Raw genomic sequence first — 230,686 nt, forward strand, 5'->3', positions numbered from 1 at the left:
CAGGCGCTACCTTTTTCATGGCAGCATTCAGATAAGGTGAAATATCGACTTTTTCTCCAAATAGCAGGACCTGCAAGTCGCCTGTTCTCATGGCTTTTTCAAGTCGATCCATACCTACTTTGGCACCGTGATCTTCTGAAATCAGCTTATCAATGGTTTCCAGTAGCACGGACATTGCCTGAAGGCTGGTTCCTGAAGAGCTGTAGCGAATTTCTCCGGCCTCAAGAGCAACCCAATCAACAGAAAAGAAGCCGGGGTCTATGACGACGACGCGACCTTCTTCAATCAAGCCCAAATCACCACCTGTTTGAACCAGATCCATATAGGCACCGGCAGGCTGCGGCAGCACTTTGACGTCATGAACGGTGATGCTGCGCTTTGGCGTCACTTGATGGACACCTTTTAAACGCTGTACAAGGTCAGACTTACGTTGTGGTTCATGAAACTGGGAAACCGGTAATCCAGTGACAACCAAATCGATGGACTCAGTTTCAGCCATTAACAAGGCGGCATGAAAAAGCGCCTTATAGGTTTTTGTGGTGGGATATTCTGGGTGAAGTTCCCGTTCCCAACCTTGAAGGCGTCCAGCAGGCACACCAGCGGCCCAACGCTCATTATCGACAGAGACATACAAACAAGTTTCATCATCGCCTCCACCGATACGCTCCGGCATACGATCCGCTGGACCGGCACCCGCAGGTAGAATAATGGTTTTCGGTTCACTACCTGATTGGCCAATTGCCAGCTTCAGGTTTGAGTAACCGATATCTACGCCTAGTACAAACATACTTATCTCCTGTGCACTCAAAGTGCTCTAACGGTTTTCAATCAACCGCGCTGTTCACGCTTGGGCATTTCCAAGTGCTCTGGCGGTTCACTCAAATGTCATTATCAGGATTCGGTGCACTGGCGGTGGGCAGAAAGGTGACAAATCCTTTCATCTATCTGCCTATTGCATTTTCGCAAAAGTATGAGAATAGGCTCTGTTTGGCGGTGGATGACTGAGCCAAAAAAATCGAGACGCCAAACGTCGTTTGCATTCTGGCCTGAACTCGCCAAACGGTTTGTATCTTCATGGCGATACGTCTTTTCAGGCATTTATATGTGAAATCGGGCTGTATCCCTTGTCAGGTATGGGATTGCGCGAGTTGATTTATATCGAGACGCCAAACAGTGATTGTTACGGCAGTTTTACGTTTGGCGTTTCGATCCAAAAGCCAAACGGATAGTAGTTTTGGCTTTTGGGGTTAATTGGATGGGGAAATTGGTTTGGTAGAAATCGTCAATGAACAATGGAAATCAGAAGTATCAAATTTATTGCAGCAAGAAACGGACAGGCTAAAAGCGCTGGCAAGAGCTGAAGTTGATGACTTTTGGGTTACCCATTACAAGGTTCGTGAGAATGAGCCCTTTAAAGACTGGGGGCTGCTTGGTGTCCGTATCAGAGACTTTAAGTATGGCTTTGGCATAGAGTGGTACATCAACAGCTTTCACGGTCAACGAGGTAAGCGCGTAGTCTTTAGTAAAGGACTGCGTATCTCAAAGACGAAGCTGAGATACTCATTTTTGGACTGCCAAGGTTTGGCCAAAGAATGGGAGTTAGCGCTGGCTATGGAGAAAGAGGAATTTTTCAGTGATATTCGACGCCAGGTTGATAAGCTCAACATGCTGCGTCGCAGAGTGAATGCCTACTGAGTTAACTGCGCTACTTAACTCGCGGTAATTGGTCCCAGCGTGTTGTATAAGCGGGAGATAAATGCTCTCGCTTCATCGACCAATCTTTCTTCGTACCTTGTCCAGCAAAGAAAACCTTTCCGGCACCGCTTTGGTTAATGGTGTCCAATACAGACATTAACTGCTGGCTATTAGAGCGGGTCGATACGTCATCGAATAGTCCTGGTTGAAACATACCAGGATCGTAAAAGTCAGACAGCATGACGCCCGCTTTGGCATAACGAAAACCATCCTTCCAAATCCGCTTGAGTAAGTGATTGGCCAGCTCGATAAAGTCCCGCGTATCGCAACTGGGGATCAGCAACTCACCCGATGCAGAGTTGCTGTACTGCGGCTCGTTGTCCTTAAAGGGGCTGGTACGTATAAACACGGTCATCACTTTGGCTTGCTGCTGTTCTTTGCGAAGCTTCTCCGTGGCGCGGGTTGCGTATTCGCATATGGCTTCACGTAAGAATTCAAAGTGCGTCACTTTTACGCCAAATGAACGGCTACAGACAATTTGTTTCTTAGTTGGCGGGATCTCTTCAAGTTCAATGCACGACTCACCATTGAGCTCTCTGACGGTTCTCTCTAAAACCACCGAAAACTGGTCTCTGATGGCTCTAGGTGAGGCATTGGCTAGGTCTAAGGCTGTAGTGATACCCAACGCATTTAATCGCTTAGAAAGCCGCCTACCAACGCCCCAAACATCATCAACCGGGACTAATGCGAGCAATCGACGTTGCCGATCTGGATTGGTCAGGTCTACAACCCCTTGAGTAGCGGGATATTTCTTAGCGGCATGGTTAGCCAGCTTGGCGAGTGTTTTAGTCGGTGCAATGCCTACACAGACGCTGATCCCAATCCAGTGACCTATGCGCTCTCGCACTTGTTGTCCGAACTCGACAAGAGATATGGCAGACTCAATACCGGTTAAGTCCAAAAACGCTTCGTCAATCGAGTAAACCTCTACTCGTGGTGCCATCTCTTCCAAAGTGCGCATCACTCGACTGCTCAAATCTGCGTACAGCGCATAGTTGGACGAGAATGCCAAAATACCATGGCGCTGCATTTCAGCTTTGATCTGAAAGACGGGTACGCCCATTTTAATACCGAGTGACTTAGCTTCACGTGACCGTGCAACCACGCAGCCGTCGTTATTGGACAGCACCACAACCGGTGTATCTTTTAAATCAGGACGAAACAGCTTCTCACAACTGGCGTAAAAGTTGTTGCAGTCCACCAAGGCAAATACAGGCATGGGATCGTCACGACTTACGGCGCATGTTTCGCACCACATTGGTGACCACACCAAATATCTCTAACTCTGTCCCTTCAGGAATATGAATGGGCTCATACGCCTGGTTTCTTGGGATCAGCTTTACGCACGGCCTTAGTTGAAGTTCCTTTACCGTGAGTTCACCATGGATTCCCGCGATGACAATGTCACCGTGTTCTGCTTGGACAGAGCGATCAACCACCAAAATATCATCTGGGTGAATCCCAGCATCAATCATTGAATCACCTTCAACACGCACAAAGAATGTTGCAGCTGGTCGCTTGATGCACAGCTCGTTGAGGTCGAGCGTTTGCTCAACATAATCCTGCGCTGGTGAGGGAAAACCAGCAGAAACACGTTCCATGAACAATGGAATACGAAGGCGCTTGGCTTTGATGAAGGCAAGTACGCCGCTACGGCCTATCAGCGAGACACTCATGACGAACCTCGAAAAAATAGAATTAATACTGTTTGTTTATACAGTATCTAATGCTATGCTGATTTCTACAAGTAAAATTGTAGGTAAAACTGGTGTTGTTCGAGTAAGACGCTGTGTTGTCGGTGATTTATTTTTTGTGTTGAAAAACTAGATGTGGGGATAGCTCGCCCTCGTCAAAGCCTGCAAGGCTTGGACAATACTGCTTCTGCCTACTGCTCTTGTTTCTGTTACTGATCCTGTTACTGCTACTGGTTAACGCATGGGTCAAGTAACCGTCAGACAAGGCTTGTTGAACCCTTTGCAAAGGGTTTAAAAACAGTTAGTAAAATTCTGCTTCGTATTGAATTTACTGGCTTAAAGCGAAGTCAGGAGCATCTTTAAAATGCTCAGTCGAACTCAGTTCAAGCCTTTTTCAACCGTTTGAAAAGGGGTTGGCTAAGCCATACGTAAAGGGTATCGGTAAGGGTTACCTAAACGGTTTGGCTAAGGCTTTCTGAAAGGCTTAGCCAAAGCCTTCATACATGGGTTCACCCAGTAGAAAGATTAAAAAAACGCTGAGGTATCCAAGGTGCATTTTGTACAACCTGTGGCACAGTGAAATAACCCAAAGCGAACAACAGAATTGAAGAGGAACCATCAATGACAAGAGCCCCTGCGCCATTTCCGCTAGAGCGCCTCGCGGATATCCCAGAAAGACCAGAAGATTTTAGATTGCTGGAACGCATTCCTTTAACGCGTGAGCCGCAGTCCTGGCCACTTGAACTTTCTCCTATGGTCGGTGATGAACAGCCGATGGTGCTGCTCGATACAGAGACAACCGGACTGTCTGCCGATGACGAGTCCATTATTGAGCTTGGTATGGTTAAGGTGCTTTACAGCCCCTCTGCTCAGCGGATTGTGTCGATTGTTGATGTGATCAGCCTGTATGAAGATCCCGGCAAGCCAATCCCCGAGCTGATTACCGAATTAACCGGTATCACTGATGAGATGGTGCAAGGCCAGCGCATTGATGATGCTCTGGTAGCGAGTTGGTTATCCGATGATCCGCTGGTGGTTGCACACAATGCGCAGTTTGATCGTCCTTTCTTTGAAAAGCGGTTTGCCGCATTAGGCCATCTATCTTGGGCCTGTTCAGCTAGCGGCATAGATTGGAAAGCACTGGGCTTTGAAAGTCGGAAACTTGAGTACCTGCTGCTTCGCTTAGGTTGGTTCTATGAAGGACACCGAGCTGCAACCGATTGTTTGGCGATGGCCTGGTTGTTTCAATTGTTGCCCGAGTCCGTTGCAAACTTGTTGTCTGAAGCAGACAGGCGAACTGTGTTAGTTCGTGCGTTTGGTGCGCCGTTTGACGTAAAGGACTATTTAAAAGAGCGTGGTTACCGCTGGCATGACGGTGTTAAAGGTGCCAACAAACATTGGTGGCGCGAAATCAGCGAAGACGAGTTGCCGCAGGAACAAACTTACCTGGATGATTTGTATCATCGTGGCTCAGAACATGCCCACTATGACTACAAAGATGCCCGCAATCGATTTAAAGCTTTGTCATAGCCCCTTGCATATTTGAAAACCTCTGGAAAATGGAAAGTGAACTTATGGTTTAACCAACAAGAGGAATCTTTCCATGTACCAAGACACCTACATTGAATACTGGGGCGAAATCTTCGTCTCTGCCCGCATCATTGAATTTGGCATCACGTTCGAGCGCTTTCTTAAAGATCCATGGAAGCATTTGATGTCCTGTGGCCAAGAGTCTGCCCCAGACGCGATTGCTGAAGGGATGCTCCCATTGCTACCAGCCCAGGCAGAAGTTGCTAGGCGTGTTCGAGAGAATGAATTGCGTCAGTTGGCATTCCAGCGTGAGCTTCTATCAAGGCCAGAAAAGAAACATTCGAACAATATCAAGCCAATTTTTATAGCCAACAAGACGACTTGTTGATACTATGAAACCTAATGAAAAACAGTAGGTTGCTTGATGGCATTCAATCGATGGCTTCCTAGTTTTAGATGATTAGGGCTTGTCCCAAATGGATTGAGAGGTTGACAGTGCAAGACAACACTGGACTTGAAGAGCTTAGCCAAGCACAGAGAGAACGACTCGCTCATATTGATTTCACTTTGTTATTTAAAGGTGAAGCTGGGCGGAGTTATTTAACCGAGCGCTTTAGCGTAGCGCCGTCTGTGGCAACACAAGATTTTGCGCGGTACAAAGCGTTGGCTCCTAACAACGTTATGTATGACGAAAAGCGCAGAGTGCACTTGAAGACGAGCACATTCCAGCCGTTGTTTGATTATGACATTGTTCGAACGCTTGCGACGATAAGCCAAGGGTTCGGTGATGGCTTTCTTGGCAAGGTTAGGCCACCTATGGCTTGTGAAGCACCATTTCATCTCAATAAGCCGAAATTGGAAGTGGTAGCGGCGGTTAGTGAAGCCATACATAAACGCGCGGTGATTAATATTGAGTACACCTCATTGTCGAGTGGTCATGGGAGCAGGCAAATAGTTCCTCATACCTTGATTGACAATGGCTTGAGATGGCATGTCCGAGCATTCGATAGAAAGCATAGAGAATTTAGGGATTTTGTGTTAACCAGAATAAGTGAAGTTGAGTTGTTAGAAGATGAGGTTAACGACGAAGTTGAGACTCTTCAGTGGGATAAGCAATGGAACCGAATCGTTGAACTAGAGCTGATACCTCATCCAAAACTAGCACATCCAGAAGCTGTATTGATAGACTACGCAATGGAAAACAATAGGTTGCGTGTAGAGATAAGAGCTGCGTTCGCTGGATATTTACTGCGTTTATGGAATATCGATTGTTCAAAGAATAGCAAGAGCAATGGGCGAGAGTTCCATTTAGCACTTAAAAATCCAGAAGCACTATACGGCGTTGACAATGCTGCACTCGCTCCTGGATATAGCGAATCGTGAGATGAATTTATGAATATAAAAGAATATTTAGGCGATCTTATCGGAAGCAGTTTATTGATAACTGAATCTAGAATAATCGCAGAATCGCTACTGAAAAAACTTCCAGAAGATGAGTGGAAGTCGCTGATCGTTGAGCAAAATGTTCTTCAGAAAAAATCCGGTCAGACGGCTATTCGTTATGCCAGAACAATCCGTTGGCGTATTGAAGGCCTGGGTGATGAGTTTATGACTGATCTTTTAACCGCGAGTGAACGTGCCTATGTCCAAATGCTGATGATGTCATTACTCATTCATTCTCCGGTTGTCGCTGATTTTATGCGACATACCTTAGCCGAGGCTCGTCGCACCTATAAACCCGCTTTAACCGCTGATGCATGGTCTGAGTTTTATGACACGAGAGTGCGGGCATATGCCGAACTTGGCGGTTTTTCTGACTCAACTGTCAAAAAAATGGGTAACAACGCAATTAAGGCATTGGTTGATAGTGGCTACCTGAGTGATAGCAGGACAAAGAAAATACAACCTGTTTACCTAATGCCAGAAGTTAAAGACTGGTTAGTTCGTCTGGGCCGGGAAGATTTGATTGAGGTCATGGAGTGCACAATATGAAGGCTCTCCAGACCAGGCTTGATCTTATACAGGAACGAATTGAAAGCCCTAAGTTTTTGAAAAACGATGGCTTGGGCAATGAAATTGGATTTTGGGTATTTGACTATCCAGCCAAGTATGAACTGCTTGTACGAGAGCACCTTAAGCACGTTGACGAAAAACTCAACAAGCGTGGTTACCGCTTTGTCCATCTCAATATTTTTGAAGTCTTGATAGATATGCTTGAGGAGCGAGGCCTTTTCGACCGAGCTTGCCAGCGTGAATTGCAAGTCGGTGTTGATGGTCTTCGAAAAACACTAGCCGGGCCTCTGAGCCAAGAGAAAGTGGCAAGGTATATCGCGGACAAATATAAGCCATCAGAACTTGAGTTTGTGTTGCTGTCAGGCTTAGGCAGTGCGTGGCCTCTTGTCCGAGGACATGAGTTACTTAGTGCTCTGCAAGACGTGATGGGGAGCACGCCATTAGTGCTTTTCTATCCGGGTGAATATAGCGGAAGGGATTTGCATCCTTTTGGCATGATCGAATCTAAAAACTACTATCGCGCCTTCAAACTTGTGCCTGAAGACGGTAAAAAAATTTAAGAGCAGGGAGCCTCCCGAATGAAAATTGAACAGATTTTTTCCAAGAAGTTGACGCGTGACATTAATGGCGTTGTTAAAGCGGAACAAAAAGACAATGACAGTGTGTATGTCGAGCTTGATGAGTATGTTGTTACCCGAGAGTTAGATAGACACTTTCGTGCATTTTTTGAGGCTTACGTCCCATCAGTGACGCAAAGCCACGGTGATATGTCAGGTAAAATTGGTGTGTGGATTTCTGGCTTCTTTGGCTCGGGTAAATCGCACTTCCTGAAAATTTTATCTTATTTGCTTGAGAATAAATCTGTTGAAAAAGATGGCCAAGGCCGACAAGCGTTTGAGTTTTTCAAAGACAAAATCAACGACGCCATGCTGTTGGCGGACATCCAAAAAGCGGTTACCAAAGACACTGATGTTATTCTTTTTAACATCGATTCACGAGCCAATACGGACGACCGAGAAAATGCCATTCTTAAGGTTTTCCTCAAAGTCTTTAATGAGCGTGTAGGATACTGCGCTGACTTTCCTCATATTGCGCACTTAGAACGCGAGCTTGATAAACGTAATCAATACGCATCTTTCAAGGACAAATTTGCTGAGTTGACTCAATCAACTTGGGAAAAGGAGCGTGACGCCTATGACTTCTATCGAGACGAACTTTCAGAAGCACTCGCTCATGCCAGTGAGCAATCATTAGAGTCTGCCAAAGCGTGGGTTGAGCAGGTTGAAAACAATTTCCCGCTAGATATCCGAAACTTCTGTAAGTGGGTTAATGAATACTTAGATCGCACTGGGGATCGTAACCTTCTTTTCTTAGTCGATGAAGTCGGTCAGTTTATCGGTAAGAACACACAAATGATGTTGAAGCTTCAGACCATTACTGAAGATCTTGGCACATATTGTGGTGGCAGAGCTTGGGTCGTTGTTACCTCTCAGGCAGACATTGATGCTGCCATTGGTGGTATGGATAAGAGTGATGGCGAGGACTTCTCTAAAATTCAAGGGCGTTTTAGTACCCGCTTACAGCTGTCGAGCTCGAATACCTCGGAAGTTATTCAAAAGCGATTGTTGTCCAAAACGGAAGAAGCTCGTACATACCTCATCGATGTCTTTGCTGAAAAGGGCGACATTCTTCGTAACCAGCTGACATTTGATAAAACGACAACCGCGTCTCTAAAGGGCTACACCGACGCTCCGTCTTTCGTGGACAACTATCCGTTTGTGCCTTACCACTACACGCTGGTTCAAAAAGTGTTTGAGTCAATTCGAACAAAAGGCGCGACGGGTAAGCACTTAGCCATGGGTGAGCGTTCATTACTTGATGCTTTCCAATCAGCTGCAAAACAGATGAAGGACTCTGGCCTTGATGTGTTAATCCCGTTTTACAGTTTCTACGCACCGATTGAAAGCTTTTTGGAGCCAGCGGTTAAGCGAACGATTGACCAAGCCTGTGAGTTGGATTCCTTAACAGAATTCGATGGCAAGATCCTAAAAACGCTTTTCTTGATCCGTTATGTGGACGTTGTCAAAAGCACACTAGACAACCTTGTGACGCTGTCAATTGATCGAATCGATGCCGATAAAATTGCGCTGCGTAAACAAATTGAAGAGAGCTTGAATCGTCTTGAGCGCCAATTGCTGATTGCGCGTAATGGTGATGAGTTTATCTTCCTGACCAACGAAGAAAAAGAGATCGAAAACGAGATCCGCCACACTGACATTGAAATGTCAGAGGTCTCGAGCAAGCTTTCAGCCATCGTATTTGACGGTATTTTGAAAGGTAATCGTGCCTATCGATACCCGATTAATAAGCAAGACTTTGCGGTGAGCCGTTTTTGCAATGGTCATCCAAAAGATGGCACCACGCTGGAAGACCTAGTCATTAAAGTCATTTCACCTTTGGATTCGCACTTTGAAAATTACTCCCACGATCAAGCGTGCATCAATCATACGCTTGAGGCTGATGGGTGCGTGCTCGTCAAGCTGGGCGAACATAAGCGTCTTTGGGATGAGCTGACAACCTTTATAAAAACTGACCGATTCTTAAAACAAAATTCAGGACAGCGACCAGAGCAAGAACACCTTCTCCGCGAAAAGCAGATGGAAAATATGGAGCGTGAAAAACGCTTAAGAACGGATTTTGAAGCTTTGTTTGCCGAGGCTGACGTTTACGCTATCGGCACAAAACTGCCGAAGAAATCAGCAACGCCAAGTGCCATCGTCGAAGAAGCATACAAATACGTTATCGAAAATACCTTCGCTAAATTGAACATGCTCAAGGCAACGCCTGGTGAAGTTTTGCGTGAGCTACAGGCCGTTCTTGTTGCTGATGATATTGCTCAGATTGGACTGGATCTTCAAGCGGATGAATGTAACCCAGAAGCTACGCGTGAGGTTGAGCAGTACGTAACGCTAAAAGTCGAGCGTAATGAGCCTGTTTACTTACGTGACATCGTTGCCCACTTCGGCAAGCGCCCGTATGGCTGGCCAGACAATGAAATCTTATTGCTCACTGCAAGGCTGGGCTTGGCTGGAAAGTTATCTTTTAGTACCCAAGGCACAGATCTGGCGTTGAAAAAAGCTTACGAGCCGTTTACCAGCGTGCGTAAACGCGGTGAGATCCGTGTACATAAAATCAGGCAACATGACGAGCGCCAAATCAAAAAGGCTGCTGGTCTTGTTAAAGAGATCTTTTCTAAAACCTTTACCGGCTCTGGTGAAAAGGAGCTCTACGAATTAGTGCGCGATGAATTACTGGCTTGGAATGAAAAGCTTAAATCATTCAGAACCAAGTCACAGACAGGCCATTTCCCAGGTAAATCTCAAATTGACGATGGTCTTGCATTGGTCGCGGGTATTCTTGAGCAAACTTCAAGCTTCGCTCTTATCACCCGATTCTTAGAAGACGCTGATGCCCTTGAAGAGTTTGCTGAGGACTTTGAGGATCTTGATGACTTCTACAATAGCCAATTTCAAACTTGGCAAGCCCTTGCTGGCGCATTGAACGAGAAGTTTAAGGCCAATAGACCTGCGTTAGAAAAAGACAGTGAAGCATTAAAAGCGCTCACTGAATTAGAACGCATTTACAATATGCCCTCACCGTATGAGCAGCTGCGCCACATTAATCCGCTTATCGAGCAGGTGGCAAAAGTTAACTCAACATTGGTTGAAGAAAAACGCACTCATGCCTTAGAGCGTGTTGATCTGCGCATCGGACGTGTAAAAGAAGCGCTAGCTGAAGCTCATGCACCGTCTGAACTACAGAACCAAACACTGCGCCCGTTACAAATGTGCAGACAGCGTATTGAAGCGACCTCTTCAATACCACAAATTATCAGTGAGCAAACTGAAGCGGAAGGTTACGAGGACGAAGCCTATGAGTTGCTGAATGGCTTTATCGAAGATCAACGCAAAAAAGCTGAAGCTGAGCAAAGACGTCGTGAACTCGAACAGCAGAAATGCGAAGAGGAAGCTGCGAAAGCCGGTAAAGCAGCTCCAGCACCTGAGCCAGCCTCTGAACCAGTGCAGCCACAGCCGGTTGCAAAACGTACCGTAACGATTAACTCAACCGATGCCATGGCTAAGTCAGTAACAACCGGATTCATTGAAAGTGAAGCCGAAGTTGATGCCTATCTTGCCGCTTTAAGAGAGCAGCTGATTGCTGCGGTCAAAGCTGGCGACCGAGTAAGAATTAAGTAAGAGGCAACGGATAGCTATGTATCAAGCGGGTGGAACAATAACCATGGCCCAATAACTAATTATGGAGAAAAGCGCTATGTATCAAGCGGGTGGAACAATAAGATCATTACTCGACAAGGTTGCTGAGCAGGAATACCTGTTACCGGCCATCCAGCGAGAGTTTGTATGGCGACCAGAACAGATCTGTCGTCTATTTGATAGCCTGTTGCAAGGTTACCCGTTTGGGACCTTTCTATTCTGGAAGATAAAACCAGAGAACCGGCATAGCTATCAGTTTTATCAGTTCATGCAGCATTACCATGAGCGAGATAACTACCATTGTGAAAATGTCACTCAGTTACCAGAGCGTGAGTTCATTGCCGTCCTAGATGGACAGCAGCGGATTACCGCTTTGAACATCGGCCTACGCGGCTCATTTGCGTGGAAGCTGACAGGTAAATGGTGGAGCAATGATGACGCCTTCCCAGTGCGCAGACTTCACTTAAATTTGTTAAGCCAGCCCGACTTAGAAACTGGGTCGATGTATGACTTTGAGTTCCTAACCGACGATAAAGCCTCCCTGGATGCATCTGAACAATACTGGTTCCGTGTAGGCCGGATTATGGAAGAGGAAGAAGATGCACTTATCGATGAAGTTGCTGATGATGCTAGGTTGAGCTCGGAGCAACGCAAAGAGGCTCGCTCAACTCTTCGTCACTTGTATCGAACTATCCATGACAAAGATAAGATTTCGTTTTACGAAGAAAGTGATCAGAGCCTTGAACGTGTTCTGAATATCTTTATCCGCATGAATAGCGGCGGCACTACTTTGTCCTACTCAGACTTACTACTTTCAATAGCCGTAGCGCAGTGGAGCTCGTTAGATGCCCGTGAAGAAATTCATGCCTTAGTGGATGAGATGAACCGTGTTGGTGATGGATTCAACGTATCAAAAGATCTCGTTTTAAAAGCAGGCTTAATGCTCTCTGACATCGGTAGCGTGGGCTTTAAGGTTGAGAACTTTAACAAGGAAAATATGGCGATTCTCGAAAAGAACTGGACGCCAATTCGTGATGCGTTATTGCTCTCAATGCAGTTGCTGGCAAGTTTTGGTTTTAATGGACAAAACCTCAGAGCAACAAGTGCCATCCTCCCGTTGGCCTATTACCTGCACCACCGAAAGTTAACGGCAAGCTACCTTTCTAGGGTTGAATATGCGGTCGATAGAGAATGCATCAGAAACTGGCTCATTAGGTCGTTGTTGAAAGCGTCAGGCATTTGGGGAAGTGGTTTAGATACCCTGCTGACGATGCTTCGCTCAGACATTAAACAATCGGGTGATACAGGTTTCCCGCTAGCGAAAATTGAAGCGACCATGCAACAGCGTGGTAAATCGTTGCGCTTTGACCCAGAGGAAATTAGTGAACTAGTGCAGTTGGATTATGGTAATCCGCGTACCTTTGCCTTGTTGACTTTGTTGTTCCCAGGATTCGATTTTTCACGACACTTTCATGTGGATCACATTTACCCCAAAGGTTTGTTTACGCGTAACAAGCTTGCAAAAGTTGGTGTCCCAACTGAACAGCTAGATGAACTCATCGAGGCATCTAACAAGCTGCCAAATCTTCAACTGTTGGAAGGAACAATCAACAATCAGAAGCGACAAAAAATGCCCCATGAATGGTATGCGCAGCAGTGGCCTGATGTGAATGCAAGACAAGCACATCTGCAATCGCAAGCCATAACATCATTACCTGAACAACTAAACCAGTTTATGGACTTTTACCGCGAGCGTCAGGAAATACTGCTTGCCCGCATTAGAACCGCATTACAACCCGCAAGCAGCGTAGAGACAGAATAAGAAGCGCAAGATCATATGAATACGAACAACATTAAAAAATACGCACCAAAAGCGCGCCGCGAATTTATGGATGCGGTAGCGAAACGATTAAATACCTTTGGTATCACCGCGAATAAAAAGGGCGAGCTACAAATTACAGAAGCGAATCTACAAGGTTCTGTGCTTCAAATCGCTGGTAACAGTTTTGACGGTAAACTGGCTGAGCCCAGAAAACGCATAGTGGCCAGAAGCCAGAAACTTGGATATGCACAACTTATTGAACAAGTAGCTTATACCTGGTTCAACCGTCTGTGTGCTATTCGCTATATGGAAATCCATGACTATCTAGGCCACGGTTTCCGTGTTTTGTCGCACCCAGACAACCCTAGAGGCTTTGAAATTATCGACCATGCGCAAGATGCTGCGGATGAACTCGGGTTAGATAGAGCTCGCATTATCGAACTCAAGCTTGCGGGCAACAAAGACGAAGAGCTTTATCGTGAACTGTTGTTAGGTCAGTGCCATAAGCTTCATGAAGCGATGCCTTTCTTATTTGACGCATTGGACGATGAAACAGAACTTCTGCTACCAGACAACCTAATGCGTACCGACTCCATTCTGCGTGGATTGGTAGACGGCATCCCTGAAGAGGACTGGCAACAAGTCGAAGTGATTGGCTGGCTATACCAATTCTACATTTCTGAAAAGAAAGATCAGGTCATCGGAAAAGTGGTCAAAAGTGAAGACATCCCTGCCGCTACTCAGCTATTTACACCTAACTGGATTGTGAAGTACCTGGTACAAAACTCAGTCGGTCGTCAATGGCTGCAAACCTACCCAGACTCTGCCATTAAAAGCCAGATGGAATACTACATTGAGCCTGCGCAGCAATCTGACGAAGTTAACCAACAGCTAAAGGCTATTACGCCAGAATCTATTGAACCAGAAACCATCAAAGTACTTGACCCAGCTTGTGGCTCGGGCCACATATTGATTGAAGCTTATAACGTGCTAAAAGCCATCTACGAAGAACGTGGTTTCCGCTCTCGTGACATTCCAAAGATGATCCTGGAGAACAACCTCTTCGGCTTGGACATAGATGATCGTGCAGCGCAGTTGTCTGGCTTTGCGCTGATGATGATGGCTAGAGATGACGATAAGCGTATTTTTACCCGTAACGTGCGACTCAATGTACTGTCATTGCAGGAAAGTAACCATATTGACCTGCCGACTTTATGGAAAGCACTCAATCTATCGGGAAGTTGGCAAAGCGGCACATCACAAGGCTTGTTCTCAGATGATGAGCAAGATTTAAGCTCGTTCAATGCAGACAACCGCTACCAACTGCTGAAGCGAACGTTGGCTAGATTTACTCAGGCCAAAACCTTTGGTTCTTTGATTGATGTACCAAGCGATGAGTATGAGCAGCTAAGAGAGCTCCTGAGCACGCTAGTAGAGCTACAAGAGTCAGGCGACTCAATGCAAAAGCCAGCAGCGAAGCAATTGATTGAAATCGTTCATCAGGCATTGGTTTTATCGATTCGTTACGATGCTGTTATCGCGAACCCTCCTTATATGGGTAGCAAAGGCATGAATGCAGACCTTAAAGATTTTGCTAAGGAAAACTATCCAAATAGTAAATCGGATTTGTTTGCTATTTTCATGGAACGTGGTTTCTCGTTACTCTCTCAAGATGGTTTTAATGCACAAGTAAATATGCAGTCTTGGATGTTTCTTTCGAGTTATGAAAAGTTAAGAAATTCACTTCTAGAGAATCAGACTTTACTGACGATGGCACACTTAGGCGCTAGAGCATTCGGTCAAATAAGTGGAGAAATTGTTCAAACAACTGCATGGGTATTTAAGAATGGTTATGTAAGGGGATATCAGCCAGTATTTTTTAGACTAACGGATGGCAACGAGCAAGAAAAGAAATTAGCCCTTATTGAACAGCAGACTCGCCTTGATGAGGTGCAACAGGAAGATTTTCTAATTATACCAGGACGCCCATTGACATATTGGCTTTCTTCAAAGGTTTTTGAACTTTTTAAAAACAATAAAAGTTTTGGTGATATATATGATGCAAGGCAAGGACTGGCGACGGGTGATAATAATAAGTTCCTAAGGTACTGGTGGGAGGTTGATTTCTCTAAAATATTTTTTGATGCAAAAAGTATCGAAGAATCAATGGCCTCTGGCTGCAAGTGGTTTCCTTATAATAAAGGTGGATCATTTAAAAGATGGTATGGCAATCATGAGTACATTGTAAATTGGGAGAGTGACGGTTGTGAAATTCGTAATTTCTTTGGTGAGAACGGTAAATTGCTTTCTCGACCACAGAATACGAAATATTATTTTAAACCTAGTATAAGCTGGTCTGATATTAATACGTCATATAATTCGTTTAGATACTACCCTCATGGTTTTATTCATGATGCTACAGGGCATTCAGCATTTAATTGGAATGAAAATGAGAAGCGTATAGCTTTAGCATTTTGTAACAATAAATTGGCTTCTGAACTGATCTCGGCTTTGAATCCAACAATACATTTTCATATTGGTTATTTTAATGCTCTTCCTTATGTGCAAAATTTGATTGACGCTGATTTGTCCCATGTAGATGAATTGATCACACTGATGAAGCTTGACTATGACTCAAGGGAAACGAGTCGGGAGTTTTCTTTGTGCCTTGCTTCCCACGATTCAGAAAAGATTTCGGATTGGTTTCGGAATAAACTAGCGCTTAATGAACTCCATATAAATTCAGTCCAGTCTTTAGAAAAGAAGAATAATGAAATAACACTAGAAGCATGTGGTTTGTTAGATGTTTACGGTACAGATCTAGATGAAAAAGAAATTTCAATCGAGAAAATAACTGTTTGCGATATAGCAGTTAACATTGTATCTCTTTCAGTTGGTTGTATGCTTGGCAGATTTTTGCTCAAAAAGGGAAATGATGCCCTTCAAGACAAAGTCAAATTCAATTTAGAGTTTTACAACAGTAAAGAAGAAGAAATTTTTTACCAAATCGATGAAGACGGTATCATCCCTCTAACCGACAAAGAGTGGTTCAAAGATGACGCAACCAATCGTTTCCGTGAGTTTGTCCAAGTTGTTTGGGGTGAAGAACACTTACAAGAAAATCTCGATTTTGTTGCCGAGTCACTGTGCTTAAATGCGATAAAGCCCAAGAAATCAGAATCAGCGCTTGAGACGATCCGCCGTTATTTATCGACTCAGTTCTATAAAGACCACCTGAAGACTTACAAAAAACGCCCTATTTATTGGCTGTTTAGTTCTGGTAAGCAGAAGGCTTTCGAGTGTTTGGTTTACTTACATAGGTACAACGAGGGCACGCTTTCTCGTATGCGTACCGAGTATGTCACCCCGCTAATAGGCAAATACGATGCTTATGTAGAACAGCTTGAGAAGCAGATTGAAACGGCAGACTCGACCAGTGAAGCGAACCGCTTCAAGAAAGAGTTGGATGCTTTAATCAAGAAACAGGTTGAGCTACGAGAGTTTGATGACAAGCTAAAACACTACGCTGATATGCGTATTTCACTGGATCTGGATGATGGTGTGAAAGTGAATTACGGCAAGTTTGGTGATCTGTTGGCTGATGTTAAGGCCATTACCGGTTCGACCCCGGAGGTTAACTAATGCAGATTAGCGAACTGGCACAAGGTGTCGCTGCCAAGCTCGAACAAAGCCGCATTGTGTTTTGGTACGACCCAGAGCAAAGCTTTACTGAAGAGCTTGAGCATTTAGCTAATTCTTTATCGCTTACAAAAGAATCAGGTGATAAAGCGGCAGATATACCTGCTAGGGTACTGCCAAATGATTTGACCATCCTCAATATGGGCAATGAGTCTGTATTGGCAGTGAAAAAACGCATTGAAGTAGATGAGCGTGAAGCTAAATTCCTTATCTATTTTCCAAGCGCTGAGCCAGAGCCTGATCGTGATTGGTTGCTAGACGTGCGTTTGTATAGCGAGCAGTTTTTTGCTGATCACAGCTCAATGCTGCTTAATGAACTGGGTATCCCGAAAATGGCGCTTCGCACGCACATTCGTAAGCGCCAAAGCTTTTTTGCCAATAAACAGCGCATAGCCGGTTTAAAGAAGTGGGTGACGGAGAACGAAGACGAACTGTCGTTAGACAGGAAGATGATGGCAGTGGTTGTAAAAGCTGATTCTGCGTCTTTGTCGGACATTCTGCTTGGGTTACTACGCGAATATGCGGCTTATATCGAAGATGAAAGCCTTGGCCAACCTTTATGGAGCCAGATAAGTAAGTTTGATCTTGAGACCTCACTCTGGGCCTATCTGAGTGAGGGTTTTGGCTATACAGTCGAAGAGCCAACCTTCTCAGACTTCGTGTTGAAATTATTCTGTACTGAATTCTGGAGCCAAATTGAAGGCGTTGAACGCGATTGGTTGCTTAACAATGTTCTAAAAAGCGCATCAGGCCGAGCGACAGCCTTGGCGTTTATGGTGAGCTGGCGCGACAGTCGCTCTTTTGCCGCTTACTACGAAAGCATCTCTAAGGTGCTAAGCCAACAGTTGGAAATTTCGACTCGTGCTGGCCAGTACCATCCGGTTGAGCTTATCGAATGCGAAACGTTCGAAGCTGTGGAGCAGGCCATAATCCGTGGTTTAGTTCGTGATTTGCTCGATAGCAGTAAAGCGCTAGACCGAGTTCAGTTTGATACGGTCTTATCAAGACGTCTTGCTAGCCATTGGACATTATCACGCAAAGAATATTTCGCAATTTATGAAGCTATCCGCAACGCTGAAGAGTTAATGCACTTGCGAAATCGCTATGTGGATGGGTTCCACTTTGATAACGCGAAAGCAATGTACGACGCCTATACCACAGACATTTATCGCTTTGACCAGGCTTACCGTTTGTTCAATGAACATGTGCACTCTGTATTGAGTAAAGGTGCGGACATACTGCGTCAGCTCGACGACGAAGTCGAAAGCATTTATACCAACTGGTACTTATATGAGCTTGGCCTTGCCTGGGATCGTCACTTGGCCAATGAGAAATTACTTGAAAAGTGGCAGATTTCTGGCGTACCGCACCAGTATAACTTCTATGAAAAAGAAGTTCGCACACGACTGAGTCTGAAACAGACAAAACGCGTGTTTGTGATCATCTCTGATGCCCTGCGTTTTGAAATTGCGAATGAGCTTGGCGCTATCATTAACAACGAGAAGCGATTTAAGGCTGAGGTGTCTACGCAGTTGGGCGTTTTGCCGAGTTATACCCAACTTGGGATGGCGGCATTATTGCCTCATAAGGCGCTCAGTTACCAGCCAGAGCAAGGCACGGCTGTTTATGTGGATGGTATTTCTTCACAGGGTTTAGACAACCGCAACGCCATCCTACAGAAGGTAGGTGGTATGGCAGTGAGTTCTAAGGAACTGATGAGCTGGAGTAACCAGGAGGGGCGTGACAAGGTTCGAGACGTAGAAGTCGTTTATATCTATCACGATACCATTGATGCGATTGGTGATAAGGCTGCAACTGAAGAAAAAACGTTTGAAGCCTGTCGTAGTGCCATTGAAGAGCTAAAAGACCTCGTTGGGCGGGTCATCAACCGTCTAAACGGCAGCCGAGTTGTGATCACCGCTGACCATGGCTTCCTCTTCCAACAAAAAGCACTTGCAGCGGCTGACAAAACCTCGTTGAAAACCAAACCTGCTGGCGCGATAGAAGCCAAGAAACGTTATATCGTTGGTAATAACTTGCCTTCAGATGAAGCCTGTTGGAAAGGCTCAATAAACGATACGGCTCATGGCTCTAGTGGCTCTTCATATCAGGCAGAGTTCCTACTTCCAAAAGCGGCTCAACGCTTCCACTTCGTTGGTGGTGCCAAGTTTGTGCACGGCGGAGCGATGCTACAGGAAGTCTGTGTACCGGTACTGCATGTGCGCGAGCTACAAAAAGAACAAGCAGCAAAACATGAGAAACAACCGGTAGGTGTTGTAGCAGCCACTCAGCCCATTAAATTAGTAAACAATATCGACAAGGTCAGATTTATTCAGACAGACCCTGTAGGCGAGCGTTTTGTCGCACGGTTGTTGGATGTCTATATCGTCGATGCACAAGGTAATGAAGTCTCCAGTCGTGAAACGATTAACTTTGATAGCGTGAGTAAAGTGATGGATGAGCGTACTCGCGAAGCTAGGTTAAAGCTTATTGGCTCTCAGTTCGACAGGAACGCTCAATACACGTTAGTTCTTGAGAATGCGGAAATGAGAACGCGTTATAGCCAATACGCGGTAACCATTGATTTGGCATTCCAAGATGATTTTTTCTAAGGGTAAATATATATGAACGGTAACAACGACAAAGATTTGATTGACCATCAAGGCCAATCCGGAGAGTGGATTGGTGCAGAGCATGAAACTCCCGCAAATGTTACGCAGAACATATATGTTGCCAATATGCAAGTGAACGTAGATGAGGCTGGTGTCGAACCAGAAGCGCCTAGTGAGGTTATTCCCTCAGATATTTCCATGTCTGAAAGGGAGATTCGTGACATGAAAAATTCAGATCTCGATGGGTTGCTAAATCTGCACTTTAAAGGCCGTGTCGTTCGAAAAGATCTGACAAAGCAATTGAAAGAAGGCGCTAACGTCCCTGTTTACGTGCTGGAGTATTTACTAGGGATGTATTGTGCGTCCGATGACGACGAAGTTGTAATGCAAGGCCTTGAGAATGTGAAAAAAATCTTGGCTGAGAACTATGTCCGACCTGATGAAGCGGAGAAAGTGAAGTCACTTATCCGTGAACGCGGCACGTTTAAAATCATCGACAAAGTAAGCGTTAAGCTTAATCAGAAAAAAGACGTCTATGAAGCTGCGTTGTCTAACCTGGGGATCAAGGATGCCCTTGTACCGACCAAAATTGTACAAGACAACGAAAAATTATTAACTGGCGGTATCTGGTGCATTATTACCGTGCAGTATTTCTTTGAGGAAGGTCAGAAGACATCACCTTTCTCCATTATGAGTTTAAAACCGATACAAATGCCGTCCATGAACATGGATGAGGTGTTTTCAACCAGAAGACATTTTAGTACCGATCAGTGGATGGATGTGTTGCTTCGTTCCGTGGGTATGGAGCCAACCAACTTAGAGCATCGGGTGAAGTGGCATCTTATTACTCGCATGATCCCATTCGTTGAAAACAACTACAACGTTTGTGAGCTCGGACCAAGAGGGACAGGTAAAAGCCATGTCTACAAAGAGTGCTCGCCAAACTCATTGCTTATCTCGGGTGGACAAACAACGGTGGCGAACTTGTTCTATAACATGAGCTCGCGCCAAGTTGGGTTGGTCGGAATGTGGGATGTTGTCGCCTTTGATGAAGTAGCGGGTATTCACTTTAAAGACAAAGACGGCGTCCAAATAATGAAAGATTATATGGCGTCAGGGTCTTTTGCCCGTGGCCGTGATTCAATCGAAGCGAAGGCTTCCATGGTATTCGTCGGTAACATCAATCAAAGCGTTGAGACACTGGTGAAGACCAGTCATCTGTTGGCACCTTTTCCTGATGCCATGATTGACACTGCTTTTTTTGACCGTTTCCATTCCTATATTCCTGGATGGGAAATACCGAAGATGCGTCCTGAGTTTTTCACCAATAGTTACGGATTAATCACAGACTATCTTGCTGAATACATGCGTGAAATGCGCAAAAGAAGTTTTGCGGATGCGATCGATAAGTTCTTCAAACTCGGTAATAACCTTAATCAGCGTGATGTCATTGCTGTACGCAGAACGGTTTCGGGCTTGTTAAAGCTACTACACCCCGACGCACAGTACACAAAAGATGATGTAAGAGCCTGCCTGACCTATGCGCTGGAAACTAGACGTAGAGTCAAAGAGCAATTGAAAAAGCTTGGCGGAATGGAATTTTTTGATGTGCACTTTAGCTACATCGATAATGAGTCATTAGAAGAATTCTTCGTCAATGTACCAGAACAAGGTGGTAGCAAGCTAATTCCTGAAGGCTTACCTCGCGCTGGTGTTGTGCACTTAGTTACTCAGGGAAGCACTGGGCAGCTTGGGTTATATCGCTATGAAACCCAGATGATGGCTGGTTCTGGTAAACACTCAGTGTCTGGCCTTGGTTCGAATACCGCAGCGAAAGAAGCTGTGCGTGTTGGCTTTGATTATTTCAAAGGTAACCTGAATAGAATCAGTGCGTCGGCGAAGTTTTCTGATCATGAGTATCACCTTCATGTTGTTGAGCTCCACAATACGGGGCCAAGTACAAAGTCATCGCTCGCTGCATTGATTGCGTTCTGTTCAATTCTGATGAACCGACCGATTCAAGAGCAGATGGTTGTTTTGGGTGAGATGACTTTAGGTGGTGTTATAAATCCTGTTCAAGATCTTGCAGGCAGTCTTCAGTTAGCTATGGACAGTGGTGCAAAGCGTATTTTGCTCCCAATGGCCTCAGCCTCAGATATTCCAACAGTTCCTGCTGAGTTGTTTTCAAAATTCCAGATCAGCTTTTATGCAGATCCCGTCGATGCCGTGTTTAAGGCGCTTGGGGTTAATTGATTAGGTGTCGTTTGACGCGCCATTTTGTGGAGTAATTACAGGTATGTTTACCAAAGCTCGTTTCTTTAAATGTGCATTGCAGGTAAATCCGGCAGGATACATAAAATATCGTGGGCAACAGCAGACCATCACGGAAGATGAATATAACCAAAATCTGCTTGCGGCATCACTGGAAGCGGGCATAGAGGTCATTGGATTAGCTGATCATGGTTCAGTAGATGGTGTTGATAAAATCCGCAATCTTTTTGTTGAGAATGGGATTGTTGTTTTCCCCGGCTTTGAGATTGCGTCAAGTGAGAAAATTCACTTTGTTTGTCTGTTTGATGAAAACAAAACTTCGCAAGAACTTGAACGGATTTTGGGGCGTCTAGATTTACTTGATCCAGAGGATGGTATATTGCCGACCAACCTCACAGCAATTCAGCTGATTGATAAAGTGAATGAGATAGGTGGATTTATCTTTGCAGCACACTGCATAAATGATGATGGTGTGCTCAGTCGAAAGATGAACCATGTATGGAAACATGAAGGGTTGATGGCAGCTCAGATACCAGGCGACAAGTCGATTGAAGATCTTAAAGGAATAGAAAATGATTTCTACCGTAAGGTCTTCCTCAACAAAGATCCTAACTATAAGCGCGAGCGCGAAATGGCTGCTATTAACTCCTCAGACGTTGCAAAACCAGAGGATATCAAAGCATCGGGTGCTTCTTGTTTGATTAAAATGACCAACCCTTGCTTTGCTTCCTTTAAGCAAGCCTTTTTAGATGCAGGTTCGAGGGTTCGTTTGAACTCAGATAAGCCAGAAAGCTATGCTTCGGCAATTGAGCGTATTCGATTTGTTGGTGGTTATCTGGATAGCGTCGATATTGAACTATCGGACCATCTCAATGCTGTGATTGGTGGTCGTGGAACTGGTAAGTCAACCTTGTTGGAATGTATTCGCTATGCTTTCGGATTAGAACCTAAAACACCTAACGCAATCAAACAGCACAAAAGTGTCATTGATACTAACCTTGGGAAAGAACGAGGTTTAGTTGAAATTACGTTGCGTTCATCAGTTATGCACGGTCGCAGATTCAAAGTAAGCCGAAAACACGGTAGTGATCCGGTAGTGGTTGACTCCCATGGAAATATATCCCCCTATCTTCCAACGGATATTTTGCCTGGTATAGAGCTTTACGGGCAAAACGAAATCTATGAAATGACACGAGATGAACAAAGTCGTAATCAGCTCATCGAACGTTTTCTTGAGGGCGAACATGAGAAGTTTGATGCAGATATCGCTGACGTTTTAGCAAAGTTAAAAGATAATCGAGAATCCATCAAGCGAGTCCTAGGTCAGAAAGATGACATTGAAGCAGAGATCGAGCGCTTACCTAAGTTATTGGATCAGGCAAAACAGTATCAAGCATTAGGTATTGATGAAAAGCTGGAGCTTATTCCTAAACTTGAAAAAGAAAAACAGTTGAATGATCAGATTGGTGAGGATGTTGCAAGCGTCCAACTGGCTATCGATGCGCTCAAAAACAGTTTGCCAGATACTTTGTATTTAAGTGATACCAATTTGGATGGCTTACCTCATGCTGAGCTCTTGAAGCAGCAGCGTGAAGTTTTGAATGCCCTGAAAACGGGCGTTCAGCAGACATTAATACAGTTAGAACAGCTAACTTTAAATGCAAATCAACAATTGTTACCGGTCAAGCAATCTTTATCAGAAAAGCAGCAACTTGAAGAGCAAAAACTTGAGTTGGCTTTTAAGGATATACCTGCAAGCCAGGGTAAAACTGGCCGACAAATTGGTGCTGAATATCAGACTCTGTTAAAACAAATTGAGCAGATACGCCCTAAACAAACCACCTTGCAAGATCGCCAGACACAAATTGACGAATTGTACAACTCGCGAAAGAAGCTGCTTCTGGAGTTAGAACAACATACAAGTGCGCGTGCGAGTAGTATTACTAAATCTGTTAAAAGGTTAACAAGAAAACTGGAGCAGAAGGTACGGCTCACCCTACAGCCAGAAGGTGGCCGCCAAGAACTTGTGAATTTTCTGACTGGGTGCAATTTAGAGGGGGTTGGGCCTAAACGTCTCGCCTGGGTATTAGAAGGTAACTTCTCTCCAAGCAGTTTAGCCTCGACTATCCGTCAAGGAGAGTCGGAGCTAGGACGAAAGTTTGGCATATCAGGCACTGTTGTTTCAGCTTTAATTCGTCTTTCAGAAGTAAAACTAATGGAACTGGAAGAATTGCAGTTACCGGATACCATGGCGATTGAGTTAAATGTGACTCATGGAGAACGAGAAGCTGTATTTAGGTCAATTGATGAATTATCGACGGGACAGCAGTGCACTGCTGTTTTGCACTTATTGCTGTTAGATAATCAAGACCCATTAATCCTTGATCAACCTGAAGATAATTTGGATAACGCATTTATAGCTGAGAGGATAGTCGCAGAACTACGTAGGGCTAAACTGAGTCGTCAGTTTCTATTTGCAACACATAATGCCAATATTCCGGTTTTCGGTGATGCTGAATGGATTGGCGTTTTGAGCGTAGAAGATAATAAAGGGCTAATTCTTCCAGAACAACAAGGTGCGATCGATGTTCCCAATGTTCAGGCTTTAGCCGCAGATATATTAGAGGGCGGGAAAAGTGCATTCAATCAGCGTCGTGAGAAATATGGATTCGTGTAAAGCACTATTTTGGTATTAATCACTAAGAATCAGGTTCCGCACCTTTTTGAAACCGTGAAATTAGCTCGTATGTTATTCTTCTACATGAATTATCAATCTATCTAGCCATCAAGCTCAGAGTTGAACCTTCACACTATCGTGTCGGAGGTTCACTATGTTCAAAAACCTATTTTTTCAAACCAAAGCACTACCAGAACTGTCATCTCAACTGGATGCAGACATTCCACGCTATCCGCCATTTCTGAAGGGGTTGCCTGCTGCGTCACCCGAGGATTTGCAGTCCACACAAGACGAGCTAATTGCCAAACTGCGCCAGGTACTTGGCTTCAACCAGCGTGATTTTCAAAGGTTAATTCAGCCCTGTATTGATCATCTGGCTGCTTATGTCCACTTGCTGCCAGCATCTGAGCATCATCATCACAGTGGTGCTGGTGGTTTATTACGTCATTCGTTGGAAGTTGCTTTCTGGGCGGCACAAGCAGCTGAAGGGATCATCTTTGTTGCCAGTGGCACACCGGTTGAGAAAAAAGAGCTAGAGCCAAGGTGGCGTGTCGCGGCGGCTCTTGGCGGTTTGTTCCATGATATTGGTAAGCCTGTTTCAGATTTGTCCATCACAGACGAAGATGGACGCTATCAGTGGAACCCTTTTTTAGAAACCTTATCCCAGTGGACCACTAATAACAGCATTGAACGCTATTTCATTCGTTGGCGCGACGGACGGTGCAAGCGGCACGAGCAATTTTCAATTCTGGTTTTAAACCGGGTGATGACACCTGAGTTGCTCGCCTGGTTAACCCAGCCGGGCCCTGAGATTTTGCAAGCCATGCTGGAGGCAATTGGCAATACTGATTTCGAGCATGTCCTGTCTAAATTGGTCATTGAAGCTGACCAAACCAGTGTCCAGCGAGACCTGAAAGCTCAACGAATTTCCGTTGACGACAATGCCCTTGGTGTCCCAGTCGAACGCTATCTACTTGATGCCATGAGGCGATTACTTGCCAGTTCCCAGTGGCTGGTCAATCAGCGAGACGCCAGAGTCTGGTTACGAAAATCGAATCAATCAACCCATCTTTACCTGGTTTGGAAAAGCGCGGCTAAGGACATCATTGAGCTGTTGGCCAAAGACAAGATACCTGGCATTCCAAGAGATCCCGATACCCTTGCGGACATCCTTATTGAGCGAGGATTGGCCACTAAATTCGCCTCGAATGAGCGATATGAAAGCCTTGCCCCTGAAGTGCTGATCAAAGACGACAAGCCCATCTGGTTACCCATGCTGCATATATCTGAGGCCGATTTATTGTTCAGCTCGAATGTACCAAGTAGTGTGAGACTGTTTAGCAAATCTGAGTGGGAAGCAACACGGCAAACACAAGCAGAGCCACAGAGTCGCTCCAGTGAGCATTCAGACTTGCCTGAAGCGTCATCATCAATCGAACATAGAAAATCGACTGAGTCACCATCGACAAACTCGTCCGAACAAGATGATGAACTTCGTCTTGCCAGTGATGTTAATAACCCCCAGGCAACTGAAAATGCTCCAGGTGATGGATGTGAAAAGCCTAACAATTCATATGATGGCGCTATCTCAAATAACGTAAACCAGTACGATACAGAAGCATTGAATCTCCCTGAATCTTTGGCGTGGCTCCCAGAGGCCAGCAGTGCGTTGGTTATGGTTGGTGAACAGATCTTGATCCGCTATCCCGATGCCGTAAGGCCTTGGTGTGCTCCCCGAAAACTGCTTGCTGAACTCAGTCAATTAGATTGGCTTGAACTAGATCCCGCAAACCCGACACGTAAGGCCAGAACTGTGACTACGAATGATGGCGTTCAGGAGCAAGGGTTACTTCTGAAGGTATCGATTTCTAAAAGGCTAATTGCACTGATAGACATCTCCAAACAAGGCACAGAACCGGCGGCAGCAATTCAGAACGAAGAGGCTTTACAGCGTCCGAGTCGAACTAAGACAACTAATGCCCAAGCAAAAGAGCCCGCCACAAGAGCGGAGCGAAAGCAAAAGCCGATTGCGCCCAATGCGAAATCGAGTACAGACCCCAAATACGTGCAGCGCCAACAGATGGTTAATTTTGTGAAAGATTTGCCCATCTTACTGACCGATGGTGATTACCCAGACGTGGATCATAGTGCCGATGGTATTCGCGTCACGATTCAAACCTTACGCCAAGTCGCCAATGCGCATGGCATTCCAGCCGGACAGCTGCTTCGGGGGATCTCGGCCAGTGACGAATGCCAGTTTGATGAGGGGGAAACGGTTCTGTTTACCGCTCACGCTAAACGTTAATCCATTTGAACTTAAGTGGATTGCAAACGGTTATTTTGCGGAGCATGAATGAAAGAAAACGCATACGAAATGCCCTGGCGCACGAACTATGAGGCCATGGCAGCAGCAGGTTGGCTGGTTGGGGCCACTGGGGCGATTGCCGCAGAAATGCTGACAGAGTTACCGCCCGAACCATTTTGGTGGATGACAGGGATTTCCTCGGGCATGGCGTTGTATCGCCTGCCTGAGGCTTACCGTCTTTATAAGTTGCAGAAGGGGCTAAAAGGCAAACCATTGGCATTTATGGCGCTGTCGCATTTGCAAAAGGTAATGGCAAAACATCCTGATGAATTGTGGTTAGGTTATGGCTTTGAGTGGGACCAACGCCATGCTCAACGTGCTTATGAAATCTTAAAGCGGGATAAGCAAACCTTGCTTAACCAAGGTCACGGCAAGCAAATGGGTTCGACCTGGATTCATGGTGTCGAGCCCAAAGAAGAAGATGTGTACCAGCCAGTTGGTCACACTGAGGGGCATACCTTAATAGTTGGTACGACCGGTGCCGGAAAAACCCGATGCTTTGATGCGATGATCACTCAGGCCATTTTGCGCAATGAAGCCGTGATAATTATTGACCCCAAGGGAGACAAAGAACTTAAGGATAATGCACAGCGAGCCTGTATTGCCGCCGGTAGTCCTGAGCGCTTTGTGTATTTTCATCCGGGTTTTCCAGAGCATTCAGTACGTCTTAATCCCCTGAGAAACTTTAACCGGGGCACTGAAATTGCCAGCCGAATTGCGGCCTTAATCCCATCCGAAACCGGTGCTGATCCATTTAAAGCCTTTGGCCAAATGGCACTGAATAACATCGTGCAAGGTTTGTTGCTTACGTCACAACGTCCTGATCTGAAAACACTGAGGCGTTTTTTGGAAGGTGGCCCAGAAGGCTTGGTAGTAAAAGCCGTCACAGCCTGGGGGGAGCAGGTGTATCCCAATTTTAGTGTGGAGATCAAGCGCTTTACCGAAAAGGCCAATACCTTGGCTAAACAAGCTATGGCGATGCTGCTTTTCTACTACGAACGCATTCAGCCCGTTGCCGCCAATACTGATTTAGAGGGGCTATTGAGTATGTTTGAGCATGACAGAACCCACTATTCAAAGATGGTGGCCTCATTGATGCCGGTGCTCAATATGCTCACATCAAGTGAACTAGGTCCATTGCTATCACCGATTGCAAACGATGTGAATGACAGCCGGTTAATTACGGATTCTGGCCGTATTATCAACAATGCCCAAGTGGCCTATATCGGATTGGATTCATTGACCGACGCAATGGTTGGTAGCGCCATTGGTTCGTTGCTTTTATCCGATCTCACCGCAGTGGCCGGTGACCGCTATAACTATGGTGTTGAAAATCGTCCCGTAAATATCTTCATCGATGAGGCGGCTGAAGTCGTCAACGATCCCTTCATTCAACTGCTCAACAAAGGCCGTGGCGCAAAAATGCGTTGTGTGATTGCTACTCAGACCTTTGCTGATTTTTCAGCTCGTACAGGCAGTGAAGCTAAAGCTCGCCAGGTGTTAGGTAACATCAACAACCTGATAGCTCTTAGGGTGATGGATGCCGAAACGCAGCAGTACATTACCGACAATCTGCCTAAGACTCGGTTGCAGTACATCATGCAAACTCAAGGTATGTCGTCCAACTCGGACAGCCCCGCGTTGTTTACCGGCAATCATGGCGAACGCTTGATGGAGGAAGAAGGCGATATGTTTCCACCGCAGTTATTAGGCCAGCTTCCCAACCTGGAGTACATCGCCAAGCTTTCAGGTGGCCGCGTGATCAAAGGCCGTATTCCTATTTTAACCAGCTCTACACAGGCAGCATAAGGAGTCTGTATGCATCATTCTGTCTGTCTGAAAATGACAACACTTACCAGTAAAGAAATGCTCGTTCAATGGCAGCAACATAACCCCCAGTTCAAGGAAACCTTAAGACTGCTTGAAACCGACTGGCCTCATGCTTTGGCCTCAGTGCACTGTTTGGCGGACTATTTAACAGATGCGTTCACGTTAGATGGCCATGCCATCTTTGATTTGTGTCTGTGTAATGGCTTGGGCAGTTATGAAGAAGTTAGTTGTGATGATGACAGTGTACGCCTGTGGCATTTCATTGAGGCACTGACCTGGACTGCCGCTAGTGCTTTAACGGGGATTCGCTTGCGTGATCCTGACCATTTCGAGTGGGCCGCCGTGGATGGTGTGTATTTCTACTCCTGGATTCGTAATCGTCCAAATCGGATGGCGTATTTGGCTGAAGGACGCATCGACGTGCGTTATGTCAGTGGCCATACGACGACAAAGCGGCTTCAACAAGTGATTAAAGCCCGGATTATGACGCCAACCGTTGCAGCCATGTTGGCGCGAGTAGAAGAGGATGTTTGGCATGAGCAAGCATAAGTCGGTTTGGCTACTTTGCCTGGCGCTGATGCTGGAGATTATTGCCATTGGCGTGTTAGTGCCCGGTGATTGGACTGGCCGGGTTATTAGTAAAGAGAAGCAGATGATCCAAAATCAATTGGGCGCACAAACAAGCTATTGGATTGGTCAAACTAGCCATCGCTGGTATCAGTCATGGATTGTGGATACGCAGATGGAGCAATCTGTGCGAGATTTTCTAATCCCCACTGAAGAGCAGCGACTGCGCTCTAAAGAGATGGAGAACATGGGAGGCTTTTGGTTTGTTTGGGTGGAAGATCGTATTCAGGCATTTTTTGATGTGTTGTACCAAGTGTTCACTCGATTTGCTTTGCTGATGGTCTGGTTGCCCTTTGCGCTTATTCTCATGTTACCGGCGCTGTGGGACGGCTTGATGACCTGGAAGATTAAGAAGACAACCTTTGATTTTTCGAGCCCTATCATTCACCGCTACAGCATGATAATTCTGAGTTCAGGCGTCATCTTGCTGTTTATGGGATTGTTCGCCCCGCTGGCTATTCCACCAGTGGTACTACCGTCGATGATCATCGGCTTGGCATTAATGGCAGGGGTGGCGTTAAGTCACTTGCAGAAGAAGATATGAGGCCAGTTAGGCCTCATCTTGTAGAGCTAAAACCTTACGCCTACTGCATTGCCATTCTCGTCTTCCGCTGGCAAATGATAAGTATCAATAAGGTGACCTTGAAGCCAAATATATTGCGGCATCCAAAACGAGTACTGTCGTATAAGAGCCAATACTTCTTTTAACGGTTTGCTTGCATGAGGCTCGGCAAGACGGAAGTACATGAATGAGCAATCATCTCGAAAATACTCATGAAGCTCTGAATCCGATAGCGTTTCTTTTAGCGGTCTGTTTTGTTCGTCGTCCTCATCAGGGGAATTGGCATAAATTTCAAATAGCTGCTTTTCGGTGAGCATCTCCAAGAAGTGGTCTTCAATTAAGACCCCATCACTGGTATCGACATCCATACCATCTTTGACATCAAAAGCCATGACACATCCAGAAGATAATGCCACTTCTGATGGTTTCAGTACGTCATTAGCTTGTACAACCTGATGCCAATGATTAAAACCAACAGAGATTGCAATTTCATCGAGTGCTTGAGTGTGTGGAATAGATTTTTCACGTTTAAGCTTTCGTGCTTTTTGCTTTAAACGTTCAACCGTGGCAGAGGAAATGATTTTAGTAATTTGCATTGAGTTTCTCCTATTAGCGAATACGGTGCCCACTGCCGAGGTCGCAGAAAAAACCTAAGCAAAAAATAAATTTGATATGCATGTCGTCCCGTCCGGGTTTGCTAAAGTGGGCAGCTGGTCTCGACACGACCAATATCCCCATCATATCAACCGCATTAAAAAGATCAATTGTTAGTATTGTCTGAGTTGAACCCTCAAAACCTTCAAGAATTCGGCATCTAGCTGACCACTGAAGCTGCCAATCCCAAGGCATTCTTCACTTCTCAATTCAAACAACGAGGAGTGACTATGGAACCTGTGAGTATTCCGTCCTATATCGATGACCCGCCGCACTTCCTGCTTTGGAGTGCCGATGAGATGGCTCCCATTCTGTTGGGGCTAGTGATCGGCATTTTTACCGGTAATGCCTTGGTTTTATGCCTGTCGGGGTTGGTGACAACCAAGCTCTATCGGCGTTTTCGTGATGGTCGCCCAGATGGTTTTATTCTTCACGCCATCTACTGGGCTGGACTGTTGCCAACCAAAGCCAAGACGATCCCTAACCCGTTTATCAGGAGCTATCTCCCGTGAAGTTCGACGTGTTTTTAAAATCATGGCAAGGCACACAATTAGAGAACCGATGGCAACGGTTCCTGATTGCAGTACTGGTGCTATCTAACTTGCTACTTGCGGTAGCGGCATTTTCTCGCAATACCGTGGTAGCCATTCAACCGCCAACCTTGTCTGAAACGGCTGAAGTGTCACGAAACCAGGCTACTCAGCCTTACTTGGAATCCTGGGGGCTCTACCTGGCTGAGCTTATGGGCAACGTGACGCCGGGTAATGTGTCTTTTATCCGGGTTGCTATTGAGCCGCTACTTTCTCCAGCGGTGTACCAGCAAGTGGTCGATGCACTGGAGATTCAGGCAAGACAGATCCGTGAAGACCGAGTCACGCTCAAATTCCAACCCAGACAAGTGGAGTATGAGTATGAAACCGGCCATGTCTTTGTGACCGGTTATTCCTTGGTCTCTGGACCATCTGGAGATGAACAGCGCCAAACTCGCACTTATGAGTTTGACATCGATATTGAGCAATACCGTCCAAAGCTCAGTTGGATGGATACGTACGAGGGGCAAGCTAGAACGAAGCGAGTTCGTGAAAAGTTGACCCAAGAGCAAAACCGGAGGGTGAATGATGCGAACCAAAATTAGTCGATGGATGACACCAAGCTTAATCGCAATCAGCTTGAGTGGCGTCCTGTTATCTCAAGCGTCGTATGCAGACGTGGAATTGCCGATTGTGCCAGCCAGTGTGATGAAGCAGTCTGCTACAGCAAATCCACCTGTTCAAACCAATGCGGTTTCAACGGATGTGCCAACAACGTTACTGATGACACCGGGGGTTAATGAACTGATCCCTGTAGCTCTTGGGCATCTGAATCGGATTGTGACGCCGTTTGAATCGCCTCAGGTGAGAACAACCAGTGATGCTCAGACGCAAATCAAGGGGAATGTTGTATATGTGGCCACGGACAAAGAATCACCGGTTTCACTTTACATCACTCCGCCTGGTCAGGAAGCGCCCGCGTTATCTGTCACCTTAGTACCTCGTCGTATTCCACCGCGTGAAATCACCTTAGCTATTGATGGTCAGCAGTGGCCTATTAAGGGCGTCGTGAACCGCAAAGCCGCCACTTGGGAAACGGCTCAGCCATACGTCGATAGCTTACGTGATTTACTCAGACGCCTTGCACTAAATGAGTTACCACAAGGCTATGACATCCGTTTGGCTGGCCAAACTGACACAAGCCCGAAATGTTTTCAGCCAGGTTTAAAGTTTGGTTTTAAGCAGGGGCAAATTGTGACGGGACATTACTTCACCGTCTATGTAGGACTGGTTGAAAGCTTTGCCGATGAACCGATAGAAGCCAGTGAAATAGCCTGTCATGCACCAGATATAGTGGCAAGCGCCTACTGGCCGAGCAATATCTTGTTGCCGGGTGAAAAGACTGAGTTGTATGTGGTTGTTCGCAATCATCGTGAAGAAGCGGTGGAAAGTCAGCGACCTTCGCTTCTTGTGGGAGGTGAGCTTTGATGAAAGCACAATGGGAACAAATGAGCCCGAACATGAAGCGGGGTCTATCGGTTGCTGGTATTGCTGGTGGTCTCATCTTTATGGTGATGGTGTTTTCACCTAATCCTGACGATGGCTCAAGCAGTCGTAACCGACAGGAAACGATCCGGCATATTCTTACGGATACCAATACTCGTGATGTTGGGGTCGATAGTTTGGCTGCGAACGTAAAACTACTCAGTGAGCGCAATGAACAGTTACGTCGTGAAGTTGAGCGCTTGCGTCGTGACGTCGATTCAGGACGGTTAAGCCCTGGTTCGCCTTCTATACCAAGTGAGGTCAATGCGGAGTTGGCTCGTCTTCGAGCGGAACTTGATGATGTTCGCGCTGGAGGTGATGCAGCAGTTGAAGGCACAAATAGCCGTTTTGAAGTGCCTTTATCTGCCATGGAATTGCCTAAAGAAGAAAAGCCACTGCCGTCTAACCCAGACGACTATTTTGCCAATGCGCCGCTGCCTGATCCGCTCTATCAGCAGCCAGCCAATGGCCAAGGTACACGAGCACGAGATGTTCCATTGCCGCCAATCACGATTCGTATGATTGAGCCTGAAGTGGTTGCTGAACCAGAGGTTGTTGTGCAAGAAGCGCCGCCTTTGTATCTACCGGCGGGCAGCATCATCTCAGGTACTTTGATCACAGGTTTGGATGCACCTACTCACGAGTCCGCAAGACGTGAACCTTTTCCTGCATTGCTGAGGATTCAAAAGGAAGCCATTTTACCCAACCGATTTAGAGCGGATATCAAAGAGTGTTTCTTGATCGCCGCAGGTTACGGTGATTTGAGCTCTGAGCGTGCTTATTTGCGAGGCGAGACCATTTCATGTGTGAGAGAAGATGGTGGCGTCATTGAAACACGACTGGATTCTTATGCCGTGGGTGAAGATGGCAAAGCCGGTATTCGTGGCCGATTAGTGTCGAAACAAGGCCAGCTGGTGGCCAAATCGATGATGGCCGGATTCCTTCAGGGCTTGGCTGGCGCATTTGATGTGAATCCTGTACCAACGATTCAGACGGGTAATGCCGGTGATACTCAGCTGTACCAGCAAGTCATGAGCCAAGAAGCATTACAAGGCGCTGCGATTAAAGGCACAGGTAAAGCATTGGATCGAGTGGCCAAGTTCTATTTGGACATGGCTGAAAATATGTTCCCAGTCATAGAGGTAGACGCTGCAAGGAAAATTGAAGTCATAGTCACTCGTGGGGCCTCGTTGTCATTGGCCACTTCACAAGGGGTAGGTGCAAGAAGATGAAAAAATCCTGCATGTTGCTAACCGATCGAAGTCCGCTTCAGACAATAAGATGTGTATCCAGAGGAGAGTTAACCATGACGACATCAATGCAGAACAACCCAAAGCACCAGTCAAAACAGTGGTCTAAAGCTGGATTACTTTTATTGGCAGTCGGCTCAACCTTATTGTCAGGCTGTAGTTCATTGGGTCTTGGGAGTAGTGAATATGGATGCCCAGGTATGCCTGACGGTGTGCGCTGTTTATCCGCTCGTGAAGTCTATGAGCTTACCAGTAATGGCGCTGCACCCAAGACGATTGATGCTGTGGCGACTCGAATTGGTTCTCCCTCTGGGTATTCACAATCTGATTTAGAGACAGGACTGCTGAGCCATCCGGCATTACCCGAGACGCAGCAATCTGCACCTATTCGCATTCCTTCAAGGGTAATGCGGATTTGGATTGCGCCTTGGGAGGATGACCGTGGGGATCTGAATTTATCCAGCTACGTGTTTACCGAAATTGAACCGCGCCGGTGGGATATTGGGGTGTCAGCACCTCGAACGGTTTCGCCAGTGCTACGTCCACTTCAGACTCAAAGTGATTCAGCCTCAGCGGGAGCTGATGGTAAGCGCGATAACTTGAGTATCTACGGAGAAACTAACGAATGACAAATGCAGTTCGCACCATTCAAACTCAGCGCTTAATGACCATTGGTGCGCTTGGTTTAATGGCGTTAATGATTTCGGAGCCCTCATTTGCGGGCACCGGTGGTGATGCTTTCACCGATGTGTGGGATACCCTAAAAGACTGGACCCAAGGTACTTTGGGACGGATCGTAGCGGGAGCCATGGTACTGGTGGGTATTGTGGGCGGTATCGCTCGCCAAAGCTTGATGGCTTTTGCCTTGGGCATTGGTGGCGGTATGGGTCTCTACAATACGCCAACAGTCGTTGAAAGTGTTATGTCTGCAACTTTACCTGTTGTTGCCAGCACTCAAGAAGTTATTGGCACAACTGTTCCAGCAATCAGCGCCGTTTTACTGAGCACCTAATAATATTGACGGCTTCTCTTGTGAAAGGGGAGCTGTCATCTCAGTCTATCGACAATGATTTTTCGATATCGCAGATCCTTGCCATGAGTACTAAAGGATCAAACGTCGATTCTTTGAAGCCAAATTTCTTGTAGAACGTTTGCGCAGTGTCATCAATAGCATGGACTAAGATTCCTGCTCCACCGACAGCGTTCATTGCTTGTACTGAGCGAATGATGCAATCTTTTAAAAGACCGGCTGCAATGCCTTGACCTTGATAGGCATTATCCACCCCAAGCCTTGCTAGAATCACCATGGGAATGGGATCAGGACTATTTCTTCTTAATGAACTGAACGCTTGCTCTCTGGAAACTGATCCCATTGCAATGGCATAGTACCCGACCACTTGATGGGCGTCAGTGTCATTGACCACATACACTCTCGCAGTTCCCCGTTTTTGACTTTTTAACGCCTGTTTTCTTAACCAGGTATCGAGTTCTTCGATGCCACATTGAAAGGCATTAATTTGGTGCTCATCAGCGAGTAGTGTTGGTGCGCTTATTCCCAAGGCGCTTTCCTTTTAAACAGATCTTTCATGCCTTCAAGAGTCTGTGGATTTGCACGAAGTTCGTTATCAAACGCTTCAAAAGCCTTTGCTTCAAGAACAAAATCCCGCTGTTCTGCCAGTATACTATGCGCTTCATTGAGCGCTGCCTGCTGAATGAATACAGTTCTATCGACTTTTTTTAAACTTGCTGCGGCATCGATGATGTCTCTTACCGATGGCAGTACTCGCATGTTGATTGGCGCTGTCTTTGTAGCCATGACACCATCCTCTGTATATCTATTTAATACACAGTTTAAAAGGTTTTTGCGTGTAGTCAATAGATACACGTTATTTTTTGGTGACTGCGATAGGGAAAAGCGGTTGTAGTTGGTTGGATTATGATCGTAGCTTAGATGTAAATTGCTTGTCAGAGCACCCGCCCCAAGAGCAGTTGTTCAACTACTATGCAAAGCATTGTCGTTAACTAGATGGGTATTTCTGCCAACTCGTTTTAAGTCTCTGTATGCAGTTTGTTTCGTTGCTAACCTAAGTGGTCTGCCAACTAAACTGGTATTTTCTAAAATGTTTATCGGATTTCGCTTTGTATGCGTAAATTCAATTGTACCCAAAGGTGTTTTGAATTCACCGGAACGTCCCGTTGTCATAACAGTTAACCTATCTACTGGAATTTGCGAAATAACACCATAATCAGAAAGAGCAGACTCCAAGCTAAGGTAGTTATATTCCCCACGTCGAATAGTTTTAGCAATTTGCTCCAACGTATCGCTGCCTTTCGACTGCGCTAAATTGAATAAGTACACACCATTAATCATTCGAGTTAGCAAGCCATCGTCTTGCAAACGTTTAATTCCTGCACGCAATGCTCGTTCGTTATCTTGATGAAAGATTTTGGCCAGATCTGAATTAGTAAAAACACAGCGACCACGCTTGTCATATTCTAAGAGCTTTTTAATTGCCTCAGCCTTTTTCACAATACGCCTCTAGTTATCAAGGATGACACTTAAACATGTCATAAGTGTAGACTTAATCCTTGTGAAATACAAGTATACAATAATGACACTAAAAGGCGTCAAATTTGTCAACTTGACTTCTGGGGGGGATTAAAAGGACTTGGTTAGTTTACACGGTGATGAATTTTAACACCTAGGGTATGAAAAATTGGGTTCCGCTAAACCGGTTAGCTAGCTGTGGCGCTGTCTGCGCATACAGGCGTTGAAAGGGCGTTGTTGCCTAAATAAGCGGAACCTTTTTCGCTTTCCATGATCTGCTCTTGCATAACAGGTCTTCGGTCAGTTTCATGGGTAAGTCAGAACGCAATATCACCAATTGGAAGCAATACAATCAGGCATTAGTAAACCGTGGTTCGGTTACCTTCTGGCTGGACGAGGCAGCGGTTAACGCTTGGCATTGCACAAAGCATCACGGCGGTCGTGGCCGTGGCTTTCAATTCAGCGACACCGCCATCGAAACCGCCTTGATGCTCAAAGGGATTTTTAAGCTGTCATTACGTGCGACCGAAGGGTTCATCAACTCCCTGTTTCAGCTGATGAAAATACCGTTAATTGCCCCAGACTACAGCTGTATCAGTAAACGTGCCAAGACGGTGAACGTCAAGTACCGCAATCCCTCAAGAGGTGCGGTAGCGCATGTTGTCGTTGATGCCACAGGCCTCAAAGTGTATGGCGAAGGTGAATGGAAAATGCGTAAGCATGGCAAAGAAAAACGTCGGGTTTGGCGCAAGCTTCATTTGGCTATCGATGCCGCTACACATGAAATTATCGGTGCGCAAACCAGCCTTGAAACTGTAGCAGATAATGAAGTACTTCCAGCGTTACTGGCTCCCCTAAGACGCAAGCTTAGACAAGTCTCCGCTGACGGAGCTTACGATACCAAAGCTTGTCATAAATTATTGCGACGAAAGCAGGCGAAGCCAACGATTCCACCCCGCTCAAATGCCGGATACTGGGAACCAGGGCATCCTCGAAATGAAGCTGTGGATGCACTTAAGGCCGGAGAGTTGAAGCAATGGAAATTGATGAATCACTACCATCAGCGTTCCTTATCTGAGACCGCCATGTATCGCTACAAACAACTCATTAGCGCCAAATTAAGTTTGCGTGACTATAACGGACAAGTGGGTGAGGCATTGGCTGGGGTTAAGGCATTAAACAAAGTCATAAGACTGGGTATGCCTGTTCGCCAGAAAATCTCGTAAAGCAGCTGAAAGCCTAGGGGCAGTTGCGTTCAAGCGAATGATTTGATCAACAACGCCCGTTGAAAGTGTTGTCTTTGTAATCTTACTTGTAGTTGCTAACACTCATAAGGTAATTGATGAAAGTGCCGCTTCATTTTTATAGTCCGGCCCCTCACTGATACGTTTACTGATTACAGAGATTGTACTTGAGATTATAAGTGAACTATGCCAAAATCATGTTTTTTAGTTCTATATGTTATAAAGGTAAACACTTTGCGTATTACGCCACCTTAGGCGCTCACTCCTCCTTAAAGTCACATCTCTCAACGTGACACTCCCTATGCCGTTCATCGGTAGGCCTCGTGCCGAAAATAAAATTTAAACTCAAAATCTGACAATTATCATAGTGAATTCAGTCGCTAGAGCGACCTGATTTTGCATGCCTATGTTGTCGCTAAACTTATCAATAAGGTTATCTATGCTTGAAAAAATGAAACTTGAATGGTTCTCCAATATCAGAGGAGACCTATTAGCCGGTATTGTTGTTGCGTTGGCGCTCATACCTGAGGCGATTGCATTTTCGATTATTGCAGGAGTGGACCCTAAAGTTGGTCTGTATGCCTCATTCTGTATTGCCGTTGTTATAGCATTTGTAGGGGGGCGTCCTGGCATGATCTCCGCTGCAACGGGCGCAATGGCATTACTCATGGTTACGTTAGTGAAAGAGCATGGCCTTGAGTATCTGCTTGCCGCAACATTACTCACAGGTGTTATTCAAATAGTCGCAGGCTATCTAAAACTAGGGAGTTTGATGCGTTTTGTTTCCAGATCTGTCGTGACAGGGTTTGTGAATGCGCTTGCTATTTTGATATTTATGGCTCAACTACCTGAGCTTACTAATGTCACTTGGCATGTGTATGCTATGACAGCAGCAGGCTTAGGCATCATCTATTTATTCCCATATATCCCGGTTATCGGCAAAGCCCTTCCTTCACCTTTAGTATGTATCGTTGCTCTCACTGCATTTGCAATGATGATTGGTCTGGATATTCGTACCGTGGGTGACATGGGCGAATTACCGGACACACTCCCAATTTTTCTATGGCCTGATGTACCACTAAACTTCGACACGTTGATGATTATCCTTCCTTACTCTTTAGGGCTTGCCGTTGTTGGTTTGTTAGAGTCAATGATGACGGCCACGATTGTTGATGATTTAACTGACACTAAAAGTGACCGAAACCGCGAATGTAAAGGACAAGGTATTGCTAACATTGGTTCTGGTTTACTTGGGGGGATGGCTGGTTGCGCAATGATAGGCCAGTCTATTATCAACGTAAAATCTGGCGGTCGTGGTCGTTTATCTAGTTTTTCAGCGGGTATATTTTTACTTGTCATGGTTGTTTTTTTAGGAGATTGGTTAAAACAGATCCCTATGGCAGCACTTGTGGCCGTTATGATTATGGTTTCAATCGGAACCTTCTCATGGTCATCAATTAAAGATTTAAAAAAGCATCCACTATCAACCAATATCGTTATGATCGCGACCGTTATTGTTGTTGTAGCAACACATAACCTAGCGATTGGCGTCTTCGTTGGTGTGTTATTGGCAACGTTGTTCTTTGCGAACAAAATTGGTCGCTTTATGGTCGTCAAAGCGACGCAAACTGATGAGGCTTCACGCACTTATCGTGTGGTTGGTCAGGTTTTCTTTGCCTCATCTGAACAGTTTATTGATTCCTTTGATTTTAAAGAAGCGGTTGATAAGGTAACCATTGACTTAACTCATGCTCATTTTTGGGATATTACCGCCGTGTCGTCATTAGACAAAGTCGTTATTAAGTTTAGGCGGGAAGGTGCAACAGTTGACATTGTTGGGATGAGCGAAGCGACAGAAACTATTGTTGATAAATTTGGCGTCCATAATGATCCAAAAGAAGTTGAAAAATTGATGGCTGGTCACTAAGGAGAAAATAAATGAATAAGATAATAACTTGTGTAGATGGCTCAGCGGTTTCAGATAATGTCTGCTCTGCGGCGTGTTGGTCAGCTAAGCAATTGAATAAACCTATATTGTTACTACATGCCATTGAAAAAAGCCACTCAACAGAAAATGAGGATTTAAGTGGAGCAATTGGCCTTGGGGCTCGTTCTTCACTTCTCAATGAAATGGCCGCCTTAGATGAACAGCGCAGCAAGGTTGCTTTATCGCTTGGTAAGGAAATGTTGGCTCACTCCAAGGCATTGTTGATTGACAACGGTTGCCATGATGTTGAAAAAACGCAACGTCACAGTGGTATTGTTGAGGCTATTTGTGATCTTGAAAATGATGCAAGACTTATTGTGATTGGTAAATCTGGACAGCAACATAATGGAGATTTCAAAACACTAGGCTCCCATATTGAGCAGATCATTCGCCAGGTTCACACACCAGTACTGATTGCTAATCGGACATTTAAAACGCCTAAAAGCTTTATGCTTGCCTATGATGGTAGGGAAACAGCAGATAAAGCCGTGCAGCGTATTATTGACGGTGGTCTGCTATATGGTTTGACCTGTCATCTAGTTACTGTAAAAAATAGCACGCCGAACGTTGAGGAAAAATTCAAGCAAACCAAAGATTTGTTGACGAATAAAGGCTTTGAAGTGAAAGCTAGTTTGTTAGAAGGACCGATCTTTGATGCTTTAATGAATTACAAAGAAAACAGTGGTGTTGATATGCTCGTGATGGGCGCTTTTTCCCACTCTAAATTAGCGAGTGTATTTTTGGGTAGTAATACACTCAAGATGATTGAGCAAACGGCATTACCTTTAATTATTTTACGCTAAGTAACCAAGCCAAGCAGCCGAGCTTATTGTTTCGGCTGCTTCTTCATATCATACATACGATTGTCTGCTACGTGTAAGAGAGATTTTAGTGATTCGCCATCATTTGGGTATGTTGCTAATCCAAAACTGTATTCTAGTTTTATTGGACAATTATTTTCCTTAAGTTGACGCGCCACATTCTTATCTAAACGTTCAAAAAACAAACTAACGTCAAGAGGGTGATCTTGTTGTTCCAGTAGTAAAACAAATTCATCCCCACTAATTCTGGAGGCGGTATCTTCTTCCCTTATTGATTCATGCAATGCTTTAGCGAACGATATCCGAGATTTATCACCAAAAGCATGACCATGAGTATCGTTTATAATCTTAAAGTTATTTAAATCAATAAAAACTATGTTAAAAGTACTTTCTTGATTTGATTTGTTGCGATTTAAGTGTCGTTTTAATTGCTCAAACCTATCTTCCAAAAGCATTCTATTCGGTAATGCCGTTAAATAGTCGTTCTAAGCTAGAAAGCGCACCTTTTCAATTTCATTGACATGAGTGGTAATGTCAGAAAATATAGTGATAAAGCCCTGTATTTTGCCATTTTTTACAATTGAAGATGTTGATTGCCAAGTATGAATAATCTCACCGGATGCTTTTCGAACAGCAATTTCGCCACTCCAGTGACCACTTCTTTCGATTTCAGAAAAAGCTTTTTTGATTAGCTCTACCTGATTTAAACCATCGCGAAGGAAAGATGGATTTTTCATTAAAATATCAGGCTCATCATAGCCAAAAACAGTTTTGAACGCCCTGTTGACTTTGACAATATCGTCATCTTTATCCGTCAGTACCATAGCTTCACCACTGTGGTCGAAGACAATGTTATCGATTGGGGCATCTTGAGGAGTATCAAAAATATGAATACAAAATAAGACTGTATTGCTATCAGAGGAATCTTTTATTCGCTTAAAATAGATTTTTCCTTGCAGATTTGTTTTCTTGAAATCGACATTCTTACTGAGCATTTTGCTGTTTTTAAGAAAATTACTTGCCAATTCTTCGAAATGACTTTGAGCTTCTTTAGGGAAGCTATCAAATAAACTGTTCTTGAAAACAATACCATCGCGGATCAGACCGCAAGGTATGGGAACATCGTCGATGTTAAGTAAATTATCCGTAGCCAATTTTTTGTCCTGATTCTCTTATCTTTGGTTCTCATTAGCATGAAATGAGCCAGTTTTATCGGCAATAAATCATACTGTAAGTACCACAAATTCAGCGGTGCATAATCTGTGTCAATACCCATCAGATTTAATGGTTAAATTGTAATCTAATTTCCACCTTGTCTCACTGATTTTCAAGCGAAACTACCCTCAGCTAGATGCTGATTTCTTCAATCTATCTAACCGAGTCCACATAGGACAACTGCATAGACTGGAGCCTCGATTTACATTAACGAGGACTCCTCATGCGAAAACTATCTCCAATTATTCTGGCGCTTGCGCTGTCTCCTTTGGTTCAAGCTGAACCTGTGTCTGAAGTGTCGCCCGTTGGCAAAATTGACGGCATGGTTTCTTTACCTGTCACGGGTATGAAAGCGGTCGAAAGCAATGGCCGTATTGTTTTCATGTCAGACAGCGGCCGGTTCGTCATTGATGGCACGCTCTATGATGCCTGGTCCAAAAAGCCGCTTACCAGCCTTGAAGAAATTCGTGAAGCGGGGAACACGCTGGACTTAAGTCGTCTTGGCTTAAAAATGGATGATTTGAATCCACTGACGCTGGGTGAAGGCAAAAAGAAAGTGGTGGTCTTTGTTGATCCACGATGCCCGCATTGCCATGAGCTTTTGAAACAAGCCTTACCGTTAACCAAAGAATACACCTTCCAAATTCTCCCTGTGCCAGTGCTTGGTCCTGATTCAGAGCGTCAGGTTCGCCAGCTTGGCTGTGCGCGTGACAAAAAAGCGGCCACCGATGCATTGCTGAATGGCCGGATTGGTAACCTAGAACAGGATGATGCCTGCAACTTAGAGCCAATGCAGCGTACCTTGGTGACCGCTCAAATTCTGGGAATTCAAGGTGTGCCTTTCATCGTCGCCAATGATGGTCGCATCAGCCGAGGCCGTCCTTATGATCTTTCTGCTTGGTTGGAGGGGCGTTAATGAAAGCCTCTCTGTATTCAGGGCAACGCGCTTCTGAGCTATTGCCAGTATTGGCCTATTCAGACGATGAGCAACTGTTTTTCATGGAAGACCAGAGTGTTGGCTTTGGTTTTCTATGTGACCCATTGCCGGGTGGTGATGAGTCTGTTGCAGACAGGGTTAATGTTCTTCTCAACAACGACTGGCCAAAAGACACTTTGCTGCAATTTGGCCTATACGCATCCCCTGATATTCAAACCGACCTTCAGCGCATGATGGGCTTACGGCATCGTCAATCCGATCCATTGCTCAGGGCGTCGATTCGCAAACGTGCGGATTTCCTCGATGGGGGCACGGTTCAACCGATAGAAGAATCGACCCAGACTCAGGTACGCAACTTTCAACTGATCGTCACCTGCAAATTGCCTTTGGAAAGCCCTATACCGACGGAGCGTGAGTTGAGTCGAGCATCCGCGCTTCGGGCTTCTTTTTCTCAGGCGTTGGCAACGGTTGGTTTTCGCGTCACGGAGATGACTGACCGCAACTGGCTCGCGGCATTAAGTGCGCAGCTTAACTGGGGAAAAGATGCTTCCTGGCGCAATCCATCACCAATCCGCAGTGAGGCAGATAAACCACTTCGAGAGCAAGTGTTGGATTATGACCGAGCTATTAAGGTGGATAGCCAAGGTCTGATGCTGGGTGATTACCGAGTTAAAACCTTATCGTTTAAGCGCTTGCCTGAGCGGATCTGGTTTGGTCATGCCGCAAGTTTTGCGGGCGATATGATGACGGGCAGTCGCGGTTTACGCGGCAGCTTTTTGCTAAATGTCACCATTCACTTTCCCTCAGCTGAGGCGATGCGATCTCGTTTAGAGACGAAGCGTCAATGGGCGGTCAATCAGGCCTATGGCCCGATGCTCAAGTTTGTGCCGGTGCTTGCAGCCAAGAAAAAGGGATTTGATGTTCTTTTTGAAGCCTTGCAAGAAGGTGATCGTCCTATTCGGGCAAATATGACTTTGACTCTGTTTTCCCCAACGGAAGAGGCGTCCATCAGCTCTGTTTCAAATGCTCGAACCTATTTCAAAGAACTTGGATTTGAGCTGATGGAAGACAAGTACTTCTGCTTGCCCATTTTCCTGAATGCTTTGCCATTTGGTGCTGATCGCCAGGCGATGAACGACTTGTTTCGATTCAAGACCATGGCGACACGGCATGTGATCCCTCTGTTGCCTTTGTTTGCGGATTGGAAAGGCACGGGCACGCCAGTGATTAACTTTGTTTCCCGTAATGGCCAGATCATGAGTGTGTCCCTTTATGACTCGGGCAGTAATTACAACTGTTGCATCGCGGCGCAATCGGGATCGGGCAAGTCATTCCTGGTGAACGAAATCATCTCCTCCTACTTATCTGAAGGCGGGCAATGCTGGGTAATTGATGTTGGTCGCTCTTATGAAAAACTGTGTGAAGTCTATGACGGTGAGTTCTTACAGTTCGGGCGGGACAGTGGTATTTGCTTAAATCCGTTTGAAATCGTTGAGGACTATGACGAAGAAGCGGATGTGCTGGTTGGGTTATTGGCCGCAATGGCCGCACCTACGCAGTCATTAACCGATTTTCAGATGGCCAACCTAAAGCGTCAGACCCGTGAACTGTGGGAGACAAAAGGTCGTGCCATGTTGGTTGATGATGTGGCAGCGGCTTTAAAAAATCATGAAGACCGACGTGTGCAGGACGTGGGTGAGCAGCTCTATCCGTTTACGACACAGGGCGAATATGGCCGCTTCTTTAATGGCCACAACAATATTCGCTTCAAAAACCGTTTCACCGTTCTGGAGTTAGAAGAGCTCAAGGGGCGTAAGCATCTACAACAAGTGGTGTTGCTTCAGCTTATCTACCAAATCCAACAGGAGATGTACTTAGGTGAGCGGGATCGTCGCAAGATTGTGTTCATTGACGAAGCCTGGGATCTGCTGACTCAAGGTGATGTCGGTAAGTTCATCGAGACGGGTTACCGGCGATTTCGAAAATATGGCGGCAGTGCTGTAACGGTAACGCAGTCGGTCAACGATTTGTATGACAGCCCTACAGGTAAAGCCATCGCTGAAAACTCGGCCAATATGTACCTGCTTGGTCAAAAAGCCGAAACCATCAACGCGCTCAAAAAAGAAGGCCGCTTGCCACTAGGTGAAGGCGGTTATGAATACCTGAAAACCGTTCATACCGTCACGGGTGTCTATTCCGAAATTTTCTTTATTACTGAAATGGGCACCGGGATTGGCCGCCTCATCGTCGATCCGTTTCACAAGCTGTTGTACTCGTCCCGTGCAGAAGATGTAAACGCGATTAAACAGTTAACGCGCAAAGGCCTTTCTGTTGCTGATGCCATCTCTCAGTTGTTGAAGGAGCGAGGCTATGAATAAATCCACGCTTTGGCCATTTATGGCCTCTATTACTTTGTCTATTGCAGGCAGCGGTTTAATGACCAGCTGGCTCTTAATGAAAACACTCGAACCCATCCACAGTCAGTTGGCGTTAAGTACGCCCATTGCAGTCGTGGATTTTGGGGCGGCGGTGTTGTCACTGGGCCCCAATGCTAGCGAACAAGACATCGAATCCAGGTTGCTTCAGACCAATCAGCAAATTGAAAAGCTAAAAGCAGCCGGTTTTATCGTGCTGGATGCACAAGCGGTGGTGGGTGCTGATGATTCCATATTTGTGCCAGTAGGCTCAAAGGAGGTGTCTCGTGCAGATACTCCGTAAAAGAATGCCTTGGCGGCCATATCTCATCCGGTTGACTGTTCTTGCGTTAATCATGGCCTTGGTAGGCACCTACGCCATGATGCGTTACCGAATAGGTATTGATACCCAGCAAGAGCGCTGCCTGCCTGATACCACGGTATATCTGATTGACCTATGGAATAAAGAGCCCGTTAAGGATGGTCTGTATGCCTTCCACTCAAAAGGACTCGCTCCGTTATATAACGACGGTACTCGGATGCTTAAACGCCTAACAGGGATGCCAGGGGATGAAGTCAAGGTGACGCCTGAGCATGTGCTGGTGAATGGTGCTGAAGTCTCTACCGGCATGGCATTAGCCCAGCGTCTTGGTGTGGCTGAAACAGAATTTAGCCGCTCATTGACGCTGCAAGAAAACGAATATTGGTTTTCCGGCGAGGCAGCAACGAGTTTCGACTCCCGCTATTGGAATGCCGTTAAGCGCGAGCAGATTGTCGGTCGCGCTTGGCCGCTTTGGTAGGAGGTAGATGATGCAAAGACTATGTCTCTTATTTTTGTTGGTTGCCCCATTGTCTTGGGTTCAAGTGTCCTGGGCACAAGAGCCTTTTCCGTTGTCTGACGAGGACAAAAAGATCGTCGAAATGAGCCGCAGCATTTTACAAAGTGCTGTGGATGGTTCATCTGAATTTATCGAGCCTTTTTCACCGATTGAACAACCTGCGTCGCTCAAACACAACGATGAATGGTTGATATTTGCGTCGTCTTCACTGGGGGATTCCTCACTGAAGCAGCTATTTAAAGAGGCCAGTGCTACCGGCGCTATTGTGTTGTTTCGGGGAATTCCTGAAGGAAAGACCTTGGGGGCGGCTATCCGTGATTGGCATACGCTGATGACGGGGCTTGATCCTGTTCCTCAGGTTCGAATCGATCCGAAAGCCTTTGTGTACTGGCGGGTGACTAGCGTGCCTGCCATTTTTCGCATAGACGATGACAAGGTGACTGCAAGTGCACTAGGGGTTTACAGCAAGGACTGGTTGCAACGCCAAATTGAAACCGGCAATACCGGTTCATTGGGTCAACGCGGTCCGATTCATTCGATTTTAGAACCGGATTTGATGCAAGTGGCGATGCAGCGATTACAGTCGATTGACCTGGGCGCATTAAAGAAAAAAGCCATTGAGCGTTTCTGGTCTCGCCAAACATTCACTGACTTACCCAAAGCCACGCAGTATCGGATAAGAATGGTTGATCCAACCATCGTCATGAAGCGGCCACTATTGGATGCCAATGGCCGAACATTGATCCCAGCAGGAACGCGTATTAACCCGCTAAAAGCCTTGCCGTTTACTCAGCAGCTTGTGGTGTTTAATGCGTCGAACGCTGAAGAAGTGGACGCAGTTGCGCATTGGCTTGAGACGCAAGATAGGACACTGCGCCGCATTACGCTTATCACCACGCAGCTCGACCGTACTCAAGGTTGGAATAGCCTCAATGCGCTCGAAAAGACATTGGATAGTCCGGTTTACCTTCTCAATGCCTCGCTAAAGCAGCGCTTTGATTTGCAAGTCACCCCATCGTTTGTGCAAGCAAAGGGGCTCGCGTTTGAAATAGAAGAAATTCCAGCAAAGGAGCTTGTTCATGAAAAAGCTCAATAATACGTATTGTCTGTTACGGACTCTCGTTGTCATGTTTGTCCTGGGCGCATCTATTCCTGCTAAAGCCGAGTTGACCTGCCCAGACGCGGGGTTATTGTCGGGCAAGTTGCTGACGGATGTTTGCTGGTCATGCATTTTTCCTATCCGGGTTGCCGGTCTTCCTCTTGGCTCTGGCAATGTCCCAAGCGGCGCATCAAACAAGTCATTTTGCTTATGTGAAGACAACTTAGGTGTGCCAAGGCCAGGTATTGTTACCAGCATGTGGGAGCCAGCGCGTCTGATTGAACTGGTCAGAACGCCGGGTTGTTCGCCTTCCCTTGGAGGGATTCGTTTACCGTTAGGTGATAGACGACTGCAAGGTGGTCATGGCGAGGGTGAATTCGACACCGGTGATCTCGCTTTCTACCATTACCATTATTACGCCTTTCCGCTTTTGGTCATGCTCGATTTGTTCATGGATGGCAATTGCAATGCCGATGGTTACATGGACTTTGACTTGATGTATTTGTCGGAATTGGACCCAACATGGCTGAACGATGAACTGGCCTTTTTTACTCAGCCTGAAGCGGCTGCCGTTGCCAATCCATTGGCTATATCTGCTTGTACCGCTGACGCTGCTTCATCAACGCTTGGTAAACCCATCGACCAGTTGTTTTGGTGTGCTGGCAGTTGGGGCCATCTCTATCCCTTATCTGGCCACACCTTAGCCTTTGGCTCATTAGCAGAAAACACCAGCCATTTAGCAGCGCGAGCAATCGCGGCTCAACACAGGCGTGGTCTTGCAAGGCGAACAATGGGGAACAGTGCGCTATGCCGACCTGTTATCGAACCCATGCTGCCGAAATCCCAATACAAGATGAGTATGTTCTTCCCTGTACCGGAAACTGAAAGTGCGCATGTCATCGGTGAAAGCACCATGAAATGGGGAGAGTGGCGAATGATCCCCGGTGCCGGTGAAGATGCGCTCTACATTTTGTGGCGCTGGAAAGACTGCTGTAACTCGGGAGGTTAACCATGAAACCAACACTTTTTACCCGAGTTTTAGCGGGTATTTTATCAATCACTATGGCGTGCTTGCCCTTACATGGTGTGGCCGCTGATGTGCAGCGCCAATCCGGCCTAAGCGGACAACAAGAAGGTAAGCAATTGCTGCAAAACTGGACGATGCCCGCACTCAATGGCAATACATTGTCGGTGCCGAATGGCAGTGGTAATGAGTCCATTAACTTGCAAGAGCTTTTCCCTGGTATGGATCAGGGCTCATTGGATGTCTTAACGGGCGTTTATGGCTCTGATGCCAGCATGAATCAATTGGGGACGCAGCGCCAAGAGAGCATGGCATCCGAAAATGGCGCTACGGGTGAGGCGTTTCGCTCGCTCCAGCAAATCAAAGACAGGTCTCGGCCAGATATGGTCAATGATCCGCTTTGGGCATTAACCGATGCGGTTCAAACTGACCCAAATCTATTAACGCAAAGCTTCCCAGGCTGTGAGTCTCAAGGTGAAGGCAGCCCAAACTACCAGCAATGTGACAGGCTCAATACAGCGGTTAACAGCTGCACTATTACTCACGATTACACGGCAGGCATTATTGAGCATGTTTCAGGGCCGATGAACCTTCGCTCTTGTGGTGAGGGGTGTCTTGAAGTTTGGATAGGACGAATTGGCGACAACTACTGGAGTGGCCGTTGTAAGGTGTTTGAACAGGCCATCACACTCAAAGTCGTGAATCCCGATGCGATTACCTCAGCCGTTCTTGAGTACGCCAAATGGGATGACTACATGCAAGTTTGGCTTGGCGATCAGAAAGTCTGGTCTGGGCCGAACAATAACTTTCCACCAGAAACGGCAGGTCGCTGCGAACTCAGTACCAGTTGGGAGCGCAATCCAAATACCGATCTCACTGCCAAGCTAAAAGCGGTAGAGCCCGGTTTAGAAGTGCCAGTCAAAATTCGCGTATCGGTCACTGGTAGTGGTGAGGGGTATGCACGCATCAAGGTACGCTTTGATCCAACCAAGGTGGTGATGAATGATAGTTGGTCACCACAGTCCTGTATCGAACAAGCCGCGGATATCCCGGCTAAGTTTTCAGACTACAGCATTCAATGCACGGATCAGCCGTCTTCAACCAACGGATGTACGGTGGTCAATGGTGTTTCAGTTTGTGAATCCTATTTTGTCCCAAGCCCAGTGGCTGGCATATCGCCTTTGTGTCGGCGTGTACAAGTCAGTGTGGATGATGAAAGCTATAAGGGGATTGAAAATGAGGCCTGCCAAGTGCTTGAAGCGAACCCTTCATGTGGCTTCATGTCGTCAGAATGTGCCGAAACCAATGATAAAGGTGAATGCATTCGTTTTACCGATACCTATGACTGTGGATTGCAAACCAGCGATCCAAAGTGTGTGGTATCCAATCTTATGCCGAGTAGTTTTGAGGCCTGTGAGCCTACTCATACGATTACGCCATTTACTGAAACCAAGTATGTACCGGATTACCAGGTGTGCGAGAAGATCAGCACGCTTACTCAGTGTCAGTTAGAGCGACGTGTATCTGCTGAAACCCATCAACAAAGCTGGTCCATTGAGCTCGGTTGCTTTAGCTCTGAAACGCTCAGCTTTGTTCCACAGCACAGCAGTACTATGCAAACTGGAAACGCGACGCTGAGAGTGTTTGATAATCAAAATACTGAGATAAAAATCACCGAGTCGCCGTCCAAGGCAAATGGCTGGAAAACGACACTCTCATTGACGGGCAACAAGGAGACGGTCACAGAGACGAAACCGTCCATTAAATACCCTGAAATGACCTGTCCAAAAGGAACCTTGGTTGGCTCATTGTGCAAGGTCGTTAATGGGTCGATTATTTCGTGGCATGAACCGCAGGAGGTCACGCGCTCCAAATGTGAGTCCGGCTGGAACAAAGTCGATTTCGATACTTGCAGCCGAGAAGTTCAGAAGTGTTTGGCTCCTGCGAAACTGAGCGCTTCCTTGGCCTTCTCTGGCAAATACTTAGAGCAAGACGTTGTTCATCAATCAAGTGATCCGGGCATAGACCAATGCTTGATGCAAACGGATCAGTTTACTGCGGTGCAGTGGCAGTGTTTGGATACGGGCACAAAACGAATCGACGGGTTAACGGTTGGTAGTGGCGAGTTGGCCAATCTTGGAAGCCTTTATCCGGCGGTTGTTTCGTCTCCTGCTCATTTAACCAGTCGTGGCAGCTCTGATGGACTGGGGCTTTCATGCTGGAGGGCAAGAGCGACCTACAATGCTTCGACTGCTCACCCAGAGTTCAACATGGGCAGCTCGGATAGCTGGGTAGATGCCAGTGGTAATACACAAACCATCGTCAATAATGGACAAAACACGACCACCAATATGTGTGCCGAGCTAGAGCAAAACCCGGCCTGCCAGTACGTCAGAACCGAATGCACTGAAGGCGGGGCTGGTCATGAAGGCTTCTGCTATATCCAAAGTTTGGTGTATGACTGCGGACAAAGCGTCGAAGTGCAAAATGCACGAATGGAAACTCAATACAACTGTGAGGGGCCAGTTCGCTGCATGGGCACAGATTGTTTAGAGCCAGAGTCAATCAAGCAGGCTAATTTTGCAGAGGCAGCTGCGATGCTTAATGCGGCGCAGTTTATGACCAATGATATGTCATGCACGGGAGCTGATGGCCAAGATAACGTCGAGTGTACGGTCTTTAAAGGTAATGCTGGCCAGTGCAAAAAAGCCGTTGGCGGCATAGTGGATTGCTGTGAAAAGCCAAGTGGCGTGTCGTTATCGGATTACATCACGATGATAGTTGCGGTCAACAAGCTTGATACGGCAGTCATGGCCATGAATCCGTCTTCGGCAATCTATGGTTCCTGGAATACGCTCAGGGAGCCAATAACGAGCACTTGGAGTGCGGTTAAAGAGCCTTTTGTGTCTGCATGGGACTCTCTCATGGGGGCAGGGCCATCAACGGCTGCTGGCGCGGGAGCGGAGCAAGCTGCGACAGGCTTCATGCAGGTGTTGACCAACAAAACGGCTGAATGGGTAGGTACGACCTTTGGTTCGGGGGCACAATCGGCTCTGTTTAGTAACGTTGGTGGCGCGGTTGGAGCCGATGGTGTCGTTTCGGGTGGTAACTTTGCGCTGGGTGGCGCTGCGGGCGCGGTTCTGAGTACGGTTATGACGGCCTACATGATTTATTCAGTCACCATGATCCTCATTCAGCTTATCTGGAAATGTGAGCAGAGTGAGTTTGAAATGAACGCTAAGCGGGTATTGAAGAGTTGCCATTATGTAGGCTCTTACTGCAAGTCTAAGTTCTTGGGTGCCTGTGTTGAGAAACGGCAGTCATATTGCTGCTTTACTTCGCCGCTTTCACGGATCATTCAAGAACAAGTTCGTCCGCAGTTGGGCCTTGGCTGGGGCAGTGCAAAGTCACCAAACTGCGAAGGTTTGACCGCGAGTCAGTTAAACCAGGTAGATTGGAGCCAAGTCAATCTGGATGAATGGATAGGTATCTTGTCGATAACAGGCAACCTACCCGAAGTACCGTCACTGGATCTGGAACGACTCACAGGCTCAGGAAGTACGCTAAACGTTGATGGAAATCGTCAGAGTGCCGCAGATAGAGCCATTGAACGGCTAAACGGAATGGATGCACAGAAACTGCGTCAGGAGGCGACGGAAGAAATTTCGGGGAATAATTGAGCGTATCCATCTAAAACAGCTTTGCCAATAATGTTCCATCATGGTTACTTTAATGAGCTTATTGCGCCTTAAGGTAACCAATTTGGCACTTTGGGCCTCTTATACTTTCTGTTCAGCGTGTGCGCAATTTGCTCTTATTTTTTACCATTTTCAGACTTAGGAGGCTGCTGCAAAAAGGAAAAGCTGATAGTCTGGCACATATAAAATTTATGATAAAAGGAAAATTAATAATGCCTAATTTCGATCAAAACTTTGAAGCTACTCGTTTGTCTATGCTTTCAAAACAACACCCTGACATTGTGAAGGTGTCGGGTGAGGTGGTGTTTCGTGCGGAAGATGACGAAGACCGCCTAAGCGGAACATCTTGGACTCTTGAAGATGACATTTTTGATCAGGTCACCGAATCAGGCTTCAAATTACACTTGCTTGAACTTCTGGATAATTTCATAGAATACCGAGGTCAATGTAACGAGCTGCCGAAAAAGGAAGGGATTGTGCGTTTTGGTGGTGGCACTTTAAATATTGAATGGCTACCTAATGGAACTACCCATCTATCCAAATGATGTTTTATAAGAACCAGCCTGAGTTTTCCTATGGATGATAAATATGTTTCAGAAATAGACTGTCTTGATAAGTTAATGGTTGCATGGTCAGAGGCATTCCCGAAGGATTGGTATTTCAACTACGATGGAGTGATTTCAACTGAGGACTGGGATAGTTGTGGTAAAAAAGTTTTGTTTGTTTTAAAGGAAACAAATGAAGCAAAGCAAAATATTGTCAACGCTATTAATAGGGCTATTGAGGTGAAGGCAAGTGGATGGTGGCGAGGAAAGGTTCTTCGTCGGGTGGGGCGTTGGGCTTACGGACTTCAAAAATATGATGGGGCTGTGCCGTCACTGAGAGATGCTAAATTAAATGAAAAAAATGCAGTTAAGAATATTGCATACATAAATATAAGGAAAACATCTGGAAGTGCGCGAACCGACCAAAAATCATTTGACGCCCATGCCAAAGAATTTGCCCCTTTTGTTCGAAGGCAAATTGAGTTGATTAACCCTGATATTGTTGTGCTTTGCGGCACATATAATCAAGTTAAACGTTACGTATTCCCTGAGCTTAAAAAAGTTAGCGAACGAGTGCATGTTAATGACGGGGTTGTCTTCATCAATGCCTTCCATCCTGCCGCAAGAAAAAAGTCGGCCATGCTTTATCATCAAGTACTCGATAACTACCACGCTTACAAAAATCATATATAACCAATGCTTGAATAGTTATATGCAGCGCAAGCCTTGCGTCGTATCTTGAAAAAGCCCCTTCAAGAGGGGCTGTGTGATGGGAGCCGTTCGCTAGTTGGCGGGAGTATCTGTTTCCTCTTCAGTGATATCGTCATCGGTTGAAGGCACCGCTTGCTCAACTTCTGCTTCTTTACCCTTAGCTTGGGCTGATTTTCGTGCACGAATTTCGATATCAATAATGCGTCGTGCAAGTTTGATAATGCGCTGTTGCCATGCGTAGTTGCCATCAACACGTTGCTTGTTACTAAGCACGCTAGATAACCAGAGTGTGTCCATTGAGATCATCAACGAATCGAGTTTGCGCACTAAGCCGACAAACTGGCCAACCTGAGGCGAGCTGATTTTAGCGTTGAAGGTAATCGGGTCGGTGTAGTCAGGTACTTCATCGATGCCGTTGGACTCCATCAATTTGTCCAAACGAGATTGTTCGTTGTCTACCGCCTTAGCGCAATCCTCGATCAACTGGCTAATGATCTGTTCCACTTCATCAATTTCGTTCTCATCGCCAATGATGCGCAGGATGACATCGATTCCGTAAAGCGCACTGACCGTCCGTCTAAAAACACGGTCAACGACACGTTGCGCCTGTAAGCTATTAATTGTGAATGATTGTTCAAAGATGGGTTTTGAGTAATTGGGTTTTGCTTGGGCCATAAGTTTGCTCCTGATATGACAATAATCAGTCCCTAGACTAATCCTCTGTGAGGTAATGGCCTTTCAGCTAGGTGGAAGAATTGAGCATCTTTCTGACTATCCTGTCTGGATAAGACGGTTACACTGACTATCAAATATTGCTGATCTGTTTCAGTGATATCTGCGCCTGAGAGCATGAGCTCAAAGGAAGCCCGCCGCTGAGTATTCTCAGTGGTACTAAGAGGTAGCTAGCCTCCTTAAACAAATAGCCTGCATGTTCTTACATGCTCAACCATGCGTTCCTTACGGTTCGCCTTTTCACCACCCAACTGGGGGAGTTTTCCCCAGTTGGGGGTGACTCCTTCAAAACCAAATTATGGAGTCACCAATGGAATATATCTTCGGATTTATTATCCAAATCGCGGGCATTATGTTGCTAGCAAAACTGAGCTGGTCGCTTTTGCGATTGCTTGCTCGTCAAAGCGTGCGTCCGTTTCGATTTGTACTTACTCAAATCAAGCGATTGCTCACACCAACACCAAAACGTCGTCCAATGGCAGTGCCTAAAGCTCCTGGTATGCCCCGTTTGACATCTGCGTTTTACAAAGAGCCACATCAGTACGACATGGCTTTACTCGAAATACCAACCTATCTGCGTCGTCAGTCTTCTTTGCCCAGCCGGGTAGAAACGACTGTGTGCACAGAGTTCAACTAAGACGAGGAGAACATCATGAAAAACCAAGTAACACTCATAGGCTACGTTGGCTCTGAGCCAGAGACGCGAGCCTATCCATCAGGTGATTTGGTGACCAGCATTTCACTGGCCACTTCTGAGAAATGGCGCGACCGTCAATCCAATGAGCTCAAAGAGCATACGGAATGGCATCGGGTTGTTTTTCGAGATCGTGGTGGATTTAAGTTAGGGCTAAGAGCAAAAGATTTGATCCAAAAAGGAGCGAAGCTTTTTGTTCAAGGGCCTCAGCGCACGCGCTCATGGGAGAAAGATGGGATTAAGTATCGATTGACCGAAGTGGACGCGGACGAGTTTCTGCTTCTTGATAGTGTGAACAAAGCATCCGAGCCATCACCGGCAGATGATGCGGGCTCCCAAGGTAATTGGGCACAAACATATCCTGAACCAGATTTTTAACCGAGCGAAAACGCTTTAACCCAGCCGGGAGTACTTTCCCGTCAGGGTCAGACTCCCACTTTGATTGTCGGAGTCCACAATGGAAAAACCAAAGCTAATCCAACGCTTTGCTGAGCGCTTTAGTGTCGATCCAAACAAACTGTTCGATACCCTAAAAGCAACAGCATTCAAGCAACGTGACGGTAGTGCACCGACCAATGAGCAGATGATGGCGCTCTTGGTGGTTGCAGATCAGTACGGCTTGAACCCTTTCACCAAAGAGATTTTTGCGTTCCCTGATAAACAAGCTGGAATTATTCCAGTGGTAGGTGTCGATGGATGGTCTCGCATCATCAATCAACACGACCAGTTTGATGGCATGGAGTTTAAGACTTCAGAAAACAAAGTCTCCCTGGATGGTGCGAAAGAATGCCCGGAATGGATGGAATGCATCATCTACCGGCGCGACCGTTCGCACCCAGTCAAAATCACTGAGTATCTGGATGAAGTCTATCGACCGCCTTTTGAAGGTAACGGCAAAAATGGCCCTTACCGTGTAGATGGTCCATGGCAGACGCACACTAAGCGAATGCTAAGACATAAATCCATGATCCAGTGTTCCCGCATTGCGTTTGGCTTTGTGGGAATTTTCGATCAAGACGAAGCGGAGCGAATTATCGAAGGCCAAGCAACACACGTTGTTGAGCCATCAGTGATTCCACCCGAGCAAGTTGATGATCGAACCCGAGGGCTTGTTTACAAGCTTATCGAGCGGGCGGAAGCTTCAAACGCTTGGAATAGTGCATTGGAATATGCCAATGAACATTTTCAGGGTGTTGAACTGACGTTTGCGAAACAAGAAATATTTAATGCACAACAACAAGCAGCCAAAGCGCTCACACAGCCTTTAGCTTCTTAGCGCCACGCATTCATTTTACTAACCCTGGCGGGATTATTCTCCCGTCAGGGGGAAGGTCTCGTCTTTTTTTTGGAGATCTTCCATGACTAAATCAGCCTCACTTTTTCGCTTGGTATTGGTTGTTGCCCTTGTCGTAGGTTCGATTCAAGCCGGTAAAGCGGCAATTGATTCGGTTCAAGCAAGTGTTGTTCAGCACCAAACAGCGTTAGCACAAGCTGCAAAGTAACCACTTAACCCTGAAGGGGAGTTCTCTCCTTCGGGGGAGTCTCCCCCTCAAAGGAGACAATATGAAGGTTATCGACCTATCACAACGTACTCCTGCATGGCACCAGTGGCGCATTGCAGGGGTTACGGCATCTGAAGCCCCAATTATTATGGGGCGTTCACCCTACAAAACACCTTGGCGATTATGGGCAGAAAAAACCGGATTCGTATTACCGGAAGACCTGTCAAATAATCCTAATGTGCTTCGCGGTATACGGTTGGAGCCTCAAGCAAGGCGAGCATTTGAGAATGCGCATAATGACTTTCTTCTGCCGTTATGTGCTGAAGCTGATCATAACGCAATCTTTCGAGCCAGCTTTGATGGCATCAACGATGCGGGCGAACCCGTTGAACTGAAATGTCCTTGCCAGTCAGTTTTTGAGGATGTGCAAGCTCACAGAGAAAAAAGCGAGGCGTACCAGTTGTATTGGGTGCAAGTACAGCATCAAATACTGGTCGCCAATAGCACGCGTGGTTGGTTGGTATTCTATTTTGAGGATCAACTGATTGAGTTTGAAATACAACGAGACGCGGCGTTCTTAACTGAATTGCAAGAAACAGCGCTTCAGTTTTGGGAGTTAGTACAGACCAAAAAAGAACCGTCAAAATGCCCTGAACAAGATTGTTTTGTTCCCAAGGGTGAAGCCCAATACCGCTGGACATAGCTGTCTCGGCAGTATTGCTCAGCACATTCCGAAGTTGTCCGACTGGAAAATCACATTAAATCTTTGAAAGAGGAAATGCGAGAAGCTCAGTCAAAATTGGTCGCTATGATGGGTAATTACGCTCATGCCGACTATGCTGGGGTCAAACTCAGCCGCTACATGATGGCAGGTACGGTGGACTATAAGCAATTGGCCACCGATAAGTTAGGCGAGCTGGATGAACAGGTTTTAGCTGCTTACCGAAAAGCGCCACAAGAGCGGTTGCGCATTAGCACCAATAAGCCAGAGCAGCCCGTTGAAACACCAATCAAAATCAGCCTTGAGCAAGAGAACTTGGTTCTGCCAGGTGACTCGCCGAGCTCATTTTACTTTTAACGTTCACTTGGAGCCGATTTCGGCTCCTTTCTCATGCGCTTATATCGAGTGCATCAGAAAGCAGTTTCACTCGTAGCCAATACTGGGTACGAATGATAGAGCGAGCTGAACTCTTACATACACAGCCATACCACGATCAACACACCACCCGACGGGGACTTCATTCCCTGTTGGGGCATGGGGCCTCGTCAAAACTGATGAGGTTTACCATGACTGAACAATCCCCATTTTTGGTTCAAGTGAATCAAGCGTTTAATGTCCCGGCTCCTGATGCTTTCGTTCTGGAAGGATATGGTGCCGACACTACCCATCCAAACATTCCCGTTCGCAAGGACGAGTATGTTTTTAGAAAAGAAGACTTACGTGACGTATTGGCGTTCTTGTCTCACCCAGACGGTGACGGTTTGTATATTACAGGCCCCACGGGATGCGGTAAGACCTCGCTAATTTGCCAAGTTGCTTCTCGATTGAATTGGCCTGTTCAGCAAATTACTGCGCACGGTCGATTGGAGTTGTCCGATCTTATCGGTCACCACACACTGGTTAATGGCAACATGACCTTTGTGTATGGGCCGCTGGCACTGGCTGTCAAGCATGGCCATTTGCTGATCATTAATGAAATGGATCTTGCTGAGCCTGCTGAACTGGCTGGGCTCAATGACATTTTGGAAGGTGCCCCGTTGGTCATCGCACAAAATGGCGGTGAGATCATCATGCCACATGCCAAGTTTCGTTTTATCGCTACCGGCAACAGTGCGGGCAGCGGTGACCAAACGGGCTTGTATCAAGGTGTGCTCCAACAGAATTTGGCTTTTCTTGATCGCTTTAGAATCATCGAAGCGACCTATGCAGAGCCTTCTGTAGAGGAAGCCATTCTGGAGAACGTTGCGCCGGGCTTGCCAGAAGTCTTTCGCCAGAAAATGGTGAAAGTGGCTGGTGACATTCGTCGTCTCTTTATTGGGGGCGCGGATGGCGGTGCTGAGCTTAGTATCACCATGTCCACTAGGACCTTGGTGCGCTGGGCAAAGTTAACACTTGCTTTCAAAGGTGCTCCTAACGCAGTGGAGTATGCACTGGTTCGGTCTTTGACGGCTCGTGCTGAGTTGGAGCAACGTGAAGCTATTCACCGTATTGCCGCTGATGTCTTCGGTGACCACTGGGAGGATTGATGATGGAAAAGTGCTTTGCTCTTTACCGTTACAGTCATTCTGATGGGACAGCCAAAGAATGGGCCATTTACGTTGGATCAGACACCCAGGAGATTGAAGTTCGGTTTGGAAAAGCTGGTCAAATGTCGCAGCAGCGATTGATTGACTCGACTGATCCTAACGCTGAAGCAGACCGACGAATCAATGAGAAAATCAACAAGGGTTATCGATTTGTTGGACAAGTCGGCATTGATCATCAAGGGCGGCCATTTGAACTCTCAAATGCGCTAGATAGCGTCGCGTGCGCCAATAACGTCAGTTGGGAGTTTCGTACTCGCAAGGACGTCAATGGCCAAATCTCGCTGGCTCAAAAAGCGTTGTTCGATATGGCAAAGCTGCTTGAAGCCTATGGCTTGGCTGTTATTGATGATAACCAGGTCAGGATTGGAAAATGGTCATTAGGGTTTTGCAAAAGCGGATTACCTAGTACCAATCAAATCAGCATGGTGTCAGGTGAAGGCGCTGGCATTGTTAACACTGATGATGGCCCGTGGCCATTGTTGCTGTTACTGGCCTTTAAGCGTCAATTACCACCATTGTGTTCGCTCACAGTAGCGAGTCCTGAAGGGATAGAAGTATCCGACCAACTGAAGTTGGAAAAAGATGTATTGCGGTTGCTAGGCAGTGATTTAGAGCGGGTTCGCCCGATTGCTGAAGCACTGGACTTAATGCCTGCGAAAATCGATCTCAACCAATCGTCGCCTGATTCGCAAAATTACTATTTCTGATAGTGGTATTGCCATTAGCGCGTCAACTACTACCACCCAAACGGGGGCCATTGCTCCTGTTGGGAGTGGTGCGTCCCCATCTCGCATGAGGATGCACTATGAGTATTCAAACCCTCGACAAACTTTTGATTTGTCACATCGACTGTTCCATCTGGAGCGGTAGAAAAAAACTAAGGCCTGAAGATTTCAGATTAGCCAATGGCAGCCAACTTCCACCGAAGGATGTTGCCAGCTTAGGGAGTAAAAAAATTTGCGACCCAGAGGCATTGGCGAACTTTGAACGGCTTAAAAAAGAAGCGCAGCGCTTGTGTGAGCAAGTCGGTGTGCGGTTTTTAGGTGGCTATGCCGCCCCTGAAGACCGAATTGATCAGATTGTTCCAGAGCTTGACCGGATCGGTCAGGAGTTTGCGCAGTGTAAGCAGTTGTTCTTGGACAACTATGATCAGGTGACGTTTGACTGGGTTGCGAAACACCCGGAATTTGCAGATGCAATCCGGCGTGCGCTGTCACCCATCGAAGACGTGGAACAACGGCTTCAGTTCGATTATGCCATCTATCGAATGCAACCGGCTGAACAAGCTGGAGGCTTAGATGACAAGGTCAATGGTATGGGACACACCCTCTTTAGGGAGGTGGCTCGTGATGCCAATGAACTGTTTGAGCGTTCCGTTGCAGGCAAGAATCAAATCAGTCAGCGAGCCCTTAATCCGCTCAAGCGATTAAGAGACAAGTTGGATGGTTTGTCCTTCCTGGATCATCGAGTTCAGCCGATGGTTGAAGCGATGGACAATTTATTTGTTCGTCTGCCGAAGACCGGCCCTGTGACAGACAATCTCTATCACGAACTGATGGCGACCATTTTAATTTTGTCTGATCCAGACAAGATGAGAATGCACGGTGAAGGTCAATTGGATATCAGACAACTGATGCCCAAACCTGAACCTAAACCCGCACAGCCAGTATCTGCTCAGGCAGATAACTTACGTGCAATACCACAACCAACCGTCAGACCAAACCTTGGTTCGACTGTACCAAACTCATTTTATTTCTAACGTCCTTGAGGGCATGTTGCCCTTAAGGGCGCATGTCCTCTGAACTATGTAAGAGGAAATTATGCAATCAACCATCCATAACCCCAGCCAACTGAACCAGTTTGAACCGCATTTTCGTGGTGTGACTGATGCGGTTGAAAGTGAATCGATACCAGAAGTGGCGTGTTGTCGAACGTTAGTACAACGGTCGTACTCAACACATAGTGTCTTGATCCCCAAGAACCCTGTTTTGATCGCAGATGCGGACGCACAAGGAGTTTGGGTAACGGCCATGGTATTTGTTCCAAACATGGCATTGCAGCAAACCGCTTTTGAGCGGGCCTGGCTGCAATATCAGCACGAGGTGTCTACTCAGTTACAAGACCAGTACGGTCTGACATTGGATGACATCCTGAGTTTAGACCAGCTTAAAACGTCATTTGAGCAGCACGAGAGTCCAGCTCAATTGGTGGCTTGGTTAGGTCAAAAATATGACCTGGATAAGCTAAAAGCACAGGTTTAAACACTTACATTCCCAGCGGGGAAACGCTCCCGCTGAGGGAGTATTCCCCCTAATGATTAGGAGACTCCCATGAATCATCCATTAAAAAACGCACTGCCAATCGTTGCCGCCGCTTATGGCGAAAAGTTTGGTGTGAAGGTGCTTATTCAAGGACAAGATGCGTTTACCGATGGTGAGCGGATTGTGATCCCAACAGCAAACCCAGACGACCCACACTATCAACAGATAGCTTGGGGTTATCTGGCTCATGAAGCGGCGCATATTCGGCATACCAATTTTGACATGGTGAAGAAGGCGTCGTCTAAGCCGATCCGTAAGGCACTTCTCAATATTATTGAGGATGTGCGCATTGAAAACGAATTGGCAAAGGATTACCCCGGAACCCGGCGCAGTATTTCGCAAGTGATTGAGTACATGGTGGACACACAGCAAATGTGTGTACCTGAACAGCCTGAGCCTGCATCTAACTTGCAAGCCTGGTTGTTGTTTCGCTTGAGATGCCATTTTCTGGGCCAGAAAGCACTGACGCCTTTGTATCAAGCTGTTGATGAAAGGGTGAGACAACTCTTTCCTGCCGCAGCGATGAGCCGGTTAAGCGCCATGCTGACAGCAGTGCCTAGCCTGGCATCTACAGGTGAAGTGCTGAAACTTGTCGATGCCATCGTTGCCATGTTGGAAGAAGAATCTCGTCCACCACAGGATGAGTCGGATGCTGATAACGGTGATGACATTGGACAAGATGCGAGTAATGACAGCAATAGCAGTAGTGACAGTCAAACCCCGGAAACAGGTTCGTCTGCAACGGGGGATGCTGCTGAAACGGGAGATTCTGATAACTCTGATCAAGCTGACAATTTGCGACAAGCCTTAGAGGCCAGTGCCGCTCAGTTTGAATCCGATACCTTTGCACAAGTGGCAGAAGTGTTGTCGGAACAAGCTGAAGGACATCAGGGTGTCACTCCACTCAGTTTGCCCCAAGCAGAGCAGGCTATGTTGGGTGATGAGGCCATCTTGACCTTATCGGCGTCTGAGTCCGCTCAAATTCGAGCCCGACTTAGGGGCATGGTTCAGTCCAGTCAGGACAATCGGAATCATGCCAAAAGGCACGGTCTTCGAGTTGCAACCCATCGTCTTGCCGCTTCACAAGCCGGTGAGTCGAGATTGTTTATTCAAAGGCAACCTCGCATTGCGCCTAATGCTGCTGTGCACTTGCTGGTCGATATATCGGGTTCAATGGGTAAACCCATTGGCGAAGGTAATCGAAAGTACTTTCATGTTGCCAATGAAGCCGCTTTGGCTTTGGCCATGGCACTGGAAGGCATACCGGGTGTTGTACCTGCGGTCAGTTATTTTCCTGGTATTCATCAGGAAGTTTCTATCGCGTTATTGCCCAAGCAATCGGTTCGACATCGGGCCGCCTGTTTTGACCAAAAACCACGAGGTTGTACGCCTATGGCACAAGCGATGTGGTTTGCGGCAAACAGTTTGTTAGCGCAAAAACAGAAGCGAAAGCTAATGATAGTGCTAACCGATGGTGACCCAGATGATTGGGCTGCCACGCATGACATTGTTGACCGGTGCAGACGCAGTGGCTTTGAGCTGCTGGGGATCGGGATTCAAACACGCAGTGTTGAGAAATTCTTTCCTCAAAGCATCGTGATTAACGACGTCAAAGATCTGAAGCGTGAGTTATTCGAAGTAACACAACAACTGTTAATTCAGTAACCACATCAACTTTACCACCCTGCGGGGACGATTCCGTCCCCGTCTGGGCATGGGTTCGTCTCCGCTTTTTTTTGGGAGACTCCTATGAAAAACAAAAAGTTCTTAGCTGGCGAAGAAGCCGGTACTTACATCGTTCCTGAGCAAGTGACTGAAGCGGATATCTTAGATATGGCGCTCAAGCTTGCCCGTGGTCGATTGAGTAAAGGTCGAAAAATTGAACAGCCATCGTCGGCGTTCTCATACCTGCAAACACTGATGCACGAGTATGAGCACGAAGTCTTTGGCGTACTGTTTCTTGATACAAAGCATCGCGTTATTCGATTTGAAGAGCTGTTCAAAGGCACTTTAGATGCGGCGAGCGTGTATCCAAGGGAAGTAACAAAGCGAGCGCTAGAACTTAATGCAGCAGCAGTGATATTGGTTCATAACCATCCATCGGGTGATCCTGAGCCAAGTGAAGCTGATAAACGCATTACTCATCGACTCCGTGACGCCTTGTCACTTGTTGATATTCGAACGCTTGACCATGTTGTGGTCGCATCCGAGGGCTGCGTTTCGCTTGCCGAACGCGGTTATCTTTAATGAATGGGCGCATTGCCCATTCTCCTACATCACAAAAGCAGTCCCATCAACACACATCATCACAGCTCGAATTTCTATTTGAGTTTGATGATGCCCCAGTCACTTGGTCTGACACGGAAATCTGGCAGTTACGCGAAGGCATTCTATTGGATGCGATCCGAGTATTGCTGGACGGTCGTGTCAGCACTCGGTTGCGCAAGGATGTGTTGTCGTGGATTCAAAATGACGAAATAGCGCCATTTTGCTTTCGTGTTTGCTCAATGGCTGCGGTTGTCGATCCTGATGTGCTTCGTGATTCCATCATGTGGCTATTAAGACGACATGGTATCCAGCTTGACTAACGTTCCTGCATTAACCAAACGGCTCATTGCAGGACCCAAGCTGACTTTTACCTCCTGTGGTAGGAGTCGGCATTTTACTTAAGGAGGTTATATGGCGTTACCTTTACAAATTGACACAGTAAGGCCATATCTCAATGGCCAATGGCTTCAAGTCTTGGCGGCGTTGGTGCCAGAACTTGATGCTGCTATTGCTCGAAAAGGCCGTCATGTGGCTTGTCCTGTTCATGGCGGTCGTGATGGCTTTAGGCTGTTCAAAGATGCTGAATATACCGGTGGTGGCGTTTGTAATACCTGCGGTATCTTTCATGATGGCTTTGAACTGTTGTCTTGGATTAATGGATGGAACTTTGCTCAGTCTATTGAAGCAATCGGTCAAGTTCTAGGTATTCAACCCGGACAAGTACCAACTCGGGTAATACCGAGTAACGCTGTTGACTGGAAGACGAAAAGGCAGGAAGAGGACAAAGCGATTATCCATCGCTTGAATCAAACCTGGGGAGAAACGTTTTCTCTTGCAGATACTCGTGCGCAACCAGTTTGGAACTACATGCATCGTCGTGGCATTGTTACCCGGCTTCGTCCTGAATGGGATTCGGTGCTGAGGTTTCATCCAAACTTGCCTTACCATGATGAAGATGGCCTGTTTATCGATAGCTACCCAGCGCTGCTAGGTAAAATCGTTACTCAGCAAGGGCGTTCGGCCACGTTCCATCGGATCTACCTAAGTGAAGATGGATTCAAAGCGCCGGTTGAAAGGCCTAAAAAGATGATGCCGATACCAAGTGACAGAACAATCACAGGTGGTGCCATTCCGATTGGTGAGCCTGGTGAGGTACTAGGTGTTTCTGAAGGTATCGAAACGGCTTTAGCGGTTACCAGAGCAACGGGACAAACATGTTGGTCGGTTGTGAATGCAACCCTACTGGCTAGGTTTGAACCACCAAGTAATGTGAAAATGCTGTACATCTGGGCAGATCATGATCTCTCTGAGACCGGCCTGAATGCAGCGAATGAACTCAAGAAAAAAGCCTGGCAGAAAGGCATTCTGACACAAGTCTTGATCCCTCCGATACCAACGTCACTTGGCGTGAAAAGTTGGGATTGGAATGATGTGCTGAATGTTTACGGTGCCATGGGCTTTCCGAAAGTTCATATCTGATCCAAGGGGCTTCGGCCCCTTTTTTTACGCCTTGCATATTTGAAAAAACATGGAGAATGAAAAATAGAGAACCAATAGGAGAAACAAACATGATGGTATTAACCCTGTTAACAAAGCAGATTGATGGTGAATTTACGGTTTACTGGAAGACCGGCCTTCGAAGAGGTGGTGAGCTAAAGGTCGATTTAGGTGAGCAATACGACAAGCTACCTGAGCAGCAAAAGCCAATTGCAGCTGAGCTTTATGCGATTCATCACCTACTGTCAGTGAAAGAGGTGATGGGAAGTAACCGAAGCGGTCATGGGCTTCAAATCCGGGTCAGTAAAGGAGCTATCAAAAAGTTACAGAAACAACGCTCAACTCAGCATTCACTTTACAGCCTGACTAGGTTTTTGCTAACTCGATACCAGGAAGCACAGATCTCGGTAGAGAAGCAGGACGATTGGCTCTCACATTCCTTCGAAGAATACAGCGTCGATAATGCTACAGTGAGAGACATCGATGAGGTCATCAACGTTCCGAAAATTGGACCTGTCGTGGTGACTCGTCACGCGCTTGAAAGATTCGTGGAACGGCTTTCAGACGGCGTACCTAAGCATCCTTGGAAGGCTTTGTGCTCAAAGCTGCTATGTTCGGGGCTAACTAAAACTCAGTTGCCAGAAAACGTCGCTATCCAAAAAGCAAAAAAATATGCACAAGAGGCCGAGGTCTGGCAGCATGTGGGGAGCAATATGTACTTTGTTATGATTCCTGGTGGCTCAATTAAAACGTTGGTTACGGTTTTCGAAGTAAAGTGAGCTAATGTGTATTGGCGATACTTACTTAGGTGCCGATAGCAGACCTCAGCAACCTGGTACAACTCAATGATACCTTTTCCATTATCCTCTTTTATGAATTAAATCAGGAGTATCATTACTCCTAACCAAAGACATTCATTTTACTTAATCAGTACTATTTCGGTATAACGCTAATAACTCAGTGGGTAGTAAGAAGTTCAACAACAAATAACTCTAGGCACGATGAGTGCCCAAAATGTTTATCATTTAGAGCTGATGGTCGAAGAAATTAACTCGCGTAGCCAAATGCCTTTGTCTTCATTGTTTCGGCTGGAATGCCACAGCATGGCAATATCAAAATCCGCAACGGCGATCGGCGGCTTAACAGTAATGAGATCGTCCGAAAAGCCCTCCGCCAACGCCATTTTTTCTGGCACGATGGCAATTAGATCGCGCTTTTTCAATAAATGCCGAATGGTGAGAAAATTGCGCGAAGCCACGGTGACTTTACGCCTCAAGCCGTGTTCTGCGAGCTTTTGGTCTACTTGTGTCTTTAAGCTCCCATCGGGACTTACCAGAGCTTGCTCGATGTTAGCGAACGCTTCCAGAGACAGCTGTGTTTCCCCTTTCAATACCTGTTTATCACACATGCACACGTGTTTTTCGGTGTACAAGTACAAGCTCTCAAAGTTGTCATCTAACAACGGAATGCTGCCAATAATGACATCGAGCTTTTCCTGCTCTGTTAATGCCACGTAGTTGCTACGATTGACGTTAATAAAACTGATCTGCGCCTCTGGTGCGCGCTGACGTATTTCGTCATAAACCCGAGGCGCAAAGATAAACTCAGCATAATCCGTTAACCCAATGCGACATACACCCGCGTAATTTTCAGGTTGGAAGGCAGACTTAGTGAGCAAGTCTTTGGCGATAGAGTCCAGCAAGTTATGCACGGTTGGCGCGATGTGGTGAGCGTGCTCTGTGGGCTGCATCTTATGCCCTTTGCGCTCAAAAAGCGGGTCATCAAACAACAACCTCAAACGAGATAAACTATGGCTCATCGCCGACTGGCTAACGCAACTTTTCTCTGCCGCGACGCTAACGCTTCGATGGCGATACAGGTAGGAAAACGTCACCAACAAGTTCAAGTCAATGTTGCGCCACTGAATGTCCTCTTTCACTTCAACACCCTCATCCCATTTCATTCATAGATGAAATCAAAATCATCAATTTGAGTCATTTTATAGCATTCGATAAATTAGCAAAAATGCTTTTTAAATAAACAGGCTCGACATGTTCACTATCTTCAAGACTTTTTTCTGGCTGGGTTGGTTCAGCTTCGGCGGCCCAGCGGCTCATATTGGTTATTTTCGCCAAACCTTTGTTGAGAAACTGAAATGGCTTGATGACAGCGAGTACGCTCAAATTGTCGCGCTCAGTCAGTTTTTGCCGGGACCGGGATCAAGCCAAGTCGGCTTTGCATTGGGTTATAAGCGCGGCGGTTTAAGTGGTGCATGCGCAGCATTTGTCGGATTCACGCTTCCTTCGGTGATCATCATGTTGGCGCTAGCGATGGTGAGTAGCCAAATCACCGACACCGCAATGTTTCAAAACATCGTTCACGGGCTAAAACTACTAGCTGTCGTTGTCGTGGCGGATGCGACCTGGGGCATGTACAAAAACTTCTGTCAAAGCAAACTGACCGCTGGTTTGTGCGTCGCGACTGCGATTGCGTTGTTGGTGGCACCAAGCATCATGACGCAAATGTTCGTGTTGCTCGGAGCCGGTATTGTCGGTTTGCGATATCTGAGGAAAGGCTCCGTGCCATCAACCGAGCCGTTTAAACCGTCTATAGCGCCACTGGCTCTATTTGCGGTGCTTTTACTCGGCTTACCGTTAGTGGCTCATACGTTGCCTTTGCTTGGGCTGTTTAGTGATTTTTTCCAAGCTGGTAGCTTAGTGTTTGGTGGCGGTCATGTGGTGCTGCCGCTTCTGCAAAACATTGTTGGCGATCAGCTCAGCCCAGATGTATTTTTAACAGGCTACGCCGCTGCACAAGCTGTACCGGGGCCAATGTTCACCTTTGCAACTTTTATCGGTTATGAGCTTTCGGATACGCCAATTTTAGGTGCGCTGATCGCAACGCTTGGTGTATTCCTACCAGGTTTTCTTTTACTGCTTGGCGTACTTAAAAACTGGCAAGCACTGGCAAGCAAACCGTTGGTCTCCGGCGCCATCAACGGTGTAAACGCCTCGGTAGTAGGATTGCTACTCTCGGCACTTTACCAGCCAGTATTTAGCAGCGCAGTTGTTGCTCCCATCGACATGGCGTTAGTGATTGTAGGTTTCTATCTACACAAAAAGCTCAACCTTTCGGTGCTGTGGATGATCGTATTTTTTGTGGCGGCAGGCCTTGTCACGGGCATGATGTAGCCTCCTGATTAGCCAGCCATTGAATCCAGATAAACCATGGGCACTCAAATACGAGTGCCCTTGTTCTTAGATTAGATAGCGATAACGGAACAGACCCCGATTAAAAGAGCATCACAAAGGTAGGAGATTATTATCCCATATTTACACTGCATCCGGCTTTGTTGCTTAAATCGATGGAACTAAATCAAGAAGCTACGATCTGATCGGCTCCCCCCATCAATCGTCGTCATATATTTTGCTCATTAAAGTTAGCTGTTGTTACTGGTCAAAACAGCTAGTCAGAAACACACACGATTCCTTCATCTATCTGGCCAATCGCTCTTATGGGGATCTTTAGCATGTTAGCTCTATGAAATTTTCTGGAGCTGACAATGAGAACCCCTTTGTTACCTTGGTTTATCCTATGGGTGACCATCCCAATCATTATTTTATTTCTATTCATCTTGCCCGCCCATGCCAGTGATGGGCCATTCTATCAGCGTGGTCAGGAAGGCTGGTTTTGGTATCAGGTCATTCCTGAGCCAGCGGAGGCTGAAGAGCTTATTAAGCCGGAATCTGGTGCGGCAGAGTCGAGTCAGAGCGGGCTAAAGCCTTTCAGTGCTGCCTGGTTTCGTGAGCACATGCAGTCGTTCATGGACAAGGCAATTGATGAGCCGACGAATGAGAACGTCAGAGCCTATCTGTATCTCCAGCGCGTCATGATGGATAAGGGCTCACAGTTTGCTGATGTTAGTCAGCAGGTAGTCATGGGCGATCCAGTTTTGGATGAAATCAGTCGCAGACCCTTGGCTACCTATGCTGCCAATCGGATGGATCGAGAAGCTGGCGCTCAACGAGATATTGCTTTAGGTGAAGTAGCAAAACGGGCTGGCTTATTCTTCTTCTATCGTTCTGATTGCCCTTACTGCCATGCTCAAGCGCCTATCATCGAATCAATGGCTTTGAACTATGGTTTCGAGGTGTTTGCTATTGCAGTCGATGGCTTGCCTTTACCGGGTGGAGAGTTTCCTAATTACAAAGTCGATTCAGGACAAGCTCAATCCTTGTCCGTTACGACTGTCCCTGCCGTATTCTTAGTTGATCCGCCTAATGTCATCACTCCGATTGGCCAAGGCGCAATGAGCCTTGATGAGCTCAATAATCGAATTATTCTCGCAGCCCATCAAGCCGGTTGGATTGACGATCAAACTTACTATGCCACCAGACCTGTTCAGCCCGGCGTGTCACTCGCGATGTCAGCCCAAGAGCTTAACGAGAAGATATTACAGGACCCTGAGTTCCTTGTTCGCTATCTGCGTGCACAAGGAGGGTTATAACGATGAAAAAAGTATTACGAGTATCGCTAATCGTCTGTGCGATTGGTTTTTCGTCTATGAGCCAAGCAAGCTTGCAACAGGAGATGAACCAGTTATTTGGTTCAATGACCAACAGCACTGCGCCTGGTGTATTCGAGAGTCAGCGGCGTGGCGTTATATCTGGCGGAAGTGTTGTTGTTCGTAACAGGATCATGAACGAGAACCTCGTCTCTATGGTGCCTCCGTCATTCCAAGCCGGTTGTGGCGGCATTGATATGTTCGCTGGAAGTTTGTCATTTGTTAATGCAGATCAGTTTGTTCAATTACTTCGCTCTGTAGCGGCAAATGCCAAGGGATACGCATTCCAATTGGCGCTCAGTGCTATGTGTGAGAAATGTTCCCAGCACATGGAGACTCTGCAAAAGAAAATCCAGCAGTTGAACGAGTATTTTGGCAATTCCTGTCAAATGGCTCAGGGAGTCGTGAACGATACCCTGGCCGCCTTTGGTAAGAAGGGGCAAACAGAAGCCAGCATGTTGAGCTCACTTAAAGGGGCTGGAGACATTTTTACCAGTTGGAGTGAATCCAATGGTAAGAACCCTTACGAGAATGCTTCAAGTGTCGCGGCATCTGATGTGAACAAAACGATTAAAGGCAACTTGGTTTGGCGAGCACTGAAACGTCACTCTGCATCAAGCTGGTTTGCATCGGGGGATGACCGTTTTCTAGAAGCGGTTATGTCTGTGACGGGTTCGATCATTGTTGGTGATCTAGCTAATGCCGCTGATGGCCAAGGTAAAGCCCCAAAACTGACCAGGCTGAATGGCAATAAAGTGACTATTGAGCATCTAATTCACGGCGGTAACGTCGCTATGTACCGATGTGACACAGTGACGCAAGACGGTTGTCTGAACCCGACAATTACTAACGTGACTCTTACTGGGTTATCAACCCAGGTAGAAAATTTACTTCTAGGTACAGGTTCTAGTAACGGCATTATTTTTAAATTTGCTCGAAATACAGGGGCAGCTAGCACCACTGAAAAAGCTTTTATGACCTCGGCTCCTGCAAGCATTGGCGGCATGATTCGAACACTTTCTGCATTAAATGAAGGGGCTGCTAGGTCGTTTGCTTCAAGAGCTGCGCCATTTATTGCTGTTGAGATGGCCCAAGCATTGGTTGAAGACATGCTCAATGCAGCTAGAAGTACCTCCGGTGTGGAAGATCATGCCTATGCGAAGTTATTAACGGAAGACCTTGAACGTGCACGTCGCCAAATCAATGAGGAGTACGCTGCGTTGCAGCGAAGATACGGCTCAGAGCAAGAATTGCTGGCGCATTTTAACCAGGTGATTCAGACCATTCGCAAACAGCGTTATTACACCGTTAAATCTACGGCACTGGGGGAATAGGTCATGTGGGAGATCTATTCCATCGGGGATTCGGCATTTTTAGAGCAGGTCTTGAACGCTGTCGCGATGATTACTGGTACAGGCGACTTTACTTCAATGGTTCGCATTGGCTTGCTCATTGGGGTATTGATGGTCTCTGTTCAGGCCTTAATGCAAGGCGGTCGTGGCATTAACTTTCAACACGTTTTAGTCTCATGGTTAGTCTTTGCAACCATGTTTGGACCCAGTACCCGAGTGAGCATTGAGGATGCGTACACGGGACAAGTTCGAGTGGTTGATAATGTGCCCATCGGTGTTGCTGCCGCAGGCAGTACGATTTCAACTGTCGGCTTTCAAATCACGCGATTGTTTGAAACGGCGTTCTCAACTCCCGCCATGACGGAATACGGCTTTGCATCCAGTTTACAGTCACTGATTAAAGTGAGAAAACAGGTGATGGATCGCTCTGGGTTGGGTGATGCAAATCGTGTCGGCGGCTCGGACATCGAGCAATCGTGGTTTAACTACATCAAAGAGTGCACCTTGATTGGTATCGACATTGGCCAAAAGAACCTCGATCAGGTGCTGAGTGATCCTAACCCGATGACTGCGATTAGGTTTGATTCGCGCATTTATGGCACGCGCATCATGCTCAGTGGTAGCAGTAGAGATCTGGACTGCACCGATGCCTACAGCCAACTGAAACTCATGACAGAATCAACCTTCATTCCAAGGCTTAAACAGGTTCTGTCAGCCTCATTGGGGACTTCGTCAGCCACGGACACTGATGACGTGATCCGAAATGCACTGAATAACCTTGGTTTGGCTTCGGTTAACACCCAAGAGTACATGACCGCGTCGGTGCTTTTGCCTATTTATGAGCAAAGCGTGACGGGCAAGTATATGGATGATCAAGCTTTCACCGCAGCCGTTATGGTTAACCAAGCGATTGAGCAGCGCAATACGCAATGGGCGGCGGAGCAGACTCTGTTCCAAAGTATTGTTCGTCCGATGATGACGTTTTTTGAGGGATTCATTTACGCCATCACCCCTTTGATGGCCTTTGTGATAGCCCTTGGCCAAATCGGGATGCGAATGGCTGGGAAGTACTTGTTAATCCTGCTTTGGATTCAACTTTGGATGCCTGTCATGGCCATCATTAACCTGTATATTCATTTAACCGTTGCAGGGAAAATGTCGGCTCTTGATGCCTTTGCAGGTACAGAAGTGCCATCTTTTGCTGGGATGATGCAGATGGATTCAGTGCTGCAAACCTGGATAGCTACTGGCGGCATGTTGGCGTCGAGTGTTCCGGCAATTTCGCTCATGCTCGTGTATGGCTCAGCAATAACCGCTACCCACTTGGCTGGACGTCTTCAAAACGGTGATGCCATTGATGAAAAGCTGGCAAGTCCAGATGTCGCGAAAAATGCCCCGGTGATGCAATCACAGTCAATGTTCCAAAATTCAGCCCTCACGGGTTCTGCAATGACCGGCGCGTCAAACTTACTAAGCAGTTTCTCTGTCGGAAACGCAGTGGGTTCAATGGTCGGCTCTGCAAAAGAATCCATGACTCAGGCAACTCAAGCCTTTAGCCGTCAGGTTGGCAATACCATGAGTCGAACCTTTGGTGAAAAGCTAAGTTACGACAACCTTTCTTCGGTTGGACGTCAGATCGGTTCTTCTAATTCCGCATCTAGCGCCGTTGTTAATCAGGTCACTGATGACCTGCAAACACGGTATGGTTTCGGAGACGATAAAAAAGACGCTGTACGTGGCTTGGTATCGGGCGTGTTATCGGGAGGCCTAAGGGTCGGTGGAGATGGAACCATTACAAATACCGATGATAAAGAAGTAGCAGATAAAGGCTTCTTGGGAAGATTACTTGGTACAGGGGGGAATGACTCCCGACAAGGTAACTTGCCTGGAGTCGATAAGCCCGAATCCTCAAGAGTGCCAAAAATATCACGGTTACGAGCAGGCTTGGATTTAGGTGGAAACTTTAGTGGCCAAGTTGAGTCGTCAGAAGGCAGTTCTCGATCAACGACCGCAAATACACTCACTGGGGAAATGCAAAGCTTGGCATCGAGTGATTCACGACGTGCTGAGTATCGCGATGCAATGGTTAAGGACCTTTCAGATTCAAGACGTTCTGGCGTTGAAATGTCGTTGTCTAACCAAGACTATCAGTCACTTCAGAGTTCAGCACAAGACGTTATCACGGCATCAAACCGCTTTAGTGAGCTTGATCAGGCCAGCTACAGTCTATCAGGACAAAGGAACACGGATGGTTCGACGTTAACTCGATTAGCAGCGGATAATCCTGAAGTCATGGATTATTTAGGTCGCTATATGAACCAGCATGTTGAAGCAGGTAACCGATTACGTGAAAACCTTCCAATGTATCAGCGCTTGCTACCTGATGATAATCAGGCGTATGTGGCCGCAGCTATGGAGTCTTTAACCTATAGCAACTCCTCAACGCCCGCTGAACGAGACAATGATTATCAAGCAGCAATGACTGTTATGGCCATGGCTACCGGAGCCGATTTACGATCAATTCAACCGCGCTCTAATGAAGGCTTGTCATCAGCTGCACCTACTTTTGGTGGTGCTCAAAGCCAAGTTGAATCGGGGGTATTGGGCGGCTACGAGGATGCAGCAACAGTTCAAACTCAGTTCAACGCAGCTCAATCGGCTTACCAAACCAATCTGTCTGGTATAGATGGACAGTTGAATGCGCATCAGCAGCAAGCCCAACAGGCCGTAGCTACTGACACAAGTACCTATCAATCTGAACTAAACAGTGAAGCTGGATCTCAGTGGCGATCACGTATTATGGCTGATGATAGCGGAGTTTCTGGTGCTGAAATGTTCTTCAACAGCGCCAGTGCTATTGGTGATTTCAGTGGCAAGCATACTGATGCAGCTCTGCATACCCTGAATCACTTTGGCGAAGACTATGAGAGTTACAAAGAACAAGCGCTTGAAGATCCTGGCTCACGAGGTTTCTTGCACAACGCTACTGTGGCCAGCAAATCAACCTGGGATGGCTTAAAAGCCGCCGTTGATGCCGGAACCTCTTTGGAAAACCCATTGACGGCGTTTAATGATGCATACAGTGGATCGAGTTCGCAGTATGCCTCCGAAGTAAACTGGGGCACTAAGTCTGAAGCCATGTTGGCGGGGGCATTCGGTGCGGCAGTTAACAATCGATATGGTGAGTTTCTAGAGCAGTATGCTGATGATTTTAAACAGGAAGCATACAGCGAAGGGCAGAGAATGGGATTGACCCCGATTCAAAGTCAAGTTTTCGCTCAAGCTTTCAATGAAGGTTTGGCGGGGCGCGTTTTCAACTCTGAAGACTCATCGAGTTGGTCGCCTGAAATGCTTGGTCTAAGGGAGCAAATGCTAAATGAGTATCGTCAAAAGGATGAGAGTGGCGCTTACATCTCTGACAGTGTGTCTGATGAAGATAAAGCATTTGTGGATAAGCAGATTGCAGTGATCTCAAATGCATCCCTTGCGGGAGATTATGCTCAGAACAACTTGATCGATATTAGGGCATATAACCAGGCATCAGGAAATAAATAAAACAAGGAGTAGAAGCTCAAGGCTAACGAAGTTTTATGGCTTAATTACGTAGATAGGGATATATTTCTCCGTACTTAGATACGGAGAAATATAACACATGTACACAATTGGAAAATTAGCCGAACAAGCTAGTATCAATGTTGAGACTGTTCGTTATTACGAACGACGTGGTCTTATAGAAAAACCTGAAAAACCGCATCTAGGCTACCGACTTTATCCTTTGGCAACATTAAACCGAATAAAATTCATTAAACGTTCCCAAGATCTTGGGTTCACTTTGGAAGAAATCTCCAATTTACTCAGCCTTAATGACACTCCCTGTATAGAAGTGCAAGAAATGACTTTACACAAGCTTGCAAGTGTGAAAGCCAAAATAGCAGGTCTTCGCCGCTTAGAAACCGTTCTCACAGAATTATTGAATGAGTGTAATTCTAATACTAACCAATCCCACTGTCCCATTATTGATTCCCTACTTCCTGAAGATTAATAATGAGTCAAATTTTATCTTGACTCCGTAGTTGGGTACGGGGTTTAAGCTTGTTTTACTAAAGTACGATAAGTAGAGTGAGTTATGTCAAAAAGTAATCCCAACTTTCCAATCATCGGCGGTGTTATTGCCGCTATTGGCGCTGGTCTTTGCTGCGCTGGTCCTTTCGTCTTGTTGCTGCTAGGCGTGAGTGGCTCCTGGATTGGTAATTTAACCTTGTTAGAACCTTATCGTCCCATTTTTATCCTGCTGGTTTTAGCCTTATTTGGCTTCGCAGGCTGGAAGGTCTATCGCCCCGTCGAGGACTGTGAGCCAGGCACCGCCTGTGCAGTTCCTCAAGTGCGAAAACGTCGGCAGGTGATCTTTTGGTTAACGGCACTGACTGCGTTGGTTTTAGTCACCAGTAATTATTGGATTGTCTGGTTCGCCTGATGACGATTTCTAACCTTTTATTTTGATTAAATCTTTATGGCTTGCTCTTGGAGAAAATTATGAAAACACTCGCCCTAATGTCCCTGTTCGTACTGACCAGCCTGAACGCTTTAGCTGCCCCGAAAACAGTTACTTTGGAAGTCCCAACCATGAACTGTGTGACCTGTCCCTTTACCGTGGAAAAAGCCTTACAAAAAGTCGATGGCGTCAGTAAAGCCGAAGTGACCTTTAAGACCAAACTGGCGGTGGTCACCTTCGACGACGAAAAAACCACGGTAAAAGCACTGACCGAAGCCACCGCTAACGCGGGTTATCCGTCAACGCTCAAGGAGTAAAGCATAGAAATGCTAATACGGTTACTGACCCGGTTCGGCGATAAGATTAGCTCATTGGGCGCGCTGGTTTCTGCTATGGGATGCGCCATGTGTTTCCCGGCCATTGCCAGTCTGGGCGCTGCGGTAGGACTGGGTTTTCTCAGCCAATGGGAAGGTCTGTTTGTTAGCACGCTATTACCCCTGTTTGCCTGGATTGCCTTGGTACTCAACGGACTTGGCTGGTTCAGCCACCGGCAATGGCACCGTAGTGCGCTGGGTGTGGCCGGCCCCATTTTATTGCTGTTATCGCTCTATCCGTTTTTCCAGTACGGCTGGAGCAGCTATGTCTCCTATTCAGCATTAGGCCTGATGGTTGCCGTATCGCTTTGGGATATTTTTTCACCGGCGAATAAACGCTGTGATGATGACAGCTGTGCTGTTTAACATGACGCAATGCCTGACTACTATTTGAGGAAAACGAATGATCTTACTATCGATAGAAGGGATGACCTGTCCAAGTTGCGTCGCCCACGTTAAAGAAGCACTCGATGCGATCGAAGGCGTTAATAAGGTTGAAATATCTTATGAAAACGCCAGAGCAACGATCACCACGAACGGTGGGGTCAGCGTAACCGTTCTCATTGGAGCAATAGAAGCTCTCGGTTATATCGCAAAAGAATCCACTGGCACTGCAAAAGAAATTACTTCACCGAACGACTGCTGTGACAACGAAAATGCAAGCAACACTGAAAGCAACCAAACTCAACACGTGGCGATTATCGGTACGGGTTCCGGCGCTTTTGCCTGCGCTATTAAAGCCGCTGAAGGTGGTGCCAAGGTCACTCTTATTGAGGGAGCCGATGTGATTGGCGGCTGTTGCGTGAATGTCGGCTGCGTACCCTCAAAAATTCTAATCCGCGCCGCTCAATTGGCTCAGCAGCAACGCAATAATCCCTTTACCGGACTGGAAAATCATGCGCCCCAATTGAGTCGAGCCTTGTTGACTCAGCAGCAGACCGCTCGGGTCGAAGAGCTGCGCGCGGCAAAGTACCAGAATATTCTGGAGACAAATCCTGCGCTTAGTTTACTTAAAGGTTGGGCGCAATTTAAAAATGCCAACACCCTGATAGTCAGAAAAAATGATGGAACCGAGCAGGCAGTTCACGCCGATAAAATCCTGATCGCTACCGGCTCCACGCCAACCATTCCTCCTATTGATGGTTTAACTGAAACACCTTATTGGACCTCTACCGAAGCGCTGTTTGCTCAGGAATTGCCGCAGCACCTGGTCGTGATTGGTTCGTCGGTTGTAGCGCTGGAAATTGCCCAGGCTTATCGCCGTTTAGGCAGTGAAGTCACCATATTAGCAAGACATACATTGCTTTATCGGGAAGATCCCTTGCTCGGTGAAAAACTCACCGGATGTTTTGAAAAAGAAGGCATTCGAGTATTAAACAGTACGCAAGCTACCAAGGTGACCCACGATGGAAGCCAATTTACATTGGAAACTAACGCGGGCGATCTACGCTGCGATCGTTTGCTGGTAAGCACCGGGCGACACGCCAATACTTGCCAACTCAATCTGGGCGCGGTGGGTGTTACGACCAACAAAAAGGGCGAAATCGTTGTTAACGAACGCATGGAAACCAATGTTCCCGGTATTTACGCCGCCGGAGACTGCTGCAACATGCCGCAATTCGTCTATGTCGCCGCGGCCGCCGGTAGCCGTTCCGGCATCAACATGACGGGCGGATACGCCAAACTGGATCTATCCACCATGCCAGCAGTGATTTTTACCGATCCCCAGGTGGCAACTGTTGGGCTCACGGAAGAGCAAGCCAACGCACAAGACATTGAAACCGACAGTCGTGTATTGGAGATGGAGAACGTGCCGCGCGCACTGGCGAATTTCGAGACCGATGGTTTTATCAAATTGGTGACGGAAAAAGCCACTGGCCGCCTGATCGGGGCGCAGATTCTGGCGCATGAAGGTGGAGAACTGATCCAGAGTGCGGCGCTGGCGATCCGCAACCGTATGACGGTGACGGAATTAGCCGACCAGCTTTTCCCTTACCTGACTATGGTGGAGGGTTTGAAGCTCTGCGCCCAAACCTTTAACAAGGATGTCAAAGAACTGTCCTGTTGTGCTGGGTAACGAACTTGAGTTGATCCGTATTCATTGATGGAAATGGCATTTTTCATTCGTAGTACGAAAGTGCCAATCAATTTTTTGAGTATAAGTAAAAAAGCAGTCAATTTACTATGACCTTGTTTTTTTAGGGAGGATAGATGAGCGACCATCTGCAAATTCGTTTACCCAGTACCAATATTTTTTTTCGCTCAGGCTTAGTTCTCGACCGGTATCTTTCAGTTGTCTTTGAAATAAATGGATTAGTCCGCTTAAGCCTAAGAAGGCTAAACCTACACATAAAATTGTCCAACTCGCTTGCCAATATGCGATTGCTACAAGCATAGTGGTGATGGTTATAAGGCCGATAGGACTAGCAATTGCTTTGAATCCCAAGTAGCTGAAAAAAACGATGGTGCAAATCAGAAATGGCAAAGCCGCTAACTTGGCAGATGCCGTTAATATTTCTGAGGGAAAAAAATGAGCCGCAGCCAAAGTCGCCAGAAAAAGCCCCAGTGATATAAACCAGCAGCGTGCTGGTAAAGATTTAAGTAATTTTATCATCTTAGTACTCTCAAAGTGCACGGGCGGTGCACAATCAAATCATGCATCAGCATTTTAGTTCTCAAAAAGTGCTCTAGTGGTTTGCTCGGCCATAATCTCGCACACAGGACATTTAAGCTGAATGCGCTGTTGAGATACCGTCAAATACAGACTGCCGCATCGACACCGGTGTAAGGATGCTAGCTGTGATCTTAAATCACGAGCTAGAACCCAACCTTCATTGATGGTCAGTTTTTTCCAGGGGATCTCAGCTGGAAGATCTGCTTCTTTTCTTGCAACCAAATACGCATCGTAAGCCTTCATCAAAGCATCGATATTTAATTGCTTGTAGACATTATCACCACCAATATTGACATAAAGCGCCATAAGCAGGGAGCCTTCAACTAATGCTCTTCTGCTTTTGACGATGGCATCAGATTCTGGCAATTGACCAGGACAAGGTGACTTGCCAGTCACTTCTTTGTGGAGCCTTCTGATAATGTGGATTGGCAAACCTGTATCGAGCGCGATAATGGTTGTTCGAAATCCGTATTTAATAAGCAGCGAGGCTCGGGTAAACAGCTCACTTTTGGACAGGTTATCAATCATGCATCCCCCTTGTTGTTTAGGGTTGATAATAAATAAGCGATTCTTGGGATACCTGTGCCTTTGCTCTTCACCATCTCAATCAGTTGGCTTTGGTTACCCCTTGGTTGAAACAGCATGAATGATGAGGTCGCCACTCGTTGCAGGTCGTCAACACCAGCATTAATCAGAGCATCAACCACATCGCGTGTAAGTCCAAAGCGCAAGACAGCCTCTTGCGGATCAATGCGCGCCAATTCCCGTGCTGCGTGCAGGTACGCCAAGTTTAATTGATAGAAGTCTTGTTGATTGGTTGTCATTGACGGACCTCCAGTTCATGTAAAATATTGCGATAGATAGAAAGCACTCTTTGCCCATACCAGCGTGCACGCTCTTCGTTCCAACTGTGATAGCGGCCTATGCCAAGCTCTAAATCATTTGGTGAAGACTTGATTGCTTCGGCCAAAATACTGGAGCCGACCGTAAGGTTTGTGATGGGGTCTAGCAGTTCCGCTGCTGAGCTCACCCGATGCCCATGCCAATGCAAATTGATTTGCATAAGGCCAATATCGAGCTGATATTTTTCAGTCTCTTGCAGTGCTTGGTTTAACAGTTTCTCTGCTTCTGTCTTAGATTTGGCGTAGGTTGCGTTTGAACCATTGCGAATTGCGTATGGCCATGGACTGGTCATGTTGAGACCACGATGTGAGGCCGACTCAGCCAAGGCAACGGCGTAGAGCATGACTGGATCAATACCAACGCTTTGTGCTGCTTTTTCCCACTGATAGCCCGGAAACGCATAGACTGAAGTGCTTGCGGACATGGCTATCACTAGGGCAATGGTTTTTGATTTAATCGTTTTCATTTTTGTCCTCTAATTGATTTCCGAGAAGCGCCTGAATGGCTTTCGGGCTTATTCTTTTCAAAGGCACTGCGATAAAGTCGGTGATGCCTCTTGTATAAACTTGTGCTGCTTTTGACCAATCGCCCACGGCAACCGGCGCTTGCATATCAAATCCTTTTTGCTGGTTCTGATGGTCTGCAATACCTTGTAATAGCCTTGGGTATTCACCCACTTCGTCCCGCAACAAGTAAGCCTGGTAGCGTGTTAAAAACTCTTTTTGTTTAAAGGGGTATTCCCTGTCATCTACCTTGCAGAGTTCAACCCATCCCCCCATGTCTGAAATAACGCGGTGAATAAGCGCATCGTCAAACATCACGGATGTCCAAGCGCCAACCTGACGAACAGCCTTGTCAACTTTGTTCCAAGCAACCATGGCTCTTGAACCCGAGTTACCATCGATATGCTTGATGACGTCAGCGGGCTTTGGAAAAAATTGCCCAGTATCCGGTGATTGAATATGCCGAGTCAGACCGATTCGCACTTCTTCAATGCTATAAGCACGAAGGGCTTCAAATGCGATGGATAGCAATTGTGGTGATACGCTTTTGCCATACATGGCCCAAGCAGCTCCCCAAACTTCAGCAAACTCGCGTTTATCAACCTCCTGCACTTGAACGAACCTCCCGAATACCTGGTCCGGCCCAGCTTTCAGCAATGCGGCGATTGCTTTCTTCAATGTTCAACTGGTGATTGCTGCCCTTTAGGCTCGTCGATGATTGCTGTACTTCATCAATGCGAACGTACTCGTCTTCCCATTGGCGGTTTAAAAGCCAGTTATGTGGCATAGGGGTCTTAGTCCGATCTTGATACTGCAATCGGTTGTCTCGTTGCTCTTTCCAGCGTGTTAGCACTTCCAAGGCGAGTTCATGGTCTTCATTGAGGCCCATGCGTAGCCATTCTTCTTTGGCTTTCGCTTTTTTTTCTTTGCGTATTTGTACATCCCAGAAGTCTTCAAACTGTATGTAGTCAACAGTTTTAACTGTTGGTTTATTGCTTCTCTCAGAGTCATCCGACCGTTGAGAGTCCCTTACCGGGTTGCCATCAGGCATAAACAATGATGAAAATTCTTCTGGTAGCCGAGCTTGAAAAGCGGCAAGAGATTTCAAAAGCGATGCCATACCAATGAAGTCGGCAGGTACATCTTTAAGCAACCGAAAGGCTGCTTTACCTTGGTTCGGGTTTTCGATTGGGTTGTGCTTCAGAAAGCTCCGAATCAAAGTCCAACCGGATTCCTCGCAACGAATGAGGAACTGATCTTGTTCTAACTCCTTTAGAGCCTTGGCAACCTGTTGCTCATCCCAGTTCAAGTCAGAAGCAACGTAACCAATCGGCAGTCGAAAGCAGCCAAGCAAATTACAATGTGGGCATGTAAGCAAATACAGTCCTAGCAACTTCGCTGAGTCACTCCAGGACAAAACGTTTTGCTTTAGCCAAAAGCGGGTATAGACCTTGCCATAGTCACGCATGGAGGAACTCGCTTTTGTGTTTACGTAAAATGCTGACCATTATTTGCCCTTAATCCTACTGGTTACTGGCTTTCAGCTCGCTTGGGCATTCGGGATAGATGTCCGGTCTTAACTGAGATCGGGTTACCTGTCCTTGCGTAGCTTGTTCGATGGGTAAAACGAATTCAGCGGGAACACGCCCTGATTTATTCAACCAAAACCAGACGTTTTGCTGTTTTGAGTTGATGGCTCGTGCTAATGCTGATTGCCCGCCGACCAAGTCAATGGCACGGCGGAGATGTTTTTGTGTCGTGTTGAACACTTCCATACCGTCTCCTGTTACAATAATAACTGTTACAAGATTGAATGTTACAGTTTAAACTGTAGATTAGTCAACAGTTAAAATTGTTGAAAGGCTACAGTTTTATTTGTAGAATACAGGCTTATGAAAACTTTATCCGAACGACTAAACCATGCCTTGCAGCTTACTGGGGTGACTCAGTCTGAGTTGGCTCGTCGCATTGGTATCAAACAGCAGTCGATCAGCCAGATTTGCTCTGGTAAATCGGCTAGGTCTCGTTACACCATGCAGATCGCGGAGGCGCTTCGCGTGAATGCTCATTGGCTCGCCACAGGTGATGGCGAGATTGGCTTGGGAGTCGGTAATATAGAAGTCGGGCCTGACATTAAGGGAAGAATTCCTCTCATTAACTGGGTTCAGGCCGGTGATTGGACTGAAATAGCGGAGGGATTTGCCCATGAAGATGCTGAGGAGTGGCGTGAAGTCACTGGGAAAGCACATGAGGGTTGTTTCGCACTTCGCGTAAAAGGCGACAGTATGGAAAATCCAAGCGGAAAAAAATCCATACCTGAGGGGGCAGTGATCGTTGTTGATCCTGAGTTACCTTATTCTTCAGGTTCATTGGTTGTTGCGCGTTTGGATGATTCGAAAGAAGCAACCTTTAAGCAGTTAGTTATTGATGGTGAACAGAAGTACCTAAAACCTTTGAACCCGCAATACCCTGCAATACCGATCAACGGCAACTGCACCATCATCGGTGTAGTACGACAAGCTATCATCGATTTCTGGTAGCGAAGGAATTTGTGGTTTAGCCACAGTTGTTCATGAGCTGAAGAAGCAACGATTGCAAACAGCTACAACTGAGCATTGGCGCACGCTGAGAGTAAATGATAGCCGATTAGATAACCATTGATTGTTTATAAAGTCAAGATCAGCGAAAATAGCGGCCAATTACGATTAACACGACGGATTTGACAAGCGAAGAACTGAAAAGAGAGTACTTCCAAAAGTGTGTACAAATCCGTGTACAAACTAAAAGAATTTATACATGGCAAACCAAGATTTTCTCAATGAAATCAATAAGCGAAGGACCTTTGCTATCATCTCCCACCCTGACGCAGGTAAAACCACCATTACTGAAAAAGTATTGCTATTTGGGCAAGCGATTCAGCGTGCGGGAACGGTAAAAGGCCGCGGTTCAAATCAACACGCAAAATCAGACTGGATGGAGATGGAAAAGCAACGTGGTATCTCAATTACCACATCGGTGATGCAATTCCCTTATCATGATTGTTTAGTTAATTTGTTGGATACCCCGGGGCACGAAGACTTCTCTGAAGATACTTATCGTACTTTAACGGCGGTTGACTGCTGCTTGATGGTCATCGACTCCGGTAAAGGGGTTGAGGATAGAACTCGCAAATTGATGGAAGTCACTCGCTTGCGTGATACGCCGATTTTGACTTTTATGAATAAACTTGACCGTGATATTCGTGACCCAATGGAGTTAATGGACGAAGTTGAAAATGAGCTGAATATCGCATGTTGCCCAATTACGTGGCCCATTGGTTGCGGTAAGTTGTTCAAAGGGGTTTATCACTTATTACGTGATGAAACGATCCTTTATCAAACAGGCCAAGGTCATACAATCCAAGAAGTCCGTATTATTAAAGGGTTAGATAACCCTGATTTAGATAAAGAAGTCGGTGACGAATTAGCGGCTCAGCTACGTGATGAGTTGGAGTTGGTAAAAGGGGCCTCTCATGAGTTCGATCATGATGCTTTCCTTGAAGGCGAATTGACTCCGGTTTTCTTTGGTACTGCACTTGGTAACTTTGGTGTGGATCATATGTTAGATGGTTTAGTCCAGTGGGCGCCATCGCCTCAGCCACGTCAAACTGATGTGCGTGAAGTTGAAGCTACAGAAGAGAAATTTACCGGTTTCGTCTTCAAAATTCAGGCGAATATGGATCCAAAACACCGTGACCGTGTTGCTTTCATGCGTATTGTTTCAGGAACTTATGAAAAAGGTATGAAGCTGCGTCAGGTGCGTACGAAAAAAGATGTCGTCATCTCTGATGCGCTGACCTTTATGGCAGGTGATCGCTCTCATGTCGAAAATGCGTATGCGGGTGACATTATTGGTTTACATAACCACGGTACGATCCAAATTGGTGATACCTTCACACAAGGGGAAGATCTGAAATTTACGGGGATCCCTAACTTTGCACCTGAGCTGTTCCGTCGTATTCGTTTGCGCGACCCATTAAAGCAAAAACAATTGCTTAAAGGGTTGGTTCAGTTGTCAGAAGAAGGGGCTGTACAGGTTTTCCGTCCACTGACCAATAATGATTTGATTGTTGGTGCTGTGGGGGTGTTGCAGTTTGATGTCGTTGTATCTCGTTTGAAGAGTGAATATAACGTTGAAGCCATTTATGAAGCGGTTAACGTATCAACGGCACGTTGGGTTGAGTGTGATGACGCGAAGAAATTCGAAGAATTTAAGCGTAAGAACGAGCAGAACCTAGCACTTGATGGCGGCGATAATCTTTCTTATATCGCTCCAACCATGGTTAACCTAAACTTGACCAGTGAGCGTTATCCGGAAGTCAAATTCCGTAAAACCCGCGAACACTAATTTTATTTTCAGGCTAAGCCCACTACAGAAAGGCCTTTTTTGTAGTGGGTTTTCCCAAATTAACCATCCATTTTCGAATACTCTCCTGTTTTTTTATCTAAATATTGCAGATTACTCTGTCTTTTGCGTTTGAATACTTTATTTCAAGGGGCTTTTCCCATAGTCTATAGTTATCAATTGAAATAGCGACAGCGCTTAGGCATATGGCGTATGACGTCGATTATGGCGATACAGTGGGTATTTCAATACTTAAAACAGTAGTTGATAAGGAAGGTACCGATGAAACATTCAGCACTTTTACGTTCTTTAATTGTTATTGGGTTAAGTGGGACCTTATTTGCGTGTAGCTCATCGGCAAACTCCCCATTGAAAGAGCAAGCTGCTGAAACTTGGGATAGCGCAGTTAAAACAGCAGATATTGCAGGGAAAGATACCAGCGAAGCGATATCCAGTGGCGCGAAAAGTGTCGATAACTATATGGATGATTCCTCCATCACTGCTAAGGTCAAAAGTAAGCTGCTAACAACCAGTGGTATCGACAGTAATTCGATTTCGGTGAAGACAGTCAACGGCGTTGTTTACCTCTCTGGGTTTGTGAAATCGAATAACCAAGTCGATAAAATTGTTCAGGTTGTCTCGATGGTTGAAGGTGTAAAATCAGTACAAAATGGTTTAGTTGTGGCGAATTAATCGATAACGGCCAGCACAATAGCTCAAGTCAGCACATATTGGGTGAGTTGAGCGACTAAAATAATTTGCTCAAAGTTAAAAACTGAACCTCACTGAGAGGTTCAGTTTTTACATTGTTGATTCGTGACAATTTACTTTATGGGGCTGTGTTTATACATAGGCATCCTATCGCTATGTGTAGAAGGTTGTCAGGGGACGAAGATGGGAAAACATGTATCAGTAACACTTGGCAGTATTGAGCCTTTGGCTTTTTATGATGAGCTAAATAAAGGAAAAACAGCGCTTATCTGTGAAGGTGGAGGGCAACGCGGTATTTTTACGGCCGGTGTTTTGGATGAGTTTTTAAAAACAGGCTTTAACCCCTTTGATATCATGATTGGCACATCGGCGGGAGCACAAAATCTCTCTGCTTATATCTGTGGTCAATATGGCTATGCTAGGCGGGTGATCACGCGTTATACGACAAGCCCACTCTTTTTCAACCCACTGCGTTTTATTCGAGGGGGGCATTTAATCGATTTAGATTGGTTAGTGGAAAGCACCTCGAAAGAGTTTCCTCTGCATATCTCCTCTGGCATTGAGTTAATGGAGGCGGGGCGTGAGTTTTATATGGGGGCAAGCCGTAGCGATGATTTTGAAGCCGAATTTTTAAAGCCTAATGCGGATACATGGCTCGATATCATTCGGGCATCCAGTGCGATCCCCGGTTTTTATCGCATGGGGGTTGAGTTTGAAGGGACTTTGTATCACGATGGTGGGATCAGTGCGGCGATACCGGTTGAAGAGGCATATCGTCAGGGCGCTGACACGATTGTCGTCATCCGTACGGTGCCTTCACAAATGTACTTTACCCCTGAATGGGTCAAGAGAATGACTCGCTGGCTAGAAGGTGAAAAGTATGGTCTACAACGAATGGCAACCATGCTAAAAGTTCATCTGAAAAGTTATCGTCGTACTCAAGAGTTTATTGAAAATCCACCGGGTGATTTACAGATTTTTGAAATTTATCCACCGACACCGTTAAAAAGTAGTGCATTAGGAAGCCGCTTATCAGCACTTAATCAGGATTATCATGTCGGTCGTCGTTGTGGGCGCTATTTTATTGCCGCATTGGGTCACTGCTTTACAATGAATAATGATGCCGTCAATCGTTTTAGTTTTGAAAGTGCAGCCCATGAAGAGATGCAGATCCTCCAAGATTATGAAGAGGCGATATCTGATGCACAGCATGATGGTGAATTAGTCGCTCAACGTAAAGCGAAAAAAGCGACCGATACAGCACAAGCCATTATGACGGGCGCAATTGTGGCAGCCAATGAGGAGCCGGCGCAACAGATCAACGAGAAAAATGACTAACCGATTTATTGATACACATTGCCATTTTGATTTCCCACCTTTTATTGGTGATATCAATAAAAGCCTAGAGGCTGCTCAAGCGGCAGGGGTCACTGATATTATTATTCCTGCTGTCAGTGCCGATAATTTTGAGCGTGTTTGGGGGTTAGCACATGATCATCAACAACTGCATGCCGCTATCGGCTTGCACCCTTTGTATTTAAATGTTTTTCAAGAACACCACTTGGAAACATTGGCTGAATATCTCCATCAACATAGCCCAAAATGTGTTGCAGTAGGGGAAATCGGTCTTGATCTCTATATGCAAGAGCCGTTGTTTGATTTACAACAACGTGTCTTGATTGCACAGCTAAAATTGGCGAAGCAATATGATCGACCTGTTATTTTACATTCGCGAAAAAGCCATGACCAATTAGCGGCAATATTGCGCCGTTATCCTGTTCCTGCATGTGGGGTTATTCACGGGTTTGCGGGGAGCTTATCTCAGGCTCAAGCCTTTATTAAATTGGGTTATTCGATTGGAGTAGGGGGCACCATCACCTACGAACGAGCTAATAAAACTCGCCAAGCGATAGCTCAGTTACCTCTTACTTCACTGGTGTTTGAAACGGATGCACCAGATATGCCTGTCTCTGGTTTTCAAGGCGAACCCAATCGCCCTGAGCGCATTCAATGGATTTTTCAGTCGTTATGTGAACTACGCCACGAAAGTCCAGATGAAATTGCGCAGCAACTTTACATAAATAGCCTATCATTATTTAATCTGCTCAAATAAAGGCCATCAAAATTCACTTAAGTGAACAGTTGGTTTATATTCCTCCATCGGCATATCTCGTTCGATTTTTCACCTATTTTTTGTGTTCTACGATGCTTTCCAGACTAAACTGATAATTAAATGTGATTTTGGTCACAAGAACTGAATTTTTGTTACTTTTTACACTGCGTATTTGTGACGTAGGTTGCGGGTTCTTGGAAGGGACTAGGTATAATCATCGCACAAAGAGTCAAGGGAACTTATGGGTTCTCTTTCTACATCAATCTAGCATTAAGTGAACAGGGATACTTCCATGCAACTCATTATGAGTCTGGTTGGGATGGCAGTACTGATTGGTATTGCCGTACTATTTTCCAGCAATCGTCGAGCGATTAAACTCCGTACCGTTGGCGGGGCTTTCCTTATCCAAATCGTTATCGGTGCATTCGTGCTTTATGTACCAGCAGGTCGTAGCGTATTACAAGGGATGTCTGATGGCGTTTCTAAAGTCATCAGTTATGGCCAAGATGGGATGAACTTTATTTTTGGCGGCCTTGTTTCTGACAAAATGTTTGAACTATTCGGCGGCGGCGGGTTTATTTTCGCACTACGTGTACTGCCAATTATTGTCTTCTTCTCTTCTTTAATTGCCGTTCTTTACTACCTTGGCATTATGCAGCTGGTTATCAAGATTCTTGGTGGTGGCCTGCAAAAAGTACTTGGCACATCAAGGACGGAGTCTCTATCTGCAACAGCGAATATCTTTGTTGGGCAAACGGAAGCACCATTAGTTGTACGTCCTTATATCTCTACCATGACCAACTCTGAGTTATTCGCAGTAATGTGTGGTGGTTTGGCCTCTGTTGCTGGGTCTGTACTGGCAGGCTATGCTCAAATGGGTGTTCCAATGGAATACTTGATTGCAGCATCATTCATGGCGGCGCCAGGTGGGTTACTGTTTGCTAAACTCTTAGTGCCAGAAACGGAAAAAGCGTATGATAATGTCAATGCGACAGAGCTGATTGCTGAAGATGAGCGCCCTGCAAATATTATCGATGCAGCCGCTTCAGGTGCTGCTTCCGGTATGCAATTGGCCTTGAACGTAGGTGCGATGTTACTGGCATTTATCGCTTTAATCGCCCTAATTAACGGTATCTTAGGTGGTATTGGTGGCTGGTTCGATTACCCTGAACTGTCTCTTGAATTAATTCTAGGTTGGTTGTTTGCTCCGATTGCTTATTTGATCGGTGTGCCATGGAGTGAAGCAACAATTGCAGGTTCATTTATTGGACAGAAAATTGTTGTCAACGAATTCGTGGCCTTTATGAACTTTGGTGAATACATGAAAGCCGATGCGGATGTACTTGCAGCCGGTAAGCAAGTTCTGTCTGATCACACTAAAGCCATTATTTCATTTGCACTGTGTGGGTTCGCTAACCTATCTTCTGTGGCTATCTTACTTGGGGGGCTTGGGGGCATGGCGCCAAACCGTCGTGGTGATGTGGCACGCTTAGGTATGAAAGCGGTTCTCGCGGGTACACTCTCTAACTTAATGAGTGCAACAATTGCTGGTTTCTTCCTAACACTCGCAATTATATAACCTCAAATCTTTGAGAAAGGGCAAATGCCCTTTCTCTTTCATTATTATTTCATTATTTTCAGCTATATTCTTTCTTACTTTTTATTTCATCCTTCTATTTTTGAACTACGCTTAATCAAGTGTATTTATGGCGTGAAGTGACAAAAAAAGTCATAAAAAGCCATTTGAGAGAATAAAATTGAGACTAATTAGCGTATAATTGAGACATTGTTCACAAATATGTATTTAACAATGTAACTTTCAGGCAATTAATGTGATTTGTGGCACATAAAATAGCCGAGTTCCATGGTCAAATAGGTATAAATTAGCTGCTATGGACTGCTAGTTCTCAGAGTGCATACACTCTAGGGCATTGTGCGGTGAGAAGGAATTCAGCTGCTACATTCGGGTTTTCGAGTAGCATCTTTAAGGAACCAAGCCCGCTCGCCAACAAAGAACGTGTTGTTCTGACAGAATTCACAAAGTTGGAGAGTTTTTATGACTGATTTAACTGTAGCTGCGCAACGCGCACTAAATCTAATGGATTTAACCACCCTGAATGATGACGATACTGATGAGAAAGTGATTGCACTGTGTCATCAAGCGAAAAGTCCTGCGGGGCAAACGGCTGCCATCTGTATCTACCCTCGTTTCATCCCTGTTGCCCGTAAAGCACTACGTGAGCAAGGTACGCCAGAAGTGCGTATTGCAACAGTGACTAACTTCCCTCACGGTAATGACGATATTGATATTGCACTGGCTGAAACGCGTGCGGCTATCGCTTATGGTGCAGATGAGGTTGACGTGGTTTTCCCGTATCGTGCATTAATGGCTGGGAACGAAAAAATTGGTTTTGATTTAGTGAAAGCCTGTAAAGAGGCTTGCGCTGCTGCAAATGTACTTTTGAAAGTCATTATTGAAACGGGGGAGCTAAAAGATCCGGCTCTGATCCGTAAGGCTTCTGAAATTTCAATTAAAGCAGGAGCAGATTTCATTAAAACATCAACAGGTAAAGTACCTGTTAACGCCACCCTTGAAAGTGCTGAGATCATGATGCAAGTGATCCATGATATGGGCGTAGCAAAAACAGTGGGTTTTAAACCGGCTGGTGGTGTGCGTACCGCTGAAGAAGCTGCTCAATACTTAGCATTAGCAGATAGAATTTTAGGTAAAGATTGGGTTGATGCTCGCCATTTCCGTTTTGGTGCATCAAGCCTGTTAGCTAATTTGCTGAATACGCTTGGTTTTGAAACTAAAAAATCAAGCAGTAGTTATTAATTAGACCGCGCTTAAGCGATTACCTAGATTCTGTTTGAATTAAGGAGCATACCGTGTTTCTGGCACAAGAAATTATCCGTAAAAAACGTGATGGCAAACCACTGAGCGAAGAAGAAATTCGTTTCTTCATTAATGGTGTACGCGATAATTCAGTTTCTGAAGGTCAAATAGCCGCTTTGGCAATGACCATCTATTTTAATGATATGACCATGGCTGAGCGTGTTGCCCTGACGTTAGCAATGCGTGATTCAGGCACCGTTTTAAATTGGAAATCATTAAACTTAAATGGCCCACTCGTCGATAAACACTCTACGGGTGGCGTTGGTGATGTCACCTCATTGATGTTAGGTCCAATGGTAGCGGCATGTGGCGGCTATGTTCCGATGATTTCGGGGCGTGGTTTAGGCCATACCGGTGGCACACTGGATAAGCTTGAAGCGATCCCTAATTTCGATATTTTCCCTAATGATGAGCGTTTTCGTGACATTATTCGTGACGTTGGTGTTGCAATTATTGGGCAGACGAGTTCACTCGCACCTGCGGATAAACGCTTTTACGCAACACGTGATATCACTGCAACGGTTGACTCTATTCCACTGATTACCGCCTCTATTTTAGGTAAAAAATTGGCAGAGGGCCTTGATGCTCTAGTCATGGATGTTAAGGTGGGTTCAGGTGCATTTATGCCAACCTACGAAAAATCAGAGCAACTGGCCGAGTCCATTGTTAAAGTCGCTAATGGTGCGGGGTGTAAAACAACCGCACTGTTAACCGACATGAATGAAGTACTCGCTTCTAGTGCCGGTAATGCGGTTGAAGTACGCGAAGCCGTTCAGTTCTTAACGGGCGAATACCGTAACCCTCGTTTGTATGAAGTGACGATGGCGCTGTGTGTTGAAATGCTGGTGTCTGGTTCATTGGCGGCAAATAGAGAAGAAGCTCGCCAAAAATTACAAGCAGTCTTAGATAACGGTAAGGCAGCGGAAGTCTTTGGTCGTATGGTTGCGGCTCAAAAAGGCCCAAGTGACTTTGTTGAAAACTACAACAAATATTTGCCTACTGCTGTACTGAGCAAAGCGGTGTATGCAGAGAAAGCGGGTATAATTACCGCGATGGATACACGTGCGCTCGGCATGTCTGTTGTGACATTAGGTGGTGGTCGTCGTAAGGCAACGGATCCGATTGATTATAGTGTTGGTTTGAGCGATATCGCCGCGTTAGGTACTTCGGTTGATAATCAAACTCCACTAGCAATTATTCATGCTAATAGCGAGAAATCGTGGGAAGAAGCGGCAAAAGAGGTGCGTGCGGCCATGGTTATTGGTGATCAAAAACCAGAAACGACGCCAATGGTTTATCGCCAAATTAGTGAATAATTGACAAACAGTTTTATCAGTGGCACTTCCTAATTAGGAAAGATGACGCAGGAGAGAAGTTATGAAACGTACATTTATTATGGTGTTGGATTCTTTTGGGATTGGTGCAGCCGGTGATGCGCACAAATTTAATGATGAAGGTTCAAACACATTAGGTCATATTGCAGAGGCCTGTGCACGTGGTGATGCAGACAAAGGTCGTCAAGGACCACTGCATTTACCTAACTTAACCAAATTGGGTTTAGGTAAAGCGGCTGAAGCATCTTGCGGTAAATTCCCTGCTGGCCTTGATCCCAATTCAGAAATTATCGGTGCTTATGCTTACGCGAGCGAAATCTCGTCTGGTAAAGATACACCATCAGGCCACTGGGAAATTGCGGGTGTGCCTGTGCTCTTTGATTGGGGGTATTTCGCGGATGAAGAAAATAGCTTCCCACAAGAGCTGTTAGATATCATTGTTAAACGTGCTAATTTGCCGGGTTACTTAGGTAACTGCCACTCTTCAGGTACGGTTATCTTGGATAAACTAGGTGAAGAACACATGAAAACGGGTAAACCGATTTTCTACACCTCTGCTGACTCCGTATTCCAAATCGCCTGCCATGAAGAGACTTATGGCTTAGACAAACTGTATGAGCTATGTGAAATCGCTCGTGAAGAGTTGACAAACGGCGGCTATAACATTGGTCGTGTTATCGCACGTCCATTTATTGGCGATAAAGCTGGTAGCTTTGAGCGTACCGGTAACCGTCATGACTTAGCCGTTGAGCCACCATCACCAACGATGCTGCAAAAATTAGTTGAAGAAAAACAAGGTGAAGTGGTTTCTATCGGTAAAATTGCGGATATCTACGCACATGTAGGTATCACTAAGAAAGTCAAAGCAACAGGGATTGATGCGCTGTTCGACGCAACCGTGAAAGAAATGAAACTGGCTGGTGATAAGACTATTGTATTTACTAACTTTGTTGATTTCGACTCCGCTTATGGTCACCGCCGTGACGTACCGGGCTATGCAGCAGCGTTAGAACTCTTTGACCGCCGTTTACCGGAACTGATGGAACTGGTCAAAGAAGATGATATTTTGATCTTAACCGCAGACCATGGTTGTGACCCAACTTGGCATGGTACTGACCATACCCGTGAGCACATTCCTGTTCTGATTTATGGTCCGAAAGTCAAACCAGGCTTTTTAGGTCATCGCGAAACATTCGCGGATATCGGTCAGACAGTCGCTAAATATTTCGATCTATCACCGATGGAATACGGCAAGCCAATGCTGTAATTGGTTAACATAAAAATTAAATAAGGCAGGAAACTGCCTTATTTATTGTTGATAGTATTGGGTCATTTGCCGTAGACAGCGAGTATTATCAGTCGCTACTATTATCAGGTAATGATGTTAAACCCTTTAATTTAATGATTTATAAGGAATAATAATAATGGCAACTCCTCATATTAATGCAGAAATGGGTGATTTTGCTGACGTCGTATTGATGCCAGGTGACCCGCTGCGTGCAAAATATATCGCTGAAACTTTCCTCGAAGACGTGCGTCAGGTGAATAATGTTCGCGGTATGCTAGGTTTCACTGGTACTTATAAAGGTCGTAAGATCTCCGTGATGGGTCACGGTATGGGTATCCCTTCTTGCTCTATCTATGCAAAAGAGTTGATCACTGATTTTGGTGTAAAAGTGATTATTCGTGTGGGTTCATGCGGTGCGGTAATGGATGATGTGAAACTGCGCGATGTTGTGATCGGCATGGGGGCATGTACTGATTCGAAAGTAAACCGTCAACGTTTTAAAGATCACGATTTCGCGGCAATTGCTGACTATGAGCTTGTTCATAATGCGGTAGAAGCTGCGAAGGCAAAAAATGTTAATGTTCGTGTCGGTAACTTATTCTCTGCTGACCTGTTCTATTCTCCTGATCCAGACATGTTCAAAGTCATGGAAAAATACGGCATTCTGGGTGTTGAAATGGAAGCTGCGGGTATTTATGGTGTGGCTGCGGAGTTCGGTGCTCGTGCGCTGACCATTTGTACTGTTTCTGACCATATTAAAACAGGTGAGCAAACAACCTCAGCGGAGCGCCAAACAACGTTCAACGAAATGATTGAAATCGCATTGGATTCAGTGCTATTAGGCGATAAATAATCATTAAATGATTTTTAATTGAGTAATGCCACGTACATCACGTGGCATTTTTATTTGGGGAAAAATGAAGCTCATGGCACCCAAGTGGGTTTGATTACCCTCGATTTTTATTAATCCTACTCATCATAATCGCATCGACATATTGGCCATCACGGAAAGCGTAATCACGCATCACACCTTCTTGTTCAAAACCAAACTTTTTATAGAGCCCCAAGCCATTGTCATTAGTGGCATACACTTCTAATTCAATACGGCGGATGTTTAACCAGTTATCACAGTAGTCGACCATCACTTGCATAAGCTTCGAACCAATACCTTTTCCTTGGTGCATTTGACTGACCGTAATGCCAAAACTCGCGGCATGTTTACGCCGTTGTTGACTTGGTTGATGAAGAGTGAGGATCCCAACGACAGTATTATCAAGAGTAGCAACAAAATGCGTGACGAGAGGATCATTGGTAGCTAGACGCGCCTCCCAAGTTTCTGTCGATGGGTAGGGTAGCTGTAATGTATTAGCGTATGCCGAATAATCAATATGCATTTGAGTGACGGCGGGAATATCGTCTAAGGTTGCTCTACGGATAACGATGTCGTTCATCATGCTATTTCTCTTTTTTATTTGAAAACACGATCATTAATCATATAAGCCTAGTGAACGTCAAATAATTAAATGATCGTATTTTCGTGAGGCAGCGTTTTATCAGCCCGTATTTTAAGCGAATAAAAAGGGGGAATTAACCCCCTTCAATAGCTACGGTTATGGTGTCATCGTAAATACTTTCGGGTTTTGCCCCAGATATTGATTGGCGATACGGTTGAGATCATTGACCGTAAGTTGCTGGATAATGGCACGCTCTTGGTTTAGACGCTGATATTGTTGGTCATCGGCAGCGACCTGAGCTAACGCCTCGGTCCAATAACCTGAACTGTCGGTTATTTGTGCATTTTCCGTAAGCCAAATATTTTTTGCTTCAGTTAATTCTTTACTATTTACCCCTGAGTGACGTAGTTGATTAATTGTCTTTTGGGCGATTTGTGACATCTCCTCAGTACGTTCTGGTGAGGTGGTAAAGTTGAGGCGTGCAAAATAGTAAGGCTGCGGTTTTTTCGCCAGCATTTGTGAAAAACCAAGTGCATAGATACCGCTGGCTTTTTCGCGTAGTTCGCCGCGTAGACGTTGGCTCACAATGGTATCTAGCAGTTGCATTGCTAACTGATCTTGCTGTGTCCATTGTGCAGGGGCAGCAAATTGGATGCTGACCATACTTTTATCACTACTGCTGATCGGGTAATTTTTATTGAAGCTCGCCATTTTAGGCATGATCCCCTGATCACGCCATGCCAGCTGATGATGACTGGCAGGGATAGAAGCAACCCACTGTTCTAATAATGGTTTTAAGTCACGGGTATTCACTGCTCCGCTAATTACCAGTGTCATATTCGCCGTCGAAGTGAGTAACTGGCGGTTAGCTTGCTGTAATTGGCCCGCGGTGAAATTTTTCCAGCCACCTTGTGGGTTAATGACTAACAGTTCACCGTGCTGGTAGCTTTCCTTATTAATATTATCAAGGAAGGTGCGCTCAACAGGTGTTTTGGCAAGGTTCAACGCAAATGACTGTTTCTGCTGCTCTAATTTTTCACCGCTAAATTGCGGAACTGTCAATTTTAAGTGCAGTAATTGCAGGGCGGTTTCGAGGTTATCAACAGGGGCCTTACCGCGGAAACCATGAGTGAGCAATTCACTATAAGGGCGAAGCGAAATCTGATTTTGTTTCGCTAATAATGCCAAATCACGTGCGCTATATTCACCATAACCGCTACTTTCTGGTAGCTTTAATGCCCAATCTGTTAGCCCCGTAGTTTGCATGGTTTCAAGTGAACGGCCGCCGGGTAGCTGTAAATTAAACTGAATATCTTCTTTAAGATTTTTATCAGCTTTGACGATGACCTGAATACCATTGCTAAGTAGCCAACGTTCGGTTTTTGCGACAGGAAGTGCAGTCTGCTCAGTGATTGTGCCTTTAGCCACTTTAGGCAATTGCAGAGTGATCGCTTGAGAGCGTAAGGTGAATGGCCCCGGTGAACTTAGGCGGGTATTTTGCCACTGCTCACTAAAGTCTGCATGATTGACTTTATTTGCGTCAGTATCAGGACCAATTAGGGCTAAGCGTGGTGAAGCTTCATTTAAAAAGTTAGCAACGTGCTGTTGTAAATCGTGCGGTTTAACTTTTCCAATCAGTTGGTAGCTCTTATCCAATTGTTGGCGTTTATTCCACATTGGCATCTCATATTCAAGCGCGGTGGTTAATTGACCTGCCAAATAATCATTGCCATAGCGCTGTTCAGCGGCGGCCTGCTGGCTGAGTTTTTTCAATAGATTTTGACGAGCGCTATCAAGCTCTTCTTGTGTTACCGGCTCAGTCGCTAATCGCTGTAGCTCAGTAAATAAAACCTGAGTGGCGCCAATATAATCATCTCCTTTAGGGTGGATAATCATTAATTGTTGTAAGCGCTGGTTATCTAACATCGAGCCTTGCTCATTAATACTAATGGCGGGTAATACGCCATTATCCACTAAGACAGAGAAACGTTGATTTAGAATGGCGAGCCATAAGCTATCCATTAAATCTTCGTATTGCCCTTCTCGTGTGTTGAGAGGGGCGATAATGTCTTTTTGCAAAGCAAATTGAACATAACGAGCGCCTTGCTCTTTATCAAACACAGGTTGAACTAACAGCAAATTAGAGTGAGCAAACTGCTTCCATTCTGGATTGTCTTGAGACAAGGTCTCTGGCTTTGGTATAGCGAAAAGCGTATTGATTTCGTCACGTACTGTAGATTGATTGAAATCCCCAATCACCAGCAGGGTCATACGTTGTGGCTGATACCATGTCGCATAATACTCTTTTGCCAGTTCAATCGGTGCTTGGCGAACGATATCGAGTTCCCCTATTGGGTTACGCTCTGCATAGCGGCTACCGTGGTAGCGTAAATGCTCAAGGCTATCATTAACACGATAGCCCATTCCTTGGCGCAAACGCCACTCTTCAATAATCACTGGGCGCTCTTTTTCAAACGCTTGTTGATCAAATGAGATATTGGATGCCCAATCCGCCATCACTTGTAGGGCTGTTGAGACTTGTGCTGGTGTGGCGTTCGGGAGTGATAGCTTATATAAGGTTGAATTGAGGCTAGTGATCGCGTTGACATGACTGCCAAGCTTCAATCCTTGCTGTTCTAACTGTTTAAAGCCTGTTGTGCCTGGAAAATGTTTTGTACCTTTAAAGGCCATATGTTCAGTAAAATGGGCCAATCCTAGCTGTTGTTCGTTTTCTTGCAACGAGCCACTTTTCACTAATAAGCGTAGCTCAACACCTGGTTGAGAACGCGGTAATAGGTAAACGTTTAGGCCATTATCTAATTGATAATGTTGCAAATCAGTACGGATAGGCAATAAATTCTGCCCCATCGTACTGGATGAAGCAGACACCCCACAGCCTGTGAGGCTGAGGCCAATAAAAGCGGCGAGTAATATTTTACGAAGCATATTCAGGCAATCCTGTGGTTATATTGGCGCGAGTTTGCGCTTCTTGAAGCGGAAGAGTGTGTTCGGCAACTTGTGATAGGAAACGTTGATGGGTAACCAACACAATAGCGCTATCGTGTAGTTCATGTTTAATGAGTTGAATTAACTCAAGGGCGCTATTTTCATCAAGTGCTGAAGTGGTTTCATCCAAAAGTAATAATTTAGGGCGATTCAGAAGAAGTCGAGCAAACATAATGCGTTGTTGCTCACCACCTGATAATCGGTTATGCCAGTCTGTCTCTAAACTTAATTGATAGTGCAGTTTCTCTAGACCCACTTTGCTAAGTGCGAGTTTAAAATCAGCCTCTGTAAATTGCTTAGCATCTTGAGGGTATGCCAGTAAGCTGTCTAAACGGCTGATAGGAAGATAAAGGCGTTGTGGGATCCACATTAGGTGGTTTGTACGTTTAATCGCACCTTCAAAGAATGGCCAATGGCCACTTAAAGTACGTAATAGGGTTGATTTACCAATGCCGGAGCGCCCAGAAATTAAAGTGACTTCCCCTTGTTTAGCCACGACATGCACATGCTCAATTAAAGTGCGATTATCTGAGGTAGTCACTTTAACAGCGGCATCAAGTAAAGGTGGTTCTTCGGTGATTTCTACCTCAGCCGCTTTATCATTTTCCAATAAAATCACAAAATTATATAGACGTGAGACGGTAGCCTGCCATGCCGCTATTTCTTTATAGGCGAAAATAAACCAGCCTAATGAAGTGGCAACACTGCTAAAGGCTTGGCGTAACTGCATCAAACCGCCTAACATAATTTCGCCGGCGAGGAATTTGGGCAGCGCCAATAATACAGGGGCGAGAGCGGTCACTTGTTGGTAGCCAACGGTGTAAAAAGAGAGGTTCCGTTCGCAACGAATTAAACGGTTCCAATTACGAATAATTTCACCGAAGCGCTGCATGAGCTCTTTTCTATCTTGCGTCTCACCACGTTGCCCTGCTATTGCATCGCCATGCTGACGGCAATTGATCAAGGCGCTACGGTAATCAGCTTCACGGCGCTGCTTATCCATATTTAAGCGACGTAGAGGGAAACCTATCCATTGCGTTAAGGCGATACCAATAAGGGTGTAAATAATACAGGCCCAAAACATATAACCGGGGATAGACCAATCAGTACCCACCAAGTTGAATGAGAGGCTACCTGACAGTGTCCAAAGAATAGTGGCAAAGGAGACCAGTGTTAACATTGAGTGCAGGAAGGTGACCAGCAGATTCAGTGTCGATTCAATCAGTAATCGAATATCTTCTGCAATACGTTGATCAGGGTTATCTGGCTCTTGTGAGGTTAATCGTAGCATGTAGTGTTTACTGTTTGGAGAAAGCCAGCGATTGAGCACTAACTCTGTCATGCCTTTACGCCAACGAATGATCAGCATTTGCTTGAGATAGTTCCCCATAACGACCACGAAAATTAATCCGCTTACTAACACCACAAAATATTGCAAGAGGCCATAGAGTGCCTGACCATCCAGTTTCTGTAACGCATTATAGAAATCACCGTTCCACATGTTCATTTTGACATTGAACCAGACCGATGACAGGGTTAGCCCCAGTGAGGCGGCAAGCAGTAGCCAGCAGAAAAGGGCAGCGCGCTGCCCCCAAAAAGGTTTAACTAAATAGAAAAATTGTTTCAGTGTCTTCATGACGTTCTTCGTATTGTTGTTGTAGATTGCTCACATTGCTAACAAGATTTAAAGGTCGTAATTGACCTGTAGCCAGAATTGGCGACCTGGATCGTAAGATTTCAACACCCTATCTTCGAACACAAAGCGGTCTGCGATATTTTTGTTATTCAAGATATTGTTCACTTCAACAGAGAAACCAAAGCCATAGGCAAAATCAGGTTTCCAGCCAAGGCGGGTATCCCATGTGTATTTACTGGAGAAGTGCTGTTTGGTGTATTTACGAACTTGCCCATACTCGGGATCAAATGCGTAGGCATTGTCATAGCGAACAGCTTGGTCGCGTGCGCCCCACCATTGCAGGCGGTTATACCAAGTTAGGTCGTAATCATCCCAAACACTGGTCAGTTCTAAGTTTAATTTGAATGGCGAGTTGAAACTGGTGGATGGCAGTTTCGAGGCATCAATGACTTTACCGTCATACCATACCTTGTTGAGGTTCACTTTATTGGCAGGATCAAACGAGTTATAGCCTGCATCTTTTGGCGTATTACTTTCACTTTGCTGCCATGTCAGTGAAGCGGTCATCACATGAGAAGCTTCTGCCCACTCCCAAGGTTGGCTGTTATTAACGGAAAGTGTCACGGTGTCATGTGAACTACGACCGCCATTATCAAAGGTGCGAATGCTACGTTTACTTGCATCACGAGTGTCGTATTTGGTACGCGTTCTTACCTCGTCATAACCTTCACGATGGACATATTGTAGGCGCCATGTGGTTGATAAGATCTCCTGTTGCAGTGCAAGGGTTAGCTCATCGTTATAAGGGGTTTTAAGTGAATCAAGTCCTTCATAATCTTTTTTGTTATCCCAATCGTTTTTATTAGGATCTAGGGAGCAGCCATCATAACTATTGCATAATTGCATCCCATCATTTTGTGCGCCATATAAGGCATAGGTGAGCATTGAACGACCGTAATAACGGTTCGCACCTGCAATAATCTGTGTTTTGCCATCGCCAAAGACGTCGTAGTTACCGGATAAACGCGGTGCTATATTGGTACGATTAACGAAGTCGTCGCGATCTAAACGGATCCCCGGACGAATGGTTAACTTGCCGTATTGAATATTGTCATCAAGGAATACAGCATAATTAGTGTAGTCCGCAGCGTGGCTTCCTGCTTGGAATCGAGTGACATTACTGAGGTAACCGTTATACATGCCACTGTCATCTATGCTACCTGTGTATGTATAACGGAAGTAGTCTTTATCTCGTCGATAAGTGCCTTTGGTGTAATTGAGCTCTGCGCCTAAAGTGGGTTTATGAGTGAGGCCTATGCCATCTTCCATGGTATTAAAACGCATCACCCCCTTTAACCCATGATTTTTCTGTTTTGAGGTGAGATCGCCTAAACCGCCGCTGCTACTTTCCGTGGTTTGATAGGTGGAATAGTCAATAGCACGGACTGTGAGTGAATATTTTTGGTCATCAGTACGATCATCTTTGAGTGTTTGGGTGTTAGCGGTTAACTCGAATTGGCCAATATCAAATTGATGTTTAAAAACCGCGGTAAAACCCAGTCCATCATGGGTTGAATCATAACCTGAATTCATGACTGAAGCAGAAAATAGACGACTATCGTAAGAGGCATAGTTAGCTGAGAGATCTAATGTGCTTTTATCTGATAGGTCGAGCGAATATTTCAGGAAGTAGTTATCCGATGTACGGTGCTGCTTCTTTTCACCTGAAGCGAAATTAACCATTTCCACTTGATTATTTTCATCAAAGATAACGGAATCGCCGCCAGTTACCGTCATTGGTATCGTGGAACTGCGGCGTGATGCTGAAAATACGATACCTGAATTTTCACTGACACCTAATTCGAACCAACCACCAAAATCATCTTTATCGTAGCGATTTTGGAAACGAGCAGGGTTAGCGGTGTCATTCTTGGTCGTATCGATCCCAAGCGAGGAATCATGAAATAAATTGTTCCAACCCGAGCGGGTTAACCGATAATAGGCGTGTGCGCTGTTTTCACCTTGCCAGCGGCGGCTATTAACCTCAACGGTTCCCCCCGTAAAGCCACCAAATTCGACAGGAATATTATTGTCATAGACCGCCATACTATCGATAAGACGACTATCGATATAGATCCCCTGATCGCTACTGCTTAAGCGGGTTGCTGTTTCACCAAGGCCATTATCTGCAGGGTCAAAGTCATTGTTGAAGCTAACGCCATCAAGACGATAAGCATTTTGATAACTGCTGGAGCCGTGAATTGAAATACGCGAAGGCTTTATTTCCCCTTGGTTCATTGAGTTGCTGTCATTATTAGCAAATTGAACGGCAGGGTTGGTTTTCATCAGATCCGTAATATTGCCATCGCCCGTGTTACGTTGGCTGATCTCTTCCGATGTCACATACTGTGGCGCAGACATAACATCTGTCGCTGGGTGATTTTGTTGTACGACCCCAGAAACCTGTGTTTCGGGGAGGACTAATGTGCCTTGATTAAGGTTCTGTGAACGGATCACGAAGATGCCATTATCACTGACTAACTCTAATCCGCTACCGATAAGTATTTTTTGTAATGCGGTTTGTGCGGTGTAGTGACCTGATAATGCAGGCGCGCGTAGGCCATTGAGTTGGCTCTTGTCATACAGTAATTGGATATTTCCTTGCTGGGTTATCTGTGCCACAGAAGTGGCTAGTGCTTGTTCTGGAAGTGAGAAAGCGACTTCTTGCGCAGCAGCAGATTGGCAAACTATTGCGCTACTAACGGCAACGAACAGTGCAAGCGGCTTAAACCGTTTGTGGGTGAATCGAATAGACATGAGTATCCCTTATTCTTAAGCGGCACAAAAAGTGTGCTAAAAATGGCAAAATAAATAACAACTGCTTAAGTAGAGGGGGAAATGAGAATTATCCTCACCTGTAAATCGAAATAATTTTCATTTATTTTTTTTATTTTGAATAATCAATATGTTATTTTTGTCTTGATAAACGACTTGTACAGGTAAAAGCATTGGAAGTGCTTGGAAAAATGACTCAGGTTGACGTAAATTGATCCGACCAGAGATTTTACTTTGCGCTAAAGAAGGCGGTGATAATTCAATGTTGACGGGTGAGTAAGCGTTAAGTTCAGAGAGCACCTCAGCCAATGGTTTATCAGTAAAGCTCAACTCGCCAAAACGCCACCTTGCCACATCAAGAGGCGCAATTTTATTCATTTTGACAGGGCTATTGATGGCAGAGCTAGTCGCGCTATCCCCAGCAAACAGGTAAGTCGTTGCTTGCTCTTGCCCTGTTTTCAGACTCACTATCCCTTTGCTAACACGGACAGCGACTTGTTGCTGATGTCTATCGACTTCAAACTCAGTGCCAATGACTTGAATGCGCCTTTCATCGGCTAAAATCACAAAAGGCCGATAAGGATTGGATTTGACTTTGAAATAAGCGTTGCCTTCATCTAGATATATCCGCCGAACCTCTGTTTCATAGGCTACCCGCACGCGTGTCTGGCGATTGAGAAATAATACAGAGCCATCTGATAGAGTGACCTCTTTTGGCATATTAGTTGCGACGAGAGTCATATTGTTGAACAACATTGAGGGTAGCTGACTATAGGGTAAGAATAAAATAGCGGCAATAAATAGCGCTGCTAAGGTATTTCCCAATGGGCGCCATAACCGGAAAAAGAGCTGTTTTTTCGGGGGGAGTTCAATAGACGCTGGCCGTGGCATTGAATCGAACTCGCGCCAAACCCCTGCAATCGCTTCATAGGCTTTCGCATGCTCAGGAGATGCGTGTAACCAGATATCAAATTGCTTTGCCTGTTCAGCGCTCATCTGCTGACTGTGCTTGCGGGTGAACCACAGCGCTGCTTGCTCATCAATAGAATCTAATGTATCCGGCTCAGAGTGTGTTGTACGTGTCATTAATTATTATTGCTCTGATTATCAAGGTGTTTTTTACAATGTACCAAAGCTGCTGCTATATGCTTTTCGACCATACTAATGGAAATTTCCATTCGTTCAGCAATCTCACTTTGTGACAAACCATCAAATCGGTAGAGCAAAAAAGCTTCGCGACGCCGTGGAGGGAGCGACTCGATCGCCTCACTAAGCCACTGGATACGTTGTTGATGCTCCAGTATTTCACTGGGATCAGCTTGTGTCTCTTCGAGCTGCTGTTCAAGTAAAGCGTCATCAATGTTTGTTTCAGACGTGGGTTGGCGTTGATGACGTCGCCAATGGTCAATTAACACATGATTGGCGATTTTGAATAAATAAGCACGGCTCTCTTTAATCGGAGATTGCTCTTTTCGATTAAGCCATAGTGTAAACACATCCTGAGATAAATCATCAGCATCGTTACTATTACCTAGCCGATTGCGGAAAAAGCGGACAAGTTGGCTATACGTTGACTGATATGCGCCGCTAATTTTACGGGCAAGGGATTTATCAATAGTCATTTTTCGCTGGTGTTAAAAGTTAAATTACACGCTTAGGCGTGATAAAGATTTGCTCAAATCGCTTTATTGTTTTATTTCAAATAGTTATTTTAACTTTAGAATGTTATTAATAATAATGAATATCATTTTTGTTTGTATTATGCCTATAATCTGCAAAAAATAAAGTCGTGAGGCAGAATATGAGTAGTATCGCGGGCAAGTTAGAGCGCCCGATTTTCCGTCCACTGGGCGGTTTATTTTTAAGTCTTCTTTTCCACGGAACACTCGCAGTGATATTTATTGGCTGGTTTACGGCGTCAATACCGACAACAGGGGTATTGCCACCCGCAATATCATTACAACTAGGCGTTTATCAGCTTGAGCAGCATTCAGAGCCTGAAGTGAATCATGCTGCGAAACAGCAGATGGCGACACATGAGGAAGTTTTACCTGAATTAGTTGAAAAAACAGAAAAACTACCCGAAACACCGTTAGTTAATAATGGAACCTTAACCAAGGTCAGCGAAAAGAAACACCCACCTAAAAAGAAACCTACACAAGTCAAAAAAGTCGTTGAAGAGGCGCCTCTCAGTACGCAAGAGTCAGCAGTGACTTCGGCACCAGCAGCGGGGAGTGAAGCAAGTAGCAGTGCGAACTTCTCCAGTAATGCCTCGGTGGCGGTGAGTGGTCATCAAGGTTGGCACAGTGAGGTTCATCAGCGTTTAGCAAAAGCGAAACGTTATCCAAGGGCGGCGCTACGTTTTCGTTCAACCGGTGTCTCTCAGGTCAAAGTGATGGTGGACAGTCACGGTGAGGTGATTAGTGCCAGTCTGATTAATTCATCTGGAACCAAACTGTTAGATAAAGAGGCGATTGCGACCATAAACCGCGCAGCGCCATTCCCAGCCCCTCCTGAAACGCTATTAGTGGATGGCAAAGTCGAATTCGTTGCACCGATTGTTTTTGATACTTATTCCATGTAATTGAACTGCTGAGGGGTGATCCTCAGCAGTGTGAGTTCGTGGCTTAATTTTCAGGGGGTTTGGGCTTATTCGGCTTGCTTTTAGCACGACGTCTTTTAGGGCGATAAGGCCGATGTTCGCTTCTTTTCCGGTCGAAATGAGGTTTTTTGGCAATGTTTGGTGCCATATTTTCATCATCTTCATTACCGCTGTCTTCATCAACAACGAGCTGAGGCGGTACATTTTTGCCTTTCTTTTTCTTGGTGCGGAATAAGGTATTTGCCAGCACAATCCCAATACAGAGCGCTAATAAAATAAAGAAACGTAATACATTGGTACTGTTATCAGCTTGCTGAATTTCTGTGGTTAGTAGCTCAGTATCAATGGTAAGCCGTAAATAACCTTTTGGCTCTTCTTTTCCGGGAATAGGTACAACCAGTTGATATTGAAAAGGTTGTGTTGATTGTTTGCTATCAATGGCAAGGCGTTCACGTACCGGAACTGACTCTCCCGCACTCGCAATTAAGGTTCCTCCCGCCGAATAAATACTGGCATCCAAAATGTATTTATCTTTGGTGACATTGTTTAAATTGGCGATAATGCGTTCTCGATTAAAATCTTTGCTGCCGGAAACGATATAATCGGATAAGCTGAAAGCCACTTGTTCGGCCAAAACTCGAGTTAGCTGTTTAAATTGTTCGACTCTGTTTTGGTTTTGGCTGTTACCTAAATAGGTTATGCCATGCATTAATAGGGCGATTAATGCGACACAGATAATAATTATCACTGTTTTGTGAAGCTTAAAGGTCAGTTTCATAGAAATCACTAAGTGCTCTTTATCCATTCTCTGGCATCATGTTGCCAGAGCTTGTACAGATAAGGTAGTTTTGGGGCATATTTTTATTATAAAACGTTGAGTCGATTACAGGAGCTAATTTTCATGTCAACGAGTTTGACCTATTGCTATTTACCCGATGAAATTCAAAAGTGGCCTGGGTTACCGCTGTCATTGAGCGGTGAAGAGGTCATGCCTTTAGATTATCGCGCTGGCGACAGTGGTTGGTTATTATATGGACGAGGGTTAGATAAGGCACGGATCAGCGATTTTCAGCAGCGTTTGGGGATAGCGATAGTGATCGTTTCATCATGGCGAATCGATGACTATCAAGTGGTCAGAATTGCGGGAAGCATTACTCCTCGCATCAAAAAATTAGCCGATGAAAGTTTATTAGATGTTGTTCCATTAGGGCAAATTCCCCGTTTACGTTCACCGGGCCTGCTGTTAATGGATATGGACTCTACGGCAATTCAAATTGAATGTATCGATGAAATTGCACGTTTGTATGGCGTGGGCGAGCAAGTATCGGAAGTGACTGAACGAGCCATGCAAGGTGAGTTAGATTTCACGGAAAGCTTAAGAGCGCGTGTGGCGTTACTTAAAGGGGCCGATGTGATGATTTTGCAGCAAGTCATGGATACGCTGCCATTGATGCCTGGCTTAACCAGCCTTGTTCGTAAATTACAAGCGATGGATTGGCATGTGGCGATTGCATCAGGAGGATTTACATTCTTTGCCGATAACTTACGTCAACAATTAAAATTGGTCGCCGCTGTTGCGAATCAGCTAGAAATCAAAGACGGCAAGCTCACCGGTAAAGTCAAAGGGCCAATTGTTGATGCCAAATTTAAAGCACAAACGCTGGTTAAGTTAGCAGAGCGTTTAGAAATACCGATTGAACAAACCGTGGCAATCGGCGATGGCGCAAATGACTTGAAAATGTTGCGTAAGGCGGGGTTAGGAATAGCCTATCACGCGAAGCCAAAAGTCTACGCACGTGCCAAAGTGGCTATCCGTCATGCTGATTTAATGGGGGTTATGTGCGTGTTGAGCGGGGGGCTTAAGCACGAAGAGCGGTAATATTCATCATACAGGGCAGCCGTAAAGCGACGGGGTATTTTAAGTATTACGGGCAGCAACTATGCGGATTATTGAATAGCATATACTTTGAATTAAAGGCAGTTAGTTAAAAAAGGGTTAATAGGAGCAATATTGTGGCGAAAGGTGCAAAAAGAGCGTTTGTCTGTAATGAGTGCGGTGCGGATTATCCGCGCTGGCAAGGGCAATGCAGTGCCTGTCATGCATGGAATACCATTACAGAAGTGCGCCTCGCCTCAAGTCAATCATCGCCACGTCATGATCGCTTAACGGGGTATGCCGGAAATGCTGCTGGCGTAAGCCGTGTGCAAAAGCTATCAGAAATTAGCCTTGAAGAGCTGCCGCGTTTTACCACAGGATTTAAGGAGTTTGACCGCGTACTTGGTGGTGGCGTCGTACCGGGGAGCGCGATTTTGATTGGCGGGAACCCAGGGGCTGGGAAAAGTACATTGCTACTACAGACCATGTGCTTACTTTCACGCGAAATGAAAACACTGTATGTCACAGGGGAAGAGTCGCTGCAACAGGTTGCTATGCGTGCACATCGCCTTGGTTTGCCGACGGATTCGCTAAATATGCTATCTGAAACCAGCATTGAGCAAATTTGTTTAACGGCAGAGCAAGAGCAACCTAAATTAATGGTGATCGACTCAATCCAAGTCATGCATATGGCTGATATCCAATCTTCCCCCGGCAGTGTGGCTCAGGTGCGTGAAACCGCCGCTTACTTGACGCGTTTCGCCAAGACGCGCGGTGTCGCTATCATTATGGTCGGTCATGTGACGAAAGATGGCTCTTTAGCTGGTCCTAAGGTGTTAGAGCACTGTATCGACTGTTCGATTATGTTGGATGGGGATGCCGATAACCGTTTTCGTACTTTGCGTAGCCATAAAAACCGTTTTGGTGCGGTTAATGAGCTAGGTGTGTTTGCGATGACGGAACAGGGTTTGAAAGAGGTAAATAATCCTTCGGCTATTTTCTTAAGTCGTGGTGATGAAATCACATCGGGTAGTTCCGTCATGGTGGTATGGGAAGGCACACGCCCACTGCTGGTGGAGATACAGGCATTGGTCGACCATTCAATGATGTCAAATCCTCGTCGAGTTGCGGTAGGGCTTGAGCAAAACCGTCTTGCGATTTTATTGGCTGTTTTGCATCGCCATGGTGGCTTACAAATGTCAGACCAAGACGTTTTTGTGAATGTGGTTGGCGGCGTTAAGGTCACTGAAACGAGTGCGGACTTGGCGTTATTGCTTTCTTTAGTCTCCAGTTTTCGGGATCGTCCTTTACCACGAGACCTTGTGGTATTTGGTGAAGTTGGCTTAGCTGGTGAAATTCGCCCTGTGCCGAGTGGGCAAGAGCGTATTTCAGAAGCGGCAAAACATGGCTTTAAACGGGCGATTGTTCCCCATGCGAACATGCCCAAAAAATCACCTCCCGATATGAAAGTGTATGGTGTGAAAAAGTTGTCAGATGCTTTAAGCGTAATGGATGAATTTGATTAATCGTCTCGTCATATTTCGCACTTTCGTGGCGTTCGATAGCGCTACATTTCGAATTATTGAGAGCAAATAAGGGAACTAAATGGCTGAATTTGACTATCTTAAGAATGCAATTAAGCAAGCTGGCTATACATTACAGCAAGTTGCTGATGCCTCTGATATGACCAAAGGGTATCTCAGCCAGCTTATCAACAACAAAATTAAAAGCCCGAGCGCACAAAAGATCGCGGCACTTCATCGCTTTTTAGGGCTGGAATACCCAAATAAACAAAAAAGCATTGGGGTCGTTTTCGGGAAATTCTATCCCTTACATACAGGTCATATCTACTTGATCCAGCGTGCTTGTAGTCAAGTTGATGAGTTACATGTCATTCTTTGCCATGATGAGCCGCGTGATAAAGACCTATTCGTGAATAGCTCCATGTCACAACAGCCGACAGTCAGTGACCGTCTACGTTGGTTATTACAAACATTCAAATATCAAAAAAATATTCATATTCATTCATTCGATGAGCAAGGTATCGAACCTTATCCACACGGTTGGGAAGTGTGGAGTGAGGGAATGAAGGGCTTTTTGAAAAAGCACAATATTCACCCAAGTTTTATCTATTCGGGTGAAGCCAATGATGCACCGCGCTATAAAAAGTACTTAGGGATAGAAACTATCTTAATCGATCCTGAACGGACCTTCATGAATATCAGTGGTAATCAAATTCGTCAGGCCCCTTTCCGATATTGGGATTATATTCCGACAGAAGTGAAGCCCTTCTTTGTACGTAAAGTGGCAATACTCGGTGGTGAATCGAGTGGAAAATCGACACTCGTCAACAAACTGGCCAATATTTTTAATACCACCAGTGCGTGGGAGTTTGGGCGTGATTATGTGTTTTCTCATCTTGGTGGTGATGAAATGGCATTGCAATATTCTGACTACGATAAAATTGCATTAGGCCATGCTCAATATATTGATTTCGCGGTTAAATATGCCAATAAGGTCGCTTTTATTGATACTGATTTTATTACCACTCAGGCTTTTTGTAAGCGCTATGAGGGCAAAGAGCATCCTTTCGTACAGGCCTTGATTGATGAGTATCGTTTTGATCTGGTGATCTTATTAGAAAATAATACCCCATGGGTAGCCGATGGTTTACGTAGCTTGGGGAGTGAAAAAGACCGGCAAGAGTTTCAATCTTTGTTAATTGAAATGCTAAAGAAAAACAACGTGGAATTTGTTCATGTTGATTCTCCTGACTATGATACCCGTTTTCTCACCTGTATTTCGTTAGTACAGCAATTGCTGATGTTAGACGAATAATATAATGGGTTATTGAAAGTGAGAGATTGGAATAACACAAATACCTCATCATGAGGTATTTGTGTTTGTAGGAGGCTTGGCTTATTTGCTCATGCGCTTATATTTCATGCGATGAGGTTGTAGAGCTTCGGCACCCATAGTCCGTTTTTTGTAATCTTCATACTCAGAGAAGTTACCTTCAAAGAAGGTGATATTACCTTCATCTTGATAATCAATAATATGAGTTGCAATACGGTCAAGGAACCAGCGGTCATGCGAGATAACCATTGCACAGCCCGGGAACTCTAACAAGGCGTTTTCTAAGGCACGCAATGTTTCAACATCGAGGTCGTTCGTGGGTTCGTCGAGTAACAGTACGTTACCGCCAACTTGTAGCAGCTTAGCTAAATGCAGACGTCCACGCTCACCACCGGACAACTCGCCAACACGTTTACCTTGGTCAACGCCTTTAAAGTTAAAGCGACCCACATAAGCGCGGCTTGGGATCTCAAAGTTACCAATACGCATGATATCTTGTCCGTTCGAGATCTCTTCCCAAACCGTTTTGCTGTCGTCCATGGAGTCACGGAACTGATCTACAGAGGCAATCTTGACCGTATCACCTAAGGTGATGGTGCCTGAATCTGGCTGCTCTTGGCCTGAGATCATACGGAATAGGGTTGATTTACCCGCGCCGTTAGGGCCGATGATACCGACAATGGCTCCTTTTGGAATGGAGAAACTTAGGTTGTCGATAAGAACACGGTCACCGTAAGATTTGCTGAGGTTTTCAACTTCAATAACCTTATCACCCAAACGTGGACCTGGTGGAATAAATAATTCACTGGTCTCATTACGTTTTTGGTATTCAACGCTGTTAAGTTCTTCAAAGCGAGCCAGACGTGCTTTACCTTTCGCCTGACGGCCTTTTGGATTTTGGCGGATCCACTCTAACTCTTTCTCAATCGATTTACGTCTTGCCGCTTCCGTTGAAGCCTCTTGCGCTAAACGCTCATCTTTTTGTTCCAGCCAAGAAGAGTAGTTACCTTCCCATGGAATACCTTCACCACGGTCAAGTTCGAGGATCCAACCTGCAACGTTATCAAGGAAGTAACGGTCATGGGTGATCGCCACAACAGTGCCTTCATAGTCATGTAAGAAACGTTCTAACCAAGCAACGGATTCCGCATCCAAGTGGTTAGTTGGCTCATCAAGGAGCAGCATGTCCGGTTTTTCTAACAGAAGACGGCAGATAGCAACACGGCGACGCTCACCACCGGATAGGTTTTCGATTTTAGCATCCCAAGGTGGCAAACGCAGCGCATCGGCAGCACGCTCTAGCTGGTTATCCAAGTTATGACCATCTTGCGCAGCAATAATGGCTTCTAACTCGCCTTGCTCTTTAGCTAACTTATCGAAATCCGCATCAGGATCGGCATAAGCGGCATAAACTTCATCTAAACGCGTTAATGCGTTTTTAACTTCAAAGACTGCCTCTTCAACCGCTTCACGAACAGTGTGTTCAGGGTTGAGCTTAGGCTCCTGTGGTAGATAGCCAATTTTGATACCGGGTTGAGGGCGTGCTTCCCCCTCAATTTCCGTATCGATACCCGCCATGATGCGTAATAAGGTTGATTTACCCGCACCGTTAAGACCTAAAACACCAATCTTCGCCCCAGGAAAGAAGCTCAGAGAGATATTTTTCAAAATATGACGCTTCGGTGGAACAATTTTTCCGACTCGGAGCATAGAATAAACATATTGAGCCAATTTTTTTACCTATTGTTTTATAAACGAAAGTTCAATATTTGATAGTGTTTTTAGCAGACATATGACCGTCTTATCACGCGATTATACCTTAGGCGACTTTTGCTGCTGTAAACGTTACTTTCTATCTTAAAATTTTTCTGAGCTTCACTCTAATTGTTCCTCACTCTAAGTCAATAGTTGCGTGTGTTTCCGATACTTTCTTGTGAATTAACCCCCACTTAAGACGGGATCAAAATTAAGTAAAAACGCGCATGTTTCATCATGGGGTAAATGCCCTTTTACATTGTAAACAAAAAATAATCATTAACAGAGGGAACGGGGGTTGTTGGCTATTTTTTAATACGGGGGCTGTTTTGTTTTATAGATAAACATATCGATTAGTCTTGTTAGGGTGAATTTAGTTTAAGGCTTAATGGAAATTTCTTTTCGTTTAGCTTTGATGAAGGTATTTATTGGATCATGGTAGAGTGACATGCCATTTAATATTTCATTAATAAATCTGATATAAAAAAGATTATTTAGGGTTAATACTTTTACCTCTATTACTTTTTCTTCCGAGTTACCTAAATTTTGTGAAGATGATTTTGACGATAAGCTAAAGATGCCTATCAAAGCCCAAAAATCAGCGTGTAAAGCAGACGCTTAACCATTCGCAAGATGCGGCAAACGGCGACTGTTCAATAAAATAGGTTTTTCTGTTTTTATGTTTTGAAGATTACTGAGAGCTTATTATTTGATATTAATATTTAAATAGCGATTAATATTAAAAATCACATAGCGATTAAAATAGATTATTAGCAAATTATTAGCATAATAAATCGACATCTAAATATGTTGTAGATGATATTAATTCTATAGCAGAGCGATGACCACTATAGAATTAATTTTTAATATCATTAAAGCCTGAAAATAAATAGATTTTATTGATTAGAAATAGGCGCTGATTCTAACTTAACGATATCAGGTTTTTTCTGTTTAAGCTCTCTTTGTACATCACTGGCCTGTATTTTTTTATCTGTTCTTTCAGAGGTTCCGGTGAATACCCCACCTTTCTTAATGGTTAGGTTTTTAGTTTGGCAGATCCCATCGAGCTGACCATTTTCTAGAATATCCAAGTTTTCAGAGACACATAAGCCTCTCATAATGCCGTTGATTGAAATGGTTTGAGCATAAATCTCGCCTTCAACAACCCCTTCTTTTTGGATTGTGACAATACCGTCATTGCTACGAACACTCCCTTTTATATGACCGAATATTTGGATGTCTTCATCTAAAACAAGGTCACCGGAAATGTTGCAACTACTTGAAATAGAAGTGCTCTTACGTGCTGAAGGTGTTGAAAGCACTTTTTCTTCTTTAATTTCAACCGTTTCTTTTTCGGGCGTTAACTCATGCGTTTTTGCCGCTTCGATAACGTTATCTTTATCTTTACTTTTTTTCGCAAACATCCTTTTATTCCTTGTAGAGAGTATATAAAAAACAATGAAGAATATGATTAGGAAAGGCAGAGATACAAGAGAAGAGTGAATATCTGTTAATGTGTATATTAAAAGATATGCCCATCCGCACCCAAGAATAGAAAAAAATAAATTTTTGAAATCCATATCATATCTCATTTTAAAGGGAGTTTAGATTATTCCAAATGAGCTTCATCATATTGACAAAATTAAATAGTTTTTACATCCACTGATATTATTTAACAGTAAAGATCAAGATTTGTCTATTTTTACTGAAAATAATACATCAATATTGAGTAATTTAAGCATTCATACCTATTAATAAACATGGCTCACTGATTTTTATCTATTTAACAACCATTTTTATAGATAACTCATCATGTTATTCAACGATGTGCCATAAAGCCGACGATTATCAAATCCATCATTTTACGTGATTCAGCGTAGTCTATTCGGTGGATTAACCACTATTTTACTAGGTGTTTTGACGTATAGAAAGAGGCTGCTCTCTATCAAGGCGTTAATTTCAAGAACACTCCTGTTGCTTTCAACCTAAAGATTTTATATTGATAAAAATCGTTTAACAAAGTTGTATCCACCTGATACGCGTTATATTTCAGGCCATATCAATACAAGTTGTGTTTAGTGACTCAAACCGATGAGTTGATGGGGGCTTTTGGGAAAACTTCACTGAACACCTACATGCAACTCGAATAATTTCGAGTATAGTTATAGAAGCGAAAAATTTAGAGCAGCGCGGGAATAGGGAAATAGTCAGTATGAAAAAATTCTTGATGGCAGTGCCGATTGCCATGATGTTGGTATCGACGACGGTATGGGCAGACTCTTTACAGGCTCAACGAGAGCGTTATCAAGCCATCAAACAAGCTTGGGATGCCAAGCAAATGGATGAAGTTGAACGTTTATTGCCGACATTACAAACGTATCCATTGTACCCTTATTTAGAATATCGAGAGTTAACGCAAGACCTCGATATTATTTCGCCGAGTCAAGTACAAGCATTTATTGACGCTCACCCGACATTACCTGTCGCAAAAACGTTAAAAAATCGCTTTGTGAATGAACTTGCTCGTCGCCAAGAATGGCAATCTTTGCTGGCATTCAGCCCTAAAGAGCCTATGCCTGCGGAGGCGAAATGTAACTATTTCTATGCTAATTGGGCTACAGGCAATAAAACGCTCGCTTGGCAAGGGGCGGAGAAATCTTGGCTTAATGGGCGTTCAATGCCTGCCGCTTGCGATAAATTGTTTAATGAGTGGGAAAAAGCCGGCCATTTAACACCGGAAATGATCCTTGAACGGATCCACCTTGCCATTGATGCAGGTAATACCTCAATGGCTACCTATTTAGCGAAGCGTCTGCCACCAAGTTATAGGACGATTGGTGATGCATTAGTGAAGCTGCAAAATGATCCTGCATCGGTTACCACTTTTGCTAAGACGATGACACCGACCGATTTTTCACGTCAAGCCACGATAGCTGCATTTAGCCGTTATGCGCGCCAATCGCCAGATCAGGCACGAGCCGCGTTAAAGGGGATCAGTAACGCGCAAAAAATGAATTTTGCCGAAACTCAAAAATTAAAAGATAGTGTTGCTTGGCAATATATGGGGGCGGTCACACCTGAGCAAGAAAACTGGCGCGATGAGGTGATCAGTGAAACTGATTCAACAGCCCTAAAAGAGCGCCGTATTCGCTTAGCACTTGGTGCTGGGGATAAAGCAGGAGTGGCAAAATGGCTGAAACAGCTTCCCGCTGATGCACGGCATAAAGATGAGTGGCAATATTGGCAGGCCATCACCTTAATGAATGAAGGCAAAAAAGCAGAAGGTGAAGCCATTCTACGCAAACTCATCGAGGGCAGAGGCTTCTACCCAATGGTGGCAGCACAAAAATTAAACACAGAATACCCTCTGTATATTAAAACGGCTGAAAAACCGGATAGTCAACAGCTAGATAAGTTAGCAGAAATCCAGCGTGTACGTGAATTAATGTATTGGGAAATGGACAATCTTGCTCGTACCGAATGGGTAAGTTTAGTCGCTTCACTACCACCAAATCAGCAAGAGCAGCTTGCCCGTTATGCGTTTGATAACAATTGGGCGGATTTAAGTGTGCAAGCAACTATCCAAGCGAAGTTGTGGAATCATTTAGAAGAACGTTTCCCATTAGCGTGGGAAAAAGAGTTTGAACACTACACAAAAGGTAAAACGATTTCTAAAAGTTATGCCATGGCGATTGCTCGTCAAGAGAGTGCATGGAACCCACAAGCCAAATCCCCTGTTGGGGCGACGGGGCTAATGCAGCTCATGCCAGCGACGGCGAAGCATACGGTACAGAAGCAAGGAATTGATGGTTATGTCAATACCAGCCAATTGGTGAACCCAGTTAAGAATATTGAAATCGGTACGGCTTACTTAGATGATGTTTATCAGCAGTTCTCTAATAACCGTATCCTATCAAGTGCGGCTTATAACGCTGGGCCATCAAGGGTCACGCGTTGGTTAGGTAATAGTAGCGGTCGTCTTGATGCTGTTGCCTTTGTCGAGAGTATTCCTTTTTCAGAAACACGAGGCTATGTGAAAAATGTGCTCTCTTATGACGTATTCTACCGTTACTTTATGGGACAACATGGGCCTGTATTGACCGATAACGAGTGGTTAATGAAGTATTAGTAGGTTTTACAGGTGATTTGCCAAATAGTGTGTTATCATTTGTACTAGTTAAATAGTATGGTTGGATAACATGACTGCAAATCACCTGAATGACCCAGCACTCACTACCGATGAGAACGATGATTGGCAACGCTTTGTTAAATTGCTACAGCTTGCGTTTGAGCAAGACTTACAACATCCCATATTACAATTGTTGCTGACTCCCGATGAACGAACGGCGCTTGCGACTCGAGTCAGAATTGTGCAAGAGTTGATGCGTGGTGAAATGAGCCAAAGGGAATTAAAAAATGAACTTGGGGTGGGTATCGCTACCATCACACGCGGCTCAAATAGTTTAAAATCGGCACCTCAGCCTGTAAAAGAGTGGTTAGAAGCGCAATTGCTAAAATAGCCACTGCACATTCGTTGAACACAGAGCACTCTATACACGTTACTCCATGACAGGGAGCCGAGTTGAGCATCAGTCCATACTGACTCAAGATGATGAGTTGTCAGTGTTAATTGTGTGATTTGTGTCATTAATATAGACAAATAGGGGCAAAGACTGCCCCTATTGTTATTTTTTCGTTATAATTAATCTTCTATCTGGTTTAGCTCTTTATAAATTTCATGCTTAATGGGAACCAGCGCCAGTATCAGTGCTTGTTGGTAGACACTGGTGCGTGTTAGTACCCCGTTAGTAAAAAAGCCGATGGCACCGCCTTGTTGTTTGATGTTATCGATGCCAGTTAAATCTGCCATTTCGTCACCAAGCTCACGCCCTTCACGGATACCCGCAAGGATTTTTTCTGGGATCATGATACTCGCTGAACGTGATTCACCACGGATCTGTTTATGTTCAATAACAATCCATGCAAAGGTCATATCTTCATCAATGCCAGCTTCAATCCCGACCCAAAAATCGGCCTCTGGGCGAACTTGCCTTGATGCCATTACACGTTGCCTTGCGCCTGTGCGGGTTTCATTATTACCGATAGGTTGCTGTGGAACGCTGCTATCAACGTTAATATCTTCTACTTGATAAGTGCCTGGCCCAAAAACAGCATCGAAAGCAAGATGAATCGCTTTAATTTTGGCAGGATTAGTCGTTGCAGCTATAACTTGGTACATTAATTATTTTCCTTTGAACACATATTTCGCAAAGTAATAACGGAACACATCTATGTTACAGGTTTATCTTGTTCGCCACGGTGAAACCGAATGGAACGTGGCACGTCGTATACAGGGCCAATCTGATAGCCCACTCACGGCCACTGGACGTCTGCAAGCAAGGCAAGTTGCCGAAAGGATGAAATCAGAAGGCATTACTCATATTATCACTAGTGATATGGGACGCACACGCGAAACTGCACAAATAATTGCGGATGTTTGCCGTTGTGAAATTATCATAGAACCTCGTCTTCGTGAATTAAATATGGGTGTTCTGGAACAGCGCGAAATAGAAAGCCTGACAGAGCAAGAAGAGCAGTGGCGTAAAAGCCTTATTGATGGCACAGAAGGCGGGCGTATTCCAAACGGTGAATCGATGGAAGAGCTGTATCAGCGCATGTATGCCGCTCTCAACAGTTGCCTCGATCTACCAAAAGGGAGTCGACCACTTTTAGTCAGCCACGGGATCGCATTGAGTACGTTAGTTAGCCGTATTTTAGGGGTTCCTGCTTATTCAGAACGCCGCTTGCGCTTACGTAATTGCTCAATTTCACGCGTGGATTACCAAAACAGCCCTTGGCTCGCAAATGGTTGGATCGTTGAAAGTACTGGTGAGGTTACCCACCTTACTCAGCCTGCGTTAGATGAACAGCAAGCGTAGTTGAGACCGTGTAAATTTGGAGTTCCAACAATGATAGATTCTAACTTATTCGAGTTGCAGCTAGGAGACTAACGGAGATAGTCGGGAACATAAATAATATGTGACTCGGCTAGCTAGGACAGTCCATGATGCCACAGCTTGGAAAGATAACGAGCCATTGAAACTCCAAATTATTAACGTTTTATCGGCACATAGTAATCAAAGGCCGCAACATGCGATTTCGGGTCATCATTTTTATGGTCTATATGACGTAACTCAACATTTTTGAGTTTATAGTGTTCGATATCATAGCCAGGTCGGCGCGTGATATTGAGCTTAGGCAGATAGACGCCATAAATCTGATATAAGAACTCTTGCATTGCTGCGCGCGTTGCTTCACCGCTAAAGCTAAACTTCACATATTCTCCAGCGGGAATAGTGAGATGGCTATATTCTGCATTGTTAAAACTTGCATCTTCAGGTTTTACTGCGGTGGTATAGAACACCGTCTGCTCATCTTCTTTATCGGCGTTATGAATCGCGTGGTGTAAGCCGAAGACCTCAGAGGCAATCGAGGTTGTATGTTCTAAATAGTAGTGCCAGAAAGTTTGGCGCATCTGTGAACAGGCGGTTGACCACTCTTCTAGCGCATAAGAACAGCTTTGCTCAAGCCCCACTAAAGGCTGCTCCTGCATCTCGACGAACTCATAATCTAAATGTTTATGTTCATCTAAAATAATAGGTGGACAAATACCCGTGGCACACCACTCATCGCTACGACGATAATAAGCAGGGGTGATGTTAAATTGTTTCTTAAACGCGCGGGTAAAAGTTTGCTGTGAGTCAAAGCGATATTGTAACGCGATATCAAGAATCGGACGGCTGGTTAGTCGTAAAGCTACAGCAGCGCGAGATAGCCGTCGAGCACGAATATAGGCGCCAATTGCTTGGTCAGTCACCTCTTTGAACATCCGTTGTAAATGCCATTTGGAGTAGCCAGCTTTTGCCGCAACATTATCGAGTGATAGAGGTTTATCTAGGTTATCATCGATCCAGCGAAGAAGGTCACGAATAATATTTGTTTGATCCATGTATATCCCTAGTCAATAAGACTTAAAAAACAGATATAGGTTATCAAGGAACGCCTATTCTATATCAAGTTACCTTTTTCGTTTATAGTAAAAGAGTTGTATTTACCATTTAGTTGTAAAGAAAATGATTAACTTCTTTTATACTTGTCATATTTCAGGCTGCCTTATGGTTAATAATGGCTGAAATGTCACTCGAATTGTTTAAAAAGTATATAACAAAGAGGCTAAGTCTTCTGGTTGAAAAGGAAATTTGTATGCATTTTTGCAAGTTGAAAAAGATCGTATTGGCATCACTGTTGTCTGCATTACCCTTTGCGACGTTTGCGGAAGAAATTGGCTCGGTAGATACCGTTTTTAAAGTATTTGGCCCTGACCATAAAATTGTTGTTGAAGCTTTTGATGATCCCGATGTTGAAAATGTGACCTGCTACTTAAGCCGTTCGAAGACGGGGGGGATTAAAGGTGGGCTTGGTTTAGCAGAAGATACTTCTGATGCGGCGATATCTTGCCAACAAGTTGGTCCGATTGAACTGAATGAACGGATCAAACGTTCACCGAAAAAACCGCACCTTGTTTTCCAAAAACGGACTTCATTAGTATTCAAAAAGTTGCAGGTAGTACGTTTTTATGATCCAAAACGCAATGCGCTTGTTTATTTGACTTATTCAGACAAGATGATTGATGGCTCACCGAAGAATGCATTAAGCGCTGTACCTATTATGCCATGGTAAGTCTTTAAGTGGGTCTACAGGTGCTCTTCCCGCATAAAATAACCCCCAATAATGGAATTATTGGGGGTTATTTATTCATCGGTCTTTATCGAACGATGGCGGGATTATTCGTCGAGATCACCACAAAAGCGATAACCCTCACCGTGGATTGTTGCGATGATTTCTGGGGTATCAGGCGTTGATTCGAAATGTTTACGAATACGACGGATAGTGACGTCGACCGTTCTATCATGAGGCTTAAGCTCACGGCCTGTCATTTTCTTCAACAAATCGGCGCGAGTTTGAATTTTGCCTGGGTTCTCACAAAAATGTAGCATAGCGCGGAATTCGCTACGAGGTAATTTATAGTGTTCGCCAGCAGGGCTGATCAGTGAGCGACTGTTGATGTCGAGTTCCCAACCATTAAATTTATAGCTTTCGACTAAACGGCGCTCTTCAGTGCCACCAGCTAAATTCATAGTACGAGATAGCAGGTTGCGTGCACGGATAGTCAGCTCGCGAGGGTTAAATGGCTTGGTGATATAATCATCCGCACCAATTTCTAGGCCAAGGATCTTATCCACCTCATTATCACGGCCTGTTAGGAACATCAGTGCAATACTTTCTTGCTCACGTAATTCACGCGCAAGGAGAAGGCCGTTTTTACCGGGTAGGTTAATATCCATGATAACGAGGTTGATGTCATGCTCGGACAGAACATTGTGCATCTCTTCGCCATCAGTGGCTTCGTGAACTACATAGCCTTCAGCCTCAAAGATACTTTTCAGCGTATTGCGTGTGACAATCTCATCTTCAACAATTAAAATGTGTGGGGTCTGCATATTTGCTACCTAAAGTTTTAAAATAAAATTGTGAACTCATAAGCCGCTTCCAAATTAGGTGGTTTTGATTTTATTTTACTGGAACGACGCGTCTATGGGTTATAAATATGTTTTCGAGTCAAGGTTATTTTGTCGCCTCTATCGTCATCAGATTCTAAATTGAATCAAAATTTAGGCACCTTCCCAACGTTGGGCTGTTAACAGCAATATAACAGCTAATACTGCATTTACCACCTAAAAAAATAACTTTTGTTGATACATATCAAAATCAATTGTAGCACGTTAACAAAATTTGTTAGGAAGAAAATCTTACCGATTCAATGGCTGTTTAACTATCAGATAAAGAGTAAAAGTTTTTTATTCTTTGTTTACTCAAACGATGCGTTTGGGTGAAAAATGGTCAACTATTCAAGCTAACGCTAAAAAAAAGTTTATGGATATTTTAATCTGACAATTGTTAATTTTTTGGTTTTTTAAATTAGCAAATTGTGAGGCCTATTCATTTGTGATTAAATTTTGTTGAGAAAATAGGATAATTTTTGATAGGTCACGCTTTGAATAACGGGCTTTTTTTGCAAATAAATTTGACATTTTTGGGCAATTGCTTTAACCGTATAGGGAGCAAGTAACGAATCAAGAGACAGACAGAAATCTATGCGTAACATCAGCCTGACTACGATTATTATTACCACCACCGTAACCACAGGAAACGGGGCGGGCTGACGCATCCAAAAAATAAAAAACGAAAAAGCCCGCATCCAATCAGATGTGGGCTTTTTTTTGGTGTTAAATCAGGAGAGAAATACCATGCGTGTGCTTAAATTTGGCGGTACTTCGGTTGCAAATGACGAACGAGTACTGAATGTTGCTGACATCGCTGAAAGTAAATTGGCCGATGGGCAAGTGGCGTTGGTGCTATCTGCACCAGCAAAAATCACTAACCATTTGGTCGCAATGATTGATAAAACGGTTGCAGGTCAGGATGTCATCACGCATGTGAATGATGCAGAAATGATTTTTGCGAACTTATTAAAAGGATTAAAAGAAAAACAACCCGGTTTTGATTACGATAGACTGAAAAAACTCACTGAACAAGAATTCGCACAGATCAAACAAGTACTGCATGGTATTACTCTTCTAGGCCAATGCCCTGATAGCATTAACGCCTCAATTATTTGCCGTGGTGAAAAACTCTCTATTGCCATTATGGAGTCTGTGCTAACAGCACGCGGGCACAAAGTCACGGTGATTAATCCTGTCGAAAATTTATTAGCCGTCGGTCATTATCTTGAGTCCACTGTTGATATTAATGAGTCAACTAAACGTATTAAGGAATTAAACATCCCTAAAGACCACTTTGTATTAATGGCAGGTTTTACTGCGGGGAATGATAAAGGCGAATTGGTCGTATTAGGGCGTAACGGCTCCGATTATTCCGCGGCAGTATTAGCGGCTTGTTTACGTGCTGAATGCTGCGAAATTTGGACCGATGTGGATGGGGTATATACTTGTGACCCACGTTTAGTGCCTGATGCACGCCTATTAAAAGGGATGTCCTATCAAGAGGCGATGGAGTTATCCTACTTTGGTGCAAAAGTACTGCACCCGCGTACCATAGCACCAATCGCACAATTCCAAATTCCTTGCCTTATCAAAAACACCACTAACCTCAGTGCTCCGGGTACATTGATCGGGGATGGACAAACAGATGACAGCACCCCTGTTAAAGGGATCACCAACCTGAATAACATGGCGATGATCAACGTTTCAGGCCCCGGCATGAAAGGAATGGTTGGTATGGCCGCACGTATCTTCTCTGTGATGTCACGTAAGGGGATCTCGGTTGTACTTATTACGCAGTCATCATCGGAATACAGCATTAGCTTCTGTGTGCCTCAAGGGGAATTAGTACGTGCACGTGCTGCCTTGGAAGAAGAATTCTATTTAGAATTAAAAGATGGCGTCTTAGACCCTCTTGATGTCATGGAGCAGTTAGCCATTATTTCGGTCGTTGGCGACGGCATGCGTACTCTAAAAGGGATTTCAGCGCGTTTCTTCTCGGCATTAACACGCGGTAATATCAATATCGTGGCGATTGCCCAAGGTTCGTCTGAACGTTCAATTTCGGCAGTCATTGCCAATGAAGCAGCAACCACGGCGGTTCGTTTATGCCATCAAATGCTATTCAATGCTGAGCAAGTCATTGAAGCCTTCATTATCGGTGTGGGTGGGGTAGGAAACGCACTGATTGAGCAAATCCATCGTCAACAGCAATGGCTGAAACAAAAGCATATCGATTTACGCGTTTGTGGGATCGCCAACTCACGAGCAATGTTGACGAATATGCAAGGCATCTCTCTTGATAATTGGAAAGAAGAGTTGGCGCAAGCGACCGAGCCATTTAGCCTGAGCCGCTTGATCAGATTGGAGCGTGAATATCACTTCCTCAATCCAGTGATCATCGATTGTACTTCTAACCAAGAAATTGCCCAGCAGTATGTCAGTTTCTTAAAAGACGGCTTTAACGTTGTGACACCTAACAAAAAAGCTAACACCTTATCAATGGAGTATTACCGCCAATTACGCTCCGCGTGTGAAGTATCAAAACGTAAGTTCCTTTATGACACTAACGTTGGTGCGGGTTTGCCTGTGATTGAAAACTTACAGAATCTCCTGAATGCGGGTGATGAGCTAGTTCACTTTAGCGGTATTCTTTCTGGATCACTCTCCTTTATTTTTGGCAAACTCGACGAAGGGATGTCTTTATCTGAAGCGACGGCTCTAGCTAAAGAGAAAGGGTTTACCGAGCCAGATCCTCGCGATGATTTGTCAGGCATGGATGTCGCACGTAAGCTGTTGATCCTCGCGCGTGAAGCCGGTTATGAATTAGAGCTAGAAGATATTGAAATCGAACCCGTATTACCTGCGGAGTTTGATAGCAGTGGCGATGTGACTGAATTTATGGCTCGCTTACCGCAACTTGATCAGCCGTTTGCAGAGCGTATAAAAGCAGCAGAAGCAGAAGAAAAAGTGTTACGCTATGTCGGATTGATAGAAGAAGGACGCTGCCAAGTGAAAATCGTTGCGGTTGATGGCAATGATCCGCTCTTCAAGGTCAAAAATGGCGAAAACGCATTGGCTTTCTATACGCGCTATTACCAGCCAATTCCTTTAGTACTCAGGGGCTATGGAGCAGGTAATGATGTTACCGCAGCCGGCGTATTTGCAGATATGTTGCGTACTCTATCATGGAAATTGGGAGTCTAATAAGTGATTAAAGTTTATGCGCCCGCTTCAATTGGTAATGTTAGTGTCGGGTTTGATGTCTTAGGCGCGGCGGTATCACCAGCAGATGGAACGCTGTTAGGGGATTGTGTCACTGTTGAAGCGGCTGAGAGCTTTTCTTTGACGAATAAAGGCCGCTTTGTCGCAAAATTACCGAAAAAAAATGAACATAATATTGTTTACCAATGTTGGGAACTGTTTTGCGAACGCTTTGGTAAACCGCTTAATGTTGCGATGACTCTCGAAAAAAACATGCCTATTGGTTCAGGGCTTGGCTCCAGTGCATGTTCTGTTGTTGCGGCACTGATGGCACTGAATGAGTTTGCCGGTCAGCCTTTTGATGAGACCACGTTATTAAGTATGATGGGGGAGCTAGAAGGGCGTATTTCAGGCAGTGTACATTACGATAATGTGGCTCCTTGTTACCTTGGTGGCTTACAACTGATTATTGAGCAAAACGGAATTATTTCTCAACCTGTTCCCGCTTTCGAGAATTGGTATTGGGTGATGGCGTATCCGGGGATCAAGGTTTCTACCGCGGAAGCGCGAGCTATTTTGCCAAATAGTTATCCGCGCCATGATATTGTTAATCATGGGCGTTATTTATCGGGCTTTATCCATGCTTGCCATACAGGCCAACCAAAGCTTGCTGCGACTATGATCCAAGATGTCGTAGCTGAACCTTATCGAACACAGCTACTTCCTGGGTTTGCCGAGGCGCGTAAGAATGCTTATGAAATTGGTGCACTTGCATGTGGTATTTCTGGTTCTGGGCCGACACTATTTGCCATTTGTGATGATAAACAAATCGCTGAAAAAATGGCCGATTATCTACAACAACATTATGTTCAAAATGATGAAGGCTTTGTGCATATCTGCCGTTTGGATCTCACAGGGGCAAGGACAATAGGGTAAACAATGAAACTGTATAACTTGAAAGATAATAGCGAGCAAGTGAGCTTCGCACAGGCAGTAAAACAGGGATTGGGCAAACAACAAGGTCTATTCTTCCCGCAAGATTTGCCAGAGTTTAGCGCTGCTGAAATTGATGAGCTACTAAAACTGGATTTTGTCACTCGTAGTAGCCGTATTTTAACGGCATTTATTGGTGATGAGATCCCTGAAGCTGAGCTGGCGGCTCGCGTCAAAGAAGCTTTTGCATTCCCTGCTCCTGTTACTCAAGTTGAGCAAGATGTAGCGACACTAGAGCTATACCATGGTCCAACACTCGCCTTTAAAGACTTTGGTGGCCGTTTTATGGCTCAAGCACTTGCCCAAGTTGCTGGTGACCAGCCTGTGACTATTTTAACTGCAACTTCTGGGGATACAGGTGCGGCGGTTGCACACGCATTTTACCGTTTAAATAATGTGCAAGTGGTTATTCTCTATCCAGAAGGTAAGATCAGCCCACTACAAGAAAAGCTCTTTTGTACCCTAGGTGAAAACATTCACACGGTTGCAATCAAAGATGACTTTGATGCCTGCCAAGCCTTGGTCAAACAATCTTTTGATGATGAGGCGCTGAAAAAAGCATTGCATTTAAACTCAGCGAACTCAATCAACATTAGCCGTTTGTTAGCACAAATTTGTTACTACTTTGAAGCGGTTGCTCAAATCCCTGCTGAGAAGCGTGAGCAACTCGTTATTTCTGTTCCAAGTGGTAATTTTGGTGATTTAACTGCGGGCTTACTTGCTAAATCGCTGGGCTTACCGATTAAACGCTTTATTGCTGCAACTAACGTCAATGATACGGTTCCTCGTTACCTTGAAGGTGGGGAGTGGAAACCACATCAAACCGTTGCGACTTTATCGAATGCGATGGATGTGAGCCAACCTAATAACTGGCCGCGTATTGAGGAGCTATTCCGTCGTAAAGGGTGGTCTCTGAAAGAGCTTGGTTATGGAGCGGTGACCGATGAGGTGACTAAAGAAACGGTGCGTGAGTTAGATAAAAAAGGGTATGTATCTGAGCCGCACGCAGCTGTCGCTTACCGTGTTTTACGCGATCAATTACAAGATGGTGAGTATGGTTTGTTCTTAGGAACGGCGCATCCTGCTAAGTTTAAAGAGAGTGTAGAGGCGATTTTGAATAAACAACTTCCTCTACCAGAAGCTTTAGCTGAGCGTGCTGAGCTACCTCTGCTATCACACTTTTTGCCGTCGGATTTTGCGAAGCTAAGGGCTTTCTTAATGGAACGTGCACCTAAATAGCGATTTCTGGATCCATGAAACGGAAGCGATATGCTTCCGTTTCTATTTATCGTAATGATAATAGTTCATTGATTCAAATATTGATGACACGATGAGATCACGAAAGTCGGTATAGTAGAGGACTAGTGCGTAGAGCGATTTGAACTTGCACCATCTAGGCCGTTTCTGCCACCATTTGGTCCACCAAGACCTCCTTTACCCCCTTTTCCTCCTTCTGGGCCTGCATCTCCACCGTTGCCGCCATTGCCACTTCCTGAACCATGACCGCCGTTACCACCGTTGCCACCATGACCCCCATTCCCCCCGTTTCCACCGTGACCATTTCCTGTACCATTACCGCCATTACCTCCGTTACCGTAGCCGTCACCATTACCGCCTCGGCCCCCGTTCCCGCCATTGATTCCGCCACTACCGCCATTACCACCATTACCGTTACTGCCGGGCTGTGCATGGCCCCCATCTCCTCCATTACCATTATTGAGTCCATTGCCCCCATTACCGCCGTTGGCACCATTACCTCCATTTCCACCATGATTCACATAAAAGATATTGTGCTCACTCGAAATCGCATGTGGTGGCGTTGTGCTGTGTAGTGGATTGTTGTAACTGAGTGAATGGCTTGATATTGCGGGAGTTAAGAAAAATAGCGTGCTGATAGTGAGAAGCCATTTTCGTTGCATAGTTTCCTCCGACCCCCCTCCATTTAGAAGGGGGGAATAATCATATAAGATTACGAGTTAATTACCGACCATTACCACCGTTGCCGCCATTGCCACCGTTACCACCATTGCCGCCGTTACCCCCGTTTCCGCCATGACCACCGTTACCACCATTGCCAAAGTATTGGCCCGATACTGAGGTCGGATCCATTAGCATATCAAGGAGTTGATATTGAGGAAGAGAAGCGAAAGATAATGCAGGGGTAAACAGAGAAGCGATAAGGATATGTTTTATTTTCATATAATATTCTCTTGGTTAAATGAATTAAACAAACTGCTATTTCAGTTTATTTGTTCATTTTTATTTATCAATAAAAGTGAGCTTTTAGAATGTGCTGTATTTAAAATATCCTGATTTATAAGAGGTTATTTATTTAAACGGTGAATTAATTTAATATATTCCTTCAAATAATATTAAATTAATTTATTGACTTGTGATCGGCAAAAAAAGAAGCTACGAGACAGTTAATCACTGTTTTTGTGTTGAGGGGGGAAGTTGGTATGGCGCTGCCACTTCATACTCGGAATACAAAGGAGCAGCGGATAAGCGCTTAAATGGCGTCTTCTAAGATAAGTTCAATGGTTTTTAGCTCTTCAGGTGTAAATTCGCGGTTTGCCATCATACCGAGAGCGTCATCAATTTGGCTAACTCGACTTGCACCAATGAGCACAGAGGTGATCCTATCATGGCGTAATACCCATGCTAGGGACATTTGGCTCAATTTTTGGCCTCTTTGCAAAGCAAGTTCATTCAGTTTTTTCACCCGAGCGAGTACCGCGGAGGTTAGCCTTTCTGGGGGAAGAGAAGGGTTGCTTGCCGCCCTTGAATCGGCAGGAATACCGTTTAAGTAACGGTCGGTAAGTATGCCACCTGCAAGCGGCGAATAAGCTATGGAGCCGACGCCTTCATCTTCAAGCACATCAAGTAATTCATCTTCTGGATCACGGACTAACATGGAATATCTAGGTTGATGGATTAGGCAAGGCGTACCTAATTGGTTAAGGATCTCAATCGCTTCTTTTGCAAGCTCGGCAGGATAGTTAGAGATCCCAACATACAGAGCTTTACCTTGGCGTACGATCAGATCAAGGGCGCCCATTGTTTCTTCAAGAGGAGTATCAGGATCTGGGCGATGGTGATAAAAAATATCAACATAATCTAGACCCATGCGTTTTAGGCTTTGATTAAGGCTGGCAATTAAATATTTTTTACTGCCCCAATCACCATAAGGGCCATCCCACATGGTAAAGCCAGCTTTTGATGAAATGATCATTTCATCTCGGTAAGGTAAAAAATCTTGTTGGAGTATTCGTCCAAATAGGCTTTCTGCTGCGCCCGGCGGAGGACCATAATTATTGGCGAGATCAAAGTGGGTGATCCCATGGTCAAAAGCATACCTTAACATGGCTCGGCAGTTATCCGGGGATTTGTTGTCACCAAAATTGTGCCAAAGACCTAAAGAGATTAGTGGGAGCCTTAACCCGCTGCGACCACATAGGCGATATTCCATATCCGTGTAACGATCAGTATTTGCAATATAAGGCATACTTCACCTCCAAATAGTTGGCAGAGACCTAAACGATACTGACACAAATGTCATTTTCGCTATGGTGAATCAATGCTAATTTTTAACCAAAATACAAATTTTTAGTAAATATGTGATGGAGGATAAAAAAGAGACAATATTGCCGAGTCGTGAGTCAGGTGATCACACTAGCGACCACCTTATTTAGGGGATTAATGTTGTTCAGGACGGGTAAAGACCAGCTCATTTCCTTTGGATTGGCTCTCATCGAATTGGTAACCTTCAAGGTTAAAATCAGCCAATTGATCTGTTTTGGTTAGCTTATTTTGAATAATAAAGCGGCTCATCAAACCACGTGCTTTTTTAGCATAGAAACTGATCACTTTATATTTGCCATTTTTTTCGTCAAGGAAGACCGGTTTTATGATGACACCATCTAATTTTTGGCTATTAACGGCTTTAAAATATTCATCTGAGGCAAGGTTGACTAATACATGATCGCCTTGATCTGCAAGCGCTTTGTTGAGCTTGTCGGTGATGATATTGCCCCAAAATTCATACAAATCTTTGCCTCGAGGGTTTTTTAGGCGCGTTCCCATTTCAAGGCGGTAAGGCTGCATTAAATCGAGAGGGCGTAATAAGCCATATAGCCCTGATAAGATACGCAAATGCTGCTGGGCAAACTCAAAGTCCTGTGCAGAAAATGTTTCAGCTTGCATACCTGTATACACATCCCCTTTAAATGCAAGAATAGCTTGGCGTGCATTTTCAGGCGTGAAATCCGCATGCCACTCACCAAAACGTGCAGCATTGAGGCCAGCCAGTTTATCGCTAATTTTCATTAAGCTTGAGATGTCTGCTGGAGATAGTTTGCGGCAAACCTCAATCAGTTGCTGTGACTCATTCAGTAATTCAGGCTGTGTGAAAGAGTGTGTTGCGAGCGGGCTTTCATAATCTAATGTTTTGGCAGGTGAGATTGTGATGAGCATAGCAAGATCCCTATAATAAAATGACGACGACCACTTTAACAAAAATTGCCATTAAATAGCTAATCGGTGAGATAAGTAAAAACAATTTTTCTATTTTGTCGTACTGTGATTATGCTTATTCGAAGCTAAAAGGATTCAGTTTTAATTTAAATTGCGAAAACGATTGCATATCAATTAGTTGCTATAGAATAGTTTTAGTCGCTTGCAGCAACTTAGATGCGTGATATTATCATTGTACGGTGCGGCGTTTGCCTCAATTCCTTTATAACAACGAGATTAAAGAAATGACCGATAAATTAACCTCCTTACGTAGTCTGACCACCGTTGTTGCTGATACTGGCGATATTGAAGCGATGAAGCTTTATAAACCACAAGATGCGACAACTAACCCATCTTTGATTCTAAATGCAGCACAAATTCCTGAATATCGTAAACTGATTGACGAAGCGGTCGAGTGGGCCCGTAAACAAAGCAGTCATCGTGAACAGCAGGTTGTTGATGCTTGTGACAAATTGGCAGTCAACATCGGTTTGGAAATTCTAAAACTGGTTCCAGGCCGTGTTTCAACGGAAGTTGACGCACGTCTGTCTTATGATGAAGAAGCGTGTATCGCTAAAGCGCGTCGTCTGATTAAGCTGTACAACGAAGCGGGTATCAGCAATGACCGTATTCTGATTAAGTTGGCTTCAACTTGGCAAGGCATCCGTGCAGCTGAGAAATTAGAAAAAGAAGGCATCAACTGTAACTTAACCCTACTTTTCTCTTTTGCGCAAGCTCGTGCATGTGCGGAAGCAGGTGTTTATCTGATTTCACCATTCGTTGGTCGTATTCTTGACTGGTACAAAGCGAATACCGATAAAAAAGAGTATGCACCGCAAGAAGATCCAGGTGTTATTTCTGTGACTGAGATCTATAACTACTACAAAACCCATGGTTACAAAACCGTCGTTATGGGCGCAAGTTTCCGCAATGTTGGTGAGATTTTGGAACTGGCGGGTTGTGATCGCCTAACGATTTCACCTGCACTGTTAAAAGAACTCTCTGAAGCGCAAGGCGAAGTTGTTCGTAAATTAACTGACTCTGGTAAGACAAAAGAGCCAGAAGCTAAACTGACTGAATCTCAGTTCTATTGGCAGCATAACCAAGATCCGATGGCAGTAGATAAACTGGCTGAAGGTATCCGCAAATTTGCTATTGACCAAGAAAAACTGGAAAAAATGATCGCAGAGCTACTGTAATTTCTGCCTTCACTTTTTATGAGAACCCAGTGTCTTCACTGGGTTTTTTGCATTTTGGATCAGTAAGTACCAAATACAAAAGAGCCTCTGATAAGCAACCTGAATATTATTTAACTAAATGAAATCATTGACGACGCGGCTAATGCTGAACGGCCTACATTTCTTCATGTATTTTCACTAAGCAATATCGCGATACTTAGCACTGAAACCTTATATTTCCCATGATATGATAACCTACGTATTAATGCGCGTGATTTGCTGGGTGTTGCCCGCAATGAGCACTTTTTATTGGTTATTTATTGAGGTTTGTATGGATGAATTGCGCATAGGTTTGGTTTCAGTTTCTGACCGTGCTTCAAGTGGTATTTATGAAGATAAAGGGCTCCCATCCTTAGAAGCATGGCTTGCGAAAGCGCTGACAACACCTTTTCGTATTGAAACTCGCCTGATCCCTGATGAGCAAATCATGATAGAACAAACATTATGTGAGCTAGTGGATGAGTTTGCCTGCCATTTAGTACTGACAACTGGTGGTACAGGCCCCGCACGTCGTGATGTCACGCCAGATGCAACATTAGCGATTGCCGATCGCGAGATGCCTGGTTTTGGTGAACAAATGCGTCAAATTAGTTTAAAATTTGTGCCAACGGCCATTCTTTCTCGCCAAGTGGGGGCGATACGCAATCAAGCATTAATCCTCAACTTACCGGGTCAACCTAAAGCCATTGCAGAAACACTGGAAGGGTTAAAGGATGCGGAAGGGAATGTCATCGTCTCTGGGATTTTTGCTAGTGTGCCTTACTGTATTCAACTGCTCGATGGGCCTTATGTCGAAACGGATCCGAGTGTTGTGAAGGCATTTAGGCCAAAGTCGGCGATCCGCTCTTAAATCATGATTATTAAGTCAGGTGAGGTTCACTCACCTGACTTGCTTACGACGACGATTAACAGCGCTGCCCTATTGGTAAAACAGTTTTGCCATATTGCTCATTCAACACTTCAGCCATTGCTAAGTAGAATGCACTTGCGCCACAAACAATCCCTTCAAAGCCTGCGATCGTTAAAATAGTGCTATTACCTGTTAAATTACCGATGGCTAACAATGCAAACAGTACGGTTAAGCTGCCAAAAACAAATTGCAAAACAAAATTGGCTTTTAATGTTCCAAGGAACATAAAGAAGGTGAAGACTCCCCAAATCAGTAAGTAAACCCCTAAAAATGCAGGTCCGGTTGGCTCTGCTAAGCCCTGCGTGGGCAAAAATAATAGGCCAACTAACGTTAACCAAAACATCCCGTATGAGCTAAAGGCTGTTGCGCCAAACGTATTTCCTTTCTTATATTCAATAAGTCCGGCTATCACCTGAGCAATACCACCATAAAAAATCCCCATGCTCAAAATCACTGATGAGAGAGGGAAAAAACCTGCATTATGGAGATTGAGCAGAATTGTAGTCATACCAAAGCCCAATAAACCAAGTGGACCCGGATTAGCAATAGAGCTGGATTGCATATAACCTCTGGTGAAAAATGATTAAAATTCAAAAAGATATAAAATTTTTTGCCAGCTTGTTTAGGTTGGCGGCGAATCATACGCAGTTTTTTTTGCTGAAACAATGATCGAAAGACAGGTTTTTTTGCAAAAAATATGAAATTTTTTTAAGTCATCCCCTTGATGAATGAATTTACGACCCCATCTTTAAAGCATCACTCGTTATCAGTCGAATAATTGTGTAAAGCAAAAAAATTGAGCCTCGGAGTAAAAACTCCCTTGAAAATGAAATATTGAGCCTCATATAGATTGGTAATGAAATTGAACAAAAAAGAATTCCTTTGGAGGCGTTTTAGATGGGTAAAATTATTGGTATCGACTTGGGTACAACTAACTCATGCGTTGCAATTATGGATGGCACAGCTGCTCGTGTTCTTGAGAACAGCGAGGGTGATCGTACTACTCCTTCCATCATTGCGTACACACAAGACGGTGAAATTTTGGTCGGTCAGCCAGCAAAACGTCAGGCAGTGACTAACCCTGAAAATACATTATTTGCGATCAAACGTCTGATCGGCCGTCGTTTCCAAGACGAAGAAGTTCAGCGCGACGTGGCTATTATGCCATACAAAATTATTGCGGCAGATAACGGCGATGCTTGGTTAGATGTAAAAGGCCAAAAAATGGCTCCACCACAAGTTTCGGCTGAAGTTCTGAAAAAAATGAAAAAAACAGCAGAAGATTACTTGGGTGAGCCAGTAACAGAAGCTGTTATTACTGTTCCTGCATACTTTAACGATGCTCAGCGTCAAGCGACAAAAGATGCTGGCCGTATTGCTGGTCTTGATGTTAAGCGTATCATCAACGAACCAACAGCCGCAGCATTGGCTTATGGCTTAGATAAAGAAGTGGGTAACCGTACTATCGCAGTTTATGACTTAGGTGGTGGTACATTTGACCTATCAATCATCGAAATTGATGAAGTTGATGGTGAAAAAACATATGAAGTGCTGGCAACCAATGGTGATACTCACTTAGGTGGTGAAGACTTCGATAACCGTTTGATCAACTACTTAGTTGAAGAATTCAAAAAAGACCAAGGTGTTGACCTACGTAATGACCCGCTGGCAATGCAACGTCTGAAAGAAGCGGCTGAGAAAGCGAAAATCGAACTTTCTTCTGCACAGCAAACAGATGTTAACCTGCCGTACATTACAGCAGATGCGACAGGTCCTAAACACATGAACATCAAAGTGACTCGTGCGAAATTAGAGTCACTGGTAGAAGATTTAGTTAAACGTACCATGGAGCCTGTTAAGGTTGCGCTACAAGACGCTGGCCTAAGCGTAAATGACATCAACGATGTTATTTTGGTTGGTGGTCAAATCCGTATGCCTTTGGTACAAAAAGCAGTTGCTGATTTCTTTGGGAAAGAACCACGTAAAGACGTGAACCCAGATGAAGCCGTTGCAATAGGTGCAGCAGTTCAAGGTGGTGTGTTAGCGGGTGATGTTAAAGACGTGCTGTTACTTGACGTAACGCCACTGTCTTTAGGTATCGAAACAATGGGTGGCGTGATGACTCCGTTAATTCCGAAGAACACCACTATCCCAACGAAACATAGCCAAGTGTTCTCAACAGCAGAAGACAACCAAGCTGCAGTAACAATCCATGTTCTGCAAGGTGAACGTAAGCGTTCCAGTGATAATAAATCACTGGGTCAGTTTAACTTAGATGGTATTCAACCAGCACCGCGTGGTATGCCACAAATCGAAGTTACGTTTGATATCGATGCTGATGGTATCTTGCATGTATCAGCGAAAGATAAAAACAGTGGTCGTGAGCAAAACATTACCATTAAGGCTTCTTCCGGTCTGAACGACGAGGAAATCGAAAAAATGGTACGTGACGCGGAAGCGAACGCTGAAGCAGACCGTAAATTTGAAGAGTTAGTTCAGGTTCGTAACCAAGCTGACCAACTGATCCACGGTACGCGTAAGCAAATTGAAGAAGCAGGCGATAAACTGCCAGCAGAAGATAAAGCGAATATCGAAAAAGCAACATCTGAGCTAGAAGTAGCAATCAAAGGCGAAGATAAAGCAGATATCGAAGCGAAGATCCAAGCTTTAGTAACTGCTTCAGCTAAACTTCTGGAAATTGCACAACAACAAGCTCAAGCTGGCTCAGCAAATGCTGGCGCAGGCGCAGAAGCGAAGAAAGATGACGATGTTGTTGATGCTGAGTTCGAAGAAGTTAACGATAAAGACAAAAAATAATGCCCTTAGCGGGCGCAGTGACCTTGCTAATGGTTATTAATGGTTACTGATACCGAACACGGGCGTCGAGGAAACTCCACGCCCGTGTCGGCATGTTAAGGGTAAAATAAATGGCGAAAAGAGATTTTTATGAGGTCTTAGGCCTCGAAAAAAATGCTTCAGATAAAGACATCAAACGCGCATATAAGCGTTTAGCAATGAAGTATCATCCTGACCGTAATCAGGATAAAAAAGATGAAGCAGAAGCTCAATTTAAAGAGATAAAAGAAGCTTACGAAGTCCTGTCCGATGAGCAGAAGCGCGCAGCTTACGACCAGTATGGCCATGCTGCCTTTGAGCAAGGTGGCATGGGCGGCGGCGGTTTTGGCGGCGGTGCTGATTTTAGCGATATCTTTGGTGACGTCTTCGGTGATATTTTTGGAGGCGGCCGCAGACAGCAGCGCCCAAGCCGTGGTTCTGATTTACAGTACAACATGGAGCTGACCCTTGAAGAGGCTGTCCGTGGAGTGACCAAAGAGATCCGTATCCCAGCTTTGGAAACCTGTGATGTCTGCCATGGTAATGGTGCTAAACCGGGAACCAGCGTAGATACTTGCCCAACATGTCATGGTATGGGTCAGGTACACATGCGTCAGGGCTTCTTCTCTGTACAGCAACCTTGTCCAACGTGTCATGGCCGAGGCAAAATTATTAAAGATCCATGCAACAAGTGTCATGGTCATGGCCGCGTTGAACGCTATAAGACCCTATCAGTGAAAATCCCAGCAGGGGTAGATACTGGCGACCGTGTTCGTTTATCCGGTGAAGGTGAAGCTGGGGAAAATGGGGCACCAGCAGGGGATCTGTTTGTTCAAGTTCGTGTGTTACCACACAGTATTTTTGAACGTGATGGCAACAACTTACATTGCGAAGTTCCGATTAACTTTGCGGTTGCGGCATTAGGTGGTGAAATAGAAGTCCCGACCCTTGATGGTCGCGTCAAACTGAAAATCCCAGCAGAGACCCAAACCGGTAAAATTTTCCGCATGAAAGGCAAAGGCGTGAAATCTGTCCGTGGTGGTATGCAGGGTGATCTCATGTGCCATATTGTCGTTGAAACACCAGTTAAATTGAATGAGAAGCAAAAAGAGCTACTCAAAGAGTTTGGTGAATCACTCGGTGGTACGAGTGGCGAAAAGAATAGCCCACGCTCAAAAAGCTTTTTAGACGGCGTGAAGAAATTCTTTGATGACCTAACTAACAAATAATAAATTAAATGGCCCGCTTAGTTGCGGGCTTTTTTTTTGAGATTAGTGCCTTTCTTTGTATTAATGGCTTAGCTTCGCGAGTAACACCCCAGCTAAAATAATCACACAAGCAGTAACGCGCATGAAGTTGAACCTCTCTTTTAAGAAAACGATAGATAAAAACATCGCGAAAAGTACGCTGGTTTCTCTGACCGCAGCAACCAAAACGATGGGGGCTTGGCTCATTGCCCAGATAGCAATGCCATAACTCACTAACTGCATTAATCCACCAATTAAACCAGAGCGCCAATACTGTTTGATACCTTGAAACAGGTTTTTTTGATATTTCAAAGCGCCCGAGAGAGTAAGTACTATGCCGTTAAGCAAAAATAGCCATAACGTATACACGATAGGATCTTCGCTAGCCCGAGAACCTTGCCCATCGGATAAGGTATAGCAGGCGGTAAAAAAAGCAGTGCACAGTGCGTAAAAGAGTGCTTTTCCTGTGATATTGAGCGTCAGCTTTCTTCCGGCAAACGCAATAATAATCACCCCACTCATAATGAATAGGATCCCAAGTAGCCCAATTAAAGAGATCATTTCATGGAAGATTAGCAAACTGAGTAAGGCAGTAATAAGCGGTGCAGAACCTCGAGAAATGGGATATATCTGCCCTAAATCACCATGTGTATAGGCTTGGCTTAAAAAATAGGCATAGCCAAGATGAAAAAGGAGTGATAAGGCTAACCAAGGTATGGCATGAACGGAAGGCAACCCCAACACAAACAGTGCCGGTATTGCTAACACCGCAGAAAATAATGAGATCATGACTAAACCGAAAAAACGGTCATTACCGAATTTTACGATGGCGTTCCAACTGGCGTGACAAAATGCTGCAAATAATACAGCGAGCAAAACATAGGTTGTCATAATACGAATAGGTGAAATAGGTTGTCATTCAGTATTACGTAATGAGGCTTTTTTGTGAAGGGCTTACGAGGTTGATTGTCACTCACTGGATGGTGAAGCTTTATTTTGTGAGCCAGCACGAAAAAGAGCGTTTACTCTAAAAAAGTGGCTAGTGGTTGATCTGTTAAGCATATTATCTTAATAAACGGGATGTGTACTGCGATTGCGTAAAAAAGAAAAATATGGATTCAAATAAATTTGTCTATATTTAAATTTAACAGTAATTAAACAAAAAGAGTGAGTAATTTCTCATATCACTCGAGAATATCGAATCATTACTGATAAATAAACGACTTTTTACGAACTAATGATTAGCATAATATTAACACTCTGTTTATTTTGGGGTTAAATATATGACAGCAATCATCCGTAAATTTTTAAGGTTAGAAGCAGCGGGAGGGCTACTCCTAATTATTGCTGCCATAGTCGCATTAATTATGGCGAATTCGCCAGCTCAGGGACTATACCAGCAGTTTTTAGATATACCTATCTCCGTTAAGATCTCATCACTAGAGCTCGATAAGCCATTAATTCTATGGATTAATGATTTTTTGATGGCGATTTTCTTTCTTGTCGTCGGTCTTGAGGTTAAACGAGAACTGCTTGAGGGGTCGCTTGCAGGGAAAGATAAAGCTATTTTTCCTGCTGTTGCAGCGCTAGGTGGGATGTTAGCACCTGCACTCATTTATTTGCTGTTTAATGGCGCTGATGATATTACACGCCAAGGTTGGGCAATACCCGCAGCAACAGACATCGCCTTCGCCCTAGGGGTTATGGCGCTTTTAGGTAAGCGAGTGCCAACAGAGTTAAAAGTCTTTTTATTGGCGCTAGCGATTATTGATGACCTTGGTGTCATTGTGATTATCGCATTCTTCTATACCAGTTCGTTATCTTTAGTCGCGCTTGGTTTAGCGGCTTTATGTGTAACACTACTGGTTATCATGAATTGGCGGCGAGTTGAAAATACCGCAGCTTATTTAGTTATCGGGCTGATCCTTTGGGTTTGTATTCTTAAATCAGGCGTGCATGCAACTCTCGCGGGGGTCATTGTCGGTTTCTTGATACCACTGCATGGCACAAATAATACAAAACCGTCAGAAGAGCTTGAGCATGTGCTACACCCTTGGGTTGCTTATATGATTTTACCGATATTTGCTTTTGCCAACTCAGGTGTTCAATTAAACGGCGTCACGTTTGATGGATTGATGAGTACATTACCTTTAGGGGTTGCGGCAGGTTTACTTTTTGGGAAGCCTTTAGGGATTTTTCTCTTTAGTTGGGTTTCGGTAAAACTTGGGTTTGCAAAATTACCTGAGTCCATTAATTTGAGGCAAGTATTCGCAGTATCTGTTTTATGTGGAATCGGTTTTACTATGTCTATCTTTATTACCGGACTGGCATTTGATGGGTTGGATGATAGCTATAGTACCTATTCAAGACTAGGAATTTTACTTGGATCAACATTAGCTGCCTTTTTAGGTTACTTTTTGTTAAAGGTAGTGTTACCGAAACCTCAACAAAAATAGTGATTGTCTGAATTCCAATAAATTCAGAAATAAATAGTAAGAAATTCCGAGTTAATGGACTATGATATACCCGCAACACACCTTTTTTGTGTTGTGGGTATATCTATATAACTCCTGCAAAAGGAGCAGTGAAAAATAGTATGGTCAGTATTGATTATTATTGGCGGTACAGAAGGAATCGATATGCGGGTTTCACACCTTAATTTTAACCACCTTTATTATTTTTGGCATGTCTGTAAAGAAGGGTCTGTCGTTGGGGCGGCTGAAGCGTTGTATTTAACCCCTCAAACCATTACCGGGCAAATAAAAGCATTAGAAGAGCGGCTAGGCGGTAAATTATTTAAGCGTCAAGGGCGCGGTTTAGTTCCCTCAGAGCTTGGGCAACTCATTTTTCGCTACGCTGACAAAATGTTTATGTTAAGCCAAGAAATGCTTGATATTGTCAATTATAGCCGAGAATCAAATTTGTTGTTTGATGTCGGTGTTGCTGATGCCTTATCGAAACAGTTAGTAAGTCGAGTTTTAGAAACGGCGGTCGTTGAACATGAGCAGATCCATCTTCGCTGCTTTGAATCGACTCATGAAATGTTGCTTGAGCAACTGAGCCAACACAAACTTGATATGATTTTATCTGATTGCCCAGTCGATTCATCACAGCAAGAAGGCCTATTTTCTGTGAAGTTAGGCGAGTGCAGTGTGAGTTTCTTTTGCCGCGACCCTGCACCTAAAAAGCCATTCCCTGAATGTTTAGAAGAGCGTCGTTTGCTGATCCCTGGTCGCCGTTCAATGTTAGGGCGCCACTTATTGACTTGGATCCGTAATAAGAATTTGCAAGTTGAAGTACTTGGTGAATTTGATGATGCTGCTTTAATGAAAGCCTTTGGTATGCATCACAATGCAATCTTTGTTGCTCCCTCATTATATGCCGCGGATATTTTGGGTGGGGAGGATGTTATCGAACTCGGTCGGTTAGATAGCGTTAAAGAAGAGTATTTTGTCATTTTTGCGGAACGCATGATCCAACATCCTGCGGTTCAGCGTGTCTGTAACAAAGATTTTTCCAATCTGTTCTCAGCGCCATTTGATAAGCTTGAGAAAAAAGTTTAACAGACAAAAAAACCGGCAGAAGCCGGTTTTTTTAGCTAATCAAGAAGCAAAATTACATAGCTTTGATTTGAGCTGCTAAGTTAGCTTTATGACGCGCTGCTTTGTTTTTGTGGATCAGGCCTTTAGTGGCGTGACGATCAACAATAGGTTGCATGTCATTGAATGCTTTCTGAGCCGCTTCTTTATCGCCAGCAGCGATAGCAAGGTAAACTTTCTTGATAAAAGTACGCACCATAGAACGACGGCTAGCGTTGTGCTGACGACGTTTCTCAGATTGTATAGCGCGTTTCTTAGCTGATTTGATATTAGCCAAGGTCCAACTCCCAAATGTATTCTATTGAGGACAATTCAAAGGTCGAGGAATATGCCCTTTCGCCCTTCATTTGTCAATGGATTTGTGCAAATAAACGTCGTGTACATCGACGTAAGTGCGTTTGTGAATGGTGCAAGATTCTACCAGCAAATGCTAGAGGAATACAGATCTTCACGCGAAAAAAAAGCGTATTTGATGGCACATAATAAAAAATTTTTTTACTGAAAAAATTTTTGAGTTGAAGATAATAGCAGTTAGTATAATTATCACGCAATAATTGTTTGTTTATTGGTCATTGAGAACAATGGCTTGCATAAGTCTGGACGAAAATCAGAAAAATTTACGATTTTTCGAGACCTCAGCGCAATTTTGTTGTATTGATAATCCATTGGTTATCCCTATATTTTGATCTTTATATTCAGCAACAGCTAAATTTTTTTCGTTAAAACCGCTTAGTCGGGGTTTTATTCAGGCTAAAACTGGGCTGTAGTTTGTGTATTGATCAAAAAATGGCGATTGAATGAAACCTTTTACGAACTTGGGTTAACCTTAAGCGTCGTACAAGGTATAATCCAGCAATTTCCTCGGTATTGAGCCTGTTATGGAGCTAATTCGCGGTATACAAAATATCCGGGCGTGCCATCATGGTTGCGTGCTGACTATTGGTAATTTTGATGGTGTCCATCGTGGGCATCAGGTTTTACTTCAAAATTTGAAGCAAAAGGGTGAACAGTTGGGGTTACCCTCTGTCGTGATGATTTTTGAACCACAACCCCTTGAGTTTTTTATTGGTGACAAAGCGCCTGCTCGTTTGACGCGTCTGCGAGACAAAGTGAAATACTTGGCAGACAGTGGGATTGATTACCTACTGTGTGTTGAGTTTAACCAACATTTTGCCTCTTTAACGCCAGATGAGTTTGTCGCTGAACTACTGGTAAAAAAATTGGGCGTAAAATACCTCGCCATAGGCGATGATTTTCGTTTTGGTAAGAATCGTATGGGCGATTTTGCTTTCCTACAGCAAGCAGGTAGCCAGTATGGGTTTCAAGTCGCGGATACAGAAAGTTTTTGTGATTCGGGGTTGCGTATCAGTAGCACTGCGATTCGCAAAGCAATACAAGATAACGATCTGGCATTAGCAGAAACGTTATTAGGCCACCCATATCGTATCAGTGGGCGTGTTGTGCATGGAAACCAACTTGGGCGTACCATCGGTTTTCCAACGGCAAACCTGCCATTAAAACGATTAGTCACACCTGTGACGGGTGTGTATGCTGTAGAAGTTTACGGTTTAGGGGATAAGCCCTTGCCTGGTGTAGCAAATATAGGTACTAGGCCAACAGTATCTGGTAAAGGGCAGCAATTAGAAGTCCATCTGATTGATGCCAATATGGATTTATACGGACGTCATATTGATGTCGTGTTGCGTAAGAAATTACGCGACGAACAGCGGTTTGCTTCATTAGACGCGCTTAAGGAGCAAATCGCTAAAGATGTGATTGCGGCTAGGGATTACTTAGCGGCAATAAATGTCAGATAATTTAGCGGAAAATGGAACTGAGAATCGATGAGTGACTATAAAAATACCCTGAATCTACCAGAAACAGGGTTTCCAATGCGTGGCGATCTCGCCAAACGCGAACCACAGATGTTAGAGCGCTGGTACAAAGAAGGTTTGTATCATGCTATCCGTAAAGCAAAATCGGGCAAAAAAACATTTATTCTGCACGATGGCCCTCCGTATGCTAACGGCAGTATTCATATTGGTCACTCAGTCAACAAAATTCTCAAAGACATTATTATTAAATCCAAAGGGCTGGCGGGCTTTGACTCCCCATACATCCCTGGTTGGGATTGCCATGGTTTACCTATTGAACATAAAGTTGAGCAAATAGTAGGCAAGCCAGGGGAGAAAGTTTCCGCCGCTGAATTCCGTGCACAATGCCGTCAATATGCTAAAGAGCAAATTGAAGGCCAAAAAGCTGACTTTATTCGCCTTGGTGTTTTGGGTGAGTGGGATAAGCCGTATCTGACGATGGACTTCAAAACAGAAGCAAACATTATCAGAGCATTGGCGAAAACTATCGCTAATGGTCACCTAGTGAAAGGGGCAAAACCAGTTCACTGGTGTACTGCTTGTGGGTCTTCACTTGCTGAAGCAGAAGTTGAATACTATGACAAAACGTCACCATCTATCTACGTTCGTTTCCCTGCCGTAGATAGCAACGCGGTGTACGAAAAATTTGGCATAGTGGGTGATAAAACGCCAGCGCTAGTCATTTGGACCACAACGCCTTGGACGTTACCAGCTAACCGTGCTATCTCACTGAACCCTGAGTTTAAATACCAGTTGGTTGAAGCCAATGGCGAAGTCGTTATCCTTGCGGCTGATCTCGTTGAAGATGTCATGAAAACAGTGGGCATTGAGTCATGGAAAGTGCTGAGCGAATGTGAAGGCAGTGCCCTTGAATTATTGCGCTTCGAGCATCCATTTATGGGCTTTGATGTGCCTGCTATTTTAGGGGATCACGTTACTCTTGATGCCGGTACAGGGGCAGTGCATACCGCCCCAGGTCATGGTCCAGAAGACTATGTAGTCGGTCAAAAATATGGCCTAGAAACTGCAAACCCAGTAGGTCCAGATGGTTGCTTCCTTGCGAATACCTATCCAACCTTGGATGGTGTGTTCATCTTCAAAGCTAACGATGTCATCGTTGAGTTACTGAAAGAAAAAGGCGCATTGCTGTATAAGCAAGCTATTTCACATAGCTATCCATGCTGTTGGCGTCATAAAACCCCAGTCATTTTCCGTGCTACACCACAATGGTTTATTGGCATGGATAAGAACGGCTTGCGTGAGCAATCACTAAAAGAGATTGATATCGTTCAGTGGATCCCAGGTTGGGGTCGTGCACGTATCGAATCAATGGTTGAAAACCGCCCTGACTGGTGTATCTCGCGTCAACGTACGTGGGGAACACCAATGTCACTGTTTGTGCATAAAGAGACCGAAGAGTTACATCCTCGCACGTTGGAGTTGATGGAAGAAGTCGCTAAACGTGTTGAAGTTGATGGTATTCAAGCATGGTGGGATCTGGATGCTGCTGAGCTATTAGGTGATGAAGCTGAAATCTACCGTAAAGTGCCAGACACACTGGATGTATGGTTTGATTCAGGGTCGACACATTTTGCCGTTGTGGATGCACGTCCTGAGTATCACGGCAATTCAGCGGATATGTACCTTGAAGGTTCAGACCAACATCGTGGTTGGTTTATGTCTTCATTGATGCTCTCAACGGCAATGAAAGGCAAAGCACCTTATCGTCAAGTACTGACTCATGGCTTTACTGTCGATGGTCAAGGCCGCAAGATGTCTAAATCTTTAGGTAACACAATTAGCCCACAGGATGTGATGAACAAACTGGGTGCTGATATTTTACGTCTATGGGTGGCATCTACCGATTACACTGGTGAAATTGCGGTATCGGATGAGATCTTAAAACGTGCGGCAGACTCTTATCGCCGTATTCGTAACACTGCACGTTTCTTACTGGCTAACCTGAACGGCTTTAACCCTGAAACTGATATGGTTAAACCTGAAGAGATGGTGGTGTTAGATAGATGGGCAGTAGGGCGTGCACTTGAGGCTCAAAAAGAGATCACTAAAGCTTATGACGAATATGACTTCTTGTCAGTCATTCAGCGCCTTATGCATTTCTGCTCTATCGAAATGGGCTCATTCTATCTGGATATCATTAAAGATCGCCAGTATACCGCGAAGAGTGATAGCCTTGCTCGTCGTAGCTGCCAAACAGCGTTATTCCATATTGCGGAAGCCTTGGTTCGTTGGATTGCACCAATACTGTCGTTCACTGCGGATGAAATTTGGAACGAGCTGCCAGGTGAGCGTGCTAAGTTTGTATTAACCGAAGAGTGGTATGACGCATTATTTGGTTTGGCAGAAACAGAAAGCATGAATGATGATTTCTGGGCTGAGCTACTTGCTGTTCGTGGTGAAGTTAACAAAGTTCTTGAGCAAGCACGTGCAGATAAACATATCGGTGGCTCATTAGAGGCCTCTGTCACCTTGTATGCGGATAAAGCGCTTGCAGAGAAGCTCAATAGCTTAGCGGATGAGCTCCGTTTTGTGTTGTTGACCTCTCAAGTACGAGTTGCTGATATTGCTGAGGCACCAGCGAATGCACAACAATCAGAGCTAAGTGGCTTGAAAATTGGCTTTAGCAAGGCTGCTGGTGAAAAATGTCCTCGCTGCTGGCACTATGCTAATGATGTAGGTTCCGTTGCTGATCACCCTGAATTGTGTGGTCGCTGTGTCACTAACGTAGCCGGAAACGGTGAAATACGTAAGTTTGCATAATGAAGAGACCTATTTGTTCTACTGGGTTACGTTGGTTGTGGTTAACCGTTGTGCTGATTGCATTGGATTTAGGCATTAAACAGTTAGTCTTGAAAGAGATGAACCTGCATGAATTATATCCAATCATGCCTTACCTCAACTTGATGTATGCACAAAACTTTGGTGCCGCATTTAGTTTTCTTGCTGATGAGGGAGGCTGGCAACGTTGGTTCTTTGCTGGCATCGCGGTGACGATATCTGTCATTTTAATGGTAATGATGTATCGCCAAAGCGCGCAAAAACGACTAAGCAATATCGCTTATGCGTTGATTATCAGTGGAGCAATTGGCAATCTGAGTGATCGTTTAATACATGGCTTTGTCATTGATTATATTGATTTTTATATAGGCAATTGGCATTACCCAACATTTAACCTTGCAGATGTTACGATTTGTATTGGTGCCGCTTTAGTGATCTTAGAAGGCTTCTTGCCTGACAAGGACAAAAAGAAAGCAAATTAACTGATATAATAACCCTCAGCCCGGTTCTGCCGGGCTGATTTTTATAATAGAAATAGGTTCGATTTATGTCTACTCAGGTACAACCACAAAGCGCGGTATTGTTGCATTTTACGTTGAAACTAGAAGATGGTTCGACAGCCGATTCTTCCCATAGTCAGGGTAAACCTGCGTTGTTTAGTTTAGGGGATGGTTCACTTTCACCTGAATTAGAAGCGCAATTAGTTGGGCTGAATGTGGGTGAAAAGAAAAGTTTTTCATTACCGGGTGATACGGTCTTTGGTAAACATAATCCTGATTTAATTCAATACTTTTCTCTGCGTGATTTTACGGAAACAGGGATACCTGAGATTGGCACAATCATGCTTTTTACTGCAATGAATGGCAGTGAGATGCCTGGAGTAGTAAAATCAATAGAAGGTGAATCTGTGACGATTGATTTTAATCATCCGTTAGCAGAGCAACAAATCACTTTTGATATTGAAGTACTTGAGATTGACCCGCAATTGGAGAGTCAAAATGCAAATATTAATGGCTAACCCTCGTGGCTTTTGTGCAGGGGTAGACCGTGCGATCAGCATTGTAGAAAGAGCACTTGAGCTTTATGGTGCACCTATTTATGTACGCCATGAGGTTGTTCACAACCGTTATGTGGTAGATGATCTGCGTCAGCGCGGTGCTATTTTTATTGAAGAGATCTCTGAAGTACCCGATGGCTCGATCCTGATTTTTTCTGCTCATGGCGTCTCTCAAGCTATTCGTCAAGAAGCGCGCTCACGTGATCTGACGATGTTATTTGATGCGACTTGTCCATTGGTGACCAAAGTACATATGGAAGTGGCGCGTGCTAGCCGAAAAGGCAAAGAAGCTATTTTGATTGGTCACGCAGGCCATCCAGAAGTAGAAGGTACCATGGGGCAGTACAGTAACCCAGAAGGTGGAATGTACCTTGTTGAAAGCCCAGAAGATGTCTGGAAGCTGCAAGTAAAAGACGAAAATAATTTGTGCTTTATGACCCAAACAACGCTCTCGGTTGATGATACCTCTGACGTTATTGATGCATTAACTCAACGTTTCCCAAGCATTGTTGGCCCGCGTAAAGATGATATCTGCTATGCGACGACCAATCGTCAAGAAGCAGCGCGTGAACTTGCTGAGCGTGCAGATATTGTGTTGGTTGTGGGGTCTAAAAATTCGTCAAACTCGAATCGTTTGGCGGAATTGGCTTCCCGAATGAAAAAACCAGCTTATCTCATCGATGGTGCTGAAGACATTAAAACAGAGTGGCTAGTCGATAAAAAAATTATCGGTTTGACTGCGGGAGCCTCAGCGCCTGATATTTTAGTTCGCCAAGTGATCGATAAACTGAAAGAGTTTGGCGCCGATGAGGTTGTAGAGCTTCAAGGCCGCGAAGAAAATATTGTGTTTGAAGTGCCTAAAGAGTTACGTGTTGAGGTTAAGCAAATTAGCTAATGGCAAGGCGCCTAGTTATTTATTATAGAATACCTCTGAACTGCCTAATAGAGGCAGGTTGGAGGCAACGCAGCGTTTTTGGAGTTTTCATTCGTGCCCAACAATACCGCCCATGCCGTTAATGTACTTTCTGTTTTTGATTTCGATGGCACATTAACATATCGTGACAGCTTTATCCCATTTTTAAAATTTGCGTTCGGGAAATATCGTTTTTCCCGCAAAATTATTAGATTGGTTTTGCCTACTTTGCAATGTGCTAGGCGCAAGCTCACGCGTGACGAATTAAAAGAAGTGCTGATTAAGACCTTTCTCACGGGGGTTGACGAGAAGTGGCTAAAAGAGAAAGCCGAACAATTTTGTAAGATTTATTGGACGAAATTGATGCGCCCTGAAGGGGTGTTAGGTGTTGCCGCTGAAGTTGAAAGTGGTGCTGAAGTGACGATTTGTTCCGCCTCACCATCTCTGGTCCTTAAGCCGTTTGCAAAAAGGTTAGGCATCAAGTTGATCAGTACTGAACTTGAAGTGGTGAATGGTAAATTAACGGGGAATTTGGTTGGCCAAAACTGCCGCCGTGAACAGAAAGTAAAACGTTTAGAGCAGGTATACGGTGACTTGGGTCAATATCACCTACGCGCTTGGGGTGATACTCGTGGGGATTTTGAATTATTGCAAGCTGCGCAAGACGCACACTGGCGCCATTTCCATAAAAAGCACTACCGATATAAACATAAACAGGTGGTTAGTAGAGACTGATTTTATTATCAGTCTCTTGGGAAAATAAAGTCATCAAGAGAGAGATGAGAGCTTGATGACTGCCAGTAATCTTTATAGATGAGGGCAGTGCTCATCTTAGTTAAGGTGAATTAGATATTGACACCGTGTTGAGCTGCTAATGCACTCAAGCCACCCGCGAAGCCTTGGCCTACCGCTTTGAATTTCCACTCGTTACCATGGCGATATAGCTCACCAAAAATCATTGCTGTTTCAGTTGACGCGTCTTCAGATAGGTCAAAACGTGCAATTTCAGCATTGGTATCGTTGTTGTAAACACGCATAAAGCTGTTGCTTACCATGCCAAAGTTTTGTTTACGTGTTTCTGCATCATAAATCGTGACAGAGAAAACCAGTTTTTTCACTTCAGCAGGAACTTTAGTCAGGTCGATTTTGACTTGTTCGTCATCACCGTCGCCTTCCCCAGTACGGTTATCGCCTTGGTGTTCAACAGAACCACATGGGCTTACTTTGTTGTTGAAGAAGATAAAATTTGCATCAGAGAGAACTTTACCGTCTTCTCCAACCATAAATACAGAAGCATCTAAATCAAAATCTGCGCCGTCAGTAACACGAGCATCCCATCCCAGACCGACCATAGCAACATTCATTGTCGGTGCTTCTTTAGTCAGGGATACATTACCACCTTTAACGAGGGAAACTGCCATATAAAGCTCCTTTGCTGTTGAAAATTGGTAGCGTTTTTTCGCTACCAATACTTATTACTGATTTTACTGATATCAAGATGCATTGATGCCGTATTGAGCGCATACAGAGGCTAGGCCACCTGCATAGCCTTGACCGACGGCACGGAATTTCCACTCATTGCTATGACGGTATAATTCACCGAATAGCATTGCCGTTTCCGTTGACGCGTCTTCAGTCAGGTCATAACGAGCGACTTCAATTTGGTTGTCATCATTGACTAAACGGATAAATGCACCAGAAACTTGGCCGAAACTTTGGCGACGAGCTTGTGCATCATGAATAGTGACAACGAAGATGATTTTATCGATGTCCGCTGGGATCAGGTCTAATTTGATTTTCAGCGCTTCATCGTCACCATCGCCTTCACCAGTACGGTTATCACCGGTATGAGTTACTGAGCCGTCGGCAGATGCTAGGTTGTTATAGAAAATAAAGTCTGCATCACCACGTACTTTTCCGTTAGCGGCTAATAAAAACGCAGAAGCATCTAAGTCAAAGTCCTGACCGTCTGTTGAACGAGCATCCCAGCCAAGTCCAACTAGGACGTTTTTCATCGTTGGTGCTGCTTTGCTTAACGAAACATTGCCGCCTTTAGATAGAGAAACGCTCATTGTTATAACTCCTTGAAAATTTATGCAAAAATATGTTGTGAAAGAATGTTAGCTATGCTTTTCATCCTCAGATTTATCTTTTTCTGGAAAAAGTACGCTTGCGATAATGCCTAATGCAAGTACCCCAAGTACCACAAACAAGCTTGTGCTAGCAGAGATACTAAAGCCATGATGCCAAATATGATCCGTTGCATTCAAGCCAAGTTTAACGGCAATAAAGAACAGAAGAACGATGACGGCTTTTTCTAAGTAGACAAGATATTGCTTCAATGCTTCCAGAACGAAATAAAGCGTACGCAAACCTAATATTGCAAACATCATTGCGCTGTAAACAATCAGTGGCTCACGGCTTACCGCGATAATAGCGGGTACAGAGTCAAAAGCAAACATCACATCAGATAACTCAACGACAGCCACACATAACATAAGTGGGGTTGCGTAAAGTGCTGCTTTTTTACCGCGGCCGATTGTCACATCTTTGTTTTCAGGTTTGGCTAGCTCTGCATCAACTTCTTTTTGTGTTAATAAGAATGCGTGCCCCGTTATTTTAGGCCAAATTGGGAAGAAACGTTTGACTAAACGATAGGCTAAGTGCTGAGAATAATCCTCAATTTCATCACTGTCATCGCCGCTACGTAACATCATTACCGCTGTCCAAGCAACCACAAGGGCAAAGATGATTTCAACGTATGGTCCTAAGCTGAGAAGTCCTGTACCGATGGCGACGAAGATCCCACGGAAAATAATGGCACCGATAATCCCCCAGTATAGAACCCGGTGGCGAAAGCGATCCGGTACGGCAAACCAAGAGAAAATCGCCATCATGACAAACAAGTTGTCGACCGAGAGGACTTTTTCCAACGCATAACCTGTTACGAATAGGCTGGCAACTTCCGAGCCATGATGGATATATAGGAATCCAGCAAATGCCATAGCAATGGCAACCCAGAATATGGACCAGAAAATTGCATTTTTTAATGTGATCGGTTTATCAGCACGGTGCATAAATAAATCGATAAAAATAGCTCCGATTGCTAATACCACAAACACAATTACGGTTTCAGTCGGAAAGCCAATATGAGTGGATACCATAATAATTCCTAAACGGGGTCCTTAATTAAAATTACAGACCAAAGTCTGCTGGTGAAAAGCCTAATGCAGTTGCAATATCACGTACCGCGGCTTTCTCATCATTGTCAAAATCACCATCACTTTTGGCGACCGCAATACCAACGCGGATAGCTAACTGAGCGGCTTCAGGTTGATCTTTTAGTGCAAGGATGTATTTCATTGTTTCACCCTTGCCAATTTCTGAGTCGAAATCAAAGCTTGTAATGAGCTTATTAAAAAACTCAATCACTTCAGTGGTATCAAAAACTTTTAACTCATCAGAGGCTTTTAAGAAGCCAAGCATTTTCTGCTTCTCTTCAGAGCTAACGCCATCGCTGGCAATAGCAATACGAGCACAAACAGCCACGGTGCCTTGCATAAATTTTTTGTTTTTAAAACGACCGACTTGTTTGGTTAACTCTGCTCGGCCTGTATTCAATGCATCTTTAACTTTATTGAAAAAACTCATGGTATATCCCCTAATTTCCTTTTGATTATTTAGAACCGGCAGTCCAGCGAAACCCCCAGCCAAAGGCGTTATCCATATCTTTATGACCTTTAAAGAACTGGTTGATACGCTCAACTTTGATAGCGCCTTGCTCGTTCACGAGTCGCGCGATAGCGCACATGCCGCGACCATTATTTCCTTCGGTTAAACGTGTTTCAATTGGTGGTTGATCTGGTACATGAATAGTGACCACACCGTCCGTTTTATCCCAGCTTGGTACACCTTCGTAAATAAAGGCATAAATCAGTATTTGCTTGATATTTTTCCACTCACGACCATTGATATATATCCATTCGCCACCTGAAACATCACCAGTGCGGTCATCCCCTTGTAACTCGACGAACGGTGGAGAATTAAAGAAGCCGAAAGTGTTTCCAAGCGCTTGGATAACCCCTTTTTCACGGTTCTGTAGCTCAACAAATGCACCTAAATCAAGGTCAATTCCTTTATTTCCACCACCAAATAAGCCACCTAAGAAGCCTGTTGACCCAGTATTACTACCACGGTGCCAATCAAGGTTGATCCTTATCTTCCCAAAATCGTCTTTTTTAACGAGGCTAATTGAAGGTTTTTCTTTAGTTAGAGACACTTTGCTCAGATTCACGGAAGCCGGAGCAGGGGGCGGTGTTGGTGTTGAGGCTGGTGCTGGAGTGGGGGTCGGCGCGGGTGTCGGTGTATCTTCAACATCAACACCAAAATGCTCAGCGAGAGGTTTTAGTCCACCATTAAACCCTTGAGCAATAAAGCGGAACTTCCAACTGTCATTACGGCGATAGAGTTCACCGAGAATTAATGCCGCTTCTTGGCGTCCATTAGTTTCCACCGTGCCGTTTAACAAAACTTCATTATTAGCATCAACTTGAATAGCAAGACGCTGCAAGCCAGCAATGGTTTGGTTGCCGTCACAAGTTGCTGTAAATGCAACTTTTTGCACGCTAGGATGTAAACGATTTAAATCGACGGTAAAGAGGCTATTGTTGCCTTCAGGACGAAAGCTAATGGTTTGATCATCATTCGTTGTTTGACCATAAAAAACCATATCCGCATCGTTTTTAACTTTACCTGTATCGTATAAACGGAAAGCCGAGGCATCAACAGCCATGCCAGATTGAATACGGATCGTCAGGGTTTGAGAAGGAACGGTAGCATTAGCACCTGGAGTCATATTCATGGGCGTACCACCACATTAACGATGTCAGATTGCATATCTTGAATAGTGCGACCTGTAGAAGGCGAACCGTGAGCGGTGAAATCCCACTGACCGTTATTACGACGCAAAGAAGCAATAATGATCCCTGTATGCGAGCCTTGTTCCGTTAATTTATAGTTTGCCAGCTCCTTTTTAGTAGCGTGATCAACAACGCGGCAAAATGCGTTTTCGACTTCATTGAAGGTTTGACCACGGAAGCTATTGACTGTGAATGCGAGGTATTCGGTATTGGCTGGCAGTTTATTGAGTTCTACAAAAATGGTTTCATCATCGCCATCACCTTCACCGGTAAGGTTATCGCCTGAATGAATGACAGAGTTGCAGCTTGATTTTAATTTGCGGAAAGAGACTACATCAATTTGCTTTCCTTGTGCATCAAGTAAAATGCAGCTAGCGTCCAAATCGATTGAATTACCGCCACCAAAAAGCCCACTTAAAAATCCTTTTTTCTTAACCTGAACCGGATCCCAGCCCAAACCAAACATCAGATGATTCAACGCAGGTGCTTGCTTGCTCAGGGAGATGGTTTGATTTTTGCTCAATGAAACCATAATAAAATTCCTTCAAAGTTACGATGAAATAGTGGTTTTTACATAACTAAAATCCAAAATATAAAGTTAATCATATCATGATGAAGTAGTTGGGCAACGCTATTTTTTTCAATATTATTTCTTTTTATTTTAACGTGTTGAATATAAATGATTAATTCATTTTTAGTATATTGATTAATGAGATTTTTCCGAACTAAATGTAAATATATGTAGTTCTAAACTATTAACGGTAATAAATCACAATATGATTGACATGTTGCGGTTTAAATCGCATTATTGCCGATCTTATTATTGGGTGCTTCGGATGGATGTAGGGATTGATGAACAGTAAAATATGGTTTATGGAAGGCTTGTCTTCGCAGCGAGACCTTATTCAAGGTGCTCGTGAGTTTGCTCAACAACAACTGAAAAACATAACGATATTTGCTTCTCATCGTCATGCCCGAAATGAAATTTTATCTCAGGCCGACTATGCACGATTAGAGCCAGAAGATAGTGCTGAGCGATTGGCATTTATCACTCGGCTGGTTGAAAAAGAGAAAATATCGGCAATCCAAGCTGGCCGAAATAGTGAATGGTTTGAATCTCACCGCCAGCAAATTGAGTCTCTTGGCGTTAAATTAACAACGGGGGCGATGAGTGTTAGTGCACTTCAGTTAGCCGATGATAAATATGCTTTTGCACAATCAATGGAAAAGCACGGTTTGCCCGTTGTCCCCTCTATTCAGATTGACTCAATTGATGAATTAAAAGCATTTATCGTGAATAACCCTTTTAAAAATGTGCCATTATGTGTGAAACCTATTAAAGGGATTTATGGTATGGGATTTTGGCGTTTTGATGATTCCGTTTCTGCTATGGCGGCATTTACTCACCCTGAGAGTCGTCGAGTTAACCCTCGCCTCTATTTGCAAGCGATGGAACAAGCAGACGGCTTTGAACCTTTAGTCTTAATGCCTTATTTGCCGGGGCCTGAATATTCGGTAGATATGGTTGTCGAACAAGGTCGTGTTATTGCTGCGGTTGCTCGTCGTAAAGAAGGCTCTTTGCAGCACTTAGAAAACTCAGGGGAAGCTTATGAGTTAGGCTGTGCTTGCGCGCAAGTGATGCAAGCCGATGGGATTGTTAATGTGCAAACACGCAATGATGCTCAGGGGAACGCCGTTTTGCTTGAAATCAATATGCGTCCTTCTGGTGGAATAGGTTACACACAACATAGTGGTATCAACCTACCTGGTATTTTTGCTTTGCGGCAGCTTGGTTTAATTAGCCAAGAGGAAGTCGTTGCTGAAAAAGCAAAATTCACACCTTCGATTATACGGCCTATCACAAATTCAATCAGTTATAGTTCAATAACAACCAATTTAATCAGTACGGATAAAAACTAATAATGAAGAGTACGACTGAGCCTGTAGTTTACCGCCGCAATCTGACGACTGGCACTTTGAGTGTTATTCCCACTTGTTCTTTGGACACGCTAGATGAACTCTTTGAAATTGCAGAGAGACGTAACCCGAAACGTGCCTTTCTATTTGTGAGTAAAGTGTTGGGCAGGCATATTCCTGTCCAGCCAAAATTGATGCGTAAAACATATCAGCAATTATGCCAACAATTTCCGTCAACACTTGAAGGGCCTGTTTTATTTATAGGCATGGCAGAAACCGCCGTGGGGTTAGGGGCTGGCGTGTTTGATGAGGCGAGAAAACATTATAAAGATTCTGTCTATTTGACGTCGACGCGTCATCCTGTTGAAGGGGGTGAGTTATTGTGTGAGTTCAAAGAAAATCACAGCCATGCGACGGATCATCTGCTTTATTTACCCCATGACCCTGAATTAAGACGCCGTGTATTGCATGCGCAAACCGTTGTCCTTGTTGATGATGAGGCAACCACGGGAAATACCTTTATTAATTTACTTTGTGCTTTACGTGACGCTGGCGGTTTGACTGAGATTAAACAGGTGATAGCCGTCACCTTAACCGATTGGAGTGGTGACGCTTTACAAGAGCGTAGCCCCTTACCGATACGTACTCTATCGTTAGTGCAGGGGCAATGGCAGTGGCAGCAAAATAAAGATGCGCCTGTCCCCATCATGCCAAATGTGAATATTACAGGAACAGGTCATTTCCCAATTACAGGTAAGCAAAGTTGGGGAAGGTTGGGGATAGCAGCACCGGCTGGAGATTTGGGTCGCCATATCCAAGCCTCTTCCGACGAAAAAATATTGGTGCTTGGCTCAGGGGAATTTGTTTGGGAACCCTTTTTGTTAGCAGAGAGGTTAGAGCAACAAGGTGCGGAGGTAAAATATAGCTCCACAACGCGTTCACCAATTTCTGTTAATTATGCAATTCAATCTGCTATTGCCTTTAAGGATAATTACGGCTTGGGGATCCCTAATTTTGTTTATAACGTTGCCCATCAACATTTCTCACGCATCATACTGTGCATCGAAACACCCAAAGAGAGTGTGGACCCCGTACTACTTGAAGCACTGAACAAAGTGGCCCCAATAGTTGAGGTATTAAGTTATGAGTAGGCCGGTGATTTTTACCGATTTAGATGACACTTTGTTTCAGACCCGGCGGAAAATGGTTGATGAGCTAGACTTAATGCCTTTTCAGGTTGGCGCCTTAGACAGAGACCTAGAGCCACGTAGCTTTATGACCCAAGAGCAAGCCATACTAGTGGATTGGATGATTGAAAATGCTGATCTGATCCCTGTTACCGCGCGTGGAACGGAAGAGATCCGCCGTGTCACCATCCCCTTTCGTTCTTGGGCCATTACGACACACGGGGCGGTGATCTTAAATCCACAGGGTGAAGAAGATAGGCAGTGGCGAACACAAATATTAGCGAGCCTGCAAAATTACACTGAACAACTGATCCAGATGCAGCAAAAGATCACCGCGTTAATGGCTGAACGCAATATCGATGCTTGGGCACGAATTAATTATGAATATGATAATACGCCCATTTATTTGGTTATGAAGCACCGCGATAGCACTAAATTAGATGAGCTGTATGCCATTGGCGATGAAATTGAGCAGCTATTTTCAACCAAAGGTTTCTATATTCATCGTAACAGTAACAATATTGCTTGGTTGCCTGAGTCGATAGAAAAAGGGCATGCGGTGACTTATTTACTTAATAAATTGAGAAGTGAACGAGGCGTTTTTCCTGTGATTGGTTTAGGTGATAGCTTAAGCGATCATCGTTTTATGAAGCTGTGTAGTTGGTTTGGAATGCCAAAACAGAGTCAGTTTGCTGCTCAAATTAATACAAAGATTTTTGAGGGATTAGACGATGCGTGATTTTGAACCTTTTTCTGGTAGCTATTTGCCTGATGATGTCCATTTTTTGTTGCAGCCCGTCACCATCGAAATGACACCTGTTGAGCTAAAAGAACAACTTATACAGTCAGGGGCAAAGCACTATTCAGATATGCTAAGCCAAGAGCCTGAACCGACTCCGTGGCACCTTGATTTATTTGCGAAAGCCCTTGATTCAGGCGCGGCACGTTTAGCTAGCGAGGTTGTGATGCTAGCCAAAGCGCTAATTCAGCAGTTCGATAAGACCCCAATTGTGCTGACGAGTCTTGTGAGGGCAGGTGTGCCGTTAGGTGTTATGTTGCAACAAACACTACGTGCGATGGGGAAAGAGTCTTATCACTATGGTATCAGTATTATTCGCGATAGAGGAATCGATACCACGGCATTAGAGTGGATTGAGCAGCGTCATGGCACCGAAGGTATTGTGTTTGTTGATGGCTGGACGGGAAAAGGGGCCATAACCGGTGAATTAGTGCGCTCATTAACGGGGCGTGAGGGCTATCCTGCGCAGCCTAGACTCGTCGTACTAGCTGATCCTTGTGGGTGTGCATGGTTGTCTGCGAGCCATGATGATTGGTTGATCCCATTTGGTATCATGGGAGCACCTGTCTCAGGGTTAATTTCACGCTCAATATGGACTGAATCAGGCTTTCATGGCTGTGTTAAATGTGATCATTTAAGCCAATTTGAGTGCAGCCGCCTGCTTGTCGATACCGTTGCCAAACAACGAGATGCTTTAGAGATGGCTTCAATTGCCACACCGTCTCCAAACTCCCCATTATGCGCATCGCTCAAACAGCGTAGCGAGCAGGTAATCAACACGTTGGCAGAGCAATACAGTATTACCAATATTAACCGTATCAAACCAGGGATTGCAGAGGCAACTCGTGCGGTATTACGTCGTGTTCCCGATCATGTTTTAGTGCGCAAAATGAGTGATCCTGATGTCGCTTTGTTGGTTTATTTAGCACAACAGAAAAATATTACTATCACTGAGGTTGGCAATGACATCGGCCAATATCGTGCAGTAACGATTATTAAGAAGGTAAAGTAATGGAGCAGAGACTCTCACCTTGGAAACTAGGTGCTACGCTTTATATGCCAGCAACACGTACTGATATTGCTGATGTTATTTTGAATCACAAAATAGCAGGACTACGTTCATTAATCATCTGTTTAGAAGATTCGGTGAGTGAATCGGATATTCCTCTGGCGCTAAATAACCTGCAAGCTTTACTACTTGAATTATCTGAAGTTAAAAAACAAACGGGTAATCAGGCGTGGCCGTTAGTGTTTATTCGCCCAAGAGAGACGGAAATGGGTGAATGGATAGTGCAACATCTTGATCTCAGTGCAATTGACGGTTTTGTACTGCCAAAATTTACCCAAGAATCACTCCCGGTCTGGTGGAATATCATCGAAAATACACATTTGTGCATGATGCCGACACTGGAAACAGAAGAAGTCTTTGATGTAATACAAATGACTGAACTTGCAAATCATTTACTAGTACACCCTTGTCATGAGCGAATTATTGCGCTACGAATTGGTGGAAATGATTTAATGAATGTGATTTCATTGCGACGTAATCGCCATTTTACGTTATATGATGGACCGATGGGGTATGTGATCAAAATGCTCGTTGCGGTTTTTGGCTCCCGTAATTTCTTTTTAACGGCTCCAGTTTGCGAGCATATCGACGACCATCAAATCATGGAAAAAGAGTTGATGCTTGATATTGCTAATGGCTTAGTGGGGAAAACGGCGATCCATCCTAAGCAGATCAGTAAAATAGAACAAGCACTGATGGTCTCTCAGTCAGAACATTCGGACGCTTTACGTATTTTGAACTCAACCCAAGCGGTGTTTAAATCTCAGGGCGCTATGTGCGAGCCTGCGACTCATCGGCGTTGGGCAATCGGTATTTTAGCTCGTTCAAAAATCTACGGTATCGCACAAGAGCAAGGCAAAATAGGTTCACCGCGTTTAAATGCAACACAATGATGAAGTTGATGATTGACGTTTTAAATAATTCGATAGTATAGGAAGTATGGCTTGTGTTATCGACATTATTTTAAGTAAAATCGTTAGTTGGGTTGAAAATGGTTATCATACATGGATTTTCGCATGTTATCGCCAATAGGTGAGTTTTCTTTTGATATAATATATGTTATTAATATTTAAAGATATTATCATATATAAGTATCAAATCTATTTTGTATCCTTAATTTTCGATTTTATTCAAGTAAGTGACAACAATCATGCAACTCAGTACTCGCCAAATCAGAGTTTATACATTAGCCGCGCTTTTAAGTCCGGGGAAGCCAGTTGCTACGACAAAAATAATCTCTTCGCTAGAATGCTCAGAGCCAACGTTGACACGCGTATTGAAAGAGCTGCGTGAAGCTTATGGCGCAGAGATAAAATACAGTAAATCGAATCGTGCTTATCAAATGACCGAAAGAGGGCAATTGGATAATAAAACGATCCGTCGCATGCGCGAAGCATTAGTGGCTAATGAAGAAAGAATGCATCAAGAAATTACTAGTCGGGTAAGATTAGATAAAGACAAAAAGAAGTCAGTTTCATTGTCATTAAAAATGCTTACGTTAAGAAAGATTGACCGACTATCACGTTTAAATAAATCAACTCGTAGTGATGCCGTTGAATTACTGGTTGATAATTTTATTGAGCAGCTTATTCAAAAAATCTCCGCAGAAAATAAAAAAAGCTAACTTATTAAGTGTATCTATTCGTTATGCTTTAAGTTATCGCATTGTTAATGATGCTTTTCCCTAATGTGGGCGAGAAATATAGTCGAGGCGTATCATTAGCATTCATTGAGATTTACTGAATTATGATTAATCCGAATAATAGCCGACTAATTTTAGTCGGCTATTTTTTTACTTAATTTTCAACTATTAACGGGATTGTTCTGATTGCCTTGCTACGAGTACTAAGTGCAATATTGATTGAATTCATGTTGAGATGCATTAAGATATTGTATAAATAAAAAACATAATTTTGAATAGGACTCATTCATGCGCCGATTGCCCGTTTATCTTTTACTTGATACCTCTGGTTCTATGCACGGAGAGCCGATTGAAGCGGTGAAAAATGGTGTGCAAACGCTGTTATCGACACTAAGACAAGATCCTTATGCACTCGAAACAGCCCATGTATCCATTATTACCTTCAACTCAACGGCACAACAAATTGTTCCATTAACCGACCTTATCAATTTTTCCTTACCTGATTTACAAGCGAGTGGCACGACAGCATTGGGAGACGCTCTCTCCGTTGTGGCTCACTGTATCGAAAATGAAGTGCAAAGAACAACCGTAGAGTCAAAAGGTGATTGGCGTCCGTTGGTATTTATTATGACGGATGGGGCACCAACTGATGATTGGAAGGCCGGATTAAACAAATTTAAAGCAGCAAGAACGGGGCTCGTCATTGCTTGTGCAGCGGGGCAATCAGCACAAACAAAAGTGTTAAAAGAGATCACCGAGGTTGTTCTTCAGTTAGATACCGCGGATTCAACGACGATTAAGTCTTTCTTTAAGTGGGTATCTGCAAGTATCTCCGTAGGTAGTCAGAAAGTGGATTTGAGTAAAAAAGATATTGCTGATCTCAATGACTTACCACCACCGCCACCAGAAGTTAATGTGGTACTTTAAAAAGGATTAATTTATGTCAGTTAGCTTAAAGAAAGGCCAAGGCGTCAGTTTAAAGAAAAGTGAATATGATCTTTCCTCTGTCACCATTGGGCTGGGTTGGGATATTAAAGAAGAAAAAAAAGGTTTTCTAGGAAGTCTTTTCGGTAAACAAGAAGAGTACGACTTAGATGTCATTGCTTTTTTATGTGACGCTAATGGTAAGGTTGCAGATTTAGGCAGAATGGAAGGCGGTCAAGCATCTCTTGTTGATGGCGACATTATTTTCTTTAATAGCCTAAGACATAAATCAGGGCAAATTTGGTTGACGGGTGACAACCGTACAGGCGCTGGTGATGGTGACGATGAACAGATTATCGTAAAACTGAACACCCTCGATGACAAATATGCCAAAATTGTCTTCATTGTGCAGATTTATAACGGTAAGCAGTTACAACAACATTTTGGCAAAGTACAAAATGCGTTTATTCGTGCAGTCGATGCGAAAAATGTTGAAATGGCGCGTTTCGATTTATCTGGTGGTGCAGAATTTAATCACCAGCGCTCTATGCTTTTTGCTGAGTTGGTCAGAGAAGACTCTGGCTGGAAATTGAATGCGATAGGTCAACCTTCAGACTCAGATTCATTCGTCTCTTATTTGAAGGATTATTGCTAAATGAGAAGGTTACCCGTTTATCTTTTGATTGATACATCTGGCTCAATGCGAGGTGAATCAATACATGCCGTAAACGTTGGGATCCAAGCTATGCTTAATGCACTAAGGCAAGATCCTTACGCATTAGAGAGTGTTCATATCGCGATCATCACCTATGATAACGAAGCACGTGAATTTATTCCTCTTACCGCATTAGAAAACTTTCAATTTACCGATATTGTCGTGCCTAGCTCTGGAGGAACCTTCACTGGCGCTGCATTGGAATGCTTAATTCAATGTGTTGATAGGGATATTAGACGTACTGACGATACGCAAAAAGGGGATTGGCGACCTTTAGTTTTTTTAATGACAGATGGTACTCCGTCAGACAGCTATGCTTATACCGAAGCCATTAAAGAAATCAAAAAGCGTTCTTTTGGTTCCATTATTGCTTGTGCCGTGGGGCCAAAAGCAAAACATGACCACCTGAAACAGCTAACCTCTCAAGTCGTTGCACTTGAAACACTCGACTCGAATGCCTTTTCCGGTTTCTTTAAATGGGTTTCAGCGAGTGTCTCTTCAGGGAGTTCCAGCGCAGGTATTAATAGTAATCAGGATACCTTGCCTCCTCCACCTCCTGAAATACAACTTGTATTATAGGAATAAAGCAAAGTTTCATTATGAAACTTTGCTTTTATTGGGCTATCCACTGTTTGATGAACAACAGGACAGCTTGAAAGGAATTTACTTGTAATAAGGTTTAGTGATGAGAAGACTGCCTATTTTCTTCGTGCTTGACTGTTCTGAATCCATGGTGGGAGAAAACCTAAAAAAAATGAATGATGGTCTACAGATGATCGTCAACGATCTCAGAAAAGACCCTCATGCATTAGAAACAGCTTGGATTTCCATTATCGCTTTTGCGGGTATTGCTAAAACAATTGTGCCGTTAACGGAAGTTGTTTCCTTCTATCCACCTCAATTGCCCATAGGGGGTGGAACCAGTCTTGGTAGCGCCCTGAAAGAATTATCCTATCAAATAGATACTCAAGTCCAAAAAACCACTTATGAAAGAAAAGGGGATTGGAAGCCTGTGGTCTATTTACTGACAGATGGGCGACCTACCGATAATGTGGCACCGGAAATTCAGCGTTGGAAAGAAAAATATGCCTCTAAAGTCAATTTAATTGCGATTGGCTTAGGCGCCTCTGCCGACTTAAACGTATTATCGCAATTAACGGAGAACGTTTTATTGTTTACGGAAGCTCAGGAAGGGGATTTTACTAAATTTATCAAATGGATTACGGCATCCGTTGTTTCCCAAAGTCGCAGTGTGGGCGATGAAGCACCACCACTATTGCATAAGACAGAGCAAGTGGTGCGGTTAGCTAAAGATGAAATTGCGGCAAGTTATGATGATACTTGCGTCACTTTTGTCGGGCGTTGTAACCGTTCTAAACGGCCTTATTTGATGAAATATGAACGTCCACCAACACATCTACCTAACCTGAACTTCAAATTGAACCTCAGTCACTTTAACCTTACAGGGTGTTACACCATTGATGAAAGTTATTTTGCGTGGAGCGATGATAGCGCGAATATGTCACAAGTGAACACTAGCGAGCTAAATGGTACGCCAGGTTGCCCATATTGTGGTAATGCGACCGCTTTCGCCGTCTGTGCCTGTGGCAAATTACTCTGTGTCAATGGCCCTGAATCTGTCATCTGTCCTTGGTGTGAAAGGGGGATCTCTTTTAACAATAGTGATGACCAGTCTGATTTTGATGTGACTAGAGGAAAAGGGTAATGGATCAAAATGCACTATTGATTAAATTGCTGCTAGAGCACGCAATTAGAAATCGTAATATGCCTATTTCTGAAAGCGCTTTGGTGGCAATTTATGAAGATAAACAGATAGCTGAAGCCATTTTTAACATTCTTGAGCAAATCCAAGAAAAATGTGCAGATATTAAAGAGCAGGCACAGTTTGCTGATAGGTTAAATGAGTGCCAATTCAGTGATTCACAACTGACTCTATTATTGCCTTATTTGCAAAGCCAGTCACAGCAGGTCACCGAGCCTGTATCTTTGGAAAAAGAGCCCGTGCTTAAACCGGGGCAGATCCCCGCAGCAGGCAATGCGAATATCACGAAAGAACCCGTTTCTCTGCCTCCTACTGCGAGCATTGTGATCGCAAATGGGCGAGTTGGGCTTGCCTTTAATTCTCAAGTTCAAGTGTTATTGAGTAATGGTGAAACGGCAACCGTTGAGCGTGTCGATTTTTCAGATGAGATTGGCGTTACCTTTGATGCTGAAACATCAATGTTATCAGGCGTACCAACACAAAGTGGCAACATTAAGATGTCGGTAGTTTGGTCAAGTGAAGGCCGAGAGCCTTGTACCACAGAGGGGATTTTTATTATCAATCCTGATCCTCGTAGTCTATGGCAAATTAATGAGCCACCAGCAGATAGCCCTTACCCTAAAAAGCATATTGACCATCAAATTATTTCAGAAGGCCCATTGCGTATTGCAGCAGCAAGCCGCCGTGGTCGCTCTCATGAACACGCTGGATCATTTCGTGATGATGATTTTTATATTCACCATGATGATAAAAGTGGTTGGAGCTTAATGATTGTTGCTGATGGCGCAGGCAGTGCAAAAAACTCACGTGAAGGCTCACGTATTGCGGTCAATACGTTCGGTGAATACCTTAACGGGCGGTTATCGAGTGCTAGCGATGAAGAAAGAGCACAATTTATGGGAGCGCTGACGTCATGGGATGCGGAATCAACCAAATATATCGGTGCCTACTTTGCTAAGTTGTTCCATAACGCAGCACAATTGACGATCAATAATATTAAAAATGAAGCTATTCACGTTGAACAACCGATTAAATCATTCTCAACGACATTACTGGCAACGGCCTCAATGCGTGTTGGCGATGAGTTATTCGCGGCTTCGTTTTGGATGGGGGATGGGGCAATTGCGGTTTATGGTCCAGCAGGTAAAGTACGTCTTCTTGGTGTACCCGACAGTGGGGAGTATGCAGGGCAAACCCGTTTCCTCGATGAGAGTGAAATCAATGATAACGACTTTAATCGGCGGATCGGGATTGGTAAATGGCCTGAAATCACTCACCTGATCCTGATGACTGATGGGGTTTCTGATCCTATTTTTGAAACCGATAACGGCCTGAAAGATCCACAGCGATGGGATGATCTTCTTGAGCAAATAACGCCTTGTTTAGAAAGCCCAATAGAGGCTGATAAAAAGCTTGCCGAATGGTTAAATTTTTTCTCAGCAGGTAATCATGATGATCGCACCATCATTGTTGCTTGGTAACCGTTCTGAAATATAAATTTGGTGGTTTTTATGGCAAATATTATTACCTGTACAACTCAGGATGGGAAAACCGTTCAATACGTTGACGAAATTATTGGTTCAGGCTCAATGAAGGATGTCTATTTTTCGCCAGACAGATCCTATGTCGTCGCATTTTATAAAACGCCCCAAAATGCGCAAGCGCTTGAACGTATTGATATGATCACAGGGCAATACAGAAAAAATATTTTTGAGCAAATTGGTGGTGAATACTGGAAGGGTTTGTTTTGTTGGCCAACCGATATTGTGAAGCATGAAGGTAAGGTTGGTATTGTTGTTCCAACTTATCAATCCCATTTTTTCTTTAAATATGGCTCTAAGAATAATGACTTCCTAGCGATTAAAGGCCGTGAAAAAGAAGGAAAGTGGTTTGCCAGCGCAAATAATCAAAATAAATTCTTAGATCCGCGTGAACGCGGCAATATGCTGAATTACTTGAAAGTGTGTCTTTTGTTGGCAAGAGCCGTTCGCCGAATGCACGCTGCGGGTCTGTGTCACAGTGATCTAAGCTATAAAAACGTGCTAATCGACCCTGAACAGGGGCATGCGTGCGTGATTGATATTGATGGGTTAGTGGTTCCTGGAAAATATCCCCCCGATGTGGTCGGTACGCCAGATTTTATTGCACCGGAAGTGGTCAAAACGGCTCATTTAGCCAAATCCGACCCAAATCGTATTTTACCGAGTATTACTACAGATAGGCATGCGTTATCAGTTCTGATCTATATGTATTTATTTTATCGACATCCACTGCGTGGCGGTAAAATTCATGATATGGATGATGAGATGAATGATGAAAGCTTATTAATGGGGGAAAAAGCGCTTTTTATTGAACACCCTACCGATAGAAGTAATGCCGTTAAATTAAATCAGGTTAAACCTTCATCTTTGCCTTGGGCTGATCCTGAAAAAATCCCTTATACCGTGATGGGGCCTTATTTAACGCCGTTATTTGAAAAAGCCTTTATTACTGGTCTGCACGAACCCTCTCTCAGGCCTACTGCGGATGAGTGGGAAACGGCACTAGTAAAAACTGTCGATCTCATTCAACCGTGTCAAAACCATGATTGTGAGCAGCAATGGTATGTTTTTTCTGGGAAAATGCACCCTGTTTGCCCTTATTGTGGCACTGCATACTCAGGTAAATTACCGATCTTAAACCTATACTCTTCACGTAAAGCGGGAAATTATCGACCAGATGACCACCGGTTGATGGTATGGAGTGGGCAATCACTTTATGCTTGGCATGTTAATCGACTTATTGCGCCTAATGAGCGAACAACGGATGAGCAAAAGAAACGTGTTGGTTATTTTATTTTCCACAATAACCAATGGTGGCTAGTGAATGAACGTATTGATGGCTTGATGGTATTACCAGAAAAAAGACAGATACCTATTGGCGATAAGATTGCATTGACTGATGGCTTGCAGTTTGTGTTATCGACAGAAGAAGGCGGCCGACTAGTCGTCGTTCAATTAATTTCTAATGATTAGCTGACTTATCTCACACGCTAGCCACAGAGGACCCCCTTCTGTGGCTATTCCTATTTTTCCCACAACTTTTTCTGATAATTTCTAGCCATTATACGCTTTTGTTAATAATTCAAGATTAGAGCTAGCAGAGTCTCAAGAGGCTCGCTAAGCTATATCACAATGATTTTTCACATGACGATGTTGTGGTGGCGAGTGAAGTGGTATTAGGCCTCACATTCACCGCAAAACGGACAAAAAGGATAGCAAATGGCAAATTCAATGGTACGTGTTGCAATTGTTGGTGCAGGAGGGCGCATGGGGCGTCAGCTTATTCAGGCAACACAAAATCAAGAGGGTATCCGGTTAGGGGCAGCAATTGAGCGCGTCGGTTCATCATTAGTTGGAACGGACGCGGGTGAGCTTGCGGGAGTCGGCAAACTGGGTATTGCTGTCGTTGATACATTGGATAAAGTTGTTGATGATTTTGATGTCGTGATTGATTTCACGCGTCCCGAAGGTACGTTGAATTATTTAGCTTTTTGCCGCGCTAACCATAAGGCGATGGTAATTGGTACAACCGGTTTTGACGATCAAGGCAAACATGCCATCGCCGAAGCCGCTAAATCGATCCCTATTGTGTTTGCAGCAAATTTCAGTGTTGGCGTTAACTTAGTGCTGAAATTGCTGGAAAAAGCAGCGAAAGTGATGGGAGATTACACGGATATTGAGATCATCGAGGCTCACCATCGCCATAAAGTCGATGCCCCTTCAGGTACGGCACTGGCTATGGGGGAGTCGATTGCTCATGCACTAGGTAAAGATCTTAAAGAGTGTGCAGTATATGCGCGTGAAGGCCATACCGGAGAGCGCGAAGCTGGCACAATTGGTTTTGCGACTGTACGAGCGGGTGACATTGTTGGTGAGCACACTGCAATGTTTGCCGATATTGGTGAGCGTGTAGAGATAACTCACAAGGCTTCCAGTCGAATGACCTTTGCTAATGGGGCAATTAAAGCATCTGCATGGGTAGTTGCTCAAAATGCAGGATTATATAATATGAAAGATGTTCTAGATTTAGAGAATTTATAGATTTATGTTTTAATATTATTGATGCAAATCATGATGTTATTTACGTATTTGTTGTGATTTGCATCTATTGTTATATGTTTTATAAATTAACTTTGTTTTTTGATGTTTAATTGTTTTTTCTAAGTCTTTTTGCTTAAAAAATAGACTTTATTCGATACTCTTCCTGCTTTACCATAAGATATTCACTTAATTCAGTTTGCAACCGTTTACTTAGGTACTATTGGTGTTAGTTTTGCTAGCCATCGCACTAAAAATCGGGCTGATCACTAAAAAAGTAACAAAAAAATGAAAAAAATGCGTTTTTTCCTAGACAAGACCTCATCTCATCATTAGAATGCGCGCAATTTGCCAAAAATTTGCTTAAAAACGCATTTTGGCATTGATTTAGATCCTCAAATCTGAATTAATATGCACTAATTGTGATTTATTATTCCCTGGAGGGTGTTTTGATTAAGTCAGCTATACTGGTTCTCGAAGACGGAACCGAATTCCACGGGCGCGCCATTGGTGCTGAAGGGGCCGCTGTTGGAGAAGTCGTTTTCAATACGTCAATGACCGGATATCAAGAAATAATTACCGACCCTTCCTATTCCCGCCAAATTGTTACTCTCACCTATCCCCATATTGGTAATGTCGGCACTAATGCTGATGACGAAGAATCCCCAAATGTTCATGCTCAAGGTTTGATTATTCGTGACCTACCACTGGTTTATAGTAACTTTCGCGGTCAGGAAGGCCTATCAGAATACCTGAAACGTCATAATGTCGTTGCTATCGCCGATATTGATACACGTAAATTAACGCGTTTATTAAGAGAAAAAGGGGCTCAGAACGGCTGTATCATTGCCGGTGATGCACCAGATGCGGCGTTGGCGCTGGAAAAAGCTCGCGCATTCTCTGGCCTAAACGGCTTAGATTTGGCGAAAGAAGTGTGCACGAAAGAAGCATACAGTTGGACTCAAGGCTCTTGGACTTTGGCTGATGGTCAACTGAGTGCGAAAAGTGAAGATGAGCTACCGTTACATGTAGTCGCTTATGACTTTGGGGCTAAGCGTAATATTTTACGTATGCTAGTGGATCGTGGGTGCCGTTTGACTGTCGTTCCTGCAACAACACCAGCAGAAACCGTATTGGCGATGGATCCAGATGGTATTTTCCTTTCTAACGGGCCTGGCGACCCTGCCCCTTGTGACTATGCTATCAAAGCAATTCAAGATTTCTTAAAAACAGAAATTCCTGTTTTTGGTATCTGCCTAGGGCACCAGCTACTGGCGTTAGCAAGCGGCGCAAGTACGATGAAAATGAAGTTTGGTCACCATGGTGCAAACCATCCAGTTAAAGATTTAGATCAAAATGTTGTCATGATCACAGCACAAAACCATGGTTTTGCTGTCGATGAGTCAACATTACCCGACACATTACGTGTGACACATAAGTCATTGTTTGATGGCACTCTGCAAGGTATTCACCGTACGGATAAGCCAGCGTTTAGTTTCCAAGGGCACCCTGAAGCAAGTTCTGGCCCTCACGATGCGGCGAAATTGTTCGATCACTTCATCGAACTTATCCATGAATATCGCCAGAACCAACCTCGTCATAACGCAAAATAATCGGGAGCAGAAAAATGCCAAAACGTACAGATATAAAAAGTATTCTGATTCTAGGGGCTGGCCCGATTGTTATCGGCCAAGCGTGTGAATTTGACTATTCAGGTGCGCAAGCGTGTAAAGCACTGCGTGAAGAAGGCTATCGTGTTATTTTAGTCAACTCTAACCCAGCAACCATCATGACTGACCCTGAAATGGCTGATGCAACGTATATTGAGCCAATTCATTGGGAAGTGGTGCGTAAAATCATCGAAAAAGAGCGTCCAGATGCGGTGCTGCCAACCATGGGTGGGCAAACTGCTTTGAACTGTGCACTGGAGCTTGAGCGTAAAGGCGTATTAGCTGAGTTCGGTGTGACAATGATTGGTGCCACCGCCGATGCGATTGATAAAGCCGAAGACCGCCAACGTTTTGATAAAGCCATGAAAAAAATTGGCTTGGATACAGCGCGCTCCGGTATCGCACACAATATGGAAGAAGCCTACGCGGTAGCTGAAGATGTTGGGTTCCCTTGTATTATCCGTCCTTCATTTACGATGGGGGGAACTGGCGGTGGTATTGCTTATAACCGTGAAGAATTTGAAGAAATCTGTACGCGCGGCCTTGACCTCTCACCAACCAATGAGTTACTGATTGATGAGTCACTCATTGGCTGGAAAGAGTACGAAATGGAAGTGGTACGCGACAAAAATGATAACTGCATTATTGTTTGTTCAATTGAAAACTTTGATGCGATGGGGATCCATACGGGTGACTCTATCACCGTTGCGCCAGCCCAGACACTGACCGATAAAGAATATCAAATTATGCGTGATGCCTCGATGGCGGTATTGCGTGAGATTGGTGTTGAAACTGGAGGCTCTAACGTTCAATTTGCCGTCAATCCCAAAAATGGACGTTTGATTGTTATTGAAATGAACCCTCGTGTATCGCGCTCTTCCGCACTTGCTTCGAAAGCGACTGGTTTCCCAATTGCCAAAATTGCCGCTAAGCTTGCTGTTGGCTACACACTTGATGAACTAATGAATGATATTACAGGTGGTCGTACACCTGCATCATTCGAACCTTCCATTGACTATGTCGTCACAAAAATTCCTCGTTTCAATTTCGAAAAATTTGCGGGCACGAATGACCGCCTGACAACGCAAATGAAGTCCGTTGGTGAGGTGATGGCAATTGGTCGCACCTTCCAAGAGTCAATGCAAAAAGCATTACGTGGCCTTGAAGTTGGCGCGACTGGTTTTGATCCAAAAGTTAGCCAAGATGATCCTGAAGCACTAACACGTATTCGTCGCGAGTTAAAAGACGCGGGCGCAGAGCGTATTTGGTATATTGCCGATGCCTTCCGTGCAGGACTATCCGTTGACGGTATTTTCAACCTAACTAACATCGACCGCTGGTTCTTAGTGCAAATCGAAGAGCTGGTGCGCTTAGAAGAACAAGTTACAGAGCTAGGCATTAATGGGTTAACCAAAACGTTTTTAAGCGTTTTGAAACGCAAAGGTTTTGCTGATGCACGTTTAGCAAAACTTGTTGGTGTCTCTGAAGCTGAGCTACGTAAACTGCGTCAAGGTTATGGCTTACACCCTGTTTATAAGCGTGTTGATACCTGTGCGGCTGAGTTTGCAACAGATACCGCTTATATGTACTCCACCTATGAAGATGAGTGTGAGTCTAACCCTAATTTCGACAAGCCTAAAGTTATGGTATTAGGTGGTGGTCCAAACCGTATAGGTCAAGGTATTGAATTTGACTACTGCTGTGTTCATGCTTCGTTGGCACTACGTGAAGATGGGTATGAAACCATCATGGTTAACTGTAACCCTGAGACGGTTTCAACAGACTATGACACCTCAGACCGCCTCTATTTTGAGCCAGTTACCTTAGAAGATGTACTTGAAATTGTACGTATTGAGCAGCCAAAAGGGGTTATTGTTCAATATGGCGGGCAGACGCCATTAAAACTGGCTCGTGCCCTAGAAGCGGCTGGTGTACCCGTCATCGGTACTAGCCCAGATGCCATTGACCGTGCAGAAGACCGTGAACGTTTCCAACAAGCGGTTAATCGCTTGAACTTGAAGCAACCACAAAATGCGACTGTAGTGACGATTGAGCAGGCGGTTGAAAAAGCGTCAGGCATCGGTTATCCGCTGGTGGTACGTCCATCCTATGTTTTAGGAGGACGTGCGATGGAAATCGTTTATGACGAATCTGATCTACGTCGCTATTTCCAAACTGCCGTGAGTGTTTCTAACGATGCACCAGTACTACTCGACCGTTTCCTAGATGATGCAGTTGAAGTAGACGTTGACGCAATCTGTGATGGTGAAATGGTGTTGATTGGCGGCATCATGGAGCATATTGAACAAGCTGGGGTGCACTCAGGTGATTCAGCATGCTCATTACCTGCTTATACACTTAGCCAAGAAATTCAAGATGTGATGCGTGAGCAAGTGCGTAACTTGGCATTTGAGTTACGTGTTCGTGGCTTGATGAACGTCCAGTTTGCCGTAAAAGATAACGAAGTTTATCTTATCGAAGTGAACCCACGTGCAGCGCGTACTGTTCCATTTGTATCTAAAGCGACTGGGCTGCCTCTGGCAAAAATTGCTGCGCGAGTGATGGTTGGTCAATCATTGACAGAACAAGGGATGACGAAAGAGATTATTCCTCCTTATTATTCTGTAAAAGAAGTGGTGCTACCGTTTAATAAATTCCAAGGTGTTGACCCAATTTTGGGGCCAGAGATGCGCTCAACAGGGGAAGTGATGGGCGTTGGCCGTACATTTGCGGAGGCTTTCGCGAAAGCAATGTTAGGCAGTAACTCGACAATGAAAAAATCCGGTCGTGCATTGTTGTCTGTGCGCGAAGGGGATAAAACTCGAGTCGTTGATTTGGCGGCTAAATTGCTTAAGCATGGTTTTGAATTGGATGCGACCCATGGTACGGCTATCGTCTTAGGTGAAGCTGGGATCAACCCTCGTTTGGTCAACAAAGTGCATGAAGGTCGTCCTCATATTCAAGATAGGATCAAAAATGGTGAATACGATTATATCGTGAACACTACGGCTGGTCGTCAAGCGATTGAGGATTCTAAGTTAATACGCCGTAGCGCATTACAATATAAAGTACACTATGATACGACGTTGAATGGCGGCTTTGCGACCACAATGTCATTAAGCGCTGATCCAACGGAAAAAGTGATTTCAGTGCAAGAGATGCATGCTCTAATTAAATAATGCAATAAGATAAGTTTAAAGCCCTGTCCTTAATCTTAAGTGGCAGGGCTTTTTTATTTTAAGAAAATGCTATTGTGTTGCTTCTCTGTGTTTTAATATTTTGTATTCAATATCTTTTATCCACGAAAGTTTGAGATCATGGAATTGCTGGTCGGCAGCATAGAGCGCGGCTCCCCGCAAAGAAAGCTCTCGGAGGTTACTTTGTGGAATGTTGGCAACACTCATTTCTCGGTTGTATTGGCGAAATGACTCTATCTTTTGATCACAGTAACCAAGAGCCGCTTCAGCTATTTGGCTGGCAGGTTGGTCATATTGTCTTGCGATATCAAAAGCATATTGGTCAATACACGCTTTAGCTTCCTCGGCTTTCTCATACCCAGGCGTACTCGGCTCTCCGGTGTTTAGGGGATTTGCTAACCCTAAAGAAGGGAGTAAAAGCAATCCTATACATATTGCTTTCATACTCATTAATTTCACCATTATTATTCAGTGTGGGTTATTCCGCGAAAATTATAATCAGTGTGTTTGTGAAGATAAAGATGATCTAGAAAGAGAAAAAAAGATAAAATTCTTGTCAGAAACGGTTGACTCTCACGTAACGTGAGGCACTAACCTGCACATCAATCACAGGAGGTTCGATATGCTATTTCAAGTGGGTGAGATTGCACAAAAAACAGGGCTAACCATTCGCACACTTCATCATTATGAAGAGATAGGATTACTCGTTCCAACTGCGAGAACCGATGCGGGTTATCGACTCTATAACGTACAGTGTCTTGAGCGTTTAACTCAAATTCAAATGCTCAGACAAGTGGGCGTTAAACTCAAAGACATCGGTAAGATCTTAGATGGCCATAGTGGGAATATGGCGCAATTGTTACAGGAGCGTATTAGCGCGCTTTCTGAACAGATGAAACAGATAGCCAAACTACGCTATCGGTTAGAGCAGCTTCAATTACAAATGCAAGCTGGCGATATTCTCACTCAGGCTGATTGGTTTTCCATATTGGAGATGATGTCTATGTACGACAAGTATTTTACACCGAAAGAATTAGAAAAAATGCCATTATATACGGCGAATACGTTAAAAAGCCAAGAGTGGCAGCAACGCGTAGAAACCGTTAAAAACCTTATGCAAGAAGGTGTTACACCTGACTCTGAACAAGCGCGCAAAGTGTCAGCGGAGTGGATGATCGCTTTAGAGCGTGATACTGGTGGGAACCCTGACTTTTTCGCTAGATTGAATAAAATTCATTTGTCGGATAATGAATTTGCATTGTCTTCAGGTATTACTGAGGAAATGATTGAATATGTGGCGAAAGGGTTTAGCGAGCACCAGCTTGCGATTTTTAAGTCTTATTTAACGGATTCACAGTTTGCATTTGTGCGTGAACACTACTTTGAATCAGGTAAAGTATGGCCTGAATTGATTGCGGGCTTATACAGAGCGCAGCAATCAGGTGTATCGCCTCAATCACCAGAAGTGCAATCCTTGGCTAAAACATGGTTAAACATGTTTAATCAATTTACTGGGGGAGACCCTGAATTACAGGAAAAAATTCGTCAAATTTATCGCGAAAACCCTGTTATTTCACAAGGTACGTGGATGACCCCTGAAATTGGTCAATACTTATTTGCGGCCTTAACAGCGCATTAAAATAAGCCATCATAACTAAGTCTAATGCCGCCTCAATGATGAGGCGGTTTTTATTATTTCGATTTATTATTGATAGACTTGCGATGTTTCCAATACATCATGATGGAGCCGATAAGCCCACCGATGAGCAAAAGTACAGGTAAGATCATTAATACGCTAATGACGATTTGTTCATGTTGCTTCACAAAAGGAATTTGGTTCAGTGCATATCCTAATGTCACGATAATGCCTACCCAAAGTAAGCCACTTAACCAATTGAAGAGTTGAAAACGTCGATGGCTTAGCTCAGACAGCCCAGCTAATACCGGCAATAGTGTGCGGACAAAGGCTAAAAAACGACCGATGAGTAAGGCGTAAAGGCCTTGTTTATGAAACATATGGTTGGCTTTATCATGATATTCATGCGGGATCTGTGAGAGCCAACGCTTAACGATTTTTGTTTCACTCAACCACCTTCCTTGAAGAAAACCGAGCCAACACCCCAAGCTTGCCGCTGTTGTTAGTAGCAAAATGGTCGGAATAAAGTGCAGCACTCCTTTTGCAATTAAGGCTCCCGAAAGGATCAATAAGGTATCACCAGGTAAAAAAGCGGCGGGGAGTACCCCATTTTCTAGCACAATGACTACAAAGAGAACTGTGTAAATAACCCAAAGCACTTCTGGATTGGAGAGTTTAAGGAAATCATGATGCCAAAGCGCCAGCACGATTTCGCGTAGTACTTCCATAATTGTTCCTGTCTATCTACGAAAAAGCGAATTTCTTTTCTTATATTACAGGAAAAAACCATACCAAGTTTGATTTGTTTACTAAATGAGAGGATTAGTTGATAAATAAGATGATTGAATTTTCACGCTTTCATCTTGGGTCGATGATGAAAGCGTGTAACAAAACACCATTATTGGATACGTTCAAATGCCAATGTGAGGTCATCAATTAAATCTTGGGGATGCTCCAGACCAACATGAATACGGAAAAAAGTACCCTCATTGGGGGTAAAATCATACTGACGCATGCTGATAAGATCTTCTTTTTGGTATCCCAAAATCAAAGATTCATAACCTCCCCATGAATACCCCATCTTAAAATGGCTGAAGTGATTTAAGAAATTTTCAAACTGTGTTTGGGATAAGCGTGATTTTAATTGAAAAGAGAATAGCCCGTTGCTGCCACTAAAATCACGAACAAAGAATGAGTGCCCCGGACAAGAAGGAAGCGCGGGATGGAAAACCCGTTCAACTTCAGGGCGCTGCGCTAACCACTGAGCAACAGCTAAGCCATTGGTTTCATGCTGTTTGAGTCTCGTTGCTAACGTATGTAAGCCGCGACCGGCCATATATACCGTATCAGGATCGGCAGTCTGACCGAGTAAATAAGAGTTTTCGCGAAGGGGTTCAATGCAGCGCTCATTAGCAACGGCAACGCCTAACATACCATCCGAGTGACCATTAATATATTTAGTCGCAGACTGGATAGAGATGTCGATGCCTAATAATAAAGGTTTTAATAACACGCCCGCGGCCCAAGTGTTGTCAATCATAATAATAGTTTCGGGGGCTTTTTGACGTATCGCTTGCACAATAGCAGGGAGATCATGAATCTCCATAGTGATAGAACTGGGCGCTTCTAAAAAGACTATTCGAGTATTAGGACGGATAAGCTCAGCGATACCAGCTCCAATCATCGGATCAAAATAGTCCGTTGTAACGTTTAGTTTTGTTAGGATCTTATCGCAAAAGTTTTGTGTGGGATCATAAGCTGAGCCTGTGACAAGAATATGATCTCCCGAAGAGATAAAAGATAACAGTGCATTGGTGATTGCGGCCGCCCCTGAGGGATAAAGTACCGCACCTGCACCACACTCTAATTCCGTCATCGCCTCTTGAAATGCAAAGTGAGTTTGTGTTCCACGACGCCCATAAAAAAGTACAGAATTGGCTCTGTTTTGTGTCGCATGGCGCTTCTCAGCAAGGGTGTTGAATATTACGGATGAGGTGCGCTGGATTATAGGGTTCACGCCTTTTTGAGTAAAAGCAGGGTTTCTACCAAGGTGCACGAGTTGAGTTTCTGGTTTGATCTTAGCCATATTGCGTCCTTTAGCTGCTCCTGAGCGATACGAAACAAAAAGAGAATACTTGAAGTTAAATGATTTTGTTGAAGATGTACAAGTGTAAACGTCCAATCGGATTTTTTTTCATGTCACTCAGTAATAGTCTCACTGTTGTTGAGGGCATATTTGTTAAAGCGCAAGAAATATGAAAAAAATATTGAATAGTAATGATAATTACTATCAATTCGCGCAGCGTTTGATATTATCTGCACCATCTTTTGAAAAAAGAGATGAATTGGGCGAGTCAATTTCGCTTTTATAGGTTAGTCGGTGAACGTGAAATCATCGGCACGAATTTATTAATAGAACACAGAAAAAGAGAGTATAAGGCCAACTGATGCGTAAACTAACAGCTTCTATTCTATTGGCGATAGGCCTGTTGGGGACAGCAAATGCTGAAACCACACCAGCAACAACCCCAGCGACATCCACAGCGTCAGCCCAAACAACACCAGCGGCACCGGCGACTGAAACAAATACCCCATCGGCAGCAGCACCGGCACAAACTCAAGCCGCAGCAGAAAATGGTGCAACAACACCAGTGGTTAGCGAAAGTATTGAGATTGCGACCGAAAACCAAGGTGGCTTTGATAAGGACCTATCGGTCTGGGGTATGTACCAAAATGCAGATAACGTTGTTAAAACAGTCATGATTGGTCTGGTTTTGGCATCAGTGATTACATGGGCCTTGTTCTTCTCTAAAGGCATCGAGTTATTGGCAGCGCGCCGTCGTTTAAAAGCTGAAGTAGCACAGCTTAATAAGGTCAAATCGTTAGATGAGGCAATGAGCATCGCTGAAGGTTTTAAGGCAAACAGTGTAACCCGTTTATTGTTAAAACAAGCGGTTGTGGAAAGAACACTGTCAGCACAAAGCACAGATCTTTCTGGTATTAAAGATCGCACAGGGTTCCGTCTTGAGCGTTCAATCGCTGCAATTAGCCGCCATATGGGGCGTGGAAATGGTTATTTAGCCACCATTGGGGCGATTTCTCCGTTTGTTGGGTTGTTTGGTACGGTTTGGGGGATCATGAATAGCTTCATTGGTATTGCTCACTCACAAACCACTAACTTAGCCGTTGTTGCTCCAGGGATCGCGGAAGCATTATTAGCAACAGCAATTGGTTTGATCGCAGCAATCCCTGCCGTTGTTATTTATAACATTTTTGCCAGAATGATTAATAACTACCGTGGTCAGGTCGGTGATGTTGCAGCACAGGCTGCGTTACTATTAGGTCGCGATCTGGATCTGGCAAATAGCAAAGCAAGGTAACGATTATGGCAATGCGTTTAGGTGACGAACAAGATGATAGTGGTGAAATGCACGAGATCAACGTAACACCGTTTATCGATGTTATGTTAGTTCTGTTGATTATCTTTATGGTTGCCGCTCCTTTGGCAACGGTTGATATCAAAGTGGATTTACCTGCTTCGACAGCGAAACCGCAACCACGTCCAGAAAAACCGGTCTTTCTGACGGTAAAAGCGGATAGCCAATTATTCATAGGAGACCAAGCTGTAACAAAAGAGCAGTTAGCGGCCTCTCTTGATCTGGCAACAAATGCGAATAAAGATACCACAATTTTCTTCCAAGCGGATAAGAGTGTTGATTATGAAACAATGATGGATGTAATGAATGCATTGCGTCAATCAGGGTATCTTAAAATTGGCCTAGTAGGCATGGAAGCGGCGGCGTCTAAGTAGTTCGCTAGTATCTTTTTCTATAGCAAGCGCACTTTATCCCTTTACATATAGTGGGGTGATAAGGTGCGTTTTTTATTGAGGGTTTAAATCTACAGGCACCAAACTGCATCATTGAGGTGCCTAAGTCACAATTTTTTTCTTGATTCGGTATGACGTATTGCGAGTAATGATTAGTTTTTTGAATTAATTTTATGACTTCTTTGTGATTTATCCGTTGAGTTGTATGGTTTTTTTTGTCCACTAACACATCTTTTTTTGCCTAGTTCCTCAATAAGTGATTATTAAAAATAAACTATTTTTCTATTAGGATGTTATTTTATTTTGTGAGTTTTTAAGTAATTACGCGTATTTTTTATTTTTGCGTAGATAAAGGGTTTTTTATTTATCTTTTATAACCTTTTGTTTTACATATAAAATTCTGATTATATTATTGGGAGTATAAATACAGATTATATTTATCCATTACAAGTGTTATTGAGTAGAATAGATAATGAAATAAATTAGATTAATGCTTATTCAAATTATGATATCTATATAAATAAATCTAACAATTAAATGTTAATTATTATCTAGATAAGAAGAGTTAATTGAATAATTTGTTTTGTAACATTTTAAAGATGTCGCTATTTATGTAAATTATTATTAAAAATATATAATTATGTTTTTTATATTTAACGATAATAGTGTAACAATATGATTTTATTCATTAAAATTGAATTTACGCTGAAATTTTAGTTAAATGAAAAAAACACTTGCGCAACAATTATGTTGAGTTATAATGCGGTCAATAACATTTAGAAATACTTTTAAACACTTTTCATCTTTCAAATTTTTTTATTTTCTTTATTCGCCAAACTAGGGAAAAATAAAGTCATCTTGATAATTTGAGTTAGTAAAAATGATCTATATCGTATTATTTTTTAACTTACGGATGAATGCGTTTTTAAGTTGATAAATGTTATTACTGGAGTCAAATGGGCTGACTTCAGACTACGCATAGCATGCAACGCCGTTATACGGCAATTTCATATTATACTCCTCTACTATAGATAAAATAAGACTACACATTCCCGCGTTATCTCTGATAACGCTTTTTTTTTGCTTAAATTTCTTTTATAAAACATAAAGTTAATGTAAGTTTTCAAAAATCTTCATGTTAATGGCAAAACCTGAGATGCAATATAATCAACCTAGGGTATTGCGAGCCATCCTTTTATTTTCGATAGGTTATTATATCTGCTGTAAAAATCAGCGATTGAAGGGATAGACCGTGAAATATTTATAGCATATAGCTTCCCGAAACTAATTATCGGAGTATGATGTTATCCCTATCTGCTGTGGGGAATATGCCAATTTGCTTTCTTGCAACCATTGAGGGGCTTGTGAAGCGGGCATGCTATACAACGGCGGGGTTCTCTGCCAGGTTCTGGCGCGAATGAATTGGACGTTAAAATGACTTGGTCTGAGTTTAAATCTCACTATCTCATCCGTTTTTGGAAACCTCTACCTGCGGTTATTGCGGCAGGGATCTTATCCACCTATTACTTTGGTTTAACAGGTACATTCTGGGCTGTTACTGGTGAATTCACCCGTTGGGGTGGGCATATCATGCAGTTATTCGGTGCTGAACCCGAAAACTGGGGATATTTTAAAGTCATTGGCTTAGAAGGTAGCCCCCTAGATAGAATTGATGGTGTGATGATCATCGGTATGTTTGCGGGGTGTTTTGCGGCTGCGTTATGGGCAAATAACGTAAAATTACGTATGCCACAACACAAGATACGTATTTTCCAAGCAATTATTGGCGGTATTATCGCTGGTTTCGGTGCGCGTTTAGCGATGGGGTGCAACTTAGCCGCATTTTTTACTGGGATCCCTCAGTTTTCTCTGCACGCATGGTATTTTGCTATCGCAACCGCAGTAGGCTCCTATTTCGGTGCTAAATTCACATTAATGCCGATGTTTAGGATCCCTGTTAAGCTCAAAAAAGTCTCTGCCGCTTCTCCATTAACACAACACCTAGATGTGGCAAAAAAACGCTTTAAATTAGGGATGACTATCTTTTTAGTCGCGATCGCGTGGGGCTTTTATACCTTATGGGATGCGCCCGTATTAGGTATCGCCATTCTATGCGGTATTGGGTTTGGTTTGCTTATTGAACGAGCACAAATTTGTTTCACCTCCGCTTTCCGTGACTTATGGATCACCGGAAGAACACATATGGCAAAAGCCATTATTATTGGTATGGCGGTGAGCGCAATTGGTATTTTTAGTTATGTACAATTAGGTGCAACGCCAAAAATTTTATGGGCTGGCCCGAATGCCATTATTGGCGGGTTATTGTTTGGGTTTGGTATTGTGCTTGCGGGGGGCTGTGAAACGGGCTGGATGTACCGTGCCGTAGAAGGGCAAGTCCATTATTGGTGGGTCGGTTTCGGTAATATTATCGGAGCAACCATCCTTGCTTACTATTGGGATGATTTAGGCCCTTGGTTAGCAACAGACTTCGATAAAGTGAATTTGCTAGAAACCTTTGGTCCACAAGGGGGATTAGCGGTGACTTATCTGTTGTTAGCTTTAGCATTTATCTTGATGTTGGTGTGGGAACGCTATTTTTTCCGTAAACGTCAATCACCAGTTTCAACATCAGCGGAGGTTGTATGAGTCATAAAGAAATCATTCCTGACTATCGGTTAGATATGGTCGGGGAGCCTTGCCCTTATCCGGCCGTAGCGACATTGGAAGCGATGCCATCCTTAAAAAAAGGGGAAATATTAGAGGTGGTCAGTGATTGCCCACAATCAATTAATAATATCCCTTTGGATGCCAAAAATTATGGTTATACCGTGCTGGATATTCAGCAAGATGGACCAACTATACGTTATTTGATCCAGAAATAACGATACTTGCCATACTTTAAGTTGCAGCGCTGTTGGCGGCTTCCACAGACCCTAGTGACATACTTATGTATGCTTCTAGGGATCTGCTCGTTTGCCGCCTTGCTGCAACCTGAATGAGTTAGATGATCTGCTGAAGTGAGCTTCGAGGTTCCCGCCTCAGAGAGATATTGGCATTATAGGCTTATGAATTGCCATGTTAATCATTAAATAATAATAGGTGGCAATCCCCTATTTGCTAAATCACGGTTCTTCTTGCCAGTTAGTTAAATCAAGAACAAGTTCACATTCATCATCTAAATAAGCTCCTGTAGGAATAAAACCAAGCTTTTTATAGAATTCAAACGGGCTTTCTTCTCCTTCGCCACAGCTATTATAAAGTCGTGGATAACCTTTCTTTTTTAAATAGCGGATCACTTGAAGAAGGGCTTCGCGACCAAAGCCTAATTTTTGATAAGGCTCTGCTATCATAAAGCGCCATAGCATAATTCCATCATATTCAAGCTCGTCATCATCTAGCCCCGAATGCAGCATAATAAAACCAACGGGAACATCGTCAGCATATATACCGCGATACCATGCACAATCGGAAAATTGAGCTTCAACAATAGAATAGGCATTATCCGCTACCATACCGCGTTGTGCTTCGCTGAGCGTATGGCTGAGTAGGCAAATTTCCGAAAAATTATCTGCCGTAATTTTTTGTAGCGTGACAACTGAATGTTCATCCACTTCGGGTTCGATGAGCTCTTTCATAACAATTCCTGCGATTGAAGTTGACCTTATTTTGATAGTTAACGTGATTCGTTTAGTTATTTTTATTTAACAAATAAACGTTGCGATAATTTTGTTATCAAGATGTAATTCAATTCACCAGAGATTGAGTAGGCAGTCAATGAATTAATAGTGGCAATGCTAGCGAGGTCTAAAAAGTGATGGCAACACGGTGGATCGTCTGCTGCCATCTGGGGATATGGTATCGATTAATGTTCAGCTTCACCGCCGAGAACATCAATAAGGCGTGCAATCAGGGCGCTCAGTTCCCCTGTCATAAGTACATAATCGGCATCAAAACGCTGAGCATAATCTTCTTTACCGATATCATCGTTTTGTTCTTTTAATGTATCACTGAATTTTAGTCTTTTCAGTGAACCATCATCAGACAGCATAAATTGGATCCGTTCTTCCCAGTCTAAAGCCAGTTTAGTCACTAATTTCCCAGCCTCAATATGGGTCGCAATTTCATCAGAAATCAGATCCTGCTTTTTACAACGAATGATGCCACCTTCCTCTAAAATGGCTTTTAACTCTGCTTCATCCATTACGGCAAAACCTTGAGGCAGAGAGCCTGAGCGGATCCATTCGGTTAACGTTAGCTCAATAGGATCTTTAAAAGTTAGCGGTACAACAGGCAGTGAACCGAGGCTTTTACGCAATAGTGCTAAATTATCCTCTGCACGTTTAGCGCTGGCGGCATCAACAATAATCAATTGATTGACGGTATCAATCCAAATGTAGGTTTTATTGTATTTGCTGAATGCTCTTGGTAATAAGGCATGGACAACCTCATCTTTAAGAGAATCTTTTTCTGTTTTTTTCAGTTTACGGCCTTGGTCTGCTTCAAGTTTTTCGATTTTTTCTTGTAGCTCCTGTTTGATGACAGGGGAAGGCAGCATTTTTTCTTCTTTTTTGGCACAGATCAGTATTTGGTTACCCGCGGCATGGGTCAAAGCATCAGAACCTTTCATGGGTGACACCCATCCCGTTTTCATCATGTCTTGACTACCACAAGGATGATAGGCCAGAGGGGCAAGCTGTCTTTCCAGATCGTCAGCACTGAGAGCCAGATCACGATTCAGACGATAAATCAATATATTCTTGAACCACATGAAAAACCTACCTTTGTTGATGGATTACCTGTTTTAGCCGGTGGCTATGATAACGAATTGTCGGTTATTAAGCGAAAAAAAATGCCTTTTGGGCGTATTTGTTGTGTTTATAGGCCTCAGTTTTGTCGCTAATCGCTTGAAATCGATAGGGTATACAGGCAATGATACAGAAAATAGCTAAGTAGTGGGTGTGATGATGAGAATTGGAATTGACCTTGGTGGTACAAAAATAGAAGTGATTGCATTAGATGATAATGGCGAAACTCTATTTAGAAAGCGTGTGGCGACGCCCAGAGGAGACTATCACGCAACGTTAAATGCGATTGCAGGTCTTGTTCATGATGCCGAAGTGGCCACGGCGAGAAAAGGAAGTGTGGGAGTTGGGATCCCCGGGACACTATCACCTGTGACAGGTAAAGTGAAAAATGCCAATTCCACATGGCTCAACGGTCAATTTTTTGATGTAGATTTAGCGCGAATACTTGAGCGGCCTGTAAAAGTCGCCAACGATGCTAACTGCCTTGCTGTTTCAGAAGCCGTTGATGGTGCAGGCAAAGGGGCAAAAGTGGTATTTGCAGTGATTATTGGTACGGGATGTGGTGCTGGTATTGCGATCAATGGTCAGGTTCATTCTGGTGGTAATGGGGTCGCGGGGGAATGGGGCCATAATCCATTGCCTTGGCAAGACAGCCAAGACGCATTGTTTCTTCAAGAAGAGCAATGCTATTGCGGGCTAACAGGGTGCACTGAACTATTCGTATCTGGAACAGGTTTTATGGCGGACTATCGTAAATTGTCTGGTGAAACCAAAATAGGTTCAGAAATCATCGAATTGATGAAGTCTGGGGATCCACATGCAATAGCCGCAATGACACATTACCAATCTCGGCTTGCTAGAGCATTAGCTCAAGTTATCAATATGCTCGATCCCGATGTCATTGTGCTCGGTGGTGGAATGAGTAATGTCGAAGGCTTATATCAAACATTACCTTCACTGGTGAAAAACTGGGTATTCGGTCGTGAATGTGATACGCCAATTCGGCAGGCCATTCATGGTGACTCAAGTGGGGTGCGTGGGGCTGCATGGCTTTGGCCTAAATAGTTATGTACCGTCAATAATTTTGTGACTTATATATGATTAAATAGTGCTTATTAAGATAAACAGTGACTTCGATGGACAAGAGAGGCACTGTTTATCAACGCTTATCGAAATATCAACGAATAGAACGCACACATTCACTATATGTAATGCTGTTTGTACTATTTTTACAGAGAATATAAGCAAGGGTTATTTTGCACAAATCAACGTAAGGGGAATTACGGTGAATACTATTTTTAAATTATCAGCATTAGCTTTATTCGTGGCATTCAATGCCAATGCCGCAACAGTTGATTTACGTGTTATGGAAACGTCTGACATACACAGCAACTTGATTGATTTCGATTATTTTAAGGATAAACCAACGGATCAATTTGGATTGGTGCGTACTGCAAGTTTAATTAAGGCGGCTAAAGGTGAAGTGACAAATGCCGTCTTAGTTGATAATGGTGATTTAATTCAAGGCAGTCCTTTAGCGGATTATATGGCAGCAAAAGGCCTTGAGGAAGGGGAGTCACATCCTGCTCATAGTCTAATGAATACAATGGGCTATACTGTAGGTAACTTTGGTAACCATGAATTTAATTTTGGTTTAGATTATCTGCAAAAGGCAATTGCAGGGGCAAAATTCCCTTATGTTAACGCCAATATCATCGATGCTAAAACGGGTAAAAACTATTTTACTCCTTATATTATTGTTGATACTCCCGTCAAAGATCGTGATGGAAAAACCCATAACTTAAAAATTGGTTATATTGGTTTTGTTCCCCCACAAATTATGATTTGGGATAAACCCAATCTTAGTGGCAAAGTGACGGTCAACGATATTACGGAAACCGCCAAAAAATTTGTGCCTCAAATGAAAAAAGAAGGTGCTGATTTAGTGGTGGCAATCCCTCACTCCGGTTTTTCACAAGAGCCTTATAAGGCAATGGCTGAAAACTCTGTTTATTATCTGAGTGAAGTACCGGGAATAGATGCGATTATGTTTGGTCACTCTCATGGGGTATTTCCAAGTAAAGATTTCGCCAATATTAAAGGTGTTGATATTACCAAAGGTACCGTTAACGGGATCCCAGCGGTGATGCCAGGCCAATGGGGTGATCACCTTGGTGTCGTCGACTTAGTCGTCAATAATGACGATGGCAGTTGGAAAGTTGTTGATGCGAATGCGCATGCTCGACCCGTTTATGATAAAGCCAACAAAAAAGCGCTGGTTGAGCGTGATGATGAATTAGCGAAGATCATTGATAAGCCTCATAACGATACACGTCAGTTTGTCGGGAAATTGATCGGAAAAGCCTCCGATAATATGTACAGCTATTTGGCATTAGTTCAAAGCGATCCAACGGTACAGATAGTGAATGATGCGCAAGTTGATTATACGAAACATTATATTCAAGGTGACCCTGACCTTGCTGACTTGCCTGTATTGTCTGCTGCTGCTCCATTCAAAGTAGGTGGACGTAAAAATGCGCCTGACGAATTTGTTGAGGTTGAAAAAGGAGATCTAACCTTCCGCAATGCTGCTGATTTGTATTTATATCCAAATACACTAGTGGTTGTGAAAGCGACAGGTGCCGAAGTGGTCGAGTGGCTGGAGTGTTCAGCGGGTATGTTTAACCGTATTGATTCTCAATCAACATCACCGCAAAGCTTAATTAACTGGGATGGCTTTAGAACTTATAATTTTGACACTATCAGTGGGATAAATTATCAAATCGACCTCACTGAGCCTGCAAAATATGATGTAGATTGCCAGCTAGTCAATAAACAGGCGAATAGAATTAAGCATGTTACTTATCAAGGGAAACCAATAGACCCGAAAGCTACCTTCTTAGTTGCAACCAATAATTATCGAGCATACGGCGGTAAATTTGCCGGAACGGGCGATAATCATATTGCGTTTGCTTCCCCAGATGAAAACCGTGCCGTATTGGCCTCTTATATTGCGAAAGTTTCTAAAGAACACGGTGAGGTTACCAGTAGAGCTGATAATAATTGGTCATTCTTGCCAATTAAAACAGATAAGGCTCTCGATATTCGTTTTGAAACCTCTCAGAGTGATAAAGCTGCGAAATTCATTCAGCAGAATGCCCAATACCCATTAAAACAGGTAGGCACTGATGATATTGGTTTTGCTATTTACCAAATAGACTTAACTGAGAAATAAGCAGTATCGAATTTAGTACCATTATTAAAATTTGATCATTAAAAGCCTCATTATTGTTAATTTCATTTTAATAATAATGGGGCTTTTTTTATTGAAGGTATAAAAATCACTACCTCGTTATTAAAGATAAAAGCTGAAAAATGTCATTAATAGGCGGTGAAAACAGGAGATACAATTCTGATATATAACAAAAGGGTTAGTCTAATTATGTTTGTGTTTCTATCTAAGAATGAAATAAACAATAAGAGAAATATTAATTTTTTTATATATTTTTAATGTTAATTAATTTTTTTTCATTACAAAAAGTGCTGTTCAATATATTCATTTTTTTAATATGAAATTTTTCTAAAAAAAGAAGGTGAACTCATTTTTTATAATATCATTCAAAAAATGATTTTCTATAAAGGACGCTTTTTCAAGATGAAATCAAAAGATAATGTAATGTAAATATTAGTTATGTAATTAAATAGGTAACTTTACACAATTTTAAATTGTGAAAGGGGGCACTTTTTTATTTTTAGTTTCTATTATTGATGATTGATTTATGATTAAATTTTAATATAAATGAGTTACTCCAATCGCGAGTATTAATGATGATAATCTAAAAATGCAAATAGGTTGATATATATTAATACATAAAATTGATTTTTTTGGTGTTAATGTCGATTTTTCAACATTAAGTAGATTTTTTATCTTCTTTAATTGCTTGTTGATTTCTAAATCAGATGTTAATTCTGGTTTGGGATATTTGATTAACATTATGTTTTTATTGGCGTTGTTTGACTTTCGATAATTCTAGTTTCTATTTTTATTTTCATAATATATTTTACTCTTTCGTGAGTGGTGTTATTTGTTTTTAAATTATGGATACGTAATATATTTGACAAGAACTAATCTGAATCAATGTGTGAATAATAAATTCAGAGGTACCCGCATATGGAAAATGAAAGATATAAATATTCATTGTCTGTTGGGCAAAGAATAAAGTCACTGAGATTGCAAAATGGTTGGAGTGGAGAAGCATTAGGTAAAATAACAGGAATAAGCCAACAGCAAATTTCTAGATTTGAACGTGGAGTTAATAGAATTGATGTCGAATCATTAGCAAAATTTGCTAATGCCTTTAATGTAGATATCGTCGTGTTATTGTCTGATTATGACAAAACTATTTACGATAAAAATATATTTGTCGCGAATACTTTAGTTATTTAGTTTTTGGAATGTTGTCTTAAATGGATTTAGCTCTTACTTAAATGTGTAGTCAGTTGTCCTTATTTTTAATAATAAAGGATTGGAATTGTTTTATCTTAACAAAGGTTAAATATGAAAAAATCACTTTTAGTTTTATTCATTGCATCGTCAATTTCGGCATCAGCATTAGCGGCAGATGGTACTATTACGTTCAACGGTGAAATCACTGCAACAACTTGTGATGTCACTACGGGTAATGGTGGTGACTTCACAGTCACTCTGCCAACAGTATCGACTACTGCATTGAGTTCTGCTGGTGCAACAGCAGGTAATACATCATTCACTATCGAACTGGCTAACTGTAGCGTTAGTGGTGTTGATGTAGCAGCAAACTTCGAAAGTTTGACAAGTGGTGATGCAGTAACTGGTAATCTTATCCCAACAACTGCACCTGCTAACGTACAGATCGGTTTAGCAGACCAAGCTGGTAACGCTGCGAAAGTAAACGGCGCGCCAGCAGGTAGCCAGCCAATCGTTAATGGTGCAGCTACATTGGCATACCAAGCATTCTATTATGCGAAAGATGTAGTAACCGCTCCAGGTGCTGTTACAGCACAAGTTAACTATACATTGACTTATCCATAATAAGTTAATTCTGCCGGGGGAATTCATTCCCCTGGCAGATCAATAAAAGACTAAATTATTACAACTTAGAGTAGGGTTAGGTCATTATGATAACTAGGCTATCTATCATAAATAAAATCGTTTTATTTATTTCATTATTCATTGTATCAACATCCATGTATGCCAGCGTTATTATTAATGGCACTCGTGTTATATATAATGAAAAATCTAAAAGTAAAACAGTACAGTTGGTTAATGATAATAAATGGCCAGCTTTGGTGCAAGTTTGGCTAGATAATGGAGATCCTAATGAGTTACCTGAAAATATTAAAACTCCATTTTCAATTACACCACCGATATTTAAAATGTCTGCTGGAGCAGGTCAAAATTTAAGGTTAACTTATCTTGGTGATTCTTTACCAAAAGATAAAGAGTCTATTTTTTATTTGAACGTGTTAGAAATTCCACCTGAGAATGAAGATACTGCTTCTCAAAATAAGAATACAATGCAAATTGCCATTCGAACAAGAGTGAAATTATTTTATCGACCAACAGACATTAAAATGCCTGCACAGGTTAATGAAAAACTTTCTTTCTCAATAAAGAAAACGGCAAAAGGAAATGAGTTGCTTGTTAAAAATAACTCGCCATGGTTTATTACTTTTCAGGATGTTACATTATCTGAAGGGAATAGAAAGTTAAGCTTAGAAGGGAATATGGTTGCGCCATTCTCTGATATTTATCTGAATAGAGGAAAAGGTGTAGCAATACCCAATGATTTTATTAATGCAAAAAAAGTTAGCTACTCAGTCATTAATGATTATGGTGGCTTAGATTCCTACGAGTCTAATTTATAATAAATGGTATTGCTATGAAAATAAAATTACTTTTTGTTCTTGTTTCTTTGTCTTTAGGGTATGGTAGATTTGCATTAGCGGTAGAAGAAAACCAAAATGAAAAGAAATACTCTTACAATGAGGGGTTCTTATTAGGTAATGCTAAAGATATATCAATAGATAAATTAACAGAAGACCAAATTACTCCAGGTAATTGGTATGTCGATTTATATTTAAATAATGAATTTCTTTATAATAAAGAGATTAGATTTTATGAAAATGAACAGGGACGTGTTGTTCCTTGTTTAACCAAAGAAGATGTTGATGGGTTTAACATAAAACCAGAATATTTAGGGCTAATAGAGTCTAATGGTGAATGTGAAGACTTAAAATCATTATCAAAAGATGTTCAAGTTAATTTAAAGCAAGATATATTACGATTAGATATTTTAATTCCTCAAGCAATGGTGGAGTATTCAGCACGCGGCTCTGTACCAATCAGTGCTCTTAATGAAGGGGTTCCTGCTTTTTTTATGAACTATAACCTTAATGGGTATAGTACTCGTAGTCATGGTAAGGACGAACATTCTGCTTACGGAAATATATCGGCTGGGCTTAATTTAGGCTTGTTTAGAATTCGCCATCAATCTAATTTGCAATACAATGAAGATGATAAATTTCATCATGAAAGCATCAGAACGTATGTTCAGAGAGCTATTCCACAAATAAAAAGTGAATTAACGGTTGGGCAATCTTTTACCGATGGAAGCCTATTTGATAGCTTTTCGTATACCGGTGCTGAATTAGCGACTGATAACCGAATGCGTCCACAATCAATGCAAGGGTTTGCGCCAACAGTTAGGGGGGTTGCAAATAGTAATGCTCGGGTAAGAATAATACAAAATGGTTTTGTAATATACGAAACGAATGTCTCTCCCGGTGAATTTACGATCAATGACCTTTATGCAACAGGTTATGGCGGTGATTTAACTGTTGAAGTGACTGAAGCAAATGGCAGTGTTTCCACGTTTGTCGTGCCATTCTCAACGGTACCAGGTTTATTAAGGCCGGGTCAGATTGATTATAGCATTGTGAGTGGTAAGTTACGGGGTGATCATACTTCTTCCGATATTTTTGCTCAATCAACAATAAAATATGGTTTAAGTAATATTCTAACGCCATTTGCAGGGGTGCAGTACTCCAATAAATACCAATCTGGGTTATTAGGTTTTGCGGTTAATACACAAGTCGGTGCATTTAGCTTTGATATGGCAAGCTCAAAAGCTGAATTAGACAATAAACGTACCTATAACGGTGCTCGTGCGCGAGTCACGTGGAATAAAGACATTAATGCCACTGGTACAAATATTGCGTTAGCTGGTTACCGTTATGAATCGCAGAACTATTTAAGCTTATATGAAGCAAGTTCTTATCGTGATAGTTATTTGTTTAATGGCGAAAGCATTAACCCAAGACGTTCCCAATATGTATTAACGGTTAACCAAAATTTAGCGGATTATGGTACTGTGTATGTCAGTGGTTCATTGCAAACTTGGCGTGATAATTTGCCAGATACTAAGCAATTGCAAGCTGGCTATATGAATAACTTTAAAGGTATTGGTTATAGCTTCACCTATATAAAAATGTATCGAAATGGCGATCAGGGTGGAGATAATAACTATATGTTTAACGTCTCTGTACCATTCTCACTTTGGTATCCAGAACAGAATACGTTATTAAGTAGCTCCATAACACGTTCTGATTCAGATCATCGTTGGTCAAATAATACGACAATTAGTAGCTCTTTCGGTGAAGATAATTCTATTTCTTGGAACGCGACAGCGAGTGATATTGGTAATTCAAACAGTAGCTTCTCTGGAAATATTCAGAAAGATTTCTCTTCGGCTTCTGTAAACGCGGGTTATTCACAAGGTAATAATTACAAGTCATTATCGGTGGGAGCAAGTGGTGCATTAGTGGCTTATCAAGGTGGGGTTATTCCATCTCGCTATTTAAGTGATACTTTTGCGATTGTGGAAGCTAATGAAGCGGAAGGTGCATCAGTAGCCTCATGGAGTAATATTGTTATTAATGATAGCGGAAAAGCCGTTGTACCTTCATTAGTACCTTATCAATATAATACACTGTATCTTAATACAGAAAATATGGATACAGATGTTGAATTAGATAATAACTTAGCCAAGATAGCACCTTATGCAGGGTCTGCGGTATTAGTGAAATTTAATACACAAAAAGGTAACAACATTACTTATCGTATTATTTTACAAGATAAAAAAGCAGTGCCGTTTGGTGCCGATATTTATGATGAAAATAATAATAAAATTGGTTTAGTTGGGCAAGGTGGCTTAGTACATTTTAATTCTCAATCTGAACAAGGAACAGTTATTGTTAAATGGGGTGAAGGTAGTCATCAACGTTGTAAGTTTGATTATAACATCTCAAGTAATAGTTCTATTTCTGAATCTGTTTGTTATTTTTATTAAGGTTGTATGTTGTTTAAGAAGAAATGATTTCTTAAAGTGCTACTGTGCCTTATTTAATTTACGGTTTTTAGGGTTAATAAGTTCCGATACTTTTCTAAAATATGAAAATTAGTATCTTTTAAAGATTAACTATTCAGTGTTGGGCTTATTAATCATTATGTTTTTTATTAATTTACCCATAAGTTTTTAAAGAAGACTTATTCGTTAACAAGTATTTTGGGGGCGTTATGTTTATATCTAAACGAGCCATAACATCAATTGGTTTTATGATTTTATTTTTCGCTGGAACAGCAAATTCCACTTGTATTATCCAAAATGGTGGGATACCTGGAACACAAGTGAGTATTGGCTCTAAGGTTGACGTCAGTATATATGGGTTACAATTTCAGCCTGCTGGAACAAGAATTGCTTTTGATTCTATAACGAGCACTCAAATGGCATCATTAATGGGCGCTCCGCCAGATCGTGTCGTTTTTAAATGTGATATCGCTGATGCATCCTCTATTTTTGAAATATACTATTTACCTAAAACTTATATTTTCGATAACGCCGCTCCCGCGTTTACGTATGACAATATAAAATATTGGGGAACGAATATTCAAGGAATGGCTTTTGAACTATTTCTAGGTATGAATAGAGATGCTTCATATCAATTTGATAATGTGGTGAATGCGAAGCCTATGGCATATGACATAGATCCTGATAACCCACAAAAAATTAATATTAAGCTGAAACATTTTTCGGGTCTTTCTATTGAACAGGTTCGCTCTCAGCAAAATGTCAGTGGTAACTCGTTAGGTACCGTTGGGGTCGTTAATAGAGGGGTTGTTGGGTTCAAAGGCCCTGGGATCAATAATACGATAAATAATAACTATGAACCCGCAGGCTACACTTTTTTTAAAATACGTCAGCGTCCAGTCGGGGGACGTCAGGTTACAACTTGTGGTTTGAAATCGTCGACATCAACCGTTTATTTAGGTAGCCATTCATCAAATGATATTCCATCAACTCCTACTCCTTTTTCTTTCACATTAGAATGTCAGAAAGGGGCTAAAATTAGTTATGGTTTTGCACCTGGTGAAGAAAATAGGGCTATGAATGAGGTTGACTATTTATTATTAGATCCTAATTTAGGCTCGACAGCAAAAGGGGTCGCGATAGAAATATTAAATTCATCGGGGCAGAGAAATAAACTACTTCGTTTAGGAGCAATTGATTCACCAATTCCTACAGCAAATAATTGGACTAGCGTTTCTGTGCCAACGACAGGCGCTGCAACACATGAGCTGCTATTAAACTTTACAGCACGCTATGTTCGTTATGGAACTGAGCCAATTAAACCAGGTAAAGCAAACAGTAAAATGACCATAACGTTAAATACTAATTAAATTTAACTATCAAATAAAAGCTTAGTTAATTTAGTATCGTTGAAAGAGTTAGCAAGATTTCGCTAACTCTTTTAATAAATAAAGAGCATTAATCGTAGGTCACATTTAGAGTGGGTTTATTGTTGAATTGATTATATTCGACTTTTACAAAATCAGAACTGAGTTTTTTGGCATTTTTAAGTGAACTGGTTTTGGTGATATTTTTACCATTGCGGAAACATTCAAGATCAATTTGTTCGCTACTGGATACTTTAACTGCGCATTGTGGCTCATAGACATAGCCAATAAAAGTAATGGTTCCACCTCCGATTCGATTGGTTGCAGCATGGGTAAAAGTAAAACTGGAAATGAGTAAAGCAGTCACTGTTACAATTGAGGATAAACATTTCATTGCTTCTACCTCCTAGTTGAACTAGCGCTAGTTAAATAACACGAGTAGCGCGTTACAAAATTCTCACTGACTAGTTTAGTTCAAATACGAGTAAAAAATATGATTTATGCTAATAAAATATCGATTTTATTTAGTTTATTTTGTAACAGTATGAAATTTAAACGAATTTATTTAGTGTAATATTCTAAAAAGATGGCTAAAAATAGATAGATACCGACAATGAGTCGGTATCTAATAGAGATTATCAATATGAAATTTTATTAGATTGCTATTAATTGATTTTATATTCTAAAGGATTAGCGTTTGATAGCATGGGTTGTGGAATAACTAATTGATATTGCATATCAATAATAATCGGATCCCTTGGTGTTGGCTGGTATTGAAAAGTGATATATCACATTATTTGGCAGGTGATTTGCCCTTGTTTTAATCAACAAGGGCTTTTTATTCGAATTTTATTCTGATTATTTAAAGATTTTGAAACGAATTTCATCATCCATAAAGTCTTTATCACCCGCAGGAGCATTAATTGACCCAAATACCATTTGAGCACGTAGTACCCAATTATCAGGTGTTCCCCACTCTTTTTGTACCTGAGTATCAATGAGTGGATTATAGTGTTGCAGTGATGCCCCGACGTTTTCTTGCGCTAAGGCTGTCCATACCGCAAATTGTGCGATACCGCTGGCTTGTTCTGACCAGATTGGGAAATTGTCGGCATAAAGTGGGAATTGCTCTTGTAAGCCTTTCACGACCGCCATATCTTCGAAAAATAAGATAGAGCCAGCACCCGCAGCGAAGCTATCAATTTTTTGTTCAGTAGCTGCAAATGCCTGTTCTGGCACGATGGCGCGCAATGTTTCTTTGGTGATGTTCCACAGTTTTTTATGCTCTGCGCCAAATAAGATCACAACACGTGATGTTTGTGAGTTAAAAGAAGAAGGTGAATGTTTTACTGCTTCTTTAATTAATTTTGTAACATGCTCTTCAGAAACTGGTAATGCATCGCCGAGGTTATAAATAGTGCGACGATTTTTAATCATTTCAATAAATGCGTTTGACATGTGAGTCTCCTAGCTATTTGTTAAGTATTACTATAGCGCTGTGAAGGGAAAATCATAGAAAAAAAAATTAACGGTAAGGTTCAAATTTTTCGGCTGAGTCAATTTAATTGTTTTTTATTAAAATCAATTAAATACAAATTGTTATTTTTTATGATTACATTGGGGAGCATCTATCAGCCCTTCATGATAGAAAATTGAAAGAAATTTTTGATTGATGTGGTAAGGCGCTTTTATCTAGGAATGTTTTGTTCCTATGATAAAGCGCCATTTATATTTTAACGGATACGATATCGGCTAGGTAATTCACTAAAGCCAAAACCGTTGGTCTTTTTCACGGGGATCTGTACAGAAATTCGCTCTTTCATCGCTTCAACATGGCTAATTACCCCAATCGTTTTTCCGGATGCATTCAGGCTTTCTAACGCATCTAAGGCAATATCTAATGTTTCAGGGTCGAGTGTGCCAAAGCCTTCGTCGAGAAATAAAGACTCGAGTTGAGTTTTGTTACTCACCATATCCGATAATGCGAGAGCAAGCGCTAGGCTGACTAAGAAACTTTCTCCGCCAGAGAGGGTTTTAATATCCCTGATAGTATCGGCCTGCCAGCCATCAATCACTTGTAATTCCAGATCTGCATTATGATTACGTTTTAGCAAATAGCGACCATGTAGCTTATCCAAGCGCAGATTAGCGAGAGAAATGAGGCAATCAAAGGTTAACCCTTGCGCGTAACGGCGGAATTTATCTCCTTCTGCTGAGCCAATCAGTTCGCAGAGATATCCCCAATCTTCATAGTGGGATTGGCTCTGCTCGATTTCTTGTAATAAGCCACGTTGTTGGTGACGTTGTTGTTTGTCTGCTTCGAGTTGGCTGAAGATCTGCCCCTGTTGTTTATTGAGATTTTTAATCTCCTCATCAAGCTGAATAATTGCTTGCTGCCACTCCTCCAAGCTTGCCTCAATATGATCATCGGGCTTTTGGGCCAAATGTTCTTGTCGTGCGCGCTCACCTTCTTTATAACGGGTTTGCGCTTGTAAACGTGACTGGAGTAATCGTTGTTGCAATTGTTCAAGTTGCAGCTTTTCATCCGGCGCTAATAGTGCGGCTAAGAATGCTTGCTGTGTTGCAAATGGGCTAGTCGAAAGGGTATGCTCGAAGCGCTGCTGTGCTGTGGTTAACTGATATCGTGTCTTTTCTATCGTCGTGATGACCTCGTTAAGGCTGCCTTTTAGAGAAGCTAAGTGTTTTTCATGATGCGTGACCTGCTCATTAAGTTGTTGTTGCTGATGAGCCAGTTTGTTTTGCTGATCTTGCAATCTACCCATAAATTGTGAAATAGATTGCCCATCAAGTAATAGCTGCCGTGCCGCCTGTTTTTGTTCAACCTGTTGTTGTAACTGTTGCAATTGCTGTTGCGTATTTTCTAGCCGTTTACTTAAATGGGTTTGTTGAGCTAACTCAACTTGCAACGTCGCCTCAGCGACCGCTATTTTTTGGCTAATATCTTGCGCACTTTGTTTTTTCGCAGCATATAGCTGACCACGCTGCTCTAGTAACGTAAACCACGGTTCAAAACTTTCGCTTTCAGGCAACCTAAATTCAGCCAAAGCCTCGTGGAGCTGTTGCTGCTGCTGATTATGGCGCTGTTGGTGTACGACATGCTCTTTTTGTGTTTCATCAATAAGTTGGTGCTGATGCTTAATTCGTTCAGTAAGCAAGGCGAGCGAGGATTGTTGCTGTTTATTTAATGACTGCTGCTCATGTAATCGGTGTTTAAGTTGTTGATATTCACGTTCGAGGGCGGTGAACGCCTGTAATGACTGCTGTTTCTCTGATAACTGTTTTTGGATATCCGTGAGCAACTGCTCTACGGCAGCATGAGTCGTGGTCAGTTCAGGGGCGAGAGCCTTCTGGCACGCGGTCATCCATTGTGTTCGCAGCTGACGCTCTTGAGCTATAAGCTGCTGTTGTGCCTGTTGATTTTCTGCTTGGCGCTGCATTTCTCTTTGCAGTAGCGACTGTTGAGTGACTTGCGTTTGCTTAAGCTCTTCTAACTGTTTGGTTAATGCGATTAAGCGCTGTTCAGTTTGCGTTGGCTCTACAGATTGATATTGTTCAATTGCAGGGTGTTCGGTAGAGCCACAAAGTGGGCAAGGCTCACCCGCAATAAGTTGTTGGCGCTCCTTTTCTAAACTGACGATTTTCTGCTCTAAGCGTAACCGCGCATTCAAATCTGTTAAATGAGGCTGAAGGTGCGTAATTTGTGTTTCAGTTAGCTGGAGCTGCTTTTCAGCCTGAGAAATTGATTGGGTTAGTTCCTCTTGCTGGTGTTGTTTGATTTTTAATTGGTTTTGCTGCTCTTGCCATTGAGATAACAATAAAGGTAAAAGTTGGGCATGTTGTGATCTGGTGTGTAGCTGTTCTATTGATTGATTAAGTTGTTCAATATCTTGTTTTTCTTGCCACTCTAGATAGCGACTTTCAACGAGTTGATATGCCGCAGTATCCTGTTCAAGTTGGTGCTGCGTTTGGGCATTTTGCTCAATTTGCTGTTGTTGCTCGCTAACTAATGCTGACTGCTCTTGTTGCAGTAGTTGTTGTTTTTGCTCTAAGGCTTGTACTTTTTGACTCAATTCATCAATAAATTGACCTTGTTGCCGCCATAAACCTATTTGTTGGGTAATAGCCGCATCTTGGGGATGTTGCTGTAGGTAATGTTCAATTTGCTGTAACTCTTCACGGTCCAAATGAGCTTGATGTTGGGTTCGAGTAATTAAGCTGTGCTTCGATTGATATTCCGTGTGATATTGCTCTTTTTGTTCTGAAATTTCTTTAATCTGTTGGTGTAGATGAAGAATCGCATTATCTAATGGGCGAACGTGGGTATCGATCAACACGGTTTGCTGCTGAACATAATTTTGGTGCTGGCTATGCTCATGTTGGACTTGAGCAAGTTGTGCTTGTAAAGGCGCAAGTTGTTGAGTGTTATTTTCACACTGTTGCGAAAGGCTCTGTTGCTTCTCTAATAATTCATTTAATGCCTGTTGTTGGCGTTCCACATCCTGCCATAAAGGACGCAAATTTTCGGCAGGCAGATTGTCTGAGAGTTTTTTAAACTGAGGCTCAGCGTCTTGATATGCCTTTTCAGCCTGCTGTTGATCAAGCTCTAACTGATGTAAGCGGGCAGTTAACTGTTGTTGGCGTTGCTGCCAATACAACGCTTGTTGGTTTCGCGTTCGTTTTTGATTAAGCTGCCTTTCTTGGTCTGCTAATACGGTTTGTTGTTCGATGAGGGCTTGATGTTCGCTTTCGGTGAGCAAATGAATGCTTTGCGCTCGAGCTTTTAAAATCTCTAAATCATTTTTGACCTGTTTGTGCTGGCGATAGATATAGCTGGATATTTGACTATAAATTTCCGTGCCGGTGATCTCTTCTAACAGATCGGCTCGCTCTTTTTCGCTCGCATTTAAAAAGGCGGCAAAATCCCCTTGTGAAAGCAAAATAGACTTTGTAAACCGTCCGAAATCTAGCCCTGTGATCTGAACAATTTGTTCTCGTATGTCACTGACTTTTTCCGCGATGATTTTGCCGTCACTGACAGTCGCTAGCTCGGCTTTTGGCGGTTGTAATTTTCCTTCTGGCTTGTTGCTGGCTCGTCGTTGGCTCCAAAATGCGCGGTAAGCGATACCTTTGACCTCAAATTCCACTTCAGCCAAGCACTCGCCAGTATGGCGTGTCATAAGCTCATTTTGTTTAACGGATAGTGTACTTAAACGAGGTGTTTGGTGATAGAGTGCGAGACAAATAGCATCTAGTAAGGTGGTTTTACCCGCCCCAGTAGGGCCTGTGATCGCAAACAATCCTTGGCTAGCAAACGGCTCTTGGGTGAAGTCAATTTTCCATTCGCCTTTTAGAGAGTTAATATTTTTTAGGCGTAGACTTAAGATTTTCATGAATTTCCCTCTAACTCAGCACGCAAAGCGTCATAAGATTGCCTAAAGAGTACTAATAAGCGCTGCTCTTTTTCTTTATCATCTAGCGACTCTTCCGCTAAACGACGCAAAAATACCTCTTCGGCGGTAAGCTCATTTAAGGTTTCATTAGCGAGAGCTTGTTGGGGGTTTTGTGGTTTACGTGCACGGCGTAACAATACAACTTCAACGGGTAAGTCTTTGATAATACTTTCGATACGTTGTTGGATATCAGCAAGATAGTCCTGTGAAGCGACTTCGATATTTAACCAAACTGGGGGCGTATCTGGCTCGATAGAGAGTGCATGTAACTGCTTTTGAATGTCTGCAAGTGACCCTTTTAGTGTTTGCAAAGGTTGAAAAGTTGGGATCGCAAGTTGGTGGATCTGCGACAGTTCGCGGCCATCAAACTCCACTAAGCAAACACTTTTTTGTTGGTTCGCTTCATCAAAGCTTAATGCAATCGGTGAACCAGAGTAACGAATATGTTGCTGTTGACCAATAACTTGCGGACGATGAATGTGCCCCAAGGCGATATAGTCAGCCGGAGGGAAAGCGGCAGAGGGAAATGCGTCTAAAGTACCAATATAGATATCACGCACAGACTCCGTCAATTCAGCCCCGACAACCGTTAAATGCCCCGTTGCGATAATTGGGATATCTAACCCCATAGTTTGCCGCTGCTGCTCGGCAAGCTGATAGCTAGCTTGGTAATAGTCACGAATGGCTGTTTGTAATGATAGCTGCTTCTCTTCACTGCTCTGTCCTGCAACACTTAATTGAATATCTCTAGGGCGTAGAAAAGGGATCGCACACAACAGTGCTCCGGGTTGCCCTTGTGCATTCTTTAATGTGATCACATGGGGCGTTGCTCCTGAAGTGACGACATCCGTATTCAAATAGGCAAGCAGTGAACTGGTTTCATTTAAGACGGAAACAGAGTCATGGTTACCACTTAGGATCACCAATTGGCAGCCTGTTTGCTGTAGCGAGACGACAAATTGATTATAAAGCTCACGGGCATAACTTGGAGGGGAGCCGGTATCAAAAATATCTCCCGCAACAATCATGGCATCAACTTGATGAAGTTTAACCTGCTCAATAAGCCAAGTTAAAAACTGTTGATGTTCGGCTGCGCGGCTTTTAGTGAAAAAATACTGGCCAAGGTGCCAGTCAGAGGTATGGATAATACGCATGAAGGCCCCTTCCTACGACTTTATATGTATACTATGCTCAGTATACCCTATCATGACCCTTTAAGGGGATCTCTGAACAAGCAGACAATTCAATGTGATAACGATAGGCGAAGCAGCAGGCGCGACGATGTAAAGTATGACGAGAATGTTTCACTTAAATGACAATTTACCGCTAATATAGAAAGGATTATTGTTATTTGATGACGGTATTCATAATTCTGTCATAAAAGTGACGCATAATGCTTTCACTTTTAATGATCTCTTCTTATTTACAGGATTAATCATGGCAAGACGCATTCTAGTGGTTGAAGATGAAGCGCCCATCCGAGAAATGGTTTGTTTTGTACTAGAGCAGAATGGTTTTCAGTCGATTGAAGCTGATGATTATGATTCCGCCATCGCGCAGTTAGTTGATCCATTACCCGACCTTGTTTTATTAGATTGGATGATCCCTGGTGGTTCAGGCATTCAAGTGATTAAACACATGAAACGTGACAGTGATACGCGCGATATTCCTGTGATGATGTTAACCGCAAGAGGGGAGGAGGAGGACCGCGTAAAAGGCTTGGAAGTGGGGGCGGATGATTACCTAATAAAGCCGTTTTCACCCAAAGAGCTCGTCGCTCGTGTGAAAGCCATTCTACGCCGTATTTCCCCGATGGCAACAGAAGACATTATTGAAATGAACGGGTTAACACTAGACCCAACGTCTCATCGGGTCAGCAGTAATGACACTCCTATTGATATGGGGCCGACGGAGTATAAGCTGCTGCATTTCTTTATGACTCACCCTGAACGAGTATATAGCCGCGAGCAGTTACTCAATTATGTATGGGGAGCGAATGTGTATGTTGAAGATAGAACGGTTGACGTGCATATCCGCCGCCTCAGAAAAGCCTTGGAGGCTGAAGGGCATGATAAAATGGTTCAAACAGTGCGTGGTACTGGTTATCGCTTCTCAGTGCGTTACTGATCAATAACAGGAGATACCAGTGCTTGAACGCCTATCATGGAAACAGCTAATTTGGGGGCTGTTTTTATTCATCTTACCTGCATTAATCTTATCGATTTTTATCGGCCATCTTGCATGGCTTTTAGTCATCTCATTGACCGCAGCGCTGATTTGGCACAGTTATAACTTGATGAAGTTGTCATATTGGTTATGGCTTGATCGGAGCATGCTGCCCCCTGATGGTAAAGGCGGCTGGGAGCCAATCTTTTATGGGATCTATCAGCTTCAGCAGCGCAACCGAAAACGTCGGCGTGAATTAGGGCAGTTGATCAAACGCTTTCGCAGTGGCGCAGAATCTCTCCCTGATGCCGTCGTAATGATGACTCTTGAAGGGAATATTTTCTGGTGTAATCGCCATGCTCAACATTTATTAGGTTTTCGTTGGCCGGAAGATAGCGGGCAACCGATTTTTAATTTATTACGCTATCCAGATTTCAGCCGTTATTTTACATTACAAAACTATGAACAAGCGTTAACGATAGAGCTAAACAGTGGCGCTATTGTTGAATTTCGTGTCTTACCCTATACCGAAGGTCAGCTATTAATGGTTGCGAGGGATGTCACGGAAAAGCGCCGATTAGAAAAAGCACGTAGAGACTTTTTTGCGAATGTCAGCCATGAACTACGCACACCACTAACGGTGATCCAAGGTTATCTTGAAGTATTAGATGATCAAGAAAATGCCTCAGCTGCCAACAAAAAAGCGTTAACGGTAATGCAAGAGCAGGCGCATCGAATGGATAATTTGATTAAACAACTGTTACAGTTATCTCGCATTGAAGTGGCGCCTCATATTAATTTAGATGAGCAGGTAAATATTCCTGTAATTTTAAAAATGATTGAACAGGAAGCGATGAGTTTAAGCCAAGGGCGGCAACAGTTTAAATTTATGGTTGATGAAAAGCTGTATGTTTACGGTAATGAAGAGCAGCTTCGTAGTGCGGTGGCTAACTTGGTCTATAATGCCATTATGCATACACCGGAAGGAACAACGATCCAAGTCAGTTGGCAGAAAACACATAATGGGGCACGTTTTGGCGTTGCTGATAATGGGTTGGGGATCCCCCCAGAGCATATTCCACGTTTAACTGAACGTTTCTACCGTGTTGATAAGGCGAGGTCTCGCCAAACAGGGGGAGGAACGGGGCTTGGTTTAGCGATCGTCAAACACGCTTTGCAGCATCATAATAGCCAATTAATGATAACCAGTCAGTTAGGCAAGGGGAGCGAATTCTCTTTTACCCTGCCTCCTGTATTGATCGTATCAGACAAAAAAACAGCTAAAACACTTCATTAAAGACGTGACATACCTCGATGAGAGCGGCAAACAGCCGTTCTTATCGACCCAATCCAACATATCATTATCACCGCCAGATATGTCGCTCCTTCTTATTTAAAAAATGAATCTCTCTATATTTGTGATGGGTTATTAAAAATTTCTGTTTTCTAAAAAACCTATATTTCGCTTTGCAAAACCATAATCGATTTAAAAGATAAGATAAATAATGGTTTAATTGGTTGTTTTTTGTTCAAATCATATAGCGCATATTCTTATTTTACTGACAGTAATCACTAGTTATAAAAAATACTTTAGAGATTTATTCTTGTTTTTAGGTTTGCTATTGCCTTTTTTCCCTATAAAAGTTTTACTTGTAGCCAGTTATTGGCGATTTTTTCTGTTTTTTGATTTTTAATCTTGCCTGATGTGATAAATCGTACACATTGTATTGTTTATCAACTTGTTAATTAGAATTCTATACCGCCATTTATAATTCAAAGAGTTACTGATTAGTTACTCTATATTTTCTAACACCGTTACAAAGATTTAACATAAAATATGGCTCATCGTTTAACATCCAGAGATATTCTTGCCTTAGGTTTTATGACCTTTGCGCTCTTCGTTGGTGCTGGAAATATCATATTTCCACCAATGGTTGGCTTACAGGCTGGCGAGCAAGTGTGGACTGCCGCGCTAGGCTTTTTGGTTACAGGTGTGGGGTTGCCTGTTTTAACCGTTGTGGCATTAGCCAAAGTGGGTGGGGGTATTGAAGCCCTAAGTACACCTGTTGGTAAAACGGCGGGGCTATTGCTTGCTGTTGTTGCTTACCTGTCCGTTGGCCCGCTATTCGCCACGCCTCGCACTGCGACGGTTTCTTACAAAGTGGGGATTGCACCGCTACTTGGTGGCGAATCAGATATATCATTATTAATTTATAGTGCAGTCTATTTTGTGCTAGTCATCGGTATTTCTCTATACCCAGGTAAACTGCTGGATAGTGTAGGTCACATACTGGCACCTGTAAAAATGTTAGCCCTTGCTATCCTTGGTGTTGCGGCTGTGCTTTGGCCGGCAGGTCAACCTATGTTATCAACAGATGAATACCGCGATATGGCCTTCTCAAATGGCTTTATCAATGGCTATTTGACGATGGATACATTGGGGGCAATGGTCTTTGGTATCGTGATTGTTAATGCGGCTCGTTCGCGAGGTATCGAAAACTCCTCACTACTGACCCGCTATACCATGTGGGCGGGGCTGATTGCGGGGGTGCTACTGACACTGGTTTACCTTTCACTATTTAAATTAGGTGAAAACAGCGCATCCATTATTCCAAACCCTCAAGATGGTGCTGATATTCTGCATGCCTATGTTCAGTATACATTTGGTAACTATGGTAGCTTCTTCCTTGCCGTATTGATTTTTGTTGCCTGTATGGTGACGGCTGTTGGTTTGACCTGTGCTTGCGCGGAGTTCTTTAGCCGCTATGTGCCAATCTCTTACCGCACGCTAGTCTTGGTACTTGGTGCATTCTCCATGGTCGTTTCTAATCTTGGATTAAGTAAACTGATTGCGTTTTCTGTTCCTGTATTAGTGGCGATTTACCCACCTTGTATTGTGCTTATTTTATTAAGCTTTACTTTAAAGTGGTGGCGTAACCCAAGTGTGGTGATTGCCCCAACCATGTTGACCAGTTTTATTGTGGGGTTAATTGGTGCAGCGAAAGCGTCAGATCATCTGAAAACGTATATTCCTGATTGGATGACTGGAATTCCGTTATATCAACAAGATTTGGCATGGTTATTACCATCATTTGTGGTGTTAATTGTAGCGGCAATTTGTGACCGAGTGATCACACCCGCAGCCGAACATAAACAAGCCTAAAAATATCAATATTCAATAATAGAAAAAGGAGCTTATTAGCTCCTTTTTTACTTCTTATTCTGACGGAAAAATATCATAAAAAGAAAGGTTTAAAATAAAAATAGTGCTTTTAATTGCAGTTATTACTTATTGTGATATTAATAATATAAATATGTAGACAAGAGTCATCTGTGATCTTTTGTTTATAAGAAATAATCTGCTATTGGAGCCTTGCATGAAAAAAAATGTTGCTAGCGTGATTGTTGATATTCTCCAAAATTCAGGTGTGAAGCACTGTTATGGCATCGTGGGTGATACCTTAAATTATGTCACGGATGCGATACATGAAAGTAAGATGGAGTGGATCCATGTAAGGCATGAGGAGGTTGGGGGATTTGCCGCCGGTGCCGAATCCTTTATTTCAGGCCAACTCACCGCATGTGCAGGCTCCTGTGGACCTGGAAGCTTACATTTTATTAATGGATTATATGAATCACATCGCAATGGCGCGCCTGTTATTTTGATTGCAAGCCAATTAGATACTAATACAACCGATAGTTCTTTCCCTCAATACGTCGATTTTAAATCCGTTTATAGTGAATGCTCAGTATTCTGCGAAGAAATTATTAGCCCTGATAAAGCGATTGAAGTGACAAAAAATGCCATTAGTGCAGCTTTAAGTCAAAAAGGTGTCGCTGTTATTATTCTTCCAGTAAATATAAGCAAGTCTGAAATAGACTATCCAAATAAAATAGCCGTCAATTATCATCAACCGCGAATTATCCCGGCTCAAGAAGATATTAAAGCGCTGGCAGATGTATTAAATAAAGGTAAGAAAATAGGTATTTATGCGGGAATTGGTAGTAAAGATGCCAGAGGAGCACTTCTTCAATTGGCAGAAAAATTAAAAGCGCCAATTGCACATACCTCACGAGCCAAAGATTTTATTGAATATGATAACCCATATAATGTGGGAATGACGGGAATGATCGGTATTGAGTCCGGTTTTACCATGTTAAAAAACTGCGATACTTTGCTGCTGTTAGGTACTGATTTCGCATGGCCTCAATTTTTCCCTGAAAAAGCAACCATCGTACAAGTTGATATTAATTTAGAAAATATCGGTAAACGCCACCCTGTCAATTTAGGGCTTAATGGTGATGTCAATGAAACCTTATTGCAATTATTGCCTTTAATTGACAATAAAACCGATGATGATTTTTTACGTAAATCTGTCGATTTGCACAAAAAGACACTCGAAAAAATTAGCTGGCTAGAAAAAGGGGCGAAAGCTCATGTCATCCACCCTCAATACCTTGCTCAGCTACTCGATAAGCATGCAGATAGCGACGCTATTTTTACGGCAGATGGGGGTTCTGCAATGGTTTGGATGCTGCGCTATATCAATACCAATGGGCAGCGAAGAACATTAACGAGCTTAAAACATGGCACCATGGCTAACGCAATGCCTCAAGCATTAGGATTGAAAAAAGCGTTTCCTAATCGCCAAGTGATCTCTATGTCAGGTGATGGTGGGTTAGCGATGCTATTAGGCGATCTACTCACTATGACGCAAGAAAAATTGGCGGCAAAAATCGTTATCATCAACAATAAATCGCTTAACTTTGTTGAATTAGAACAAAAAGTTGAAGGGTTATTGAATAACTATACCGATTTAGAAAACCCTGATTTTGGTAAGCTGGCGAGTGCGTTAGGGATGTTTGGTGAATCAGTTGAATCCCCAGAAGCATTGGAGGACGCTGTTATCCGCTTCCTAAATTATAATGGCCCAGCGGTATTAAACGTGCATACTTCACCGAATGAATTGGTTATGCCACCGAATGTAGAGCTTAATAGTGTTGTCGGTATGGGGCTTTATACGGCAAAAGCGGTTTTACATGGTCGTAGTGAAGAAGCGATCAGCCTTATTGTGGATAATTTTATTCGTAAATAACGCAAGGTAATTTCAGGCCGTGGGTCAACATCAAGGTGTTTGGCTGCGGCCATAAGAGATTGTGAAAACCATTAAAAATATCAATTTGTTGATTTTTTAGTAGATAATACTAAGCGGGTCTCCCCGCTTAGCTAATTATTTAAATGGCGGGTTATCCCGCCATTTGTTTTAAGTGTGGATTTTAATCGACACCAACGGCTTTACCGGCTGGACGACGAACATCATTTGAACCGTAGATATAGCCTTGGCGAACTTTGCCTGAAACTGCGGCATCATTGCCTGATGAGTCTGTTTTATCTCCTTTAGCATCCGGTACGGGCACCATAATTAACTCTGCTGCACCCCATGGTGTTTGTTCTACCATTTTGTAACCCATCTTATCGAGCAACGCTAAGGTATCTTTAGAGACACCACGCTCCTCATAGTAAACTTCATCGGGTAACCATTGATGGTGGATACGCGGTGCGTTCACGGCTTCTTGAGGAGGCATTCCATGGTCAATGATATTCAGGGCGGTTTGCAATGTGATTGAAATAATCCGTGACCCGCCTGGGGAGCCGAGCACTAAGAACACTTTACCATCTTTGGTCACTATGGTTGGGCTCATCGATGATAGTGGGCGCTTACCAGGAGCAATCGCGTTTCTTTCACCTTGAACTAAACCATACATATTTTTCTCACCGACTTTGGTGGTGAAATCATCCATCTCATCATTTAAAAAGAACCCTGTACCAGGTGGGATCACCACGGAGCCGAAACGGCCATTGATGGTATAAGTCGTTGAAACCGCATTACCTTTGTCATCGACAACAGAGTAATGAGTTGTTTCTGGTTTTTCATGTGGCCCTACACCGGGTTGGACTTGTGTTGATGGCGTTGCTTGGTTAGGTTTGATCTCTTTACGTAGCTCTTCTGCGTAGGCTTTACTCAATAACTTGTCGGTTGGGTTATCGACAAATGCCGGATCGCCTAGGAAAGTGTTTCTATCCATGTAGGCATGGCGCATTGCCTCTGTGAGAGTATGAATATATTCTGCCGAATTGAACCCCATCTCTTTGAGGTTATAGCCTTCTAAGATATTGAGTGTTTGGCAGATGGTTACCCCACCCGAGCTAGGCGGTGGTGCTGAAATAAATTTATAGCCTCGATAGGTACAGCTAATTGGTGTGGTGTCGGTGATCGTATAATTAGCAAAATCTTTTGCGGTTAAGATCCCCCCATTCTTTTTAGACGCTTCTTCTACGATCTTCGGTATTTCGCCTTCATAGAAAGCTTTAGGGCCTTCTTTCGCAATTTTTTCAAGGGTATTGGCTAAGTCGGTTTGTACTAACAGATCGCCAGGTTGAAAGGCACTACCATTAGGTTTTAAAAAAATGCGTGCGACTTCTGGGTCTTGCTTAAAGCGATCGACAGTGGTATCTAGGACATCGGTATCTGCCCGCGTTAAAACAAAACCTTCTCTGGCTAATTTAATTGCCGGCTCCATGACTTGCTGGCGGCTCATTGTGCCATATTTTTCGAGCGCATAATCAAGCCCTTTTACCGTTCCCGGAACCCCCGATGCGAGGTAACCATAGAGGCTGGCATCTTTTATTAAATTACCATTCTTATCTAAGTACATATTAGCGCTAGCGGCTTCTGGGGCGGTTTCTCTAAAGTTGATAAAAAGATCTTTGCCATTAGCAAGGTGAATGGTCATAAATCCGCCGCCACCAATATTACCACAGCATGGATTAACCACGGCTTGGGCATATCCCACAGCAACAGCCGCATCAACTGCATTACCGCCCGCATTAAGGATGTCGGCACCAATTTGAGAGGCTAGGTGTTGAGAAGACACAACCATTCCTTTTTTGGCCTCGACAGCAGGTTCTGAGGCGGCAAAGAGTTGAGGTGAGATAAGCAGTGAAAGTAATAGGACAGAGGGGCGCCATGATGTTTTTATCATTCGTATCTCCCGATGAATAAAATGGAATGGGCTTTTTATGAAATTGAGTAACACAATTAACTAATGTGATTCATTTGTTAATTAATTGTGTTCTTTATGTATAGCATAAAATAGCTGGAGAGACTGAAAGATACAATCGAGAAATGTTAACAATGTAGTGAAAAAATTAACTTAAAAATATAAAACAATGGGTTAAGCAGAGCCTGATCGTGGCTCTGCTTAGGGAGACCAATTTATTTTTGGTTGAACAATGCAATATGGATCCAGCCGTTATTGGTCAGTACCAATGGGCTTTGTTGTGATTTTTCAGCACGCTCTTGGGTTGATTTGATTTGTGGGTAGGCGGCAATGACTTTTTCATTTTTGGCCCAAGGTGCCACATCTTCAATTTTTTGTTTAAAGTTAGCGATAGAGATTTTTTGACCACCGCGCTCAGCTGGCTCTGTGAAATTCGTGACTTCAGTGACCACTAACTTACCTGTACAGAAGCTGCCACGCCCAGAAAATTCGGCTTTTGCTTCATCAAAGAATTTTTGACCTTCACTCGTTAAGGTAAATTCAACACCTTCACCTGTTTGTTCTGTTCCCCACATATCTTTGATAACGACTTTTTTTTCTGATTTGTTTAATAATCCAGCATCAACCAAACTATCTAATTGTTCTATTTTTCGAGTATTTGCTTGTGCTAAAAGCTCAGCAGGGAATGGGCCAGTATTGATACAAATAGCCGATTTAGTATCGAGATAATCTTGAATGGATTTTTTGAAATTACTTTCAGAGGCTGTTTGGTTGTTATCACAGCCTGCAAGCAAAGTACCAGCTATAACAACCGATGCTAACAGTTTAAATTTCATCGTTTTTTCCTACTTTACGATTGACGCTATATTGAGTTAAAAATGTAACTATTTATGGATAAATGTAACCATATTATAAATAGCAGTCCTGTAAAAGTATGGTGCGCTATATATCCTCAGATATATTGTTCTTTAGCATCAATTAAGAACTTTCTAGCAATAATTATTTGAAAAAAGACGAATAAAAAGCAGAGAATAAAGTAAAAGCGGGCAAATGGGATTGTCAAAAATAAAAAATCGGCATAAACCGAAGTTTATGCCGATCCATAAAAACAGTAAACGCTATGAATTATAGGCCAGTTGCGTTTTTAGTCAGGTAGTCAGCAACACCTTTAGGTGATGCGTTCATGCCTTCTTTACCTTTTTCCCATTGCGCTGGGCAAACATCACCGTGCTCTTCGTGGAATTGCAGCGCATCAACCATACGCAGCATTTCATCGATGTTACGACCGAGTGGTAGGTCGTTAACGACTTGGTGACGCACAACGCCATTTTTGTCGACCAAGAAAGAGCCACGCAGAGCAACGCCAGCTTCTGGGTGCTCAATGCCGTATGCTTTCATGATTTCACGTTTGACGTCAGCAACCATTGGGTATTTCACTTCACCAATACCGCCGTTATCAACAGGAGTTTTACGCCATGCGTTGTGAACGAATTCAGAGTCAAAAGAAACACCGATTACTTCCACACCACGCTTTTTGAATTCTTCATAACGGTGGTCGAACGCGATAAGTTCTGAAGGACAAACAAAAGTGAAGTCCATTGGCCAGAAGAAGATCACCGCTGGACGGCCGTTTAGGTGATTTTTCAGGTTAAAGTTGTCAACAATTTCACCGTTACCTAGAACAGCTGCAGCAGTAAAGTCAGGGGCTTGACGTGTTACCAGAACCATAATTTACTCCTATGAGTTTGAATTAAAGGTTTTATATCCATAATAGTTTAAACCACTTATTGGACCGCGTTAGGTGCCTAGTGATAGCGCTATTTTGCTGCTAGGAAGCCTTTCGCTGGTTGCCAACAAACCGTTCAAATTATTTAGGCAATATATCAAGAGAGAATATGAAATTCCCTACAAAGAATAAAGGTATAAATACCAATTTCTGTGATAGTTTTTATCTATCAATTATACTTATTTAACAAATTGATATCAATACAATAGTTTTATTACGGTAAAGTACAAGTGATAATTGATCAAGGCTTCAGTGTTGTGAGGTGACCGACAAATATTCCTTGTTCAGCCTGTTGTATCATTTGCGGATAAAACTGGAAAAAAATCTGTTCAAGTGGCTTATATTGCAATAAAAAGTCATCAAAAGAGCCGCTAAGCGCATGTAGTTTAGGCCGCCGACGTGCCATTCCATTCAATGATTGCCCTATATATGTTTTATCTGCATAGCGAATTAACCAATTTTGGGGCCAGAGAAACTCATTTAACTCCTGAAACTTTTCAGGCGTATGACGCAGATTAGGTTCAATTTGGCGACGTGCATAATAGATGAAATCGGCCAATCCGATAGTTTGTTCGATTTTAGACCAATGTAATGAGAGGAAATGATCCCATACAAGGTCAAGTGTGATCGGCGCGACCCGACGGTAATCCGGCCTGAACAGTGCGCGCGCTTCTTTGACTAAAGGGTGAGAGTCTGTCGCCTTATCAACAGCTCGATGCATAGTGATCCCCGCGACAACATCGGGCGCATAATGGCCTTCTGGGTTGCCACGAACGAAGTCGGCCATGATATTGCCCAATAGGGAGCTATTCGCTTTATAGGCAAGATGCAAGTGAGCAAGAAAGTTCATGTTGATATCATATACTCGATGCTTGGTAAATTATAGCCCGTTTACTGTGCACGCATCTTTAGATGTCTATGGTCTGTTGTTTTAACACGGATCTGAAATTGCCTAGAGATATCCGTTTAGCACGAAATCGAATAGCAAACAGCGATGCAGCGATGACATAAGGAAGAAAATTTTCGTGACTTGAGAAATATTTGTTAAATATTGAAGGTTTTTTCGGCAAAAATACGCTTATTTCTTGCGCCTTTGAGTGCTCAGCACTAGACTAGTCGCCTGTTTTTTTAGATTGAAGTTAAGACAATGCGTGTTTCCGATTTTACTTTTGAGTTACCTGAAGAATTAATTGCCCATTATCCTCAAGCGCAGCGAAGCGCATGTAGACTGCTAAGCCTTGATGGCCCAACGGGGCAGCTCACGCATGGTATTTTTACGGATATCCTTGAGAAACTGTCACCCGGTGATCTGCTGGTGTTTAACAACACGCGTGTTATTCCAGCAAGGCTATTTGGTCGTAAGGCGAGCGGTGGCAAAATCGAAATGCTGATCGAACGAATGCTGGATGAGCATCGCGTACTTGCTCATATTCGGGCATCTAAAGCCCCGAAAGAGGGTGCAGAGCTGATTTTAGGTGAAGATGAAAGCGTTAATGCGACTATGGTTGCGCGCCATGGGGCTTTATTTGAAGTGCAGTTTGATGATCAGCGCGATGTATTGAGTATCCTCAATGAAATCGGGCATATGCCATTACCACCTTATATCGACCGCCCTGATGAAGAATCGGATAAAGAACTGTATCAAACCGTTTATAGCCAACGTCCTGGCGCGGTTGCAGCTCCTACCGCTGGCTTGCATTTTGATGAGCCTTTATTGGATGCACTACGTGAAAAAGGCGTTGAAATGGCGTTCGTCACCTTACACGTCGGCGCGGGAACCTTTCAACCCGTGCGTGTTGACACTATCGAAGATCATGTCATGCATTCTGAATATGCAGAGGTGCCACAAGAGGTTGTGGATGCCGTATTGGCATGTAAAGCGAGAGGTAACCGTGTGGTCGCTGTCGGAACCACTTCTGTACGCTCATTAGAAAGTGCGGCAAAAGCGAGCCAAGATGCGCTCATTGCCCCATTTTTTGATGATACCCAAATCTTTATTTATCCAGGGTTTGAGTATCAAGTGGTTGATGCTTTGATCACCAACTTCCATTTGCCAGAATCGACACTGATTATGTTAGTTTCTGCATTTGCTGGATATCAAAATACTATGCAGGCCTATAAAGAAGCAGTAGCACAAAAATATCGTTTCTTTAGTTATGGTGATGCTATGTATATCACGCGTAATCCTGATGCTCGTTTTGAGCAGATTGGGCAGTAGCGTGAGTTAGATAGGCGGTGGATAAGCTGCTCGCCTGTGAAAGTTAATATCAGCAACAGACTGTTTTTCTGCTGCTAGGAGAAATAAACGTGAAATATGAATTACAAACCACGGATGGCAATGCGCGTCGTGGGCGCTTGATTTTTGAGCGTGGCGTGGTGGAAACCCCCGCTTTTATGCCTGTTGGTACTTATGGAACAGTCAAAGGGATGACCCCAGAAGAGGTCAAAGAAACAGGTGCACAAATTCTGCTTGGTAACACCTTCCATTTATGGTTGCGCCCAGGGCAAGAGATCATGAAATTGCATGGTGACTTACACGATTTTATGCAATGGCAAGGTCCTATCTTGACTGACTCAGGCGGTTTCCAAGTCTTTAGCCTTGGTGCTATGCGTAAAATTAAAGAAGAAGGTGTGCATTTCCGTAACCCTATTAACGGTGAAAAAATCTTCTTAAGCCCTGAAAAGTCAATGGAAATTCAATACGATCTCGGCTCAGATATCGTGATGATTTTTGATGAGTGTACGCCATATCCTGCCGATTGGGATTACGCGAAGACATCCATGGAGATGTCCTTACGTTGGGCTGCACGTAGCCGTCAACGCTTTGATGAATTAAACAACAAAAACGCACTATTTGGCATCATTCAAGGTAGTGTTTACGAAGATTTACGTGATATTTCAGTTAAGGGGCTGGTAGAGATCGGCTTTGATGGGTACGCTGTAGGCGGCCTCGCGGTAGGCGAGCCAAAAGAAGATATGCATCGTATCTTAGAACATGTATGCCCACAAATTCCGGCGGATAAACCTCGCTATTTAATGGGGGTTGGTAAACCGGAAGATTTAGTTGAAGGTGTTCGCCGTGGCATCGATATGTTTGATTGTGTGATGCCAACACGAAATGCGCGCAATGGTCATTTATTTGTCACGAATGGCGTGGTAAAAATTCGCAATGCGAAGTATAAATCGGATACTTCAACACTCGATCCTGAGTGTGATTGCTATACTTGCCGTCATTATAGTCGTGCGTATTTACACCATCTCGATCGTTGTAATGAAATTCTTGGCGCAAGGCTAAATACCATTCATAATTTGCGTTATTATCAGCGTCTAATGGCTGGTATTCGTCAAGCGATTGAAGATGGTAACTTTGAAGAGTTTGCGAAAGATTTCTATCAGAAGATTGGCAAAAGCCAACCTTCATTAAATATGGAATGAATTTAAGTGCGAAATGAGCTTAATCTGTGTAGCATATTAAGCTTTGCTGTACTTATGTTTTAAATAGCGTTCAATAACAATGAGGAAAGTTGAATGAGTTTTTTTATTTCTGAAGCAGCGGCATCTGCAGGCGCGCCAGCACAGGGCAACCCGTATACGATGATTATTATGCTCGCCGTGTTTGCTTTGATCTTCTATTTTATGATTTTACGTCCACAGCAAAAACGTGCTAAAGAGCATCGTAAACTGATGGAGTCAATCACTAAGGGCGATGAAGTTTTAACAACAGGTGGTTTGATTGGTCGTGTAACCAAAGTTTCTGATAATGGTTATGTTGTTCTTGAACTGAGTGAGAACACCGAAGTAACTATCAAACGTGATTTCGTTGCTGCTGTTTTACCTAAAGGCACAATGAAAGGTATTTAATTTCTGATTTTTCCCGAAGGGAACTGCCGTGCTAAACCGTTATCCTTTGTGGAAGTATCTGATGCTGATCGCTGCGATCCTCATCGGTCTGCTTTATGCGCTTCCAAACCTATATGGTGAGGATCCGGCTGTTCAAATCACTGGCGTGCGGGGAACCGCCGCCAATGAGCAAACGCTGATCCAAGTCCAAAAAACGTTAGAAAAAGACAATATCCAGAGCAAATCTATTGCCTTGGAAAATGGGGCTGTACTTGCCCGATTCAACAACCCGGATATTCAATTGCGCGCTCGTGAAGCACTGGTTAGCGCTCTGGGTGACCAATATGTTGTTGCATTAAACCTTGCACCTGCAACACCTAAATGGCTAGAAGCTGTTGGTGGTGAGCCGATGAAACTCGGTCTAGACCTGCGTGGTGGGGTTCACTTCCTCATGGAAGTCGATATGGACACTGCATTAAGTAAATTGCAGGAACAAAACATGGACGGTATACGTAACGATTTGCGCCAAGCAAAAGTTCCGTACTCTTCTATCCGTAAAGGCGACAATTACAGCGTTGAGATCCGTTTCCGTAATGCTGATGATCGTAGCCAAGCAGAGAAAATACTCCTTCGTAAGTTCCAAGATCTTGTATTTTCTAATGGTAACAATAATACCATGACTGCAGTTATGACGGATGAGCGTCTACGTGAGGCTCGTAACTATGCCGTATCTCAAAACATTACCATTATTCGTAACCGTGTAAACCAATTGGGTGTTGCAGAACCTCTTGTTCAGCGCCAAGGTGCGGAGCGTATTGTTGTTGAGTTACCTGGTATCCAAGATACCGCGCGTGCCAAAGAAATTTTAGGGGCAACGGCAACCTTAGAGTTCCGTTTAGTTAACCAAAGTGTTGACCCAGCAGCGGCAGAAAATGGCCGTGTGCCGGGCGATTCTGAGGTTAAGTATGATCGTAATGGCTTCCCTTACGTTCTGTATAAGCGAGTCGTCCTGACTGGTGACCACATCACTGACTCAACTTCAGGTAGTGATGAAAATGGTGCGCCACAAGTAAGTATTGGCCTTGATAGTGCGGGTGGCTCTGTCATGTCTGATTTTACCCGTGACAATCAGGGTAAACAAATGGCAACGCTGTTTGTTGAATATAAAGACAGCGGGAAAAAAGATGCCGAAGGCCGTGTAATTTTGATGAAAGATGAGAAAGTGATTAACGCGGCGAATATTTCTGCGCGTTTCGGAAGCCAATTCCGTATCACGGGGATCACTGATCCAAACGAAGCTCGTCAATTGTCGCTATTGCTACGTGCTGGTGCGTTAATTGCGCCAATCCAAATCGTTGAAGAGCGTACTATTGGGCCGACTCTTGGTTTACAAAACATTGAACAAGGTCTAAAAGCTTGTTTAGCTGGTTTGTTCGCCTCAATCTTATTTATGATTATTTACTATCGTAAGTTTGGTTTGATTGCGAGTACGGCGCTGTTTGCAAACTTGATCATGATTGTTGGGGTGATGTCCTTGTTACCAGGCGCCACACTGACCATGCCAGGTATTGCCGGTATCGTACTGACCCTTGCTGTCGCCGTCGATGCTAACGTTTTGATTAACGAACGTATTAAAGAAGAGTTGCGCAATGGGCGTTCAGTCCAGCAATCTATTCATGAAGGCTATAAAGGCGCTTTCTCAAGTATTATCGACGCAAACCTGACTACACTTATCACTGCAATTATTCTGTATGCAGTGGGTACAGGGTCAATCAAAGGCTTTGCAATTACGACAGCTATCGGTGTCGCCACCTCTATGTTTACAGCTATTATTGGTACACGTGCTATCGTGAACCTGCTATATGGCGGTAAACGTATCAACAAGCTGTCAATTTAAGGAGCACGTTGTGGCACAGGATTATACTGTTGAACAATTGAACTATGGTCGTAAAGTCTATGACTTTATGCGCTGGGACAACGTTGCCTTTGGGATTTCTATTGTATTACTGATCGCATCTATCGCGATTATTGGGATGAAAGGCTTTAACTGGGGCCTTGACTTCACTGGTGGTACAGTCATCGAAGTCAACCTGAGTCAGCCAGCTGATTTGGATAAAATTCGTGACAGTCTTTCTAATACGGCTCACAAAGATCCTTTAATCCAAAATTTTGGTAGCAGCCGTGACATCATGATCCGTTTACCACCTATTGAAGGGGTTGCAGGTCAAGAAGTCGGTAAAGAGATCATCACTATCATCAATAAAAATGTTGATGAGCAAGCGACAGTGAAGCGTATTGAATTTGTGGGGCCTAGTGTTGGGGCAGAACTTGCTCAAACAGGGGCACTTGCACTGTTAACGGCGCTTATCTGTATCTTGATTTATGTTGGTTTCCGCTTTGAATGGCGTCTAGCGACAGGTGCAGTATTAGCACTTGCCCATGACGTTGTGATTACGTTAGGTATTCTATCTTTGTTCCATATTGAGATAGATATGACCATCGTGGCGTCATTGATGTCCGTTATTGGTTATTCACTGAACGACAGTATCGTTGTATCTGACCGTATCCGTGAAAACTTCCGTAAAATTCGTCGCGGTACACCGTATGAAATTATGAACGTCTCTTTAACACAGACCTTAAGCCGTACCATTATGACATCTGCAACAACACTGTTAGTGGTGCTGATGCTGTATATCTTCGGTGGCGCGATGTTAGAAGGCTTCTCATTGGTCATGTTAATTGGTGTAACCATCGGTACGATTTCATCTATCTATGTGGCTTCTGCACTAGCACTGAAAATGGGTATGAAACGTGAGCACTTACTTCCACCGAAAGTTGAGAAAGAAGGTGCTGACCAAGAGTCTTTACTACCGTAATCCCCATTGGGTGAAAGTCGGTGGCTTAGGTGACTGAATGAAAGCCGTCTGGTGTGTTCTAAAAAGATGGCTTAAACATGAAAACACCCCGTTAGACTGCAAATGTACAGTCTTGCGGGGTGTTTTTTATTAAGCTCTGGGTTACACTGTTTACCCGAAATAAGAATCAGGAAACACTATGCACTGCCCATTTTGCTCTGCTGTAGATACGAAAGTAATTGACTCGCGTCTGGTTGGAGAAGGCTCTCAAGTGCGCAGGCGTCGTCAATGTCTGCTTTGCCATGAACGCTTCACCACCTTTGAAGTGGCGGAACTTGTTATGCCACGGGTAATTAAAAGTGATGAAGTACGCGAACCCTTCGATGAAGAAAAGCTAAGTCGTGGTATGCAAAAGGCCTTGGAAAAACGGCCCGTAAGTGCTGATGCCGTTGAACAGGCCATTATTTCTATCAAATCACAACTACGTGCAACAGGGGAACGTGAAATCCCTTCTAAAATGATTGGTAATTTAGTGATGGATGAACTGAAGAAACTGGATAAAGTGGCTTATATCCGCTTTGCTTCAGTCTACCGTAGCTTTGAAGATGTACGGGAGTTTGGCGAAGAGATCGCTAAATTACAGGATTAAGAACATGATTGAACAAGACCGCATCTATATGGCGCGGGCACTTGAGCTTGCCCAAAAAGGCCGTTTTACCACTTCACCAAATCCTAATGTGGGTTGCGTTATCGTACGTGATGGTGAAATTGTTGGTGAAGGGTATCACCAAAAAGCGGGTGAACCGCATGCTGAAGTTCATGCCTTACGCATGGCAGGAGAGAAAGCGAAAGGCGCTACCGCCTACGTAACATTAGAGCCATGCAGTCATCACGGTCGTACCCCACCTTGCGCTGAGGCTTTGATTAATGCGGGTGTTCGTCGTGTTGTGGCAGCAATGCAAGACCCCAATCCTCAAGTTGCAGGTCGGGGATTATATATGCTTTCTCAAGCGGGGATTGAAACCGCAAGTGGCGTATTGATGGAAGAAGCGGAATCATTAAACCGTGGATTTTTAAAGCGTATGCGTACAGCATTCCCTTATGTTCAACTGAAACTTGCAGCCTCCCTTGACGGCAAAACGGCCTTAGAATCAGGTGAAAGTAAATGGATCACGTCAGCAGCAGCAAGGCAGGACGTACAGGTATTGCGTGCGCAAGCGAGTGCAATTTTGAGTACCAGTAGTACTGTGCTGGCAGATAACCCTTCACTGACCGTACGTTGGAATGAATTACCTGCCGAGATACACGCTGTTTATCCGCAAAGCACATTGCGTCAACCAATTCGTATTGTTTTAGATAACCATAATCGCGTCACGGCGGAACATAAGGTCACCCAATTGGCAGGTGAATGTTGGTTAGTTCGCTCTCAACCCGAGCCTGATGCGGTTTGGCAGGGGCAAGTTGAACAGCTTGCTATTCCATCTGATGATAATGGTATTGACCTTGTGATCTTGATGATGCAGTTGGCTAAACGAAATGTGAATAGCATTTGGGTTGAAGCAGGACCAATACTCGCTGGCTCATTGTTAAAACTTGGTTTGGTGGATGAGCTGATTGTCTATATTGCTCCTAAATTATTAGGGGATACAGCGCGAGGTTTGGTGAATATTCCAGCACTTGCACATTTGTCAGATGCACAAAAATTTGAATTTACTGATGTGCAGAAAGTCGGTAATGACCTGCGTGTCAGGCTACGTCCTGTGTGGTAATAAAAGTTTTTTATCATTTTGCTAAAATTCAACCACGCGATTAACGAAAGAATGTGATAAAATCCGCGCCCCGCGGGTTATAATTAATATTAAAGGAAGGCTATGAACGTAATTAAAGGTGTTGTTGCCGCGCCACAAGCGCGTGTCGCCATTGCAATCGCTCGTTTTAACAACTTTATTAATGATAGTCTGCTGGACGGTGCTGTTGATGCTTTAGAGCGTATCGGCCAAGTGTCTCAAGATAACATCACTGTTGTCTGGGTTCCAGGCGCTTACGAGCTACCATTAACCGTTAAAGCACTGGCCGAAACGAAAAAATACGATGCTGTTATTGCATTAGGCACGGTGATCCGTGGTGGAACTGCGCATTTTGAATATGTTGCAGGTGAGTGCAGTTCAGGTCTTTCTCATGTCGCAATGAACAGTGAAGTGCCAGTCACTTTCGGTGTTTTGACGACTGAAAATATTGAGCAAGCCATTGAACGTGCTGGTACTAAAGCTGGCAATAAAGGCGCTGAAGCTGCTCTGACGGCATTAGAAATGATTAATGTACTTAAAGCTGTAAAAGGCTGATTTAGTTTTTATTTAAGGGGAATCTTGTGAAACCTGCTGCTCGTCGCCGCGCTCGTGAGTGTGCTGTACAGGCCATCTATTCATGGCAATTATCCGGTAATAATGTTTCCGATGTGGAATATGAATTTATTGCTGAACAGGACATGTCTGACGTTGACGTTATTTATTTTCGTGAACTGTTGTCGGGAGTCGCCAATAACGCTGCTAAGCTTGACCAGCTAATGGCTCCTTTCCTATCTCGCCAGCTTGAAGAGTTGGGGCAGGTAGAGAAAGCGATTTTACGTGTTGCTATGTATGAACTAAGCTACCGTGAAGATGTGCCTTATAAAGTTGCAATTAACGAAGGCATTGAACTAGCCAAAGTTTTTGGTGCTGAAGATAGCCATAAATTTGTGAATGGTGTTCTCGATAAGGCTGCGCCTTCTGTTCGTCGTAAAAAATAAAAATTGATCAGGGTTCCCTCCTGTAATACTACAGTAGTAATGAGGTAGGCTGGGTTCCGGCCTATCTTTGTCTTTTATGTCTAATTATCAGTGATGAAGTTGATAACTGGGCATAGCGAAAATGGAAAAGCTACCATGTCATATGGCGAATTTGACCTCATCGCGCGTTACTTTAACCGTCAAACAACAAACAGACGGGATGTGAATATTGGTATTGGTGATGACTGTGCGTTGATGACCATCCCAGAAAAACAGCAGCTTGCTGTGAGCACCGATACATTAGTTTCTGGTATCCACTTCCTTCCTGAAATTTCTCCAGCCGATCTTGCTTACAAATCATTAGCGTCTAATTTAAGTGATCTTGCTGCTATGGGAGCAGATCCGGCATGGGTTTCTCTAGCGATCACACTACCTCATGTTGATCCAGATTGGTTAGAGCAATTTAGCGATAGCTTATTTGAGCAAATTAACTATTACGGTATGCAGCTAATTGGCGGTGATACAACGCGTGGACCAATGAGCCTAACTTATACCGTACATGGCTTAGTACCGAGTGGGAAAGCATTGTCACGCTCAGGAGCCCGTAATGGCGACTGGATATACGTGACGGGCACACTAGGTGACAGCGCTGCGGGTTTAGCAATATTACAGGGGAAATTAGATATTGCTGATGAGAGCCAAAAGTCATGGCTAATTGGGCGTCATCTGCGTCCTCAGCCGCGTATTTTACAAGGGCAGGCGTTACGCCACTTAGCTTCTTCCGCGATTGATATTTCTGATGGTTTAATTTCCGATCTCAATCATATCCTCAAGGCTAGCGGCTGTGGCGCTCGTATTAATCTTGATGCTTTACCACTTTCCGAGGCGTTGCAACAAAACTGCTCTGTAGAGCAAGCACGCATTTGGTCGTTAAGTGGTGGTGAAGATTATGAGCTTTGCTTTACGATCCCTGAAGTTAATCGTGGTGCTTTAGAAGTAGCATTGGCTCATACAGGCGCTAATTTTACGTGTATTGGTCAAATAAAACCGCAATCAGAAGGGATCAGTTATTATTGTGATAATCAGGCGGTTGATGTTGCCCTTAAAGGGTTTGATCATTTTGCATTAACGGATGTTAATAGTTAAGTTGATAAAATAATCATGTTGTTTAGTGAACCCGTGTCAGTGATTGAGACGGGTTTTTTATTTTAAGCGATCAAAAAAGATCTTTTTGTTATCGTAATAATCCGTGTTGTTATTTTATATAGGTTACAAAGAGGTCATTACCGCGAATTTTTATAGAAAAATATAATAGGTTCTAGATAGAGGATATTAAAAATAGCGATTATAAAATTAGAGGAAATTACTTAATCTATTGAATCTATTTGATTTATTTTCTTTTTTGCAAAAGAAAGCTGCCAAAAGGCAGCTAAAATAAAAATGAGGCGTATATCTCATATAAATATGAGACATTTATGTCAATAATGACAAAAATTATTATGAGGGTAATTGGGTATTAACTTCATACTGAACTTTATTTGAGATAAAAGCAAGATCCTTTTAAAAGAATTTTAGCTTAGTTTGATCTTATCGATGATCAAAATAATTTTATCTTAAATAAGAAAAATGAAATTTCACATAAGGAAGCGGGGATTATAATGGAAGATCGATTAAGGAAGAATATTGAGAAAAACAGGTATTGTTATTATCACAATACCTGTTTTTTACTATAGGTTATGATTTCTGCTGATATTGTTCGATTGCGTGAATAATACCTTGACTATCGAGACCTAAGTCAGCAATAAGCTCTTCTTGGCTGCCTTGCGGTATAAAGAAATCAGGTAAACCAAGATTTAATACAGGTATCATCTTATGTTCGCGCATCAGGAATTCGTTAACACCACTGCCTGCACCGCCCATGATAGCATTCTCTTCTAGCGTGACTAACATGTCATGGCTGTTTACCATATCGAGGATCAGTGCTTCATCTAATGGTTTAACAAAGCGCATATCAACAACGGTTGCATTAAGCGCTTCGGCAGCGACGAGCGCATGTTTGAGTAATGTACCGAAGCAGAGGATGGCAATTTTTTCCCCTTGGCGACGAATGACCCCTTTACCAATTGGTAGTGGTGCAAGAGGTTGTAATTCTGCTCCAGTGCCTGTTCCGCGAGGGTAGCGTACCGCGCTAGGGCCATCTTTATAATGGTAACCAGTATGTAGCATTTGGCGGCATTCATTTTCATCACTTGGCGTCATGATAACGAGTGTTGGAATGCACCGTAGGTAAGAGATATCAAATGCCCCTTGGTGAGTTTGGCCATCAGCCCCAACAATCCCCGCACGATCAATGGCAAATAAGATAGGGGTTTTTTGAATCGCAACATCATGGATCACTTGATCGTAACCGCGCTGCAAGAAAGTGGAGTAAATCGCGACGATCGGATTATAACCTCCGATAGCTAAGCCAGCGGCAAAGGTAACGGCATGTTGCTCGGCGATGGCGACATCGAAGTATTGGTTAGGGTACTCTTTGGAAAAACGCACCATTCCTGACCCTTCACGCATAGCCGGTGTGATAGCCATGAGCTTATCATCGTTTTGGGCTTCTTCGCATAGCCAATCCCCAAAAATCTTAGAAAATGTAGGACGGGTCTCTTTACTCTTAGGCAGGGTAAATGTGCTTGGATCAAATTTAGGAACAGCATGCCAACTGATCGGATCTTTTTCAGCAGGCTCATAGCCACGACCTTTTTTGGTCATGATATGTAAGAACTGAGGCCCTTTCAGATCACGCATATTTTTCAAGGTTTGCACAAGCGCAACGACATCGTGACCATCAACAGGGCCGATGTAGTTAAAACCTAACTCTTCAAACATGGTGCCAGGAACGACCATGCCTTTGATATGTTCTTCTGTTTTCTTTAATAGCTCTTTAATCGGCGGCATATTAGAAAACACTTTTTTACCACCTTCACGCAAAGTGGTGTAGAGCTTGCCAGAGAGCAGGTGAGCAAGATGGTTATTCAGCGCCCCAACATTTTCAGAAATCGACATTTCGTTATCGTTGAGGATGACTAACATATCAGGAGCAACATCACCGGCATGGTTCATGGCTTCAAATGCCATACCCGCAGTAATCGCACCATCCCCAATGACACAGACGGTTTTGCGGTTTTTATCTTCTTTTTCAGCGGCAATGGCCATACCTAAACCGGCACTAATTGAGGTTGATGAGTGACCAACGCTCAATACGTCATATTCGCTTTCGTCACGCCAAGGAAAGGGATGCAAACCATTTTTTTGACGAATGGTATCAATGCGATCTCGGCGACCTGTTAAAATCTTATGGGGGTAGGCTTGATGGCCCACATCCCAGACAAGGTTATCGAAAGGAGTTTTATAGACATAATGTAATGCAACGGTGAGTTCAACGGCGCCTAAACCAGAGGCAAAGTGACCGCTAGATCGACCAACACTACTAAGTAAAAATTGCCTGAGTTCATCACACAGCTTCGGCAGGCTTTCTTTCGGCAGCAGACGTAGCTCTTCCGGTGTTTCTGCCAGCGCTAGTGTTGGATACTTAGCGATATCAATACTCATTAGGGGGCCCACGACTATTTATAATTGTTAATAAGGTAATAACGCTGGTTAATTCCAGCGTTTGAATTTAGCTATTATGCCACTTTTATTATCAATAGTATGAATAGAAAGCAGCATTGTATACTCGTTATGATCTCGATGGCAGCGTTATTGACTATGTTCACGCGTGCTGACCATAGATTTTTGTATGATCCTAGCAACTTGTTCGCTTCTCGCCTAGCCGCATCTTTAATCGTTTGAGAGTATGTAAGATTAGCTTTTACGCTCGATAATGAAATTCGCTAGGGCGACTAAAGTTTGTGTATTATAGCCTTCTGCTTCAATGGCTTTTAACGCTTCCAACGCATTATAATACAGCTCGCGAGCTTTTTCTTGAGCCGCTTCAAGTCCTAGCAAAGATGGATACGTGCTTTTCTCATGCTCAGCATCAGCGCCTTGGCGTTTGCCTGTCACTTCACTATCACCAATCACATCCAAAATATCATCTTGTACTTGGAATGCGAGGCCAATAGATTCTGCATACTTATCTAATGCAGGTAGTGCCTTATGTCCTTTTATTCCAGCGGCATAAGCACCCATACGAATAGCTGCTCGTATTAATGCACCCGTTTTGTGTTGGTGAATACGTTCAAGGGCTGCAAGATCAACACGCTTGCCCTCAGCCTCAAGGTCGAGTGCTTGACCACCACACATACCCGCTAGACCACTGGCATAAGCGAGTTCTGACAACATAGCAATTCGGTCTTTGTCAGTAACATCAGGCATTTCTGCGGAAGACAGTAGCTGGAAGGCTAATGTTTGTAGCGCATCACCCGCCAAAATGGCATTCCCTTCACCAAATTTGATATGGCAAGTGGGTTGCCCACGCCGTAGGTCATCATCATCCATAGCAGGGAGATCATCATGAATTAATGAGTAGGCGTGAATACACTCAACCGCTGCCGCTGGCGCATCAAGATTAACAGAATCGACACCCAGCATGCTTCCTACAGTATAGGTCAAAAACGGGCGTAGGCGTTTCCCCCCAAGTAGTGCACCATGTTTCATGGCAGCGGCAAGGGGTAAATCAGAGAAAGGAAGCGCATCTAAGGCATTTAGTAAATACTGGTTAACTCGCTCATACGCTTGTTGTTGCTGTATCGTGAAGCTATTAGGGTGTTGTTCGGACATAATTTATTCGGTATCTGGTGAAAAATCATCAAGAGCTTTATTTTCATCATCGCTAAGCAGGATTTGCACGCGTTGCTCAGCCTGTTGCAGGACTTTTTGCCCTTGTTTAGCGATTTGGATGCCTCGTTCAAACTCATTGAGCGCATCTTCAAGTGGTAGTGAGCCAGACTCAAGGCGAGAAACAATTTCCTCAAGTTCTTTGAGTGAGTTTTCGAAGCTAACTACAGGTACTTGCTGAGATTTTTCTTTAGCCATCTTTCTTTAACCACAAATATTTAATCATTCAATCAAAGGATTGTATTAATTGAGCAGACTAACTTAGTCTCGCGCTGGATACAATTTATTATTGGTGTTTTTAGATTCAACACACAAGATAGTGCTATAATACGCCTCTTTATTGACAATTGGTAACCTGTACGTGTGTCACTTTTAAAATACGTTCACTTGCCCCTATAACATTAACATGCTGCTATTATGAAGTTTATCATTAAGTTATTCCCAGAAATTACGATTAAAAGCCAGACCGTTAGGCTACGTTTTATTAAGATCCTTACCAGCAATATCCGTAATGTCCTGAAGCCGTTGGGCGAAGAAATCGCGGTTGTCCGTCATTGGGATAACATTGAAGTGCGTGTTAAAGGGGAAACGAAACACGACGAAATTTGTGACATGCTGACGCGCATTCCCGGTATTCACCATGTGTTAGAAGTTGAAGAAAAGCCGTTCACCAGTTTGCACCATATTTATGAGATGGTGCATGACTCTTATGCGCCTTCGCTAGAAAATAAAACTTTCTGTGTGCGCGTCAAGCGAAGAGGGAAGCATGAGTTTACTTCTATTGAGGCGGAGCGCTATATCGGTGGTGGCTTAAATCAACATATTCCTTCTGCGAAAGTGAAGCTGACAGCCCCCGATGTTACGGTGCATTTAGAGATAGAAGACGAAAACTTGATCCTCGTAAAAGCACGCTATGAAGGTATTGGTGGTTTCCCTATTGGGACGCAAGAAGATGTATTATCACTGATCTCTGGGGGCTTTGACTCTGGGGTATCAAGTTATATGTTGATGCGCCGTGGTTGCCGTGTTCATTACTGCTTCTTTAATCTAGGTGGAGCGGCTCATGAAATTGGTGTTAAACAAATTGCCCACTATCTCTGGAACCGCTTTGGTAGTTCCCATAAAGTCCGTTTTATTGCGGTTAATTTTGAGCCTGTTGTGGCAGAAATCTTAGAAAAAGTAGATGACGGACAAATGGGCGTTGTCTTGAAACGCATGATGGTCCGTGCCGCTTCAAAGGTTGCTGAACGCTATGGCGTTCAAGCGATAGTGACAGGGGAAGCATTAGGGCAGGTATCAAGTCAAACATTGACCAATTTGCGTTTGATTGATAATGCGTCTGACACTTTGGTGTTGCGTCCTCTTATCTCTCATGACAAAGAGCATATCATCAAAATTGCCCGTCAAATTGGCACAGAAGATTTTGCGAAAACCATGCCTGAATATTGTGGTGTGATTTCGAAAAGCCCTACTGTTAAAGCAGTGAAAGCGAAAATTGAAGCGGAAGAAGCCAATTTTGACTTTAGTATCTTAGATCAAGTCGTTGAGCAGTCACAAAATATTGATATTCGCCAGATAGCCCAAGAAAGCCGTGAACAAGTCATGGAAGTGGAAATGGTGAGTGAGCTTGCGCCTGAGCATGAAGTGATTTTAGATATTCGCTCTACGGACGAACACGAAGAGAAGCCATTATCCATTGAAGGGATTGAGGTTAAGCATATCCCGTTTTACCGCTTGGGTACTCAATTTGGCGATTTACCAAAAGATAAAACCTACTTGTTATATTGCGAGCGCGGGGTGATGAGCCGTTTACAAGCTCTTTATTTGCAAGAGCAGGGGTTTAATAATGTAAAAGTCTATCGCCCGTAACCGAGTCATGTCATAACTAAGATAAAGGCCGAACGGTATCATCGTATCGGCCTTTACTATTACTGCTCTAAATAATCATTAATCCCATTAGGTAAAATTAATTGAGATGCAACCTTGCCGGCGATATCGCGGCCAACCAGCAACTCAATCAATTTCAAGGCGAAATCAAAGGTTGTTGCTGGCCCTTGGCTCGTTAATAAGTTGACACGCTCATCAAAATAGACTCGCTTATCAACCCATTTATTTGCCGCAATTTGATTTTTCATCGTGGGATAACCTGTCATATTCCCGATTGGAAATAACTGGTGGTATTCCAATACCAAAGCAGGAGCGGCACAAATCGCGGCTACAATTTTACCATCAAGGTGCATTCTCCTCGCTTTTTCCACGACTAATGGGCTGTCGCGGAAGGTTTCGGCTCCTTTTACTCCACCGGGAAGAACAATCGCATCAAAAGGTTCATCAGCCACCTTGATAATTGGGGTATCAGCGACAATTCTGACGCCTCTAGAGGCGGTTATTTCAATAGAGCCATCGTCAGTCACACTAGCTAATGTAACCTTGATCCCTGCTCTTACTAATAAATCAGCAGTGGTTACGGTTTCGATTTCTTCACTACCATTGGCGATGCATATCAGTACGGAAGCCGTCATTTTTTTCTTCTCGCTGTTTAATAAAATGGTACAAACGATCATTCTCTGGTGTGCTTAGGCCATGCGCTCTTGCTTGTTTAATGAGATAGCCTGTAATGTAGTCGATTTCGGTTCGTCGCTTATTACGAATGTCTTGTAACATTGAGGAGTAGTTACTCGCCGTACTGTGAATAATGCCATAAATATAGTCAACAAGCTGGGCTTTATCAGTATGCAGTCCTTCAATAGCCATCACTTGGCATATTTCATCAATTAGCAAATTAATTTGCTGTGAATGATTGAGTAAATCACCATTTTTACAATTATGAAGAATAGTGAGAGGATTTATCACACAGTTGACGGCAAGTTTCTTCCAACACGTCGTCAGGATCTGGTTATGCCATGCGACATCTGGAAGGGCCTCATGCAAAATATCGGCAATGGGGTAGTAATTTTCAGCCAGTGAGTTAACGGCTCCGATATGGGTTATACCATTAGCGACATGAAAAACTTGGTTGTTTTCTTGCCAAGCTGCGTGGGTGGTGATGCCGGATAAAAAAGGATGGCGTAAAGTGCCTAATTCATCAAGGGTCCCCATGCCGTTATGAAGTAACAGGATCGGGCAGGCGTCTGGTATATTATGCAGTAAAGGCAGTAGCGCATCGGAGACTTGCCATGCCTTCAAACACACAATAACCAATTCACTGTTTTGTAAATGATTGAGGTTATTGCAAGGGATCCATTCACGAAAAATACGGCCATCGGGTTCGTTGACATCAACAAATAAGTCAGATTGGGCTATACGTAGCCAGCCTTGTATATCGTGCCCTTGCTGACTTAACGCGGCGAGCCATAATTTACCAATAGCACCACAACCGATAAGCGTTATTTTCATATTCCCCCTCTGGGTATTAGTCAGGTTCAAGCCAATAGTTATTTAATGGTCAGTTTTAACCCTTTCAAATTGCAGCTAGGTGTTAAAATCGTCATCTGATGGGTAAACACATAGCCAATGGTGCTGCGCTTGAAGCTCGACGAGTATAGATGCTTGTAAATTCATATATCAAGTATAGTGCTTTTGCTCTTAATAGAAAGAAGCTATCATGCATCACATTGATTATCAGGAGGTCATAACCATGCCATCATTTGATATTGTATCTGAAGTAGAAATGAATGAAGTGCGTAATGCGGTTGAAAATTCCGAGCGCGAATTAACCACCCGTTGGGACTTTAAAAATGTGGCGGCAAGCTTCGAACTCAATGAGAAGAGTGAATCTATCAAAGTAACGAGTGAGTCGGACTTTCAAGTTCATCAGTTGTTAGACATTTTACGTGAAAAAATGGCAAAGCGTGGCATTGATGGCGCTGTCTTGAATATTCCCGATGATGTTGTGCACAGTGGCAAAACTTACAGTGTTGAAGTGACGTTAAAGCAGGGGATTGATGCGGCAACGGCTAAAAAAATTGTTAAGTTAATTAAAGATAGCAAACTGAAAGTTCAAGCTCAGATCCAAGGTGAGCAAGTGCGAGTGACAGGCAAATCACGTGATGATTTACAATCAGTGATGGCACTTGTCCGTTCTGGCAACTTAGGCCAGCCATTCCAGTTTACTAACTTCCGTGACTAATAGGCACAACAGCCCGCTGCTGGTATTGCCGCGGGCTATTTGTATTAATCTTCACCTTTAATTATTGCTTCTAGTTGTTCTCGCGTTGTCAGTTTCCTATCCACTTTCACATAAACGCCCATTTCATCGGGAATAATGACGGCTTCTAATACACCCGGCAGCGTGGAAAGTTGAGCTTGTAACTTGTCGATATTTTTAAATCGATGAGGTAAAACAAGACGAATACTGCTGACATAAGGAGGCTGCCGCATGGTCAGACTCACGATAAACCAAATGGCTGTTAAGGCTAGCCCGCCAATAAATACGGCTGCCGCTCCATCCATATCATAGAGCCACCCACCGAGTATGCCGCCTATTGCCACACCTAAAAACTGGCTGGTGGAATAAACCCCCATTGCGGTTCCTTTATAGCCAGCGGGAGCTTCTTTACTGATCAATGAAGGGAGAATGGCTTCCATAATATTAAAGGCGACAAAAAATAGCTGTAATCCTAAAAAGATCACCCACAGATGGTTTCCCGATAACCATAAAGTGACCTCAGCTAACGCCAAGATAAAAATACATAGTAAAAACACCTGTTTCATTTTTCGGTGTTTTTCAGCATAGATAATAAAGGGAAGCACTGATACAAAGGCGATCAGCATGGTAATCAGATAAGCCTTCCAGTGATCTTTTGCCAAGTATCCCGCATGAGTCATGATTAAGGGGAAGGCAACGAAGCTCGACATAAGCAAAGTATGTAGGCTTAAAATGCCAAAGTTGAGTTTTAGCAACTGGGGGTTCGTTATGACTGTACGCAAATTCTCTTTTACGAAAGCGGATTCGCGGTTAGTCATATGCTGATGGCTATTAGGCACCACAAACAGGGTGACCACAATAGCACCGCCCGCTAGTAGGGTGATCCCCCAAAATAACCCACTTAATCCAACCCAGTGAGTGACGATTGGTCCTAGGACTAATGCGATAGCAAAAGTGATGCCAAAGCTAATCCCTAAAAAAGCCATGGCCTTGGTACGATTCTGTTCGCGGGTAAGGTCAGAAAGTAATGCCATAACGGCAGCAGAAATCGCTCCAGCACCTTGTAAGGCACGACCAATAATGATCCCCCATATGGAGTCACTAAGTGCGGCGAGTACGCTACCAATGATAAATATCATCAACCCAACTACGATTAAAGGTTTACGGCCAATTTTATCTGACATCAAGCCGAAAGGGATTTGGAAGATGGCTTGGCTTAGGCCATAAATACCAATCGCGACCCCGACCAAAAGCTCTGATGAATCTTTAAGGTGAATACCATAACTGGTTAATATGGGTAATACCATAAACATCCCTAGCATTCTTAGGGAAAAAACAGAGCCTAGCCCCCATGTCGCACGTAATTCGGAGCGGGTCATCTTGTTATCATTCATGGTAAAGCCTCGGGTATAGACGAAAAAGGTTATTCTATTGGGGAACCTAGAGGTAGGTAAATGAATATTTAATCATTATTAATAATCAATAATGATGTTATAAATGAAAACGGCAGGACTGGCCTGCCGTTGGGAGTTATTGTGTCAGAAATTATCTAACTAAAGCTATAACAGTATCGGTTGAAACTGTTGGGTCAACTGACATCATGACACTCAATGAAGTGATCGCCACAATGGAGAAGATAAACAGTTTACGAGCCCAAACACGGTCATCATTTTCGGTTTTAAACCCAGAAATTGCCATGCCAAGCCACCAAAGACTGACCGCAGCACCCACAACCAGATATTTATAACCAGCGTATCCGCTGATAGCTAACATGAGTGTGGCAACCATGAATGCCAAGATGTATAAGAAGATATGTGTCTTAGCGACAGAGATCCCTTTAATTACAGGCAAAACAGGAATATTAGCTGCTTTATAGTCTTTAAAACGGAAAATCGCGATGGCATACGAATGAGGCATTTGCCACAAGCTGAAAATCAATAACAGGATCAATGCACCTGTATCGAACTCATTTGTGACAGCGCAATAACCGATAACCGGTGGAGCTGCGCCAGATAAACTACCAATTAGCGTGCCATAGACTGATTTACGTTTCATATATAGGCTATAAATACCTACATAAACTACGAAACCAATTACCGCAAGGAGCATTGCCAGAGCATTTGCTGCTACAAGAAGTAGCAGCATGCCAGCAATACCTAATGCAGCGGCGTAAATCAGGCTAATTTTCGGGTCAATCAGCCCTTTAACTAAAGGGCGATTCTTCGTTCTTTCCATGATACGGTCGATATCACGGTCGATATAGTTGTTAAAAACACAACCAGAAGCGACGACCAGTGATACACCCAGCAAAGTCGCAATAAACAGCGGGTAATCAATCGAGCCTTTTGAGGCGAGAAGAAAACCGCCGATCACAGAAATTAGATTTCCGAAAATAATTCCTGGCTTGGTCACTTGCAGGTATTGCTTAAACATATCGGCAACTCTTTAGTCGAGCATCATATTGATGTTCAGGTTGTACATAATCCACAGAGAGCCAATGACAACGATACCGATGATTAGCATAGTGAACAGGAATGCAATCAGGTTCCAACGCTCATCTGATGATGTGTTCATGTGCAAGAAGCATACTAGATGAACGAGGATCTGTACAACAGCCATACCCACAACTGTCCAAAGGATAGTGGCTTGTGATGCTGTACCTTCCATCACCATCCAGAAAGGAATCACTGTCAATATGACTGACAGAACAAAACCAATCACGTAAGTCTTCATGCTACCGTGGCTTGCTCCAGTATGAGCATCTTTTGCGTGACTCATTTAAATTGCCCCCAGAAGATAAACAACGGTAAATACACAGATCCAAACAACATCTAAGAAGTGCCAGAATAGGCTCAGGCAGTTCAGACGCGTTTGGTTCACCTCAGTTAGGCCACGGCGTGAAACTTGGATAATCATGATGATGATCCAAACTAGACCACAAGTCACGTGGATACCGTGAGTTGCAACCAGCGTAAAGAAGCCAGACAAGAAGCCACTGCGGTCAGGACCATAGCCTTCTGCAATTAGCTCATGGAACTCATAAACTTCCATGATAACGAAGCCAAGGCCTAACAGGAAAGTGACAAACAGCCATAAGTTAACGGATGCAATTTTACCTTTATGCATGGCTAACATTGCAAAGCCGTAGGTGATACTACTGAATAACAGTAGGAAGGTTTCACCTAAAACGAATGACAGGCTGAAAATGTCTTTACCTTCAGGGCCGCCGGCAGTGCCGTCAGCCAAGACAACATAAGTTGCGAATAAACAGGCGAACAGAATCAGGTCACTCATTATGTAGAGCCAGAAACCAAATACCTTAGTTCCGCCTGCATCATGGTGCCCATGCTCTGCATGGGCCAAGTTTTGATTAGTCATTGTATTAGTTGACATCGTTCACACCTGCCTTACGTAAGTCTTCAAAGTGCTTATTCTCGATTTGCTCGATTTCGGCCACAGGTACGTAATAATCAACATCTTCGTCGAAGCTTTTTGCAATCCAAGTAACAATCATGCCAGCGAAACCAACGATTGCGAGCCACCAGATGTGCCAGATCATCGCGAAACCTAAAACCAAGCTGAATGCAGCGATGATCACGCCAGCGCCTGTATTTTTCGGCATATGAATTTCTTCATATTTAGCAGGACGCTTATGAGCGGTACCTTTTTCTTTCATATCCCACCAAGCATCGCGAGTTTGGATGTTTGGCTCGATGGCAAAGTTATAGAATGGCGGTGGAGAAGATGTTGCCCACTCCAGTGTACGGCCACCCCATGGGTCACCAGTTAGGTCACGGTTTGCATGACGGTCACGGATACTCACGATGATTTGGATAACTTGACACAGGATACCCAGCGCAATCAGTCCAGCACCACATGCAGCAACAACGAGCATCGTGTGATAAGCCGGATCAATATTTTGGCTTAAACGACGAGTCATTCCCATAAAGCCAAGGATATATAGCGGCATAAATGCTAAGAAGAAACCAGTGATCCAGAACCAGAAGGCACGGACACCCCATTTTTCATTTAGCGTAAAGCCGTAAGCTTTCGGGAACCAGTAAGTCATACCCGCGAAACAACCGAATACCACACCACCAATGATAACGTTATGGAAGTGAGCAATCAGGAATAAACTGTTGTGCAGAACGAAGTTTGCACCAGGTACTGCAAGTAGAACACCTGTCATACCACCGACAGAGAAGGTGATAATGAAGCCGACAGTCCACAGCATCGGTGATTTAAACTCAATACGACCTTGATACATGGTGAACAGCCAGTTGAAGATCTTAACCCCTGTTGGGATTGCGATAATCATCGTGGCGATACCAAAGAAGGCGTTGACGTTTGCTCCCGAGCCCATCGTAAAGAAGTGGTGCAACCAAACGATGAAGGACATAACGGTAATAACGATAGTTGCCCACACTAACGAGGTGTAGCCAAACAGACGTTTTTTGGAGAACGTTGCCGCAATTTCTGAGAAAACACCGAATACAGGTAGTACAAGGATATACACCTCTGGGTGACCCCATGCCCAAATCAGGTTGATGTACATCATCATGTTACCGCCCATATCATTAGTAAAGAAATGGGTACCTAGGTAACGGTCTAATGTCAGAAGCGTCAGTGTAACAGTCAGGATTGGGAACGCTGCTACGATCAGTACGTTCGTACAGAGTGCTGCCCAGCTAAATACTGGCATTTTCATCATCGACATACCCGGTGCACGCATGCGGATAATTGTCGCGATAAAGTTAACCCCTGTTAATAGTGTACCAATACCGGATATCTGGAGACTCCAGAGCCAATAATCGACCCCGACACCTGGGTTGTACTCCAAGCCCGAAAGCGGCGGATAAGCTAACCAACCTGTTTGTGCGAATTCACCCACCCCTAACGAGATGTTAATCAGCACAACACCGACGACGAAGAACCAGAAGCTCAGTGAGTTCAGGAATGGGAAAGCAACGTCACGCGCACCAATTTGCAGAGGAACAACAAGGTTCATCAGACCGACAACAAATGGAGTCGCCATGAAGAAAATCATGATAACGCCGTGTGCGGTAAAAATTTGGTCATAGTGGTGAGGGTTTAAGAAACCTTCTTGACCAGCAGAAGCGAGTACTTGTTGACCACGCATCATGATAGCATCCGCGAAACCACGGAATAGCATGACCATTGCGACAATGATGTACATGACACCAATTTTTTTGTGGTCAACGGATGTCAACCACTCTTTCCACAACCACTTCCATTTACCGAAGTAGGTGATCGCACCAAGAAGCGCAATACCGCCGATAATGATACAAATCAGTGTCACGACGACAATTGGCTCATGGAGCGGAATAGCATCTAGTGTTAATTTTCCGAACATGCCCTTATTCCTCAGCGCCTGTATGAGCGTTATGGCTCATATGCATAGATTGACCTGCAGTTTCATCTTTCTTGTCTGCAGGAGCGTGACCTTTATGGTGCTCATGACCAAACTTGAGAATGATGTCTTCATACAGATTTGGTTTCACGCTAGAGAAGTAGGTTACAGGAACGTTCATGCTAGGTTTGGCGACTTCATCAAACGCTTGCATGGTATCCATAGTCTTAGGTGACGCTTTCACCTTTTGTACCCACTCATCAAAACCTTGGCGATCAGGTGTTGCGATAGCATTAAACTTCATATCAGAGAAGCCATGACCACTGTAGCTTGCAGAGAAGCCTTTATAAGTACCAGGTTCATTAGCAATTAAGTGAAGCTTAGTTTGCATACCTGCCATCGCGTAGATTTGACCACCTAACGATGGAATGAAGAACGAGTTCATCACCGAATCAGACGTAATTTTGAAGTTGATTGGCACACCAGTAGGGAATGCGATTTCGTTAACTGTTGCAATGCCTTGCTCTGGATAGATGAAGATCCATTTCCAGTCAGCCGAAATAACTTCAATAGTGACAGGTTCCTGATCACTGACTAATGGCTTATAAGGGTCAAGCTCATGAGTCGTCTTCCAAGTAATAGTACCTAGAATGATGATAATGATGATAGGAACGGTCCAGCAGACTAACTCAATTTTATTTGAGTGAGCCCAGTTAGGACGGTAAGTTGCTGATTTATTGGATTCACGATATTTCATTGCAAAGATAAATGCCATGAAAATAACAGGAATCACAACAACGAGCATTAAGCCGATTGCAATAAGAATCAGCTCTTTTTGTTTGACGCCAACGGCGCCTTTAGGGTCCATCAACACCATGTCGCAACCACCTAATAATAAGGCGGCTACAACTAGCGAGATTGCCCCAATGCTTTTTTTGTAGTTCATAAGTCTCATCCACGACCCCAAATGACAAAGATTCTAATTGTCGTTTCATCAGTGGGGGCATTCTACGGTAAGGTTATGTGAGTGTAAACAATTGTAAGGTAAAGAAGCAGGATTGTTAGCTCTTTATGTTAATATGATCACATGTAAAGAGCTTATGATTAAAAAGTTAAAAGTCATGCAGATTATAGGTATATTTTGCTAAAACGAAGGTAATACTAAAATATCTTTGTCATTTTTCAAAGAAAAATATGTACAAAAGTGAGCAAAAAATGAAGAAACTGCTATGATTGTTAAATAAAATGATAGGTGAAATTACGATTTTTAATGCCGATAAGGCGGCTAGCACCACCTTACCGGCCAAAATAGCTAAGAAAAATTGTTACTTTCTTGAAAAGAAAAGAGAGTTTTTAAATTTTTCTATAAGTATTCATGTTGACTTAAGTGAGCTATTTAGAACGTATATTTTAATGTATAAATAATCGCATCTTGATAGAAATTTTCACCTAACTTGTTATCAGCGTAGCGATATTGAACACCTGCTGCTAAATTTGGTGTTGCATTCCACCAAAATGCTAATGCACCATTGACACCATCACGACCACCGTTACCGCTGCCATAACGTTTATGGCGTGCAAACTCCATTTCGTGCCAGTTAGTGATCATGAAATTCTCTTCAAACATTTTGAATCCATAACCAGCAACCCAGCCGACGACATAGCCGTTATTACCTGAATAAAACGATTGATCGACATAGTGCATTGCAATAAATGGTTTGAACCACAGGTCACCAAATGCAGTGTTGTATCCTAAACCATACAATGTATTGACTTCATGGAAATTACCACCATATTTAGCTCCTGGCAGTGACCAAGTACCATAGACGTGTCCATATACGTTAAAGCCACTGTCACCTAAATAGAAACGTCCCGTGGTTTTGATTGTATAACGTTGGTTACGACCTGGTTCAGTACGGCGTTTATGGAATGGGTTTTCCACATCAAAGAAGCCGTATAATTCCCCCCAATTGAAGTTAGCACCGCCTTCTAACTCAATGTAGGCAAAGTCTTTTTTACGAGAAGTGTATTCTGACTTAGTTTCGGTGCGGTGAGACCAGTCTAGATAGTTGACATTGATATCCGCGAAACCATTCTGATAGCCAAGAAAGCCGTCGTCTGCATTCGCTGTTCCAGCTAAAGATACGAGTGCCGCGGCGCAGAGAAGTTGTTTTTTCATAATATATTATTTTCGTTTGAGTATTAACGATATTTATTATTCAGCCGTGAGGCTGATTAGCCCTTAACGTGTGAGATATTAGGCTTTTCATTTGTAATTAAAAAATATATTTCATTGAATAAGTGATATACATCACGATATGACGCGAGGGATATCAATATTTGCTAGTCAGATCTAATTTAAAAGGTCAAGAAAAACCCGAAACAGATTTATCTTATTTCGGGATAATTACTCTAGTTATTAATTTTTTTTGATTAATTAACAGCTTTTTTAACTACTTTCTTGACTGCAAAGAAATCAAGGCATCCACCAATAATCAAACTTAATGCCCCAATCCCAACGCCGGTATTGAAGATGCTATTTTGATATTCAGGCAAGGAAAGCCAAAGTGATAGATGAGTTGTAAACAGATAGATTTTGACAGATGAGAATGAGCTGATTAAGAGCGTTATTAGCCAAATAGCAAGGATGCTAATAGCTAGCAAGAATAAGTAAACCGCGATTTTGTAGGCTTTTGCATATTGTTCACGGCGCTGGAATAGCCCAGTTGTTTGGGTATAGATAAGCGATGTGCGGCAGGCAAGTAGCAGCAAGATCCCCGGTAGAGCAACGATAATCGAGAGTAAATAAAAGATTGGCCAATCATAAGCACTCACAAGAATACTGGCAACAGGGCCGATATATACGCGTCCTACTGCGGAAAGTGCAGATAGCAAAGCAAATTGTGTGGCAGAAAGAGACTTATTA

203 protein-coding genes, 1 pseudogene and 1 other annotated feature (2 of these 205 only partly in view) are annotated in these 230,686 nt (G+C 43.7%); of the genes and pseudogenes, 135 read left to right on the forward strand and 69 right to left on the reverse strand.

Translation table 11 applies throughout. The features are described from left to right. On the reverse strand, positions 1–787 hold the 5' portion of the coding sequence (locus PSF11_RS06595; RefSeq protein WP_000497807.1) for a ParM/StbA family protein. It extends 188 nt beyond the left edge of the window; only the first 787 of its 975 coding nucleotides appear in the window; the start codon lies at positions 785–787; its stop codon lies beyond the left edge, outside the window. A gap of 482 nt (positions 788–1,269) precedes the next feature. Here PSF11_RS06595 and mobI point away from each other — a divergent pair, with 482 nt between their 5' ends. After that, positions 1,270–1,695 (forward strand): conjugative transfer protein MobI(A/C), encoded by a 426-nt coding sequence (gene mobI / locus PSF11_RS06600; protein ID WP_004249331.1) that lies wholly within the window; start codon positions 1,270–1,272, stop codon positions 1,693–1,695. A 10-nt stretch (positions 1,696–1,705) separates the two neighbouring features. Here the strand turns inward: mobI and umuC are convergent, their stop codons facing one another. Both umuC and umuD read right to left on the reverse strand, forming a co-directional pair. Continuing rightward, complete coding sequence (umuC, locus tag PSF11_RS06605) at positions 1,706–2,974, reverse strand: translesion error-prone DNA polymerase V subunit UmuC (protein WP_036973679.1); 1,269 nt, start codon at positions 2,972–2,974, stop codon at positions 1,706–1,708. A 7-nt stretch (positions 2,975–2,981) separates the two neighbouring features. Then, positions 2,982–3,431: a translesion error-prone DNA polymerase V autoproteolytic subunit gene (gene umuD, locus PSF11_RS06610; protein WP_004249334.1), complete on the reverse strand. Its 450-nt coding sequence runs from the start codon at positions 3,429–3,431 to the stop codon at positions 2,982–2,984. Positions 3,432–4,070: 639 nt separating this feature from the next. On the opposite strand from umuD, the gene PSF11_RS06615 reads away from it, so the two are divergent. The 15 genes from PSF11_RS06615 (at position 4,071) to PSF11_RS06685 (ending at position 29,713) form a co-directional block, all read left to right on the forward strand. Further along, on the forward strand, positions 4,071–4,979 hold the full coding sequence (locus tag PSF11_RS06615; protein WP_004249335.1) for a 3'-5' exonuclease: 909 nt from the start codon (positions 4,071–4,073) through the stop codon (positions 4,977–4,979). Between the two features lie 73 nt (positions 4,980–5,052). Beyond that, complete coding sequence (locus PSF11_RS06620) at positions 5,053–5,367, forward strand: hypothetical protein (protein ID WP_004249337.1); 315 nt, start codon at positions 5,053–5,055, stop codon at positions 5,365–5,367. A 68-nt stretch (positions 5,368–5,435) separates the two neighbouring features. Beyond that, positions 5,436–6,362, forward strand: coding sequence for a WYL domain-containing protein (locus PSF11_RS06625; protein WP_156868342.1), 927 nt, complete (start codon positions 5,436–5,438; stop codon positions 6,360–6,362). A gap of 9 nt (positions 6,363–6,371) precedes the next feature. Then, positions 6,372–6,971, forward strand: coding sequence for a DUF1819 family protein (locus tag PSF11_RS06630; RefSeq protein WP_004249340.1), 600 nt, complete (start codon positions 6,372–6,374; stop codon positions 6,969–6,971). After that, entirely contained in the window at positions 6,968–7,552 is a 585-nt protein-coding gene (locus PSF11_RS06635; RefSeq protein WP_004249341.1) for a DUF1788 domain-containing protein, read from the forward strand. The genes PSF11_RS06630 and PSF11_RS06635 overlap by 4 nt, the downstream gene beginning before the upstream one ends. Positions 7,553–7,570: 18 nt before the next feature. Next, complete coding sequence (gene brxC / locus PSF11_RS06640; RefSeq protein ID WP_111805008.1) at positions 7,571–11,248, forward strand: BREX system P-loop protein BrxC; 3,678 nt, start codon at positions 7,571–7,573, stop codon at positions 11,246–11,248. Between the two features lie 76 nt (positions 11,249–11,324). Beyond that, on the forward strand, positions 11,325–13,088 hold the full coding sequence (locus PSF11_RS06645) for a DUF262 domain-containing protein (RefSeq protein WP_111805007.1): 1,764 nt from the start codon (positions 11,325–11,327) through the stop codon (positions 13,086–13,088). Between the two features lie 15 nt (positions 13,089–13,103). Then, positions 13,104–16,730, forward strand: a complete 3,627-nt coding sequence (gene pglX, locus PSF11_RS06650; protein WP_111805006.1) for a BREX-1 system adenine-specific DNA-methyltransferase PglX — start codon at positions 13,104–13,106, stop codon at positions 16,728–16,730. Further along, positions 16,730–19,399, forward strand: coding sequence for a BREX-1 system phosphatase PglZ type A (gene pglZ / locus PSF11_RS06655; RefSeq protein WP_111805005.1), 2,670 nt, complete (start codon positions 16,730–16,732; stop codon positions 19,397–19,399). Before pglX ends, pglZ begins: the two co-directional genes overlap by 1 nt. Positions 19,400–19,597: 198 nt before the next feature. Continuing rightward, positions 19,598–21,652 carry a protease Lon-related BREX system protein BrxL gene (gene brxL, locus PSF11_RS06660; protein WP_215898113.1) on the forward strand — a complete coding sequence of 685 codons (2,055 nt, stop codon included), beginning with the start codon at positions 19,598–19,600 and terminating at the stop codon, positions 21,650–21,652. 43 nt (positions 21,653–21,695) lie between these two features. Then, the gene (locus PSF11_RS06665) at positions 21,696–24,347 is read left to right on the forward strand and encodes a TrlF family AAA-like ATPase (RefSeq protein WP_004249347.1); all 2,652 of its coding nucleotides are present in this window, start codon (positions 21,696–21,698) and stop codon (positions 24,345–24,347) included. Positions 24,348–24,501: 154 nt separating this feature from the next. Further along, the gene (mobH, locus tag PSF11_RS06670) at positions 24,502–26,652 is read left to right on the forward strand and encodes a MobH family relaxase (RefSeq protein ID WP_111805004.1); all 2,151 of its coding nucleotides are present in this window, start codon (positions 24,502–24,504) and stop codon (positions 26,650–26,652) included. Positions 26,653–26,700: 48 nt separating this feature from the next. Then, on the forward strand, positions 26,701–28,521 hold the full coding sequence (gene traD / locus PSF11_RS06675) for a conjugative transfer system coupling protein TraD (protein ID WP_040132779.1): 1,821 nt from the start codon (positions 26,701–26,703) through the stop codon (positions 28,519–28,521). A gap of 9 nt (positions 28,522–28,530) precedes the next feature. Beyond that, positions 28,531–29,091, forward strand: a complete 561-nt coding sequence (locus PSF11_RS06680; RefSeq protein ID WP_060554884.1) for a hypothetical protein — start codon at positions 28,531–28,533, stop codon at positions 29,089–29,091. Next, positions 29,078–29,713 carry a DUF4400 domain-containing protein gene (locus tag PSF11_RS06685; protein WP_272682749.1) on the forward strand — a complete coding sequence of 212 codons (636 nt, stop codon included), beginning with the start codon at positions 29,078–29,080 and terminating at the stop codon, positions 29,711–29,713. Before PSF11_RS06680 ends, PSF11_RS06685 begins: the two co-directional genes overlap by 14 nt. Positions 29,714–29,739: 26 nt before the next feature. On the opposite strand, the gene PSF11_RS06690 is transcribed toward PSF11_RS06685, so the two are convergent. Then, positions 29,740–30,327, reverse strand: coding sequence for a plasmid-related protein (locus tag PSF11_RS06690; protein WP_111805002.1), 588 nt, complete (start codon positions 30,325–30,327; stop codon positions 29,740–29,742). A gap of 288 nt (positions 30,328–30,615) precedes the next feature. Between PSF11_RS06690 and traL the strand changes: the two genes are divergently transcribed. The 6 genes from traL (at position 30,616) to traA (ending at position 34,722) form a co-directional block, all read left to right on the forward strand. Next, entirely contained in the window at positions 30,616–30,897 is a 282-nt protein-coding gene (gene traL, locus PSF11_RS06695; RefSeq protein WP_111805001.1) for a type IV conjugative transfer system protein TraL, read from the forward strand. Beyond that, positions 30,894–31,520 carry a TraE/TraK family type IV conjugative transfer system protein gene (locus PSF11_RS06700; protein WP_000667170.1) on the forward strand — a complete coding sequence of 209 codons (627 nt, stop codon included), beginning with the start codon at positions 30,894–30,896 and terminating at the stop codon, positions 31,518–31,520. The genes traL and PSF11_RS06700 overlap by 4 nt, the downstream gene beginning before the upstream one ends. Then, entirely contained in the window at positions 31,501–32,403 is a 903-nt protein-coding gene (locus PSF11_RS06705; protein WP_369120219.1) for a TraK domain-containing protein, read from the forward strand. Before PSF11_RS06700 ends, PSF11_RS06705 begins: the two co-directional genes overlap by 20 nt. Beyond that, a complete protein-coding gene (locus PSF11_RS06710; RefSeq protein WP_111804999.1) occupies positions 32,403–33,692 on the forward strand; it encodes a TraB/VirB10 family protein in 1,290 nt (429 codons plus the stop codon). Before PSF11_RS06705 ends, PSF11_RS06710 begins: the two co-directional genes overlap by 1 nt. A 74-nt stretch (positions 33,693–33,766) precedes the next feature. Beyond that, the gene (gene traV, locus PSF11_RS06715) at positions 33,767–34,339 is read left to right on the forward strand and encodes a type IV conjugative transfer system lipoprotein TraV (protein ID WP_001944091.1); all 573 of its coding nucleotides are present in this window, start codon (positions 33,767–33,769) and stop codon (positions 34,337–34,339) included. Continuing rightward, a complete protein-coding gene (gene traA, locus PSF11_RS06720) occupies positions 34,336–34,722 on the forward strand; it encodes a TraA family conjugative transfer protein (RefSeq protein WP_029627973.1) in 387 nt (128 codons plus the stop codon). The genes traV and traA overlap by 4 nt, the downstream gene beginning before the upstream one ends. 40 nt (positions 34,723–34,762) lie before the next feature. Here the strand turns inward: traA and PSF11_RS06725 are convergent, their stop codons facing one another. From PSF11_RS06725 to abiEi, 3 genes are all read right to left on the reverse strand, one after another. After that, the gene (locus PSF11_RS06725) at positions 34,763–35,269 is read right to left on the reverse strand and encodes a GNAT family N-acetyltransferase (protein ID WP_029627974.1); all 507 of its coding nucleotides are present in this window, start codon (positions 35,267–35,269) and stop codon (positions 34,763–34,765) included. Next, positions 35,260–35,526 (reverse strand): type II toxin-antitoxin system TacA family antitoxin, encoded by a 267-nt coding sequence (locus PSF11_RS06730; protein WP_032481064.1) that lies wholly within the window; start codon positions 35,524–35,526, stop codon positions 35,260–35,262. The genes PSF11_RS06725 and PSF11_RS06730 overlap by 10 nt, the downstream gene beginning before the upstream one ends. Before the next feature lie 177 nt (positions 35,527–35,703). Next, positions 35,704–36,240 (reverse strand): type IV toxin-antitoxin system AbiEi family antitoxin, encoded by a 537-nt coding sequence (abiEi, locus tag PSF11_RS06735; protein WP_111804998.1) that lies wholly within the window; start codon positions 36,238–36,240, stop codon positions 35,704–35,706. Positions 36,241–36,566: 326 nt separating this feature from the next. On the opposite strand from abiEi, the gene PSF11_RS06740 reads away from it, so the two are divergent. The 3 genes from PSF11_RS06740 (at position 36,567) to PSF11_RS06750 (ending at position 40,292) form a co-directional block, all read left to right on the forward strand. Beyond that, the gene (locus PSF11_RS06740; protein WP_071238787.1) at positions 36,567–37,484 is read left to right on the forward strand and encodes an IS5 family transposase; all 918 of its coding nucleotides are present in this window, start codon (positions 36,567–36,569) and stop codon (positions 37,482–37,484) included. Between the two features lie 457 nt (positions 37,485–37,941). After that, entirely contained in the window at positions 37,942–39,429 is a 1,488-nt protein-coding gene (locus PSF11_RS06745; RefSeq protein WP_111804997.1) for a SulP family inorganic anion transporter, read from the forward strand. Positions 39,430–39,440: 11 nt separating this feature from the next. Further along, positions 39,441–40,292, forward strand: a complete 852-nt coding sequence (locus PSF11_RS06750) for a universal stress protein (RefSeq protein ID WP_111804996.1) — start codon at positions 39,441–39,443, stop codon at positions 40,290–40,292. A gap of 23 nt (positions 40,293–40,315) precedes the next feature. On the opposite strand, the pseudogene PSF11_RS06755 reads toward PSF11_RS06750, so the two are convergent. Together PSF11_RS06755 and PSF11_RS06760 are read right to left on the reverse strand one after the other, a co-directional pair. Then, a pseudogene (locus tag PSF11_RS06755) lies at positions 40,316–40,780 on the reverse strand (GGDEF domain-containing protein); the annotation flags it as partial. 15 nt (positions 40,781–40,795) lie between these two features. Further along, positions 40,796–41,464, reverse strand: coding sequence for a PAS domain-containing protein (locus tag PSF11_RS06760; RefSeq protein ID WP_111804994.1), 669 nt, complete (start codon positions 41,462–41,464; stop codon positions 40,796–40,798). A gap of 284 nt (positions 41,465–41,748) precedes the next feature. Here PSF11_RS06760 and PSF11_RS06765 point away from each other — a divergent pair, with 284 nt between their 5' ends. From PSF11_RS06765 to PSF11_RS06805, 9 genes are all read left to right on the forward strand, one after another. Further along, positions 41,749–42,441, forward strand: coding sequence for a DsbC family protein (locus tag PSF11_RS06765; RefSeq protein WP_001228924.1), 693 nt, complete (start codon positions 41,749–41,751; stop codon positions 42,439–42,441). Beyond that, the gene (gene traC / locus PSF11_RS06770; RefSeq protein ID WP_111804993.1) at positions 42,441–44,840 is read left to right on the forward strand and encodes a type IV secretion system protein TraC; all 2,400 of its coding nucleotides are present in this window, start codon (positions 42,441–42,443) and stop codon (positions 44,838–44,840) included. The genes PSF11_RS06765 and traC overlap by 1 nt, the downstream gene beginning before the upstream one ends. After that, a complete protein-coding gene (locus PSF11_RS06775; protein WP_111804992.1) occupies positions 44,833–45,180 on the forward strand; it encodes a plasmid-related protein in 348 nt (115 codons plus the stop codon). The genes traC and PSF11_RS06775 overlap by 8 nt, the downstream gene beginning before the upstream one ends. After that, positions 45,164–45,676, forward strand: coding sequence for a S26 family signal peptidase (locus PSF11_RS06780; protein WP_015066570.1), 513 nt, complete (start codon positions 45,164–45,166; stop codon positions 45,674–45,676). Before PSF11_RS06775 ends, PSF11_RS06780 begins: the two co-directional genes overlap by 17 nt. 10 nt (positions 45,677–45,686) lie before the next feature. Next, complete coding sequence (locus tag PSF11_RS06785) at positions 45,687–46,811, forward strand: TrbC family F-type conjugative pilus assembly protein (protein WP_111804991.1); 1,125 nt, start codon at positions 45,687–45,689, stop codon at positions 46,809–46,811. A gap of 31 nt (positions 46,812–46,842) precedes the next feature. Continuing rightward, positions 46,843–47,823 (forward strand): TraU family protein, encoded by a 981-nt coding sequence (locus PSF11_RS06790; RefSeq protein ID WP_440443924.1) that lies wholly within the window; start codon positions 46,843–46,845, stop codon positions 47,821–47,823. 2 nt (positions 47,824–47,825) lie between these two features. Beyond that, positions 47,826–51,518, forward strand: a complete 3,693-nt coding sequence (gene traN, locus PSF11_RS06795) for a conjugal transfer protein TraN (RefSeq protein ID WP_111804989.1) — start codon at positions 47,826–47,828, stop codon at positions 51,516–51,518. 230 nt (positions 51,519–51,748) lie between these two features. Further along, positions 51,749–52,081: a hypothetical protein gene (locus tag PSF11_RS06800; protein WP_001132435.1), complete on the forward strand. Its 333-nt coding sequence runs from the start codon at positions 51,749–51,751 to the stop codon at positions 52,079–52,081. Positions 52,082–52,111: 30 nt separating this feature from the next. Continuing rightward, positions 52,112–52,774 (forward strand): hypothetical protein, encoded by a 663-nt coding sequence (locus tag PSF11_RS06805; RefSeq protein ID WP_000342215.1) that lies wholly within the window; start codon positions 52,112–52,114, stop codon positions 52,772–52,774. Between the two features lie 90 nt (positions 52,775–52,864). On the opposite strand, the gene PSF11_RS06810 is transcribed toward PSF11_RS06805, so the two are convergent. After that, positions 52,865–53,467 (reverse strand): hypothetical protein, encoded by a 603-nt coding sequence (locus PSF11_RS06810; protein WP_022614423.1) that lies wholly within the window; start codon positions 53,465–53,467, stop codon positions 52,865–52,867. A gap of 367 nt (positions 53,468–53,834) precedes the next feature. Here PSF11_RS06810 and PSF11_RS06815 point away from each other — a divergent pair, with 367 nt between their 5' ends. The 15 genes from PSF11_RS06815 to PSF11_RS06880 all read left to right on the forward strand — a co-directional run bounded on the left by PSF11_RS06815 (position 53,835) and on the right by PSF11_RS06880 (position 64,892). Continuing rightward, complete coding sequence (locus tag PSF11_RS06815; protein WP_060554883.1) at positions 53,835–54,161, forward strand: hypothetical protein; 327 nt, start codon at positions 53,835–53,837, stop codon at positions 54,159–54,161. Between the two features lie 15 nt (positions 54,162–54,176). Continuing rightward, positions 54,177–54,596: a single-stranded DNA-binding protein gene (locus PSF11_RS06820; RefSeq protein ID WP_060554882.1), complete on the forward strand. Its 420-nt coding sequence runs from the start codon at positions 54,177–54,179 to the stop codon at positions 54,594–54,596. Between the two features lie 79 nt (positions 54,597–54,675). Then, a complete protein-coding gene (gene bet, locus PSF11_RS06825) occupies positions 54,676–55,494 on the forward strand; it encodes a phage recombination protein Bet (protein ID WP_000414662.1) in 819 nt (272 codons plus the stop codon). Between the two features lie 82 nt (positions 55,495–55,576). After that, positions 55,577–55,720, forward strand: coding sequence for a hypothetical protein (locus tag PSF11_RS06830; protein WP_000167275.1), 144 nt, complete (start codon positions 55,577–55,579; stop codon positions 55,718–55,720). 61 nt (positions 55,721–55,781) lie between these two features. Further along, on the forward strand, positions 55,782–56,423 hold the full coding sequence (locus PSF11_RS21275) for a YqaJ viral recombinase family nuclease (RefSeq protein WP_442958767.1): 642 nt from the start codon (positions 55,782–55,784) through the stop codon (positions 56,421–56,423). A gap of 75 nt (positions 56,424–56,498) precedes the next feature. Continuing rightward, positions 56,499–56,798 carry a hypothetical protein gene (locus tag PSF11_RS21280; RefSeq protein ID WP_442958768.1) on the forward strand — a complete coding sequence of 100 codons (300 nt, stop codon included), beginning with the start codon at positions 56,499–56,501 and terminating at the stop codon, positions 56,796–56,798. Between the two features lie 209 nt (positions 56,799–57,007). Next, positions 57,008–57,967: an AAA family ATPase gene (locus PSF11_RS06840; protein ID WP_067206276.1), complete on the forward strand. Its 960-nt coding sequence runs from the start codon at positions 57,008–57,010 to the stop codon at positions 57,965–57,967. 122 nt (positions 57,968–58,089) lie between these two features. Then, positions 58,090–58,734: a hypothetical protein gene (locus tag PSF11_RS06845; protein WP_433597440.1), complete on the forward strand. Its 645-nt coding sequence runs from the start codon at positions 58,090–58,092 to the stop codon at positions 58,732–58,734. Between the two features lie 98 nt (positions 58,735–58,832). After that, entirely contained in the window at positions 58,833–59,786 is a 954-nt protein-coding gene (locus PSF11_RS06850) for a DUF3150 domain-containing protein (protein ID WP_111804988.1), read from the forward strand. A 61-nt stretch (positions 59,787–59,847) separates the two neighbouring features. Beyond that, positions 59,848–60,288, forward strand: coding sequence for a hypothetical protein (locus PSF11_RS06855; protein WP_111804987.1), 441 nt, complete (start codon positions 59,848–59,850; stop codon positions 60,286–60,288). Between the two features lie 69 nt (positions 60,289–60,357). After that, positions 60,358–62,013 (forward strand): VWA domain-containing protein, encoded by a 1,656-nt coding sequence (locus PSF11_RS06860; RefSeq protein WP_067206266.1) that lies wholly within the window; start codon positions 60,358–60,360, stop codon positions 62,011–62,013. Between the two features lie 84 nt (positions 62,014–62,097). Continuing rightward, entirely contained in the window at positions 62,098–62,595 is a 498-nt protein-coding gene (gene radC, locus PSF11_RS06865) for a RadC family protein (RefSeq protein ID WP_000791199.1), read from the forward strand. After that, positions 62,595–62,936, forward strand: coding sequence for a hypothetical protein (locus tag PSF11_RS06870; RefSeq protein ID WP_015066588.1), 342 nt, complete (start codon positions 62,595–62,597; stop codon positions 62,934–62,936). The genes radC and PSF11_RS06870 overlap by 1 nt, the downstream gene beginning before the upstream one ends. Before the next feature lie 91 nt (positions 62,937–63,027). Then, positions 63,028–64,095, forward strand: a complete 1,068-nt coding sequence (locus PSF11_RS06875; protein ID WP_015066589.1) for a DUF7146 domain-containing protein — start codon at positions 63,028–63,030, stop codon at positions 64,093–64,095. 89 nt (positions 64,096–64,184) lie between these two features. Continuing rightward, positions 64,185–64,892: a hypothetical protein gene (locus tag PSF11_RS06880; protein WP_111804986.1), complete on the forward strand. Its 708-nt coding sequence runs from the start codon at positions 64,185–64,187 to the stop codon at positions 64,890–64,892. Positions 64,893–65,134: 242 nt separating this feature from the next. On the opposite strand, the gene PSF11_RS06885 is transcribed toward PSF11_RS06880, so the two are convergent. Further along, positions 65,135–66,052, reverse strand: coding sequence for a LysR family transcriptional regulator (locus tag PSF11_RS06885; protein ID WP_015066591.1), 918 nt, complete (start codon positions 66,050–66,052; stop codon positions 65,135–65,137). A gap of 112 nt (positions 66,053–66,164) precedes the next feature. On the opposite strand from PSF11_RS06885, the gene chrA reads away from it, so the two are divergent. The 9 genes from chrA (at position 66,165) to merA (ending at position 76,972) form a co-directional block, all read left to right on the forward strand. After that, positions 66,165–67,304 carry a chromate efflux transporter gene (gene chrA / locus PSF11_RS06890; protein ID WP_015066592.1) on the forward strand — a complete coding sequence of 380 codons (1,140 nt, stop codon included), beginning with the start codon at positions 66,165–66,167 and terminating at the stop codon, positions 67,302–67,304. 371 nt (positions 67,305–67,675) lie between these two features. Beyond that, complete coding sequence (locus PSF11_RS06895) at positions 67,676–68,620, forward strand: thioredoxin family protein (RefSeq protein WP_111804985.1); 945 nt, start codon at positions 67,676–67,678, stop codon at positions 68,618–68,620. Positions 68,621–68,622: 2 nt separating this feature from the next. After that, positions 68,623–70,011 (forward strand): conjugal transfer protein TraH, encoded by a 1,389-nt coding sequence (locus tag PSF11_RS06900; RefSeq protein WP_102887296.1) that lies wholly within the window; start codon positions 68,623–68,625, stop codon positions 70,009–70,011. Positions 70,012–70,014: 3 nt separating this feature from the next. Further along, positions 70,015–73,584, forward strand: coding sequence for a conjugal transfer protein TraG N-terminal domain-containing protein (locus PSF11_RS06905; RefSeq protein WP_102887297.1), 3,570 nt, complete (start codon positions 70,015–70,017; stop codon positions 73,582–73,584). 97 nt (positions 73,585–73,681) lie between these two features. After that, positions 73,682–74,071 (forward strand): Hg(II)-responsive transcriptional regulator, encoded by a 390-nt coding sequence (merR, locus tag PSF11_RS06910; RefSeq protein WP_028867973.1) that lies wholly within the window; start codon positions 73,682–73,684, stop codon positions 74,069–74,071. Between the two features lie 84 nt (positions 74,072–74,155). Next, positions 74,156–74,503 carry a mercuric transporter MerT family protein gene (locus PSF11_RS06915; RefSeq protein ID WP_028867974.1) on the forward strand — a complete coding sequence of 116 codons (348 nt, stop codon included), beginning with the start codon at positions 74,156–74,158 and terminating at the stop codon, positions 74,501–74,503. 59 nt (positions 74,504–74,562) lie between these two features. After that, positions 74,563–74,838 (forward strand): mercury resistance system periplasmic binding protein MerP, encoded by a 276-nt coding sequence (merP, locus tag PSF11_RS06920; RefSeq protein WP_111804984.1) that lies wholly within the window; start codon positions 74,563–74,565, stop codon positions 74,836–74,838. A gap of 15 nt (positions 74,839–74,853) precedes the next feature. Beyond that, the gene (gene merC, locus PSF11_RS06925) at positions 74,854–75,261 is read left to right on the forward strand and encodes an organomercurial transporter MerC (protein ID WP_235893709.1); all 408 of its coding nucleotides are present in this window, start codon (positions 74,854–74,856) and stop codon (positions 75,259–75,261) included. 37 nt (positions 75,262–75,298) lie between these two features. Further along, positions 75,299–76,972, forward strand: a complete 1,674-nt coding sequence (gene merA / locus PSF11_RS06930; RefSeq protein WP_028867977.1) for a mercury(II) reductase — start codon at positions 75,299–75,301, stop codon at positions 76,970–76,972. Between the two features lie 105 nt (positions 76,973–77,077). On the opposite strand, the gene eexR is transcribed toward merA, so the two are convergent. The 7 genes from eexR to PSF11_RS06965 form a co-directional block, all read right to left on the reverse strand. Next, on the reverse strand, positions 77,078–77,509 hold the full coding sequence (gene eexR, locus PSF11_RS06935) for an entry exclusion protein EexR (RefSeq protein ID WP_111804982.1): 432 nt from the start codon (positions 77,507–77,509) through the stop codon (positions 77,078–77,080). Between the two features lie 54 nt (positions 77,510–77,563). Continuing rightward, the gene (locus tag PSF11_RS06940; RefSeq protein ID WP_000566755.1) at positions 77,564–78,097 is read right to left on the reverse strand and encodes a FlhC family transcriptional regulator; all 534 of its coding nucleotides are present in this window, start codon (positions 78,095–78,097) and stop codon (positions 77,564–77,566) included. Beyond that, positions 78,094–78,393: a flagellar transcriptional regulator FlhD gene (locus tag PSF11_RS06945; protein ID WP_000210563.1), complete on the reverse strand. Its 300-nt coding sequence runs from the start codon at positions 78,391–78,393 to the stop codon at positions 78,094–78,096. The genes PSF11_RS06940 and PSF11_RS06945 overlap by 4 nt, the downstream gene beginning before the upstream one ends. Beyond that, entirely contained in the window at positions 78,390–78,938 is a 549-nt protein-coding gene (locus PSF11_RS06950; RefSeq protein WP_004249402.1) for a lytic transglycosylase domain-containing protein, read from the reverse strand. The genes PSF11_RS06945 and PSF11_RS06950 overlap by 4 nt, the downstream gene beginning before the upstream one ends. Continuing rightward, positions 78,925–79,587 carry a DUF6475 domain-containing protein gene (locus PSF11_RS06955; protein ID WP_004249403.1) on the reverse strand — a complete coding sequence of 221 codons (663 nt, stop codon included), beginning with the start codon at positions 79,585–79,587 and terminating at the stop codon, positions 78,925–78,927. The genes PSF11_RS06950 and PSF11_RS06955 overlap by 14 nt, the downstream gene beginning before the upstream one ends. After that, complete coding sequence (locus tag PSF11_RS06960; protein WP_427111279.1) at positions 79,574–80,194, reverse strand: hypothetical protein; 621 nt, start codon at positions 80,192–80,194, stop codon at positions 79,574–79,576. Before PSF11_RS06960 ends, PSF11_RS06955 begins: the two co-directional genes overlap by 14 nt. Before the next feature lie 304 nt (positions 80,195–80,498). Next, the gene (locus PSF11_RS06965; protein WP_000451746.1) at positions 80,499–80,750 is read right to left on the reverse strand and encodes a helix-turn-helix domain-containing protein; all 252 of its coding nucleotides are present in this window, start codon (positions 80,748–80,750) and stop codon (positions 80,499–80,501) included. A 117-nt stretch (positions 80,751–80,867) separates the two neighbouring features. Between PSF11_RS06965 and PSF11_RS06970 the strand changes: the two genes are divergently transcribed. The 10 genes from PSF11_RS06970 (at position 80,868) to deoD (ending at position 92,553) form a co-directional block, all read left to right on the forward strand. Next, on the forward strand, positions 80,868–81,515 hold the full coding sequence (locus tag PSF11_RS06970; protein WP_111804981.1) for a LexA family protein: 648 nt from the start codon (positions 80,868–80,870) through the stop codon (positions 81,513–81,515). 256 nt (positions 81,516–81,771) lie between these two features. After that, positions 81,772–83,361 (forward strand): peptide chain release factor 3, encoded by a 1,590-nt coding sequence (prfC, locus tag PSF11_RS06975; RefSeq protein WP_040132808.1) that lies wholly within the window; start codon positions 81,772–81,774, stop codon positions 83,359–83,361. Between the two features lie 279 nt (positions 83,362–83,640). Next, positions 83,641–84,051 carry a BON domain-containing protein gene (locus PSF11_RS06980; protein ID WP_004926633.1) on the forward strand — a complete coding sequence of 137 codons (411 nt, stop codon included), beginning with the start codon at positions 83,641–83,643 and terminating at the stop codon, positions 84,049–84,051. Between the two features lie 201 nt (positions 84,052–84,252). Next, positions 84,253–85,407: a patatin-like phospholipase family protein gene (locus PSF11_RS06985; RefSeq protein ID WP_014656831.1), complete on the forward strand. Its 1,155-nt coding sequence runs from the start codon at positions 84,253–84,255 to the stop codon at positions 85,405–85,407. After that, positions 85,400–86,182, forward strand: coding sequence for a metal-dependent hydrolase (locus PSF11_RS06990; protein WP_004926638.1), 783 nt, complete (start codon positions 85,400–85,402; stop codon positions 86,180–86,182). The genes PSF11_RS06985 and PSF11_RS06990 overlap by 8 nt, the downstream gene beginning before the upstream one ends. Positions 86,183–86,486: 304 nt before the next feature. Then, on the forward strand, positions 86,487–87,761 hold the full coding sequence (locus PSF11_RS06995; RefSeq protein WP_169342151.1) for a NupC/NupG family nucleoside CNT transporter: 1,275 nt from the start codon (positions 86,487–86,489) through the stop codon (positions 87,759–87,761). 477 nt (positions 87,762–88,238) lie between these two features. Next, complete coding sequence (gene deoC / locus PSF11_RS07000; RefSeq protein ID WP_004926644.1) at positions 88,239–89,018, forward strand: deoxyribose-phosphate aldolase; 780 nt, start codon at positions 88,239–88,241, stop codon at positions 89,016–89,018. Positions 89,019–89,071: 53 nt separating this feature from the next. Then, positions 89,072–90,394: a thymidine phosphorylase gene (gene deoA, locus PSF11_RS07005; protein WP_004926646.1), complete on the forward strand. Its 1,323-nt coding sequence runs from the start codon at positions 89,072–89,074 to the stop codon at positions 90,392–90,394. A 61-nt stretch (positions 90,395–90,455) separates the two neighbouring features. Further along, positions 90,456–91,679, forward strand: a complete 1,224-nt coding sequence (deoB, locus tag PSF11_RS07010; protein WP_014656829.1) for a phosphopentomutase — start codon at positions 90,456–90,458, stop codon at positions 91,677–91,679. A 157-nt stretch (positions 91,680–91,836) separates the two neighbouring features. Further along, a complete protein-coding gene (gene deoD / locus PSF11_RS07015; protein ID WP_004926652.1) occupies positions 91,837–92,553 on the forward strand; it encodes a purine-nucleoside phosphorylase in 717 nt (238 codons plus the stop codon). A gap of 94 nt (positions 92,554–92,647) precedes the next feature. Here the strand turns inward: deoD and PSF11_RS07020 are convergent, their stop codons facing one another. From PSF11_RS07020 to PSF11_RS07045, 6 genes are all read right to left on the reverse strand, one after another. Then, complete coding sequence (locus PSF11_RS07020; RefSeq protein ID WP_169342152.1) at positions 92,648–93,151, reverse strand: GNAT family N-acetyltransferase; 504 nt, start codon at positions 93,149–93,151, stop codon at positions 92,648–92,650. 159 nt (positions 93,152–93,310) lie between these two features. Continuing rightward, on the reverse strand, positions 93,311–96,100 hold the full coding sequence (locus PSF11_RS07025) for a M16 family metallopeptidase (RefSeq protein WP_004926657.1): 2,790 nt from the start codon (positions 96,098–96,100) through the stop codon (positions 93,311–93,313). Next, positions 96,090–97,796, reverse strand: a complete 1,707-nt coding sequence (locus tag PSF11_RS07030; protein ID WP_004926661.1) for an ABC transporter ATP-binding protein/permease — start codon at positions 97,794–97,796, stop codon at positions 96,090–96,092. Before PSF11_RS07030 ends, PSF11_RS07025 begins: the two co-directional genes overlap by 11 nt. A 48-nt stretch (positions 97,797–97,844) precedes the next feature. Then, positions 97,845–100,613: a secretin and TonB N-terminal domain-containing protein gene (locus PSF11_RS07035; RefSeq protein ID WP_036941908.1), complete on the reverse strand. Its 2,769-nt coding sequence runs from the start codon at positions 100,611–100,613 to the stop codon at positions 97,845–97,847. Between the two features lie 117 nt (positions 100,614–100,730). Beyond that, entirely contained in the window at positions 100,731–101,717 is a 987-nt protein-coding gene (locus PSF11_RS07040; protein WP_072502535.1) for a FecR family protein, read from the reverse strand. Then, positions 101,717–102,253 (reverse strand): RNA polymerase sigma factor, encoded by a 537-nt coding sequence (locus tag PSF11_RS07045; RefSeq protein ID WP_036941906.1) that lies wholly within the window; start codon positions 102,251–102,253, stop codon positions 101,717–101,719. The genes PSF11_RS07040 and PSF11_RS07045 overlap by 1 nt, the downstream gene beginning before the upstream one ends. 179 nt (positions 102,254–102,432) lie before the next feature. Here PSF11_RS07045 and PSF11_RS07050 point away from each other — a divergent pair, with 179 nt between their 5' ends. Then, the gene (locus PSF11_RS07050; protein WP_004926672.1) at positions 102,433–103,215 is read left to right on the forward strand and encodes an energy transducer TonB; all 783 of its coding nucleotides are present in this window, start codon (positions 102,433–102,435) and stop codon (positions 103,213–103,215) included. A gap of 43 nt (positions 103,216–103,258) precedes the next feature. Here the strand turns inward: PSF11_RS07050 and PSF11_RS07055 are convergent, their stop codons facing one another. Then, positions 103,259–104,038: an AhpA/YtjB family protein gene (locus tag PSF11_RS07055; protein WP_004926675.1), complete on the reverse strand. Its 780-nt coding sequence runs from the start codon at positions 104,036–104,038 to the stop codon at positions 103,259–103,261. Positions 104,039–104,134: 96 nt separating this feature from the next. Between PSF11_RS07055 and serB the strand changes: the two genes are divergently transcribed. From serB to nadR, 3 genes are all read left to right on the forward strand, one after another. Beyond that, complete coding sequence (serB, locus tag PSF11_RS07060) at positions 104,135–105,112, forward strand: phosphoserine phosphatase (protein ID WP_004926677.1); 978 nt, start codon at positions 104,135–104,137, stop codon at positions 105,110–105,112. A 134-nt stretch (positions 105,113–105,246) separates the two neighbouring features. Then, the gene (gene radA / locus PSF11_RS07065) at positions 105,247–106,635 is read left to right on the forward strand and encodes a DNA repair protein RadA (protein WP_004926679.1); all 1,389 of its coding nucleotides are present in this window, start codon (positions 105,247–105,249) and stop codon (positions 106,633–106,635) included. Positions 106,636–106,714: 79 nt separating this feature from the next. After that, a complete protein-coding gene (nadR, locus tag PSF11_RS07070; RefSeq protein ID WP_004926682.1) occupies positions 106,715–107,947 on the forward strand; it encodes a multifunctional transcriptional regulator/nicotinamide-nucleotide adenylyltransferase/ribosylnicotinamide kinase NadR in 1,233 nt (410 codons plus the stop codon). An 81-nt stretch (positions 107,948–108,028) separates the two neighbouring features. Here the strand turns inward: nadR and ettA are convergent, their stop codons facing one another. Together ettA and PSF11_RS07080 are read right to left on the reverse strand one after the other, a co-directional pair. Beyond that, positions 108,029–109,696, reverse strand: a complete 1,668-nt coding sequence (gene ettA, locus PSF11_RS07075; RefSeq protein WP_014656823.1) for an energy-dependent translational throttle protein EttA — start codon at positions 109,694–109,696, stop codon at positions 108,029–108,031. 920 nt (positions 109,697–110,616) lie between these two features. Further along, positions 110,617–111,144 carry a bactofilin family protein gene (locus PSF11_RS07080; protein WP_014656822.1) on the reverse strand — a complete coding sequence of 176 codons (528 nt, stop codon included), beginning with the start codon at positions 111,142–111,144 and terminating at the stop codon, positions 110,617–110,619. Positions 111,145–111,932: 788 nt separating this feature from the next. On the opposite strand from PSF11_RS07080, the gene sltY reads away from it, so the two are divergent. Both sltY and trpR read left to right on the forward strand, forming a co-directional pair. After that, on the forward strand, positions 111,933–113,849 hold the full coding sequence (sltY, locus tag PSF11_RS07085) for a murein transglycosylase (RefSeq protein WP_036941904.1): 1,917 nt from the start codon (positions 111,933–111,935) through the stop codon (positions 113,847–113,849). Between the two features lie 70 nt (positions 113,850–113,919). After that, positions 113,920–114,240 carry a trp operon repressor gene (gene trpR, locus PSF11_RS07090; RefSeq protein WP_004926695.1) on the forward strand — a complete coding sequence of 107 codons (321 nt, stop codon included), beginning with the start codon at positions 113,920–113,922 and terminating at the stop codon, positions 114,238–114,240. Positions 114,241–114,422: 182 nt separating this feature from the next. Here trpR and yjjX read toward each other — a convergent pair whose 3' ends face one another. Beyond that, positions 114,423–114,959 (reverse strand): inosine/xanthosine triphosphatase, encoded by a 537-nt coding sequence (gene yjjX, locus PSF11_RS07095; protein ID WP_004926699.1) that lies wholly within the window; start codon positions 114,957–114,959, stop codon positions 114,423–114,425. A 52-nt stretch (positions 114,960–115,011) separates the two neighbouring features. Between yjjX and gpmB the strand changes: the two genes are divergently transcribed. Beyond that, positions 115,012–115,659 (forward strand): 2,3-diphosphoglycerate-dependent phosphoglycerate mutase GpmB, encoded by a 648-nt coding sequence (gene gpmB / locus PSF11_RS07100; protein WP_004926704.1) that lies wholly within the window; start codon positions 115,012–115,014, stop codon positions 115,657–115,659. A gap of 173 nt (positions 115,660–115,832) precedes the next feature. Here gpmB and robA read toward each other — a convergent pair whose 3' ends face one another. Next, positions 115,833–116,729, reverse strand: a complete 897-nt coding sequence (robA, locus tag PSF11_RS07105) for an MDR efflux pump AcrAB transcriptional activator RobA (RefSeq protein ID WP_004926707.1) — start codon at positions 116,727–116,729, stop codon at positions 115,833–115,835. Positions 116,730–116,983: 254 nt separating this feature from the next. Here robA and creA point away from each other — a divergent pair, with 254 nt between their 5' ends. Next, the gene (gene creA, locus PSF11_RS07110; protein ID WP_105874156.1) at positions 116,984–117,460 is read left to right on the forward strand and encodes a protein CreA; all 477 of its coding nucleotides are present in this window, start codon (positions 116,984–116,986) and stop codon (positions 117,458–117,460) included. Positions 117,461–117,564: 104 nt separating this feature from the next. Here creA and arcA read toward each other — a convergent pair whose 3' ends face one another. Then, positions 117,565–118,281, reverse strand: a complete 717-nt coding sequence (gene arcA, locus PSF11_RS07115; RefSeq protein ID WP_004926714.1) for a two-component system response regulator ArcA — start codon at positions 118,279–118,281, stop codon at positions 117,565–117,567. Between the two features lie 654 nt (positions 118,282–118,935). On the opposite strand from arcA, the gene thrL reads away from it, so the two are divergent. The 4 genes from thrL to thrC all read left to right on the forward strand — a co-directional run bounded on the left by thrL (position 118,936) and on the right by thrC (position 123,777). After that, positions 118,936–119,004, forward strand: coding sequence for a thr operon leader peptide (gene thrL / locus PSF11_RS21285; protein ID WP_071599685.1), 69 nt, complete (start codon positions 118,936–118,938; stop codon positions 119,002–119,004). Next, positions 118,943–119,064: a sequence feature (Thr leader region), on the forward strand. Its footprint overlaps the gene before it by 62 nt. 24 nt (positions 119,065–119,088) lie before the next feature. Then, positions 119,089–121,548, forward strand: a complete 2,460-nt coding sequence (gene thrA / locus PSF11_RS07120; protein WP_014656818.1) for a bifunctional aspartate kinase/homoserine dehydrogenase I — start codon at positions 119,089–119,091, stop codon at positions 121,546–121,548. 3 nt (positions 121,549–121,551) lie between these two features. Continuing rightward, positions 121,552–122,481: a homoserine kinase gene (gene thrB / locus PSF11_RS07125; RefSeq protein ID WP_004926720.1), complete on the forward strand. Its 930-nt coding sequence runs from the start codon at positions 121,552–121,554 to the stop codon at positions 122,479–122,481. A 3-nt stretch (positions 122,482–122,484) separates the two neighbouring features. Further along, positions 122,485–123,777 (forward strand): threonine synthase, encoded by a 1,293-nt coding sequence (thrC, locus tag PSF11_RS07130; RefSeq protein ID WP_004926722.1) that lies wholly within the window; start codon positions 122,485–122,487, stop codon positions 123,775–123,777. A gap of 122 nt (positions 123,778–123,899) precedes the next feature. On the opposite strand, the gene PSF11_RS07135 is transcribed toward thrC, so the two are convergent. From PSF11_RS07135 to yaaA, 4 genes are all read right to left on the reverse strand, one after another. Next, positions 123,900–124,457 carry a hypothetical protein gene (locus PSF11_RS07135; protein ID WP_004926724.1) on the reverse strand — a complete coding sequence of 186 codons (558 nt, stop codon included), beginning with the start codon at positions 124,455–124,457 and terminating at the stop codon, positions 123,900–123,902. 61 nt (positions 124,458–124,518) lie between these two features. Further along, a complete protein-coding gene (locus PSF11_RS07140) occupies positions 124,519–124,737 on the reverse strand; it encodes a hypothetical protein (RefSeq protein WP_004926727.1) in 219 nt (72 codons plus the stop codon). Positions 124,738–125,047: 310 nt separating this feature from the next. After that, the gene (locus tag PSF11_RS07145) at positions 125,048–126,043 is read right to left on the reverse strand and encodes an aldo/keto reductase (RefSeq protein WP_004926737.1); all 996 of its coding nucleotides are present in this window, start codon (positions 126,041–126,043) and stop codon (positions 125,048–125,050) included. Between the two features lie 191 nt (positions 126,044–126,234). Next, complete coding sequence (yaaA, locus tag PSF11_RS07150) at positions 126,235–127,011, reverse strand: peroxide stress protein YaaA (protein WP_004926740.1); 777 nt, start codon at positions 127,009–127,011, stop codon at positions 126,235–126,237. A 284-nt stretch (positions 127,012–127,295) separates the two neighbouring features. Between yaaA and tal the strand changes: the two genes are divergently transcribed. Further along, positions 127,296–128,249 (forward strand): transaldolase, encoded by a 954-nt coding sequence (tal, locus tag PSF11_RS07155; protein WP_014656817.1) that lies wholly within the window; start codon positions 127,296–127,298, stop codon positions 128,247–128,249. A gap of 310 nt (positions 128,250–128,559) precedes the next feature. Continuing rightward, a complete protein-coding gene (gene mog, locus PSF11_RS07160; protein ID WP_004926746.1) occupies positions 128,560–129,138 on the forward strand; it encodes a molybdopterin adenylyltransferase in 579 nt (192 codons plus the stop codon). A gap of 55 nt (positions 129,139–129,193) precedes the next feature. On the opposite strand, the gene satP is transcribed toward mog, so the two are convergent. Beyond that, on the reverse strand, positions 129,194–129,760 hold the full coding sequence (gene satP, locus PSF11_RS07165) for an acetate uptake transporter (RefSeq protein ID WP_072502534.1): 567 nt from the start codon (positions 129,758–129,760) through the stop codon (positions 129,194–129,196). 335 nt (positions 129,761–130,095) lie between these two features. Between satP and dnaK the strand changes: the two genes are divergently transcribed. Together dnaK and dnaJ are read left to right on the forward strand one after the other, a co-directional pair. Then, positions 130,096–132,015: a molecular chaperone DnaK gene (gene dnaK, locus PSF11_RS07170; protein WP_072502533.1), complete on the forward strand. Its 1,920-nt coding sequence runs from the start codon at positions 130,096–130,098 to the stop codon at positions 132,013–132,015. A gap of 110 nt (positions 132,016–132,125) precedes the next feature. Continuing rightward, positions 132,126–133,262, forward strand: coding sequence for a molecular chaperone DnaJ (dnaJ, locus tag PSF11_RS07175; protein WP_004926754.1), 1,137 nt, complete (start codon positions 132,126–132,128; stop codon positions 133,260–133,262). A 60-nt stretch (positions 133,263–133,322) separates the two neighbouring features. Here the strand turns inward: dnaJ and PSF11_RS07180 are convergent, their stop codons facing one another. Continuing rightward, positions 133,323–134,171: an EamA family transporter gene (locus PSF11_RS07180; protein WP_072502532.1), complete on the reverse strand. Its 849-nt coding sequence runs from the start codon at positions 134,169–134,171 to the stop codon at positions 133,323–133,325. Between the two features lie 392 nt (positions 134,172–134,563). On the opposite strand from PSF11_RS07180, the gene nhaA reads away from it, so the two are divergent. Next, the gene (gene nhaA / locus PSF11_RS07185) at positions 134,564–135,736 is read left to right on the forward strand and encodes a Na+/H+ antiporter NhaA (RefSeq protein ID WP_072502531.1); all 1,173 of its coding nucleotides are present in this window, start codon (positions 134,564–134,566) and stop codon (positions 135,734–135,736) included. Positions 135,737–135,919: 183 nt separating this feature from the next. Next, positions 135,920–136,843, forward strand: a complete 924-nt coding sequence (gene nhaR / locus PSF11_RS07190) for a transcriptional activator NhaR (RefSeq protein WP_014656815.1) — start codon at positions 135,920–135,922, stop codon at positions 136,841–136,843. Between the two features lie 52 nt (positions 136,844–136,895). Here nhaR and rpsT read toward each other — a convergent pair whose 3' ends face one another. Beyond that, entirely contained in the window at positions 136,896–137,156 is a 261-nt protein-coding gene (rpsT, locus tag PSF11_RS07195) for a 30S ribosomal protein S20 (RefSeq protein ID WP_014656814.1), read from the reverse strand. A gap of 601 nt (positions 137,157–137,757) precedes the next feature. On the opposite strand from rpsT, the gene ribF reads away from it, so the two are divergent. The 6 genes from ribF (at position 137,758) to PSF11_RS07225 (ending at position 144,257) form a co-directional block, all read left to right on the forward strand. Then, positions 137,758–138,696 (forward strand): bifunctional riboflavin kinase/FAD synthetase, encoded by a 939-nt coding sequence (ribF, locus tag PSF11_RS07200; protein ID WP_004926774.1) that lies wholly within the window; start codon positions 137,758–137,760, stop codon positions 138,694–138,696. 27 nt (positions 138,697–138,723) lie between these two features. Then, positions 138,724–141,534 carry an isoleucine--tRNA ligase gene (gene ileS, locus PSF11_RS07205; RefSeq protein ID WP_040132816.1) on the forward strand — a complete coding sequence of 937 codons (2,811 nt, stop codon included), beginning with the start codon at positions 138,724–138,726 and terminating at the stop codon, positions 141,532–141,534. Next, positions 141,534–142,034, forward strand: coding sequence for a signal peptidase II (lspA, locus tag PSF11_RS07210; protein ID WP_004926783.1), 501 nt, complete (start codon positions 141,534–141,536; stop codon positions 142,032–142,034). The genes ileS and lspA overlap by 1 nt, the downstream gene beginning before the upstream one ends. Positions 142,035–142,099: 65 nt before the next feature. Next, positions 142,100–142,570 carry an FKBP-type peptidyl-prolyl cis-trans isomerase gene (fkpB, locus tag PSF11_RS07215; RefSeq protein ID WP_004926787.1) on the forward strand — a complete coding sequence of 157 codons (471 nt, stop codon included), beginning with the start codon at positions 142,100–142,102 and terminating at the stop codon, positions 142,568–142,570. Further along, entirely contained in the window at positions 142,551–143,504 is a 954-nt protein-coding gene (gene ispH / locus PSF11_RS07220; protein ID WP_004926791.1) for a 4-hydroxy-3-methylbut-2-enyl diphosphate reductase, read from the forward strand. Before fkpB ends, ispH begins: the two co-directional genes overlap by 20 nt. 93 nt (positions 143,505–143,597) lie before the next feature. Continuing rightward, on the forward strand, positions 143,598–144,257 hold the full coding sequence (locus PSF11_RS07225) for an HAD family hydrolase (protein ID WP_004926796.1): 660 nt from the start codon (positions 143,598–143,600) through the stop codon (positions 144,255–144,257). Positions 144,258–144,367: 110 nt separating this feature from the next. On the opposite strand, the gene PSF11_RS07230 is transcribed toward PSF11_RS07225, so the two are convergent. The 6 genes from PSF11_RS07230 to PSF11_RS07255 form a co-directional block, all read right to left on the reverse strand. After that, a complete protein-coding gene (locus tag PSF11_RS07230; protein ID WP_004926799.1) occupies positions 144,368–144,943 on the reverse strand; it encodes a TerD family protein in 576 nt (191 codons plus the stop codon). A 72-nt stretch (positions 144,944–145,015) separates the two neighbouring features. Then, a complete protein-coding gene (terD, locus tag PSF11_RS07235) occupies positions 145,016–145,594 on the reverse strand; it encodes a tellurium resistance membrane protein TerD (protein ID WP_004926803.1) in 579 nt (192 codons plus the stop codon). A 48-nt stretch (positions 145,595–145,642) separates the two neighbouring features. Next, on the reverse strand, positions 145,643–146,686 hold the full coding sequence (locus PSF11_RS07240; protein WP_004926804.1) for a TerC/Alx family metal homeostasis membrane protein: 1,044 nt from the start codon (positions 146,684–146,686) through the stop codon (positions 145,643–145,645). A gap of 31 nt (positions 146,687–146,717) precedes the next feature. Beyond that, positions 146,718–147,173, reverse strand: a complete 456-nt coding sequence (locus PSF11_RS07245) for a tellurite resistance TerB family protein (RefSeq protein WP_004926805.1) — start codon at positions 147,171–147,173, stop codon at positions 146,718–146,720. 25 nt (positions 147,174–147,198) lie between these two features. Further along, complete coding sequence (locus PSF11_RS07250) at positions 147,199–148,383, reverse strand: TerD family protein (RefSeq protein ID WP_004926807.1); 1,185 nt, start codon at positions 148,381–148,383, stop codon at positions 147,199–147,201. Further along, positions 148,380–148,973 (reverse strand): TerD family protein, encoded by a 594-nt coding sequence (locus tag PSF11_RS07255; RefSeq protein ID WP_004926810.1) that lies wholly within the window; start codon positions 148,971–148,973, stop codon positions 148,380–148,382. Before PSF11_RS07255 ends, PSF11_RS07250 begins: the two co-directional genes overlap by 4 nt. 320 nt (positions 148,974–149,293) lie before the next feature. Between PSF11_RS07255 and PSF11_RS07260 the strand changes: the two genes are divergently transcribed. The 15 genes from PSF11_RS07260 to carB all read left to right on the forward strand — a co-directional run bounded on the left by PSF11_RS07260 (position 149,294) and on the right by carB (position 167,405). Continuing rightward, entirely contained in the window at positions 149,294–150,361 is a 1,068-nt protein-coding gene (locus PSF11_RS07260; protein ID WP_004926814.1) for an ATP-grasp domain-containing protein, read from the forward strand. 2 nt (positions 150,362–150,363) lie between these two features. After that, on the forward strand, positions 150,364–151,509 hold the full coding sequence (locus tag PSF11_RS07265) for a phosphoribosyltransferase domain-containing protein (protein WP_004926817.1): 1,146 nt from the start codon (positions 150,364–150,366) through the stop codon (positions 151,507–151,509). Next, positions 151,502–152,284 (forward strand): hypothetical protein, encoded by a 783-nt coding sequence (locus tag PSF11_RS07270; RefSeq protein WP_072502530.1) that lies wholly within the window; start codon positions 151,502–151,504, stop codon positions 152,282–152,284. Before PSF11_RS07265 ends, PSF11_RS07270 begins: the two co-directional genes overlap by 8 nt. Next, positions 152,277–153,356, forward strand: a complete 1,080-nt coding sequence (locus PSF11_RS07275; protein WP_036941878.1) for a cysteine protease StiP family protein — start codon at positions 152,277–152,279, stop codon at positions 153,354–153,356. Before PSF11_RS07270 ends, PSF11_RS07275 begins: the two co-directional genes overlap by 8 nt. Continuing rightward, a complete protein-coding gene (locus tag PSF11_RS07280) occupies positions 153,356–154,306 on the forward strand; it encodes an HpcH/HpaI aldolase/citrate lyase family protein (RefSeq protein WP_004926828.1) in 951 nt (316 codons plus the stop codon). The genes PSF11_RS07275 and PSF11_RS07280 overlap by 1 nt, the downstream gene beginning before the upstream one ends. A gap of 257 nt (positions 154,307–154,563) precedes the next feature. Further along, a complete protein-coding gene (locus tag PSF11_RS07285; RefSeq protein ID WP_004926830.1) occupies positions 154,564–155,037 on the forward strand; it encodes a hypothetical protein in 474 nt (157 codons plus the stop codon). 306 nt (positions 155,038–155,343) lie between these two features. Continuing rightward, the gene (locus tag PSF11_RS07290) at positions 155,344–155,982 is read left to right on the forward strand and encodes a vWA domain-containing protein (RefSeq protein WP_014656804.1); all 639 of its coding nucleotides are present in this window, start codon (positions 155,344–155,346) and stop codon (positions 155,980–155,982) included. A 13-nt stretch (positions 155,983–155,995) separates the two neighbouring features. Continuing rightward, the gene (locus PSF11_RS07295; RefSeq protein ID WP_004926835.1) at positions 155,996–156,634 is read left to right on the forward strand and encodes a TerD family protein; all 639 of its coding nucleotides are present in this window, start codon (positions 155,996–155,998) and stop codon (positions 156,632–156,634) included. Further along, positions 156,635–157,273: a vWA domain-containing protein gene (locus PSF11_RS07300; RefSeq protein ID WP_004926837.1), complete on the forward strand. Its 639-nt coding sequence runs from the start codon at positions 156,635–156,637 to the stop codon at positions 157,271–157,273. Between the two features lie 106 nt (positions 157,274–157,379). Then, positions 157,380–158,420 carry a TerY-C metal binding domain-containing protein gene (locus PSF11_RS07305; protein WP_014656801.1) on the forward strand — a complete coding sequence of 347 codons (1,041 nt, stop codon included), beginning with the start codon at positions 157,380–157,382 and terminating at the stop codon, positions 158,418–158,420. Beyond that, the gene (locus tag PSF11_RS07310; protein WP_072502528.1) at positions 158,420–159,958 is read left to right on the forward strand and encodes a PP2C family serine/threonine-protein phosphatase; all 1,539 of its coding nucleotides are present in this window, start codon (positions 158,420–158,422) and stop codon (positions 159,956–159,958) included. The genes PSF11_RS07305 and PSF11_RS07310 overlap by 1 nt, the downstream gene beginning before the upstream one ends. A gap of 30 nt (positions 159,959–159,988) precedes the next feature. After that, complete coding sequence (locus PSF11_RS07315; protein WP_036941869.1) at positions 159,989–161,491, forward strand: helix-hairpin-helix domain-containing protein; 1,503 nt, start codon at positions 159,989–159,991, stop codon at positions 161,489–161,491. A gap of 246 nt (positions 161,492–161,737) precedes the next feature. Further along, positions 161,738–162,559 (forward strand): 4-hydroxy-tetrahydrodipicolinate reductase, encoded by an 822-nt coding sequence (gene dapB / locus PSF11_RS07320; protein ID WP_014656799.1) that lies wholly within the window; start codon positions 161,738–161,740, stop codon positions 162,557–162,559. A 446-nt stretch (positions 162,560–163,005) separates the two neighbouring features. Then, the gene (gene carA, locus PSF11_RS07325) at positions 163,006–164,169 is read left to right on the forward strand and encodes a glutamine-hydrolyzing carbamoyl-phosphate synthase small subunit (protein WP_014656798.1); all 1,164 of its coding nucleotides are present in this window, start codon (positions 163,006–163,008) and stop codon (positions 164,167–164,169) included. Between the two features lie 14 nt (positions 164,170–164,183). Further along, on the forward strand, positions 164,184–167,405 hold the full coding sequence (carB, locus tag PSF11_RS07330) for a carbamoyl-phosphate synthase large subunit (protein ID WP_036941863.1): 3,222 nt from the start codon (positions 164,184–164,186) through the stop codon (positions 167,403–167,405). Between the two features lie 69 nt (positions 167,406–167,474). On the opposite strand, the gene PSF11_RS07335 is transcribed toward carB, so the two are convergent. Continuing rightward, a complete protein-coding gene (locus PSF11_RS07335; RefSeq protein ID WP_014656796.1) occupies positions 167,475–167,873 on the reverse strand; it encodes a hypothetical protein in 399 nt (132 codons plus the stop codon). A 172-nt stretch (positions 167,874–168,045) separates the two neighbouring features. Here PSF11_RS07335 and PSF11_RS07340 point away from each other — a divergent pair, with 172 nt between their 5' ends. Next, the gene (locus PSF11_RS07340) at positions 168,046–169,062 is read left to right on the forward strand and encodes a MerR family transcriptional regulator (protein WP_072502527.1); all 1,017 of its coding nucleotides are present in this window, start codon (positions 168,046–168,048) and stop codon (positions 169,060–169,062) included. A 53-nt stretch (positions 169,063–169,115) separates the two neighbouring features. Here PSF11_RS07340 and PSF11_RS07345 read toward each other — a convergent pair whose 3' ends face one another. Together PSF11_RS07345 and metC are read right to left on the reverse strand one after the other, a co-directional pair. Then, positions 169,116–169,787, reverse strand: coding sequence for a DedA family protein (locus tag PSF11_RS07345; RefSeq protein ID WP_004926866.1), 672 nt, complete (start codon positions 169,785–169,787; stop codon positions 169,116–169,118). Between the two features lie 170 nt (positions 169,788–169,957). Further along, entirely contained in the window at positions 169,958–171,145 is a 1,188-nt protein-coding gene (gene metC / locus PSF11_RS07350) for a cystathionine beta-lyase (RefSeq protein WP_040132821.1), read from the reverse strand. A 361-nt stretch (positions 171,146–171,506) separates the two neighbouring features. On the opposite strand from metC, the gene exbB reads away from it, so the two are divergent. From exbB to yedF, 4 genes are all read left to right on the forward strand, one after another. Then, entirely contained in the window at positions 171,507–172,439 is a 933-nt protein-coding gene (gene exbB / locus PSF11_RS07355; RefSeq protein WP_004926872.1) for a tonB-system energizer ExbB, read from the forward strand. Between the two features lie 5 nt (positions 172,440–172,444). Next, positions 172,445–172,870 (forward strand): TonB system transport protein ExbD, encoded by a 426-nt coding sequence (gene exbD / locus PSF11_RS07360; protein ID WP_004926875.1) that lies wholly within the window; start codon positions 172,445–172,447, stop codon positions 172,868–172,870. Positions 172,871–174,322: 1,452 nt separating this feature from the next. Next, the gene (yedE, locus tag PSF11_RS07365; protein WP_014656793.1) at positions 174,323–175,534 is read left to right on the forward strand and encodes a selenium metabolism membrane protein YedE/FdhT; all 1,212 of its coding nucleotides are present in this window, start codon (positions 174,323–174,325) and stop codon (positions 175,532–175,534) included. Next, positions 175,531–175,770 carry a sulfurtransferase-like selenium metabolism protein YedF gene (yedF, locus tag PSF11_RS07370; protein WP_004926886.1) on the forward strand — a complete coding sequence of 80 codons (240 nt, stop codon included), beginning with the start codon at positions 175,531–175,533 and terminating at the stop codon, positions 175,768–175,770. Before yedE ends, yedF begins: the two co-directional genes overlap by 4 nt. 240 nt (positions 175,771–176,010) lie before the next feature. Here yedF and PSF11_RS07375 read toward each other — a convergent pair whose 3' ends face one another. Then, a complete protein-coding gene (locus tag PSF11_RS07375; RefSeq protein WP_004926889.1) occupies positions 176,011–176,523 on the reverse strand; it encodes a GNAT family N-acetyltransferase in 513 nt (170 codons plus the stop codon). A 227-nt stretch (positions 176,524–176,750) separates the two neighbouring features. Further along, positions 176,751–177,656: a recombination-associated protein RdgC gene (rdgC, locus tag PSF11_RS07380; RefSeq protein ID WP_072502526.1), complete on the reverse strand. Its 906-nt coding sequence runs from the start codon at positions 177,654–177,656 to the stop codon at positions 176,751–176,753. A 196-nt stretch (positions 177,657–177,852) separates the two neighbouring features. Between rdgC and mak the strand changes: the two genes are divergently transcribed. The 7 genes from mak to PSF11_RS07415 all read left to right on the forward strand — a co-directional run bounded on the left by mak (position 177,853) and on the right by PSF11_RS07415 (position 187,471). After that, positions 177,853–178,758 carry a fructokinase gene (mak, locus tag PSF11_RS07385; RefSeq protein WP_072502525.1) on the forward strand — a complete coding sequence of 302 codons (906 nt, stop codon included), beginning with the start codon at positions 177,853–177,855 and terminating at the stop codon, positions 178,756–178,758. Between the two features lie 220 nt (positions 178,759–178,978). Next, positions 178,979–180,928: a bifunctional 2',3'-cyclic-nucleotide 2'-phosphodiesterase/3'-nucleotidase gene (locus PSF11_RS07390; protein WP_072502524.1), complete on the forward strand. Its 1,950-nt coding sequence runs from the start codon at positions 178,979–178,981 to the stop codon at positions 180,926–180,928. A 936-nt stretch (positions 180,929–181,864) separates the two neighbouring features. Then, entirely contained in the window at positions 181,865–182,140 is a 276-nt protein-coding gene (locus PSF11_RS07395) for a helix-turn-helix domain-containing protein (RefSeq protein ID WP_004926910.1), read from the forward strand. Between the two features lie 111 nt (positions 182,141–182,251). After that, positions 182,252–182,764 carry a fimbrial protein gene (locus tag PSF11_RS07400; RefSeq protein WP_004926913.1) on the forward strand — a complete coding sequence of 171 codons (513 nt, stop codon included), beginning with the start codon at positions 182,252–182,254 and terminating at the stop codon, positions 182,762–182,764. Between the two features lie 86 nt (positions 182,765–182,850). Then, complete coding sequence (locus tag PSF11_RS07405; protein WP_014656789.1) at positions 182,851–183,600, forward strand: fimbrial biogenesis chaperone; 750 nt, start codon at positions 182,851–182,853, stop codon at positions 183,598–183,600. 14 nt (positions 183,601–183,614) lie between these two features. Next, the gene (locus PSF11_RS07410) at positions 183,615–186,083 is read left to right on the forward strand and encodes a fimbria/pilus outer membrane usher protein (protein ID WP_014656788.1); all 2,469 of its coding nucleotides are present in this window, start codon (positions 183,615–183,617) and stop codon (positions 186,081–186,083) included. 227 nt (positions 186,084–186,310) lie between these two features. Then, complete coding sequence (locus tag PSF11_RS07415; protein WP_004926924.1) at positions 186,311–187,471, forward strand: fimbrial protein; 1,161 nt, start codon at positions 186,311–186,313, stop codon at positions 187,469–187,471. Between the two features lie 88 nt (positions 187,472–187,559). Here PSF11_RS07415 and PSF11_RS07420 read toward each other — a convergent pair whose 3' ends face one another. The 4 genes from PSF11_RS07420 to sbcD form a co-directional block, all read right to left on the reverse strand. Next, positions 187,560–187,862, reverse strand: coding sequence for a hypothetical protein (locus tag PSF11_RS07420; RefSeq protein WP_004926928.1), 303 nt, complete (start codon positions 187,860–187,862; stop codon positions 187,560–187,562). 464 nt (positions 187,863–188,326) lie between these two features. Beyond that, a complete protein-coding gene (locus tag PSF11_RS07425) occupies positions 188,327–188,926 on the reverse strand; it encodes a nitroreductase family protein (protein WP_004926931.1) in 600 nt (199 codons plus the stop codon). A gap of 275 nt (positions 188,927–189,201) precedes the next feature. Next, positions 189,202–192,879: an AAA family ATPase gene (locus PSF11_RS07430; protein WP_072502523.1), complete on the reverse strand. Its 3,678-nt coding sequence runs from the start codon at positions 192,877–192,879 to the stop codon at positions 189,202–189,204. Continuing rightward, positions 192,876–194,093, reverse strand: coding sequence for an exonuclease subunit SbcD (gene sbcD / locus PSF11_RS07435; protein WP_036941835.1), 1,218 nt, complete (start codon positions 194,091–194,093; stop codon positions 192,876–192,878). Before sbcD ends, PSF11_RS07430 begins: the two co-directional genes overlap by 4 nt. Positions 194,094–194,376: 283 nt before the next feature. Between sbcD and phoB the strand changes: the two genes are divergently transcribed. From phoB to PSF11_RS07455, 4 genes are all read left to right on the forward strand, one after another. Continuing rightward, positions 194,377–195,066, forward strand: coding sequence for a phosphate regulon transcriptional regulator PhoB (phoB, locus tag PSF11_RS07440; RefSeq protein WP_014656785.1), 690 nt, complete (start codon positions 194,377–194,379; stop codon positions 195,064–195,066). Between the two features lie 19 nt (positions 195,067–195,085). Further along, positions 195,086–196,402 carry a phosphate regulon sensor histidine kinase PhoR gene (phoR, locus tag PSF11_RS07445; protein ID WP_004926950.1) on the forward strand — a complete coding sequence of 439 codons (1,317 nt, stop codon included), beginning with the start codon at positions 195,086–195,088 and terminating at the stop codon, positions 196,400–196,402. Positions 196,403–196,942: 540 nt separating this feature from the next. Beyond that, positions 196,943–198,268: a branched-chain amino acid transport system II carrier protein gene (gene brnQ / locus PSF11_RS07450; protein WP_004926953.1), complete on the forward strand. Its 1,326-nt coding sequence runs from the start codon at positions 196,943–196,945 to the stop codon at positions 198,266–198,268. Between the two features lie 214 nt (positions 198,269–198,482). Beyond that, on the forward strand, positions 198,483–200,201 hold the full coding sequence (locus PSF11_RS07455; RefSeq protein WP_060560965.1) for a thiamine pyrophosphate-dependent enzyme: 1,719 nt from the start codon (positions 198,483–198,485) through the stop codon (positions 200,199–200,201). A gap of 181 nt (positions 200,202–200,382) precedes the next feature. Here PSF11_RS07455 and ggt read toward each other — a convergent pair whose 3' ends face one another. From ggt to PSF11_RS07475, 4 genes are all read right to left on the reverse strand, one after another. Then, complete coding sequence (gene ggt, locus PSF11_RS07460) at positions 200,383–202,149, reverse strand: gamma-glutamyltransferase (RefSeq protein ID WP_004926960.1); 1,767 nt, start codon at positions 202,147–202,149, stop codon at positions 200,383–200,385. 233 nt (positions 202,150–202,382) lie between these two features. Further along, entirely contained in the window at positions 202,383–203,003 is a 621-nt protein-coding gene (locus tag PSF11_RS07465; protein ID WP_004926962.1) for a hypothetical protein, read from the reverse strand. 289 nt (positions 203,004–203,292) lie between these two features. Further along, a complete protein-coding gene (locus PSF11_RS07470) occupies positions 203,293–203,895 on the reverse strand; it encodes a peroxiredoxin C (protein ID WP_004926964.1) in 603 nt (200 codons plus the stop codon). 299 nt (positions 203,896–204,194) lie between these two features. Next, positions 204,195–204,803, reverse strand: coding sequence for an acyl carrier protein phosphodiesterase (locus tag PSF11_RS07475; protein WP_014656782.1), 609 nt, complete (start codon positions 204,801–204,803; stop codon positions 204,195–204,197). Between the two features lie 297 nt (positions 204,804–205,100). Between PSF11_RS07475 and queA the strand changes: the two genes are divergently transcribed. From queA to thiL, 10 genes are all read left to right on the forward strand, one after another. After that, positions 205,101–206,171: a tRNA preQ1(34) S-adenosylmethionine ribosyltransferase-isomerase QueA gene (queA, locus tag PSF11_RS07480; RefSeq protein ID WP_072502522.1), complete on the forward strand. Its 1,071-nt coding sequence runs from the start codon at positions 205,101–205,103 to the stop codon at positions 206,169–206,171. An 89-nt stretch (positions 206,172–206,260) separates the two neighbouring features. After that, the gene (gene tgt, locus PSF11_RS07485) at positions 206,261–207,388 is read left to right on the forward strand and encodes a tRNA guanosine(34) transglycosylase Tgt (RefSeq protein ID WP_004926970.1); all 1,128 of its coding nucleotides are present in this window, start codon (positions 206,261–206,263) and stop codon (positions 207,386–207,388) included. A gap of 93 nt (positions 207,389–207,481) precedes the next feature. Next, the gene (yajC, locus tag PSF11_RS07490) at positions 207,482–207,814 is read left to right on the forward strand and encodes a preprotein translocase subunit YajC (RefSeq protein ID WP_004926971.1); all 333 of its coding nucleotides are present in this window, start codon (positions 207,482–207,484) and stop codon (positions 207,812–207,814) included. Between the two features lie 28 nt (positions 207,815–207,842). Beyond that, positions 207,843–209,690: a protein translocase subunit SecD gene (gene secD, locus PSF11_RS07495; protein WP_014656779.1), complete on the forward strand. Its 1,848-nt coding sequence runs from the start codon at positions 207,843–207,845 to the stop codon at positions 209,688–209,690. 10 nt (positions 209,691–209,700) lie between these two features. Beyond that, entirely contained in the window at positions 209,701–210,669 is a 969-nt protein-coding gene (gene secF / locus PSF11_RS07500) for a protein translocase subunit SecF (protein WP_014656778.1), read from the forward strand. Between the two features lie 178 nt (positions 210,670–210,847). After that, positions 210,848–211,297 (forward strand): transcriptional regulator NrdR, encoded by a 450-nt coding sequence (gene nrdR / locus PSF11_RS07505; protein ID WP_004926977.1) that lies wholly within the window; start codon positions 210,848–210,850, stop codon positions 211,295–211,297. 4 nt (positions 211,298–211,301) lie between these two features. Continuing rightward, entirely contained in the window at positions 211,302–212,417 is a 1,116-nt protein-coding gene (gene ribD / locus PSF11_RS07510) for a bifunctional diaminohydroxyphosphoribosylaminopyrimidine deaminase/5-amino-6-(5-phosphoribosylamino)uracil reductase RibD (RefSeq protein WP_072502521.1), read from the forward strand. A gap of 102 nt (positions 212,418–212,519) precedes the next feature. Next, a complete protein-coding gene (gene ribH / locus PSF11_RS07515) occupies positions 212,520–212,990 on the forward strand; it encodes a 6,7-dimethyl-8-ribityllumazine synthase (RefSeq protein WP_004926982.1) in 471 nt (156 codons plus the stop codon). Between the two features lie 26 nt (positions 212,991–213,016). Next, positions 213,017–213,433 carry a transcription antitermination factor NusB gene (gene nusB, locus PSF11_RS07520; RefSeq protein ID WP_004926984.1) on the forward strand — a complete coding sequence of 139 codons (417 nt, stop codon included), beginning with the start codon at positions 213,017–213,019 and terminating at the stop codon, positions 213,431–213,433. Positions 213,434–213,568: 135 nt separating this feature from the next. Continuing rightward, positions 213,569–214,558: a thiamine-phosphate kinase gene (gene thiL, locus PSF11_RS07525; RefSeq protein ID WP_014656776.1), complete on the forward strand. Its 990-nt coding sequence runs from the start codon at positions 213,569–213,571 to the stop codon at positions 214,556–214,558. 588 nt (positions 214,559–215,146) lie between these two features. Here the strand turns inward: thiL and dxs are convergent. From dxs to xseB, 3 genes are all read right to left on the reverse strand, one after another. Beyond that, positions 215,147–217,015 (reverse strand): 1-deoxy-D-xylulose-5-phosphate synthase, encoded by a 1,869-nt coding sequence (gene dxs / locus PSF11_RS07530; RefSeq protein ID WP_014656775.1) that lies wholly within the window; start codon positions 217,013–217,015, stop codon positions 215,147–215,149. A gap of 252 nt (positions 217,016–217,267) precedes the next feature. Further along, on the reverse strand, positions 217,268–218,185 hold the full coding sequence (ispA, locus tag PSF11_RS07535; RefSeq protein WP_004926990.1) for a (2E,6E)-farnesyl diphosphate synthase: 918 nt from the start codon (positions 218,183–218,185) through the stop codon (positions 217,268–217,270). Positions 218,186–218,188: 3 nt separating this feature from the next. Beyond that, positions 218,189–218,440: an exodeoxyribonuclease VII small subunit gene (gene xseB, locus PSF11_RS07540; RefSeq protein ID WP_004926992.1), complete on the reverse strand. Its 252-nt coding sequence runs from the start codon at positions 218,438–218,440 to the stop codon at positions 218,189–218,191. A 219-nt stretch (positions 218,441–218,659) separates the two neighbouring features. Here xseB and thiI point away from each other — a divergent pair, with 219 nt between their 5' ends. Next, on the forward strand, positions 218,660–220,111 hold the full coding sequence (gene thiI, locus PSF11_RS07545; protein ID WP_004926994.1) for a tRNA uracil 4-sulfurtransferase ThiI: 1,452 nt from the start codon (positions 218,660–218,662) through the stop codon (positions 220,109–220,111). A 59-nt stretch (positions 220,112–220,170) separates the two neighbouring features. On the opposite strand, the gene yajL is transcribed toward thiI, so the two are convergent. Then, positions 220,171–220,764 carry a protein deglycase YajL gene (gene yajL, locus PSF11_RS07550; RefSeq protein WP_004926996.1) on the reverse strand — a complete coding sequence of 198 codons (594 nt, stop codon included), beginning with the start codon at positions 220,762–220,764 and terminating at the stop codon, positions 220,171–220,173. After that, positions 220,727–221,638 (reverse strand): 2-dehydropantoate 2-reductase, encoded by a 912-nt coding sequence (gene panE, locus PSF11_RS07555; protein WP_004926998.1) that lies wholly within the window; start codon positions 221,636–221,638, stop codon positions 220,727–220,729. The genes yajL and panE overlap by 38 nt, the downstream gene beginning before the upstream one ends. 241 nt (positions 221,639–221,879) lie before the next feature. Here panE and PSF11_RS07560 point away from each other — a divergent pair, with 241 nt between their 5' ends. Continuing rightward, entirely contained in the window at positions 221,880–222,371 is a 492-nt protein-coding gene (locus tag PSF11_RS07560) for a YajQ family cyclic di-GMP-binding protein (protein WP_014656773.1), read from the forward strand. A 44-nt stretch (positions 222,372–222,415) separates the two neighbouring features. On the opposite strand, the gene PSF11_RS07565 is transcribed toward PSF11_RS07560, so the two are convergent. The 8 genes from PSF11_RS07565 to ampG all read right to left on the reverse strand — a co-directional run. Beyond that, entirely contained in the window at positions 222,416–223,783 is a 1,368-nt protein-coding gene (locus tag PSF11_RS07565; protein WP_004927003.1) for an MFS transporter, read from the reverse strand. Between the two features lie 151 nt (positions 223,784–223,934). Then, positions 223,935–224,822: a heme o synthase gene (gene cyoE, locus PSF11_RS07570; protein WP_004927005.1), complete on the reverse strand. Its 888-nt coding sequence runs from the start codon at positions 224,820–224,822 to the stop codon at positions 223,935–223,937. 12 nt (positions 224,823–224,834) lie between these two features. Further along, entirely contained in the window at positions 224,835–225,167 is a 333-nt protein-coding gene (locus PSF11_RS07575; protein WP_004927007.1) for a cytochrome o ubiquinol oxidase subunit IV, read from the reverse strand. Beyond that, entirely contained in the window at positions 225,168–225,782 is a 615-nt protein-coding gene (locus PSF11_RS07580; RefSeq protein WP_004927009.1) for a cytochrome o ubiquinol oxidase subunit III, read from the reverse strand. Continuing rightward, positions 225,772–227,763 carry a cytochrome o ubiquinol oxidase subunit I gene (cyoB, locus tag PSF11_RS07585; RefSeq protein WP_004927011.1) on the reverse strand — a complete coding sequence of 664 codons (1,992 nt, stop codon included), beginning with the start codon at positions 227,761–227,763 and terminating at the stop codon, positions 225,772–225,774. The genes PSF11_RS07580 and cyoB overlap by 11 nt, the downstream gene beginning before the upstream one ends. Positions 227,764–227,767: 4 nt before the next feature. Then, positions 227,768–228,715: a cytochrome o ubiquinol oxidase subunit II gene (gene cyoA / locus PSF11_RS07590; protein WP_004927013.1), complete on the reverse strand. Its 948-nt coding sequence runs from the start codon at positions 228,713–228,715 to the stop codon at positions 227,768–227,770. A gap of 441 nt (positions 228,716–229,156) precedes the next feature. After that, positions 229,157–229,939 carry a nucleoside-specific channel-forming Tsx family protein gene (locus PSF11_RS07595; RefSeq protein ID WP_072502520.1) on the reverse strand — a complete coding sequence of 261 codons (783 nt, stop codon included), beginning with the start codon at positions 229,937–229,939 and terminating at the stop codon, positions 229,157–229,159. A gap of 254 nt (positions 229,940–230,193) precedes the next feature. Beyond that, positions 230,194–230,686, reverse strand: partial view of a muropeptide MFS transporter AmpG gene (ampG, locus tag PSF11_RS07600; RefSeq protein WP_072502519.1) — the final stretch only. The gene runs 1,019 nt beyond the window's last position; only the last 493 of its 1,512 coding nucleotides appear in the window; its start codon lies off the right edge, out of view — the gene reads right to left on this strand; it ends in the stop codon at positions 230,194–230,196.

Source organism: Providencia sp. PROV119 (assembly GCF_028482435.1).
GTDB lineage: Bacteria > Pseudomonadota > Gammaproteobacteria > Enterobacterales > Enterobacteriaceae > Providencia > Providencia stuartii.

What these genes read in the sequence shown, in the direction of transcription:
- umuC (WP_036973679.1), bottom strand. Translation starts at nt 2,974, where the DNA reads ATGCCTGTATTTGCCTTGGTGGACTGCAACAACTTTTACGCCAGTTGT.
- umuD (WP_004249334.1), bottom strand. Translation starts at nt 3,431, where the DNA reads ATGAGTGTCTCGCTGATAGGCCGTAGCGGCGTACTTGCCTTCATCAAA.
- PSF11_RS06615 (WP_004249335.1), top strand. Translation starts at nt 4,071, where the DNA reads ATGACAAGAGCCCCTGCGCCATTTCCGCTAGAGCGCCTCGCGGATATC.
- PSF11_RS06620 (WP_004249337.1), top strand. Translation starts at nt 5,053, where the DNA reads ATGTACCAAGACACCTACATTGAATACTGGGGCGAAATCTTCGTCTCT.
- PSF11_RS06625 (WP_156868342.1), top strand. Translation starts at nt 5,436, where the DNA reads ATGATTAGGGCTTGTCCCAAATGGATTGAGAGGTTGACAGTGCAAGAC.
- PSF11_RS06630 (WP_004249340.1), top strand. Translation starts at nt 6,372, where the DNA reads ATGAATATAAAAGAATATTTAGGCGATCTTATCGGAAGCAGTTTATTG.
- PSF11_RS06635 (WP_004249341.1), top strand. Translation starts at nt 6,968, where the DNA reads ATGAAGGCTCTCCAGACCAGGCTTGATCTTATACAGGAACGAATTGAA.
- brxC (WP_111805008.1), top strand. Translation starts at nt 7,571, where the DNA reads ATGAAAATTGAACAGATTTTTTCCAAGAAGTTGACGCGTGACATTAAT.
- PSF11_RS06645 (WP_111805007.1), top strand. Translation starts at nt 11,325, where the DNA reads ATGTATCAAGCGGGTGGAACAATAAGATCATTACTCGACAAGGTTGCT.
- pglX (WP_111805006.1), top strand. Translation starts at nt 13,104, where the DNA reads ATGAATACGAACAACATTAAAAAATACGCACCAAAAGCGCGCCGCGAA.
- pglZ (WP_111805005.1), top strand. Translation starts at nt 16,730, where the DNA reads ATGCAGATTAGCGAACTGGCACAAGGTGTCGCTGCCAAGCTCGAACAA.
- brxL (WP_215898113.1), top strand. Translation starts at nt 19,598, where the DNA reads ATGTCTGAAAGGGAGATTCGTGACATGAAAAATTCAGATCTCGATGGG.
- PSF11_RS06665 (WP_004249347.1), top strand. Translation starts at nt 21,696, where the DNA reads ATGTTTACCAAAGCTCGTTTCTTTAAATGTGCATTGCAGGTAAATCCG.
- mobH (WP_111805004.1), top strand. Translation starts at nt 24,502, where the DNA reads ATGTTCAAAAACCTATTTTTTCAAACCAAAGCACTACCAGAACTGTCA.
- traD (WP_040132779.1), top strand. Translation starts at nt 26,701, where the DNA reads ATGAAAGAAAACGCATACGAAATGCCCTGGCGCACGAACTATGAGGCC.
- PSF11_RS06680 (WP_060554884.1), top strand. Translation starts at nt 28,531, where the DNA reads ATGCATCATTCTGTCTGTCTGAAAATGACAACACTTACCAGTAAAGAA.
- PSF11_RS06685 (WP_272682749.1), top strand. Translation starts at nt 29,078, where the DNA reads ATGAGCAAGCATAAGTCGGTTTGGCTACTTTGCCTGGCGCTGATGCTG.
- PSF11_RS06690 (WP_111805002.1), bottom strand. Translation starts at nt 30,327, where the DNA reads ATGCAAATTACTAAAATCATTTCCTCTGCCACGGTTGAACGTTTAAAG.
- traL (WP_111805001.1), top strand. Translation starts at nt 30,616, where the DNA reads ATGGAACCTGTGAGTATTCCGTCCTATATCGATGACCCGCCGCACTTC.
- PSF11_RS06705 (WP_369120219.1), top strand. Translation starts at nt 31,501, where the DNA reads ATGATGCGAACCAAAATTAGTCGATGGATGACACCAAGCTTAATCGCA.
- PSF11_RS06710 (WP_111804999.1), top strand. Translation starts at nt 32,403, where the DNA reads ATGAAAGCACAATGGGAACAAATGAGCCCGAACATGAAGCGGGGTCTA.
- traV (WP_001944091.1), top strand. Translation starts at nt 33,767, where the DNA reads ATGACGACATCAATGCAGAACAACCCAAAGCACCAGTCAAAACAGTGG.
- traA (WP_029627973.1), top strand. Translation starts at nt 34,336, where the DNA reads ATGACAAATGCAGTTCGCACCATTCAAACTCAGCGCTTAATGACCATT.
- PSF11_RS06730 (WP_032481064.1), bottom strand. Translation starts at nt 35,526, where the DNA reads ATGGCTACAAAGACAGCGCCAATCAACATGCGAGTACTGCCATCGGTA.
- PSF11_RS06740 (WP_071238787.1), top strand. Translation starts at nt 36,567, where the DNA reads ATGGGTAAGTCAGAACGCAATATCACCAATTGGAAGCAATACAATCAG.
- PSF11_RS06745 (WP_111804997.1), top strand. Translation starts at nt 37,942, where the DNA reads ATGCTTGAAAAAATGAAACTTGAATGGTTCTCCAATATCAGAGGAGAC.
- PSF11_RS06750 (WP_111804996.1), top strand. Translation starts at nt 39,441, where the DNA reads ATGAATAAGATAATAACTTGTGTAGATGGCTCAGCGGTTTCAGATAAT.
- PSF11_RS06765 (WP_001228924.1), top strand. Translation starts at nt 41,749, where the DNA reads ATGCGAAAACTATCTCCAATTATTCTGGCGCTTGCGCTGTCTCCTTTG.
- traC (WP_111804993.1), top strand. Translation starts at nt 42,441, where the DNA reads ATGAAAGCCTCTCTGTATTCAGGGCAACGCGCTTCTGAGCTATTGCCA.
- PSF11_RS06775 (WP_111804992.1), top strand. Translation starts at nt 44,833, where the DNA reads ATGAATAAATCCACGCTTTGGCCATTTATGGCCTCTATTACTTTGTCT.
- PSF11_RS06785 (WP_111804991.1), top strand. Translation starts at nt 45,687, where the DNA reads ATGCAAAGACTATGTCTCTTATTTTTGTTGGTTGCCCCATTGTCTTGG.
- PSF11_RS06790 (WP_440443924.1), top strand. Translation starts at nt 46,843, where the DNA reads ATGTTTGTCCTGGGCGCATCTATTCCTGCTAAAGCCGAGTTGACCTGC.
- traN (WP_111804989.1), top strand. Translation starts at nt 47,826, where the DNA reads ATGAAACCAACACTTTTTACCCGAGTTTTAGCGGGTATTTTATCAATC.
- PSF11_RS06800 (WP_001132435.1), top strand. Translation starts at nt 51,749, where the DNA reads ATGCCTAATTTCGATCAAAACTTTGAAGCTACTCGTTTGTCTATGCTT.
- PSF11_RS06805 (WP_000342215.1), top strand. Translation starts at nt 52,112, where the DNA reads ATGGATGATAAATATGTTTCAGAAATAGACTGTCTTGATAAGTTAATG.
- PSF11_RS06810 (WP_022614423.1), bottom strand. Translation starts at nt 53,467, where the DNA reads ATGGCCCAAGCAAAACCCAATTACTCAAAACCCATCTTTGAACAATCA.
- PSF11_RS06815 (WP_060554883.1), top strand. Translation starts at nt 53,835, where the DNA reads ATGGAATATATCTTCGGATTTATTATCCAAATCGCGGGCATTATGTTG.
- PSF11_RS06820 (WP_060554882.1), top strand. Translation starts at nt 54,177, where the DNA reads ATGAAAAACCAAGTAACACTCATAGGCTACGTTGGCTCTGAGCCAGAG.
- bet (WP_000414662.1), top strand. Translation starts at nt 54,676, where the DNA reads ATGGAAAAACCAAAGCTAATCCAACGCTTTGCTGAGCGCTTTAGTGTC.
- PSF11_RS06830 (WP_000167275.1), top strand. Translation starts at nt 55,577, where the DNA reads ATGACTAAATCAGCCTCACTTTTTCGCTTGGTATTGGTTGTTGCCCTT.
- PSF11_RS21275 (WP_442958767.1), top strand. Translation starts at nt 55,782, where the DNA reads ATGAAGGTTATCGACCTATCACAACGTACTCCTGCATGGCACCAGTGG.
- PSF11_RS21280 (WP_442958768.1), top strand. Translation starts at nt 56,499, where the DNA reads ATGCGAGAAGCTCAGTCAAAATTGGTCGCTATGATGGGTAATTACGCT.
- PSF11_RS06840 (WP_067206276.1), top strand. Translation starts at nt 57,008, where the DNA reads ATGACTGAACAATCCCCATTTTTGGTTCAAGTGAATCAAGCGTTTAAT.
- PSF11_RS06845 (WP_433597440.1), top strand. Translation starts at nt 58,090, where the DNA reads ATGTCGCAGCAGCGATTGATTGACTCGACTGATCCTAACGCTGAAGCA.
- PSF11_RS06850 (WP_111804988.1), top strand. Translation starts at nt 58,833, where the DNA reads ATGAGTATTCAAACCCTCGACAAACTTTTGATTTGTCACATCGACTGT.
- PSF11_RS06855 (WP_111804987.1), top strand. Translation starts at nt 59,848, where the DNA reads ATGCAATCAACCATCCATAACCCCAGCCAACTGAACCAGTTTGAACCG.
- PSF11_RS06860 (WP_067206266.1), top strand. Translation starts at nt 60,358, where the DNA reads ATGAATCATCCATTAAAAAACGCACTGCCAATCGTTGCCGCCGCTTAT.
- radC (WP_000791199.1), top strand. Translation starts at nt 62,098, where the DNA reads ATGAAAAACAAAAAGTTCTTAGCTGGCGAAGAAGCCGGTACTTACATC.
- PSF11_RS06870 (WP_015066588.1), top strand. Translation starts at nt 62,595, where the DNA reads ATGAATGGGCGCATTGCCCATTCTCCTACATCACAAAAGCAGTCCCAT.
- PSF11_RS06875 (WP_015066589.1), top strand. Translation starts at nt 63,028, where the DNA reads ATGGCGTTACCTTTACAAATTGACACAGTAAGGCCATATCTCAATGGC.
- PSF11_RS06880 (WP_111804986.1), top strand. Translation starts at nt 64,185, where the DNA reads ATGATGGTATTAACCCTGTTAACAAAGCAGATTGATGGTGAATTTACG.
- chrA (WP_015066592.1), top strand. Translation starts at nt 66,165, where the DNA reads ATGTTCACTATCTTCAAGACTTTTTTCTGGCTGGGTTGGTTCAGCTTC.
- PSF11_RS06895 (WP_111804985.1), top strand. Translation starts at nt 67,676, where the DNA reads ATGAGAACCCCTTTGTTACCTTGGTTTATCCTATGGGTGACCATCCCA.
- PSF11_RS06900 (WP_102887296.1), top strand. Translation starts at nt 68,623, where the DNA reads ATGAAAAAAGTATTACGAGTATCGCTAATCGTCTGTGCGATTGGTTTT.
- PSF11_RS06905 (WP_102887297.1), top strand. Translation starts at nt 70,015, where the DNA reads ATGTGGGAGATCTATTCCATCGGGGATTCGGCATTTTTAGAGCAGGTC.
- merR (WP_028867973.1), top strand. Translation starts at nt 73,682, where the DNA reads ATGTACACAATTGGAAAATTAGCCGAACAAGCTAGTATCAATGTTGAG.
- PSF11_RS06915 (WP_028867974.1), top strand. Translation starts at nt 74,156, where the DNA reads ATGTCAAAAAGTAATCCCAACTTTCCAATCATCGGCGGTGTTATTGCC.
- merP (WP_111804984.1), top strand. Translation starts at nt 74,563, where the DNA reads ATGAAAACACTCGCCCTAATGTCCCTGTTCGTACTGACCAGCCTGAAC.
- merA (WP_028867977.1), top strand. Translation starts at nt 75,299, where the DNA reads ATGATCTTACTATCGATAGAAGGGATGACCTGTCCAAGTTGCGTCGCC.
- eexR (WP_111804982.1), bottom strand. Translation starts at nt 77,509, where the DNA reads ATGATAAAATTACTTAAATCTTTACCAGCACGCTGCTGGTTTATATCA.
- PSF11_RS06940 (WP_000566755.1), bottom strand. Translation starts at nt 78,097, where the DNA reads ATGATTGATAACCTGTCCAAAAGTGAGCTGTTTACCCGAGCCTCGCTG.
- PSF11_RS06945 (WP_000210563.1), bottom strand. Translation starts at nt 78,393, where the DNA reads ATGACAACCAATCAACAAGACTTCTATCAATTAAACTTGGCGTACCTG.
- PSF11_RS06950 (WP_004249402.1), bottom strand. Translation starts at nt 78,938, where the DNA reads ATGAAAACGATTAAATCAAAAACCATTGCCCTAGTGATAGCCATGTCC.
- PSF11_RS06965 (WP_000451746.1), bottom strand. Translation starts at nt 80,750, where the DNA reads ATGGAAGTGTTCAACACGACACAAAAACATCTCCGCCGTGCCATTGAC.
- PSF11_RS06970 (WP_111804981.1), top strand. Translation starts at nt 80,868, where the DNA reads ATGAAAACTTTATCCGAACGACTAAACCATGCCTTGCAGCTTACTGGG.
- prfC (WP_040132808.1), top strand. Translation starts at nt 81,772, where the DNA reads ATGGCAAACCAAGATTTTCTCAATGAAATCAATAAGCGAAGGACCTTT.
- PSF11_RS06980 (WP_004926633.1), top strand. Translation starts at nt 83,641, where the DNA reads ATGAAACATTCAGCACTTTTACGTTCTTTAATTGTTATTGGGTTAAGT.
- PSF11_RS06985 (WP_014656831.1), top strand. Translation starts at nt 84,253, where the DNA reads ATGGGAAAACATGTATCAGTAACACTTGGCAGTATTGAGCCTTTGGCT.
- PSF11_RS06990 (WP_004926638.1), top strand. Translation starts at nt 85,400, where the DNA reads ATGACTAACCGATTTATTGATACACATTGCCATTTTGATTTCCCACCT.
- PSF11_RS06995 (WP_169342151.1), top strand. Translation starts at nt 86,487, where the DNA reads ATGAGTCTGGTTGGGATGGCAGTACTGATTGGTATTGCCGTACTATTT.
- deoC (WP_004926644.1), top strand. Translation starts at nt 88,239, where the DNA reads ATGACTGATTTAACTGTAGCTGCGCAACGCGCACTAAATCTAATGGAT.
- deoB (WP_014656829.1), top strand. Translation starts at nt 90,456, where the DNA reads ATGAAACGTACATTTATTATGGTGTTGGATTCTTTTGGGATTGGTGCA.
- deoD (WP_004926652.1), top strand. Translation starts at nt 91,837, where the DNA reads ATGGCAACTCCTCATATTAATGCAGAAATGGGTGATTTTGCTGACGTC.
- PSF11_RS07020 (WP_169342152.1), bottom strand. Translation starts at nt 93,151, where the DNA reads ATGAACGACATCGTTATCCGTAGAGCAACCTTAGACGATATTCCCGCC.
- PSF11_RS07025 (WP_004926657.1), bottom strand. Translation starts at nt 96,100, where the DNA reads ATGCTTCGTAAAATATTACTCGCCGCTTTTATTGGCCTCAGCCTCACA.
- PSF11_RS07030 (WP_004926661.1), bottom strand. Translation starts at nt 97,796, where the DNA reads ATGAAGACACTGAAACAATTTTTCTATTTAGTTAAACCTTTTTGGGGG.
- PSF11_RS07035 (WP_036941908.1), bottom strand. Translation starts at nt 100,613, where the DNA reads ATGTCTATTCGATTCACCCACAAACGGTTTAAGCCGCTTGCACTGTTC.
- PSF11_RS07040 (WP_072502535.1), bottom strand. Translation starts at nt 101,717, where the DNA reads ATGACACGTACAACACACTCTGAGCCGGATACATTAGATTCTATTGAT.
- PSF11_RS07045 (WP_036941906.1), bottom strand. Translation starts at nt 102,253, where the DNA reads ATGACTATTGATAAATCCCTTGCCCGTAAAATTAGCGGCGCATATCAG.
- PSF11_RS07050 (WP_004926672.1), top strand. Translation starts at nt 102,433, where the DNA reads ATGAGTAGTATCGCGGGCAAGTTAGAGCGCCCGATTTTCCGTCCACTG.
- PSF11_RS07055 (WP_004926675.1), bottom strand. Translation starts at nt 104,038, where the DNA reads ATGGATAAAGAGCACTTAGTGATTTCTATGAAACTGACCTTTAAGCTT.
- serB (WP_004926677.1), top strand. Translation starts at nt 104,135, where the DNA reads ATGTCAACGAGTTTGACCTATTGCTATTTACCCGATGAAATTCAAAAG.
- nadR (WP_004926682.1), top strand. Translation starts at nt 106,715, where the DNA reads ATGGCTGAATTTGACTATCTTAAGAATGCAATTAAGCAAGCTGGCTAT.
- PSF11_RS07080 (WP_014656822.1), bottom strand. Translation starts at nt 111,144, where the DNA reads ATGTTTGCGAAAAAAAGTAAAGATAAAGATAACGTTATCGAAGCGGCA.
- sltY (WP_036941904.1), top strand. Translation starts at nt 111,933, where the DNA reads ATGAAAAAATTCTTGATGGCAGTGCCGATTGCCATGATGTTGGTATCG.
- trpR (WP_004926695.1), top strand. Translation starts at nt 113,920, where the DNA reads ATGACTGCAAATCACCTGAATGACCCAGCACTCACTACCGATGAGAAC.
- yjjX (WP_004926699.1), bottom strand. Translation starts at nt 114,959, where the DNA reads ATGTACCAAGTTATAGCTGCAACGACTAATCCTGCCAAAATTAAAGCG.
- gpmB (WP_004926704.1), top strand. Translation starts at nt 115,012, where the DNA reads ATGTTACAGGTTTATCTTGTTCGCCACGGTGAAACCGAATGGAACGTG.
- robA (WP_004926707.1), bottom strand. Translation starts at nt 116,729, where the DNA reads ATGGATCAAACAAATATTATTCGTGACCTTCTTCGCTGGATCGATGAT.
- creA (WP_105874156.1), top strand. Translation starts at nt 116,984, where the DNA reads ATGCATTTTTGCAAGTTGAAAAAGATCGTATTGGCATCACTGTTGTCT.
- arcA (WP_004926714.1), bottom strand. Translation starts at nt 118,281, where the DNA reads ATGCAGACCCCACACATTTTAATTGTTGAAGATGAGATTGTCACACGC.
- thrA (WP_014656818.1), top strand. Translation starts at nt 119,089, where the DNA reads ATGCGTGTGCTTAAATTTGGCGGTACTTCGGTTGCAAATGACGAACGA.
- thrC (WP_004926722.1), top strand. Translation starts at nt 122,485, where the DNA reads ATGAAACTGTATAACTTGAAAGATAATAGCGAGCAAGTGAGCTTCGCA.
- PSF11_RS07135 (WP_004926724.1), bottom strand. Translation starts at nt 124,457, where the DNA reads ATGCAACGAAAATGGCTTCTCACTATCAGCACGCTATTTTTCTTAACT.
- PSF11_RS07140 (WP_004926727.1), bottom strand. Translation starts at nt 124,737, where the DNA reads ATGAAAATAAAACATATCCTTATCGCTTCTCTGTTTACCCCTGCATTA.
- PSF11_RS07145 (WP_004926737.1), bottom strand. Translation starts at nt 126,043, where the DNA reads ATGCCTTATATTGCAAATACTGATCGTTACACGGATATGGAATATCGC.
- yaaA (WP_004926740.1), bottom strand. Translation starts at nt 127,011, where the DNA reads ATGCTCATCACAATCTCACCTGCCAAAACATTAGATTATGAAAGCCCG.
- tal (WP_014656817.1), top strand. Translation starts at nt 127,296, where the DNA reads ATGACCGATAAATTAACCTCCTTACGTAGTCTGACCACCGTTGTTGCT.
- mog (WP_004926746.1), top strand. Translation starts at nt 128,560, where the DNA reads ATGGATGAATTGCGCATAGGTTTGGTTTCAGTTTCTGACCGTGCTTCA.
- satP (WP_072502534.1), bottom strand. Translation starts at nt 129,760, where the DNA reads ATGCAATCCAGCTCTATTGCTAATCCGGGTCCACTTGGTTTATTGGGC.
- dnaK (WP_072502533.1), top strand. Translation starts at nt 130,096, where the DNA reads ATGGGTAAAATTATTGGTATCGACTTGGGTACAACTAACTCATGCGTT.
- dnaJ (WP_004926754.1), top strand. Translation starts at nt 132,126, where the DNA reads ATGGCGAAAAGAGATTTTTATGAGGTCTTAGGCCTCGAAAAAAATGCT.
- PSF11_RS07180 (WP_072502532.1), bottom strand. Translation starts at nt 134,171, where the DNA reads ATGACAACCTATGTTTTGCTCGCTGTATTATTTGCAGCATTTTGTCAC.
- nhaA (WP_072502531.1), top strand. Translation starts at nt 134,564, where the DNA reads ATGACAGCAATCATCCGTAAATTTTTAAGGTTAGAAGCAGCGGGAGGG.
- nhaR (WP_014656815.1), top strand. Translation starts at nt 135,920, where the DNA reads ATGCGGGTTTCACACCTTAATTTTAACCACCTTTATTATTTTTGGCAT.
- ribF (WP_004926774.1), top strand. Translation starts at nt 137,758, where the DNA reads ATGGAGCTAATTCGCGGTATACAAAATATCCGGGCGTGCCATCATGGT.
- ileS (WP_040132816.1), top strand. Translation starts at nt 138,724, where the DNA reads ATGAGTGACTATAAAAATACCCTGAATCTACCAGAAACAGGGTTTCCA.
- lspA (WP_004926783.1), top strand. Translation starts at nt 141,534, where the DNA reads ATGAAGAGACCTATTTGTTCTACTGGGTTACGTTGGTTGTGGTTAACC.
- fkpB (WP_004926787.1), top strand. Translation starts at nt 142,100, where the DNA reads ATGTCTACTCAGGTACAACCACAAAGCGCGGTATTGTTGCATTTTACG.
- ispH (WP_004926791.1), top strand. Translation starts at nt 142,551, where the DNA reads ATGCAAATATTAATGGCTAACCCTCGTGGCTTTTGTGCAGGGGTAGAC.
- PSF11_RS07230 (WP_004926799.1), bottom strand. Translation starts at nt 144,943, where the DNA reads ATGGCAGTTTCCCTCGTTAAAGGTGGTAATGTATCCCTGACTAAAGAA.
- terD (WP_004926803.1), bottom strand. Translation starts at nt 145,594, where the DNA reads ATGAGCGTTTCTCTATCTAAAGGCGGCAATGTTTCGTTAAGCAAAGCA.
- PSF11_RS07240 (WP_004926804.1), bottom strand. Translation starts at nt 146,686, where the DNA reads ATGGTATCCACTCATATTGGCTTTCCGACTGAAACCGTAATTGTGTTT.
- PSF11_RS07245 (WP_004926805.1), bottom strand. Translation starts at nt 147,173, where the DNA reads ATGAGTTTTTTCAATAAAGTTAAAGATGCATTGAATACAGGCCGAGCA.
- PSF11_RS07250 (WP_004926807.1), bottom strand. Translation starts at nt 148,383, where the DNA reads ATGAATATGACTCCAGGTGCTAATGCTACCGTTCCTTCTCAAACCCTG.
- PSF11_RS07255 (WP_004926810.1), bottom strand. Translation starts at nt 148,973, where the DNA reads ATGGTTTCATTGAGCAAAAATCAAACCATCTCCCTGAGCAAGCAAGCA.
- PSF11_RS07260 (WP_004926814.1), top strand. Translation starts at nt 149,294, where the DNA reads ATGAACAGTAAAATATGGTTTATGGAAGGCTTGTCTTCGCAGCGAGAC.
- PSF11_RS07265 (WP_004926817.1), top strand. Translation starts at nt 150,364, where the DNA reads ATGAAGAGTACGACTGAGCCTGTAGTTTACCGCCGCAATCTGACGACT.
- PSF11_RS07270 (WP_072502530.1), top strand. Translation starts at nt 151,502, where the DNA reads ATGAGTAGGCCGGTGATTTTTACCGATTTAGATGACACTTTGTTTCAG.
- PSF11_RS07275 (WP_036941878.1), top strand. Translation starts at nt 152,277, where the DNA reads ATGCGTGATTTTGAACCTTTTTCTGGTAGCTATTTGCCTGATGATGTC.
- PSF11_RS07280 (WP_004926828.1), top strand. Translation starts at nt 153,356, where the DNA reads ATGGAGCAGAGACTCTCACCTTGGAAACTAGGTGCTACGCTTTATATG.
- PSF11_RS07285 (WP_004926830.1), top strand. Translation starts at nt 154,564, where the DNA reads ATGCAACTCAGTACTCGCCAAATCAGAGTTTATACATTAGCCGCGCTT.
- PSF11_RS07290 (WP_014656804.1), top strand. Translation starts at nt 155,344, where the DNA reads ATGCGCCGATTGCCCGTTTATCTTTTACTTGATACCTCTGGTTCTATG.
- PSF11_RS07295 (WP_004926835.1), top strand. Translation starts at nt 155,996, where the DNA reads ATGTCAGTTAGCTTAAAGAAAGGCCAAGGCGTCAGTTTAAAGAAAAGT.
- PSF11_RS07300 (WP_004926837.1), top strand. Translation starts at nt 156,635, where the DNA reads ATGAGAAGGTTACCCGTTTATCTTTTGATTGATACATCTGGCTCAATG.
- PSF11_RS07305 (WP_014656801.1), top strand. Translation starts at nt 157,380, where the DNA reads ATGAGAAGACTGCCTATTTTCTTCGTGCTTGACTGTTCTGAATCCATG.
- PSF11_RS07310 (WP_072502528.1), top strand. Translation starts at nt 158,420, where the DNA reads ATGGATCAAAATGCACTATTGATTAAATTGCTGCTAGAGCACGCAATT.
- PSF11_RS07315 (WP_036941869.1), top strand. Translation starts at nt 159,989, where the DNA reads ATGGCAAATATTATTACCTGTACAACTCAGGATGGGAAAACCGTTCAA.
- dapB (WP_014656799.1), top strand. Translation starts at nt 161,738, where the DNA reads ATGGCAAATTCAATGGTACGTGTTGCAATTGTTGGTGCAGGAGGGCGC.
- carB (WP_036941863.1), top strand. Translation starts at nt 164,184, where the DNA reads ATGCCAAAACGTACAGATATAAAAAGTATTCTGATTCTAGGGGCTGGC.
- PSF11_RS07335 (WP_014656796.1), bottom strand. Translation starts at nt 167,873, where the DNA reads ATGAGTATGAAAGCAATATGTATAGGATTGCTTTTACTCCCTTCTTTA.
- PSF11_RS07340 (WP_072502527.1), top strand. Translation starts at nt 168,046, where the DNA reads ATGCTATTTCAAGTGGGTGAGATTGCACAAAAAACAGGGCTAACCATT.
- PSF11_RS07345 (WP_004926866.1), bottom strand. Translation starts at nt 169,787, where the DNA reads ATGGAAGTACTACGCGAAATCGTGCTGGCGCTTTGGCATCATGATTTC.
- metC (WP_040132821.1), bottom strand. Translation starts at nt 171,145, where the DNA reads ATGGCTAAGATCAAACCAGAAACTCAACTCGTGCACCTTGGTAGAAAC.
- exbB (WP_004926872.1), top strand. Translation starts at nt 171,507, where the DNA reads ATGCGTAAACTAACAGCTTCTATTCTATTGGCGATAGGCCTGTTGGGG.
- exbD (WP_004926875.1), top strand. Translation starts at nt 172,445, where the DNA reads ATGGCAATGCGTTTAGGTGACGAACAAGATGATAGTGGTGAAATGCAC.
- yedE (WP_014656793.1), top strand. Translation starts at nt 174,323, where the DNA reads ATGACTTGGTCTGAGTTTAAATCTCACTATCTCATCCGTTTTTGGAAA.
- yedF (WP_004926886.1), top strand. Translation starts at nt 175,531, where the DNA reads ATGAGTCATAAAGAAATCATTCCTGACTATCGGTTAGATATGGTCGGG.
- PSF11_RS07375 (WP_004926889.1), bottom strand. Translation starts at nt 176,523, where the DNA reads ATGAAAGAGCTCATCGAACCCGAAGTGGATGAACATTCAGTTGTCACG.
- rdgC (WP_072502526.1), bottom strand. Translation starts at nt 177,656, where the DNA reads ATGTGGTTCAAGAATATATTGATTTATCGTCTGAATCGTGATCTGGCT.
- mak (WP_072502525.1), top strand. Translation starts at nt 177,853, where the DNA reads ATGAGAATTGGAATTGACCTTGGTGGTACAAAAATAGAAGTGATTGCA.
- PSF11_RS07395 (WP_004926910.1), top strand. Translation starts at nt 181,865, where the DNA reads ATGGAAAATGAAAGATATAAATATTCATTGTCTGTTGGGCAAAGAATA.
- PSF11_RS07400 (WP_004926913.1), top strand. Translation starts at nt 182,252, where the DNA reads ATGAAAAAATCACTTTTAGTTTTATTCATTGCATCGTCAATTTCGGCA.
- PSF11_RS07405 (WP_014656789.1), top strand. Translation starts at nt 182,851, where the DNA reads ATGATAACTAGGCTATCTATCATAAATAAAATCGTTTTATTTATTTCA.
- PSF11_RS07410 (WP_014656788.1), top strand. Translation starts at nt 183,615, where the DNA reads ATGAAAATAAAATTACTTTTTGTTCTTGTTTCTTTGTCTTTAGGGTAT.
- PSF11_RS07415 (WP_004926924.1), top strand. Translation starts at nt 186,311, where the DNA reads ATGTTTATATCTAAACGAGCCATAACATCAATTGGTTTTATGATTTTA.
- PSF11_RS07420 (WP_004926928.1), bottom strand. Translation starts at nt 187,862, where the DNA reads ATGAAATGTTTATCCTCAATTGTAACAGTGACTGCTTTACTCATTTCC.
- PSF11_RS07425 (WP_004926931.1), bottom strand. Translation starts at nt 188,926, where the DNA reads ATGTCAAACGCATTTATTGAAATGATTAAAAATCGTCGCACTATTTAT.
- PSF11_RS07430 (WP_072502523.1), bottom strand. Translation starts at nt 192,879, where the DNA reads ATGAAAATCTTAAGTCTACGCCTAAAAAATATTAACTCTCTAAAAGGC.
- sbcD (WP_036941835.1), bottom strand. Translation starts at nt 194,093, where the DNA reads ATGCGTATTATCCATACCTCTGACTGGCACCTTGGCCAGTATTTTTTC.
- phoB (WP_014656785.1), top strand. Translation starts at nt 194,377, where the DNA reads ATGGCAAGACGCATTCTAGTGGTTGAAGATGAAGCGCCCATCCGAGAA.
- brnQ (WP_004926953.1), top strand. Translation starts at nt 196,943, where the DNA reads ATGGCTCATCGTTTAACATCCAGAGATATTCTTGCCTTAGGTTTTATG.
- PSF11_RS07455 (WP_060560965.1), top strand. Translation starts at nt 198,483, where the DNA reads ATGAAAAAAAATGTTGCTAGCGTGATTGTTGATATTCTCCAAAATTCA.
- ggt (WP_004926960.1), bottom strand. Translation starts at nt 202,149, where the DNA reads ATGATAAAAACATCATGGCGCCCCTCTGTCCTATTACTTTCACTGCTT.
- PSF11_RS07465 (WP_004926962.1), bottom strand. Translation starts at nt 203,003, where the DNA reads ATGAAATTTAAACTGTTAGCATCGGTTGTTATAGCTGGTACTTTGCTT.
- PSF11_RS07470 (WP_004926964.1), bottom strand. Translation starts at nt 203,895, where the DNA reads ATGGTTCTGGTAACACGTCAAGCCCCTGACTTTACTGCTGCAGCTGTT.
- PSF11_RS07475 (WP_014656782.1), bottom strand. Translation starts at nt 204,803, where the DNA reads ATGAACTTTCTTGCTCACTTGCATCTTGCCTATAAAGCGAATAGCTCC.
- queA (WP_072502522.1), top strand. Translation starts at nt 205,101, where the DNA reads ATGCGTGTTTCCGATTTTACTTTTGAGTTACCTGAAGAATTAATTGCC.
- yajC (WP_004926971.1), top strand. Translation starts at nt 207,482, where the DNA reads ATGAGTTTTTTTATTTCTGAAGCAGCGGCATCTGCAGGCGCGCCAGCA.
- nrdR (WP_004926977.1), top strand. Translation starts at nt 210,848, where the DNA reads ATGCACTGCCCATTTTGCTCTGCTGTAGATACGAAAGTAATTGACTCG.
- ribD (WP_072502521.1), top strand. Translation starts at nt 211,302, where the DNA reads ATGATTGAACAAGACCGCATCTATATGGCGCGGGCACTTGAGCTTGCC.
- ribH (WP_004926982.1), top strand. Translation starts at nt 212,520, where the DNA reads ATGAACGTAATTAAAGGTGTTGTTGCCGCGCCACAAGCGCGTGTCGCC.
- thiL (WP_014656776.1), top strand. Translation starts at nt 213,569, where the DNA reads ATGTCATATGGCGAATTTGACCTCATCGCGCGTTACTTTAACCGTCAA.
- dxs (WP_014656775.1), bottom strand. Translation starts at nt 217,015, where the DNA reads ATGAGTATTGATATCGCTAAGTATCCAACACTAGCGCTGGCAGAAACA.
- ispA (WP_004926990.1), bottom strand. Translation starts at nt 218,185, where the DNA reads ATGTCCGAACAACACCCTAATAGCTTCACGATACAGCAACAACAAGCG.
- xseB (WP_004926992.1), bottom strand. Translation starts at nt 218,440, where the DNA reads ATGGCTAAAGAAAAATCTCAGCAAGTACCTGTAGTTAGCTTCGAAAAC.
- thiI (WP_004926994.1), top strand. Translation starts at nt 218,660, where the DNA reads ATGAAGTTTATCATTAAGTTATTCCCAGAAATTACGATTAAAAGCCAG.
- yajL (WP_004926996.1), bottom strand. Translation starts at nt 220,764, where the DNA reads ATGACGGCTTCCGTACTGATATGCATCGCCAATGGTAGTGAAGAAATC.
- panE (WP_004926998.1), bottom strand. Translation starts at nt 221,638, where the DNA reads ATGAAAATAACGCTTATCGGTTGTGGTGCTATTGGTAAATTATGGCTC.
- PSF11_RS07560 (WP_014656773.1), top strand. Translation starts at nt 221,880, where the DNA reads ATGCCATCATTTGATATTGTATCTGAAGTAGAAATGAATGAAGTGCGT.
- PSF11_RS07565 (WP_004927003.1), bottom strand. Translation starts at nt 223,783, where the DNA reads ATGAATGATAACAAGATGACCCGCTCCGAATTACGTGCGACATGGGGG.
- cyoE (WP_004927005.1), bottom strand. Translation starts at nt 224,822, where the DNA reads ATGTTTAAGCAATACCTGCAAGTGACCAAGCCAGGAATTATTTTCGGA.
- PSF11_RS07575 (WP_004927007.1), bottom strand. Translation starts at nt 225,167, where the DNA reads ATGAGTCACGCAAAAGATGCTCATACTGGAGCAAGCCACGGTAGCATG.
- PSF11_RS07580 (WP_004927009.1), bottom strand. Translation starts at nt 225,782, where the DNA reads ATGTCAACTAATACAATGACTAATCAAAACTTGGCCCATGCAGAGCAT.
- cyoB (WP_004927011.1), bottom strand. Translation starts at nt 227,763, where the DNA reads ATGTTCGGAAAATTAACACTAGATGCTATTCCGCTCCATGAGCCAATT.
- cyoA (WP_004927013.1), bottom strand. Translation starts at nt 228,715, where the DNA reads ATGAGACTTATGAACTACAAAAAAAGCATTGGGGCAATCTCGCTAGTT.
- PSF11_RS07595 (WP_072502520.1), bottom strand. Translation starts at nt 229,939, where the DNA reads ATGAAAAAACAACTTCTCTGCGCCGCGGCACTCGTATCTTTAGCTGGA.